This is a genomic window from Paraburkholderia fungorum, from assembly GCF_046027605.1.
Classification (GTDB): Bacteria; Pseudomonadota; Gammaproteobacteria; order Burkholderiales; family Burkholderiaceae; genus Paraburkholderia; species Paraburkholderia fungorum_F.
The window spans coordinates 1-227,480 of sequence record NZ_JAQQEF010000012.1 but is presented as its reverse complement, the minus strand read 5'-3'; the positions used below and the strand labels follow the sequence as shown (position 1 = coordinate 227,480).

The 227,480-nt window shown below is 62.3% G+C and carries 206 protein-coding genes, 1 tRNA gene, 1 other RNA gene, 1 pseudogene and 1 riboswitch (1 of these 210 running past the window's edge); of the genes and pseudogenes, 103 read left to right on the top strand and 106 right to left on the bottom strand.

Annotated features, from left to right (window positions below):
- Positions 1–939, bottom strand: partial view of an adenylosuccinate lyase gene (gene purB, locus PQR53_RS21345; protein ID WP_408457991.1) — the 5' portion only. It extends 450 nt beyond the left edge of the window; only the first 939 of its 1,389 coding nucleotides appear in the window; its start codon is at positions 937–939; its stop codon lies beyond the left edge, outside the window.
- 216 nt (positions 940–1,155) lie between these two features.
- On the opposite strand from purB, the gene PQR53_RS21340 reads away from it, so the two are divergent.
- The 6 genes from PQR53_RS21340 to PQR53_RS21315 all read left to right on the top strand — a co-directional run bounded on the left by PQR53_RS21340 (position 1,156) and on the right by PQR53_RS21315 (position 7,040).
- Positions 1,156–2,121 carry a LysR family transcriptional regulator gene (locus tag PQR53_RS21340; RefSeq protein ID WP_408457988.1) on the top strand — a complete coding sequence of 322 codons (966 nt, stop codon included), beginning with the start codon at positions 1,156–1,158 and terminating at the stop codon, positions 2,119–2,121.
- Positions 2,122–2,258: 137 nt separating this feature from the next.
- Positions 2,259–3,572, top strand: coding sequence for a Glu/Leu/Phe/Val family dehydrogenase (locus PQR53_RS21335; protein WP_408457987.1), 1,314 nt, complete (start codon positions 2,259–2,261; stop codon positions 3,570–3,572).
- A 352-nt stretch (positions 3,573–3,924) separates the two neighbouring features.
- Entirely contained in the window at positions 3,925–4,818 is an 894-nt protein-coding gene (locus PQR53_RS21330) for a glutamate/aspartate ABC transporter substrate-binding protein (RefSeq protein WP_408457985.1), read from the top strand.
- Positions 4,819–4,900: 82 nt separating this feature from the next.
- Positions 4,901–5,641: an amino acid ABC transporter permease gene (locus PQR53_RS21325; RefSeq protein ID WP_408457983.1), complete on the top strand. Its 741-nt coding sequence runs from the start codon at positions 4,901–4,903 to the stop codon at positions 5,639–5,641.
- Positions 5,641–6,318 (top strand): glutamate/aspartate ABC transporter permease GltK, encoded by a 678-nt coding sequence (gltK, locus tag PQR53_RS21320; protein ID WP_408457981.1) that lies wholly within the window; start codon positions 5,641–5,643, stop codon positions 6,316–6,318. Before PQR53_RS21325 ends, gltK begins: the two co-directional genes overlap by 1 nt.
- A complete protein-coding gene (locus PQR53_RS21315) occupies positions 6,315–7,040 on the top strand; it encodes an amino acid ABC transporter ATP-binding protein (RefSeq protein ID WP_074282222.1) in 726 nt (241 codons plus the stop codon). Before gltK ends, PQR53_RS21315 begins: the two co-directional genes overlap by 4 nt.
- 104 nt (positions 7,041–7,144) lie before the next feature.
- On the opposite strand, the gene PQR53_RS21310 is transcribed toward PQR53_RS21315, so the two are convergent.
- A complete protein-coding gene (locus PQR53_RS21310; protein WP_408457978.1) occupies positions 7,145–8,077 on the bottom strand; it encodes a class II glutamine amidotransferase in 933 nt (310 codons plus the stop codon).
- A 178-nt stretch (positions 8,078–8,255) separates the two neighbouring features.
- Here PQR53_RS21310 and pyrC point away from each other — a divergent pair, with 178 nt between their 5' ends.
- The 3 genes from pyrC to rnpB all read left to right on the top strand — a co-directional run bounded on the left by pyrC (position 8,256) and on the right by rnpB (position 10,658).
- Entirely contained in the window at positions 8,256–9,326 is a 1,071-nt protein-coding gene (gene pyrC / locus PQR53_RS21305; RefSeq protein WP_408457976.1) for a dihydroorotase, read from the top strand.
- A gap of 11 nt (positions 9,327–9,337) precedes the next feature.
- Complete coding sequence (locus tag PQR53_RS21300; RefSeq protein WP_408457973.1) at positions 9,338–10,171, top strand: DUF3025 domain-containing protein; 834 nt, start codon at positions 9,338–9,340, stop codon at positions 10,169–10,171.
- A gap of 74 nt (positions 10,172–10,245) precedes the next feature.
- Positions 10,246–10,658: RNase P RNA component class A (gene rnpB, locus PQR53_RS21295), an RNA gene on the top strand.
- A gap of 98 nt (positions 10,659–10,756) precedes the next feature.
- Here rnpB and PQR53_RS21290 read toward each other — a convergent pair.
- Entirely contained in the window at positions 10,757–11,179 is a 423-nt protein-coding gene (locus PQR53_RS21290; RefSeq protein ID WP_408457971.1) for an OsmC family protein, read from the bottom strand.
- A 684-nt stretch (positions 11,180–11,863) separates the two neighbouring features.
- Here PQR53_RS21290 and rplM point away from each other — a divergent pair.
- From rplM to erpA, 3 genes are all read left to right on the top strand, one after another.
- Positions 11,864–12,292: a 50S ribosomal protein L13 gene (gene rplM / locus PQR53_RS21285; protein WP_007180422.1), complete on the top strand. Its 429-nt coding sequence runs from the start codon at positions 11,864–11,866 to the stop codon at positions 12,290–12,292.
- 11 nt (positions 12,293–12,303) lie between these two features.
- Positions 12,304–12,696: a 30S ribosomal protein S9 gene (gene rpsI, locus PQR53_RS21280; protein WP_011489810.1), complete on the top strand. Its 393-nt coding sequence runs from the start codon at positions 12,304–12,306 to the stop codon at positions 12,694–12,696.
- 267 nt (positions 12,697–12,963) lie between these two features.
- On the top strand, positions 12,964–13,329 hold the full coding sequence (erpA, locus tag PQR53_RS21275; RefSeq protein WP_007180424.1) for an iron-sulfur cluster insertion protein ErpA: 366 nt from the start codon (positions 12,964–12,966) through the stop codon (positions 13,327–13,329).
- 85 nt (positions 13,330–13,414) lie between these two features.
- Here the strand turns inward: erpA and PQR53_RS21270 are convergent, their stop codons facing one another.
- Positions 13,415–14,545, bottom strand: coding sequence for an anhydro-N-acetylmuramic acid kinase (locus PQR53_RS21270; RefSeq protein ID WP_408457968.1), 1,131 nt, complete (start codon positions 14,543–14,545; stop codon positions 13,415–13,417).
- 267 nt (positions 14,546–14,812) lie between these two features.
- Here PQR53_RS21270 and tyrS point away from each other — a divergent pair, with 267 nt between their 5' ends.
- The 3 genes from tyrS to PQR53_RS21255 all read left to right on the top strand — a co-directional run bounded on the left by tyrS (position 14,813) and on the right by PQR53_RS21255 (position 17,372).
- The gene (gene tyrS / locus PQR53_RS21265; protein WP_408457965.1) at positions 14,813–16,057 is read left to right on the top strand and encodes a tyrosine--tRNA ligase; all 1,245 of its coding nucleotides are present in this window, start codon (positions 14,813–14,815) and stop codon (positions 16,055–16,057) included.
- Between the two features lie 52 nt (positions 16,058–16,109).
- On the top strand, positions 16,110–16,568 hold the full coding sequence (gene dtd / locus PQR53_RS21260) for a D-aminoacyl-tRNA deacylase (protein WP_323046750.1): 459 nt from the start codon (positions 16,110–16,112) through the stop codon (positions 16,566–16,568).
- A gap of 123 nt (positions 16,569–16,691) precedes the next feature.
- Complete coding sequence (locus PQR53_RS21255; protein WP_408457961.1) at positions 16,692–17,372, top strand: histidine phosphatase family protein; 681 nt, start codon at positions 16,692–16,694, stop codon at positions 17,370–17,372.
- Between the two features lie 83 nt (positions 17,373–17,455).
- On the opposite strand, the gene PQR53_RS21250 is transcribed toward PQR53_RS21255, so the two are convergent.
- The 4 genes from PQR53_RS21250 to ruvC form a co-directional block, all read right to left on the bottom strand.
- Entirely contained in the window at positions 17,456–18,394 is a 939-nt protein-coding gene (locus PQR53_RS21250; protein WP_408457959.1) for an oxygenase MpaB family protein, read from the bottom strand.
- A 33-nt stretch (positions 18,395–18,427) separates the two neighbouring features.
- Positions 18,428–19,492, bottom strand: coding sequence for a Holliday junction branch migration DNA helicase RuvB (gene ruvB, locus PQR53_RS21245; RefSeq protein WP_408457956.1), 1,065 nt, complete (start codon positions 19,490–19,492; stop codon positions 18,428–18,430).
- Between the two features lie 72 nt (positions 19,493–19,564).
- On the bottom strand, positions 19,565–20,146 hold the full coding sequence (ruvA, locus tag PQR53_RS21240; RefSeq protein WP_323046746.1) for a Holliday junction branch migration protein RuvA: 582 nt from the start codon (positions 20,144–20,146) through the stop codon (positions 19,565–19,567).
- 135 nt (positions 20,147–20,281) lie between these two features.
- Positions 20,282–20,824 carry a crossover junction endodeoxyribonuclease RuvC gene (ruvC, locus tag PQR53_RS21235; protein WP_408457952.1) on the bottom strand — a complete coding sequence of 181 codons (543 nt, stop codon included), beginning with the start codon at positions 20,822–20,824 and terminating at the stop codon, positions 20,282–20,284.
- Positions 20,825–20,956: 132 nt separating this feature from the next.
- On the opposite strand from ruvC, the gene PQR53_RS21230 reads away from it, so the two are divergent.
- Positions 20,957–21,205, top strand: a complete 249-nt coding sequence (locus PQR53_RS21230) for a hypothetical protein (protein WP_408457949.1) — start codon at positions 20,957–20,959, stop codon at positions 21,203–21,205.
- 95 nt (positions 21,206–21,300) lie between these two features.
- Here PQR53_RS21230 and purH read toward each other — a convergent pair whose 3' ends face one another.
- The 5 genes from purH to PQR53_RS21205 form a co-directional block, all read right to left on the bottom strand.
- Positions 21,301–22,866, bottom strand: coding sequence for a bifunctional phosphoribosylaminoimidazolecarboxamide formyltransferase/IMP cyclohydrolase (purH, locus tag PQR53_RS21225; protein WP_408457946.1), 1,566 nt, complete (start codon positions 22,864–22,866; stop codon positions 21,301–21,303).
- A gap of 45 nt (positions 22,867–22,911) precedes the next feature.
- Complete coding sequence (locus PQR53_RS21220) at positions 22,912–23,145, bottom strand: Fis family transcriptional regulator (RefSeq protein WP_007180440.1); 234 nt, start codon at positions 23,143–23,145, stop codon at positions 22,912–22,914.
- On the bottom strand, positions 23,142–24,209 hold the full coding sequence (gene dusB / locus PQR53_RS21215; RefSeq protein ID WP_408457943.1) for a tRNA dihydrouridine synthase DusB: 1,068 nt from the start codon (positions 24,207–24,209) through the stop codon (positions 23,142–23,144). Before dusB ends, PQR53_RS21220 begins: the two co-directional genes overlap by 4 nt.
- Before the next feature lie 250 nt (positions 24,210–24,459).
- The gene (locus PQR53_RS21210; RefSeq protein ID WP_408457940.1) at positions 24,460–25,710 is read right to left on the bottom strand and encodes a UbiH/UbiF/VisC/COQ6 family ubiquinone biosynthesis hydroxylase; all 1,251 of its coding nucleotides are present in this window, start codon (positions 25,708–25,710) and stop codon (positions 24,460–24,462) included.
- 31 nt (positions 25,711–25,741) lie between these two features.
- On the bottom strand, positions 25,742–27,148 hold the full coding sequence (locus PQR53_RS21205; protein ID WP_408457938.1) for an aminopeptidase P N-terminal domain-containing protein: 1,407 nt from the start codon (positions 27,146–27,148) through the stop codon (positions 25,742–25,744).
- Between the two features lie 339 nt (positions 27,149–27,487).
- Here PQR53_RS21205 and PQR53_RS21200 point away from each other — a divergent pair, with 339 nt between their 5' ends.
- Positions 27,488–28,102, top strand: a complete 615-nt coding sequence (locus PQR53_RS21200; protein ID WP_408457935.1) for a glutathione S-transferase C-terminal domain-containing protein — start codon at positions 27,488–27,490, stop codon at positions 28,100–28,102.
- 195 nt (positions 28,103–28,297) lie between these two features.
- On the opposite strand, the gene lnt is transcribed toward PQR53_RS21200, so the two are convergent.
- From lnt to PQR53_RS21165, 7 genes are all read right to left on the bottom strand, one after another.
- Entirely contained in the window at positions 28,298–30,016 is a 1,719-nt protein-coding gene (gene lnt, locus PQR53_RS21195; protein WP_408457933.1) for an apolipoprotein N-acyltransferase, read from the bottom strand.
- A 49-nt stretch (positions 30,017–30,065) separates the two neighbouring features.
- Positions 30,066–30,962 (bottom strand): CorC family transporter, encoded by an 897-nt coding sequence (locus PQR53_RS21190; RefSeq protein WP_408457930.1) that lies wholly within the window; start codon positions 30,960–30,962, stop codon positions 30,066–30,068.
- 222 nt (positions 30,963–31,184) lie between these two features.
- Positions 31,185–31,865 (bottom strand): gamma-glutamylcyclotransferase, encoded by a 681-nt coding sequence (locus PQR53_RS21185; RefSeq protein ID WP_408458052.1) that lies wholly within the window; start codon positions 31,863–31,865, stop codon positions 31,185–31,187.
- Positions 31,866–31,928: 63 nt separating this feature from the next.
- Entirely contained in the window at positions 31,929–32,390 is a 462-nt protein-coding gene (gene ybeY / locus PQR53_RS21180; RefSeq protein WP_106354199.1) for an rRNA maturation RNase YbeY, read from the bottom strand.
- Between the two features lie 114 nt (positions 32,391–32,504).
- Positions 32,505–33,578, bottom strand: coding sequence for a PhoH family protein (locus PQR53_RS21175; RefSeq protein ID WP_408457927.1), 1,074 nt, complete (start codon positions 33,576–33,578; stop codon positions 32,505–32,507).
- Positions 33,579–33,625: 47 nt separating this feature from the next.
- The gene (miaB, locus tag PQR53_RS21170; RefSeq protein ID WP_408457924.1) at positions 33,626–34,999 is read right to left on the bottom strand and encodes a tRNA (N6-isopentenyl adenosine(37)-C2)-methylthiotransferase MiaB; all 1,374 of its coding nucleotides are present in this window, start codon (positions 34,997–34,999) and stop codon (positions 33,626–33,628) included.
- A gap of 221 nt (positions 35,000–35,220) precedes the next feature.
- Positions 35,221–36,204, bottom strand: coding sequence for a LysR family transcriptional regulator (locus PQR53_RS21165; protein WP_408457921.1), 984 nt, complete (start codon positions 36,202–36,204; stop codon positions 35,221–35,223).
- A gap of 149 nt (positions 36,205–36,353) precedes the next feature.
- Here PQR53_RS21165 and PQR53_RS21160 point away from each other — a divergent pair, with 149 nt between their 5' ends.
- The 4 genes from PQR53_RS21160 (at position 36,354) to ribB (ending at position 40,055) form a co-directional block, all read left to right on the top strand.
- On the top strand, positions 36,354–36,755 hold the full coding sequence (locus PQR53_RS21160) for a VOC family protein (protein ID WP_408457919.1): 402 nt from the start codon (positions 36,354–36,356) through the stop codon (positions 36,753–36,755).
- 31 nt (positions 36,756–36,786) lie between these two features.
- Positions 36,787–37,953, top strand: a complete 1,167-nt coding sequence (locus PQR53_RS21155; protein ID WP_408457916.1) for an MFS transporter — start codon at positions 36,787–36,789, stop codon at positions 37,951–37,953.
- Positions 37,954–38,132: 179 nt separating this feature from the next.
- Complete coding sequence (locus tag PQR53_RS21150; protein WP_408457913.1) at positions 38,133–38,822, top strand: helix-turn-helix domain-containing protein; 690 nt, start codon at positions 38,133–38,135, stop codon at positions 38,820–38,822.
- 121 nt (positions 38,823–38,943) lie between these two features.
- Positions 38,944–39,189: riboswitch (FMN riboswitch) on the top strand.
- Between the two features lie 146 nt (positions 39,190–39,335).
- Positions 39,336–40,055: a 3,4-dihydroxy-2-butanone-4-phosphate synthase gene (gene ribB, locus PQR53_RS21145; protein WP_408457910.1), complete on the top strand. Its 720-nt coding sequence runs from the start codon at positions 39,336–39,338 to the stop codon at positions 40,053–40,055.
- Between the two features lie 88 nt (positions 40,056–40,143).
- Here ribB and PQR53_RS21140 read toward each other — a convergent pair whose 3' ends face one another.
- From PQR53_RS21140 to glpD, 4 genes are all read right to left on the bottom strand, one after another.
- Positions 40,144–40,830, bottom strand: coding sequence for an HAD family hydrolase (locus PQR53_RS21140; RefSeq protein ID WP_408457907.1), 687 nt, complete (start codon positions 40,828–40,830; stop codon positions 40,144–40,146).
- A 231-nt stretch (positions 40,831–41,061) separates the two neighbouring features.
- Positions 41,062–41,775 (bottom strand): MIP/aquaporin family protein, encoded by a 714-nt coding sequence (locus PQR53_RS21135; protein WP_179734274.1) that lies wholly within the window; start codon positions 41,773–41,775, stop codon positions 41,062–41,064.
- Between the two features lie 91 nt (positions 41,776–41,866).
- Positions 41,867–43,366, bottom strand: a complete 1,500-nt coding sequence (gene glpK, locus PQR53_RS21130) for a glycerol kinase GlpK (RefSeq protein ID WP_408457903.1) — start codon at positions 43,364–43,366, stop codon at positions 41,867–41,869.
- A gap of 167 nt (positions 43,367–43,533) precedes the next feature.
- Positions 43,534–45,063: a glycerol-3-phosphate dehydrogenase gene (glpD, locus tag PQR53_RS21125; RefSeq protein ID WP_408458050.1), complete on the bottom strand. Its 1,530-nt coding sequence runs from the start codon at positions 45,061–45,063 to the stop codon at positions 43,534–43,536.
- Between the two features lie 208 nt (positions 45,064–45,271).
- Between glpD and PQR53_RS21120 the strand changes: the two genes are divergently transcribed.
- The gene (locus PQR53_RS21120) at positions 45,272–45,646 is read left to right on the top strand and encodes a hypothetical protein (RefSeq protein WP_408457900.1); all 375 of its coding nucleotides are present in this window, start codon (positions 45,272–45,274) and stop codon (positions 45,644–45,646) included.
- 78 nt (positions 45,647–45,724) lie between these two features.
- Here PQR53_RS21120 and PQR53_RS21115 read toward each other — a convergent pair whose 3' ends face one another.
- The 3 genes from PQR53_RS21115 to PQR53_RS21105 form a co-directional block, all read right to left on the bottom strand.
- The gene (locus PQR53_RS21115) at positions 45,725–46,351 is read right to left on the bottom strand and encodes a TetR/AcrR family transcriptional regulator (protein WP_408457898.1); all 627 of its coding nucleotides are present in this window, start codon (positions 46,349–46,351) and stop codon (positions 45,725–45,727) included.
- Positions 46,352–46,551: 200 nt separating this feature from the next.
- A complete protein-coding gene (locus PQR53_RS21110) occupies positions 46,552–46,749 on the bottom strand; it encodes a hypothetical protein (protein ID WP_179734266.1) in 198 nt (65 codons plus the stop codon).
- Positions 46,750–47,066: 317 nt separating this feature from the next.
- A complete protein-coding gene (locus tag PQR53_RS21105) occupies positions 47,067–47,846 on the bottom strand; it encodes a DeoR/GlpR family DNA-binding transcription regulator (RefSeq protein ID WP_179734264.1) in 780 nt (259 codons plus the stop codon).
- 331 nt (positions 47,847–48,177) lie between these two features.
- Here PQR53_RS21105 and ggt point away from each other — a divergent pair, with 331 nt between their 5' ends.
- From ggt to PQR53_RS21085, 4 genes are all read left to right on the top strand, one after another.
- The gene (gene ggt, locus PQR53_RS21100) at positions 48,178–49,815 is read left to right on the top strand and encodes a gamma-glutamyltransferase (RefSeq protein ID WP_408457893.1); all 1,638 of its coding nucleotides are present in this window, start codon (positions 48,178–48,180) and stop codon (positions 49,813–49,815) included.
- A 300-nt stretch (positions 49,816–50,115) separates the two neighbouring features.
- Positions 50,116–51,480, top strand: coding sequence for an MFS transporter (locus tag PQR53_RS21095; RefSeq protein ID WP_408457891.1), 1,365 nt, complete (start codon positions 50,116–50,118; stop codon positions 51,478–51,480).
- Positions 51,481–51,825: 345 nt separating this feature from the next.
- On the top strand, positions 51,826–52,653 hold the full coding sequence (locus PQR53_RS21090; RefSeq protein WP_408457888.1) for a ferritin-like domain-containing protein: 828 nt from the start codon (positions 51,826–51,828) through the stop codon (positions 52,651–52,653).
- Positions 52,654–52,782: 129 nt separating this feature from the next.
- The gene (locus PQR53_RS21085; protein ID WP_408457886.1) at positions 52,783–53,307 is read left to right on the top strand and encodes a hypothetical protein; all 525 of its coding nucleotides are present in this window, start codon (positions 52,783–52,785) and stop codon (positions 53,305–53,307) included.
- A 41-nt stretch (positions 53,308–53,348) separates the two neighbouring features.
- On the opposite strand, the gene PQR53_RS21080 is transcribed toward PQR53_RS21085, so the two are convergent.
- From PQR53_RS21080 to PQR53_RS21065, 4 genes are all read right to left on the bottom strand, one after another.
- A complete protein-coding gene (locus PQR53_RS21080) occupies positions 53,349–54,932 on the bottom strand; it encodes a DEAD/DEAH box helicase (protein ID WP_408457883.1) in 1,584 nt (527 codons plus the stop codon).
- Between the two features lie 244 nt (positions 54,933–55,176).
- Positions 55,177–55,797 carry a PAQR family membrane homeostasis protein TrhA gene (trhA, locus tag PQR53_RS21075; RefSeq protein ID WP_408457881.1) on the bottom strand — a complete coding sequence of 207 codons (621 nt, stop codon included), beginning with the start codon at positions 55,795–55,797 and terminating at the stop codon, positions 55,177–55,179.
- Between the two features lie 118 nt (positions 55,798–55,915).
- On the bottom strand, positions 55,916–57,214 hold the full coding sequence (locus PQR53_RS21070; protein WP_408457878.1) for a c-type cytochrome: 1,299 nt from the start codon (positions 57,212–57,214) through the stop codon (positions 55,916–55,918).
- A gap of 21 nt (positions 57,215–57,235) precedes the next feature.
- Complete coding sequence (locus PQR53_RS21065; RefSeq protein WP_179734247.1) at positions 57,236–57,967, bottom strand: cytochrome c4; 732 nt, start codon at positions 57,965–57,967, stop codon at positions 57,236–57,238.
- A 369-nt stretch (positions 57,968–58,336) separates the two neighbouring features.
- Between PQR53_RS21065 and copC the strand changes: the two genes are divergently transcribed.
- Together copC and PQR53_RS21055 are read left to right on the top strand one after the other, a co-directional pair.
- Complete coding sequence (copC, locus tag PQR53_RS21060; RefSeq protein ID WP_408457875.1) at positions 58,337–58,714, top strand: copper homeostasis periplasmic binding protein CopC; 378 nt, start codon at positions 58,337–58,339, stop codon at positions 58,712–58,714.
- Positions 58,711–59,640: a CopD family protein gene (locus PQR53_RS21055; protein WP_408457872.1), complete on the top strand. Its 930-nt coding sequence runs from the start codon at positions 58,711–58,713 to the stop codon at positions 59,638–59,640. The genes copC and PQR53_RS21055 overlap by 4 nt, the downstream gene beginning before the upstream one ends.
- Positions 59,641–59,788: 148 nt before the next feature.
- Here PQR53_RS21055 and PQR53_RS21050 read toward each other — a convergent pair whose 3' ends face one another.
- The 3 genes from PQR53_RS21050 to dgoD form a co-directional block, all read right to left on the bottom strand.
- Positions 59,789–60,019: a YodC family protein gene (locus PQR53_RS21050; RefSeq protein ID WP_408457869.1), complete on the bottom strand. Its 231-nt coding sequence runs from the start codon at positions 60,017–60,019 to the stop codon at positions 59,789–59,791.
- Between the two features lie 26 nt (positions 60,020–60,045).
- A complete protein-coding gene (locus PQR53_RS21045; RefSeq protein WP_408457866.1) occupies positions 60,046–60,348 on the bottom strand; it encodes a hypothetical protein in 303 nt (100 codons plus the stop codon).
- 300 nt (positions 60,349–60,648) lie between these two features.
- Positions 60,649–61,797: a galactonate dehydratase gene (gene dgoD, locus PQR53_RS21040; RefSeq protein WP_408457863.1), complete on the bottom strand. Its 1,149-nt coding sequence runs from the start codon at positions 61,795–61,797 to the stop codon at positions 60,649–60,651.
- A 188-nt stretch (positions 61,798–61,985) separates the two neighbouring features.
- Between dgoD and PQR53_RS21035 the strand changes: the two genes are divergently transcribed.
- Positions 61,986–62,738 carry a FadR/GntR family transcriptional regulator gene (locus PQR53_RS21035; protein WP_408457860.1) on the top strand — a complete coding sequence of 251 codons (753 nt, stop codon included), beginning with the start codon at positions 61,986–61,988 and terminating at the stop codon, positions 62,736–62,738.
- Between the two features lie 48 nt (positions 62,739–62,786).
- Here PQR53_RS21035 and PQR53_RS21030 read toward each other — a convergent pair whose 3' ends face one another.
- Positions 62,787–64,325, bottom strand: a complete 1,539-nt coding sequence (locus PQR53_RS21030) for a DHA2 family efflux MFS transporter permease subunit (protein ID WP_408457857.1) — start codon at positions 64,323–64,325, stop codon at positions 62,787–62,789.
- Positions 64,326–64,494: 169 nt separating this feature from the next.
- Between PQR53_RS21030 and PQR53_RS21025 the strand changes: the two genes are divergently transcribed.
- Both PQR53_RS21025 and PQR53_RS21020 read left to right on the top strand, forming a co-directional pair.
- On the top strand, positions 64,495–64,938 hold the full coding sequence (locus PQR53_RS21025) for a MarR family winged helix-turn-helix transcriptional regulator (RefSeq protein ID WP_408457854.1): 444 nt from the start codon (positions 64,495–64,497) through the stop codon (positions 64,936–64,938).
- Positions 64,939–65,173: 235 nt separating this feature from the next.
- Positions 65,174–66,901, top strand: a complete 1,728-nt coding sequence (locus PQR53_RS21020) for an alpha/beta hydrolase (protein WP_408457851.1) — start codon at positions 65,174–65,176, stop codon at positions 66,899–66,901.
- Between the two features lie 122 nt (positions 66,902–67,023).
- On the opposite strand, the gene PQR53_RS21015 is transcribed toward PQR53_RS21020, so the two are convergent.
- The 3 genes from PQR53_RS21015 to PQR53_RS21005 form a co-directional block, all read right to left on the bottom strand.
- Positions 67,024–67,365, bottom strand: coding sequence for a hypothetical protein (locus tag PQR53_RS21015; protein WP_408458047.1), 342 nt, complete (start codon positions 67,363–67,365; stop codon positions 67,024–67,026).
- 161 nt (positions 67,366–67,526) lie between these two features.
- Positions 67,527–68,204, bottom strand: a complete 678-nt coding sequence (locus PQR53_RS21010; protein WP_408457848.1) for a TapB family protein — start codon at positions 68,202–68,204, stop codon at positions 67,527–67,529.
- A gap of 15 nt (positions 68,205–68,219) precedes the next feature.
- Positions 68,220–69,293, bottom strand: a complete 1,074-nt coding sequence (locus PQR53_RS21005; protein ID WP_408457845.1) for a CAP domain-containing protein — start codon at positions 69,291–69,293, stop codon at positions 68,220–68,222.
- Between the two features lie 248 nt (positions 69,294–69,541).
- On the opposite strand from PQR53_RS21005, the gene PQR53_RS21000 reads away from it, so the two are divergent.
- The gene (locus tag PQR53_RS21000; RefSeq protein WP_408457842.1) at positions 69,542–70,537 is read left to right on the top strand and encodes a helix-turn-helix domain-containing protein; all 996 of its coding nucleotides are present in this window, start codon (positions 69,542–69,544) and stop codon (positions 70,535–70,537) included.
- A gap of 233 nt (positions 70,538–70,770) precedes the next feature.
- Here PQR53_RS21000 and PQR53_RS20995 read toward each other — a convergent pair.
- The 4 genes from PQR53_RS20995 to PQR53_RS20980 form a co-directional block, all read right to left on the bottom strand.
- Positions 70,771–70,847, bottom strand: a tRNA-Met gene (locus PQR53_RS20995).
- A gap of 85 nt (positions 70,848–70,932) precedes the next feature.
- Positions 70,933–72,591, bottom strand: coding sequence for an MFS transporter (locus tag PQR53_RS20990; RefSeq protein WP_408457839.1), 1,659 nt, complete (start codon positions 72,589–72,591; stop codon positions 70,933–70,935).
- 227 nt (positions 72,592–72,818) lie between these two features.
- On the bottom strand, positions 72,819–74,357 hold the full coding sequence (locus tag PQR53_RS20985; protein WP_408457837.1) for a sensor histidine kinase: 1,539 nt from the start codon (positions 74,355–74,357) through the stop codon (positions 72,819–72,821).
- A gap of 9 nt (positions 74,358–74,366) precedes the next feature.
- Entirely contained in the window at positions 74,367–75,149 is a 783-nt protein-coding gene (locus PQR53_RS20980) for a response regulator (RefSeq protein WP_408457834.1), read from the bottom strand.
- Between the two features lie 242 nt (positions 75,150–75,391).
- Here PQR53_RS20980 and recA point away from each other — a divergent pair, with 242 nt between their 5' ends.
- From recA to PQR53_RS20940, 8 genes and pseudogenes are all read left to right on the top strand, one after another.
- Positions 75,392–76,468 carry a recombinase RecA gene (gene recA / locus PQR53_RS20975; RefSeq protein ID WP_063497267.1) on the top strand — a complete coding sequence of 359 codons (1,077 nt, stop codon included), beginning with the start codon at positions 75,392–75,394 and terminating at the stop codon, positions 76,466–76,468.
- A gap of 292 nt (positions 76,469–76,760) precedes the next feature.
- Positions 76,761–77,561: pseudogene (recX, locus tag PQR53_RS20970) on the top strand (recombination regulator RecX); the annotation flags it as partial.
- Positions 77,562–77,752: 191 nt separating this feature from the next.
- Positions 77,753–78,493, top strand: a complete 741-nt coding sequence (locus PQR53_RS20965) for a DUF2889 domain-containing protein (RefSeq protein WP_408457831.1) — start codon at positions 77,753–77,755, stop codon at positions 78,491–78,493.
- The gene (gene sucC, locus PQR53_RS20960) at positions 78,490–79,656 is read left to right on the top strand and encodes an ADP-forming succinate--CoA ligase subunit beta (protein WP_211613843.1); all 1,167 of its coding nucleotides are present in this window, start codon (positions 78,490–78,492) and stop codon (positions 79,654–79,656) included. The genes PQR53_RS20965 and sucC overlap by 4 nt, the downstream gene beginning before the upstream one ends.
- Positions 79,657–79,793: 137 nt before the next feature.
- Positions 79,794–80,675: a succinate--CoA ligase subunit alpha gene (gene sucD, locus PQR53_RS20955; RefSeq protein ID WP_120296142.1), complete on the top strand. Its 882-nt coding sequence runs from the start codon at positions 79,794–79,796 to the stop codon at positions 80,673–80,675.
- 145 nt (positions 80,676–80,820) lie between these two features.
- Positions 80,821–81,525, top strand: a complete 705-nt coding sequence (locus PQR53_RS20950) for a TerC family protein (RefSeq protein WP_408457827.1) — start codon at positions 80,821–80,823, stop codon at positions 81,523–81,525.
- 132 nt (positions 81,526–81,657) lie between these two features.
- Positions 81,658–82,281, top strand: coding sequence for a pilin (locus PQR53_RS20945; RefSeq protein WP_408457824.1), 624 nt, complete (start codon positions 81,658–81,660; stop codon positions 82,279–82,281).
- A 135-nt stretch (positions 82,282–82,416) separates the two neighbouring features.
- Positions 82,417–84,201 carry a PglL family O-oligosaccharyltransferase gene (locus tag PQR53_RS20940; protein ID WP_408457821.1) on the top strand — a complete coding sequence of 595 codons (1,785 nt, stop codon included), beginning with the start codon at positions 82,417–82,419 and terminating at the stop codon, positions 84,199–84,201.
- Positions 84,202–84,262: 61 nt separating this feature from the next.
- Here PQR53_RS20940 and moaC read toward each other — a convergent pair whose 3' ends face one another.
- Complete coding sequence (gene moaC, locus PQR53_RS20935) at positions 84,263–84,739, bottom strand: cyclic pyranopterin monophosphate synthase MoaC (protein ID WP_323045972.1); 477 nt, start codon at positions 84,737–84,739, stop codon at positions 84,263–84,265.
- Positions 84,740–84,872: 133 nt separating this feature from the next.
- Between moaC and PQR53_RS20930 the strand changes: the two genes are divergently transcribed.
- Complete coding sequence (locus tag PQR53_RS20930) at positions 84,873–86,618, top strand: M48 family metalloprotease (protein WP_408457818.1); 1,746 nt, start codon at positions 84,873–84,875, stop codon at positions 86,616–86,618.
- Between the two features lie 73 nt (positions 86,619–86,691).
- On the opposite strand, the gene PQR53_RS20925 is transcribed toward PQR53_RS20930, so the two are convergent.
- The 6 genes from PQR53_RS20925 to PQR53_RS20900 all read right to left on the bottom strand — a co-directional run bounded on the left by PQR53_RS20925 (position 86,692) and on the right by PQR53_RS20900 (position 91,593).
- Positions 86,692–87,270, bottom strand: coding sequence for a DUF2946 family protein (locus PQR53_RS20925; protein ID WP_408457816.1), 579 nt, complete (start codon positions 87,268–87,270; stop codon positions 86,692–86,694).
- Entirely contained in the window at positions 87,263–88,405 is a 1,143-nt protein-coding gene (locus tag PQR53_RS20920) for a YheT family hydrolase (protein ID WP_408457814.1), read from the bottom strand. The genes PQR53_RS20925 and PQR53_RS20920 overlap by 8 nt, the downstream gene beginning before the upstream one ends.
- A gap of 66 nt (positions 88,406–88,471) precedes the next feature.
- Positions 88,472–88,918 (bottom strand): nuclear transport factor 2 family protein, encoded by a 447-nt coding sequence (locus PQR53_RS20915; protein ID WP_408457811.1) that lies wholly within the window; start codon positions 88,916–88,918, stop codon positions 88,472–88,474.
- 177 nt (positions 88,919–89,095) lie between these two features.
- Positions 89,096–90,121, bottom strand: a complete 1,026-nt coding sequence (waaF, locus tag PQR53_RS20910) for a lipopolysaccharide heptosyltransferase II (RefSeq protein WP_408457808.1) — start codon at positions 90,119–90,121, stop codon at positions 89,096–89,098.
- Positions 90,122–90,381: 260 nt separating this feature from the next.
- The gene (locus tag PQR53_RS20905) at positions 90,382–90,576 is read right to left on the bottom strand and encodes a zinc-finger domain-containing protein (RefSeq protein ID WP_007180502.1); all 195 of its coding nucleotides are present in this window, start codon (positions 90,574–90,576) and stop codon (positions 90,382–90,384) included.
- A 93-nt stretch (positions 90,577–90,669) separates the two neighbouring features.
- Complete coding sequence (locus PQR53_RS20900; RefSeq protein WP_408332320.1) at positions 90,670–91,593, bottom strand: branched-chain amino acid transaminase; 924 nt, start codon at positions 91,591–91,593, stop codon at positions 90,670–90,672.
- Positions 91,594–91,902: 309 nt separating this feature from the next.
- Between PQR53_RS20900 and PQR53_RS20895 the strand changes: the two genes are divergently transcribed.
- From PQR53_RS20895 to PQR53_RS20855, 9 genes are all read left to right on the top strand, one after another.
- Positions 91,903–92,649, top strand: a complete 747-nt coding sequence (locus tag PQR53_RS20895; protein WP_408457805.1) for an AzlC family ABC transporter permease — start codon at positions 91,903–91,905, stop codon at positions 92,647–92,649.
- Positions 92,646–92,969 (top strand): AzlD domain-containing protein, encoded by a 324-nt coding sequence (locus tag PQR53_RS20890; protein ID WP_408457802.1) that lies wholly within the window; start codon positions 92,646–92,648, stop codon positions 92,967–92,969. Before PQR53_RS20895 ends, PQR53_RS20890 begins: the two co-directional genes overlap by 4 nt.
- Before the next feature lie 272 nt (positions 92,970–93,241).
- Complete coding sequence (locus PQR53_RS20885) at positions 93,242–94,435, top strand: phosphoglycerate kinase (protein WP_408457799.1); 1,194 nt, start codon at positions 93,242–93,244, stop codon at positions 94,433–94,435.
- Between the two features lie 457 nt (positions 94,436–94,892).
- Positions 94,893–96,329 (top strand): pyruvate kinase, encoded by a 1,437-nt coding sequence (pyk, locus tag PQR53_RS20880; protein ID WP_179734164.1) that lies wholly within the window; start codon positions 94,893–94,895, stop codon positions 96,327–96,329.
- A gap of 316 nt (positions 96,330–96,645) precedes the next feature.
- The gene (gene fba, locus PQR53_RS20875; protein ID WP_408457795.1) at positions 96,646–97,710 is read left to right on the top strand and encodes a class II fructose-bisphosphate aldolase; all 1,065 of its coding nucleotides are present in this window, start codon (positions 96,646–96,648) and stop codon (positions 97,708–97,710) included.
- Positions 97,711–97,842: 132 nt separating this feature from the next.
- On the top strand, positions 97,843–98,733 hold the full coding sequence (locus PQR53_RS20870) for a phosphoribosylaminoimidazolesuccinocarboxamide synthase (RefSeq protein ID WP_408457793.1): 891 nt from the start codon (positions 97,843–97,845) through the stop codon (positions 98,731–98,733).
- Between the two features lie 77 nt (positions 98,734–98,810).
- Positions 98,811–99,329 carry a 5-(carboxyamino)imidazole ribonucleotide mutase gene (purE, locus tag PQR53_RS20865; RefSeq protein WP_408457790.1) on the top strand — a complete coding sequence of 173 codons (519 nt, stop codon included), beginning with the start codon at positions 98,811–98,813 and terminating at the stop codon, positions 99,327–99,329.
- A gap of 102 nt (positions 99,330–99,431) precedes the next feature.
- Positions 99,432–100,628: a 5-(carboxyamino)imidazole ribonucleotide synthase gene (locus PQR53_RS20860; RefSeq protein ID WP_408457787.1), complete on the top strand. Its 1,197-nt coding sequence runs from the start codon at positions 99,432–99,434 to the stop codon at positions 100,626–100,628.
- A gap of 10 nt (positions 100,629–100,638) precedes the next feature.
- A complete protein-coding gene (locus PQR53_RS20855) occupies positions 100,639–101,691 on the top strand; it encodes an L-threonylcarbamoyladenylate synthase (protein ID WP_408457785.1) in 1,053 nt (350 codons plus the stop codon).
- 160 nt (positions 101,692–101,851) lie between these two features.
- Here PQR53_RS20855 and PQR53_RS20850 read toward each other — a convergent pair whose 3' ends face one another.
- From PQR53_RS20850 to dacB, 3 genes are all read right to left on the bottom strand, one after another.
- Positions 101,852–103,060 carry an SGNH/GDSL hydrolase family protein gene (locus PQR53_RS20850; RefSeq protein ID WP_408457782.1) on the bottom strand — a complete coding sequence of 403 codons (1,209 nt, stop codon included), beginning with the start codon at positions 103,058–103,060 and terminating at the stop codon, positions 101,852–101,854.
- Between the two features lie 94 nt (positions 103,061–103,154).
- The gene (locus PQR53_RS20845) at positions 103,155–104,111 is read right to left on the bottom strand and encodes a sterol desaturase family protein (protein WP_408457779.1); all 957 of its coding nucleotides are present in this window, start codon (positions 104,109–104,111) and stop codon (positions 103,155–103,157) included.
- 195 nt (positions 104,112–104,306) lie between these two features.
- Entirely contained in the window at positions 104,307–105,956 is a 1,650-nt protein-coding gene (gene dacB, locus PQR53_RS20840; protein ID WP_408457776.1) for a D-alanyl-D-alanine carboxypeptidase/D-alanyl-D-alanine endopeptidase, read from the bottom strand.
- A 324-nt stretch (positions 105,957–106,280) separates the two neighbouring features.
- Between dacB and PQR53_RS20835 the strand changes: the two genes are divergently transcribed.
- The 6 genes from PQR53_RS20835 to PQR53_RS20810 all read left to right on the top strand — a co-directional run bounded on the left by PQR53_RS20835 (position 106,281) and on the right by PQR53_RS20810 (position 112,170).
- Positions 106,281–106,943, top strand: coding sequence for a response regulator (locus PQR53_RS20835; protein ID WP_408457773.1), 663 nt, complete (start codon positions 106,281–106,283; stop codon positions 106,941–106,943).
- Between the two features lie 4 nt (positions 106,944–106,947).
- Positions 106,948–108,249 (top strand): ATP-binding protein, encoded by a 1,302-nt coding sequence (locus PQR53_RS20830; protein ID WP_408457770.1) that lies wholly within the window; start codon positions 106,948–106,950, stop codon positions 108,247–108,249.
- Positions 108,250–108,417: 168 nt separating this feature from the next.
- Positions 108,418–109,944 (top strand): DegQ family serine endoprotease, encoded by a 1,527-nt coding sequence (locus PQR53_RS20825; protein WP_408457768.1) that lies wholly within the window; start codon positions 108,418–108,420, stop codon positions 109,942–109,944.
- 369 nt (positions 109,945–110,313) lie between these two features.
- A complete protein-coding gene (locus PQR53_RS20820; RefSeq protein ID WP_408457765.1) occupies positions 110,314–110,808 on the top strand; it encodes a carboxypeptidase regulatory-like domain-containing protein in 495 nt (164 codons plus the stop codon).
- A 175-nt stretch (positions 110,809–110,983) separates the two neighbouring features.
- A complete protein-coding gene (locus PQR53_RS20815) occupies positions 110,984–111,376 on the top strand; it encodes a DUF427 domain-containing protein (RefSeq protein WP_179734119.1) in 393 nt (130 codons plus the stop codon).
- 32 nt (positions 111,377–111,408) lie between these two features.
- The gene (locus tag PQR53_RS20810; RefSeq protein WP_408457761.1) at positions 111,409–112,170 is read left to right on the top strand and encodes an SRPBCC family protein; all 762 of its coding nucleotides are present in this window, start codon (positions 111,409–111,411) and stop codon (positions 112,168–112,170) included.
- Between the two features lie 206 nt (positions 112,171–112,376).
- Here PQR53_RS20810 and PQR53_RS20805 read toward each other — a convergent pair whose 3' ends face one another.
- A complete protein-coding gene (locus PQR53_RS20805; RefSeq protein ID WP_408457759.1) occupies positions 112,377–113,372 on the bottom strand; it encodes a helix-turn-helix domain-containing protein in 996 nt (331 codons plus the stop codon).
- Between the two features lie 196 nt (positions 113,373–113,568).
- Here PQR53_RS20805 and PQR53_RS20800 point away from each other — a divergent pair, with 196 nt between their 5' ends.
- Positions 113,569–114,201, top strand: a complete 633-nt coding sequence (locus tag PQR53_RS20800) for a cysteine hydrolase family protein (protein ID WP_408457756.1) — start codon at positions 113,569–113,571, stop codon at positions 114,199–114,201.
- A gap of 231 nt (positions 114,202–114,432) precedes the next feature.
- Here the strand turns inward: PQR53_RS20800 and PQR53_RS20795 are convergent, their stop codons facing one another.
- The gene (locus PQR53_RS20795) at positions 114,433–115,089 is read right to left on the bottom strand and encodes a TetR family transcriptional regulator (protein WP_408457753.1); all 657 of its coding nucleotides are present in this window, start codon (positions 115,087–115,089) and stop codon (positions 114,433–114,435) included.
- A 429-nt stretch (positions 115,090–115,518) separates the two neighbouring features.
- Between PQR53_RS20795 and PQR53_RS20790 the strand changes: the two genes are divergently transcribed.
- Genes PQR53_RS20790 through PQR53_RS20780 form a run of 3 tightly spaced genes read left to right on the top strand, consistent with a single transcriptional unit; the run spans position 115,519 to position 121,537 of the window.
- Entirely contained in the window at positions 115,519–116,748 is a 1,230-nt protein-coding gene (locus PQR53_RS20790; RefSeq protein WP_408457751.1) for an efflux RND transporter periplasmic adaptor subunit, read from the top strand.
- An 18-nt stretch (positions 116,749–116,766) separates the two neighbouring features.
- Positions 116,767–119,988, top strand: a complete 3,222-nt coding sequence (locus tag PQR53_RS20785) for an efflux RND transporter permease subunit (protein ID WP_408457749.1) — start codon at positions 116,767–116,769, stop codon at positions 119,986–119,988.
- Between the two features lies 1 nt (position 119,989).
- Entirely contained in the window at positions 119,990–121,537 is a 1,548-nt protein-coding gene (locus PQR53_RS20780) for an efflux transporter outer membrane subunit (RefSeq protein WP_408457747.1), read from the top strand.
- A 247-nt stretch (positions 121,538–121,784) separates the two neighbouring features.
- Here PQR53_RS20780 and PQR53_RS20775 read toward each other — a convergent pair whose 3' ends face one another.
- Positions 121,785–123,194 carry a nucleobase:cation symporter-2 family protein gene (locus PQR53_RS20775; protein WP_408457745.1) on the bottom strand — a complete coding sequence of 470 codons (1,410 nt, stop codon included), beginning with the start codon at positions 123,192–123,194 and terminating at the stop codon, positions 121,785–121,787.
- 424 nt (positions 123,195–123,618) lie between these two features.
- Between PQR53_RS20775 and PQR53_RS20770 the strand changes: the two genes are divergently transcribed.
- From PQR53_RS20770 to fghA, 3 genes are all read left to right on the top strand, one after another.
- The gene (locus tag PQR53_RS20770) at positions 123,619–125,172 is read left to right on the top strand and encodes a xylulokinase (protein WP_408457742.1); all 1,554 of its coding nucleotides are present in this window, start codon (positions 123,619–123,621) and stop codon (positions 125,170–125,172) included.
- 253 nt (positions 125,173–125,425) lie between these two features.
- Entirely contained in the window at positions 125,426–126,532 is a 1,107-nt protein-coding gene (locus PQR53_RS20765) for an S-(hydroxymethyl)glutathione dehydrogenase/class III alcohol dehydrogenase (protein ID WP_028197996.1), read from the top strand.
- 79 nt (positions 126,533–126,611) lie between these two features.
- Positions 126,612–127,460, top strand: a complete 849-nt coding sequence (gene fghA / locus PQR53_RS20760; protein ID WP_408457738.1) for an S-formylglutathione hydrolase — start codon at positions 126,612–126,614, stop codon at positions 127,458–127,460.
- Positions 127,461–127,536: 76 nt separating this feature from the next.
- Here the strand turns inward: fghA and PQR53_RS20755 are convergent, their stop codons facing one another.
- Genes PQR53_RS20755 through PQR53_RS20745 form a run of 3 tightly spaced genes read right to left on the bottom strand, consistent with a single transcriptional unit; the run spans position 127,537 to position 130,254 of the window.
- Positions 127,537–128,319: a metal ABC transporter permease gene (locus PQR53_RS20755; protein ID WP_179734094.1), complete on the bottom strand. Its 783-nt coding sequence runs from the start codon at positions 128,317–128,319 to the stop codon at positions 127,537–127,539.
- The gene (locus PQR53_RS20750; protein ID WP_408457736.1) at positions 128,312–129,283 is read right to left on the bottom strand and encodes an ABC transporter ATP-binding protein; all 972 of its coding nucleotides are present in this window, start codon (positions 129,281–129,283) and stop codon (positions 128,312–128,314) included. Before PQR53_RS20750 ends, PQR53_RS20755 begins: the two co-directional genes overlap by 8 nt.
- Complete coding sequence (locus PQR53_RS20745; RefSeq protein ID WP_408457734.1) at positions 129,280–130,254, bottom strand: metal ABC transporter solute-binding protein; 975 nt, start codon at positions 130,252–130,254, stop codon at positions 129,280–129,282. The genes PQR53_RS20750 and PQR53_RS20745 overlap by 4 nt, the downstream gene beginning before the upstream one ends.
- A gap of 478 nt (positions 130,255–130,732) precedes the next feature.
- Here PQR53_RS20745 and PQR53_RS20740 point away from each other — a divergent pair, with 478 nt between their 5' ends.
- From PQR53_RS20740 to PQR53_RS20715, 6 genes are all read left to right on the top strand, one after another.
- The gene (locus tag PQR53_RS20740; protein ID WP_408457731.1) at positions 130,733–131,515 is read left to right on the top strand and encodes an L-iditol 2-dehydrogenase; all 783 of its coding nucleotides are present in this window, start codon (positions 130,733–130,735) and stop codon (positions 131,513–131,515) included.
- A gap of 97 nt (positions 131,516–131,612) precedes the next feature.
- Entirely contained in the window at positions 131,613–132,935 is a 1,323-nt protein-coding gene (locus tag PQR53_RS20735) for an ABC transporter substrate-binding protein (protein ID WP_408457729.1), read from the top strand.
- A 187-nt stretch (positions 132,936–133,122) separates the two neighbouring features.
- Positions 133,123–134,058 carry a carbohydrate ABC transporter permease gene (locus tag PQR53_RS20730; RefSeq protein WP_408457727.1) on the top strand — a complete coding sequence of 312 codons (936 nt, stop codon included), beginning with the start codon at positions 133,123–133,125 and terminating at the stop codon, positions 134,056–134,058.
- Between the two features lie 38 nt (positions 134,059–134,096).
- Positions 134,097–134,930 (top strand): carbohydrate ABC transporter permease, encoded by an 834-nt coding sequence (locus PQR53_RS20725; protein ID WP_408458044.1) that lies wholly within the window; start codon positions 134,097–134,099, stop codon positions 134,928–134,930.
- Positions 134,927–135,640: an HAD family hydrolase gene (locus PQR53_RS20720; RefSeq protein WP_408457725.1), complete on the top strand. Its 714-nt coding sequence runs from the start codon at positions 134,927–134,929 to the stop codon at positions 135,638–135,640. The genes PQR53_RS20725 and PQR53_RS20720 overlap by 4 nt, the downstream gene beginning before the upstream one ends.
- A gap of 101 nt (positions 135,641–135,741) precedes the next feature.
- On the top strand, positions 135,742–136,851 hold the full coding sequence (locus tag PQR53_RS20715; protein ID WP_408457723.1) for an ABC transporter ATP-binding protein: 1,110 nt from the start codon (positions 135,742–135,744) through the stop codon (positions 136,849–136,851).
- A 152-nt stretch (positions 136,852–137,003) separates the two neighbouring features.
- Here the strand turns inward: PQR53_RS20715 and PQR53_RS20710 are convergent, their stop codons facing one another.
- The 3 genes from PQR53_RS20710 to dalD form a co-directional block, all read right to left on the bottom strand.
- Complete coding sequence (locus PQR53_RS20710) at positions 137,004–137,951, bottom strand: sugar-binding transcriptional regulator (RefSeq protein ID WP_408457721.1); 948 nt, start codon at positions 137,949–137,951, stop codon at positions 137,004–137,006.
- Positions 137,952–138,028: 77 nt separating this feature from the next.
- A complete protein-coding gene (gene xylB, locus PQR53_RS20705) occupies positions 138,029–139,510 on the bottom strand; it encodes a xylulokinase (protein WP_408457719.1) in 1,482 nt (493 codons plus the stop codon).
- A gap of 90 nt (positions 139,511–139,600) precedes the next feature.
- Positions 139,601–141,013, bottom strand: a complete 1,413-nt coding sequence (dalD, locus tag PQR53_RS20700; protein ID WP_408457717.1) for a D-arabinitol 4-dehydrogenase — start codon at positions 141,011–141,013, stop codon at positions 139,601–139,603.
- Between the two features lie 386 nt (positions 141,014–141,399).
- On the opposite strand from dalD, the gene PQR53_RS20695 reads away from it, so the two are divergent.
- The gene (locus PQR53_RS20695) at positions 141,400–142,380 is read left to right on the top strand and encodes an AraC family transcriptional regulator (RefSeq protein ID WP_408457714.1); all 981 of its coding nucleotides are present in this window, start codon (positions 141,400–141,402) and stop codon (positions 142,378–142,380) included.
- Positions 142,381–142,428: 48 nt separating this feature from the next.
- Here PQR53_RS20695 and PQR53_RS20690 read toward each other — a convergent pair whose 3' ends face one another.
- A complete protein-coding gene (locus PQR53_RS20690) occupies positions 142,429–143,094 on the bottom strand; it encodes a response regulator (protein ID WP_408457712.1) in 666 nt (221 codons plus the stop codon).
- A 441-nt stretch (positions 143,095–143,535) separates the two neighbouring features.
- Here PQR53_RS20690 and PQR53_RS20685 point away from each other — a divergent pair, with 441 nt between their 5' ends.
- Together PQR53_RS20685 and PQR53_RS20680 are read left to right on the top strand one after the other, a co-directional pair.
- Positions 143,536–144,240 carry a lytic polysaccharide monooxygenase gene (locus PQR53_RS20685; RefSeq protein WP_408457710.1) on the top strand — a complete coding sequence of 235 codons (705 nt, stop codon included), beginning with the start codon at positions 143,536–143,538 and terminating at the stop codon, positions 144,238–144,240.
- A 465-nt stretch (positions 144,241–144,705) separates the two neighbouring features.
- Positions 144,706–144,963, top strand: coding sequence for a hypothetical protein (locus PQR53_RS20680; protein WP_408457707.1), 258 nt, complete (start codon positions 144,706–144,708; stop codon positions 144,961–144,963).
- A gap of 274 nt (positions 144,964–145,237) precedes the next feature.
- Here the strand turns inward: PQR53_RS20680 and PQR53_RS20675 are convergent, their stop codons facing one another.
- The 4 genes from PQR53_RS20675 to kynB all read right to left on the bottom strand — a co-directional run bounded on the left by PQR53_RS20675 (position 145,238) and on the right by kynB (position 149,048).
- Positions 145,238–145,726 carry a hypothetical protein gene (locus PQR53_RS20675; RefSeq protein WP_408457705.1) on the bottom strand — a complete coding sequence of 163 codons (489 nt, stop codon included), beginning with the start codon at positions 145,724–145,726 and terminating at the stop codon, positions 145,238–145,240.
- A gap of 389 nt (positions 145,727–146,115) precedes the next feature.
- Positions 146,116–147,066, bottom strand: coding sequence for a tryptophan 2,3-dioxygenase (gene kynA, locus PQR53_RS20670; RefSeq protein WP_408457702.1), 951 nt, complete (start codon positions 147,064–147,066; stop codon positions 146,116–146,118).
- A gap of 10 nt (positions 147,067–147,076) precedes the next feature.
- On the bottom strand, positions 147,077–148,327 hold the full coding sequence (gene kynU / locus PQR53_RS20665; protein ID WP_408457699.1) for a kynureninase: 1,251 nt from the start codon (positions 148,325–148,327) through the stop codon (positions 147,077–147,079).
- Between the two features lie 82 nt (positions 148,328–148,409).
- A complete protein-coding gene (gene kynB, locus PQR53_RS20660; protein WP_408457697.1) occupies positions 148,410–149,048 on the bottom strand; it encodes an arylformamidase in 639 nt (212 codons plus the stop codon).
- A gap of 130 nt (positions 149,049–149,178) precedes the next feature.
- Between kynB and PQR53_RS20655 the strand changes: the two genes are divergently transcribed.
- Entirely contained in the window at positions 149,179–149,688 is a 510-nt protein-coding gene (locus PQR53_RS20655; RefSeq protein ID WP_408457695.1) for an Lrp/AsnC family transcriptional regulator, read from the top strand.
- Positions 149,689–149,795: 107 nt separating this feature from the next.
- Here the strand turns inward: PQR53_RS20655 and PQR53_RS20650 are convergent, their stop codons facing one another.
- Positions 149,796–150,305, bottom strand: a complete 510-nt coding sequence (locus PQR53_RS20650; RefSeq protein WP_408457692.1) for a flavin reductase family protein — start codon at positions 150,303–150,305, stop codon at positions 149,796–149,798.
- A gap of 256 nt (positions 150,306–150,561) precedes the next feature.
- Between PQR53_RS20650 and msrA the strand changes: the two genes are divergently transcribed.
- Positions 150,562–151,110 (top strand): peptide-methionine (S)-S-oxide reductase MsrA, encoded by a 549-nt coding sequence (gene msrA / locus PQR53_RS20645; RefSeq protein WP_408457689.1) that lies wholly within the window; start codon positions 150,562–150,564, stop codon positions 151,108–151,110.
- Positions 151,111–151,131: 21 nt separating this feature from the next.
- Here msrA and PQR53_RS20640 read toward each other — a convergent pair whose 3' ends face one another.
- The 3 genes from PQR53_RS20640 to pdxH form a co-directional block, all read right to left on the bottom strand.
- Positions 151,132–152,571 (bottom strand): DUF72 domain-containing protein, encoded by a 1,440-nt coding sequence (locus tag PQR53_RS20640; protein WP_408457687.1) that lies wholly within the window; start codon positions 152,569–152,571, stop codon positions 151,132–151,134.
- A gap of 101 nt (positions 152,572–152,672) precedes the next feature.
- The gene (locus PQR53_RS20635) at positions 152,673–153,887 is read right to left on the bottom strand and encodes a class I SAM-dependent methyltransferase (protein WP_408457684.1); all 1,215 of its coding nucleotides are present in this window, start codon (positions 153,885–153,887) and stop codon (positions 152,673–152,675) included.
- 139 nt (positions 153,888–154,026) lie between these two features.
- Positions 154,027–154,668, bottom strand: coding sequence for a pyridoxamine 5'-phosphate oxidase (gene pdxH, locus PQR53_RS20630; RefSeq protein WP_408457681.1), 642 nt, complete (start codon positions 154,666–154,668; stop codon positions 154,027–154,029).
- A 230-nt stretch (positions 154,669–154,898) separates the two neighbouring features.
- On the opposite strand from pdxH, the gene tcdA reads away from it, so the two are divergent.
- A complete protein-coding gene (gene tcdA, locus PQR53_RS20625) occupies positions 154,899–155,756 on the top strand; it encodes a tRNA cyclic N6-threonylcarbamoyladenosine(37) synthase TcdA (protein WP_408457679.1) in 858 nt (285 codons plus the stop codon).
- Between the two features lie 118 nt (positions 155,757–155,874).
- On the opposite strand, the gene trxA is transcribed toward tcdA, so the two are convergent.
- Both trxA and PQR53_RS20615 read right to left on the bottom strand, forming a co-directional pair.
- Positions 155,875–156,723 carry a thioredoxin gene (gene trxA / locus PQR53_RS20620; RefSeq protein WP_408457676.1) on the bottom strand — a complete coding sequence of 283 codons (849 nt, stop codon included), beginning with the start codon at positions 156,721–156,723 and terminating at the stop codon, positions 155,875–155,877.
- Positions 156,724–156,836: 113 nt separating this feature from the next.
- Positions 156,837–157,712, bottom strand: a complete 876-nt coding sequence (locus tag PQR53_RS20615) for a pirin family protein (RefSeq protein WP_408457673.1) — start codon at positions 157,710–157,712, stop codon at positions 156,837–156,839.
- Between the two features lie 177 nt (positions 157,713–157,889).
- Between PQR53_RS20615 and PQR53_RS20610 the strand changes: the two genes are divergently transcribed.
- Positions 157,890–158,771: an EamA family transporter gene (locus PQR53_RS20610; RefSeq protein WP_408457670.1), complete on the top strand. Its 882-nt coding sequence runs from the start codon at positions 157,890–157,892 to the stop codon at positions 158,769–158,771.
- A 91-nt stretch (positions 158,772–158,862) separates the two neighbouring features.
- On the opposite strand, the gene PQR53_RS20605 is transcribed toward PQR53_RS20610, so the two are convergent.
- Positions 158,863–160,455 (bottom strand): N-acetylmuramoyl-L-alanine amidase, encoded by a 1,593-nt coding sequence (locus PQR53_RS20605; RefSeq protein WP_408457668.1) that lies wholly within the window; start codon positions 160,453–160,455, stop codon positions 158,863–158,865.
- Positions 160,437–161,057, bottom strand: coding sequence for a tRNA (adenosine(37)-N6)-threonylcarbamoyltransferase complex ATPase subunit type 1 TsaE (gene tsaE, locus PQR53_RS20600; protein WP_408457665.1), 621 nt, complete (start codon positions 161,055–161,057; stop codon positions 160,437–160,439). Before tsaE ends, PQR53_RS20605 begins: the two co-directional genes overlap by 19 nt.
- A gap of 17 nt (positions 161,058–161,074) precedes the next feature.
- Between tsaE and queG the strand changes: the two genes are divergently transcribed.
- From queG to xerD, 3 genes are all read left to right on the top strand, one after another.
- Positions 161,075–162,316 carry a tRNA epoxyqueuosine(34) reductase QueG gene (gene queG / locus PQR53_RS20595; protein ID WP_408457663.1) on the top strand — a complete coding sequence of 414 codons (1,242 nt, stop codon included), beginning with the start codon at positions 161,075–161,077 and terminating at the stop codon, positions 162,314–162,316.
- Between the two features lie 129 nt (positions 162,317–162,445).
- A complete protein-coding gene (locus PQR53_RS20590) occupies positions 162,446–162,916 on the top strand; it encodes a methylated-DNA--[protein]-cysteine S-methyltransferase (RefSeq protein ID WP_408457660.1) in 471 nt (156 codons plus the stop codon).
- Positions 162,913–163,848 carry a site-specific tyrosine recombinase XerD gene (gene xerD / locus PQR53_RS20585; protein WP_408457657.1) on the top strand — a complete coding sequence of 312 codons (936 nt, stop codon included), beginning with the start codon at positions 162,913–162,915 and terminating at the stop codon, positions 163,846–163,848. The genes PQR53_RS20590 and xerD overlap by 4 nt, the downstream gene beginning before the upstream one ends.
- 128 nt (positions 163,849–163,976) lie before the next feature.
- Here xerD and PQR53_RS20580 read toward each other — a convergent pair whose 3' ends face one another.
- Complete coding sequence (locus tag PQR53_RS20580; protein WP_408457654.1) at positions 163,977–165,539, bottom strand: class I adenylate-forming enzyme family protein; 1,563 nt, start codon at positions 165,537–165,539, stop codon at positions 163,977–163,979.
- 140 nt (positions 165,540–165,679) lie between these two features.
- Between PQR53_RS20580 and ybaK the strand changes: the two genes are divergently transcribed.
- Positions 165,680–166,171, top strand: coding sequence for a Cys-tRNA(Pro) deacylase (ybaK, locus tag PQR53_RS20575; RefSeq protein ID WP_408457651.1), 492 nt, complete (start codon positions 165,680–165,682; stop codon positions 166,169–166,171).
- 113 nt (positions 166,172–166,284) lie between these two features.
- On the top strand, positions 166,285–166,929 hold the full coding sequence (gene plsY / locus PQR53_RS20570) for a glycerol-3-phosphate 1-O-acyltransferase PlsY (RefSeq protein ID WP_408457648.1): 645 nt from the start codon (positions 166,285–166,287) through the stop codon (positions 166,927–166,929).
- Between the two features lie 404 nt (positions 166,930–167,333).
- Here plsY and PQR53_RS20565 read toward each other — a convergent pair whose 3' ends face one another.
- The gene (locus tag PQR53_RS20565) at positions 167,334–167,819 is read right to left on the bottom strand and encodes a YajQ family cyclic di-GMP-binding protein (protein WP_028197943.1); all 486 of its coding nucleotides are present in this window, start codon (positions 167,817–167,819) and stop codon (positions 167,334–167,336) included.
- Positions 167,820–168,004: 185 nt separating this feature from the next.
- Here PQR53_RS20565 and murB point away from each other — a divergent pair, with 185 nt between their 5' ends.
- Positions 168,005–169,045 carry a UDP-N-acetylmuramate dehydrogenase gene (gene murB, locus PQR53_RS20560; RefSeq protein WP_408457645.1) on the top strand — a complete coding sequence of 347 codons (1,041 nt, stop codon included), beginning with the start codon at positions 168,005–168,007 and terminating at the stop codon, positions 169,043–169,045.
- 144 nt (positions 169,046–169,189) lie between these two features.
- On the opposite strand, the gene PQR53_RS20555 is transcribed toward murB, so the two are convergent.
- Together PQR53_RS20555 and argF are read right to left on the bottom strand one after the other, a co-directional pair.
- Complete coding sequence (locus PQR53_RS20555) at positions 169,190–170,416, bottom strand: argininosuccinate synthase (RefSeq protein WP_408457642.1); 1,227 nt, start codon at positions 170,414–170,416, stop codon at positions 169,190–169,192.
- Between the two features lie 237 nt (positions 170,417–170,653).
- Positions 170,654–171,583, bottom strand: a complete 930-nt coding sequence (argF, locus tag PQR53_RS20550) for an ornithine carbamoyltransferase (protein WP_408457639.1) — start codon at positions 171,581–171,583, stop codon at positions 170,654–170,656.
- A 437-nt stretch (positions 171,584–172,020) separates the two neighbouring features.
- Here argF and PQR53_RS20545 point away from each other — a divergent pair, with 437 nt between their 5' ends.
- Positions 172,021–172,368, top strand: coding sequence for a DUF3579 domain-containing protein (locus tag PQR53_RS20545; RefSeq protein ID WP_323047952.1), 348 nt, complete (start codon positions 172,021–172,023; stop codon positions 172,366–172,368).
- Positions 172,369–172,588: 220 nt separating this feature from the next.
- Here the strand turns inward: PQR53_RS20545 and rpsT are convergent, their stop codons facing one another.
- A complete protein-coding gene (gene rpsT, locus PQR53_RS20540; protein ID WP_408457637.1) occupies positions 172,589–172,867 on the bottom strand; it encodes a 30S ribosomal protein S20 in 279 nt (92 codons plus the stop codon).
- A 621-nt stretch (positions 172,868–173,488) separates the two neighbouring features.
- On the opposite strand from rpsT, the gene murJ reads away from it, so the two are divergent.
- Positions 173,489–175,039: a murein biosynthesis integral membrane protein MurJ gene (murJ, locus tag PQR53_RS20535; protein ID WP_408457634.1), complete on the top strand. Its 1,551-nt coding sequence runs from the start codon at positions 173,489–173,491 to the stop codon at positions 175,037–175,039.
- Positions 175,040–175,044: 5 nt separating this feature from the next.
- Positions 175,045–175,887: a SirB1 family protein gene (locus PQR53_RS20530; RefSeq protein ID WP_179734003.1), complete on the top strand. Its 843-nt coding sequence runs from the start codon at positions 175,045–175,047 to the stop codon at positions 175,885–175,887.
- A gap of 183 nt (positions 175,888–176,070) precedes the next feature.
- Here the strand turns inward: PQR53_RS20530 and PQR53_RS20525 are convergent, their stop codons facing one another.
- The 5 genes from PQR53_RS20525 to lpxK all read right to left on the bottom strand — a co-directional run bounded on the left by PQR53_RS20525 (position 176,071) and on the right by lpxK (position 180,146).
- The gene (locus PQR53_RS20525) at positions 176,071–176,829 is read right to left on the bottom strand and encodes a 3-hydroxyacyl-CoA dehydrogenase (protein ID WP_408423808.1); all 759 of its coding nucleotides are present in this window, start codon (positions 176,827–176,829) and stop codon (positions 176,071–176,073) included.
- Between the two features lie 272 nt (positions 176,830–177,101).
- Positions 177,102–177,767, bottom strand: coding sequence for an adenylate kinase (gene adk, locus PQR53_RS20520; RefSeq protein ID WP_408457630.1), 666 nt, complete (start codon positions 177,765–177,767; stop codon positions 177,102–177,104).
- 214 nt (positions 177,768–177,981) lie between these two features.
- Complete coding sequence (kdsB, locus tag PQR53_RS20515) at positions 177,982–178,782, bottom strand: 3-deoxy-manno-octulosonate cytidylyltransferase (protein ID WP_408457627.1); 801 nt, start codon at positions 178,780–178,782, stop codon at positions 177,982–177,984.
- Positions 178,783–178,945: 163 nt separating this feature from the next.
- A complete protein-coding gene (locus PQR53_RS20510) occupies positions 178,946–179,149 on the bottom strand; it encodes a Trm112 family protein (RefSeq protein ID WP_179733995.1) in 204 nt (67 codons plus the stop codon).
- The gene (gene lpxK, locus PQR53_RS20505; RefSeq protein ID WP_408457624.1) at positions 179,130–180,146 is read right to left on the bottom strand and encodes a tetraacyldisaccharide 4'-kinase; all 1,017 of its coding nucleotides are present in this window, start codon (positions 180,144–180,146) and stop codon (positions 179,130–179,132) included. Before lpxK ends, PQR53_RS20510 begins: the two co-directional genes overlap by 20 nt.
- A gap of 580 nt (positions 180,147–180,726) precedes the next feature.
- On the opposite strand from lpxK, the gene xseA reads away from it, so the two are divergent.
- Complete coding sequence (xseA, locus tag PQR53_RS20500; protein ID WP_408457621.1) at positions 180,727–182,106, top strand: exodeoxyribonuclease VII large subunit; 1,380 nt, start codon at positions 180,727–180,729, stop codon at positions 182,104–182,106.
- Between the two features lie 220 nt (positions 182,107–182,326).
- Positions 182,327–182,905 (top strand): superoxide dismutase [Fe], encoded by a 579-nt coding sequence (gene sodB, locus PQR53_RS20495; RefSeq protein ID WP_323045035.1) that lies wholly within the window; start codon positions 182,327–182,329, stop codon positions 182,903–182,905.
- A 290-nt stretch (positions 182,906–183,195) separates the two neighbouring features.
- Here the strand turns inward: sodB and PQR53_RS20490 are convergent, their stop codons facing one another.
- Positions 183,196–183,474 carry a hypothetical protein gene (locus tag PQR53_RS20490; protein WP_408457618.1) on the bottom strand — a complete coding sequence of 93 codons (279 nt, stop codon included), beginning with the start codon at positions 183,472–183,474 and terminating at the stop codon, positions 183,196–183,198.
- A gap of 344 nt (positions 183,475–183,818) precedes the next feature.
- Between PQR53_RS20490 and PQR53_RS20485 the strand changes: the two genes are divergently transcribed.
- Entirely contained in the window at positions 183,819–184,394 is a 576-nt protein-coding gene (locus tag PQR53_RS20485) for a glycine zipper family protein (RefSeq protein ID WP_408457616.1), read from the top strand.
- A gap of 291 nt (positions 184,395–184,685) precedes the next feature.
- Positions 184,686–186,479 (top strand): pyrrolo-quinoline quinone, encoded by a 1,794-nt coding sequence (locus tag PQR53_RS20480; protein ID WP_408457613.1) that lies wholly within the window; start codon positions 184,686–184,688, stop codon positions 186,477–186,479.
- 193 nt (positions 186,480–186,672) lie between these two features.
- On the opposite strand, the gene PQR53_RS20475 is transcribed toward PQR53_RS20480, so the two are convergent.
- Together PQR53_RS20475 and clpP are read right to left on the bottom strand one after the other, a co-directional pair.
- A complete protein-coding gene (locus PQR53_RS20475) occupies positions 186,673–188,109 on the bottom strand; it encodes an NYN domain-containing protein (protein ID WP_408457611.1) in 1,437 nt (478 codons plus the stop codon).
- Positions 188,110–188,298: 189 nt separating this feature from the next.
- Entirely contained in the window at positions 188,299–188,946 is a 648-nt protein-coding gene (gene clpP / locus PQR53_RS20470; protein ID WP_408457608.1) for an ATP-dependent Clp endopeptidase proteolytic subunit ClpP, read from the bottom strand.
- A 305-nt stretch (positions 188,947–189,251) separates the two neighbouring features.
- Here clpP and PQR53_RS20465 point away from each other — a divergent pair, with 305 nt between their 5' ends.
- Positions 189,252–190,226 carry a sigma-70 family RNA polymerase sigma factor gene (locus PQR53_RS20465; RefSeq protein ID WP_408457605.1) on the top strand — a complete coding sequence of 325 codons (975 nt, stop codon included), beginning with the start codon at positions 189,252–189,254 and terminating at the stop codon, positions 190,224–190,226.
- Here the strand turns inward: PQR53_RS20465 and PQR53_RS20460 are convergent.
- The 3 genes from PQR53_RS20460 to PQR53_RS20450 all read right to left on the bottom strand — a co-directional run bounded on the left by PQR53_RS20460 (position 190,182) and on the right by PQR53_RS20450 (position 194,713).
- Complete coding sequence (locus PQR53_RS20460) at positions 190,182–191,456, bottom strand: EAL domain-containing protein (protein ID WP_408458041.1); 1,275 nt, start codon at positions 191,454–191,456, stop codon at positions 190,182–190,184. The two genes, PQR53_RS20465 and PQR53_RS20460, sit on opposite strands and share 45 nt — an antisense overlap.
- 252 nt (positions 191,457–191,708) lie before the next feature.
- Complete coding sequence (gene mdtD, locus PQR53_RS20455; RefSeq protein ID WP_408457602.1) at positions 191,709–193,166, bottom strand: multidrug transporter subunit MdtD; 1,458 nt, start codon at positions 193,164–193,166, stop codon at positions 191,709–191,711.
- A gap of 128 nt (positions 193,167–193,294) precedes the next feature.
- Entirely contained in the window at positions 193,295–194,713 is a 1,419-nt protein-coding gene (locus PQR53_RS20450; protein WP_408457599.1) for an aminotransferase-like domain-containing protein, read from the bottom strand.
- Positions 194,714–194,876: 163 nt separating this feature from the next.
- Between PQR53_RS20450 and PQR53_RS20445 the strand changes: the two genes are divergently transcribed.
- Positions 194,877–195,182: a DUF2917 domain-containing protein gene (locus PQR53_RS20445; protein WP_408457596.1), complete on the top strand. Its 306-nt coding sequence runs from the start codon at positions 194,877–194,879 to the stop codon at positions 195,180–195,182.
- Between the two features lie 62 nt (positions 195,183–195,244).
- Here PQR53_RS20445 and PQR53_RS20440 read toward each other — a convergent pair whose 3' ends face one another.
- Positions 195,245–196,480, bottom strand: a complete 1,236-nt coding sequence (locus PQR53_RS20440; RefSeq protein ID WP_408457593.1) for a citrate/2-methylcitrate synthase — start codon at positions 196,478–196,480, stop codon at positions 195,245–195,247.
- Between the two features lie 116 nt (positions 196,481–196,596).
- Here PQR53_RS20440 and PQR53_RS20435 point away from each other — a divergent pair, with 116 nt between their 5' ends.
- A complete protein-coding gene (locus PQR53_RS20435; protein WP_408457590.1) occupies positions 196,597–197,994 on the top strand; it encodes a CoA transferase in 1,398 nt (465 codons plus the stop codon).
- Positions 197,995–198,004: 10 nt separating this feature from the next.
- On the opposite strand, the gene PQR53_RS20430 is transcribed toward PQR53_RS20435, so the two are convergent.
- Complete coding sequence (locus PQR53_RS20430; protein ID WP_408457588.1) at positions 198,005–198,751, bottom strand: GntR family transcriptional regulator; 747 nt, start codon at positions 198,749–198,751, stop codon at positions 198,005–198,007.
- A 227-nt stretch (positions 198,752–198,978) separates the two neighbouring features.
- On the opposite strand from PQR53_RS20430, the gene PQR53_RS20425 reads away from it, so the two are divergent.
- On the top strand, positions 198,979–199,824 hold the full coding sequence (locus PQR53_RS20425; RefSeq protein WP_408457586.1) for an aldo/keto reductase: 846 nt from the start codon (positions 198,979–198,981) through the stop codon (positions 199,822–199,824).
- A gap of 91 nt (positions 199,825–199,915) precedes the next feature.
- Here the strand turns inward: PQR53_RS20425 and PQR53_RS20420 are convergent, their stop codons facing one another.
- The 12 genes from PQR53_RS20420 to PQR53_RS20365 form a co-directional block, all read right to left on the bottom strand.
- Positions 199,916–200,410, bottom strand: a complete 495-nt coding sequence (locus PQR53_RS20420; protein WP_408457583.1) for a transmembrane protein 119 — start codon at positions 200,408–200,410, stop codon at positions 199,916–199,918.
- A 240-nt stretch (positions 200,411–200,650) separates the two neighbouring features.
- Positions 200,651–201,298 (bottom strand): hypothetical protein, encoded by a 648-nt coding sequence (locus tag PQR53_RS20415; protein WP_408457581.1) that lies wholly within the window; start codon positions 201,296–201,298, stop codon positions 200,651–200,653.
- Positions 201,299–202,017: 719 nt separating this feature from the next.
- On the bottom strand, positions 202,018–204,195 hold the full coding sequence (locus PQR53_RS20410; RefSeq protein ID WP_408457578.1) for an ABC transporter ATP-binding protein: 2,178 nt from the start codon (positions 204,193–204,195) through the stop codon (positions 202,018–202,020).
- Positions 204,192–205,070 carry an ABC transporter permease gene (locus PQR53_RS20405; protein WP_408457576.1) on the bottom strand — a complete coding sequence of 293 codons (879 nt, stop codon included), beginning with the start codon at positions 205,068–205,070 and terminating at the stop codon, positions 204,192–204,194. The genes PQR53_RS20410 and PQR53_RS20405 overlap by 4 nt, the downstream gene beginning before the upstream one ends.
- Entirely contained in the window at positions 205,067–206,077 is a 1,011-nt protein-coding gene (locus tag PQR53_RS20400) for an ABC transporter permease (protein ID WP_408457574.1), read from the bottom strand. Before PQR53_RS20400 ends, PQR53_RS20405 begins: the two co-directional genes overlap by 4 nt.
- 134 nt (positions 206,078–206,211) lie before the next feature.
- Positions 206,212–207,876: an ABC transporter substrate-binding protein gene (locus tag PQR53_RS20395; protein ID WP_408457571.1), complete on the bottom strand. Its 1,665-nt coding sequence runs from the start codon at positions 207,874–207,876 to the stop codon at positions 206,212–206,214.
- A 328-nt stretch (positions 207,877–208,204) separates the two neighbouring features.
- Positions 208,205–209,224 (bottom strand): HoxN/HupN/NixA family nickel/cobalt transporter, encoded by a 1,020-nt coding sequence (locus tag PQR53_RS20390; RefSeq protein WP_408457568.1) that lies wholly within the window; start codon positions 209,222–209,224, stop codon positions 208,205–208,207.
- An 18-nt stretch (positions 209,225–209,242) separates the two neighbouring features.
- A complete protein-coding gene (locus PQR53_RS20385; protein ID WP_408457566.1) occupies positions 209,243–209,758 on the bottom strand; it encodes a cupin domain-containing protein in 516 nt (171 codons plus the stop codon).
- Positions 209,759–209,989: 231 nt separating this feature from the next.
- Entirely contained in the window at positions 209,990–212,095 is a 2,106-nt protein-coding gene (gene fusA / locus PQR53_RS20380) for an elongation factor G (protein ID WP_408457564.1), read from the bottom strand.
- A 318-nt stretch (positions 212,096–212,413) separates the two neighbouring features.
- The gene (locus PQR53_RS20375) at positions 212,414–212,920 is read right to left on the bottom strand and encodes a DUF192 domain-containing protein (protein ID WP_323044136.1); all 507 of its coding nucleotides are present in this window, start codon (positions 212,918–212,920) and stop codon (positions 212,414–212,416) included.
- 145 nt (positions 212,921–213,065) lie between these two features.
- A complete protein-coding gene (locus tag PQR53_RS20370; RefSeq protein ID WP_011489640.1) occupies positions 213,066–213,260 on the bottom strand; it encodes a hypothetical protein in 195 nt (64 codons plus the stop codon).
- Between the two features lie 454 nt (positions 213,261–213,714).
- Entirely contained in the window at positions 213,715–214,284 is a 570-nt protein-coding gene (locus PQR53_RS20365; protein ID WP_408457562.1) for a pseudouridine synthase, read from the bottom strand.
- 354 nt (positions 214,285–214,638) lie between these two features.
- On the opposite strand from PQR53_RS20365, the gene icd reads away from it, so the two are divergent.
- From icd to PQR53_RS20330, 7 genes are all read left to right on the top strand, one after another.
- Complete coding sequence (gene icd, locus PQR53_RS20360) at positions 214,639–215,895, top strand: NADP-dependent isocitrate dehydrogenase (protein WP_408457559.1); 1,257 nt, start codon at positions 214,639–214,641, stop codon at positions 215,893–215,895.
- A 177-nt stretch (positions 215,896–216,072) separates the two neighbouring features.
- Positions 216,073–217,329 (top strand): tyrosine-type recombinase/integrase, encoded by a 1,257-nt coding sequence (locus PQR53_RS20355; protein ID WP_408457557.1) that lies wholly within the window; start codon positions 216,073–216,075, stop codon positions 217,327–217,329.
- Positions 217,330–217,592: 263 nt separating this feature from the next.
- A complete protein-coding gene (locus PQR53_RS20350; protein WP_408457555.1) occupies positions 217,593–218,495 on the top strand; it encodes a sce7726 family protein in 903 nt (300 codons plus the stop codon).
- On the top strand, positions 218,492–219,445 hold the full coding sequence (locus PQR53_RS20345) for a sce7725 family protein (protein ID WP_408457553.1): 954 nt from the start codon (positions 218,492–218,494) through the stop codon (positions 219,443–219,445). The genes PQR53_RS20350 and PQR53_RS20345 overlap by 4 nt, the downstream gene beginning before the upstream one ends.
- Positions 219,446–219,447: 2 nt before the next feature.
- Positions 219,448–220,482 carry an RES family NAD+ phosphorylase gene (locus tag PQR53_RS20340; protein WP_408457551.1) on the top strand — a complete coding sequence of 345 codons (1,035 nt, stop codon included), beginning with the start codon at positions 219,448–219,450 and terminating at the stop codon, positions 220,480–220,482.
- A 358-nt stretch (positions 220,483–220,840) separates the two neighbouring features.
- The gene (locus PQR53_RS20335) at positions 220,841–221,503 is read left to right on the top strand and encodes a hypothetical protein (RefSeq protein WP_408457549.1); all 663 of its coding nucleotides are present in this window, start codon (positions 220,841–220,843) and stop codon (positions 221,501–221,503) included.
- 21 nt (positions 221,504–221,524) lie between these two features.
- Positions 221,525–222,049, top strand: a complete 525-nt coding sequence (locus PQR53_RS20330; RefSeq protein ID WP_408457546.1) for a hypothetical protein — start codon at positions 221,525–221,527, stop codon at positions 222,047–222,049.
- Positions 222,050–222,124: 75 nt separating this feature from the next.
- Here the strand turns inward: PQR53_RS20330 and PQR53_RS20325 are convergent, their stop codons facing one another.
- Entirely contained in the window at positions 222,125–222,775 is a 651-nt protein-coding gene (locus PQR53_RS20325; protein ID WP_408457544.1) for a hypothetical protein, read from the bottom strand.
- Positions 222,776–223,275: 500 nt separating this feature from the next.
- On the opposite strand from PQR53_RS20325, the gene PQR53_RS20320 reads away from it, so the two are divergent.
- The gene (locus PQR53_RS20320; RefSeq protein WP_408457542.1) at positions 223,276–224,271 is read left to right on the top strand and encodes a DUF4062 domain-containing protein; all 996 of its coding nucleotides are present in this window, start codon (positions 223,276–223,278) and stop codon (positions 224,269–224,271) included.
- A gap of 295 nt (positions 224,272–224,566) precedes the next feature.
- On the top strand, positions 224,567–225,145 hold the full coding sequence (locus PQR53_RS20315) for a recombinase family protein (protein ID WP_408457540.1): 579 nt from the start codon (positions 224,567–224,569) through the stop codon (positions 225,143–225,145).
- A 483-nt stretch (positions 225,146–225,628) separates the two neighbouring features.
- Here PQR53_RS20315 and PQR53_RS20310 read toward each other — a convergent pair whose 3' ends face one another.
- On the bottom strand, positions 225,629–226,747 hold the full coding sequence (locus PQR53_RS20310) for an FUSC family protein (RefSeq protein ID WP_408458038.1): 1,119 nt from the start codon (positions 226,745–226,747) through the stop codon (positions 225,629–225,631).
- Positions 226,748–227,229: 482 nt separating this feature from the next.
- Here PQR53_RS20310 and PQR53_RS20305 point away from each other — a divergent pair.
- On the top strand, positions 227,230–227,480 hold a 251-nt coding region (locus tag PQR53_RS20305; RefSeq protein WP_408457538.1), incomplete at its 3' end, for a COG3415 family protein.

The window sequence follows — 227,480 nt, the reverse complement described above, 5'->3', positions numbered from 1 at the left end:
GAAGTCGATCGGATTGACCTTGTGCGGCATGGTCGACGAGCCAATTTCGCCGGCCTTCGTGCGTTGCTTGAAGTAGCCGACCGAGATGTAGCCCCACACGTCGCGGTCCAGATCCAGCAGGATCGTGTTGGCGCGCGACACGGCGTCGAACAGTTCGGCCATGTAATCGTGCGGCTCGATCTGGATCGTGTACGGATTGAACGTGAGCTTCAGACGCTGTTCGACTACTTCACGCGAGAACGCTTCCCAGTCGAATTCCGGATAGGCGGACAGGTGCGCATTGAAGTTGCCGACCGCGCCGTTCATCTTGCCCAGCAGTTCGACCTTCGCGATACGGTCGATTGCGCGTTCCAGACGCGCCGCGACATTAGCGATTTCCTTGCCGAGCGTGGTGGGGCTGGCCGGCTGGCCGTGCGTGCGCGACAGCATCGGCTGTTCGGCGTGAGCGTGAGCCAGCGCCACGAGGCGTTGGTGCACCGAACGCAGCGCCGGCAGAATCACGTGCTCGCGCGCGCCGGCCAGCATCAGGCCGTGTGACGTATTGTTGATGTCTTCCGAGGTGCAGGCGAAATGAATGAACTCGCTCGCGCGTTCCAGTTCTTCCTGACCCTTCACCGATTCCTTCAGCCAGTACTCGACCGCTTTCACGTCGTGATTCGTGACGCGTTCAATGTCCTTGATGCGCGCGGCGTCGTGCGCGGTGAAGCGCTCGGCCAGCTGCAGCAGGAATTGTTCGGACGCTTCGGAAAAGCGCGGCACCTCGGCGAAACCGGCGTGCGAGAGCGCGATCAGCCAGTGGATTTCAACCGTCACGCGATTGCGCATGAAAGCGGCTTCCGAGAGCCACTCGCGCAGGGCTTCGGTTTTCGAGGCGTAACGGCCGTCGAGCGGGGAGAGCGCGTTCAGCGCGAACAGGGTGTCGGGGCGGGTGTCGGACATGATGGCGGCGGGTTGGGGCGTTGAATGCTCGGCGAGCGCTCAGCGACCAGTTCGGGAACGGAGGGAATCGCGAATTTTACCATCGTGCGGCTTTCTGCCCGAAGTTGGCGGCGATCGGTCTCTCTTCATCTCGCATTGGCCTGCACGGAAACCCGGTTCGCCAGCCGCGCCGCTAGAATGGCGACTCCTTCCCTCCCGCCGGCAGCAGGCTTTCGCATGGAACTGAAATGGCTCGAAGACTTCGTTTCGCTCGCGGAAACGCGTAGTTTCAGCCGCTCGGCCGAATTGCGTCACGTCACGCAGCCGGCGTTTTCGCGGCGGATTCAGGCGCTGGAAGCGTGGCTCGGCACGGAACTGATCGACCGTTCGGTTTACCCGACGCGGCTGACGGCGGCAGGCCAGGTGTTCTACGAGCAGGCGCTCGCGATGCTGTCGCAGTTCCACGAGGCGCGCGCGCTGCTGCGCGGGCACACGGCGACGCCGCAAGCGACCATCGAGTTCGCGGTGCCGCACACGCTGTCGCTGACGTATTTTCCGCGCTGGCTGCAACGCATCGAGGCGCAGATGGGCCCGATCCATACCCGGCTGCGGGCGTTGAACGTGCACGACGCGGCGTTGGCGCTGGTGGAAGGCGGCTGCGATCTGATGATGGGCTATCACCATCCGAGCCATCCGGTCGCGCTCGATCCGGCGCGCTACGACATGCTCACACTAGGCAACGAGCCGATCAGTCCGTTCTCGGCGCCGGGCCGCGCCGGGCGTCCGCGTCACACCCTGCCGGGCAGTGCCGAGGCACCGGCGCCATATCTCACGTACACGCCGAACGCATATCTGGGTCGCATGACCGAAGTGATCCTGGCCAATGCACCGGAGCGCCTCTACCTCGACCGGCTGTACGAAACCGACATGGCCGAGGGGCTCAAGGCGATGGCGCTGGCCGGCCACGGCATCGCGTTCCTGCCGCACAGCGCGGTGGAAGACGCGGTCGCCGACGGCAAGCTGATCCGCCTCGACCGAGCCATGCGCGGCACGCCCGAAGGACAGCTCACCTTGACGATGGAGATTCGCCTGTATCGCGACAAGCTCGCGGCGAAGAGCGACGATGCGCGGCAGATCCTTGTGCGGCAACTTTGGGACGTGGTGTCGGAGGAACTGGCGCAGCAAGGCGCGAGCGCTGCCTGAAATCTGTCTACCTACGACATGAATTTGCAGCTTCTCGATGGTTATGCGAAAAAAACATAATGGGATAAGGAAACGGCATTGGATTTCAAAAGCGCGTTTTTCGACAATGACGCTATTCGATCAACGCCGGAGCGTTCATGTCTTCACAGCAGCAAGTCGCACAATCCGCATCATCGTTGCAGTCGGTTCCCTCCTACCTCAATAGCGAAGACCTCGGCCCGTGGGGCAACTACCTGCGTCAGGTCGATCGCGTCGCGCCGTACCTCGGCTCGCTGTCCCGCTGGCTCGAAACCCTGAAGCGCCCGAAGCGCATTCTGATCGTCGACGTGCCTATCGAACTCGATAACGGCACGGTTGCGCACTTCGAAGGCTATCGCGTGCAGCACAATGTGTCGCGTGGTCCGGGCAAGGGCGGTGTGCGTTATCACCAGGATGTGACGCTGTCGGAAGTGATGGCGCTGTCGGCGTGGATGTCGGTGAAGAACGCGGCTGTGAATGTGCCATACGGCGGCGCGAAGGGCGGTATTCGTGTCGATCCGCGCACCTTGTCGCGTGGCGAGCTGGAGCGCATGACGCGCCGCTACACGAGTGAAATCGGCATCATCATCGGACCGAACACCGACATCCCCGCGCCGGACGTGAACACGAACGAGCAGATCATGGCGTGGATGATGGACACGTACTCGATGAACCAGGGCCAAACGGCCACGGGCGTCGTGACCGGCAAGCCGATCACGCTCGGCGGTTCGCTGGGCCGCCGGGAAGCGACGGGCCGTGGCGTGTTCGTGGTCGGTAGCGAAGCGGCACGCCGCATCGGCTTCGACATCGAAGGCGCGCGGATCGCCGTGCAGGGCTTCGGTAACGTGGGCGGCATTGCTGCGCGTCTGTTCCAGGAAGCGGGTGCCAAGGTGGTCGCGGTGCAGGATCACACCGGTTCGCTGTACAAGTCGACCGGTATCGATGCGCGCGCATTGCTCGAGCACGTCGCGAAGACGGGCGGCGTGGGCGGTTTCCCGGAAGCCGACGCGGTGACGAATGAGGAATTCTGGAGCGTCGAATCCGACATCCTGATTCCGGCTGCGCTGGAAAACCAGATCACCGAAAAGAACGCGGGAAAGATCAAGACGAAGATCGTCGTGGAAGGCGCCAACGGCCCGACCACCACGGCAGCGGACGACATTCTGCACGACCGCGGCATCCTCGTGATCCCGGACGTGGTGGCGAATGCCGGCGGCGTGACGGTGTCGTACTTCGAGTGGGTGCAGGACTTCTCGAGCTTCTTCTGGACCGAAGACGAGATCAACCAGCGCCTCGAGCGCGTGATGCGCGAGGCATTTGCCGCAGTGTGGCAAGTGTCGAGCGAGCAGAAGGTGTCCGTGCGGACCGCGGCGTTTATCGTCGCGTGTAAGCGGATTCTGGAAGCGCGCGAATTGCGTGGCCTGTACCCCTGATTGTCCGGTCTGAAACAGTGGGTCCGCCAATTCGCGGACCGCTGCCAATCCTTGCTTCAACGCGGTTCACAAGACCGCGTGTTTGACCCGGCGGGCGGCATCGGATCGATGCCGCCCGCCTTTGCGTATCTGCCCCAAAGGGGCTTTCGCCTGGCGCGCGGCGTTTGGATCAATGGCTAAGGCGCCGTAATCCCATGGCGGCGCGCGCTCCGGAGGAAGTCTCCCGCCCCGAAGGAAGTCCCTTTGAGGACTGGGGGGATTGGGGAAACACGCAACAAACATGGTTTATAGCGATACTTTCAGAATAATTACTTTGCTAAACTGGCGCCGGTTCTTGCCAAGGAGATCACACATGAAGGTTAAAAAAGCTGCGCTGCTGCTCGCGACTCTCGGACTGTTTACGGTTGGCGCGCATGCGCAAGACGCTGGTACGCTGAAAAAGATCAAGGACACGGGCGTCATCTCGCTGGGTCATCGCGAATCGTCGATCCCGTTTTCGTATTACGACGACAAACAGAACGTCATCGGTTATTCGCAGGAATTCGCGCTGAAGGTGGTGGAGGCGGTCAAGGTAAAGCTGAACATGCCTAACCTGAAGGTCAAGCTCACGCCGGTCACGTCGCAAAACCGTATTCCGCTGGTGCAGAACGGCACCGTCGATATGGAATGCGGCTCCACTACCAACAACGCCGAGCGTCAGCAACAGGCTGCGTTCTCGAACACGATCTTCGTGATCGGCACGCGTCTGATGACCAAGAAAGACTCGGGCATCAAGGACTTCCCGGACCTGAAGGGCAAGACCGTCGTCACGACGGCCGGCACCACCTCTGAGCGCCTGCTTCGCAAGATGAACCAGGACAAGAGCATGGGCATGAACATCATCAGCGCGAAGGACCATGGCGAGTCGTTCCTGACGCTCTCCACCGGCCGCGCTGCCGCGTTCATGATGGACGACGCCCTGCTGGCAGGCGAGCGCGCCAAGTCGAACAATCCGGGCGACTTCGTGATCGTCGGCGCGCCGCAATCGCATGAAGCGTACGGCTGCATGATTCGCAAGAACGATCCAGAATTCAAGAAGGTGGTCGACGACGCGATCGCGAAGGTCGAAACCTCGGGCGAGGCCGATCAGATCTACAAGAAGTGGTTCGAATCGCCGATTCCGCCGAAGGGCCTCAACCTGAACTTCCCGGAAAGCGACGACATCAAGGCGCTCTTCAAGAGCCCGAATGACAAGGCTATCGATTAAACCGTAGCTGTTTTTTTGAAACGCTGAACGAAACGGAAGGGGCTACGCGCTTCTTCCGTTTCTTTTTGCTGGAGTCTTGGTCATGTCATATCACTGGAACTGGGGCATTCTGCTGAGTCCGGTCTCCACCGGCGAGCCGACCACCTATCTGGGCTGGCTGATGTCCGGCTTCTGGGTGACGATTACCGTGTCGCTGGCGGCATGGGTGATCGCGCTGATCGTCGGCTCGTTTTTCGGTGTGCTGCGCACGCTGCCGAATAAATGGGCGTCGGGCATCGGCACGCTCTACGTTGCGATTTTCCGCAACATCCCGCTGATCGTGCAGTTCTTCATCTGGTATCTGGTGATACCAGAGTTGCTGCCGCCGTCGATCGGCAACTGGTTCAAGCAACTGCCGCCAGGCGCGCAGTTCTTCTCGTCATCGATCATCTGTCTCGGGCTGTTCACCGCCGCGCGCGTGTGCGAGCAGGTGCGCTCGGGCATCAACGCGTTGCCGCGCGGCCAGCGCGCCGCGGGTCTGGCAATGGGTTTCACGCAGTGGCAGACGTATCGCTATGTGCTGCTGCCGGTTGCGTATCGGATCATCGTGCCGCCGCTCACGTCCGAGTTCCTGAACATCTTCAAGAACTCGGCGGTCGCGTCGACCATCGGTCTGCTGGATCTGTCCGCTCAGGCGCGCCAATTGGTCGACTACACGTCGCAGACGTATGAGTCGTTCATCGCGGTCACGCTCGCGTACATGCTGATCAATCTGGTCGTGATGCAACTGATGCGCTGGGTCGAAGCCAGGACCCGGTTGCCCGGCTATATCGGAGGTAAGTGATGCATCATTTCGACTGGAGTGGTATTCCGGGCGCACTGCCTACGCTGTGGACCGGCGCGATCGTCACGATCAAGATCACGCTGATCGCGATCGTGTTCGGCATCATCTGGGGCACGATTCTCGCCATGATGCGGCTCTCGCCAATCAAGCCCTTGGCATGGTTCGCGAAGGCTTATGTCACGATCTTCCGTTCGATCCCGCTGGTGATGGTGCTGCTGTGGTTCTTCCTGATCGTGCCGCAGGTGCTGCAGAACGTGCTGGGCTTGTCGCCGGATATCGACATCCGGCTCGCTTCGGCGATGGTCGCTTTCTCGTTGTTCGAGGCAGCGTACTATTCGGAAATCATCCGCGCCGGTATTCAGGCGGTGCCACGCGGGCAGGTCAATGCCGCGTTTGCGCTCGGCATGAGTTACCCGCAGGCCATGCGCCTCATCGTGCTGCCGCAGGCGTTCCGCGCGATGGTGCCGCTGCTGCTTACGCAAGGTATCGTGCTGTTTCAGGATACGTCGCTCGTCTACGTGATCAGCCTCGCCGACTTCTTCCGCACCGCCACGAATATTGGCGACCGTGACGGTACGAATGTCGAAATGGTACTGTTCGCGGGCGCGTGTTATTTCGTGATCTGCGTGATCGCGTCGAGCCTCGTCAAAGGTCTTCAGAAAAAGGTCGCAAGATGATCTCTATCAAGAATGTTTCGAAGTGGTACGGTCAGTTTCAAGTGCTGACCGACTGCACGACGGAAGTCAAAAAGGGTGAAGTGGTGGTGGTGTGCGGGCCGTCGGGCTCGGGCAAGTCCACGCTGATCAAAACCGTCAACGGCCTCGAGCCGTTCCAGAAGGGCGAGATCGTCATCAACGGCCAATCGCTGACGGACAAGAAAACCAACTTGTCCAAGTTGCGTGCGAAGGTCGGCATGGTGTTCCAGCACTTCGAGCTGTTCCCGCATCTGTCGATCGTGCAGAACCTGACGCTCGCGCAGATCAAGGTGCTCGGCCGCTCGAAAGACGAAGCCACCACCAAGGGCTACAAGCTGCTCGACCGCGTCGGTCTGCGTGCGCATGCGGACAAATTCCCGGGGCAGTTGTCGGGCGGTCAGCAGCAGCGTGTGGCGATTGCGCGCGCGCTGTCGATGGACCCGATCGCGATGCTGTTCGACGAACCGACGTCCGCGCTCGATCCGGAAATGATCAATGAAGTGCTCGACGTGATGGTCGAACTTGCGCAGGAAGGCATGACCATGATGTGCGTCACGCACGAAATGGGCTTTGCCAAGAAGGTCGCGCACCGCGTGATCTTCATGGACAAGGGCTTGATCGTGGAAGACGACCGCAAGGAAGACTTCTTCGCGAATCCGAAGTCGGATCGTGCGAAGGATTTCCTCGCGAAGATTCTGCACTGAGGTTTTGGTCGGGGCACGCTGCTTATGTGGCGTGGCCCTTGTAGAAAAAAGCCGCTTCGTTGGATGAAGCGGCTTTTTGTTTTTGACGTTGGCGAGCGCGCGGATCAGGATTCGAAAGCGGCGGTGTCGTCCGCGGCTTCGAGGTCGACCTCGGGGTCGGCCGTGGCCACCGCGTCGACCGAAGCCGCAATCGTAGTTGCCGAAGCCGATGCGTCCAACGCCGGATTGCGCAGCTTCTCCAGCACCGAAGACGGCACCGGCACGTTGACGTGGCCGATCACGTCGCCATGCTGGAACATCATCAGGTCGCCTGGCTGGAAGGCGGTCCACACTTCGTTATCGGTGAGCGGCTTGGTCGCGATCACGGCGACGCGATCTTCCGGCGTCGTGTATTTGGCGAAATCGATCGACACGTCCGCATCGACCAGGTGAGCGGTCGAGAAGGGCCAGCGCCGCACGATGAAATGCAGATGCGTCGAGCAATGGGCGAACAGCGCCTGGCCGTTCGACATCAGGAAATTGAACACGCCGAATTGCGTGATCTCGCGCGTAAGCGTTTCGAGTGCCTCGAACAGTTCTTCCAGCGGCGGCTGGCAACCCGGAAAAGCTTTGCGCAAACCTTGCAGCAGCGCGCAGAACGCGAGCTCGCTATCAGTCGTGCCGACTGGCTGATATACGCCGTTGAGCGCCGGCGAATAATCCTTCAGGTCGCCGTTGTGCGCGAAGATCCAGTGACGTCCCCACAGTTCGCGCATGAACGGGTGGCAGTTCTCGAGCAGGATGTGCCCTTGCGTTGCCTTGCGAATATGCGCGATCGTGTTCTTCGATTTAATCGGGTAGCGCTTGACCATCTCGGCGATCGGCGAGGTAGCCGATGACTGATGATCGATGAACAGGCGGCACGCTTTGTCTTCGAAGAAGGCGATGCCCCAACCGTCCGCGTGGTGATCGGTGACGCCGCCGCGCGCCGCAAAGCCGGTGAACGAGAACGTGACGTCCGTCGGCGCGGCGCAGTTCATTCCGAGAAGTTGGCACATGTTGCGGGTAAGCCTGGGAACGGGGCGAGCCGTTACAATGATGATTTTCCAAGCATATCACCGAGCCAGAAGCGCCAAATAGCAAAATTGACGTGTGTTCAGGCCGCAACGGTACGAATTGCCGTCGTATGCTCGCGTCGATCGGACTTTTCCCGCAGAATCTCGTTCCCCTCTCGCCATGACCGCTTCCAACGCCTCTCCCGATTCCATCGACACCGTTACGCTCGCCCGCCCCGACGACTGGCACCTGCACGTTCGCGACGGCGAGATGCTCGCGGCCGTCCTGCCGGACACCGCGCGCCAGTTCGGCCGCGCGATCATCATGCCTAACCTGAAGCCGCCGGTCACCACGACCGCGATGGCTGAGGCGTATCGCGAGCGCATCGTCGCCGCGATTCCGGCCGGCGCGAAGTTCGAACCGCTGATGACGCTATACCTGACCGACAACACGCCGCCCGACGAAATCCGCCGCGCGCGCGAAAGCGGTTTCGTGCATGGCGTGAAGCTTTACCCCGCGGGCGCGACGACCAACTCGGACGCAGGCGTCACCGACATCATGAAATGCGCCAAAACGCTCGAAGTGATGCAGGAAACCGGTATGCCGCTGTTGGTACACGGCGAAGTGACGGATTCGTCGATCGACCTGTTCGATCGCGAGAAAGTGTTCATCGACCGTGTGATGACGCCGCTGCGCCGCGCGTTTCCGGCGCTGAAGGTGGTGTTCGAGCACATCACCACGAAAGATGCCGTCGACTACATCCGCGAAGCCGGCGTGGCGCCGGGGCTGCTCGGTGCGACCATTACCGCGCACCATCTGCTGTACAACCGCAACGCGATCTTCCAGGGCGGTATTCGCCCGCATTACTACTGCCTGCCGGTGTTGAAGCGCGAGACGCATCGCGTGGCGCTGGTCGAGGCGGCGACCTCGGGCAATCCACGCTTCTTCCTCGGCACCGATAGCGCGCCGCATCCGAAGGGTTTGAAAGAGCACGCATGCGGCTGCGCGGGTTGCTACACGGCGCTGCATGCGCTCGAACTCTATACGGAAGCATTCGACAAAGCCGGTGCGCTGGATAAACTTGAGGGCTTCGCCAGCTTCTTCGGTGCGGACTTCTATGGTCTGCCGCGCAGCGCGGAGAAGGTCACGCTGCGTCGCGAAGAATGGACGCTGCCGGCTGAATTGCCGGTGGGTGACACACCTGTTGTGCCGCTGCGTGGCGGTGAGTCGATTGGGTGGCGCCTCGTCTGAGGCTGCTTTAGATGCCCGGGCAAGAGGCGGCGCGCGTGGACTTCGGTTTCGCCGGGATTGACTGGTCGAAGCCGTGGTTCGCGCAGTTCGCGGCGCGCGGCGAGCGCTGGCAGCAGCGTGCGCTGACGAGCTACGCCGCCTTGCTCGCGGAAATGAACGCCGATGCCGGCGAGATGCGGCAGGTCACGGGGCGCGGTCAGCGCCTCGCGTTCATTGCGCAAGACGATCTACCGCCGGGCGCGGCTTATGAGGCACACATCGCGTCGACGGGCTGCGTGCCGACGCGCCATAACCTGCATGACTTCTTCAACGGGTCGATGTGGTTTGCGTTTCCCCGTATCAAGGCGGCACTGAACGCGCGGCAGTCGGCGGCGATCGACGCGTTAGGCGTCGGCCCGACTCGCGGCGGCATGCGCGATACGCTGACCTTGTTCGACGAAAACGCGTTGCTGTTCGCCTGTGCCGATCCAATGTTGAGCACCGCGTTGCGCGGATTTGACTGGCAGACGTTGCTGGTCGCTCATCGTGACGCCTGGGGGAGGCGCTGCGAAGTGCGCTGCTTTGGTCATGCGCTGCTGGAAAAGCTGGTCGCGCCATTCAAGGCGTGCACAGGGCACGCGTGGATTGTCGACGTGCCTTCCGGGTATTTCGGATGGGACGCCGCGGCGCGCGATGCCTGGCTCGACGAGGCGGTGAGCGCAACGCTGCTCGGCACGGAGGCATTGACGAGCCGTATGTTCGCGCCGCTCCCTGTGCTTGGCATTCCAGGGTGGTGGCCTGAGAACGAAGTGCCGGCGTTTTACGAGGATGTCTCGGTGTTTCGAGCAGGCCGCCGTACGCGCTAGGGCCAGCCGCCATTCGGCTATTTCTCCCCCCGACGCGGCTCCCCCTTCCTGCAGATGGTAAAATGCGCCCCAGCAAAGCAGGCCAGGCAGTCGCGGCCTCCGCGGTTTCGGCCAAAGAGGGCGAGGAAAGTCCGGACTCCATAGGGCAGGGTGATGGCTAACGGCCATCCGTGGTGACACGCGGAACAGGGCAACAGAAAGCAAACCGCCGATGGCCCGGCGCAAGTCGGGATCAGGTAAGGGTGAAACGGTGCGGTAAGAGCGCACCGCGGCTGCTGCAAGGCAGACCGGCACGGTAACCTCCACCCGGAGCAATTCCAAGTAGGCAGGCTAGCATCTTCGAGGTGCAGGACGGGGCCCCCGTCACGTCTGCGGGTAGGAAGCTTGAGCGCGTCAGTAATGGCGCGCCTAGAGGAATGACTGCTACGCGCGCGCGTTTTCGGACGTGGTGCGTGCACAGAATCCGGCTTATCGGCTTGCTTTGCCACCCAACAAAAAATGCCGGCGTCCTTGCGGACGCCGGCATTTTTATTTTGCCGCTCTGGTTTGCTTAAATACGCGGCGACCTGTGCCGAAGCACCCTACTCAAGCCGCGACGATATCGAACGAGTGCGTGAGCTCAGCGGTCTTCGCGATCATGATCGACGCCGAGCAGTATTTGTCATGCGACAGATTGATCGCGCGTTCCACGGTAGCCGGGTTCAGATTCTTGCCCGTCACGGTGAAATGAAAGTGGATTTTGGTGAACACTTTCGGATCTTCGCTGGCGCGCTCGGCCTTCAGCGTGACTGAGCAGGCGGCGATTTCCTGGCGGCTTTTCTTCAGGATCATCACCACGTCATAGGCGGTGCAACCACCCGTGCCGAGCAGAACCATTTCCATTGGACGCGGCGAAAGATTGCGGCCGCCGCCTTCCGGCGCGCCGTCCATCGTGACCAGATGGCCGCTGCCGGTCTCGGCCGCAAATGCCATTCCGTCCTGTCCCATCCAGCTAACTTTGCATTCCATGCTGTGCTCCACCGCGCTGCGCTTATATCGAAACGGCATTGTAGCCCGGCGTTTGCGTGTCCGCCCGGTGTGACTTTTCGCCGGAACTTATGCGCGATGACGGTTTGCATGTTGCGGTGCGGCATGTTCCGCTGATTCGGGAATGCCCTGACGGGTTTAGGGGTTTTACTCTAGCTGATGTCTGCTTTGGCAGGGGCTCAAAAGTGCATTAACGGTTGATTTTAAAGAGAATTATTCGAATTCTACGGCGCGCGGTTATTTGCCGCATTATGAAATTGAATTTCGCAATGCAAATGTTCTTGCGTCGCACAAGGCCACCTCATATAATCGATCCCATCGGTTGCAGCAGTTCTGCAACCTCCGCTGTCTCCTCCACCTCCTCCTTTGGTGGATTAAACCCGAACCACTAGTTCGGGTTTTTTTTCGCCTGCGACTTGGCCCTCTTCGATGTCGTGTTCAGGGCTAACCAGACGGTCAAATGACCCTTGCCGGTTGAGAAATCGAACGATTTCTCGCCGCACGCGTCGCAAGTTTTGACTAGGCGTGACAAATTCCTTTATAATTCAGGGCTTTTCCGCATTCGCGCCCGCGGAGGAAGAACCAGGGAGAGCCTGCACGCGCCTCGATGCGCACACTACAAGCAGGAAAAAATACATTGGGCGCAGCAATTTTTTTGGATCGATCATGAAGACGTTTTCCGCAAAAGCCCATGAGGTTACGCGTGAATGGTACGTGATTGACGCGACGGATAAGGTTCTCGGGCGTGTCGCCAGCGAAGTGGCACACCGTCTTCGCGGCAAGCACAAGCCTGAATTCACTCCGCACGTCGACACCGGTGATTTCATCATCGTTATCAACGCCGGCAAGTTGCGCGTCACGGGCAACAAGGCTACTGACAAGAAGTACTACCGTCACTCGGGTTACCCGGGCGGTATCTATGAAACGACGTTCGGCAAGATGCAAGAACGCTTCCCGGGCCGTGCGCTCGAGAAAGCGGTCAAGGGCATGCTGCCGAAGGGCCCGCTCGGCTACGCGATGATCAAGAAGCTGAAGGTCTACGCTGAAGCAACGCATCCGCATTCGGCACAACAGCCGAAAGCGCTCGAGATCTAAGGGGAGCCCACATGATCGGTAACTGGAATTACGGCACGGGCCGCCGCAAGAGCGCCGTCGCACGCGTCTTCATCAAGGCTGGCAAGGGCGATATCGTTGTGAACGGCAAGCCTATCGCCGATTACTTTTCGCGCGAAACGTCGCTGATGATCGTGCGTCAGCCGCTGGAACTCACGAACCACGGCGTTACGTTCGACATCAAAGTCAACGTGACGGGTGGCGGTGAAACGGGTCAAGCCGGTGCGGTTCGCCACGGCATCACCCGCGCGCTGATGGACTACGACGCAACGCTGAAGCCGGAACTGTCGAAGGCTGGCTTCGTGACGCGTGATGCTCGTGAAGTGGAACGTAAGAAGGTCGGTTTCCACAAGGCACGTCGCAGGAAGCAATTCTCGAAGCGTTAATCGCTTCGTGTGCGATCCGGCTTTCGGGCTGGAACGCTGCAAAAGCCGCCAACGCTTTCGCGAAGGCGGCTTTTTTTATGGGTTTGTGGCCTCGCGTCGCGGTAACGATTTTATTGCCGAGGGGCAATTTGATCCGCTCAGGCAGGCTGGCTGCGGCCTCGGCGCCGTCCACTGAATTTCCCGTAAGAACCCATTGATTTTGTGGGCTTCGGCACGATATCGAGATCAGCCCTACAATAGCGGTTAGAAGCTTTTTGGAGAGTTCGAATGAACGCAGTCACCGATACACCCGTGACCGAGATGCCCGCCCCCTTCGTTTTTACCGACGCAGCGGCTGACAAGGTCAAGCAACTGATCGAAGAAGAAGGCAATGCGGACCTCAAACTGCGCGTTTTCGTGCAGGGCGGCGGCTGCTCGGGCTTTCAATACGGTTTTACGTTTGACGAAGCCGTCAACGAAGACGACACCGTCATGAACAAGAGCGGCGTCCAGCTGCTGATCGATTCGATGAGCTACCAGTATCTGGTCGGCGCGGAGATCGACTACAAGGACGACATCAACGGCGCGCAGTTCGTCATCAAGAATCCGAACGCAACCACCACGTGTGGTTGCGGCTCGTCGTTCTCGGTTTGATGGCAAACCGTTCTGGTAAAGGTTGTAAAGGAAACGGGGCTTCGGCCCCGTTTTTTATTGCTTGCGCTAAACCCATGCGGTTCGATTAGCGCGGGTAGATCGCCCCCAGCACGCGCTCGGCAGCGGCGCCGGTGACCGCCGGCAAATTGCCCGGCAGCCGCGCCATGCAGCGCATGGCCAGCCATGCGAACGCCAGCGGCTCAACCTGGCTCGGCGGTACGCCGAGCGCGTCGGTTGTCATCACCGGCACGCCACTGACGCCGCTGTCCTCCAGCGCCTGTTGCAGCGCTTTCAGAATCTCCGGATTGCGCGCACCGCCGCCACACACATACACCGCCTTGGCATCCGATGCATGCCGTTCGATCTCACGAGCAACCGTCACTGCGGTCAGCGCAACCAGCGTCGCTTGAACATCCGCAGGGGCAACTGCGGCGAACGGCTGGAGTTTCGCATCGAGCCATTCGGCGTTGAACAGGTCGCGGCCCGTGCTTTTCGGTGGCTGTTGCGAGAAGAAGGGCTCGTCTAGCAACGCGTTCAGTAGCGGACGATCCACCTGGCCGCCGGCCGCGAAGTGGCCGTTCTCGTCAAAAGGCTTGCCGAGATGGCGCTGCGCCCACTCGTCGAGCAGCGCGTTTGCCGGACCGCAGTCGAAGCCGCGCACGCTGCCGGTCGCGTTCAGGATCGTGATATTGCTGATGCCGCCAAGATTGCAGACCACCCGCGTTTCGTCTTTCGCGCCGAATACGGTAGCGTGAAACGCCGGCACAAGCGGCGCGCCCTGACCGCCGGCCGCGACATCGCGGCTACGAAAATCCGCGACGACGTCGATGTGCATCATTTCCGCGAGCAGCGCCGGGTTGTTGATCTGCCGCGTGTAACCCTTTTCCGGCCGATGCCGCACCGTCTGACCGTGGACGCCGATTGCGCGGACTTCCGCGGCTGCCACGCGGCTGCTCTGGAGCAATTCGTGGCAGCACACCGTGTAGCGCGTGGCGAGCGCATTGGCGGCTAGCGCTTCGCGTTCGATCTCGTTGTCGCCCGGTTGTTGCAGCGCGAACAAGGCCTCGCGCAAGCCTGCTGCGAAGCCGACGAACGCCTCGGCCAGCACTTGCGGCGGTTTGCCTTCGGCGAATCTGACGGCCACGCCGTCCACGCCGTCCATGCTCGTGCCGGACATCAGTCCGAAGTAGACGCCATCTGCGGGGTCTTGCGCCACGTTGCTGCTCCTCTCGAGGGTTCGTTGCGATCCGTTGTAGCAGATTATCGACGCAAGCGCGCCCGAATATAAAGCACCGCAATGCCAGCGGCGCGCCCCGGTGCGCGGAAACCCCATGCCGAAGGATCTGCAGGCGCCCCCTTGCGGCCGCTTGTGACCACTAAAGGTCCCTGAGCGCCACTTAAGCTCGCGTGAGCCTGTGTCGATGGGCGCGGCGGCGCGCATCTATGGGACAATCTCCTTTTTTTGCGACTTCACGTTTCCAGCATGAGCACCGAGTCCACCAAGCCCAGCCCCGCCTTCCCGATCACCGACGAAGTCCGTCACGCGCTCGCCGTCACCAAACGTGGTGTCGACGAATTGCTGATCGAAGACGAATTCGCGCAAAAGCTCGCGAAGAGCCAAGCTACCGGCAAGCCGCTGCGCATCAAGCTCGGTCTCGATCCGACCGCGCCTGACATCCACATCGGCCATACGGTCGTGCTGAACAAGATGCGCCAGTTGCAGGACCTCGGTCACACGGTGATTTTCCTGATCGGCGACTTCACGTCGCTGATTGGCGATCCGTCTGGCCGTAACGCCACGCGCCCGCCGCTTACGCGCGAGCAGATCGAATCGAACGCGAAGACGTACTTCGAGCAGGCCGCGCTCGTGCTCGACCGCGACAAGACCGAAATCCGCTACAACAGCGAATGGTCGATGCCGCTCGGCGCCGACGGCATGATCAAGCTTGCATCGCGCTACACGGTGGCGCGTATTCTCGAGCGCGAAGATTTCACCAAGCGGTTCCAGGGCGGCGTGCCGATCTCGATCCACGAATTCCTGTACCCGTTGATGCAAGGCTACGACTCGGTCGCGCTGAATGCCGATCTCGAACTCGGCGGCACGGACCAGAAATTCAACCTGCTGGTGGGTCGCGAACTGCAGAAGCAATACGGTCAGGAGCAGCAGTGCATCCTGACCATGCCGCTGCTCGAAGGCCTGGATGGCGTCGAGAAGATGTCAAAGTCGAAGAACAACTACATCGGCATCAGCGAAAAGCCGACGGACATGTTCGGCAAGCTGATGAGCATCTCCGACGTGATGATGTGGCGTTATTTCGAATTGCTGTCGTTCCGTCCGATGGACGAGATCGCCGGTTTCCAGAAAGAGATCGAAGCAGGCCGCAACCCGCGCGATTTCAAGGTGATGCTTGGCCAGGAAATCGTCGCGCGCTTCCACTCGCAAGCCGATGCCGAGCGCGCGCTCGAAGACTTCAATCATCGCGCGAAGGGCGGCGTGCCGGACGATATCCCGGCGGTAACGCTCGCGGGCGCCCCGCTCGCAATCGGCCAGTTGCTCAAGCAGGCGAACCTCGTGCCGTCCACCAGTGAGGCGCTGCGCAACATCGAGCAGGGCGGCGTGAAGATCGACGGCACGACAGTGTCCGACAAGGGCCTGAAGGTCGAAGCCGGCGAGTACGTCGTGCAGGTCGGCAAGCGCCGCTTTGCGCGTGTCACGTTGAAGGCTTGATGCTCAGCACCAACGTAATGTCGACTCAGGTGTTGCATCCGGAGTCGCGCCGATGATCGCGCTGATCCAGCGCGTGCGGCGCGCGGAAGTGCGCGTGGGTGACCGCGTCACCGGCGCGATCGAGGCGGGCCTGCTCGCGCTCGTGTGCGCCGAACGCGGCGACACCGAAGGCGCCGCTGACCGGCTGCTCGCCAAGGTGCTCGGCTACCGCGTCTTCAGCGACGCGGCCGGCAAGATGAATCTTTCCGTGCAGAATCTCGACGGCGCGGGGCGCGCAGGCGGTTTGCTGCTGGTTTCGCAATTCACCTTGGCCGCCGACACCAACAGCGGCTTGCGTCCCAGCTTCACGCCTGCCGCCCCGCCCGATGAGGGCAAGCGGCTGTTCGATTACTTCGTCTCGGCCGCGCGTACAAAGCATCCGATTGTCGAGACAGGCGAGTTCGGCGCCGATATGCAGGTGTCGCTCGTCAATGACGGGCCGGTCACGTTCTGGTTGCAGACCAACGCCTGAATTTCAACTGCCGTTTCAACTGCCGCCGCGTCGTGTCCGCGGCGGTACGCATCGACTCATCCAGCCGCTTTTTGCGACAATAGCGGCTCGGCATAACCGGCTACTGGCGCCCACGCTCATCCCATGACAACGCAGATTCTGTTCATCCGCCACGGCGAAACCGACTGGAACCGCATCAAGCGCATTCAAGGCCACATCGACATTCCGCTTGCAACGACCGGCTTCGCGCAGGCGCAAAGCCTTGCAAGCCGCATCGCGAATGAGGTGAAAGAGGGCGCGCGGCTCGACGCGATCTATTCAAGCGATCTGCTTCGCGCCCAGCAAACCGCGCAGCCGATCGGCGACGCGCTCGGGCTGCCTTTGCAACTGAGTGAGGGTTTGCGCGAGCGCTCATACGGCGCGTTTCAGGGGCATGACAGCGACGAGATCGCCGTCCGTTTCCCGGATGAATATGCGCACTGGCAAACCCGCGATCCGGGTTTCGCGCCGCCTGAAGGCGAATCGCAGCGCGCGTTTTACCACCGCGTGCTGCATGCGGTCGAGCCGATCGTCGCTGCGCATCCGGGCGGACGGGTCGCTGTCGTCGCGCACGGCGGTGTGCTCGATTGTGTGCGCCGTTTTGCGGCCCGTTTGTCGCTCGATGCGCCGCGCGATTACGCGTTGCTGAACACGAGCGTCAACGTGGTGGATTTCGCCCACGACGCCCGTACGGCGACGATCGTCTCGTGGGCAGACGTGTCGCATCTCGACGCGCCGAGCGAAGACGATAGCTTCAAGAAGAGAGAGCCGGAAGCGGGGCGTTAAGCGGCTCGGCTTCCGCTTGCGTGGAATGGGTTTGTGCCGGGCACGCCTTGTCCCGCGCATTTCGCAGTGCTATTTCGCGTGACTCACGTCGATTCGCGCGCGGCGGCAACACGGCGGCGTGCCCGCTTCGATACTCCGTTCACCAGGGCCCAGCGGATCACCGGCGCGACCAGCTTTACGCCTGGCCTCGCGATCGCGCGGCGAACGCCGGCAAAGCGGCCGAAGCCGAGCATCCCTTGCGCCCAGTCGGGCAGCAGATCCACACCCGCATTCAACATCAGCAGCCGTGCGGGCCGCATCGCCGCAGTGGGTGCCGGCGCGTTCATGAGAATCCTCACGACTTGCTGAGTGCGCTCGCTGGCCACCAGTTCAGACTGCATGGCGAGCAGATAAGCGTCAATCTCGGCGCGTGAGCGCGGAATAGCGGACGCACCGAGCATCTCGGCGATGCGCCCGGTTTCCGCGAAGTACTGATCCTGCGCGGCAACGGGCAGCAACGGGTTCACGTACCGTAAGTGCGCAGTCATGAAACTCGATACCTCGGCCACGTGCACCCACGTCAGCAAGGCCGGGTCGCTTGCGCGATAAGGCTGGCCATCGGGTCCAACACCTGTGACGTCGAGGTGAATACGCTTCACGCGCTCGATCAGCGCTAGCGCATCGTGCCGGTTGCCATACGTGGTGCCGGCGATGAACGTTGCGGTTCGGCGCAGGCGCCCAAGAATATCGGTGCGAAATGTCGAATGGTCCCATACGCCGGCGAGCGCCAGCGGGTGCAATGCCTGGAGCAGCAGTGCGCTGACGCCGCCCGTCATCATCGATGTGAAGTCGGCGTGGACATTCCAGCACACGGAGTCGGGGCCGAAGAGCCCGGGGTCTCCCGGCGGCGATGAGTAGTCGAGTGTGGGGCCGCTGCCGGTGGTCAGGTGCGTGACGCCTGCGGCCAGCTTCGCGCGGATCCTGCCCATGAGTAACTGCGAGAGGGCGCCGCGTGAAGCGGGCTGCTTGACTTGATCGGACATCTCTAGATCGATCTCACGCGACGGGTGTCCGGCTCAGGTTGCGGCCGCATCCCACAGCCCGGATATGGGACTGGAGGAGTCCGGCGCGGCGAGACCGAAGTGCCGGTACGTGAGCAGCGTGGCGACTCGGCCACGCGGCGTGCGCTGCAGGAAGCCTTGCTGGATCAGATACGGTTCGAGCACGTCTTCAATCGTGTCGCGCTCTTCGCCGATGGCGGCCGCCAGATTGTCGACGCCGACCGGGCCGCCGTCGAACTTGTGGAGGATCGCTTCGAGGAGCTTGCGGTCCATCAGATCGAAGCCCACCGCGTCCACGTCGAGCATTTTGAGCGCGGCGTCAGCGACTTGCGCGGTGATGTTGCCGTCCGCTTTGACCTCGGCGAAATCGCGCACGCGGCGCAACAGTCGGTTCGCGATCCGCGGCGTGCCGCGCGCGCGCTTGGCGATTTCGAACGCGCCGTCCGGATGAATCTGCGCATTCAGCAGCGACGCCGAACGCGTGACGATGCGGGCAAGCTCTTCGGCGTTGTAAAACTCGAGCCGCGCGACGATACCGAAGCGGTCCCGCAGCGGATTGGTCAGCATGCCCGCGCGGGTGGTTGCGCCGACCAGCGTGAACGGCTGCAGGTCCAGCTTGACGCTGCGCGCGGCCGGCCCCTCGCCGATCATGATGTCGATCTGATAGTCCTCCAACGCCGGGTACAGAATTTCTTCGACGACCGGCGAGAGCCGGTGGATTTCGTCGATGAATAAGACGTCGTTGGCTTCGAGATTGGTGAGCAGCGCGGCGAGGTCGCCGGCGCGTTCGAGCACCGGACCGGAGGTCTGCCGCAGATTGACGCCCATTTCCCGCGCGATGATGTGTGCGAGGGTGGTCTTGCCGAGACCCGGCGGCCCGAACAGCAGCACGTGGTCGAGCGATTCGGAACGGCGCTTGGCGGCCTCGATGAAGATTTCCAGCTGACCGCGCACTTTTTCCTGCCCGACATATTCTTCGAGCTGGCGCGGGCGCAACGCGCGTTCGAACGCTTCTTCGTTCGGCGAGACGGGCGTGGCCGCGATGATGCGCTCGGCGGCGAGTTTGTCGGTTTCGATCATGCGGTTATTGTACCGCGCGCGCCCGGTTGCGAAACTTGGCCGAACGGCCAAGGTTTGCGGCCTCAGGAGCTTTTAGCCCTTCGACAACGCCTTCAACGCAAGCTTGATGCCTTCGGAAACGCCGGTGCCGGCCGGCACATTCTTGATGGCCGCCAGCCCTTCTTTTTCGGAGTAACCCAATGCAATCAGTGCGTTCAGGATATCGGAGGCGTGGTCGGAGGCCGACGCGGCGCCCGCCAGCGCGCCAAGGTCGGCGCCGATCTTGCCCTTCAGTTCGAGGAGCAGCCGCTCGGCCGTCTTCTTGCCGATGCCGGGCACGCGCGTCAGACGCGCTGCGTCCTGCATCGTGACGGTTTGCGCCAGTTCTCCCACACTCATGCCCGACAGCACCGCAAGCGCCATGCGTGCGCCGATGCCGGTGATCTTCAGCAACTCGCGGAAGGTGGAGCGCTCCTCGGCGGTGGCGAAGCCGTACAGCAGATGTGCGTCTTCGCGCACGATCATTTGCGTGAGCAGCACGACGCGTTCACCGTTCGACGGCAGGTTGTAGAACGTGCTCATCGGCACGTCGACTTCGTAACCGACGCCGTTGCAGTCGACGAGCAGATGCGGCGGGTTTTTTTCCAGCAGAACGCCGGCAATGCGACCGATCATGGCGGATTCAATCTTGAGAGAAAGGGCGAGTGTAGCGCAGCGAGTGCGTGGCGGGCGTGGTGTACGAGGACATGGTTGACGCTTTCGATCGATGTCCCCGAGCGGCGATTTGTACCAGACGCTGTCTTGGCGCCTTTACCCCACCAACCGCCCACGCCTGACGCGCAGACCCTTCTTCGCCAGCGAAGGCGCGATGGCGCCCAGCGTACTGAGCGTCGTGCCGCCGTGTGCATGGCAGATCGCCATACCGAGGGCGTCGGCGGCGTCGGTGCTGGGCACGCCGGAGAGGTTGAGCAGACGCACCACCATCTGCTGCATCTGCTCCTTGGTCGCGCGACCGTAGCCGACTACCGCCTGCTTCAATTGCAACGCCGTATATTCGGCGACCGGCACGCCGCCTGCCACCAATCCGCAGATTGCCGCGCCGCGTGCCTGGCCGAGCAGGAGGGTGGATTGCGGGTTGACGTTGACGAACACCTTTTCGATCGCCGACTGATCCGGAGAATGCTGACGGATCAGCGTGGAAATGCCCTCGAAAATGGTGCCGAGACGCGACGGCAGGTCGGCGTCGGCGGTCTTGATGACGCCGCTTGCGACGTAGCTGAGCGTGTGTCCGCTTTGATCGATTACGCCGAAACCAGTCACACGCAAGCCGGGGTCGATGCCGAGAATTCTCATGAGATGCCGCATGTGCGGTGAAAACCAGGTGCCTGCGATACTACAACGAACGCGCCGTGCGACGGTCGATGTGCGGCGATGTCAGTGGAATAAAAACTGCTGCCGCACACGTTGAAAAGGGAGTGATCGCGTATGGAGCGCTACCAGAATCTGAGCGGCGACTCAGGCGTTGATGCATACGAAATCGGCGACGACTTCGTCGCGGTCCGCTTTAAACCGGGCGTCGTGTATTGGTACACGAAGGCGAGCGTCGGCGCGAAGCACGTCGCCACGCTCAAGCGACTCGCGCGGCGAGGGCAGGGGCTAAGCACCTATATCAGCCAACATGTTGAGGTGAAGGAAGGCTACGCGAGAAAGGACCCGGACGCGCCCAAAAAATAACGGCCCGGCGGAAACTCCCCCGGGCCGTTCGCTCAACCCAGTCCGGCAAGCGTCACCTCACAAACCAGCACGCAGCACTCGCCAAACTACCCGCATCAATGGCGGAAGTGACGCACCCCGGTCAAAACCATCGCGATGTTGTGCTCATCCGCCGCGCTGACCACTTCGTCGTCGCGCATTGAGCCGCCCGGCTGGATCACGCAGGTCGCGCCTGCCGCGACCACCACATCGAGACCGTCACGGAACGGGAAGAACGCATCCGACGCCACCGCCGAACCGGTCAGCGTGAGACCGGCGTTTTGCGCCTTGATACTCGCAATCCGCGCCGAGTCCACGCGGCTCATCTGACCCGCGCCGACGCCGAGCGTCATGCCGTTGCCGCAGAACACGATCGCGTTCGATTTCACATACTTCGCAACGCGCCATGCGAACAGCAGATCGTTCATTTCCTTCGGCGTCGGATGACGCTTGGTGACCACGCGCAATTCGCGCGGCTGCACGTTCCTGGAATCGAGCGACTGGACCAGCAAACCGCCGCCGACGCGCTTCAGATCGAACGTGTTATGGCCTTCGCCCAAAGCGATTTCCAGCAAACGCACGTTCTGCTTGGCGGCGAACACCTGGCGGGCTTCAGCGCTGAACGACGGCGCGATCAGTACTTCGACAAACTGCCTGGCGACCGCTTGCGCAGCGGTTTCGTCCACTTCGCGGTTGAACGCGATGATGCCGCCGAACGCCGAGGTCGGGTCGGTCTGGAACGCCTTCGCATACGCTTCGTTGGCGTCCGCGCCCACTGCCACGCCGCATGGATTCGCGTGCTTGACGATCACGCAAGCCGGCACGTCGAACGTCTTCACGCATTCCCACGCCGCATCGGAATCGGCGATGTTGTTGTATGACAGTTCCTTGCCTTGCAACTGGTTGTAGTTCGCCAGTGCGCCTGCCGGCACGACGAGGTCGCGATAGAACGCGGCGCTCTGATGCGGGTTTTCGCCGTAGCGCAGGTCCTGCACCTTGTTGAACGCCAGATTGAACGTTGCCGGGTAAGCATTGCGCGACGTATGTTGCAGCTCGTCGGTCAGGCTCGTCAGGTAGTTCGTGATCGCACCGTCGTATTGCGCGGTGTGCGCGAACACCTTGGTGGCCAGACGGAAGTTGGTCTTATAGGCGAGCGTATTGTTGTTCGCGCGCATTTCATCGAGCACGACCGCGTAATCCGCCGGATCGACCACCACCGTCACGTCGCGATGATTCTTCGCGGCCGAACGCAGCATGGTCGGGCCGCCGATGTCGATGTTCTCGATCGCGTCTTCCAGCGAGCACTCTTCTTTCGACACGGTCTGCACGAACGGATACAGATTCACGACCAGCAGATCGATCGTCGGGATGTCGTGCTTTTCAAGCGCAGCCATGTGTTCCGGCAGGTCGCGGCGCGCCAGAATGCCGCCGTGCACCTTCGGATGCAGCGTTTTCACGCGCCCGTCCAGCATTTCCGGGAAGCCCGTGTAGTCGGCGACCTCGGTGACGGACAGACCCGCGTCCGCGAGCAGTTTCGCGGTGCCGCCGGTCGACAGGATCTTGACACCGAGGTCCGACAGCGACTTGGCGAAGTCGACGATGCCGGACTTGTCGGAAACGGAGATGAGCGCTTGCTTGATCATGATGAAGACGAAAAGCCGAAGGGAAACGTGGCAGGGCGCCTGAAACTACAACAAACCGTGCTGTTGCAGCTTCTTGCGCAGCGTATTGCGGTTGATGCCGAGATACTCGGCGGCCAGCGACTGATTGCCGCCGGCCTGCTCGAGCACCACTTCGAGCAGGGGTTTTTCCACGCATGAAATAACCATGTCGTAGACGTCGTGCGGATTGGAGCCGTCGAGATCCTGGAAATACATCCCCAGGCTGTCGCGGACAGATTGTTCGATATTGTTCTTGCTCATGCTGCTAGTTGGTCGGGATGGTCCGGCTCGCCGTCGTTCTTGCTGAGCGTCTCGTCGACGTAGACGAGGCGGTCGGAGATCGCCTTTTGGGCGTCGAAGAATTCGTTGACGGCGAGGAGTTGTTCGCGCGTGGTGTCCAGCGTATTCATGCGGTGCCGGAACACGTTGGCGCCAGAAAGGCCGCGAGTGTACCAGCCGATATGCTTACGCGCGGTGCGGACACCCGTAAATTCGCCGTAGAACGCGTAGTGATCTTCGAGATGCTCGTTCATTACCTGCTGGATTTCGTCGATGCGCGGCGGCGGCAGCAACTCGCCCGTTTGCAGGAAATGCTCGATCTCGCGGAACAGCCACGGGCGCCCCTGCGCGGCGCGGCCGATCATGATGGCGTCGGCGCCGGTGGCGGCGAGCACCTCGCGGGCTTTTTGCGGCGACGTAATGTCGCCATTGGCGACCACCGGAATGCGCACCGCCGCTTTGACGGCCGCGATGGTCTCGTATTCGGCGTCGCCGTGATACAGGTCGGCGCGGGTGCGGCCGTGCACGGTCAGCATGGCAATGCCGGCGGCCTCGGCCAGCCGCGCGACGGACAACGCATTCTTGTTGTCGCGATTCCAGCCGGTGCGGATCTTCAGCGTGACGGGCACCGCGTCGGGCCCGACGCCCACCGCGCTCACCACCGCCTCGACGATGCGCTGCACCAGCGGCTCGTTCTGCAGCAAGGCGGAACCCGCCGCCACGTTGCACACCTTCTTGGCGGGGCAACCCATGTTGATGTCGATGATCTGCGCGCCGTTCGCCACGTTGTAGCGGGCGGCTTCGGCCATCATGGCGGGATCCGCGCCGGCGATCTGCACGGCGATCGGCTCGACCTCGCCCGTGTGGTTGGCGCGGCGCATGGTCTTTTCGCTTTTCCACAACTGCGCGTTCGAGGCGACCATTTCCGACACCGCATAGCCCGCGCCCAGTCGTTTGCACAATTGCCGGAACGGCCGGTCGGTCACGCCGGCCATGGGCGCGACGAACAGGTTATTACGCAGATTGTGGGAGCCGAGAGTGGGCATGACGTGGACGCGTCTGCGACCGATTGCTTCAGTTTCTTTTCAGATTCTGTCAATCGGAGCATTCGCGAAATGCGAGGGAAAACCGCTATTTTAGCGTTAACAGGTAGCCGACACCCGACTTGCGTCAGTCGTAACTCATTAAATCTTCTATGAAAGTGGCCGGATTCATAAAACCGGCCGCCCTCGCGCGGCTCAGCGTGCGTGTCCGCAAAAAGCTGCAACGGCTGTGAGACGCGTGCGGGCGGCGCGTTCAGCGACGCTGACCGAACATCATTTGTCGCGCCAGTGCGGTTTTTACCGGCGGCACGAATTCGAGCGCAGTGAGGGCGAGACCGCGCAACGCGGCAAGCGGCGGGAAGTCGACGGTGAAGAGGCGCGCGAGTGTGTCGGTGGCGCCGATCGTCAGGCGCCGGTCCAGCGCGCGGCGCTGCGCGAACGTAGCCAGGGCGAGCGGAGTGGGACCTTCCGCCGACAAGGCATCGGCGAGCGCATGCGCGTCGCGCAGACCGAGGTTCAGACCCTGACCGGCCACCGGATGCAGCGTCTGTGCCGCATTTCCGATCGCCACTACATGGCCGTTCACGAGTGTATCGACCGCGTTCAGTCCCAACGGAAAAGACGCGCGCCCTTTGATCTGCGTGAAGCGGCCCATGCGATTGCCGAATGCGGCTCCGAGTTCATGCAGGAATTCGTCGTCGGAGAGTTGCGAGCGGCGCGCAGCTTCGTCGGGCGCGCAGCACCAGACCAGCGCGTAATCGGCGCCGCGCACGCCGCTCATCGGCAGCAGCGCGATCGGCCCTTGCGACGTGAAGCGCTCCCATGCCACATGCGGTTGCGGCGCGGACACGCTGACCGTGCCGACCAACGCGGTTTGCCCGTAATCGCGTGTGTCGCCTTCGCCGGCGAGGCTGCCCGGCTTGCCACCGGCGCGCTTGCCTGACTTCTGGTCGCCGAACAGACCGCCTTCGGCATTCACCAGAATTCGCGTACGCAAATGACGCGTGACGCCCGCGGTTTCGATCGGCAGCGTGACGCCGTCGAGTTCCTGAGTCGGCGCCGACGCGGATGTCAAGCGGAACCAGTGCACCGAGGTTGCGTGAACCGCTTCGGCGAGACCATGGACGATCGAGCCATAACGCAGCACGTAGCCGAGCGCCGGCAGTCCGTGCTCGCTGTGGTCGATCAGCGTGCGGCCGAAATGACCGCGCTGCGATACGTGAATACGCTGGATCGCGGTTGAGTCCGCGGGCCAGCGCAGCGGTTCGAGAATCATCCGGCTGCCCTGCGACACAGCAATCGCGCGCGGATCGGCAATCGAATCTTCCGGCTCGCGCGCGTCGATCAGCGCGATCTTTAGCGCCTGCGTCGCGCTGCGGCGTGCCAGCCAGCCGGCAAGGGCCAGCCCGACCGGCCCGGCGCCGACGATCGTCACGTCGAAATCGAAGGGATGATCGGATACGGCCGGTTTTAGAATTACCGTCGACTGGGGAACGTCGTTCATTGCGGGTTGCTTCCTTGGGTTGCTGCCTGGTTTACCGCTTTGCTTCCTGGGCCGGGCGGGCTTGCTGCATCAGCGCCTCGATCTCGTCGGCCGCCACCGGCACGTCGCGTGTAATCAGCTCGCAGCCGGCTTGCGTGACGATCGCGTCGTCCTCGATACGGATGCCGATGTTCCAGTAGCGCTCGGGCACGCCTTCGCCCGGACGGATATACAGACCGGGCTCGATGGTCAGTGTCATCCCCGCCTGCAGCGTGCGCCACGGCAGCGCGCCGGCTTCGTCGCGCGCTGCGCCGCGTTCGCGGTAGTCGCCGACATCGTGCACATCCATGCCGAGCCAGTGGCCGGTACGGTGCATATAGAACGGCGCATAGGCGCGCTCGGCGATCACCTCGTCGACCGAGGCGAACTTCGTTCGGTCGACGATGCCAGTGTCGAGCAGACCTTGCGCCAGCACGCGCATGGCGGCCTGGTGCGGATCGTCAAACGTGGCGCCGGCGCGGGTGGCGTCGACGGCAGCCTGCTGCGCGGCCAGCACGATGTCGTACAGCTCGCGCTGCGCCGGCGTGAAGCGGCCGCTCGCCGGGAAGGTGCGGGTGATGTCGGACGCGTAGCCGTCGAGTTCGCAGGCGGCGTCGATCAGGATCAGGTCGCCGTCCTCTGCAATCGCGTTGCCGGCCGGATAGTGCAGCACGCAGGCATTCGCGCCCGCGGCGACGATCGACGTATAAGCCGGCGCCTGCGCACCGAATTTGCGGAACGTGTAGAGCAGCTCGGCTTCGAGTTCGTACTCGCGCACGCCGGGGTGGCAGGCGGCCATCGCACGCCGGTGCGCCTGCGCCGAAATCTGTCCCGCGCGACGCATGATGGCGAGTTCGTGGTGGTCCTTGATGAGCCGCATGTCGTCGAGCAGCGGAATCAGATCACGCGCGACGGTGGGCGCGGCGACGCCGCTGCGGCCTTGTGCGCGTACGGCGTCGAGCCAGCCGCGCACCCGCTCGTCCAGTTCCACGGAGCTGCCGAGCGCGTAATGCAGCGATGGCTTGTCGGCAAGAATGCGTGGCAGTTGCGTATCGACTTCGCTGACGGCGAAGGCGGCGTCGAAGCCGAACGCCTCGCGTGCGCCCTCTGGCCCGAAACGGAAACCTTCCCACGTCTCGCGCTCAACGTTCTTCTCACGGCAGAACAGGATCGAAGCCGGCTCGCCCGTCGCGGCGCTTGCGTCGAGCACCAGCAACGCCTCGGGTTCGGTGAAACCCGTCAGATAGTAGAAGTAGCTATCGTGCCGGTAGGGGTAGTCGGCGTCCCGGTTGCGCAGCTTTTCCGGCGCGGTGGGCACGATGGCGACGCCGCCGCCCGCTGCGCGCAGCGCGGCGAGTACGCGCTCGCGGCGCGTGCGGTAGACGTCGATGGCGATGGTGGGTTCAGTCGGCTGGTTCATGTTGCGATTGTAGCGCCCAATGCGGCGACTTATTTTGCGTGGATACTGGCGGGAGAAGGGCCGCAGCGCTGACCGGTTTGGGCCGCGCCAGACCGTTTGCCTGCCGTGGGCGTCCGGCGCCGCATGCCGGCCGGCCATTTCAGGGGCGCGTGCAATGACGCGTGCCGCCCGCGCCGGCAGCGTTAGCCGTTCGGCCGGGTAGACGGCGCGCGAGTGTTGCGGCAATGTTGCAATCCATCCACAGCGTGCATTCATGCGGCTTGCGAAGCACCTTCGCTGCGCTCGGGAAAGCCCCCGACCACTTATACTTTCGCCGAATTCAAGAAAAGGCAGATGGTCATGATGAAACTCATCGGTTCGCTCGCCAGTCCGTTCGTGCGTAAAGCGCGGATCGTTCTGGCCGACAAGAAGATCGATTATCAACTCGTGCCCGAGAACGTCTGGGCGGCGGACACCACGATTCACACCTTCAATCCGCTCGGCAAGGTGCCGTGCCTCGTGATGGAAGACGGCGAAGCAGTGTTCGACTCGCGGGTGATCTGCGAATACGTGGATACGCTCTCGCCGGTCGGCAAGCTGATTCCGCCGTCGGGCCGTGAGCGTGTTGAAGTGCGGTGCTGGGAAGCGCTCGCCGACGGCATGCTGGACGCCGCGGTGCTGATTCGCCTCGAAGGCACCCAGCGTACACCCGAGCAGCGCGTGGACACGTGGGTCGCGCGGCAGCAACGCAAGATCGACGAAGGTCTGATCGCGATGTCGCAGGGCTTGGGCAGCAAGCCGTGGTGCACGGGCAATCACTACACGCTCGCGGACATCGCCGTGGGTTGCGCGTTGGGCTACCTCGATTTCCGCATGCCTGAGTTGAATTGGCGCGAGACGTATCCGAATCTGGATAAGCATTTCCAGAAGCTTTCGTTGCGTCAGTCGTTTATTGATACGGTGCCGGCGGATTGAGCGAAGACCATTGAGTGCCGTGGCCGCTTGTGTCGTCCAATCGACATCGATTTGCCGCGTTGCTTTCGAACAAAAACGCGCGCTCGGTTTTCCCCGAAGCGCGCGTTTTTTATGGTTGTTCGTCAACCGCGATTGAGCAGGGCTACCGTTCCGTGTAGAACCGGCCAGCTCACTGAGCCAGTGCTCATTGGTGGCTTATTTCTTGCCGTTTTGACGCCGCGTAATCCCCGGCCCGAACGCAAACCCAAAAGCCAGCAGCAACACCGAAACCGCCAGCACGGTGTTATTCCCGCTCGTCACATACGGCGTGCTGCCCGACGTGCCTTGCACCGTCACATCGAGCGAGCCGATCGTGTACGGCTTTAATCGCCCGATCACCTTGCCATGCGCATCGATCGCGGCGGTCATGCCGGTGTTGGTGGCGCGCAGCATCGGCCGGCCGGTTTCCAATGAGCGCATGCGCGCAATCTGCAGATGCTGATCCAACGCGATCGTGTCGCCGAACCAGGCGAGATTGGTCGAGTTGACCAGCACGCCCGCCGGCGTATCGCTCTCGCGAATAGTCCGCGCAATCTCTTCGCCGAAAATATCCTCGTAGCAGATATCAACAGCGACTGGCTGGTTATGCACGATAAACGGCTTCTGTACCGGCGCACCGCGCGCGAAATCGCCGAGCGGAATGCTCATCAGATTCACGAACCAGCGAAAGCCCCACGGCACGAATTCGCCGAATGGTACGAGATGGTGTTTGTCGTAGCGATACACGTCGCGCGTGCCCGGTGTGACGCCGAACAGGCTGTTCGTATAGTCGATCACCTGGCCTTCCGGTGTGATGGTGCCGCCGATCGCGCCGAACAGAATCGCGGTGCCGGTCGTGTCCGAGAAGCTGCGCACCGCCGATGCGAACTGCGGCGGCAATTGCTGCGCGAGCACTGGAATCGCGGTTTCCGGTGTGACGATCAGGTCAGCCGGCTTCGACGTGATCATTTGCTGATACTGATCGATCGCGGCGCGCATGCCGGCTTCTTCGAACTTCATGTCCTGTTTGACGTTGCCTTGCAGCAGACGCACCGTCAGCGGCGCATTGGCGGGCAAGGTCCATTGCGCGAGCGGCAGCAGCAGGCCGGCCGCGATCAGCGCAACCGCGATTCCGCCCGGCACCGCGACCCGCGCGACACTGCGTTTGGCCTGATTGCCGGCATTTCCAGCATGGCTGGCGTCAACGGTATCGCGCTGCCCGCGCGCGGGCAGCAACGCCACCAGCGCCTGCACGACCAACGCCGCCGTCAACGCCATCATCCAGCCGACGCCGTACACACCCGCCACCGGCGCAAACCCGGCAAACGGCCCGTCCACCTGCGCATAACCGCTGGCGAGCCACGGAAAGCCGGTGAACACGGTGCCGCGCAACCATTCACCAATCGCCCACGCGCTCGCAAAAGCCAGCGCGCCGTGCCAGGTCGGCGAGAAAGGCCTGTCGGCGTCTGCCGCGCCGTTGCGCGCGTGCCCCGCGCAGAACGACCAGACGCCCGCGGCCAGCGCCGGATACACCGCCAGATACAGCGAAAACAGCACGACCGCCGCGCCTGCCAGCGGCGCGGCCATGCCGCCGTAGTAGTGCATGCTGACGTACAGCCACCAGACGCCGGTGACATAGTTGCCGAAGCCGAACGCGCCGCCAGTCAGCGCCGCGCTTTTCCAGCCGGTCGACCGCGTGAGCCACGCAAAGAAGAACACGAAGATCACGAGTTCGAGCCAGCCGCCGTGCGGCGTCGGCGCGAACGACAGCGTATTGGCCGCACCGGCGACCAGCGCGACGAGGTAATGCCAGCGGGGCAGTGCACGGCCGCGCGATTCCTGAGCGGCAGAGGGACTCACGCCGCGGCGCGAACGGGATGTAATCGGGTCGGCCATTGTTGCGCGGTCGGCGTGAGGAGTTGAAAAAGCGAGGAAAAGAAGCGGATCAGGTCTGCACGTGCTGTGCTTCGCGCTCGCGCTGGCCGGCGAGCGGATCGCGGCGGACCAGCAGCATGTGAATCTGGCGGGCGTCGCCGCGCAGAATCTCGAAGATCAGATCGTCGAGGCGGACTTTTTCGCCGCGATGCGGCACCCGTCCGAAATGATGGGTGACGAGGCCGCCGATCGTATCGACTTCATCGTCCGAGTAATGGGTACCGAACGCTTCGTTGAACTGCTCGATCTCGGTGAGCGCGCGCACTCGGAAGCGGCCGTCCGGCGAGGCGATGATGTTGCCGCTTTCCTCGTCGAAATCGTATTCGTCTTCGATATCGCCGACGATCTGTTCCAGCACGTCTTCGATCGTGATCAGGCCGGCCACGCCGCCGTATTCGTCGACTACCACCGCGAGGTGATTGCGATTCACGCGGAAGTCATGCAGCAGCACGTTCAGGCGCTTCGACTCCGGGATGAAGACAGCGGGACGCAGCATGCCGCGCACGTCGAATTCTTCTTCGGCGTAGTAGCGCAGCAGGTCTTTCGCGAGCAGTACACCGATGATGTTGTCGCGATTGCCCTCGTAGACCGGATAGCGGGAGTGCGCTTTCTCCAGCACATAGGGGATGAATTCGGCGGGGTTGTCCGCGATGTTGATCGCGTCCATTTGTGCGCGCGGCACCATGATGTCGCGCGCGCTGAGCTCGGACACCTGGAACACTCCTTCGATCATCGACAGCGAGTCGGCGTCGATCAGGTTGCGCTCGTGCGCGTCCTGCAGGATTTCCAGAAGTTCGGCGCGTGTGTCGGGCTCAGGCGAGATGAAGTCGGTCAGGCGCTCGAGGAGTGAGCGCTTTTCCTGTGGTTTGTCGCTAGTTCGGTGTCGACTGGGATACGTGTCGTTCATGGTAGTGCGCCCGGCGAGACTGGGCGCGCTGTTGCAGAGCATTAAGGATACACCAGGCACATGGCAGGACCGTGTCCCGCCGGGCTGGGCGATGAGTGCAGCTGGATGAAACCGCCCGGCCGCGGACGGTGGGCGTGGGTCAATCCTAACTGATTACGCGGGGAAAAGCGTTTTCGAGCAAAAAAGCATGACTCATGGCGCGTGTGCACGCGGCAGCGGCGTTTATTTGCTGTCTTCGGCCCGGGGCTGCGAGGACGCGGACGCTGCGCCCTCCGCATCGCCAGCTTCCCGGCAACGCTCGAGCAGCGCTTCGAGCGCGCGGTCGGGCATGCCGCTTTCGCGCAGCGCATGCACCGTGCGGCTGACGTAGTCGAGCGTGGTGCCGTAGCGGCCGCACGCACAGCCGAACACGGTTTTGAAGACTTCGTCGCGCAGCTTGCCGGTGTAGGTCGGCACGTCGCGGCGCATCACGAACGCGAGCGCGTCGACGCGCCGGCCGTCGGCGAGCACGCAGGGCAGCCATGCCGGACGATACGAACCCATCGGCATTTCGCGGCGCCAGAGCGCTTCCAGATGCGGCATCGCACCTTCGGCGGCAAGGCGGAAGGCGATGCCGGAGCACGAGCCGCCGCGATCGAGCGCGAGCACGAGGCCCGGCTGTTCGGGCGTGCCGCGGTTCACGCGCGACCACAGATACAGGCCGCGATGGTAGCCATGCACCCTGGAGCGGGCGGCTTCGACCGTCGGCAGGCCAGGATTCCAGATCAGCGAACCGTAGCCGAATAACCAGAGATCGCGCTGGCGGTCCCAGTCGCGCAATGTGCATTCAAGCGACGCGCGCAACTCCTCGTCCGTCAGCAGCCGCGATTCGCCGAGCGCGGGCGGGTAGTCCGGGCAGGGCATTTTTTGAGTATCGGCTTCAGGGGAGGAAGTGCTCACAATGGCTTCTAACGGTGAGGGCAACGACTATTGATAAGGATCGGGAAAGCCGAGCTTGCCGAGGATTTCGGTTTCGATCGCTTCCATTTCCTCGGCTTCTTCCTCGACTTCGTGGTCGTAGCCTTGGGCGTGGAGCGTACCGTGCACCAGCAGATGCGCATAGTGCGCGAGGAGCGGCTTGCCCTGTTCGGCGGCTTCTTTCTCCACCACCGGACAGCACAGAATCAGGTCGCCCGTCACCGGATCGTCTTCCGATTCGGCGTACGCGAAAGTCAGCACGTTGGTCGAATAATCCTTGCCGCGATAGGTGCGGTTCAGCGTGCGGCCTTCTTCGGCGTCGACGAAACGCACGGTCAGTTCGCCGTCTGCAAACAGTGCTGCCTTGATCCAGCCGGCCACGGTGGCGCGCGGCAGCAGCGCCTTGTGTTCCGGCCAGGCTTTGGCGGCGGGGAATTGCAGGTTCAACGTTAGTTTGGGAGCGCGGCTCATGCGTAATCGATGTGTTGCCAGGTTTGCTGCAGCATATCCCGTGGAATTCAACACTGATTGCGCGGCACCGCAAATCGGCGCCGCGCAATCAGCGCCACAAATCGGCGCCGCAAATCAGCGAGAATCCGCCGGACCGGCGGTTTTCAGCGAATGCGCATCGTACGCCTCCACAATTCGCGCGACCAGCGGATGCCGCACCACGTCGGCACTGGTGAAGCGTGTCAGCGCGATCCCGCGCACGTCCGACAACACCTGCTGCGCTTCGATCAGCCCGCTCTTCGCGCCACGCGGCAAGTCGACCTGCGTCGTATCGCCGGTGACGACCGCTTTCGAGCCGAAGCCGATCCGCGTGAGGAACATCTTCATCTGTTCGGGCGTGGTGTTCTGCGCCTCGTCGAGGATGATGAACGCGTGATTCAGCGTGCGGCCCCGCATATAGGCGAGCGGCGCGATTTCGATCATCTGCCGCTCGAACATCTTGGCGGTCTTGTCGAAGCCGAGCAGGTCGTACAGCGCGTCGTACAGTGGTCGCAGATACGGATCGACCTTCTGCGCCAGATCGCCCGGCAGGAAGCCGAGCCGTTCGCCCGCTTCGACGGCCGGCCGCGTCAGCACGATGCGTTTGACCTGATCGCGTTCCAGCGCGTCCACCGCGCAGGCCACCGCGAGATAGGTCTTGCCCGTACCCGCCGGACCGACGCCGAAGGTCACGTCGTGCGCGATGATCTGTTTCAGATATTCGCGCTGCGCTGGCGTCCGGCCACGCAGATCGGCGCGCCGCGTGTACAGCTTCGGGCCGAGTTCTTCGAGGTCGTCGTCGCCGTTGTCGGCGGGCTGGTCGAACGGATGATCCGGATTGCCCGGAAAGCGCGGATCGCCGGCTTCGTCGCCATTACCATTGCCGTTCGCGCGATGGCGCGCCGGGTGGCGCACTTCAACGAGTGCGAGCTGGATGTCGTCCACCGACAGCGGCTCCTGCGAGTTGTTGTAGAACTTTTCGAGCGCGGTGAGCGCGAGTTTCGCGCCGCGCCCGCGAATCGTGATGCGGTGGCCACGGCGTTGCAGCGTGACGTCGAGCGCCTGCTCGATCTGCCGCAGATTTTCGTCGAGCGGTCCGCAGAGGTTGGCGAGCCGCGCGTTGTCGTCGCGCGGTGCGGTGAATTCCAGATGCTGCTGAGTGGTCTTCAAGGCGGTGGATCGATCCTGTCGGGTTCGTGACGCCGGGCGGGCGTCGCTCAGTGGGTGGTCGCGGGCGTGTCGTCGTGCACCAGCACGAGCTCGCCACGTAACGAATGTGGGTACGCATGGACGATTTTCACGTCCACCATCTGACCGATCAGCCGTGCGTGCGACGCGACCGGCGCCGGGAAATTCACCACGCGGTTGTTCTCGGTGCGGCCAGCGAGTTCGTTCGGATCCTTGCGCGCCGGGCGTTCGACCAGAATCCGCTCGATTTTGCCGACCATCGAATCGCTGATGCGCTGGACGTTTTCTTCGATCGTGGCCTGCAGATGTTGCAAGCGCTTGAGCTTCACTTCACGCGGCGTGTCGTCGTGCAGATTCGCGGCCGGCGTGCCGGGACGCGGACTGTAGATGAACGAGAAGCTGGTGTCGTACTTCATCTCGTGGATCAACGCCATCATCTTGTCGAAGTCTTCCTCCGTCTCGCCGGGAAAGCCGACGATCATATCGGTCGACAAGGACAGGTCCGGACGGATCGCGCGCAGTTTGCGGATTACCGACTTGTATTCGAGCACGGTGTAGCCGCGCTTCATTGCCATCAGGATGCGGTCGGAGCCGTGCTGCACTGGCAGGTGCAGGTGGCTGACGAGCTTCGGCACCTTGGCGTAGGTGTCGATCAGGCGCTGCGTGAATTCCTTCGGATGCGACGTGGTGTAGCGAATCCGTTCGATGCCCGGAATATCGGCGACGTATTCGATCAGCTGCGCGAAGTCGGCGATTTCGTTCGAACCGAGCGTGATACCGGCACGGTAAGCGTTCACGTTCTGGCCGAGCAGCGTGACTTCACGCACGCCCTGATCGGCGAGGCCGGCGATTTCGGTCAACACGTCGTCGAGCGGCCGCGACACTTCTTCGCCACGCGTGTACGGCACGACGCAGTAGCTGCAGTACTTGCTGCAGCCTTCCATGATCGACACGAAGGCCGTGGGACCGTCGACGCGCGCCGGCGGCAGGTGGTCGAACTTTTCGATTTCCGGGAACGAGATATCGACCTGGGCGCGGCCGCTTTCACGGCGCTTGTCGATCATTTGCGGTAGACGGTGCAGCGTTTGCGGACCGAACACCAGGTCGACATACGGTGCGCGCGCCACGATCGACGCGCCTTCCTGGCTCGCCACGCAGCCGCCCACGCCGATGATCAGATCCGGATTCGCTTCTTTCAACTCGCGCACGCGGCCGAGATCGGAGAAAACCTTTTCCTGCGCTTTTTCGCGCACCGAGCAGGTGTTGAAGAGAATGACGTCCGCATCTTCCGGCGTGTCGGTCTTGACGAGTCCGTCGGCCGCGCCGAGTACGTCGACCATCTTGTCGGAGTCGTACTCGTTCATCTGGCAGCCAAAGGTCTTTACATAAACTTTCTTGGTCATCGAATTTCGCCGGTCGCAGTGGTTAACCTGGGGGCGTCGTTTAAAAGGTGAAGAGGGATGAAAACGTGCCGACGGGCCGCGGCGCGGCGCGGCGCGGCGCTTGGGCAGCCGCGTGAACGCCTGCTCTGGCAAGCCGCCTGGGCACCGCTTGGGCACCATTAGGGCCCGGTCTGAGCCATTCAGGCTCCAGGTTCAACGCACGTTTGCTGCGTAACTCAATATTATAGCCCTTGATCGGCTGCGGTTTCCGCCGCGACCTTTGCACGCGGCTGCTCCGGCGGCAAGCCCAGCAGGCCTTCCAGTTCGTCCGACACCTGCGCGAAGCGCTCGCCCAGAAAATCCAGCAGGACCCGCACGCGCGGCGCCATGAAACGGTTGCGGTGGTAAAGCGCATGCAATGGCGCATCCGGATAGCGCCATTCGGGCAGCAGGATTTTCAGGCAATCGGAGCGCAAGTCCGCTTCCACGTCCCACATCGACTTGATGACGATCCCGTAGCCGCGCCGCGCCCATTCGCGGGCCACGGCGCCGTCGTTGGTTTCCCGGGAGGTCTCGAGCGGCACCGTGTAGTGCTGCACTTCGTCGCCGCGCGTGAAGCGCCACTCGTTGACCGGCCCCGACGCGGTGCCGAGCACGATGCAGTCGAAATTGGCCAGATCTTGCGGATCTTTCGGCTCACCCTTGCGGGCGATGTATTCCGGCGACGCGCACAGCACGCGCCGGTTCGGCGCCAGCATGCGGGCAATCAGCGAGCTGTCCTGCGGGACGCCGAAGCGGATCGCCAGATCGATGTCCTGCTGCACCAGATTCGATAGCGAGTCCGACAGCGTCAGCGCGAAGGTCACCTCCGGGTAAAGCGCGTTGAACTCGTCGAGCCAGTGCATCAGCAGGTTGCGGCCAAAGTCCGACGTTGCCGAGATTCGGACTTTGCCGCGCACCACGCCCTGGCCGGCTTGCAGCGCGGCTTCGGCGTCGTCGAGCGATTGCAGCGCCTGGCGGCAGCAGTTCAGGTAAAGGCGGCCTTCGTCCGTGAGCCGCAACTGACGGGTGGTGCGTTCGAACAGGCGCGCTTTCAGGCCGGCTTCGAGTTTGGCCAGCCGCGCGCTGGCGGCGGCCGGCGTCAGGCCCATCTTGCGGCCCGCAGCGGAGAGGCTGCCCTGCTGCGCGGCTTCGACGAAAAGGCGAATGTCACCAAGGTTATCCATCTCGATCTTTCCAAATAATTTGAAAATGCTTCAAATGCTACGCCAATTATCAAATTAATACGTCGGCCTCACAATGCGATCCTCGTAAACCCTTTGTGCCTTTGTGCCTTTGTGCCTTTTGTGCCCTTGTGCTTTAGGCAACCCACACCATGCAACTCGATCACGCAACGATCGTCACCGCCGAACTCGATACCGCCCGGCGTTTTTTCGTCGACGTCGCCGGGTTGACGGTGGGTGCCCGGCCGCCGTTTTCGATCGATGGCTACTGGCTGTATGCGAACGGCCGCCCGCTGATTCATCTGATCGACGCGACGGTACCCGCCATTGCGGGCAGGGCGGCACCGCGCATCGACCACATCGCTTTCCGGCTGGAGAGCACGGACGAATGGCGGGCGCTATTGCAGCGCTTGCAGGTGGCGGACACGCCTTATCAGCTCGCGGAAGTGCCACCGATGGGGCCGCAGCAAGCCGAACTGCAACTGTTCGTGGCGCTCGCGCCTGGTGTGGTCATCGAATTCGTGACCGCGCTGCGCCACGCTCAACGCAACTGACACGCTCAACTTTAGAACCTGGAGTAGAAAAATGCCCATTCCCTTACTGGCGCTGGCGATCAGCGCTTTCGCGATCGGCACGACCGAGTTCGTGATCATGGGCTTGCTGCCCGAAGTCGCCCGCGATCTGGCCGTGTCGATTCCGTCGGCCGGTTTGCTGGTGAGCGGCTATGCGCTCGGCGTGGCGGTCGGCGCACCGCTGCTCGCGGTGATCACCAGCAGGATGCCGCGCAAGCTCGCATTGCAGTTGCTGATGGGGGTGTTCATCGTCGGCAATACGCTGTGCGCGATCGCGTCCGGCTATTCCGTGCTGATGATCGCGCGCGTGGTGACGTCGTTCGCGCATGGCTCGTTCTTCGGCATCGGCGCAGTGGTGGCGGCTTCGCTGGTCCCGGCTGAAAAGCGCGCGAGCGCGATTGCGATGATGTTCACCGGCCTGACGCTGGCGAATGTGCTCGGCGTGCCGTTCGGTACGTTCGTCGGCCAGCAGTTCGGCTGGCGCGCGGCATTCTGGATCATTAGCGCGTTCGGCGTGCTGTCGCTCGCAGGCGTGACTGCGCTGGTGCCGAATCGTCACGATTCCGGTCCGGCCAACCTGGGCCACGAAGTGCGCGTGCTGAAGGACCCGCAAGTCTGGACCGCGCTGGCGATGACGGTGCTCGGCTTCGGCGGCGTATTTGTCGTGTTCACCTATATCGCACCGATTCTCGAGCAGATCAGCGGCTTCTCGCCGCGTGGCGTGACGCTGATTCTGGTGTTGTTCGGCGTGGGTCTCACAATCGGCAATACCGTGGGCGGCAAGCTCGCCGACCGTGCGCTGATGCCTTCGCTGATGGGCATTCTGGTGGCGCTCGCGGTAGTGATGGCGATCTTCGCGCGGACCAGTCATTCGCAGGTGGCCGCGGCGATCACCATTTTCGTGTGGGGCATTGCGGCTTTTGCGACCGTGCCGCCGTTGCAGATGCGCGTGGTCGAGAAGGCCGCTGCGGCGCCGAATCTGGCTTCCACGCTGAATATCGGGGCGTTCAATGTGGGCAATGCGGGCGGCGCGTGGCTCGGCGGTCTGGTGATCAATCACGGTCATTCGCTCGATACGCTGCCTTGGGTTGCGGCGGCGGTGAGTGTTGTGGCTTTGGTGCTGACGTGGTTTGCCGCGCGGACGGATGCGTCGGCCTCGACCGTCGCGCAGCGCGCCTGAGTGTGCGGATTCCAACCCCATTGCGCCCATATGAAAAATTCGCACAAGCTTTGCGAGAATCGTCCTCCGCAATGCTGATAACAGTGTGAAGATAACTTCGTTGGGCGCGGCGAGGCGCGATGCTATCTTGCTTCCACTAACCGCTTGCCCGCCGTCCGGCGGCGCTTCTGGAGGCAATCATGCATTCCCCGCTTGCGCTGGTTCGCGATCCCACGGCTGACACCGAGGCGTCGTCGCGTGCCGGTGAACCCTTCGATGCTCTTGAGCATCTGGTCGGCGTGAATCTCGCCCGTTTGCGCGCCGAGCGCCAACTGTCGCTCGACGCTTTGGCCCGCGCCTCGGGCGTCTCGCGAGCGATGCTCGCGCAAATCGAATCGGCGCGCAGCGTGCCGTCGATCAAGGTGCTGTGCAAGGTGGCAGCGGCGTTGAAGGTGTCGGTGGCGGCGTTCCTGCGGCGTCATGCGACCAATGGCTTCGAGCATTTGCCGGCCGAGCGTTCGTCGCGGCTCGTCAGTTCGAACGGCCGCTACTCGGCCCGGCCGCTTTATCCCGACGCCGAGCCGACCGCTGCGGAGTTTCACGAGTTGCGTATCGCGCCGTTGCATACCGAAGCCGGCACGCGGCGCGCGCCGGGTACCACGGTGAATCTGGTGGTGAGCGAAGGCACGCTGGAAGTCAGCGTGCACGATCAACGCCAATTGCTGGCCACCGGCGACGCGATCGTGTTCGACGCCGATCAGCCGCACAGCCTGCGCAATCCCGGCGACACCGAGGCGCGCGCGTTTCGTGTGACGCTGAAGGCGGAAACGCCGCCGCGCTGGGACGTGCCCGCTCCGCATGATTTGACGCGCCAGGCCGCGCCGGTTTGACGAATGAGGTTTGTCAGGCGGATGTGCCGTGAAGCGGCGATGTCCGTGTGAACAGTAGGGGTTGCGCTGCAGCGTCCGCGCGACTGTTGTATGCTTCGCCAGCCGGTCGATCCGGCAATCAGTGCGTCTTCAGGGCGGGGTGAAATTCCCCACCGGCGGTATGCCGGCAACGCGAAAGCGTGAGCCGGCGAGCCCGCGAGCGCCTGTGTCGTCATTGTGTTTGGATCTGTGCAACTACGTTGCATGGGACCCAAGTAAGCGCTAAAGCGCTAACTTGGGTCGACCGCACTTGCATGTCGACACGGGGTCAGCAGATCTGGTAAGAAGCCAGAGCCGACGGTTAGAGTCCGGATGGAAGAAGATGTGCAGATAGTCATGTTCGTTTCCGTGGCGCCGCTTGAGATTGGAGCGGTGCGCGAGCGTCGCTTTGCGCGGCGCTCAACGGCGCGTCTTTGTCTGTTTGCAATGCCCTGAAACGTTTTTCGCCCAACTTTTGCGATGAGCGTTTCAACTATGTCCTTTGCTACTTTTCCTGCTCCGTCGGTGATTGCGGATAGCGCATCACTTGATCTCCCGTTGCTCGCTACCGAGCCCGTTCCGCCGCGTATCGCCGCCGCCTTGCAAGCCATGCGCGATGGCCGCGCCGTCGTCCTGCAAGACGATCACGACCGCGAGAACGAAGCCGATCTGATCGTTTCCGCCGAGCGTCTTTCCGTCGAAACCATGGCCTTGCTGATCCGCGAATGCAGCGGCATCGTCTGCCTGTGCCTGCCCGATGACAAAATCCGCGCGCTTGAACTGCCGCCGATGGCCGTCAACAACGAAAGCCGTCATGGCACCGCGTTCACGGTCTCGATCGAAGCACGCGATGGCGTGACCACCGGTGTGTCGGCACTCGATCGCGTAACGACGATTCGCGCCGCCATCAGCGATACGGCGAAGCCTGCCGATATCGTGCGCCCGGGCCATGTGTTCCCGCTGCGTGCGCAGCCCGGCGGCGTGCTCGCGCGCCGCGGCCACACCGAAGGCACGGTCGACCTGGCGATTCTTGCGGGTTTGAAGCCGGCCGGCGTGCTGTGCGAGCTGATGAACGCGGATGGCACGATGACGCGCGGCGCGGACGTGGAGCGCTTCGCCGCGCAACACAATCTGCCGATGCTGACGATCGCCGAGCTGGTGGAATTCCGTCAGGCGCTGGCGACGGCGCGCGAATGCGTGGCCGACGAGGTTTGATGCAGCACGCGCGTGCCGCGTGCCGCGTGTGGTAAAGCCTGAAGTCCGAAACCGGCTACTGCAGCCGGTTTTTTTATTGCACTACCCGCTACGATTGCACGTCGCCAAACTCGCCGCGCACGCCGGCCTCGACCAGCCCCGGCAGTTCATCCATATGCTTCATGATGCGTGTCATCCCCATCTTGCGCAGTGCATCCGCATAACCATCGGGGATATGGCTCGCACCCACGAAGGCAATCGTCTTCATGCCCGCCGCCCGTGCCGCATTCAAACCGGCCACGCTGTCTTCCACGACGATGCATCGCGCCGGCTCGACACCTAGCGTCTTCGCCGCGAACAGATACACGTCCGGATAGGGCTTCGGCCGCGCGACCTGTTCGGCGCTGAAGATCCGCTCGCCGAAAATCTGCTGCAAGCCCGCGCGCCGCACCGACGCATTCACACGCGCCAGCCGGCTGTTCGACACGACCGCGGCCGGCAGGGTCACGCGTTGCAATGCGTCGCGTACGCCGTTGATCGGGCTGAGCGATGCTGCGAGCTCGAGTTCGACGTTGTGTTCGATCGTATTGAAGAAATCGGCAGGCAGTGTGATATCGAACGACTTCTCAATGCCTTCGAGGAAGCGCGAGGTTTGCTGGCCGAACGCCGTTTTGACGACGGGTTCGAAGTCGAGGCCGGGGAAGGTGGCGGACAGCGTTTCGAGCATCACGCGGTCAGCAATGATTTCACTGTCGACGAGTACGCCGTCGCAGTCACAGATGAGGTGGTCGATCATGCTTTAAGACGGAAAGCGAGGGGCACGCGAGCAAGACAGTTGCAAGCTCATGCGCGAAGATTGAAAGCGCCATGATACGTGCTTTGGCGCCGCATGCGCGGCGCCAAAGCTTTCCGTCGGCGCCAGATTGCGCATCGAGTATGCGTTTGGTGCGCATCGCGGGGGCCTTGGATACGCCTTAAGTAACCCCTGAACGGGGCGCCCTAGGTGCGTCATCAAGGCACCGCGAAATCAGTGCGCGTGCAGGTACAGATACAGCGCCGCAGCCACCGCGCCGCCCAGCAGCGGACCGCACACTGGAATCCACGAATAACGCCAGTCACTGTCACGCTTGCCCGGGATCGGCAGCAGCGCGTGCATCAGACGCGGCGAGAGATCGCGCGCCGGGCTCATCGCGTAACCGGTCGGGCCGCCAAGCGAAATACCGATGCCGAGCACGAGCAGGCCGACCGGCAGCGCGTCGAGCGCACCCAGGCCGACTTGCGGCGAAGCCAGATACAGCACGCCGAGAATCAACACGAAGGTCGCGATCATTTCGGTGAGCAGGTTATGCGGCACGCTGCGAATCGCGGGCGAGGTGCAGAACACGCCGAGCTTCACGTCTGCATCGCCTTCCTTGTTGAAGTGCTGACGATACGCGATCCACACGAGCAGGGCGCCCGCCATTCCGCCGAGCATCTGCGCGGCGACATAGCCAGGCACTTTGGCCCACGCGAATTTGCCCGCCAGCGCGAGGCTGATCGTCACGACAGGATTCAGATGCGCGCCGCTGAACGATGCAGTGACGTACACGGCGATGAACACGGCCATCGCCCAGCCCATCACGATCACAATCAGGTCCGCGCCTTTACCCTTGGTGCGCGCAAGCAGCACGTTGGCGACCGCGCCGTCGCCGAGCAGCACTACGAGTGCTGTGCCGATGAATTCCGCAATGTAAGGAGACATCCTTGGTTATCCGAAATATAGTTGTTACGGAAGCCGCGGGATAAGCGGCTTCGTTGTGTCGAAAGAGAGTGTGAGTGTGTGAGAGCGGCAATCAGGGCGTGTCGGCCCAGGCCTTCGCGGCGCGGATCGCGCGCTTCCAGCCGTCGAGACATTCCTTGACGTCGGCGTGCGGCAGGGCAGGCGTGAAACGGCGATCGAGCGCCCACTGGCTTTTCAGTTCGTCCACGTCTTTCCAGTAGCCGACCGCGAGTCCGGCCAGATACGCCGCGCCCAATGCGGTCGTCTCCGATACCTTTGGTCGCACTGCATCGACGCCGAGAATGTCCGCCTGGAATTGCATCAACAGGTTGTTCGCGCAAGCGCCGCCGTCCACGCGCAATTCGCCGATGCGAATGCCGGAATCGGCTTCCATCGCTTTCAGCACGTCGAGCGATTGGTAGGCGATCGAGTCCAACGCGGCGCGGGCGATGTGCGCCGAGCTCGTGCCGCGCGTCACGCCGAACAGGGTGCCGCGCGCGCGGGCGTTCCAGTGCGGCGCGCCGAGGCCGGCGAAGGCGGGCACCAGATACACCCCGTCGCAATGCGGCACGCCGCGCGCCAGCGTTTCGATTTCAGCGGCGTTCTTGATGATGCCGAGGCCGTCGCGCAGCCATTGCACCACGGCGCCGCCAATGAAGATGCTGCCTTCGAGTGCGTAGTTGATCTGATCGCCAATCTGCCAGGCGATCGTGGTGACGAGATTGTTCTTCGACTCGATCGGCTTGTCGCCGGTGTTCATCACGAGGAAGCAGCCGGTACCGTAGGTGTTCTTCACCATGCCCGACTCCGTGCACATCTGGCCGAACAAGGCCGCGTGCTGGTCGCCGGCAATGCCCGCGAGCGGAATCCTGGAGGCGAACACGGTGGTCTTGGTGGGTCCGTACACTTCCGACGACGCCCGCACTTCCGGCAACATGTTGCGCGGAATCTCGAGCGCTTCGAGCAGTTCGTCGTCCCACTGCAGCGTGTGGATGTTGAACAGCATCGTGCGCGACGCGTTGGTCACGTCGGTGACGTGCAGGCCGCCTTTAGTGAAATTCCACACCAGCCAGCTATCCACCGTGCCGAACGCGAGGCGGCCTTGCTGCGCTTTTTCGCGCGCCCCTTCGACATTGTCGAGAATCCAGCGGATCTTGGTCGCCGAGAAGTACGAGTCGATCGGCAGACCGGTTTTCGCGCGGACTTTCTCTTCGAGACCTTGTTCTTTGAGCTGATCGCAGAAATCGGCGGTGCGGCGGTCTTGCCAGACGATCGCGTTGTAGATGGGATGGCCGGTTTCGCGGTCCCACACGATGGTGGTCTCACGCTGATTGGTAATGCCGATCGCGGCGATCGAGGTGCCGTTCATGCCGGCGCGTGTGACGGCTTCGGCGGCAACGCCGGCCTGCGTCGACCAGATTTCCTGCGGATCGTGCTCAACCCAACCCGGATGCGGATAGATTTGCTGGAATTCTTTCTGAGCGGTCGACACGATATTGCCGAGCCGGTCGAACAGCATCGCGCGCGAGCTCGTGGTGCCCTGGTCAAGCGCGAGGATGTACTGATCCTGCATTGTCTCTTCTCCATGCGTTTTATGAATCGCCGGACTGCTAACCGGCGACGGGAACGGCTTGTAGTTTTAAGCGGGCTGCAACAGTTTGAGCTTATGCGTCCCGGCCTGGTCAGTCGCCGAGGGGTGAAAATCGATCGGGTTCATGCGGGTTCGTGCAACGGCGCCAACTAGGCGCTCTGCCGGACCGGATCACGGGCGAACCATGTGTCGATGTTGTGTGTGATCGAATCGAGCGTGCCCGGTTCGACGTGCAGGCCGAGTTTCGAGCGGCGCCACAACACGTCCTGCGCGCTGCGCGCCCATTCAGTGTCGCGCAAATAAGTCAGCTCGGCTTCGTAGAGACCCGGCGCGAATGCCCGGCCGAGGTCAGTCACCGAGCGCGCGTTGCCAAGCACGTGCTTCACACGCGTGCCGTATGCGCGGGCGAGGCGGTGGGCCAGATCCGCGGGCAGCCACGCATTCTGCTGCTTGAAGCCGGCAAGGAAGCGCTCGAAGTTGGCTTGCGGAATATCGCCACCGGGCAACGGCACACCGGCCGTCCACGACGGCGCGTCGTTGTACAACGCGTGCGCGAGTTTGTCGACGGCTTCTTCCGCCAGCTTGCGGAAGGTCGTGATCTTGCCGCCGAACACCGACAGCAGCGGCGCTTCGCCTGCCGGCGCGTCGAGTTCAAGCGAGTAATCGCGTGTGACCGCCGAGGGGTTGTCCGCGCCTTCTTCCTCGAGCAGCGGACGCACGCCCGAATAGGTCCAGCGTACGTCTTGTGGCGAGATCTTCTGCTTGAAGTAGCGGTTGATCGAGTCGCACAGGTATTGCGTTTCATCGGCGCTGATGGCGACCAGCGACGGATCGCCGCGATATTCGAGGTCGGTCGTGCCGATCAGCGTGTAATCGTGTTCGTATGGAATCGCGAAGATGATCCGCTTGTCCGGATTCTGAAAGATGTACGCGTGATCGTGTTCGAACAGACGGCGCGTGACGATATGGCTGCCTTTCACGAGGCGCACGCTGTGGGTGGCCTCGCGGCCGAGCGCGCCATGCAGCAATTCGCCGACCCACGGCCCGGCCGCATTCGCAATCGAGCCCGCGCGCACGTCGAGGATCGTGCCGTCCGCGCGCTTGAGTTGCGCGCGCCATTCGCCGCCGGCGCGCACCGCGCTCAGCAGTTTGGTGCGCGTGAGAATCTTCGCGCCGCGTTCCTGCGCGTCCAGCGCATTCAGCACGACCAGGCGCGCATCGTTCACCCAACCGTCCGAATACACGAAACCACGTTTGATCGAATCGACGAGCGGCGCGCCGGCAGGATGGTCGCGCATCACGATGCCGCGCGAACCCGGCAGCAGTTCACGCCGGGCGAGGTGGTCGTAAAGAAACAGGCCGGCGCGGATCAGCCAGGCCGGGCGCAGATCGGGCATGTGCGGCATCACGAAACGCAGCGGCCACATGATGTGCGGCGCCGCGCGCAGCAGCGTTTCGCGCTCCTGCAGCGCTTTGCGCACCAGCCCGAATTCGCGGTATTCGAGGTAGCGCAGGCCGCCGTGAATCAGCTTGGTACTGGCCGACGACGTATGCGCCGCCAGATCGTCCTGTTCGCAGAGCAGCACCGACAGGCCGCGGCCCGCCGCATCGCGTGCGATGCCTGCGCCGTTGATCCCGCCGCCCACGACGAGCAAATCGTATCTCGAGCCTTGCGTCACCTGCCGTGTCCCCTGCGCCATGTCCGGAAATTCGGAAAACCGTCTGGAAAATCTATCGAACGGATAGTGTTCGTTTTCGAACTTTAATGAACATATTCGAAAAAGTAAAGTTCGGTTTTCTTAGCGTTCCTCTAGCAGTTGGCTAAGTGGTGGCGTAACGCGCGGCCACGGACGATACTCTCGGCAGCAGCCAACTCGAGGTGAATTCATGCGTGGACTTTGGATGATCGGCGCCGCTGCGCTCCTGACGGGATGTGTCAGCTCGCCGAGTTTGAACGGGACGATGGGCGCGCCCTCGTTCGCGTCGTTGCAGCAGATGTGCAGTGCTCAAACGGTCGACTACGGCAATGACGCGCAAGGCGTCTACGCGACGCTGTTCGATGCGTACGTGGCGAACCGGCGCGGCAAGCTGTCGAAGGACGATTACTGCGCGTTCCAGGCGTCGCTTGCGCAGCGCTATGCGAGCCAGGGGGTGAGTACCGATCCGCAGGTGCGTAATCAGTGGGTGACGTTTTTCACCGATCAGCGAGCCAAGGCTTTGAGCTGGCGTGCGGCGGCCGATCCTACCTTGCGCGCGGGCTGAGCTTCGCGCCTGGGTCCGTTTGGCCGGTATTTTCCGGCGGGTTAGTCGCGTTGAGTGGACTGACGGGCTAACCCGGTGCTAGCCGCGCTGCGGTTGGGCTCCGCGCCATAACATCCGGCGAATCTGCGCGAACACTGCCTCGCGCGTCGGCGCGTTGTTCGCGGCGGCTTGTTGCGCCTCGGGCAACGGTAACTGATTGGCGAGCGCCAGCATGGTGAAGCCGTGCAGGCTTGCCCAGTACGCATAGCCGATCAATTGCGGATCGCCTTCCAGAATGCCCGCGGCAACGAGTTGCTCGAAGTGCACCCCGAGCAGTTGCCACGCACGTCGCGAGGCGGTCGTGAGTTCCGGGTAGGCGGCGTCCGGCTGCGTCAGATCGAACATCAGGCGGTAGGCGTGCGGCTCGTCGAGCGCGAACGCCACGTAGGCGTCGCTGACGACCGAGCGATCGGTCGCGGGCGCCAGTCTGGCCGCTGCTTCGAGCCGCGCCGCAAAGCGGTTGAACGCCGCGGCGCGGACCATCGCAAGGATTTCGTCTTTGTCGCGGAAGTAGCGATAGGGCGTCATCGCGCTGCAACCCAGCTCCTTTGCCAGTTCCCGCATCGTCACGCCTTGTGCGCCGCGCGTGGCGAACGCGTTTTCGGCCACGCGCCGCATGGCTTCGCGAAATTGCTGGATGTCGTCGGAGGAGAGTGTCTTTGGCATGCGCGAGGGCTAAAAGTCCATCGCGTCAATTTACTGTGTAAATCAGTCGGGCACAATAAAGCGGCCGTTTTGCGCGGCCGCCTGGCTTGATCAAAAAATATGCGGCAGCTTGAAAGACATCGGCGCGTGCAACGGTACCGCTGCGCAACGCGCCATCATGCTGCCGGTCGTCGGCTTCAAAGCCCGGCGTACCCGTACTGCTAGGAGAGACGCTTGATAGCCCGGAGTGCGCTGTCGCCGGTTTCGGTCACGCGCCATTGTTCGTTGCCCGACGCAAGCCGTTCGAGTTGCACGAGCTGGCGTTCCAGCAGTGCGTCGAGTTCTTGTCGCTCCATGTCGACTTGATTGGGGGCGTCCTTGACGAGCAACAACGTGGCGAATTCATGCGGACTCAGCATCGTTCTCTCCATGTCAAGCAAACGCGGACGGCCTTGCCGGCGACTGGCCAGATGCCAGTGAAGTCCGCTAAAGGATCAGGCGGGAGGTACGGCTATCACGACAGGTTCACGCTACCGGCACTCCGCGTAACGCGGAACGACGCCGGGGAACTGGAGTGTAGTCAAACGCCCGTTAAACACCAAATGGGCCCCAGTAAATTTTCCCTTTGACAATTGACGCCCGCAGAGGCGGTTTGAAGCCGCGGCAAGATCCTTGATTTCACTCGAAGTTTCGCGTGCGCTGCAACATGGCCTGAGTGGCCTGGATGCGGCTGGAATTATTCGGCGACATACACCTGGCAGTTGGCGGCAGCGAGCGTTTCGTTCATCTCGGCGGGCGGCGCGGCGTCGGTGAAAAGGGCGTCGATCTGGTCGAGATGACCTTGGCGGACGAGCGCCGGGCGGCCGAATTTGGAGTTGTCGGCGGCGAGAAACACCGTGCGCGCATGTTGAATGATCGCCTCGGCCACACGCACTTCGCGGGTATCGAAATCGCGCAGCGTGCCGTCCGTTTCAATGCTCGAGGTACCGATGATCGCGAAGTCCACCCTGAACTGCCGGATGAAGTCGATCGCCAGTTCGCCGACAATGCCCTTGTCCCACGGCCGCACGATGCCGCCCGTCACCAGCACTTCGCAATCCGGATAGCCGCTCATCATGCTGGCGACGTTCAGATTGTTGGTGATCACGCGCAGGCCGCGATGCCGGTTGAGCGCCCGTGCCACTTCCTCGGTGGTCGTGCCGAGGTTGATGAAGAGGGAGGCCTGGTCGGGAATGTGAGTGGCCACTAGCGTCGCAATGCGCCGCTTCTCGTCGTGGAACATGCGCTGACGCGCCGTATACGAGACGTTCTCGGAGCTGGTCGGCAGACTGGCACCACCGTGATAGCGGCGCAACAGGTTCATGTCGGCGAGCCAGTTGACGTCGCGGCGGATTGTCTGCGGCGTCACGTCGAAGTGGGCTGCGAGGTCGTCCACGGTCACGAAGCCGTCGCGTTGCACCCACTCCAGCAGTTCCTGTTGCCGGGCATTGAGAGTCAGGCGGGGGTCTCGGGTCATGTGTCTCGGGTCGTGGGTTTTTATCGGCGCTGCCCAGTGCCGGCGCGGCAGGCTGGGCCGGCGAACGGGTACGGCGTGAACGAGGGTGACCGTATTGTAAGACCATCGCACGTCTTGTCTGTCGACTCATGCGTCATGGTTCGAATCCCGAACGACCGTGCGGCGATCCATTCAGATCATTTGCGCATTTATTCATTAGATAAATGAATTTGTTTTTTGGGCCGGATCGCGCTGCAATCCAAGGTTCCGCGTTTTACCCCGTTTTCACCCCGTTTCCCATGGTTTCCGGCGTTTTCGAATACGCCGGACCACGCTTTCGAGAGTGTTCCACATGACTGGCTTCAACTGGCAAAACCCCTACCCGACGCCGCGTCTGCCTGTATTCGCGCGCAACATCGTTTCGACGTCCCATCCGCTCGCCGCGCAAGCCGGCCTGCGGATGCTGTGGAAGGGCGGCAATGCCGTCGACGCGGCGATCGCCGCCGCCGCCGCCATCACGGTCGTCGAACCGGTCTCGTGCGGTCTTGGCGGTGATGCCTTCGCGCTGGTGTGGGACGGCAAGAAGCTGCATGGCCTGAATGCTTCCGGCGTATCGCCGGCGGCCTGGAACGTCGATTACTTCAAGCGCAAGTATGGCGAGGAAAACGGTCTCGCGAGGCAACCCAAGCGCGGCTGGGATGCCGTGACCGTGCCGGGCGTGATCGCCGGTTGGGAAGCGCTGCATCAGAAGTTCGGCTCGCTGCCGTTCGCCGATCTGATGGAGCCGGCGATCGAAATCGCCGAACGCGGTCACGCGGTGGCCAGCATCGTCGCTTACAAATGGGCCGCGGCCGTGCCGGAATTGAAAGATCTGCCGGGCTTCGCGCAAACCTTCATGCCGCGCGGCCGCGCGCCGGAAGTCAGCGAGCTGGTGCGCTTTCCCGGTCACGCGAAGACGCTGCGCAAGCTCGCTGAACAAGGCCCGCGTGCGTACTACGAAGGGGAGATCGCCGAACAGATCGCGGCGTTTGCGCGCGAAGGCGGCGGCGCATTGACGCTCGACGACCTGCGCAACTACCGCGCGGATTGGGTCGAGCCGATCGGCAAGGATTATCGCGGCTATACCGTGCACGAAATTCCGCCGAACGGTCAGGGCATCGCGGCGTTGATCGCGCTGGGCATCCTCGAAAAGTTCGACGTGAAGGAACTCGCCGTCGACAACGTCGAGTCGCAGCATTTGCAGATCGAAGCCATGAAGCTGGCGTTCGCCGACGTCTACCGCTACGTCGCCGATCCGCGTTCGATGGAAGTCACGCCCGAGCAGATGCTCGACGACGCGTACCTCACGTCGCGCGCGAAGCTGATCGACCACAAGCGCGCCACGCAGTTCGACTTCGGCATGCCGAAGGCCGGCGGCACGATCTACATGTCGGTGGCGGACGAGCGCGGCATGATGGTCAGCTTCATCCAGTCGAACTACATGGGCTTCGGCTCGGGCATCGTGGTGCCGGACAGCGGCATCGCGATGCAGAACCGCGGCTGCGGCTTCTCGATGGACCCGAAGTCGCCGAACGTGGTGGAAGGCGGCAAGCGGCCGTTCCACACCATCATCCCGTCGTTCCTCACGCAGCAGGTGGACGGCAAGCAGGAAGCGGTGATGAGCTTCGGCGTGATGGGCGGCGATATGCAACCGCAAGGCCATCTGCAATCGATCGTGCGGATGCTCGACTACGGTCAGCAACCGCAGGCCGCCTGCGATGCGCCGCGCTGGAAGGTCAATCGCGACTTCACGATCGATATCGAAGCGACGCTCGATCCGAAGACCGCTGCGGCGCTGCAGAAGCTGGGACACACGATCAAGTCAGTCGACGATCCGTACATGGACTTCGGCTCCGGCCAGTACATCTGGAAGCTCGACCGTAACGATCCGGACCGCGGCTATGTGGCGGCGAGCGACAGCCGCCGCGACGGATTGGCAGCAGGGTTTTAAACGACTCGGACGAGGTGCGCGCGGCGGCGCCCAGGTGGCTGCCGCGCTTCGTGCTGCGTCATCGGCGAGGCATCGTGCGGCGTGGCGGGCCGGTATCCGGGCATCGCGGCATCCGGATATGCCGGCATTCGGCGACGACAACTCGACACCTCCAAGGCCGGCATCCCCGTAACGCAATTAAAGCCAGGCATCGCGCGCAGCCGATAGAACTGCGCGCGACAGCCCCGCACCACGCATCTCGCGCCTCGTGCGTATTCAGCGAATTCAGCATAACTAGCATCAGGCAGGGCAGGAGACATCATGAACACCCCCGCGTCGCAATCCGTGACAGCTTCCCCCCATTCCACGTCCGCACCGCTTTCCAAAGCGATGGTGCGGCGGATCGTGTTTTCGTCGTCAGTCGGCAATGCGCTCGAGTGGTTCGACTTTCTGGTCTACGGCTACTTCGCGACCATCATCGCGAAAGAATTTTTCCCGATGCACGACGAGTGGCTCTCGACGCTGCTCGCCATCGCTACCTTCGGCATCTCGTTCCTGATGCGGCCGCTGGGCGCCGTGGTGCTCGGCATCTATGGCGATCGCAAGGGTCGTAAGGCGGCGCTCACGCTCGCCATCGCGCTGATGATGGTCGGTACCTTCACGATGGCGGTGATGCCGCCGTATGCGTCGATCGGCATTGCGGCGCCCGTTCTGATCCTGCTGGCGCGGCTCGTGCAAGGCTTCGCGGTGGGCGGCGAGTTCGGCAGCGCGACAGCGTTCATGGTCGAGCACAGCGCATCGCGGCGCGGCTATTACGCGAGCTGGCAATTCGCGAGCCAGGGCCTGGCTGCGATCACCGCGGCGGCCTTCGGCTCGCTGCTGACCGCGTGGATGCCGCCGGAGCAACTCAGCAGCTGGGGCTGGCGCCTGCCGTTCGTGTTTGGTCTGCTGGTTGGGCCAGTCGGCTATTACATCCGTTCGCATCTCGACGAAACGCCGGAGTTTCTCGCGATGCGCGAAGCGCGCGAGGCCGCCGGCACCCGCAAGGAGACGTCGGAGGACAAGGGCGCGTCTTTCTCCAACCAGTGGGTGAATCTGCTGCTGGCCGTGGGCATCGTCGCGCAATCGACGGTCGGCGTGTACGTGCTGCAACTCTATATGCCGATGTACGCGGTCAAGCAGTTGCACATGCCGGCGGCGGCGTCGTTCGGCGTGGTGGTGCTCAATGGCGGCTTGCAGTTTTTGCTCTCGCCGGTGATGGGCGCGTTGTCCGACCGCATCGGCCGGATTCGCATCATGCTGACCACGTCGATTCTGATGGGCGCGCTGATCTATCCGATGTTCGCGTGGTTGCAGTCCCATCCGACCATTGGCTGGCTCTTGTTGTTGCAGGGCACGGCCGGTATTTTCAAGGCCGCGTACTCTGGACCGATGCCCGCGCTGATGTCCGAGATCTTCCCGACACAAGTGCGCTCCACGGGTCTTTCAATCGGCTACAGCATCGGCGTGACGATCTTTGGCGGCTTTGCGCCGACGATTGTGGAGACCTTCATTCACCTGACCGGCGACAAGCTCGCGCCAAGTTACTACGTCCTGATTGCCGCAGTGTTGTCCGGGTTGTCGCTTGTCGTGGTCGCGTGGCGGATGCGGCGCGTCCGGCATCTCGAAGGCGTTCAACCCGCATGACGGCGTTGCGGGTGGCCGTTGTGCCCCGCAGCGAACCCTGCTGCGCTTGACCTTCACCCCTCTGTTCAAGCGAAAGCCAGCTCATCGAGCTGGCTTTTTTTATGCCTTGCGTACCCCACTTGTAATCAATCGAAGGATTCGACTATCGCGAATCTGGAACTGCGACAGGGCGGCATGGTCTGTGCTGGGGTACCTGCAGAGTTGTGAAACACCGGCTAAGATGCAAGATACACGGGGTTAACTCTAATTCAAGGCGCTGTATCTGACACGGCGGACCGTCCTTGCGATAGCGGGCGGTTTCGAGCGCGCTCCACGAGTCGATACAGCTTTCGGAGCAAAGACACAATGCACACTGAGCTGAACCATGTGATGCCCTGGCGGATCGAGGATATCGACCTCACCCGCATAGATCGCCAGAAGGCCGTCGCTAACGAAGACCTGCTGCTTCTGTTGTGCGCCGCTTCGTTTATCGAAAGCGGTACCGATCTGTACACCAGCAATCTGAGCACCTTCTTCGACGGCGACCCGGAAGTCTCGGCCTGGCTCAACCAGGAATGGGAGCCGGAAGAAATGCAGCACGGCCGGGCGCTCAAGACATATATCGCCTATGTCTGGCCTGAGTTCGATTGGGACACCGCGTTCCGCGATTTCATGGAAGAGTATTCGCTGACCTGTTCGGTCGAAGACTTCGAAAAGACCCGCGCGCTCGAGATGGTCGCCCGCTGTGTGGTGGAAACGGGCACCGCCACGCTGTATCGCGCGATCGGCGAATGTTCGGACGAGCCGGTGCTCAAGCAGATCACCGACAACATCCGCACCGACGAAGTCCGTCACTACAAGCACTTTTTCAAGTTCTTCAAGAAGTACAACAAGATCGAAGGCAATGGCCGCCTTGCGGTTCTCGGCGCGTTGATGCGCCGCGTGATTGAAATCAAGAACGAAGACTCGGAGATCGCGTTGCGCCATGTCTTCGCGATTCGTTATCCGGAGCGCGTGCACGATTCGGCTTATAACCGCGAGCGTGCAGCGCGCATCAATGCGCTGGTGCGGCGCAACCTGTCGGCGGATATGTGTGTGAAGATGCTGCTCAAGCCGCTCGATCTGCCGGCCAAGATTCAGCCGGGCGTGCATTACCCGCTCGCCAAGATCACACAGCACGTGTTCTTTCGCTGATGTTTTTCTACTGAGTCCGCGGCGCGTAGGGAGACGAAAACGAATGGCCCGCTTGTGCGGGCCATTCGTCTTGCGAGGCATGATTGATGTTTGCGGCTATCGCAATCAGCTACTGACCGGATCGAGACGATGAGTAACGCCCCTGCACCCGAACGCCCGCTTGAACAACACGTGTTTGACGAATGGCCCGACGCCGTCCGGGCGCTATTCGACGGGTCGTCGTTGGCGAGCAAGACGGGGTTCACGGCGTCGCTGCTCACCGTCGATGCGAACGGCCATCTGCGCACGTCGCTGCTCGGCGTCGGCGAGTTGTACGCGCCCGATTCGCGCGCGCTATGCATTGCGTTGTGGCCGCAGGCTCGGGCGGCGCGCGTGATCGCGCAAAGCGGCCGGGCCGCACTGACGTTCGTCTGCGACGAGGCGTTCTATCAGGTGCAATTGCGTTTGACGCCACTAACAGCCGTGACAGGCGATGACAGCGGCCTCGTCTACCTCATCGGCTCGATCGACACGGGGGAGGCGCAAAGCGTGCGTTATGCGCGCCTGACAAGCGGCATTACGTTTGAACTGGAAAGGGAAGGGAAGGCGGTGCTCGATCGATGGGAACGGCAGATCGAGCACCTGAAGCAAGCTGCCGCCGGGGCTAGCCGTTAGTCTGCTGAGACTACAGCTAGCGGGCAGGCAGCGCTTAAAGCTCAACGGCCGCGTTGGCCGCTGCGCGTCGGTTGGCCGCCACGCGGCGCATCGTTGCGCGGCTTTGCGCCACCCAGCAAAGCACCCGGATTGCCGCCTTGCGGCTTTGCGGCCTGTGGCTTGCGCGGTGCATGTTGCGCAGCGCTGCCTTCGTGCGCGGCTGCACGCGGCTGACCGTCATGACGCTGGCCGTCGCGACGCGGCTGGCCGCCGTTGCCGGCCGGCTTCGCGCCTTGTGGCTTCGGCTGCTGCTGACCATTCGCCGGACGCTGACCCGAACGTTGTGCCGGTTTCGCGGAAGACGGCGCACCATCGCGGCGGCCGCTTTCCCGCTGGCCACCCTCGCGCTTCGGCGCACCTTGACTCTGACGCGGCGCACGTCCACCGCCGCCTCCACCACCACCTTGACCACGGCGCAGAATCGGCTCCGGCTTGGCAGTCGGATCCGGTTCGAAACCGGCAATCACTTCCTGCGGCACCGGACGCTTGATCAGCTTCTCGATGTCCTTGAGCAGCTGCAGTTCGTCGACGCACACCAGCGAGATCGCTTCACCCGTCGCGCCAGCACGACCCGTGCGGCCGATGCGGTGCACGTAATCTTCCGGCACGTTCGGTAGATCGTAGTTGACCACGTGCGGCAGCTGATCGATATCGATGCCGCGTGCGGCGATATCCGTGGCGACCAACACTTGCAGCGTGCCGTCCTTGAACTCGGCGAGCGCGCGCGTACGAGCCGACTGGCTCTTATTGCCGTGAATCGCCAGTGCGCTGATGCTGTCTTTGGCCAGCTGTTCGGCAAGGCGGTTCGCGCCGTGCTTGGTGCGCGTGAACACCAGCACCTGGAACCAGTTGTGTTGCTTGATGAGGTGCGTGAGCAGCTCGCGCTTCTTGTCGCGGTCGACCGGGTGAATCTTCTGCGCGATCGTCTCGGCCGTCGTGTTGCGCCGGGCGACTTCGATCAATGCCGGCGAGTCGAGCAGGTTGTCGGCGAGCGTCTTGATCTCGTCGGAAAAGGTGGCCGAGAACAGCAGGTTCTGACGCTTCGGCGGCAACTTCGCGAGCACGCGCTTGATGTCATGGATGAAGCCCATGTCGAGCATGCGGTCGGCTTCGTCGAGCACGAGAATCTCGAGATGCGACAGATCGATGGTCTTCTGCTGCATGTGGTCGAGCAAGCGGCCCGGTGTGGCGACGACGATGTCCACGCCGCTGCGCAGCGCGCCGATCTGCGGATTGATGCCGACGCCGCCGAACATCACGGTCGACTTCAGTTTCAGGTACTTGCCATAGGCGCGCACGCTTTCTTCGACCTGTGCGGCCAGTTCACGCGTCGGCGTGAGGATCAGCGCGCGCACCACGCGCTTGCCCGAGGCCGTGGTGACAGCGGGCATGGTGTTCAGACGCTGGAGGATTGGCAGCGTGAAGCCGGCGGTCTTGCCGGTGCCGGTCTGCGCGCCGGCCAGCAGATCGCCGCCGTTGAGCACGGCGGGGATTGCCTGGGTCTGGATCGGAGTCGGGGTGGTGTAGCCGAGTTCGTGTACAGCGCGGACCAGCGGTTCGGACAAGCCGAGGGAATCAAAAGACATAAATGCTCTTTGCAATGCAGTTTCGCGAACGGCACCAGACGGCACCAGAAGGGCCCAGGTGGCCCGAATCAGGCCAAAGCGGGCACAAGCACGGCATGAACACGCCCAGTTGGCGCGTTCGAGGCCAAAGCCCAGTTCCGGTCGCAGAGAAATCGGCGGCACGCGGGAAACGCGTGCCGAATGCTTCAACGCGCTATGCAGACACGTTGACTGGCCTTAAGTTGCATTTCGCCGCCGTGGGATGTCACGCGACGTAGCGCGCAACACTGACGAATTGACACAGACTGCCCGCCAGTACGAACAGGTGCCAGATACCATGTCCGTGCCGGATGCGCTCGTCGTTGATGAAGAAGTAGATGCCGGCGCTGTAAATGACCCCGCCGGCCACGAGCCAGGCGGTACCCGCTGCCGGTAAGGCTTGAACCAGCGGGCGGACGGCAACGAGCGCGAGCCATCCCATCAGGACATACAGCACCATCGAAACGCTGCGGGTGCGTCGCCCGAGCGTCAGTTCCTGCACGATGCCGAGAGCGGCAAGCCCCCAGCTTACGCCGAACAGCGACCAGCCCCACGGCCCGCGCAATGTAACAAGCGTGAACGGCGTATAGCTGCCGGCGATCAGCAGGTAGATCGCCGAATGATCGCATTTTTGCAGAACCGCCTTGACGCGCGGGTTGCGCACGCTGTGGTAAAGCGTCGAGATAGCATACAGCACGAACAGCATTCCACCGTAGACACTGAAACTCACCACCTTGTACGCGTCCCCGTCGAGCGCGCCCATCGTCACGAGCGCAGCAAGCCCCGCCACCGACAGCACGGCGCCGACGAGGTGGGTGATGCTATTGAAACGCTCTCCGACATGCACGACTCTTTCCTCCTACGCGGTTTCATCAGGGTTAATCCCCACATGATACCGGTCCTGAAAAAACGAAGGGCGCGGCCGCGTTATTAGCAGGCCGCGCCCCAGGTGCTTCTAACGCTGCTTAGTCGAGCGGCGCCGAACGCAGATCAGACACTTGCTGCGGCGACACAGCCGTACCGTGGTTGCCCCAGGACATACGAATGTACGTCACGACGGCAGCCACTTCCGTGTTCGACAGCGCTTGCGCGAACGGCGGCATGCCGTACGGATGCGGGTTGCCGTCCGTGCTCGGCGGATAACCGCCGTTCAACACCATACGGATCGGGTTGACTGCCGACGGCATCTGGATCGACTGATTGTTGGCGAGCGGCGGGAAGGACGGCGGCATGCCGAGGCCGTTCTCCGCGTGGCACTTCGCGCAATTGTCAGCGTAGATCTTTTGGCCTTGCTTCAACAGTTCGCCACCGAACTTTTCCGAAGTTTCGAGCTGCAGCGGTTCCGGTGCTTCGCTCTTCTGCGGAATGGTCTTCAGGTACGTGGCCATCGCGTTGATGTCTTCGTCCGACATGTACTGCAGGCTGTTGTGAACCACTTCAGCCATCGGACCGAACACCGCGCCGCGGTTCGACACACCGGTCTTCAGCAGATCGGCGATGTCTTTGGTTTCCCAGTCGCCGAGACCGGCTTCCTTGTTCGACGTCAGTGACGGTGCGTACCAGTTCTGCAGCGGGATCAGGCCGCCGGCGAACGCCGCCGAGCTGACCGGGCCGCCCATTGCGTTGATCGACGTGTGGCACATGCCGCAGTGGCCGAGGCCTTCGATCAGATACGCGCCACGGTTCCATTCGACCGACTTGGTCGGATCAGCCTTGTACTCGCCTTCGCGGAAGAACAGCGTACGCCAGCCGATCAGCATGTTGCGCTGGTTGAACGGGAATTTCAGTTCGTGCGGACGGCTCGGCACATTGACCGGCGTGACCGAGCGCATATACGCGTAGATCGCGTCCGAGTCGGCGCGGGTGACCTTCGTGTAGCTCGTGAACGGGAAACCCGGGTACAGCAGGCTGCCGTCTTTCGAACGGCCCGTGTGCATCGCGCGGTAGAAGTCGTCCTGCGTCCACTTGCCGATACCGTACTGGTCGTCAGGCGTGATGTTCGGCGTGAACATCGTGCCGAACGGCGTGGCCATGGGCAGGCCGCCGGCGAACTGCTTGCCGCCGCGGACCGTGTGGCAGGCGATACAGTCGCCGGCGCGGGCGAGGTATTCGCCCTTCTTGATCAGTGCGGCCTGGTCGGCGGGCGTTGCCGCCATGGCCGTGCCGTTATGCAGATTGTCGCCACCCGACCACAGGACGGGAACGAGTGCGGCAGCCGCAACGACGACGACTGCCGAGAGGGCGAACAAAGACTTGCGTTTCATTTGAGTGTCTCTCCCGGTGCCTTATTGCGGTTCGCTGCCGCAGGCAAGCGGAGTCTTCATCGAGCGGGCCGGAGCCGGCACGGGGTTTTGTGGGGCCGTTTGCGTGGCAAGCCATGAAGCGACGGCGTTCACGTCGTCATCGGTCAGACGGGTGGCGATGGTGTGCATGCAATCAGGTGCGATGGCATGACGTGAGCCCGAACGCCATGCGCCCAACTGCGCGCTGATGTAGTCCGAATGCAGACCGACCAGACCCGGGATAGCGGGTTCCATGCCGGTCAGCGCCTTGCCGTGGCAAGCCGCGCAGGCCGGAATCTGTTTGGATGCGTCGCCGTTCAGCACGATCTGCTGGCCGCGCGCAACGATAGCCGCCGACACGGTCGGCTTGGCCGGCGTGGGGTACGGCGGCCGTTGCTGCGAGAAGTACGTGGCGATCTGATGAAGGTAGTCGTCCGAGAGATACGTGACGAGGTAGTTCATGGGCGGATACTTGCGGCGCCCTTCGCGGAAGTTCTGCAACTGGTTGTACAGATAGTCTGCCGGCTTGCCCGCCAGACGCGGGAAGTAGTCGTTGTCGGTACCTTGGCCATGCGAGCCGTGACAGGCCGTGCAACCTTGCACGCGCGCTTCCATCGTATCGGGGGCCTTCGGTTGAGTCTGCGCTTTCGCAGCGCTATAGACACCCGCGGAGCCGATCAGCAGAAGGGCGAGCAGCGGGCGGAAAATGCGTCTTGAAGACACGCGTAACTCCATCAAAATCGGGGACCTGACCGAACTTCGAGCGGCTCGGTGTGAAAGGCAGCCGGCGCTGCGGCGACGCAGCATTCTATCATTGAAGGCTGATGGCGACTATTTGTCAGGTAGGAGAAGGTTCCCTTTGTCACGCTAATGCGACAGTTTGCCGCGTACAACCGCGAGTGCAGGCTGGTCTGCCGTCTCCAATTTGTGTGCGCGGTCACTGGCGCAAGTATCGTTCTTGCCGGCTTGTATAACAAACCAGGTTGAACCGACGCGCGCGCGGACCATCGAAGCGTACACTTCCGGGCGCGCCGGCATCGGTCCGACGCGGACGCCCCCGGCTCAACGCCTACCGTTTTACTTTCCATAAGCTATCGGTCTTACATGAAGCTATTCAATTTTTCCCGTTCGGCGCTGCATGCGTTGACGTTCGGCGCCGCGGCCCTGTTCATGACGTCCACGGCTTTCGCGCATGCGCATCTGGTGTCGAGCGAGCCGGCGGCGAACGCCGAAGTGAGCGCTCCCACGGAAGTGACGATCCATTTCACCGAGCCGCTCGAGCCGGCTTTCAGCAGGATCGAACTGAACGACGCAAGCGGCAAGCCCGCCGCGCCGGCAGCGTCGCAAGTCGACAAAAGTGATGCGAAGGTGATGCACCTGGCGTTGCCGCAGTTGACGGCCGGCCGCTACGGCGTGCACTGGATCGCGGTTGCCACTGACGGCCACCGTACTCAAGGCAACTTCGCGTTCGTCGTCCAATGAACATCGACGGACTGTGGATCGGGCAGGTCGCCATGGCCGCGCTCATGAACGTCGCGTTTGCGTTTGCCGTCGGTTCGGCGTTGCTCGGCGCGTGGCTTGCCAAGGACGCGAAGGCCAAGATCGCACCGGCGCGGCCCGCCTGGTTGCGCGCGCAACGGTCGATGCTGACGGCCACTGTCGTGCTGGTGCTCGCGGACCTCGGCTGGCTGCTGTACCAGGCAGCGTCGATGAGCGGCGTCGCGTTGCCGTCCGCGATCGGCGTGGTGCCGACTGTATTGACGCAAACCCATGTCGGCTACGGCTGGAGCGTGGCCTTCGCCGGCGCGCTGGTGTTGCTGGGCACGGCCATGGCGAGTCATACGGGCATGCTGCGCAATGCGCTGCTGTGGCTCGCGGTGATCGCGATCGCAGCGGGCAAGGCGTCGCTCGGGCATGCGGCCGATGCCGGCCCGACCTCGGCGGCGATCGGCATGCAGACGCTGCATGTGCTGGTCACGAGCGTGTGGGGCGGGCTGGCCATGGCAGCGGGGCTCTCGGTATTGCCCGCGCTCGGCACGTCGACCGCGCGTGGGATGCTGATCCGCACGGCGACGCAGGTGTCGCACGTATCGATGGTGGCGGTCGGGCTGGTGCTGCTCACTGGCGTCTTCAATGCCGTGCGCGGCTCGGGCGGCTCGTTCGAAGCGATCGAGATGAGCACCTGGGGCCATGTGCTGACGCTGAAGCTTGCGCTGGTCGCGCTTGCGCTGGTGCTCGGCGGGCTCAACCGCTTCTCGGCGCTGCCGCGTTTGCGCCGCACGGCCTCGACGATGGACGCGCACACCTTCGTCAACGTGCTGTATCTGGAAGCACTGGCGATGATCGGCGTGTTCGTCGCGGCTGCCGTGTTATCGCACAGTGTGCCGGCGTTCGCCGCGCTGGGTTGAGCTGGCGTCAGGAAAGGTCGGGCGCGCGGATCACAGTGCGCGCCGCCGTTGCTTCATCCATGCAACATAAAAAAGCGCCGCACAGCAAAAGCGTGCGGCGCAATACACACGGTCGCCCGGCGGTGGCCGGCTGATCCGTTACTGCCCTCTAGGCGGCGAGCGCGTTGTCCGCCCGTTCAAGCGTCTCTTCCGGAAACATCTCCTGCTGCGGTTCGCCGTCGTCGCCAAACCACTGGCAGATCAACCAGTAGCCAGGCGCAAACAGCACGGGCCCGGTCCAGCTGACGGTCATCGGGCGTCCGCCGGACCTGAGCGTCACGACGTCGCCGGCGCGGTAGGCAGGTTTTGAAGCGCTCGCAGATCTCTTTCCCAGTCGCATGGCGTGCTTCCGCTGAGTGAAACCGATTATTCGAGGCCGAGCCGATGTCCGAGAATCGGCGCACAGAACAGCGCGATCGCGCAGCCCGCTGCCTTGCCTTCCAGCTCCGCGCCCGCGGCGCGTGCGCCGTACATATGCGTCAACAGGTCGAAGAGCTGCGGCACGCAGTACAGCACCGCGGCGGCGATAAAGCATTTTTCGACTACCGAGATGCGCCAGCCGCGTTCATAAGCCAGCATCGCGCCGATGATGCGAAGCACGCCGAACACCACCAGCGCGCCGACGGCGGCCTGTTCGCGAAGCAGATAGTCTGGAAGGAACTCGCCCATGATGTTTCCCTGATGCATTGGTCGTTTGAATGCATTTGAGCAAGGAGTGGGCCATGCGTATGTCGGGTGCCGAACAAATAGCGTGAAAGCCTTTATGGATAAGGCTTTGCGCGATGCGGTGCGAACGCTTCGAGGCCCGGAAAGCGCGCTTTCAGGCCGTTCCGGTCCGTGATGTTACGTAACTGCGACGGCGTGGCGTCACGCTCCCGTAACGTGCGTACCCTCTTGCCGGTCTTCTGCCGGCGCCACGGGCCGTGCAAAAACAGAAACGCCGCCCGCAGGCGGCGTTCAACTACGTCATTACCATTCGGCGACGCTGCCATCCTCGTGGCGCCAGACGGGATTGCGCCAGCGATGGCCGACCTTCGCCATCTCGCGGACCTTCTCTTCATTCACTTCGATACCGAGGCCCGGGCCTTGCGGAATCGACACGAAACCGTCTTCGTATTTGAAGACTTCGGGGTTCTTGATGTAATCGAGCAGGTCATTGCCTTGGTTGTAGTGAATGCCCAGGCTCTGTTCCTGGATGAACGCGTTGTAGCTGACCGCATCGATCTGCAGACAGGTGGCTAGCGCGATCGGACCGAGCGGGCAGTGCAGCGCGAGCGCGACGTCGTACGCTTCGGCCATCGACGCGATCTTGCGGCACTCGGTAATCCCACCCGCGTGCGACGCGTCCGGCTGGATGATATCGACATAGCCGCCCGACAGGATGTGCTTGAAGTCCCAGCGCGAATACAGACGTTCGCCCAAAGCGATCGGCGTATTGGTCTGATTGACGATGTCGCGCAAGGCTTCCGCGTTTTCCGACAGCACCGGCTCTTCGATAAAGAGCAGCTTGTACGGGTCGAGTTCTTTGGCCAGCACCTTTGCCATGGGCTTGTGCACGCGGCCGTGAAAGTCCACGCCGATGCCGATGTTCGGCCCGACCGCTTCGCGCACAGCGGCGACGTTGTTGATGACGCCTTGCACCTTGTCGAAGGTATCGATGATCTGCAATTCTTCCGAGCCGTTCATCTTCACGGCCTTGAAGCCGCGTTCGACCACGGCGCGTGCGTTGTTCGCGACGTCGCTCGGACGGTCGCCGCCGATCCACGAATACACCTTGATCCTGTCGCGCACCTGGCCGCCCAGCAGCGCATGAATCGGCACGCCATGATGCTTGCCCTTGATGTCCCACAGCGCCTGGTCGACGCCGGCGATCGCGCTCATGGTGATCGGGCCGCCGCGGTAGAAGCCTGAGCGATACATCACCTGCCAGTGGTCTTCGATCAGCAGCGGGTCTTTGCCGATCAGATAGTCGGACAGTTCCTCGACGGCGGCCGCCACGGTATGCGCACGGCCTTCCACTACCGGCTCGCCCCAGCCGACGATGCCTTCGTCCGTTTCGATCTTGAGGAAGCACCAACGTGGCGGAACGATGAAGGTTTCGAGCTTGGTGATTTTCATGGTGGTTCCATGCGAAATATTTCGAGGATTCACATGCTACAACAAAAGCGCAGTTAAGTAGTATTAATAGTACTATTGGCCAAATAGTGGCCCGCGTTCGTCGGAAGGCCAGAGGCGGCGAATCGTGGCCGAGGCAGCGCCGAGACAAGCGCTGAAACAGCGCCGAACCAGTGGGTCCGCCGGTTGAGATGCTGGATAATCGCGGTCGCGTTGCGGGCTCAGGTCCGATATCAACAGTGCCGCAAGGCTGTCGGGAGAAAACTATTCAGCACGATCTGCATGGGCGCGTTACCCGTCTACTGGCGACCGCGATTCTGCGCGGCGACTACGCGCCCGACTCGATCCTGCCGCGCGAGGCGGAGTTGATGGACACCTTCGGCGTAAGCCGCACGGTGTTGCGCGAGGCGCTGCGCACGCTGACGTCGAAAGGGCTGATCGAATCGCGTCCGCGCATAGGCACGCGGGTGCGGCCAAAAATCGCGTGGAATCTGCTCGATGTCGATGTGCTCGACTGGTACTCGCGCGTTGCCGAGCCGATGGCGTTCGCGCTCAAGCTGCAAGAGATGCGCGAGATGATCGAGCCGTACGCGGCGGGTCTGGCGGCGGCCTCGCACACGGACGACACCTTCAACGCGTTGGAGGCCGCGCATGCGTCGATGGTCGGGGCACGCAACGTCGATGAATGGGTGCGGGCCGATCTGCAGTTTCATTTGAGCGTGCTGACGGCATGCAGCAACGAATTGCTGATTCCGCTCGGCACGCTGATCGAGCGCACGCTCGAAGCGCAACTACGTCTGAATGCAAAACGCGCGGATGTGTTCAACGCGTCGCTGGCCGAGCACACGGCGGTATTCGAAGCGATCCGCGAGCGCGATGCGGCGGCGGCGCGAGAGGCGATGGCGGGGTTGCTGGGCGTGACGCGCGGCAGGATCGAAGGGTGAGCGTGGCGCGAATGCGCCGGCGCTCCCGTTTGATCCCAGTCATCGTGCTCAATCCATCGCCGCATGCGCAACCGACGCATCCGGCGCGTGGCGCGCCGGACGGATCAACAGCAGCAACGGAATCACGAGCAGCGTCGCCATGAACATCAACTTGAAGTCGTTCAGATAGGCGATCATCGACGCCTGCTGTGTAATCGACGCGTTCAGCGCCGCCATGTCGTAATTCGAGCCGCTGTTGAGCATCGGCTGGATCGCCGGATTGAACGGCGTGATATTCGCAACGAGGTCCGCATGTGAGACCTGCGTATTGCGCGTCATCAGCGTCTGCACGATCGAAATGCCGATACTGCTGCCGATATTGCGCATCAGGCTGTACGTGGCGGTGCCGTCCGCGCGCAACTCGGGCGTGAGCGTCGAGAAGGTCAACGCGCTCAGCGGCACGAACACGAGGCCGAGACCAAAGCCCTGGATCACGCCGGGCCAGACAATGTCCGACGCCGACAGCACGATCGTGTAATGCATCATCTGCCATAGCGCGAATGCGGAGATCAGAAAGCCGGCGAGCAGTAGAAGCCGCGCATCGACCCGCTTCAATAACCGCCCGGCGAACAGCATCGCGACCATGGTTCCCGCGCCGCTCGGCGCCGTGACGAGGCCCGTGGTCGCGACCGGATAGTTCATCAGGTTTTGCAGCATCGGCGGCAGCAACGCGCGCGTCGCATACATCACCGCGCCGATCACGAAGATAAAGAACGTGCCGGTGGCGAAGTTCGGGTCCTTCAGCAATTCGTATTTGAAGAACGATTTCTTGCCGACCGTCGCGGTATGCACGAGGAAGAACGCGAAGCTGATTGCCGCGACGAGCGCCTCGATCACAATCTCATGCGAGCCGAACCAGTCGAGCTGCTCGCCGCGGTCGAGCATGGCCTGCAGTGCGCCGATGGCGAGACCCAGCGTGGCAAAGCCAAACGCGTCGAATTTCGCGTCGTGCTTCGGTTCGCGCGCGGGCAGGAAGGTTGCCACGCCGAACAGTGCGAACGCACCGATCGGCACGTTGATGAAAAACACCCAGCGCCAGTTGTAGCTATCGGTGAGCCAGCCGCCAAGCGTCGGCCCGAGAATCGGCCCGACCATCACGCCCATACCCCACACCGCCATCGCCTGGCCCTGCTTTTCGCGCGGATTGATGTCGAGCAGGATCGACTGCGACAGCGGCACCAGCGAGGCTCCGAAAATTCCCTGCAGCAAACGTGACGCAACGATCTGCGTCAGCGTCTCCGACAATCCGCACAGCGCCGAGGCCACCGTGAAGCCACCGATCGAGAAGATCAGCAGCCGCTTGACGCTCAGCCGGTCGGACAGCCAGCCGGTCAGCGGCGTGGCGATCGCCGCCGCGACAATATACGAAGTCAGCACCCAGGTGATCTCATCCTGCGACGCGGACAGCGTACCCTGCATGTGCGGCAACGCGACGTTGGCAATGGTGCTGTCGAGCGTCTGGATCAGCGTCGCGAGCATGATCGAGACGGTGATCATCGGCCGGTTGAGCGGGGCGGCGGCGCTCGTCGGCGGGGAGTCGGAGGACATGTGGAAGCGGATCTTCGATATAGTAAGCATGCTTAGTATATCGGCTGCAAGCGCACGCGCCCACCAGGAATTATGCGGAGCCTGAATTGCGCGCATCCCGAACCCATTCGGCACCCATCCCGCGCCCGCCCCGATGATGACAAACGAAAGCCTTTCGTATAATCCGCGCATGAACACCCAACTCGAAGAACGCTTCGGCTTTCTGATTTCCGACGTCGGCCGCCTGACAGGCAAGCGTTTCGACGATCTCGCGAAGTCATCGGTCGATCTGACGCGCGCGCAGTGCCGCGTGCTGGCCAATCTCGCCCATTACGGCGACATCAATCAGGCGCGGCTCGCGGATCTGCTCGAAGTCGCGCCGATTTCGGCGGGACGTCTGCTGGACCGGATGGAGGAGGGCGGCTGGATTGAGCGCACGGCCAATCCGCAGGATCGCCGAGAGCGGCAGGTACGTATGACGCCAAAGGCCGAGCGCACGCTCGGCAAGGCCCGCAGAGTGGGCGACGAAGTCGCGCTCGAAGCGCTGAACGGTTTTACCGACGAAGAAGCGAAGCAACTGATCGCGCTGCTGCAAAGGGTGCGCGGTAATCTCAGCCGCCTCGTGGACCGCTGAAGCCGCCGAACTCCCGCTGATGTCAGTGCTTACCCGTGGTTGCGGCGTTGTACCACGCTGAAGTCCGTCCTTGACCTGCCAGGATCCATAGGCAGCGTGTCTGTCGATCGTTCACTCTGCCGTTCCTCTTGATCAGGTGTTATTGCCGCTCAGCCGGGACGTTCAGTCACCCGAAGCTGTCGTGCGCGATGCGGACGGCTGCAAGCCGACCGACCAGGTCGGGGGAGAGGCACGAATGAAAACAATCTCGACAAAAACGACGTCGATCATCTTCGCCGCTGCCTTGGCCGGCTGCGGTGGCGGTAGTGGGGAAGATGACCTGACACCGGACCAGAAACGCGCTTCGGCACTGAAACCGTACTTTGACCAACGGGTGGGTTGGCACGCGTGTGACAAGACCGGCTTGCCTTCGGCTTACGAGAAAATCGCGGAGTCGCCGCGCTTTCGGTGCGCGGATCTTCGCGCGCCGATGGACTGGCGAGACCCTGCCAAAGGCGAGATAACGATCGCAGTCACGCGGCTTGCCGTGAAGGATCCGGCGATGCACATTGGTTCGCTGCTTTTCAATCCTGGCGGGCCGGGCGGAGACGGCCGCCTGGCAAACCTCACGTTCTATGGCGAACTGGTTGGCGCGGATCCGACTGTTTCCGAATCTGAACGACAACTGCTCGACGCGTACGATCTGATTGGTTTTTCACCGCGGGGAATCGGTTCAAGCACGCAATTGACCTGCGGTTCGAACGAGCGTCTCAGTACGACTTGGTGGGGCGGCGATGCCACTGCATCGACGGTCGACGCGTTGCTGCGCAATGCCGAACTCAAATCGAAGGCGTGCCAGAACAACCCGCTCACCCCCTATATCAATACCGATCAGATTGCCCGGGACATGGATCTGATTCGGGCAATATCCGGTGACGCCAAACTCAATTACATGGGCCACTCGTATGGCACATGGCTCGGCGCGTGGTATGCAGGACTATTTCCCGAGCGCACCGGAAGAATGGTGTTGAGCGCCAATCTGGATTTCTCCGCGCATACCATGGCCGAGGCCGGTACCTTGCAGCAGCCGCCAGCGATCCAGCGAATCGCTGACGAGATAATTGGGCCCTACGCAGCACGCCATGATGCGCATTTCAATCTTGGCAGTAACCCGGCGGCGACACTGCAGCTATTTGCGGCGTTGCCGCCCAAGCTGCGGGCAGCGGCTTCGTTCGCACTCGATCAATCGCGAGTATTTTCCGCCTCGGGCTACATCGATGAGGGGGCGTCTGTGTTCGTCGCGGCGAAAGGTGTCCAGCAGATACTCGAGCAGAACCCCGGTAGTACGCAGGATCAGGTTCTCGCACTTGCCAGGAGTCACGTGTTTTCGCGCCATGGGCTCGCAAACCAGATGGCACTCGAGATCGCAACGACGACTGTCATCCCGAAGTACTTTGAAGCTGCCCACCCGGCCCTTTTCGAAGACGACGCGCTGCATATGACGCCCGAGGCGGCCGTGGATCTGGCGGTCATGTGTAACGACACGCCTGCGTTGAGCACGAGCAGGCAACTATGGATCGACAAGCACCGGGAATATGCGCAGCGATATCCGCTGGGCAGTGGCCAGCTGGGTGGTAGCGTGCTCAATTTCAGTTGCCTGTTCTGGAAACCATCGCAAGCGGCGGTGATCAAGCCGGGCATTGATGCGGTGGCGCGCGCGCCATCGATCCTTATGATCCAGGCGCAATTCGACGGCTTCACGGCTGACGAGGGCGCGCTGCGCATGTTCGACAGACTCCCGAATGCGAGCTTGCTCTACATGAAAGGCGAGCATTCACATCGCGGTTATCCGTCCGGCAACCCGTGTGTGGACGAGCCGGTTACACGCTACTTGCTGACCGGCACACTGCCGCCTCGCCGTGTGGACTGCGAGAACATCAGGCAGCTATGGCTCGATGCCGGGAACGAGTTGGAGCCGGTCTGACCGACAGCCGTGTTGCACGGGCGTGAGCAGCGCAAGTGGCTGAATCTGTTGACGGTTACTGTCCATTGAACCGGGCGCGCTCGCGAGTGAGCGGGCCGCCGCCGGTTATCGCGAGCGAGCGGCTACTTGGCCTCGGAGGCCGCAACCGCACCGGACGGCTGGACCAGCTCGAAGCAGGCGGCCGACGGTTTTGATTTGGAATCGGGTTGCTGCGGGTCGATGCATTTGAACGCGCTCTGATCGCGTTGAACAAAGATCGTATCGGCCGCGCCGGCGTTGCCGTGAGCCTCATTCACGACAGCAACGATCTTGTAGCCGTCCTGCAGCAAGGTCGAAAGCGTAATTGGACTGGTGCGCCACTGACTGTCGGGAGGCGTTTGGGCGGCGGCGGTGAGCGGTGATGCGCCAACCAGAAGGACGATGGATGCGGTGGCTACGGCAAGCGTGGCAGTGCGGAACGTCATCAAGAAACCTCCTTGAAGTTGCTGTTTGGAAAGCCAAAACAAAAAAGCCGCTGACCTTGTGGATCAGCGGCTTTTTTTGCAATCGGATGGCGAAGCCGAGACCTATGTTATCACGGCCCTCCGTCTGGTTCGTAGAGCAGCAAGAATGCTTCGGTCGTGGCTCACTGCGCGCCCGCGGCGCGCGCAGGCGAATATCGAACGAGTTCGTAGCGGGTCGCTGTCGGGGCCTCGTTCTTGTTGTTGGGGACGTCTTCATACTCCTGCTTGACGACGCGCCCCACGGCTGGCGCATACCAATCCGTTTCGTGAGCGTGGCCGGCGCCTGTCGATACCGACGCACCGGCCCATGCGATCGTGCTCTCGATGCGAAACGCGTCAAACGTCCCAGCAGCGGTCTGGACGCGCTCGATCGCGACGACCTTGGCGCTGCGATCGTCGTTGGCGGTCCAATTGCCGCTGGTGTAGGTGTACTGAGCCTCCCAGCTTTTGCCCACGTAGAGCGGGAAGCGCAACATCTCGTTGCTGGGCGAATACACGGCTTGCGGCGCCCGGACAACGTTCGCGTTGGCATCGAGCTCGCCTCGGCCCACGGAGCCCTTGACGACCACGCCCAATTCAGCGAGGCCGTCCGCTACGCTCACCACCCGCTGCGTGTATCCACCGGTTTTCGAGGGGTCGAGCTCGTTGACGAATGAGAACTCCCACTCTTGCCCGACCTGGAATGACGGGGCCTGCACCTGTGTCAACGGCACGGCGACAGGCACGGGAAGGGATGCGCCACCGGCCGACGCGGCGGATGCTGCGATCACGGCAGACGCGGCAAGGGTCGAGAGCGGCATCGGGGCCCCGGCCAATCAATGGAGGATGGTGGGCAGGCTGCTGCCGGTCCCGGCGGGCAATTGCCGCGCCTGCACCGCCGCCGACGAAGCGGTCGTGAACGACCAGTTGACCGAGAACGGCGTCGCCGTCGGGATGCTAGTGTTGGTCAGCGAGCCTGTAACCGTCACCTTATACGTCGCGTTGGCGGCCAGCGGCTTGAACGGCACGCACATCGCGAGGCGCGTCGCTTCGGCGTTGTTCGTGTTGTCCAGTTCCAGGCACGGCACTGCATTGCCAGACGCGTCCGCGATCAGGAAATTGATGTTCGAGAACGCGCCGTTGCCCGACGCGCTCAGCGTGACCGGATAGCCGACGGTCTGGCCGATATACGACGGCGCGCTCGCCATGGGATTCGGCGACTCGTTGGCGATCCACGACGGCTTGACGTTGGTTTGTCCCTGATACGGATAGGCGACGAGCTTGTAGTCAGGCGTCGAGGCGACGTAATCCACAAAGTCGGCCACGAGGGTCGAATATTTCGTCGGGTCGGTGTTCGTCGCGCCTTGGCCGATGCCCACGCCTGACGTATCGAACAGGAAGATCGCGCGGTGAAATGGCGCATCGAACAGCGCGTCGATCGCCTGGGTGGATGAGACGAACGGGCCTCCGATGCCTGCGGCGATTTCACCGACGGCGTTGGTCGTGTAGCCGGCCGCCTTGACGCGGTCCGTTGGGGCGTTGCCCGTGTAACCGGGCAGGCCGGCCGTTTCATAGTGGCCGACGTCCATGTTGTCCTGCATGTAGATCGCGTGGTTTTGCGCTGCCGTGTTGACGGCGGTGATGCTTTTGAGCGGCGGAAGTCCAAGCTGCGCGCGCTTGTTGTTGGTGTAGGCGAACGAGTCGGCAATTACGTCGCCGGTCAAGGTCGGCGATCCTGCGGCCGTGCCGGTTGCGGCAACAAGCGAGATCGGCGGCGTTGACTGTTGCGACGTGTTGGGCTGCGCTGCCGGGTTGGACGAAGAGCCTCCGCCGCCGCACGCCGTCAATGCTGCGGCGATCATGGACGAAGCGACGATCGCGGTTGCTTTTGCCGGTGTTTTGATCTTCATGTTGAACCCCGATGTATCTGTTTTATGTTTATTCCGGCGCCCATTCAGTGTGGCGCCCGGCACAGCCGAATCATCCGGCACGGCGGTTTTTGTTGCCTCTCATTCTGTCCGCGTTTTTCAATCATTTTGTCCGATGCTGCATTTTTGTCTATTGAATTAATCTGAAGGACCGGTTCGCGATTAATATTTCGGCAAAACGCAAGAGAGACCACGAGATGCCGAAGCCGTTGAAATTTGACAGCGTCCAGATGAACCGACGCGATGGCGAGGAGCTATGGCGGGAGGCGTTGCGGCCCATGTATGAACTGGAGCGCTCGAAGAGCGAATTCAGCGCCAGGATTGAAACGTGGGACCTGGGTGGGGCGATGCTTTTAACCCGGCATTGCGCGCGAGACGAGGTCCAGTTTCAGAGAACGCGCCGGCGCATCGCGACGTCGGGCGTCGATCAATATCTCATCCATTGTCTTCTTGGCGGCCAGCTCCTGTCCGAGTCCGCGGACGGCCAGCAGCGCGTGGCGGTCAACTCGATAGCGGTGCGCGACATGTCCGTGGAGAACATCGGATTCGCGAGGGATGCGCCCATGCTGACGCTCAGCATTCCGCGCGCGGCGCTGGACAGGCTCATGCCGGCGGGCGCGCGGTTGCATGGCGTGACGTTCGAAGCGGGAGATCCGGTGGGTACGCTCGTCGCGTCGCACATGGTGTCGCTCGCGGGCGTCCTGACCGACATGAGCGTTGAACATTCACGCGTTGCGGCTGAGGCGACGCTCGGCTTGCTGGCCGCTTGCCTGTTGCCCCAGGCCAGGACGGACTCGACGAAAGACGATCCGCGCCTCGCGCCCATGCTCAGGACGCACGCGCTTTCGCACATCGAGCGTCACTTGCTCGATCCGGCTCTCGACGCTGACAGCCTTTGCAAAACGCTCAAAGTGTCGCGGACGGTCCTTTATGGGTTGTTTAGCGATGTCGGTGGCGTCGCGCGTCTGGTTCGGGGAAAACGCCTCGACGAGGCGATGCGCCGCCTCAGCGATCCACGGCGAGCGCGCGAACGGATCGGCGAAATTGCCTATGCCGTGGGCTTTTCGAGCGAATCGACGTTCAATCGGGCGTTTCGCGAGCGGTTTGGTTGTTCACCGTCCGAAGCGCGCGGCGAAGCCGAGGCGCCGGCTGCAGCTTCCAAGGACGATTCCGCCGAGGCGCTTGTGGCGAAATACGAGGCAGTGGTGCGCAATTTACAAGGGTGAAGGCGATATAAGGACGAACGCGAGGGCCTAAGGGTTCGAGCCTGTCGGAAGCGCTCGGTGGGCATCGATTCTTTGTTCTCGCGGCAACGGACTGGCGGAGGGATTGCGCGGCCGAAGTGGTTGCGATGCAGGCGCAGCACGTTGCGTGTGGGCGACGGACCCACAAGCACTCTCACCACGCAGAAAACAAAAAAGCCGCTGACCTTGTGGGGGCAGCGGCTTTTTCTTGCAACTGGTGGCGAATCAGGGACTCGAACCCCGGACCTGCGGATTATGATTCCGTCGCTCTAACCAACTGAGCTAATTCGCCGAAAGAAGCGAGATTATGAGGATAGGGCCGGGGGCTGTCAACCCCCGTTGCACAACTTTTTTAAATTGCCCATCCGTCAGGCGTTTCAGTCCTTCGCGTAAATATCCGAGTCCTTGGTTTCCTTGACGAACAGCATGCCGATCACGAAGGTGGCGACCGCGATCACGATTGGATACCACAGTCCCGAGTAGATGTTGCCCTTGGCCGCCACGATCGCGAACGCAGTGGCCGGCAGGAAGCCGCCGAACCAGCCATTACCGATGTGATACGGCAGCGACATCGACGTATAGCGGATGCGAGTCGGGAACATCTCCACCAGCATTGCCGCAATCGGCCCATAGACCATCGTCACGTAGATCATCATGATCGTCAGGATCACCACGCTCATCGGCCAGTTGATCTGCGACGGATCGGCCTTCGGCGGATAGCCGGCAGTCTTCAGCGTCGTGGCCAGGGTCTTGTCGAACACCTTGCCCTGGTCTTTCGCGTCGGCGGCCTTGCCGTCATACGTGTTGATCACCGTATCGCCGACCTTGATCTCCGCCAGCGTGCCTGCCGGCGCCGCGACGTTCTCGTAGTTCAAGCCGGCTTTCGAGAGCGCGCTCTTGGCGATGTCGCAGGAACTCGTGAACTTCGAGGTGCCGACTGGATTGAACTGGAACGAGCACTCGTCCGGATTGGCGATCACGACGATCGGCGCCTTCGCGCTCGCGGCTTCCAGCGCCGGGTTGGCGTAGTGAGTCAGTGCCTTGAACAGCGGGAAATACGTGCACGCGGCGATCAGCAGGCCGGCCATGATGATCGGCTTGCGGCCGATACGATCCGACAGCGAGCCGAAGAAAAGGAAGAACGGCGTGCCGATCAGAAGCGCGATCGCGATCAGGATGTTGGCCGTCGCGCCGTCGACCTTCAGCGTCTGCGTCAGGAAGAACAGCGTGTAGAACTGGCCCGTGTACCAGACCACGGCCTGACCGGCGGTCAGGCCGACCAGCGCGAGAATGACGATCTTCAGGTTCTTCCACTCGGCGAACGCTTCCGTCAGCGGCTTCTTGGAGGTCTTGCCTTCAGCCTTGATGCGCTCGAACACCGGCGATTCATGCAGTTGCAGACGAATCCACACGGACACGGCCAGCAGGATGATCGACGCGACGAACGGAATGCGCCATCCCCAGTCGCCGAACGCGTCTTCGCCCATGGCCGTGCGCACGCCGAGAATAATCAGGAGCGACAGGAACAGACCGAGCGTTGCGGTTGCCTGGATCCACGAGGTATAGAAGCCGCGGCGTCCCGCTGGCGCGTGTTCGGCCACATAGGTGGCAGCGCCGCCGTACTCGCCGCCGAGCGCGAGGCCCTGCAGCATCCGCATCGCGATGAAGAGCACCGGCGATGCTATGCCGATCGACGCATAGCCCGGCAGGAAACCCACCAGGAAGGTCGAGAAGCCCATGATCAGGATCGTGACGAGGAAGGTGTACTTGCGCCCGACCATATCGCCAAGGCGCCCAAACACGATCGCGCCGAACGGCCGCACCGCAAAACCCGCGGCGAAGCTGAGGAGCGTGAAGATGAAGGCCGCCGTCGGATTGACGCCGGAGAAGAAGCTTTTGCTGATGAAGGCCGCGAGCGAACCGGCCAGAAAGAAGTCGTACCACTCGAAAACCGTGCCTAGCGACGATGCGAAGATCACCCGCTTCTCATCGCGCGTCATCGGCACGTGCGAGATTTGCCCGCCAACTGTAGCCATATGTCGTCTCCAATATTGATATGTACACGCGGTCCGCCGGCAAAGGCGTTCCCGTGAAACCGATTATTGGAGTGGAAACTTACGGCGTACTGACGTGGCGGGGTGAAATGGCAGTTCCAGTCGCAGTGGGGAATTTCGATAAAAAACGTCAACCCGCGCACAAATTCTTCTAACGCACGATAACGTATCTCAATATCGCGGCGACCAAGACGCGGATGCTCGCGCGCTTAGGGTAAGTCCCGTACCCGTTCGAGCACCTGCAAGCTGACACGCACGAGCGTTCCGACAAGTCGCGGGGAAGTTTGATAGACGTTATCGTCGATTGTCATCGCCCCGCCGTGCATCGTCGCGATCTCGCGGACGATCGCGAGCCCAAGGCCGCTGCCATCGCCTTCGCGGCCGAGAATCCGGTAAAAACGCTCGACTACCCGCGAGCGCTCGGCCACCGGAATGCCAAGCCCCGTGTCTTCCACTTCGAGATGCACGCGCCGCGCCGTCGCGTCATGTCTGACCCGCACGGTGATCCGGCCGCCAGCCGGCGTGTAGCGGATCGCGTTGTCGATCAGATTCGACAGCATCTCCCGCAGCATGACCGGATTGCCGTCGACTTCGACCGGCTCTTCGGGCGCTTCGTAGCCGAGGTCCATCTGTTTGGCGAGGGCGGCTTGAACCCAGTCGCGCACGGCGCTACGCGCGACTTCCGTCACCTCGACCGGGGTGAAGATCTGGCCCGACATGCGGTTTTCCGCGCGCGCCAAGGCCAGCAGCTGGGTGACCAGACGCGCCGCGTGCTCCGAACTGGTGGCGATCTGTTCGAGCGAGCGGTGGACTTCCGCGGAGGCGTCCTGGCGCAGCGCCAGTTCAGCCTGGGTGCGCAGGCCGGCAAGCGGCGTTTTCATCTGATGCGCGGCGTCGGCGATAAAGCGCTTCTGCAATTCCATGTTCTGTTCGAGACGCGTCAGCAGATCGTTGAACGACGTCACCAGCGGCTCGATTTCCGGCGGCGCGCGGCGGGCTTCGAGCGGCGACAGATCGTCAGGGCGCCGCGCGCGAATATGCGCCTGCAGGGCATGCAGCGGCGCGAGCCCGCGCGACAGGCCGAACCAGACCAGCAGGATCGCCAGCGGCAGGATCACGAACTGCGGCAGGATGACGCCTTTGATGATGTCGTTGGCAAGCTGGCTGCGTTTGTCGAGCGTCTCGGCAACCTGCACCAGCACCGGCTGCGCGCCGGGTGTCTGCGGAAACTCGACGGTCGTATAGGCGACGCGGATATCGTTGCCGCGCAGCATATCGTCACGGAATTCGACGAGACCCGGCGGCGGCCGGTCTTCCTCGTGCGGCAGCGGCATGTCGCGCTCACCGCCCACCAGCTCGCCGCGCGTGCCGAGCACCTGATAGAACACGCTGTCCACGTTATCGGCGCGCAGAAAGTCGCGGGTGGAGTCGGGCAGCGAGAGCTCCGCCACGCCGTTGACCGGATGGATCTGGCGGGCGAGCACATAGGCGTCGGTTTCGAGCGCGCGGTCGAACGGACCGTTGGCGATCGACTTGGCGACCAGGTAGGTGACCGCGAGGCTCATCGGCCAGAGCAGCAGCAGCGGCGCCAGCATCCAGTCGAGAATCTCGCCGAACAGCGAGCGCGGGCGCGCTTCGGCGGCGGCTTCGGTCTCGTCGGGCGGGGCGAACGGATTGGCGTAGCGCTCGTCGCGCGCCTCGTCGAGGTCCGCCGCGTGCGCCGTAGCGCGGTCTGCGCGTGCGGACATGGGCGTGCTCTATTTGTAGTGATGGCTCGCCGGCATCGCTGCCGACGAGGGCGGCTCTGGCTCGGTGGGGCTGCTTGCGCTCATGCTGGCGCTCGTGTTTGGGTTCGCGTTCATGTTCGCGGGCAGGGCGGCTTTTTCAAGGCAATACCCGAGCCCCCGCACGGTGATGATACGCACGCCGCTCGGCTCGATCTTCTTGCGTAGCCGGTGCACATAAACTTCGATCGCGTTATTGCTGACTTCCTCGCCCCATTCGCACAAATGGTCGACGAGTTGCTCCTTCGACACCAGCCGGCCAATCCGTTGCAACAGGACTTCAAGCAAACCGAGTTCGCGTGCCGACAGGTCGATCACCTGCTCGTTGACATAGGCGATCCGGCCGACCTGATCGAACGACAGCGAGCCGTGCCGCACCACGGTCGGGCCGCCGCCCGCGCCGCGCCGGGTCAGCGCGCGCACGCGTGCCTCGAGTTCATTGAGCGCGAAGGGCTTGGCCATGTAATCGTCGGCGCCGAGATCGAGACCCTTGACGCGTTCATCGACGCTGTCCGCCGCCGTGAGAATCAACACCGGCACGGTCGAGTTACGGGCGCGCAGGCGGCGCAGCACCTCGAGCCCCGACATGCGCGGCAGGCCCAGATCGAGGATCAGCAGGTCGAAAGTTTGCATCGAAAGGGCGGTATCAGCCTCGACGCCGCTCTTCACATGATCGACGGCATAGGCCGATTGGCGGAGTGATCGAACCAGACCGTCCGCGAGTATGCTGTCGTCTTCGGCAATCAGAATTCGCATGGTGCGCCAACCTGGCCTTGCCGGCACCGTGGGTTTCCATGGCGCACAGCGGTCTCCGAAAATTATTGTGGGTAGTTGGGCGGCGCGACGGTAAAAATGCGCGTTCGCATGAGAATCGCGCTTGCCAAAACTACTGTTTTTTTATACAGTGTCTGAGTTTCGTGTGCTGTCCTTTCCGAGAGGTTGAACTCGTGGGCTGCACATCTGCCTCAGACGCCGTTCATCATAGCAAAGGACGATTCATGGAAGAAAGCAAGAAAGGCTCGGCTGGACTGACTGCTGAAAAGAGCAAGGCACTCGCTGCCGCGCTTGCGCAGATCGAAAAGCAGTTCGGCAAAGGGTCGGTCATGCGGCTCGGCGCAGGTGAGGTAGTCGAAGACATCCAGGTGGTCTCAACCGGATCACTTGGCCTCGACATCGCGCTGGGCGTCGGCGGTTTGCCGCGTGGCCGTGTGGTCGAAATTTATGGTCCGGAATCGTCCGGTAAAACCACGCTGACGCTGCAAGTCATCGCCGAAATGCAGAAGATCGGTGGCACGGCAGCGTTTATCGACGCGGAACACGCACTGGACATCCAGTACGCGGGCAAGCTCGGTGTGAACGTGAACGACCTGCTGGTTTCGCAGCCGGATACCGGTGAACAGGCGCTTGAAATCGCCGACGCACTGGTGCGCTCGGGCTCGATCGACATGATCGTGATCGACTCGGTCGCGGCACTTGTGCCGAAGGCTGAAATCGAAGGCGAAATGGGCGACTCGCTGCCGGGTCTGCAAGCGCGTCTGATGTCGCAAGCGCTGCGCAAGCTCACCGGTACGATCAAGCGCACGAACTGCCTCGTGATCTTCATCAACCAGATCCGTATGAAGATCGGTGTGATGTTCGGCAACCCGGAAACCACCACGGGTGGTAACGCGCTGAAGTTCTACGCGTCGGTGCGTCTGGACATTCGCCGGATCGGCTCGATCAAGAAGAACGACGAAGTGATCGGCAATGAAACGCGCGTGAAGGTCGTGAAGAACAAGGTGTCGCCACCGTTCCGGGAAGCGATTTTCGACATCCTGTACGGCGAAGGCATTTCGCGTCAGGGTGAAGTCATCGACCTCGGCGTACAGGCGAAGATCGTGGACAAAGCCGGCGCCTGGTATAGCTACAACGGCGAACGGATTGGTCAGGGCAAGGACAACGCGCGCGAATTTTTGCGTGAAAATCCGGACATCGCCCGTGAGATCGAAAATCGTATCCGCGAATCGCTGGGCGTGAATGCCATGGCTGAAGCGGCGACGGGCGTCAGCGCCGAAGTCGCGGGCGAAGAAGAGTAACCCGCACGTGATACGCAAGGGCCGGCCGCTGTCCAACGCTGCCAAAGATGGACGCAACGCGGACGGCCCGTGTGACGGTGACGACGATTCGTTCGAATCGTCGTCATCCTCTTCCTCCGAACCTTCCTCCTCAACTTCCTCGTCGACTTCCAGGTCCACCCGGTCGTTTGGGCGATCGTCGGGAAGCTCATTTGGCGGTTCGTCTGGTCGTTCCTCAGGCAGTTCGTTCGGGCGTTCCTCGAACAGCTCGTTTGGCAGTTCCTCCGGGCGTTCTTCGAACAGTTCGTTCGGCGGCTCGTCTGGCAGTTCGTCTAATAGTTCGTTCGGCAAGTCTTCTGGAAGCTCTTTCGGGCGCTCCACCTCGCGTGCGCCGCGCTATCCGGGCAGCAACGCCGCGTCCCAGCGCTCATCCGCATCCGCCCCCGATCCCTTTGTCGCAGCCGGCGACGCCGATCCGTTCGAGCCATTCGAATCGTTCGACGCGCACGATCGCGCTGCAGGTCGTCGGCCACAATCCGACTCTTCCGCGCAAGATTCCGCGCAAGACGCAACAGACCCGTCCGAAACCACCTATACCCGCTCGCGCCGCACACCCGGCGAGGCGAAGCCCGGGCAGGACGATGCAAAAAAATCCCAACGCCCGGGCCGTTCGCTAAAAGGACGGGCGCTCGGCTATTTGTCCCGGCGTGAATACAGCCGCTCCGAACTGGCGCGCAAGCTGAAACCATTCGTCGAAGAAACCGATTCGCTCGACACCTTGCTCGACACGCTGGAAGCTGAAAACTGGCTGTCCGACTCTCGCTTTGCCGAAAGCCTGGTCCATCGGCGCTCGTCGCGCTTGGGTGCGAGCCGGATCGTCGGCGAATTGAAGCAGCACGCGGTCGACCAGACGTTAGTCGAAGAAGCCAGTGCGCAACTGCGTGAAACCGAACTCGCGCGCGCACAGGCCGTCTGGCAGAAGAAATTCGGCCGGCTTCCCGAAACGGCTGCCGAGCGGGGCAAGCAGGCGCGCTTTCTGGCATCGCGCGGTTTCTCGGGCGCCACGATCGGCAAAATTCTCAAAGGTATCGACGAGGAGTGGAGCGGCGACTAGCGGGGTACCGCGCATGGGCACCGTACAGGCCCCCGCGCGAAAACCTCCGTGCTTCGCCAGTACAGCCCTTACTTTGAGATAGCGTCTGCCGCGCTCCCCGGCCCGCCGCGCGGCCCTGCGCATTCCGACCTGTCTCAAATACCCAGTATGCTAAAATTCATGGGTTTTCCAATTCGGCCTTTCCTTCCCGCATGCCGCTCTCCCCGCCAGTATCCCGTCAGTTGCGCCACCGTCGCGCAATCCGAGCGGAAGCCTATGAGCGAGCCGATGGCCTGTGGGATGTGGAAGCATGCTTGACCGACGAAAAACCGCGCGATGTGGTGCTTGCGTCGGGCGTCCGGCCCAATGGTCAGCCGATCCATGAACTCTGGCTTCGCATCACCATCGATCGCAAGCTCAACGTCGTCGACGCCGAAGCGTCGTCCGACTGGGTGCCCTATCCAGGGTTGTGCCAAGCCAGTAATCCCGCCTACCGTGCCCTTATCGGGCTCAATCTGTTCAACAACTTCCGTCGCGATGCTGCCCGTTTGCTGGCCGGCACGGCTGGCTGCACGCATCTCACCGAGTTGTGCGCGATCCTGCCGACCGCCGCCATCCAGGCGTTCGCCGGCGACGTGTGGAATACCGATAAAGGCGCGCCGGGCGCGAGCGGTGGCTCAGGAGACGGATCGTCCAACACCACCGGCGAGCATGCCAACGATAAACCGCCATTCCAGTTGGGACGCTGCCACGCGCTGCGTTTCGACGGCGAGGCGGTGCAGCAGTTTTATCCGCGCTGGTATGGCCGCGCTCCGTATACAGCGGATCGCGCGGCTTCGTCAGGCAACGGGGCAGCCCGCCAGACAGGTGAGGGCGGCAGCACGTCCGGCATGAACGACGGCAGCGGAAACGAAGTTCAATCCAACTCTCAGACTGAAGGGAATCACGCATGAAGATTCACGAGTACCAGGGTAAGGAAATCCTGCGGAAATTCGGCGTCGCGGTACCGCGCGGCAAGCCGGTCTTCTCGGTGGATGATGCGGTCAAGGCCGCGGAAGAGCTCGGCGGCCCGGTATGGGTCGTGAAGGCTCAGATCCATGCGGGTGGCCGTGGCAAGGGCGGCGGCGTGAAGGTCGCCAAGTCGCTGGAACAGGTTCGTGAATACTCGAACCAGATCCTCGGCATGCAGCTCGTCACGCACCAGACCGGTCCGGAAGGCCAGAAGGTGAATCGTCTGCTGATCGAAGAAGGCGCTGACATCAAGAAGGAACTGTATGTCGGCCTCGTGATCGATCGCGTTTCGCAGAAGATCGTCGTGATGGCATCGAGCGAAGGCGGCATGGACGTCGAAGAAGTCGCGGAAAAGACGCCTGAGCTGATCCACAAGATCGCGGTTGATCCGTCGACCGGTCTGAAAGACGCCGAAGCCGACGAGCTCGCCACGAAGATCGGCGTGCCCGCCGCTTCGCTGCCGCAAGCACGCTCGATCCTGCAAGGCCTGTACAAGGCATTCTGGGAAACCGACGCATCGCTCGCCGAGATCAACCCGCTGATCCTGACCGGCGACGGCAAGGTCATCGCGTTGGACGCGAAATTCAACTTCGATTCGAACGCACTGTTCCGTCATCCGGAAATCGTCGCGTATCGCGATCTGGACGAAGAAGATCCGGCTGAAGTCGAAGCATCGAAGTTCGACCTCGCGTACATCTCGCTCGACGGCAACATCGGCTGCCTCGTGAACGGCGCTGGCCTCGCAATGGCAACGATGGACACCATCAAGCTGTTCGGCGGCGAACCGGCGAACTTCCTCGACGTGGGCGGTGGCGCCACGACCGAGAAGGTCACGGAAGCGTTCAAGATCATGCTGAAGAACCCGAACCTGACCGCGATCCTGGTCAACATTTTCGGTGGCATCATGCGCTGCGACGTGATCGCGGAAGGCGTGATTGCGGCGTCGAAGGCCGTGTCGCTGAAGGTGCCGCTGGTGGTCCGCATGAAGGGCACGAACGAAGACCTGGGCAAGAAGATGCTCGCTGAATCCGGCCTGCCGATCATTGCGGCGGACAGCATGGAAGAAGCGGCCCAGAAGGTCGTCGCGGCCGCTCAAGGCAAGTAAAGAGCGCTCGGTTAGCCATTGAGCCAGGCTCAACCAGGACAACCAGGATTACGAATGGCGGCGCGTGAGCGACGCGGGCGGAGAACATCCCGCCGCGTGGCGTACCGGCGCGACGCCAAACGAACAGAGGTCAATACATGTCGATTCTGATTAACAAAGACACCAAGGTCATCACGCAGGGCATCACCGGCAAGACCGGTCAGTTCCACACGCGTGCTTGCCGTGAATATGCAAACGGCCGCGAAGCGTACGTCGCGGGTGTGAACCCGAAGCGTGCCGGCGAAGATTTCGAAGGCATTCCTATCTACGCTAGCGTCGCTGAAGCCAAGGCTGAAACGGGCGCGACCGTGTCGGTGATCTACGTGCCGCCGGCAGGCGCTGCTGCTGCGATCTGGGAAGCCGTCGAAGCCGATCTGGATCTCGCGATCTGCATCACGGAAGGCATTCCCGTGCGCGACATGATCGAGCTCAAGGCTCGTATGCGTGCGGAAAACCGCAAGACGCTGCTGCTCGGACCGAACTGCCCGGGCACGATCACGCCGGACGAGCTGAAGATCGGCATCATGCCGGGTCACATCCACCGCAAGGGCCGCATCGGCGTCGTGTCGCGTTCGGGCACGCTGACGTATGAAGCAGTCGGCCAATTGACGGCGATCGGCCTCGGCCAATCGTCGGCAGTCGGTATCGGCGGCGACCCGATCAACGGTCTGAAGCACATCGACGTGATGAAGATGTTCAACGACGATCCGGAAACGGACGCCGTCATCATGATCGGCGAGATCGGTGGTCCGGACGAAGCAAACGCTGCTGAGTGGATCAAGGACAACATGAAGAAGCCGGTGGTTGGCTTTATCGCCGGTGTCACGGCGCCTCCGGGCAAGCGCATGGGCCACGCCGGCGCGCTGATCTCGGGCGGTGCGGATACCGCTGAAGCCAAGCTGGAAATCATGGAAGCTTGCGGCATCACGGTCACGAAGAACCCGTCGGAAATGGCGCGTCTTCTGAAGGCGATGCTGTAAATCGAAATTCGCGCGCAGTCACGGCGCGTTTTTTGATACGCTTACGAAATCCTTTCGTGAGCGGGCAGTCTTAAAAAGCGGGGGAGTTTCGACTCCCCCGCTTTTTTATTGGCTGTGCGTCAGATTTCTTCTTATTCTTTTAGCCATGCTCGAGTTCTTCGCCACGCTCCATTGGGGCGCAGTCATTCAGATCATCGTCATCGACATCCTGCTGGGTGGCGACAATGCCGTGGTAATCGCGCTCGCGTGCCGCAACCTGCCGCCCGCGCAGCGCACGAAGGGCGTGTTGTGGGGCACGGCCGGCGCCATTGTGCTGCGCGTGGCGCTGATCGCCTTCGCGGTTGTGCTGCTCGACGTGCCGTTGCTGAAGTTTGCCGGCGGACTGTTGCTGCTGTGGATCGGCGTGCGCCTGATGGCGCCGGCGCACGACGCGCACGAGAACGTCAAACCGGCGGACAAGCTGATGGCGGCGATCAAGACGATCATCATCGCGGATGCGGTGATGAGCCTCGACAACGTGATCGCCATTGCCGGTGCGGCCGAGGCCGCCGACCCCGAGCATCGCCTCGCGCTGGTGATTTTCGGCCTGCTGGTGAGCATTCCGCTGATCGTGTGGGGCAGCCAGCTGGTGCTGAAGCTGCTCGACCGCTTTCCGATCGTCATCACGCTCGGCGCCGCGCTGCTCGGCTGGATCGCGGGCGGCCTGATCATCAACGACCCGGCCGGCGACCGCTGGCCGATCCTTGACACGCCGGCGGCGGAGTACGGCATGAGTATTGGCGGTGCGCTGTTCGTCGTGATCCTCGGGTATCTGCTCAAGCGTCGCAACGCCAATCGCGCGGCGGCTTGACGCAGAGAGCACCGCCGCGTCATCGCAGCGTTAGCCATCCGGCTGACTGTGTGGAACGAGCGCCGCTGGCTACGATTGAAACGCCTGTCCCCGATTCGAGGGGCAGGCGTTTTTCGTTTCAGGAGCCTGCCGATGATCGTTACCTTGCCGTATTCCCCTTTTTCACTGTCTGGGGTTTCCCCCCGGAGCGCGTTCGAGCGAGCGCGCTGGACCGCGCCCCTCATCCGTGCCTGCCGCTGTTTTGGGCGTGGCTTCACGCTGATCGAGCTGATGATCGTGCTGGCGATTGTCGGCGTGATCGCGGCCTATGCGATTCCCGCGTATCAGGACTATCTGGCCCGCAGCCGCGTGGGCGAAGGGCTCTCGCTGGCTGCGTCCGCGCGGCTATCGGTGTCCGAAAACGCCGCTAGCGGCAATGCGTTCGGCGGCGGTTATGCATCGCCGCCGGCTACCCGCAACGTGGAGTCCATTCACGTCGACGACGACACCGGCCAGATCACCATCGCGTTCACCACGCGCGTCGCGCCCGCTGGGTTGAACACACTGACCATGGTGCCGTCGGTGCCCGACAATGCCGACGCGCCCACTGCACGAATCGCGTTGAGCAAGGGCGCAGTGCAGGCGGGCGCGGTCACGTGGGAATGTTTCGCCGGCGGCAAAACGGCTTCCTCGTTGCCTGCGCCGGGAGCCGGTCCCACACCTGCCGATGCGCCGTCGTTGGCGTCGAATCTTGCGCCGCCGGAGTGCCGTGCCTGAGCAGCGGGGTGCACGATCGGAGAGTCGTTATCCGATCGTAAAGCGCTGATTTTCGGGATATTTCAGCCCAGCCGGCGCACAGCAGGAGAATTTTTTTGTATAGTGCGCCGGTTGCTGACGCCCACCGGTTACTCGATGCCCACCCCATTTGCACGCTACCTGTCTCTCATTCTGCTGGCTCTCGCGTTGGTGTTGCCCTATGCAGTCGTCAACCATACGTATCCGATTCCGACTTTCTACGCTGAATTCACGGCGCTCGTACTGTATCTGCTGATGAGCGCGGGTGTCGTGCTGCTGGTGTGGACGGCGCGGCCGCGCGTGACGTTTGCGTCGCCGGTTGTCGCGCTGGTGCCGTTGCTGTTCGGGCTGTTGTTGGTGGCGCAATTCGTGCTGCTGCCGGTCTCCCAGCCGTCGATGAACTGGCTCGGCGGCGGTTATCTGCTCGCCGCATTCATGGCCACGCACGCCGGCTACGGGTTCACACGCGTCAAGCTGAACGAAACAGCGCTGCGCTGGGTTGCGGGGGCGTTGATCGTCGGCGGCCTGTTTGCGGTGTTCTGCCAGGTGATCCAGCTGTTTCACCTCGAGGTGCGCGTGTCGCCGCTGGTCGTCGCCTATAACAATACCGTTGATCGCCGGCCGTTCGGCAATATGGCGCAGGCGAATCACCTGGCCACGTACATAGCGTTCGCGATGGCGGGTGCGCTGTACCTCGTGCAGACACGCCGGCTTGCCGTCAGCATCTGGTTGCTCGTGTCGACAATTTTCGCCGTTGGACTCGCGCTGACCGTGTCGCGCGGACCCTGGTTGCAGATGGGCGTGATCGTGGTGGCGGGCTTCTGGATGGCTTTCGCGCAGATGCGCAGTCAGCCGCAGCTTCGCCGCAGCAATCGCGAATGGCTGACCCCGATCGCGTTGGCGGTGCTGTTCTTTGTCGTCAATGCATTGATCCGCTGGGCCAATGTGCACTATCACCTGGAGCTTGCTCAGTCCGCGGCCGAGCGCTTCCAGGACGCTGGCCAGATCGCGCCGCGCCTTGCCCTGTGGAAGTACGGCTGGACGATGTTCAAGGCGCATCCGCTGCTGGGTGTCGGCTGGGGCGAATTTCCGAGCTACCAGTTCGAATACGTGAAGTCGCTGGGCGCCGTCGAGATTGCCAATAACTCGCACGACATCTTTATCGACCTGCTCGCGAAAACCGGTTTGATCGGCCTCGCGATCGTGCTGTTCGGCCTCATCACGTGGCTGGTGCGCGTGGTCCGCGCGCCGCAGAGCGCCGCACGCGTGTTCGGCATCGCGCTGATCGGCGTGCTCGTCATGCATGCATTGGTCGAGTATCCGCAGCAGTACATGTTTTTCCTGCTGCCGGCGATGTTCGTGTTCGGCTTGCTCGAGACACGGCCGCTGCGCCTTGTGCCTGGCCGCCTGTCGTTCGGTGTGTTTGCCGTGGTCGTGTTCGGCGGCCTGGCCGCGCTGTATCCGGTGTATCGCGACTATGCGCGCGCCGAGGTGCTGTACTACGGTTCACGTCCTGCCGAGCAATATCGCGCGGATCCGTCGTTCCTGTTCCAGGCGTGGGGCGAGTACGGCCTCGCGACCTTGCTGCCGATGAATTCGATGGATCTGCAGCACAAGCTCGCCATGCACAAGCAGGCGATCGCGCTGCTGCCGGGTGAAACCGTGCTGCGCCGGTACGCGGTGCTGCAGGCATTGAGCGGTGACACGGCGGGGGCATTCGACACCGTCGAGCGCCTGAAGATCTTTGCTCAGGAGCTGCACGACTGGCCGTCGCAGCTGGCCTACCTGTATGAGCTATGCGATGAGCAGAAGACGCTGACCGGTTTCAAGGCGGAACTGGTCAAGCGCTACGGCACGCCGCCGGGCGACGTCAATCAGGACGACGACAGCGACGACGAGTGAGCCGCTGTCGTTTTGAGGCCTGAGCTTTAGAGGTGGAGCGGGGCGATGACGTTGTCCATCATCAACCCGCCACCCAATCCCCCGATTTCCCGCCGTGCTTCTCCAGCACTTTCACATCGGTAATCGTCATCCCGCGATCCACCGCCTTGCACATGTCGTACACCGTCAGCAGCCCGACTTGCACGGCGGTTAGCGCTTCCATCTCCACGCCCGTGCGTCCCAGCGTTTCGACCTGAACCGTGCAATGCACGCCAGGCAGCGTTTCATCGAGTTCGAAGTCCACTTTGACGCGCGTCAGCGCGAGCGGATGACATAGCGGAATCAGATCGGCGGTGCGCTTCGAGCCTTGAATTGCGGCGATGCGCGCGATACCGATTACGTCGCCCTTCCTGGCGTTGCCGTCACGAATCAGCGCGAAAGTGTCCGGCAGCATGCGGATCGAGCCACGCGCGACGGCGATGCGCTTGGTCTCCTGCTTGCTGCCGACGTCCACCATATGCGCCTGGCCGGCGGCGTCGAAATGAGTGAGTTCAGGCATGGTTGGGCTCCTTCAGAGGGCGCCTATCATAGCAGTGTGGCCGGGCGGGCCAAGATGATTACAATTGCCCCATGCCCGCTATCTTAGTCCGAGCGGCGGGCGTCGCTTTTCGACTTCGTCAACCGACCTCGCGATGCGTTCGAAACGGTTTCTTGCTGCGGTGTTGTCTTTTGCGCTCGCGATTCCGCCGGGCGCGTACGCGCAATCGCGCGGCGTATCGAGCACGAGCACGAGCGCGAATATAAGCACAAGCGCAAGCCTCGCCCTCAACATGCAGTCCGCGCAACCGCCGTTGGAAAGCGGCCCAGCCGACACGTTCGCCGACCCCATCGTTCCACCCGACATCGCCCAAGGCGTCTTCGGCGTGTATGGGGGCGCCCAGAGCCGTTTTTCCGGCAACACGGGCGTAACCACCAACTGGCGCACCCCGATCGTCACGCAGCAATTACCCGACCTCGGCAATGGCGGCTCCGGCTCGCTGACGCCGCAAGCCGAGCGCAAGCTCGGCGAGCGCGTGATGCGTGAAGTGCGCCGCGACCCGGACTATCTCGACGACTGGCTGGTGCGGGACTACCTGAACTCGGTCGCCGCGAAACTCGCCGCGGCGGCGAACGCGCTATACATCGGTGGCTATCGTCCGGACTTCGAGCTGTTCGCAGTCCGCGATGCGCAAATTAACGCCTTCTCGCTGCCAGGCGGCTTTATCGGCGTGAACACCGGGTTGATCGTGACGACGCAAACCGAGTCCGAACTTGCCTCCGTGCTCGGTCACGAGATGGGCCACGTGTTGCAGCGGCACATTTCGCGCATGATCACGACCGGCGAGCGCAGCTCCTATGCCGCGCTCGCCGGCCTGTTGTTCGGCGTGCTGGCGGGCGTGCTCGCGCACAGTGGCGACCTCGGCAGCGCGATTGCGATTGGCGGCCAGGCTTATGCGGTCGACAACCAGCTGCGTTTTTCGCGCTCCGCCGAACAGGAAGCGGACCGCGTCGGCTTTCTGCTGCTGGCCGGCGCCGGCTACGACCCCTACGCGATGACGACGTTTTTCGGCCGCCTCGATCGCGCGGCGATGAGCGACACGGGCATACCGGCCTATGCGCGCACCCATCCGCTGACTGGAGAACGGATTGCCGACATGGAGGACCGTGCGCGCCGCGCGCCTTACCGGCAACCGCATCAGACATCCGAATATGGTTTTGTGCGAGCACGGGCGCGCTTGCTGCAGGACCGCTCGCGCAGTGAATACGCGGATGAGATTTCGCGCCTGCGCTCCGAAATCGAGGACCGTACCGCGGTGAACGTCGCCGCGAACTGGTACGGGATCGCGTACGGGCAGATGCTGCTCGAGCGATACGACGATGCAGCGGCGTCGCTGGCGGTGTCGCGTGCCGCGTTCGCAACCGGCGAGCGTAGTGAAGGTGAGCCCATGCGCAGTTCGCCGAGTCTCGACGTGCTGGCGGCCGACATCGCACGCCGCGCCGGGCGTAACGACGAGGCGGCTCGTCTGGCCGACTTCGCACAGAAGCGCTGGCCGCAGTCGAACGCCGCGATCGACATGCATATCCAGACCTTGCTGACGTTGAAGCGATTTGCCGATGCGCAGGCTTTGGCTTTGAAAGAGACGCGCGCGCAGCCCGATCAGCCTGCCTGGTGGTTGTATCTGGCGCAGGCGAGTGCGGGCAGTGGAGATGCGTTGACGCAGCATCGGGCGCTGGCCGAAAAATTCGCCCTCGATGGGGCCTGGCCTTCGGCTATCCGGCAACTGAAGGAGGCGCGTGATCTGAAGGCGATCGGCTACTACGATCTCGCCACCGTCGATGCCCGGTTACATGAAATGGAGAGCCGATACCAAGAGGAGCGGCTTGACGAGAAGAGTTAGTCGTTGCCCGCCTTCGCGATCTGAGCAGGACGCGGACTATGCGGCGAATCCCAGCGGGTAGTCGCCAAACGACCTAAGCACTCGCCGCAGCGGCCGGACTATCGATAAACCCGAACCGCGCGGCAACCTCATTTCGCCGCACGCCCTGCAACGGCAAAACAACCGCGTTGTTCCACCGAAACTCCCCGCTCATCGAGTCATCGCCCAACGCCGCGTGATCGGAAAAAACCTCGAGATCGTGATCGTGCAAAACGGCGACCCTCGGTGGCACCGAGCTATCGACAAACAGAATCCCGCCTTCATCGTCGACGAACACAACCGAAGGTTCGAAAGCCCCGCCGGCCTGGTCAGTCAAAGCAAGCGCGCCAGCGGCATCCGCTGACAATCTGACCACCCACGGCGTATAGCCCAACTCGACATACACCCGCTGCGGCCCGTTCTGGAAAAACCACTGTCCGCGTTCGTCGGCGTCGTAATTCCGGTTGATAAACCCGAGCAACGCCTCGTGCCGGATCGGCGTGCCTGGCTCGCCGCCGGCCTGAGCGGCGTCGTCCCGCATGCGCCAGTTGCCGCGTCGGTCCAGCATCAACCAGCCGGTGCAACTCGGCACATTCGGCCATTTGGCCAGGGCCTGTTTGACGATGTCATCCATGATCGATGTGCCGCTCCAGATAACCGAGCACGCGCCGCGACAACCAGTCGATGCGCCCGGGGAAGGGCCCGGTCATAAAGCCGGCGTGGCCGCCGTGCCTGGGTTGATCGAGTTCCACCGCGGCCGACACCTCGTGCCGCGCCGGCAACGCTTCGGCCGGTAAGAACGGGTCGTTGCGTGCGTTCAGCACGAGTGTCGGCACGGCGATGCCAGGCAGCAAAGGCCGCGTGGTCGCGCTGCTCCAGTATTCGTCGGTATTGCGAAAGCCGTGCAGCGGCGCCGTCACCACGTTGTCGAAGTCGTACATCGTGCGGCTCGCCAGCATCGCGTCGCGGTCGAACAGCCCGGGAAACTGCACGAGCTTCTGTTCGGCCTTCTGCTTCAGCGTCTTCAGGAAACTGCGCGTGTAGACCATGCCGAAGCCCTGCGATAACGCGCGGCCGCCGGCGTGCACGTCGATCGGCGTCGAAATCGCCGCGGCGGCCGAGAGCACCGGCGCCGCCTCGTCGCGTCGCTCGCCGAGCCAACGCAGCAGCACGTTGCCGCCGAGCGACACGCCCGCTGCCACGATCGGCCCGCGATGTGTGGCGCGCAAGCGCCGCAGAATCCAGTCGACTTCGTTGCTATCGGCGAGATGGTAGAAGCGCGGCAGCAGATTCAGCGGTCCGCTGCAACTGCGAAAGTGCGGTACGACGCCGTGCCAGCCGTACTCGCGCGCGGCCGCCATCAACGTGGCGGCATAGTGCGACGTGGAACTGCCTTCGAGCCCGTGAAACAGGACGAACAGCGGAGCGTCGTCGGCGGGAACGTGAGGCGGGGAGGCCGGGGCGAGCGCAGCGGCGGGTCGACCGTCATGCACGACCCAATCGAGATCGATGAAATCCCCGTCCGGCGTATCCCAGCGTTCGCGCCGGAACGCGATGGCCGGACGGCGCCCGAACAGCGACGGGACAATGGTCTGCACATGCCGGTTCGGCAGCCAGAGCGGTGCGCGGTAGAGCAGATCCACCGCAGCCTCGACAGCTGCCGCGGCGCGTGCTGTGCCGGTAGCAGCGGATTCATCGTGCGTCGTTCCCCAAGAATCCCCCATGGGGATCTCGTTTGGGGCGGGCGACTTCCTGCGGGGCGTGCTCATGCCAGCGTCGAAGCAAAAAAGTAAAACCGGTGAAACGGTCTGATCAGACGAAACGCCCGTCAGGCATCAGTGCAGCGAGCCCTGGCCATGCCGCATCTTCGTGGCGAACTGGCTGGCGGCCTCATTCGGCATCGGACTCGCGTGAATATGGGCAATCTTCCACTCGCCGCGCTCGTGGACCATCACATACGTAGTGAACACCATCGCGGGCGTCGCCTTCGGATCAGCCGGGCGATGTGCTTCGGCAATGGCATAGACGACGGTGCCGAGGCTGTCGTAGACGCGAATATCGAGCGGTTCGATCGAAACGCGCGCGGCTTCGAGCTGGAGCTGCAAGCCGGCGCGAATGCTGTCGAGACCGTGCAGGTGGGAGCCGTCGGCACAGATGCAGCTCACGAACTCCTCATCGATCCACAAGCCCATCAAGCTGTCGATATTCACTTCGGCGACGGCCTGGTAATAGGCGTTCAGCGTATCGGCGGCGGCTTCGAAGATATGGGCAAAACGTGGCATGGCTCGTCAGTCTCTTGTGCGCGGCGCGCGGTTGCGGGGCAGCGGTCAGCGGGACAGTCCGGCTCACCGGACAATCGCACCCAAGCGCGAGAATGCCCGTGCCGCAAGGCGCGAACATGACGCGACGCGCTCAGGGCGTGCGGTGTTGCGTGCAAGTATCAGTCGAATTAGCTGGGTTCAACGTTGCGCAAGCAACATGCCGCGCAAATCGCCGAATACCTGCTCGGCGCTCAGCTGCTTCAGGCAGTTCAGATGGCCGAGCGGACACTCGCGCTGAAAACAGGGGCTGCATTCGAGATGAAGCCATTGTACCTTCGCAAGCTCGGACAAGGGCGGCGTGTGGCGCGGATCGGTCGAACCGTACACGGCCACCAGTGGCCGGCGCAGCGCGGCGGCCACATGCATCAGGCCGGAATCGTTGGTGACCACTGCGTTGGCTCGCGAGATCAGCGCGCAAGCCTCGCCCAGTGCCGTTTGGCCGCACAGGTTGCGCACGTTCGGCGCTTTCTCGGCGATTGCCTGCGCGAGCGGCGCGTCTTTCGGTGAACCGAGCGCGACGATCTGTGTATACGGGAACGACTGGCCCACCATCTGCGCGAGCGCCGCGAAATACTCGGGCGGCCAGCGTTTTGCCGGACCGTACTCGGCGCCCGGGCAAAACACCAGCAGCGGTACGCGCGTGTCCAGATTGAAGCGCGCCGACACGCGCGACGCTTCGTTCAGGTCCGCGTCGAGCCGTGGCATCGGCAGGTCGCCAGGGATCTTGGCGCCGGGCGCGTAGGCGAGGGCTGCGTACTGGCCGACCATGGGCGGGCGCTCGTCCTTGCGCGGGTTCGCGTGACGCACGTTCAGCAAGCCGTAGCGGCTTTCGCCGGTGTAGCCGATGCGCAGGGGAATGCCCGCCATCCACGGAATCAGCGCCGACTTGAACGAATTCGGCAGGACATAGGCCGCGTCGTAGCCGACATCGCGCAAGTCGCTCGCCAACTGCCAGCGGCGCAGCATCTGCAGCTTGCCGTGCGCCAGATCCGTAGCGTAGACGTCGCGAATCTCGGGCATGCGCTCGAGCACGGGCGCAACCCACGAAGGCGCGACCGCATCGATCACGATGCGCGGATGCAATTTCACGAGGCGCGCAAACAGCGGCTGCGCCATCAATGCGTCACCGATCCAGTTCGGTGCGATAACCAACGCGCGACGCATCAGAGTGAGTGTCCGGTGTCGAAACGAAGCGCCGCGCGAACCATGCGCGTGGCGTTCGATTGTTTAAAGAGGAAAAAGCCGCGAGCTTTGCGGCGCGGTTCCAGCATGGCCGGCCCCGCCGCGGCTGCGGCTTGGTTGCGAAGCGCCTGGCTTGCTACGCTCTGCTGCAAAACCAGAACCGACCCGTCACGCAACGGAGCGGGCAGCAGGCACGCAGGCAAAAAGCCCCGCAAGCGATCAATAAGCAGTGGTCAGCCGGTTTAATGACCCTTGACCACTTCGCCGTCGCGCAGCTTGTAGCGGGTGCTGCAATACGGGCATTTCGCTTCGCCGTGGGTGACGTCGATGAAGACGCGCGGATGCGCGCTCCAGCGCGGCATTGCCGGATTCGGGCAGTATGCCGGCAGATCTTTTGCCGACAATTCGACCAGCGGCATTTCCTTGATTTCGCTCATGGGGACTTTCTCGTTGTAGGCAGGGTGCGTGCGTTGCGCCGTCAAAAGGCCGATGGCCGAGGGGCCGAGGTCCTGGTGGCGGCGCGCCGCGCGTTAGATCTTGGTCAGCCAGTGCGCGTACTTCTCGCTCTTGCCGTTCACGATATCGAAGAAGCCCGATTGCAGCTTCTCGGTGATCGGGCCGCGTGCGCCCGAGCCGATCGTGCGGTTGTCGAGTTCGCGGATTGGCGTGACTTCGGCGGCGGTGCCGGTGAAGAACGCTTCGTCGCAGGTATAGACCTCGTCACGCGTGATGCGCTTTTCGATCACCTGGATGCCCGCGTCGCGCGCCAGTGTGATGACCGTGTCGCGCGTGATGCCGTCGAGACACGACGACAGATCCGGCGTGTACAGCTTGCCGTTGTTCACGAGGAAGAAGTTCTCACCCGAGCCTTCCGACACATAACCGTCCACGTCGAGCAGCAGTGCTTCGTCGTAACCGTCGGCGATGGCTTCCTGATTCGCGAGGATCGAGTTCACGTACCAGCCCGACGCCTTGGCGCGGACCATCGACACGTTCACGTGATGGCGCGTGAACGACGAAGTCTTCACGCGGATGCCCTTGGCGATACCGTCTTCACCGAGGTAAGCGCCCCACGGCCACGCGGCGATCGCCACGTGAATCGTGTTGCCCTTGGCCGACACACCGAGCTTCTCGGAGCCGACCCAGATGATCGGGCGCAGGTAGCAGGATTCCAGCTTGTTTTCGCGGACCACTTCGCACTGTGCGGCGGCTAGCGTTTCGTGGTCGAACGGCACGTCCATCTGGAAGATCTTGGCCGAGTTCAGGAGGCGCTTGGTGTGTTCCTGGAGGCGGAAAATCGCGGTGCCGCCGTCTGCCGTCTTGTAGGCGCGTACGCCTTCGAAAACGCCCATGCCGTAATGCAGCGTGTGGGTGAGCACGTGGATCTTGGCGTCGCGCCAGTCGATGAGCTTGCCATCCATCCAGATCTTGCCGTCGCGGTCGGCCATTGACATACGATTCTCCAGCGGGAATGTGTGAGTGCCCCAAACCTGTCGCTGCGCGTCAGGCCCCCCGAGGGGGAAATCTCCCAAGGGGACTTCCTTCGGGGCGGAAAACGCGGGGCGGTCCGGCGTTTTCTTTTGGTGTGAGGTCGAGGAGCGCTATTTTAGCGTCTTTTGCACAAGGAACGGGCATTTGGCCGCATCGCGGACGCTATACTTCTGCGCACGCATAATTCAAATCCGGATGCGCCAGCGGGTGCCTGACGACCTGGCGTCGACCTCCCTTGATTGCGGCGCCCCTTGGCGCCCGCGTTTCACCTCATGCTCGCTCGTCTATCAGATACCGATCGCCGTGCCTTCCGTGCGGGCGTGCGCGACTATTCGCCGACGCTGATGGCGATTTTCTCCTGGGGTCTGGTCACGGGTATTGCGATGAGCAAGTCCGTGCTCACGCTGCCGCAGTCGCTCACCATGTCGTTGCTGTGCTACGCCGGTTCGTCGCAGCTGGCCGTGCTGCCGTTGCTCGCCGCCAAATTGCCGATCTGGACCGCACTGCTGACAGCCGCGATGGTCAATACGCGTTTCGTGATTTTCAGCGCCGGCCTCGCGCCACATTTTTCGTATCTGCCGATGTGGCGGCGCATCGTCCTCGGCTACTTCAACGGCGACGTGATCTATCTGCTGTTCCAGAAGAAGAGCTTCCAGACCGGTTACGTGCCCGGCAAGGAGGCGTACTTCTGGGGCATGGCGGTGTGCAGCTGGCTGTCGTGGCAGGTCTCCTCGATCGTCGGCATTCTGCTGGCGAGCCTGATTCCGGATAACTGGGGGCTCGCGCTGGCGGGCACGCTGGCTTTGCTGCCCATCATGGTGTCGGCGATCGCCACGCGTTCTACGCTGGTTGCCGTCAGCATCGCCGGCGTGGTGTCGCTGCTGGCGTTCGATTTGCCGTACCGGCTCGCGCTGCCGCTGGCGGTGATCGCCGCGATCATCGCCGGGAGTGCCGCCGACCTGATGGTCGAGCGCGCCGACTTGCGCCGCATCCGTAACAGCGCCGGAGATTCCCAATGACATCCACGCAGATCTGGCTCGCCATTATCGGCATGACCTTCGTCACCGCCCTGACACGCGCGATGTTTCTAATCGGCGGCGAGCGCACGGTGCTGCCGGCGCGCGTGCAGCGGATGCTGCGCTATGCGCCGGCCGCGGCGCTTGCCGCCGTGGTGCTACCCGATGTGCTGGCGACGCCGGACGGACTCTCATTCGCGCCGTCGAACCATGAGTTTTACGCGACGCTGTCCGGTCTCGCGTGGTTTTTATGGCGGCGCACCATGCTCGGCACAATTGTGGTGGGAATGGCCGTGTTCACTCTTCTGCGCCTCTTCATGTAATTGATCGAGGCGGGAATGCTGCATTGCGGAATGCGTGGCGCATCCTCCAAATACGGGACATTCGCCTGGTTGCGGGTCAGAAGGCAGTGGGGATCAGTTAAAATGAGTGTTTCCGGGATAAGCGCGCCGCTGCATGGCGCGTCAGCCGCGGCCGAGCCGCGGGCGCCCAATTCAGTGGAACCGCTGCCGTGCCGAAGCGCTGGAGTTTGCCGCGCCTCAATGGCCGCGCGTCGTCCGCCACCGCCTTCCCATCAACTCGCACACACACGCCCATGAACAAGGTATTGCGTCTCTCCGATCTGATCGCCGAAGGCAAGCTATCCGGCAAACGCGTGTTCATCCGCGCCGATCTGAACGTGCCGCAGGACGATCAAGGCAACATCACCGAAGACACCCGGATCCGCGCCTCCGTGCCGGCTATCAAGGCTGCGCTGGACGCAGGCGCCGCCGTGATGGTCACGTCGCACCTGGGCCGTCCGACCGAAGGCGATTTCAAACCGGAAGACTCGCTCGCGCCCGTGGCGAAGCGCCTCGCCGAACTGCTCGGCCGTGAGGTTCCGCTGGTCGCGAACTGGGTCGAAAACGGCGTGAATGTGGCGCCGGGCCAGGTTGTGCTGCTGGAAAACTGCCGCGTCAACAAGGGCGAAAAGAAGGATTCCGACGAGCTCGCGCAGAAAATGGCGAAGCTCTGCGACGTCTACGTGAACGACGCATTCGGCACCGCGCACCGCGCTGAAGCCACCACGCACGGCATTGCGAAGTACGCGCCGGTTGCCTGCGCCGGCCCGCTGCTGGCCGCCGAACTCGAAGCGCTCGGCAAGGCGCTGGGCGCGCCGAAGCGGCCGCTGGTGGCGATCGTCGCCGGCTCGAAGGTGTCCACCAAGCTGACCATTCTGAAGTCGCTGGCGGACAAGGTCGACCAGCTGATCGTGGGCGGCGGTATCGCCAATACGTTCATGCTGGCCGCGGGTCTGAAGATCGGCAAGTCGCTTGCGGAAGCCGATCTGGTCAATGAAGCGAAAGCCATCATCGACGCCGCGAAAGCGCGCGGCGCTTCGGTGCCGATTCCGACCGACGTGGTCACGGCCAAAGAGTTTTCGCCGACGGCCAAGGCCGAAATCAAAGCCGTCGCCGACGTTCAAGACGACGACATGATCCTCGACATCGGACCGGAAACCGCCAAGGTGCTCGCGGCACAACTGGAAAAAGCCGGCACGATTGTGTGGAACGGCCCGGTCGGCGTGTTCGAGTTCGACCAGTTCGGCAACGGCACCAGGACGCTTGCTGACGCGATCGCCAAATCGTCGGCGTTCTCAATTGCCGGCGGCGGCGACACGCTCGCGGCGATTGCCAAGTATGGCATCCACGACAAGGTTAGCTACATCTCGACGGGCGGCGGCGCCTTCCTCGAGTTCCTCGAAGGCAAGAAACTGCCTGCGGTCGAAGTTCTGGAATCGCGGGCTTAACGTGGCGACGCGCTCCCCCTCAGCGAAGTCTGCAAAAGCGCGCGGTGGCAAGCCAGCTGGCAAGCCGCGTAATACCGCAGCAGTACCGGCAGGGGAGCGCGAAGCGCGCTCTGCCAATCCGGCAGCGGCCGAGTCCGCGGTCGGGTCAGCTAGCCAGCAACATGATGAATCCGGGTCGCCCCTCACGCTCGTGGAGTTGACCACTGCCAGCGAGACAGCGGCATTGTCCAGCGCAGACGCTGCACCAGCCGCCCACTCGCCCGCAGAACTCCCAGACGAAGAGGTCGCGCTCGCCCCCCCACCGGCACCCCCCGTGCTGGTGTCGAACACCGCTTCACCCCATAAAGCGACGCTGGTTTCAACTGGCGCGCAACCCCTGGCAGCATCCTTCGGTGCGCAGCCTCCGCATCCGACTCGCAGCGCTCTTTCCAGCGATCCCATCCAGACGAGGAGACTCATGCATCGCGCCACCAAGATTGTCGCCACCATCGGACCGGCTTCCAGTACGCCGGAAATCCTGCTGAAAATGATTCAGGCAGGTCTCGACGTGGTGCGGCTCAATTTCTCGCACGGCACTGCCGACGACCACCGCCAGCGCGCCGAATTCGTGCGCGAGGCGGCCCGCCAGGCCGGCCGTGAAGTTGCCATCATGGCTGACCTGCAAGGTCCGAAGATTCGGGTCGGCAAATTCGAAAACGGCAAGATCACGCTGGTCGCCGGCGAGTCGTTCATTCTTGACGCCGAGTGCGAACTCGGTAATGAACAACGCGCCGGTCTCGACTACAAAGATCTGCCGCGCGACCTGAAACCGGGCGACGTTCTGTTGCTCAACGACGGCCTGATCGTGCTCGACGTCGTGCGCGTGCTCGGCAGCGAGATTCACACCACCGTGAAGGTCGGCGGCGAACTGTCGAACAACAAGGGTATCAACCGCCAGGGCGGCGGCCTCACGGCGCCGGCACTGACGGCCAAAGACATGGAAGACATCCGCACGGCCATGTCGCTCGGCGTGGATTACGTGGCGGTGTCGTTCCCCAAGAACTCCACCGACATGGAAATGGCCCGTCAGCTCGCGAACATCGCGGGGGCGCCATACGGCATCAAGCCGAAGATGATCGCGAAGATCGAGCGCGCGGAAGCGATTCCGGCGCTGCAAGGCATCCTCGACGCATCGGACGGCATCATGGTCGCGCGTGGCGACCTGGCCGTGGAAGTGGGGAATGCCGCAGTTCCGGCGCTGCAAAAGCGCATGATTCGGATGGCGCGCGAATCGAACAAGTTCGTGATCACCGCCACGCAGATGATGGAGTCGATGATCTACGCGCCGGTGCCGACCCGCGCCGAAGTGTCGGACGTCGCCAACGCCGTGCTGGACGGTACCGATGCGGTGATGCTGTCGGCCGAATCGGCCGCGGGCAAGTACCCGGTGCAGACCATCGAAACGATGGCGGCGATCTGCGTGGAAGCGGAGAAGTCGGAACAGTCGGAGCTGGACAAGGATTTCCTCGACCGCACGTTCACGCGAATCGACCAGTCCATCGCCATGGGCGCGTTGTTTACGGCATTCCACCTGGGCGCGAAGGCGATCGTCGCGTTGACCGAATCGGGTTCGACCGCGCTGTGGATGTCGCGTCATTGGACCCACGTGCCGATTTTCGCGCTCACGCCGCGCGTGGGCAGCGAACGGGCCATGGCAATCTATCGCAACGTCACGTCGCTGCATCTGGACACCAGCACCGACCGCGACACCGCGTTGCAACAGGCTCTGGAAACCGTGGTCGGCAAGGGCTATGCGTCGCGTGGCGACATGGTGGTGCTGACCGTCGGCGAGCCGATGGGCCAGGCGGGCGGTACGAACACGCTGAAAATCGTGCGCGTCGGCGAGCCGTATTGATTCGGCTGGGTAAGTAGCAGACTGCTCGATCGGCGCGGGCTGCGTGGGACCAGAGTAAGCGCTAAAGCGCCAACTCTGGTCGACGCGCGTTGCATGGGACCAGAGTAAGCGCTAAAGCGCCAACTCTGGTCGACACAGATTTGATTGAGTGAAGCAGCTTGTCATGCCCCGCGAGAGGCGGCGCACAGACTCCAATCGCGCGTAAAGGAAAATGCGCTTTAGGGAATGGGTGACGGGTATGCAGCTTGCTTCGCGATAAAATCGCCCAAAAAGATGCCGACGGCACAGAATTCGTTTCAATCTAAGGAGTTACAGCATGCCTCTCGTATCAATGCGTCAACTGCTGGACCATGCCGCGGAAAACGGTTATGGCATTCCGGCATTCAACGTGAACAACCTGGAGCAGGTGCAGGCGATCATGGCGGCGGCCGACAAGGTCAACGCCCCTGTCATCATGCAGGCATCGGCCGGTGCGCGTAAGTACGCGGGCGAGCCGTTCCTGCGCCACCTGATCGAAGCAGCGGTCGAGTCGTACCCGCACCTTCCGGTCGTGATGCACCAGGACCACGGCCAGTCGCCTGCGGTCTGTATGGCAGCGATCCGCAGCGGTTTCACCAGCGTGATGATGGACGGTTCGCTCGAAGCCGATGGCAAGACGGTCGCCTCGTACGAGTACAACGTCGAAGTCTCGCGTAAGGTGGTTGAAGCGGCGCACTCGATCGGCATCACGGTGGAAGCAGAACTGGGCGTGCTCGGTTCGCTGGAAACCATGAAGGGCGACAAGGAAGACGGCCACGGCGCGGAAGGCACGATGACCCGCGAACAGTTGCTGACCGACCCGGAGCAGGCTGCCGACTTCGTCAAGCTGACGCAGTGCGACGCATTGGCGATCGCGATCGGTACGTCGCACGGCGCGTACAAGTTCAGCAAAAAGCCCACGGGCGACATCCTGTCGATCCAGCGCATCAAGGAAATCCACCAACGCATTCCGAATACGCACCTGGTGATGCACGGTTCGTCGTCGGTGCCGCAGGAGCTGCTCGCGGAAATCCGCGAATTCGGCGGTGACATGAAGGAAACCTACGGCGTGCCGGTCGAGGAAATCCAGGAAGGCATCAAAAACGGCGTGCGCAAGGTCAATATCGACACCGACCTGCGTCTGGCGATCACCGGCGCGATCCGCCGCTACATGGCGACCAATCCGGGCAAGTTCGATCCGCGCGACTACCTGAAGCCCGCGCGCGAAGCGGCGATGAAAATCTGCCTCGAGCGCTTCACGCAATTCGGCTGCGAAGGTCAGGCCGGCAAGATCAAGCCGGTTTCGCTTGATAAAATCGCGGAAAAGTACAAGTCGGGCGAGCTCGCACAGGTTGTCCGCTAAGCTATAACTAAGCATCAGGCTTGGCCGATTGGCCAGGTTGTCGGTAGATCGCCGTTCCCGCATCATCCGGGGAACGGCGTTTCCCTTTTGTTCCGGTCACACTTTTTGCCCCACTTTTAGCGAACCACGACGATGTCTACCCTTTACGAATCCACGCTCCGCTCGCTGCCGCTGCTCGGCCGCGGTAAAGTCCGCGACAATTATGCGGTGGGCAACGACCAGTTGCTGATCGTCACCACCGACCGTCTGTCGGCGTTCGACGTCATCATGGGCGAGCCGATTCCGAATAAGGGCCGCGTGCTCAACGAAATGGCGAACTTCTGGTTCGAGAAACTGAAGCATGTGGTGCCGAATCACCTCACGGGCGTGGCGCCCGAATCCGTGGTAGCGGCAGACGAAGTCGAGCAGGTGAAGGGGCGCGCGGTCGTCGTGAAGCGCCTCGAGCCGATTCTCGTCGAAGCCGTGGTGCGCGGCTATCTGGCCGGCAGCGGCTGGAAAGACTACCAGGCCACCGGTTCGGTGTGCGGCGTGGAACTGCCGCCTGGCCTGCAGAACGCGCAAAAGCTGCCCGCGCCGATTTTCACGCCGGCAGCCAAGGCCGAAATGGGCCACCACGACGAAAACATCACGTACAACGAGATGGAGCGCCGCATCGGCACCGAACTGTCGGCCACGATCCGCGACATCTCGATCAAGCTGTACAAGGAAGCCGCTGACTATGCTGCCACGCGCGGCATCATCATCGCGGACACGAAATTCGAGTTCGGCCTGGACAACCACGGCCAACTGTATTTGATGGACGAGGCGTTGACCGCCGATTCTTCGCGTTTCTGGCCGGCTGACCAGTATCAGGTCGGCACGAACCCGCCGTCGTTCGACAAGCAGTTCGTGCGTGACTGGCTCGAAACCCAGCCGTGGAAGAAAGAACCGCCCGCACCGAAGCTGCCGGACGACGTGGTCACGAAGACGGGCGAGAAGTACCAGGAAGCGCTCGAACGCCTGACCGGACACAAGCTCGCCTAAGCACGCGCGCCTGGTCGATCCGCAACGCGAAAAACGCCGGGCCCGGGGGCGCTCTCAAGAACCAAGGAAGCCGTAAGATGAGTGAAGCACAAACCGCCCATACGCATGGCGCGCCCATTGTCGGCGTGCTGATGGGCTCCAGTTCCGACTGGGAAGTGATGAAGAACGCCGTGGCGATTCTGCAGGAATTCGGCGTGCCGTACGAAGCGAAGGTCGTGTCCGCGCACCGCATGCCCGACGAGATGTTTGCATATGCTGAGCGCGCACGCGAGCGCGGCCTTCGCGCGATCATCGCGGGGGCGGGCGGCGCGGCGCATCTGCCGGGCATGCTGGCCGCCAAGACCACGGTGCCGGTGCTTGGCGTGCCGGTGGCGAGCAAGTATTTGAAGGGCGTCGATTCGTTGCATTCGATCGTGCAGATGCCCAAGGGCGTGCCGGTCGCCACGTTTGCAATCGGCGAGGCGGGCGCGGCGAATGCGGCGCTGTTCGCTGTCTCCATTCTGAGCGGCACGAGCGTCGAGTATGCGGAAAAACTGGCGGCGTTCCGAGTGCGCCAGAACGAAGCGGCTCACGCAATGGTGCTGCCGGCGCTGTAAGCGCCAAGGCCGATTGCTTTTAGACTTCCCCATGTCTGACCCCCGGCCGGATGCCGCTATTGCACCTTTTGCATGCGCATCCGGCCGCGACCGACCACTAAGATGAATCCAGACAACACACCGGTTTCACCGATTCTGCCCGGCGCATGGCTTGGCATGGTCGGTGGCGGCCAGCTCGGCCGCATGTTCTGTTTTGCCGCGCAGGCGATGGGCTATCGCGTCGCTGTGCTCGACCCGGACGAGACCAGTCCCGCGGGCGCGGTTGCGGACCGCCATATCCGAGCGGCTTACGACGACGAAGCGTCGCTCACCGAACTCGCGCGCCTGTGCGCGGCGGTGTCGACCGAATTCGAGAATGTGCCGGCGGCGAGCCTCGATTTCCTCGCGAAAACCACGTTCGTCAGTCCGGCGGGCCGTTGCGTCGCCGTGGCGCAGGACCGGATCGCCGAGAAGCGTTTTATCGCGTCGTCGGGCGTGACGGTGGCGCCGCACGTCGTGATCGAGTCGTCGAATGCGTTGGCCGCGCTCGACGATGCGAAGCTCGAAGCGGTATTGCCGGGCATTCTTAAGACTGCTCGCATGGGCTATGACGGTAAAGGCCAGATTCGCGTGCGCAACGCGGAGGAAGTGCGCGAGGCGCATGCATCGCTCGCCGGTGTGCCGTGCGTGCTGGAAAAGCGCTTGCCGCTGAAGTTCGAGGTGTCCGCGCTGATTGCGCGCGCGGCGAGCGGCGCGTCGGTGGTGTATCCGCTGGCGCAGAACACGCATCGCGACGGCGTGCTGTCGCACACCATCGTCCCCGCGCCGGATGCAAGCTCGACGCTGGTCGGGCAGGCACAACAGGCCGCGCTGCAAATCGCCGACAAGCTCGGCTATGTGGGCGTGCTGTGCGTCGAGTTCTTCATCCTTGAAGACGGATCGCTCGTCGCCAACGAAATGGCGCCGCGCCCGCACAACTCCGGCCACTACACCGTCGATGCCTGTGCCACCAGTCAGTTCGAACAGCAGGTGCGCGCGATGACCGGTATGCCGCTCGGCGACACCCGCCAGCATTCGCCGGCCGTGATGCTGAACATTCTCGGCGACGTGTGGTTCCCGGACGGCCCGAAGCGCGCGGCGGTCACGCCGCCGTGGCACGAAGTCGCCGCGATGCCGGCGGCGCGTCTGCATCTGTACGGCAAGGAAGAGGCGCGTTGCGGCCGCAAGATGGGCCACGTGAACTTCACCGCCGCGACGCTTGAAGAAGCGCGCACGGCTGGCCGGGATTGCGCGCGGCTCCTGCACATCATCACGAGCTGACGCGAGCGCCATGCCGGATCAAAGCAAACCTGCCGAAGGAGGCGCCGCGAGCGCCTTGTCTGTGAGCACCGCGCAGATCGAGCACGCCGCCGCGCTGCTCGACGCGGGCGAGCTCGTCGCGTTCCCGACGGAGACCGTCTACGGGCTCGGCGGCGATGCCGAGAGTCCGGACGCGGTCACGCGTATTTACGTGGCGAAGGGCAGGCCGGCGAATCATCCGGTGATCGTGCATCTGGCGCCGCAGGGCGATCCGAATTATTGGGTCGACTATCTGCCCGCAGACGCGCAGCGCTTGATCGATGCGTTCTGGCCTGGGCCGCTCACGTTGATCCTGAAGCGCGCGGCGCGAATTGATGCAGCGGTTAGCGGTGGCCAGGATTCGGTGGGGTTGCGCTGTCCGTCACATCCGGTTGCCCAGGCGTTGCTGGAAGCGTTCAGCGCATTGCGTGGCGGACATGGTGGCGTGGCGGCGCCGTCGGCGAATCGTTTTGGTCATGTGAGCCCCACAACGGCGCAGCATGTGCGCGACGAGTTCGGCGGCGCGATTCATGTGCTGGACGGCGGCGCATCGGACGTCGGGATCGAATCGACGATTCTGGATTTGTCGCGTGGGTTTCCGGCGCTGTTGAGGCCCGGCCGCGTCACGCCGCAGGATATCGCGGATGTGCTCGGTGAAGCGCCAAGGTTGCCGGACGGATCGGATGCGACGGCACCGCGCGCTTCGGGCACGCTGAAGGCGCACTATGCACCGCGCACGCCGTTGGCGTTATTGCCTTTTGGCGCGCTCGAACCTTTGCTTGCCGCGCGCGAAGCGGGCGAGCGTGTGGCTCTGGTCGCGCGGGCATCGCGTGCCGGGCATTGGGCGGACGCGGAAGGGGTGCATTTCATTGCCGCACCTGAAGATCCGCATGTGTACGCGCGTGAGTTGTATGGCTTGCTCAGGGCGTTGGATCGCGCGAACGTAACGCGGATTCTGATCGAGAAGTTGCCTGACACGATCGAATGGATTGCGGTCAACGATCGCCTGGGCCGAGCCGCGGCGGCATTTGAAGCGCAAGCTTAGGAACTGCGTTTGCGCCTGCGCGCGTGGCTAGACAGATCGCTACACTCGCTGCGCCCAATACGCCGCGTTAGTGTCGGAAATAAAAAAACGCCTGGCTCGACCAGCAAGCCAGGCGTTCGCAGAACTCGCATCCTGCTGCCGCTACGCGGCAACCATCAACTTATTTCCCCAGCCCGCTCGCAGCGATCGCCTTCTCGACCGTCTGCGCGAACAACGCGTGCAAATGCGTGCTCGGGTGCACCAGATCCGCGAACATGTACGTCTGATCCGCGCCGGCCACGGTAAGCGTTTGCGGCGAGCAGAACAGCGACGACTGGAACTGGCTGCCGTAAGACGCAGCCGTCTGGCCAGGTTGGAGCACGGCCGGATTCTGCGTGGCAAAGGTCGTGGCCGCTTGCCCCATCGCGTTCAGGTTACACGCCGTGTCCGTGTTCGACACCGTGAAACCCAGCGTTTGGTAGGACGCCAGCGTGGTGTCCAGCCAATTGAACGCGCTCACATAAATGACCTGCTTGTTCGAAGCAAACGCCTGCTGAAGCACGCCGTTGTACGTCTGGGTCAGCGCATTGAACAGCGCCTGGCCTGTCGCACCGCTTTGCACACCTTGCGGTGTTCGCGCGATATCCGGCACGTCCGACACGACCACGTGCGTCGCGCCCGCCCCGACGACCTGCTGAACCGCGCCGACGAACTTGCCCGCCGCTATGCCGATCTGCTGAAGCGCTGCGGGGATCGCCGCATTTGACGCGGCAGCGCCCGCCTGCTGCGCCGCTGCGGGCGTTCCGCCGCTCTGCAGGACCGCCGTCGCCGCCGCGGTGCCGGCATCCGACACGGCTTGCGCCTGAATGAAAATGTCGTTCGCGCCGCCGTTCATCAGCACCAGCTGGTTCGCATTGAAGCTGCCGTGCGCGCCCAGATACTGTGTGATCTGCTGCGTGACCGGAACCGTCGTGGCGGCCATGAAGTTCGGCGCGAAGCCTTCGCCTTGCGGCTGATCCACGCGCGAACCGCCTTGCGCGTAGCCAAACCCGCCCGCTGCCACCAGCGGTTGACCGAAGCCGCCCAGATACGCGGCGGTCAACGTGCCGCCATAGTATTCGGCAATCTTCTGCGTCCACACTTCGCCCGGGTTGGTGGTGAAGCGGCCACCGCCGAAACTCGACTGGATCACCGGCGCATACGTGCCGACGTCCGACAGGCTGTCGCCGAACGACACGACCTGCAATTTGACGCCGCCTGGAGGCGTGCTGCTCGCATTGTTGTTATCGTTGCCGCCACCGCAAGCCGCGAGCAGTGCAAACGCCGTACTGGCGATGGCGAGCTGCGTGACGCGGACGAAATTGCGCTTGTTCGATGCTGTTTGCTTCATGTTGACTTCATCTCCTCGTATGTGTGGCCCTTGTGCCATATATTGCAGGCGGCGCCCACCGCTTCGGCGGCGTGACGCCAGCTTACAGAATCTTCTAAGGCCTGCGCGGTGTTTGAAACGCGGCCGTGTGGTTTTCTTCGACGCTCGCAGCGCCGCTGGATAACGCGGTATCGGCACTCGCACTCGCACCGGCGGCGCGGTGCGCATGATAATCCGCGGCCCACGCGGGCGGTGCGAACAGCGCGCGCAACTTGTTGCGCCAGCCTCGCACGCTCACGAAATCGGCGGCCATCGACGCCCATTCATGAAACGTCGCCCTCAGCGGGTTATACGTGTGGAGAGGCTCGACAATGCCGTACACCGGCGCATCGCGTGGATCTTCCTCGACATGGCTGCCGAACAGGCGATCCCAGATCACCAGCACGCCGGCATAGTTGCGGTCGATATAGCGGTCGTTGCGCGCGTGGTGCACGCGGTGAATCGACGGCGTGTTGAACACGTATTCGAGCCAGCCGAGTTTGCCGATCGCCTGGGTATGCACGAAAAACTGGAAGCCGAGGTTGATCAGCACGATCGCGACGATCTGCTTCGGCGGAAAGCCGAGCACGGCGAGCGGAATCCAGAACAGCCACATGCCGGCAATCGGATACATCAGGCTCTGGCGAAATGCGGTCGAAAAATTCATCCGCTCCGACGAGTGATGCACGACATGCGCGGCCCACAGCCAGCGCACGCGATGGCTGCAACGGTGGAACACGTAATAGAGCAGATCCTGAGCGACGAACAGCACGACGAACGACACCCAACTCGCCTGCCACGTGACGACGCGATAGTGATCGTAGAAGAAGGCATACACGGGGATGATCGCGAGCCACGCGAGCTTGTCGGCGGCCTGCTGCATCAACGCGAGCGCGGCGTTGCAGAGGGTGTCGCGCCAGCTATAAAGCTGTGCGCCGGGGCGTGTGCGCCGCAGGTGCCACGCCTCCCAGCCAATACATGCGAGAAAGACTGGCGCCATGGCGAGCAGCAGCAATTCGGCATCGAATTGCATTGTGTCTTCCTCCGTGGTCCCGGGCCGCCGCGTTTGCCGCAACGGCCATTGTCGTTTTCGTTTGATCAGGCCACGCCACCCCAATGATTGCGCGGCTCGTGCGCTACGCGTTGCGTTTTACGCGCGCCTCAAACACTGCCCGACAGCGTACACGCTTGGGCGCGTTGCGGCGCGCGGCTTCTATAGAAGGAATCCTCAATGGGCGCCGCGCTTGTGCGGGTTTTTCCTGGGCTTGCTGCCGCGCGGTTCGGTGACCGGGTCGGAGACCTTCGTGAATCCCTGGGACGGTCCCTGGTATACCCATTCGAGCAAGGCGTCGTGGGCGGCGCGCGCAGCTTCGGAATGCGGGTCGTTGATCAGGCTCACCACCACATAACTGTTGCCGTCCGCCGAGGCCACATAGCCGGCGATCGCCCGCACGTCGCGCAACGTGCCGGTCTTGATGTGCGCGTTGCCGCCCGCGCCCTGGTTGGTCAAGCGGTTGCGCATCGTGCCGTCCACGCCCGCGATCGGCAACGACTCCACGAACACCTGAGCGACCGGGCTCGCGTTGGCCCGCTGCAGCAGATCGGCGAGCGAGAGCGCCGTGACGTGCTCGTCGCGCGAGAGGCCCGAGCCGTTGTCGAGCGACAGGTATTCCATGTCGATGCTGTCGCGACGCAGAAACGCCTCGATCGCGCGCGCCGATTTGGCGGGCGTGGCGGGCGGTTTTTCTTCCGTCGCGCCGATCGTCAGGAACAGGTTACGCGCCATCGTGTTGTTGCTGAACTTGTTGATGTCGCGAACGATGTCGGACAGCACCGGCCCCTGGTGGCTGGCGACGAGGCGCGCGCCGACCGGCACCGCGCCTTCGCGGGTCGCGCCGCTGAACGTGCCGCCAGTTTGCTGCCACAGCGCGAGGAAGCCGCCCGCGAAGAACGCGGAGTGATCGAGCACCGCGACGTTGATCGTGCGCGGGCCGCAGCGCACCGAGTAGTCGCCGTCGAACGACGCCACCACGGTGCCGTTGGGTTGCGGCGTCACGGTGGGTGTGACGGAGGCGGCGTCGCCACGGCATGGGCCGTTCACGGCGCGCATCTGATTGTCGATCTGCAACTGCGAGAGCGCGGGCAGCACGTCGACGGCGACGCTGCCGTCAGGCGAAGGCGTCAGCGTGAACGACAGCGATTTGAAGGCATACAGCAGCGGATCGGGGCCGACGTTGTACGGCGCGGTAGCGTCGTCGTCGAACGGCGGCAGGTCGCGCGTCGAGGCATCGAAGTAACGCTTGTCGAGCACCAGCGCGCCGTCGATGCCGCTGATGCCCGCCTTGTGGATCTTCTGCACGAGGTCGATCAGTTCTTCGGGCACGAGCTTCGGGTCGCCCGTGCCCTGGATGTACAGATTGCCGTGCAGCACGCCGTTGGCATCCACCGTGCCGTCCGCATACGCGCTCGTGCGCCAGCGATAATCCGGGCCGAGGATCGACAGGCCGGCGTAAGTGGTGACGAGCTTCATCGTCGAGGCGGGCATCATCGGCTTGCCGGCGTTCAGCGCGACGATCGGCGTGCGGTCGCCGACCTTTTCGACCACCACGCTGATCGACGACAAAGGCACATGGGCGCGCTGCAGGCCGACCATCACCGGTTGCGGCAAGACGGTCGTGACGTTGACGCTCGGATGCGTGGCCTTGACGCGAGCCTGTGCGGTGAGCGGCAGCATCGTGCCGCAACCGAGCGCGGCACAGGCGAGCAACAAGCCCGCCGTGCGCGGTGCGAAGCGGCGCGGCAGGGGACGGGCGCAAGCAGAAGAGAGCGGACGCAGCGCCACAGAGCGTGCGAGAGAAGACAAAAAAGCGTGCGTCATGGACAGGCGAGGAAGCAAGATTTCGGGGCGCGTGGTACGCGGCAATCCAGGGTGTGTCGATGCATCGCGCGACGCGTGCGGGCAGCGGTTTCGCTGCGCGTTCGCGAGGGTGGCATCGGTCGGTCGTGCAAATCATGCAGGCGCGCCGGCGAATTCACGCACCCCGCATAAGGAGCGGGGCATGCTGATGAATCGAGCCGCGCGACGCAAAGCGCTCATTGTAGAGACATGCCGCGAGGCTGCGGTGAAAAAGCGTCGTGCGGCGCGCAGGCCGGGCTGGGCGCTAGAATGCGGCATCATCGAATGTTTCGGGACCGTACCAACATGCGCATATTGCTAGTCGAAGACGACCGGATGATCGCCGAAGGCGTGCGCAAGGCGCTACGCGGCGAAGGCTTCGCGGTCGATTGGGTGGAAGACGGTGACGCGGCGCTCAGCGCGGCAACCGGCCAACCTTACGATCTCGTGTTACTCGACCTCGGCCTGCCCAAACGCGACGGCCTCGAGGTGCTGCGTACGCTGCGCGCCAAAGGCCACGCCACGCCGGTGCTGATCCTCACGGCGCGCGACGCGGTCGCCGACCGCGTCAAAGGTCTCGACGCCGGCGCCGACGATTACCTTGTCAAACCTTTCGATCTCGACGAACTCGGCGCCCGCATGCGCGCGCTGATCCGCCGCCAATCGGGCCGCAGTGATTCGACGATTCGCCACGGCAGCCTGACGCTCGATCCGGCCTCCCATCAGGTCACGCTCGACGGCGCGCCGGTCGCGTTGTCGGCGCGTGAATTCGCGCTGCTCGAAGCACTGATCGCGCGTCCCGGCGCGGTGCTCTCGAAGAGCCAGCTCGAGGAAAAAATGTACGGCTGGGGCGAGGAGATCGGCAGCAATACTGTCGAGGTCTACATTCACGCGCTGCGCAAGAAGCTCGGCGCGGACCTGATCCGCAACGTGCGCGGTCTTGGCTACATGATCGCGAAGGACGCCTGAGCCGATGCGTTCGATTCGCCGTCAATTGCTGTTCTGGCTGCTGGCGCTGGTGTTGCTCGGCGTCGGCATTGCGGGTTGGCTGATCTACCGGCAAGCGCTGGCTGAAGCCAACGAACTGTTCGATTACCAGTTGGAGCAGATCGCCGCCGCGCTGCCGTCGGAACCGTTTTCGCAAGTGCTCGGTTCGCGCGACACGGGCGACGAAGGCATCGTGCTGCAAATCTGGAATCGCAACGGTGTGTTGATGTACTACTCGCGACCGCGTGCGCCGCTCGCGCCACGCGCCGAACTCGGCTTTTCCACCGAGCATACGGAGCGCGGCGACTGGCGTGTGTATGGCGCGATTGTCGGCGATAACGTCGTGCAGCTGGCGCAGCCGGTTTCGGTGCGCAACCGGCTCGCGGCGAACGTCGCGTTGCGCACCCTATGGCCATTGATCGTACTGCTGCCGCTATTGGGCCTGGCGGTGTGGGTGATCGTCGGACGCGGACTGCGGCCATTGCGGCGCGTGACCAGCGCGCTCGACGCGCGCCACCCCGAGGCGCTCGATCCGTTGCCCGACCAGCGCCTGCCGCTTGAAGTGCAGCCGCTCGTGCGCGCGTTGAACGGCCTGCTCGAACGTCTCGCCACCGCGCTCGACATTCAGAAAGCATTCGTTGCAGACGCCGCGCACGAATTGCGCACGCCGCTCGCCGCGGTGCAGATTCAGTCGCAACTGGTCGCCCGCGCGAAAGACGACGTAGCGCGCAGCGAAGCGCTGGCCGATCTGCAAGCGGGTGTCACGCGCGCCACGCGGCTTGCCGAACAATTGCTGGCGCTCGCACGCTCGGAACCGGACGGCCTCGCCGCGACCAACGCGATCGATCTGCGCGCTCTGCTGCAGGACTGTGTGGTGGCGTACGCGCCGCTTGCGCAGAATCGCGGCGTCGATCTCGGCATCGAGGCGAGCGAATCCGCCACGGTGATCGGCGACGCCGACGCGCTGCGTGTGATGTTCAACAACCTCGTTGATAACGCAACCAAATACACGCCGCGAGGCGGGCGCGTCGACGTTGGCCTGCAGGTCGAAGAAGGGCATCCGGTGGTACGGATCGCCGACAGCGGGCCGGGCATCGAGCCGGCCGAACGCGACCGCGTATTCGATCGCTTCTACCGGGCCGGCGCCGGCGCGAACCGCGCGCGCACCGATGTGGCGGGCACCGGCCTCGGCCTCGCGATCGTGCGGCGCATCGCTACACAACACCATGCCGCGGTCCGGCTCGACGAATCGCCGACGGGTGGTTTGCAGGTCGAGATACGTTTCTGAGCGTGAGGCGTTCTGTTCGGAAAGTGATTCGAACCAGGCTTAAGCGAGGCTTAAACGCGCCTAAAAAACTGCGCTGAGGCGATCTGACGCTGCTTAAGACTCTTTTAAGCGATGCCACGTACGCTTCATCTCATTCCAAAGCCTCTTTCTCCCAGTCAGGAGTACACGATGAACGCGAAAACCTTGTCCCGCAGCGCTGTTGCAGTGGCTGTCGCCGTGGCGCTTTCCGCCGGCTATGTGGCGGGGCATCGCGACGTGCCCGCGCCGCAGGTGATCACGCCGGCGCAGGCCGCGATGATGCCTGCTGAAGCTGCCGCGAAAACCGGCATCCCCGATTTCTCGGGCCTGGTCGAAACATACGGCCCGGCTGTCGTCAACATCAGCGCGAAGCATGTGGTCAAGCAGGCTGCCTTGCGCGGCAACGGCGGTAATGGCGCCAACAGCGGCAACCAGTTGCCGATCGATCCGAGCGATCCCTTCTATCAGTTCTACAAGCGCTTCTTCGGCGGCGTGCCGGGCATGCAAGGCGGCGACGGTAGCGACGGCGGCGATGCGCCCGATCAACCGAGCGCGAGTCTGGGTTCGGGGTTCATCGTCAGCAGTGACGGTTACATCCTGACCAACGCCCATGTGGTGGACGGCGCGAACGTCGTTACCGTGAAGCTGACCGACAAGCGTGAGTTCAGGGCGAAAGTGGTGGGTGCCGACAAGCAGTCCGACATTGCCGTGCTGAAGATCGACGCGAGCAGTCTGCCGACCGTGAAGATCGGCGATCCGCGTCAGAGCAAGGTCGGCCAGTGGGTGGTCGCGATCGGCTCGCCTTACGGTTTCGACAACACGGTGACCTCGGGCATCATCAGCGCGAAGTCGCGTTCACTGCCGAACGAGAACTACACGCCGTTCATCCAGACCGACGTGCCGGTGAATCCGGGTAACTCGGGTGGACCGTTGTTCAACTTGCAGGGCGAGGTGATTGGTATCAACTCGATGATCTATTCGCGCACGGGCGGCTTCCAGGGCCTTTCGTTCGCGATTCCGATCAATGAAGCGATCAAGGTCAAGGACGACATCGTCAAGACCGGCCATGTGAGCCGCGGACGTCTCGGCGTCGCGGTGCAGGGCATGAACCAGACGCTGGCCAATTCGTTCGGCATGCAAAAGCCGCAAGGCGCGCTCGTCAGCTCGGTCGATCCGAGCGGCCCGGCCGCCAAGGCCGGTTTGCAACCGGGCGACGTGATTCTGTCGGTGAATGGTGAACCGGTTGGCGATTCGTCGGATCTGCCGTCGCAGGTCGCGGGTCTGGCGCCGGGCAGCTCCGCCACTGTGCAGGTGTGGCGCGACAAGGCCACCAAGGACCTGAAGGTGACGATCGGCTCGTTGTCGGATGCCAAGGTGGCTTCGGATAAGGCCGATCAGCCGGCTCAGTTGCAAGGCCGGCTCGGCGTGGCGGTGCGGCCGCTGACGCCCGAAGAAAAGAGCAGCGCATCGGTGTCGCACGGCCTGTTGGTGCAGCAATCGGGCGGCGCGGCTGAAAGCGCCGGCATCCAGCCCGGCGACGTGATTCTGGCGGTGAATGGCCGGCCGGTCACGAGCGTGGATCAGCTGAAGCAGATGATCGCCGGCGCGGGCAACAGCATCGCCTTGCTGATCCAGCGTGATAACGCGCAGATCTTCGTGCCGGTGGATCTCGGCTGAGGATCGGCGGATCGGTGAGTCGGTCAGCGTGTTGGCGGCTTGAATGGTCGCGTGGTCGATCGTTTGGCTGGCATGTTGACTGGTTGACTGATACAGCTGATCGTTTGGTCGCCATTCTCTGGCTGACGCGCTGGCCGATCTTGCCTGGAAATTGAAGCAACGCTTGCCGGTCCTTGCATTTACTGCGGATGGACCGGCATTTTTTTCGCCTGGCCAATGTCATGAAGAAGGTCGCGCTGTGCCGCGTGGCGCGGTGCAGCAGCGGTTTCCTGACGACGCGACTGGCCGGTTGGCACGCAGGTTGCGTCTGCCTTGGTCCGGGTCCATCGACGGACACGGACGACAAGGACCTTAATAAGGAGCGAACCGATGAAAACCCAACGCAATCAGCGAAGGATCGTAGCCGCCGCGGTATGCGCAGCGCTCACGCTCGGTCTGGCAAGTGGCGCTTATGCACAGGCGAGTGACGTAACGGGCGGCAGCACCGCCGACGAAAGCAGCGCGGGCAACGCAAACGGTGGCGGCCTGCCGCAAATCCAGCAGCAAGGCGACGTCTCGTTCGTATCGGGCGGCGTCGGCCTTGACGAATCGAAAGCACTGCAGCAGGCACAAAGCCAGTGGCCGCTGTCGCTGCGCTTCACCGGACCCGGCTCCGATTTTCTGGCCGACATCCACGTGCGCGTGGTCGACGCGCACGGCGGCGAAGTCTTGAGCACCACGTCGCGCGGGCCGTACATGCTGGTCAAGCTGCGGCCGGGCCGTTACACCGTGCATGCGCAATACAAGGATCGCGACCAGACCAAGCCGGTGACGATCCCGGCCAAGGGTACCGCCAAGGCTGCCTTCTATTGGAACACGCAGTAAGCGGCTCGCCTGTTTGAGTGGCGTCGGGCGAGACCCCTCGTCGGCCCTCAGGAAGGCCGCGCAATCGGCGGAAGTTTGGCCGATAATGAAGCCACGGGCGCGCCCCGTGGCTTTGCTGTTTGCACTGTCGCACACGAGTTGCACACCGAGTAGGACGTCACCACGGAGCCGAGACATGAGCGATGCCTTGACACCTCACGGAAGCCCCGGCGCGAGCACGGGCGGGCATACCATCGGCATATCCGGCAACAATCACCGGGTGCGTGTGATCCATGGCGGTGTGACCATGGCCGACACCCAGGCGGGCCTGACGCTCACGGAAACCGGTCTCGCGGACGTGTTCTATTTTCCGCGTGGCGACGTGAACATGGCGCGCCTCGAACGCTCAACGCATACTTCGCACTGCCCGTTCAAGGGCGACGCGTCGTACTTCCATCTGCGCACTGAAGACGGTCTGATCGAAAACGCCGTCTGGAGCTATGAGGCGCCGTTCGAGGCGGCCGCACAAATAAAAGGGTATCTGGCGTTTTACGCATCGCGCGTCGACCGTATCGATCAGACTTCCTGACCGGTTGTCGCGCGTTCATCGGGGAGGCTGGTATGGAATTGAACGACGCGTTACGGATTCCGCTTGCGCCGTCCGAGGTTTGGGACGCGTTGCAGGACCTCGCCTTGTTGCGTGCCAGCCTCGACAATTGCGAGTCGTTCACCCGGCTTAGCCACGGCGAATATGCGCTTGCCATGACCGTGCCGCTCGGGCCGTTGCGCGCGCGTTACGAAGCGCGCGCTCACGTAGCCGGTCAGGATTCCGGACCGGCGGATGCGCAGCGCCGCACCATCAACTTCAAGGCGCGAGCCGAAGGTATCGGCGCGTTACGCGGGCAGATCGAAGTGAGATTGCGCGCGGAGGACGGCTCGCATGGCATCGGCAGAGAGCGGGGCACGCGGATCGACTACACGATCTGGGCGACCTCGTCCGGGCCGCTCGCCGAATTGCCCACGCGTCAGCTTGAAAACGCGCTGCACCAGCTGGCTGATGATTTTTTCGACGAGTTCGGTGCGGTCGTTCGTGCCAAGCATGGGCAAGGGCCGAACCGCGCGCGGGGGACGTCGTCGCGCCGGCAGCATGTGTTTCTGCGACCGATCACGCTCGGCGGTATGGCTCGGCGGACTCGTACGGATCATGGCAACGCGTTGAGCGGGCGGGCGGCGAGCGCGTCGCATGGGGCGGCCCATGGTGTGTCGCATGGCGTCTCGCATCGCGAGTCCGGTGCGCACGCCGTTCCGAACTGGGCGTGGGCGGCGATGATTTTTCTGGTGGCGCTGCTGTTGTATGTGGCGCGCTGGATTAGCGAACACTGACGAGTCGGGTTGGCTGCACCGCACAGCCAGGCGCGCCGCTGTCGCGCTGACGCGACTACGAATTCCCGGTGGAGCGCTACGAAACATCGTTGACCAGATTGCGTTTGTGGCCCTCGAATGGTTTATCGGGTTCCCTTGTTTTTCCGATGCTTGCCATCCCCGCGCTCTCAAACCAAAGTTATCGAGTGCCTTCATGTTTCATGTGCTCACACGCCGCGGAACTCCCGCCGCCATGCAGACGGCGAAGTGCGGAACGCCTCGGTGAAATGCTGCCGGAGCGAAGCGGTCGAGCCGAAGCCCGCAATCCCGGCGATCGCTTCCACTGACTCATCCGTGCTTTCCAGCAACTGCTGCGCGCGCGCGAGCCGCTGCGCCAACAGCCATGCGCCGACGGTCGTGCCGGTGGCCAGCCGGAAGCGCCGGGTAAACGTGCGGCGGCTCATCAGCGCGCGTTCGGCGAGCGTGTCGAGCGTATGCGGCGCGTCCAGATTCCCGCTCACCCACTCGAGCAGGCAGGACAGGCGGTCGCCGCGCACGTTCGGCGCCACCGGTTGCTGAATGTACTGCGCCTGGCCACCCTGCCGATGCGGCGGCACCACCAGCCGGCGCGCGACATAGTTCGCCGCCTGCGCGCCGCACATCTTGCGCAGCACATGCAGGCAACAGTCGAGACCGGCGGCGGTGCCGGCGGAGGTCAGCACGTTGCCGTCGTCGACATACAGCACGTCCGGATCGAGCCGCACGCGCGGATAGCGGCGCGCGAAGTCGTCCGCCCATGCCCAGTGGGTTGACGCCGGCCGCTCGTCCAGAATGCCGGTGGCGGCCAGCACGAACGCGCCCAGGCACAGCCCCACCAGCTGGGCGCCGCGCGCATGGGCGGCACGCAGTGCTTCCAGCAGCGCGGTGGGTGGTGTTTCGTCCGGGTCGCGCCAGCTCGGCACGATGATCGTGTCCGCATCGGCGAGTGCTTCGAGCCCATGCGTGACGGCGATCGAGAACCCGGCGGTCGTGGTCAGGATGCCGCTCTCGGCAGCGCAGACACGAAAGTCGAAGTTGGGCAAGCCGCCGGCACGGCGGTCCTCGCCGAACACCACGCACGGCACCGAAAGATGGAACGGGTTGATGCGGTCGAACGCGACCACCGCGACGACGTGGCGGGGCGCGTCGTCGCGCGCGGCGGTGGGGGAGGTGGGAGTAGCCATCAGGCGCGATCGTCCTGTGAAATCCAACGATGATCCAACGATGATCCAACGATGGCCCGATTCTAGCGAATATTGTCGTTCGGGTCGCTGTCGGGAAAGCGGCGTGTGGCCAACAATGCTGTCATCGCCGCTGCCTGCTCAAGTCCCATGCCGCGCAGTGCGAGCCCTAACCGTTGAACCGACAAGGAGTCTTGCCATGACCGCACCCCGCCGCGCGCTGATCGTCATCGATGTGCAGAACGAATACGTCACAGGCGATCTGCCGATCGAATATCCGGATGTGCAAACCTCGCTCGCCAACATCGGCCGGGCGATGGATGCGGCCCGCGCAACCGGCGTGCCGGTGGTAGTCGTGCAGAATGTCGCGCCGGCCACCTCGCCGTTGTTCGCGCGCGGCAGCGTCGGCGCGGAACTGCACCCGGTGGTGGCCTCGCGCCCGCACGATCACTATGTGGAGAAGTCGCTGCCGAGCGCTTATGCCGGCACCGATCTGGGTGCCTGGCTTGCCGCGCGCGAGATCGACACGCTGACGGTGATCGGCTACATGACCCATAACTGCGATGCGTCGACCATCTTCCACGCGGTGCACGACGGGCTTACGGTCGAATTCCTGGACGATGCGACAGGCTCGGTGCCCTACGAGAACAGCGCGGGTTTTGCGAGTGCGCAGGAGATTCACCGGGTGTTCAGCGTGGTGTTGCAGTCGCGCTTCGCGGCCGTGGCGAGCACGGAACAATGGATTGCAGCGGTGAAGAGCGGAGCGCCGCTCGAACGCAGCAACATCTACGCGTCGAACCAGAAGGCGCGGGCGAGTCAGGCGGCCGCCTGAGGTAGTTGCATGGGCTTGGTAAAAGGTTTACGCAAAGGCCTGCTGCAACGATCTGCTGCAAAGGCCTGCTGGGAAAATCTGCTGCAAAAAGCCTGCGGAAGGCCTGCGGTAAGGATCCACTGTTAAGACCCGCTGCAGAGCCCTATCGCAATGGCTTGCATGAGCAAAACAAAAGCGGGCGGAGTGCGTGAATGCGCAGCCCGCCCGCTGTTTCGTAGCCGCGCTAAGTATTCAGCTAGCGGACCCCGCCGCCTTCCCCTGGCGCAACGCTGGACTCAGCCGCAGCGCATCGAACATCCCCGCAACCATTTGCTCCGCATGCTTGCCGAAATCGGTCGCCTCCGGCAGAAACAGCATGTCGCGCAGCGATCCGCTGACGAACGCGTGCACCATTGCCGCCGCGATGCTGGTGTCGAGATCGGCCGGCATTTGCCCTTTGGAGATGGCATTGCGCAGACCGCCTTCGACCTTCTTCAGCCCTTCGCGCATATTGGTCTGATAGCGAACCATCACCGGTCCCATTTCCTCGACCAACTCGCACTTCAGAAACAGGATGTCGAATACGCGCCGGCGGCGCGGGTCGTTGGCCGTGTCGCGCAGGCAAACCGTGCAGATTTCCATCAGGCGCCCGAGCGGGTCGGGCTCATTGGGATCTAGCGACGCGGCCTTGAGTTCATCCAGCGGCAACAGCACGCGGTCGAACATTTCAGTAAACAGATCGCTTTTGTGGGCGAAATGCCAATAGATGGCGCCGCGCGTGACACCGGCCGCCTGCGCAATGTCGGCGAGAGACGTGCGCGACACGCCTTTCTCGAAGAAAACCCGTTCGGCCGCGTCGAGAATGCTATTCCGCGTCTCCTGCGCCTCTTCTTTGGTTCTTCTGACCATACCTGGTGTGAGCTGCCCTGAGTGTGGGGTTTTCCCGAGCGGTTTTAAGTACGCTCGATGACAATCTGTCTACAGTTAAGCAAATTGCGAATCGATCTTGCGGGCCCCCTAGGCACCTGAGAAGTAAATGCACTTTTACATGCATTCGTGGATGTATATATAATAGCATCCCAGGATCGGATAGCCCAAGCCGTGACGACCGGTTAATATCCGTCACTGTTGCCTTTCAAAACGCTATTGCGCCGTGCCCAAAGGGCCGCGCCGTGCGGCATTTCCCGGGTTTGGCGCATTTTGCTCGGGTGCCCCTGCAGCTTCGGTTTGCACCCACGGGCTTCCGGTCACGCGTCGCAAGACGCATGTGTGCGCTGTCGTCCCCGGGGTAGGGATGCGCGCACTTTTTCATTCTCAGTCTTAGACAGAGGTCGCTCCATGCGCGTCGAACGGGTTCCATTCCGCTTAATCAGTGCCGCGACGGCTGCCGTATTGCTGGCAGCGTGCGGACCAAAACAATCTGCGCCGCCGCCGCAAACGCCTGAAGTTGGCGTTGTCACCGTCCAACCGACAGCTGTGCCCGTTATTACCGAATTGCCGGGCCGCACCAGTGCCTTCCTCGTCGCGCAAGTCCGCGCACGGGTCGACGGCATCGTGCTGCGCCGTGAATTCACCGAGGGCGACCAGGTCAAGGCCGGCCAGCGTCTGTACAAGATCGATCCGGCGCCCTATATCGCGACATTGAACAACGCGAAGGCAACGTTGGCGAAGGCCCAGGCGAACCTCGCGTCGACCACCGCGCAAGCCAACCGCTTCAAGGTGCTGGTTGCCGCCAACGCAGTCAGCAAGCAGGACTACGACAACGCGGTGGCCTCAGCAGGCCAGGCCGCGGCTGACGTGGCCGCCGGCAAGGCCGCGGTCGACACGGCGCAGATCAACCTCGGCTATACCGACGTGACGTCGCCGGTGTCGGGCCAGATCGGCATCTCGCAAGTCACGCCGGGCGCCTATGTGCAGGCGAGCGCCGCCACGCTGATGGCCACGGTCCAGCAACTCGATCCGACCTACGTGGACCTGGTGCAATCGAGCCTCGACGGTCTGAAGCTGCGCCGCGACGTCCAGGAAGGCCGTCTGAAGACGAGCGGCCCGGACGCCGCCAAGGTCTCGCTGGTCCTCGAAGACGGCCGCACCTATTCGGAAAAGGGCAAGCTGCAGTTCACCGACGTGACGGTCGACCAGGGTACTGGTTCCGTCACGGTTCGCGCGATCTTCAAGAACGCGGACAAGGTCCTGCTGCCGGGTATGTTCGTGCGCGCCAGGATCGAAGAGGGCATCAACGAAAACGCGCTCGTCGTGCCGCAAGTGGGCATCACGCATGACCAGAAGGGTCAGCCGACCGCGCTGGTCGTAGGCCAGGACGACAAGGTCGCGTTGCGTCAGCTGGTGACGTCGGGCACGTACGGGTCGAACTGGGTGGTCGAGAGCGGCCTGAAGGCCGGTGACCGCGTGATTGTCCAGGGCACCGACAAGGCGAAACCCGGCATGCAGGTCAAGACCGTCGCCGCGCAACTTCCCGCCACACCCGCTTCCGACGCATCCGCTCAGGATGCGCCGGCCGCCAGCGGTGCGCAGACGGCACAACCTGCCTCCGCTGCATCGGGCGCGTAATAACAGGGAGCCCGCCTCATGGCAAAGTTCTTTATTGATCGCCCGATTTTTGCATGGGTGATCGCCATTATTCTGATGCTCGCGGGTATCGCGTCGGTGTTTACGTTGCCGATCGCGCAATACCCGACCATCGCCCCGCCGGCCGTGCAGATCAGCGCAACGTACCCGGGCGCATCGGCGAAGACGGTGGAAAACACCGTCACGCAGGTGATCGAGCAGCAGATGAGTGGTCTTGACCACTTGCTGTATCTGTCGTCCACGTCGGACGACTCGGGTACGGCAACCATCACGCTGACGTTCGCAGCTGGCACCAATCCTGACATCGCGCAGGTGCAGGTGCAGAACAAGCTGCAGCTCGCCACGCCGCTGTTGCCGCAAGCCGTGCAGCAGCTGGGCACCAAGGTCACGAAGTCGAGCAGCAGCTTCTTGCTGGTGATGGCGTTCGTGTCCGAAGACGGCAGCATGAGCAAGTACGACCTGGCAAACTACGTCGCGTCGAACGTCGAAGACCCGGTCAGCCGGATCGACGGTGTAGGTACGGTGACGCTGTTCGGCTCGCAGTATGCAATGCGGATCTGGCTGGACGCGAACAAGCTGACCAACTTCGGCCTCACGCCGGTGGATGTGCAAACGGCGCTGACCAACCAGAACGTGCAGGTCGCGGGCGGTTCGCTCGGCGGCACGCCGTCGGTGCCGGGTCAGGTGCTGCAGGCAACCATCACGGAAGCCACACTGCTGAATACGCCTGAACAGTTCGGCAACGTGCTGCTCAAGGTGAACCCGGACGGTTCGCAAGTCCGCATCAAGGACGTGGCGCGAATCGAACTCGGTGGCGAAAACTACAACTTCGACACCAAGTACAACGGTCAGCCGACGGCAGGCTTCGGTATTCAGCTCGCCACGGGCGCTAACGCACTGGCCACGGCCAAGGCGGTGCGCGCGAAGGTCGCGGAACTGTCGAAGTACTTCCCGCACGGCCTCGTCGTTCAGTATCCGTACGACACCACGCCGTTCGTGCGCCTGTCGATCGAAGAAGTGGTCAAGACGCTGCTCGAAGGTATCGTGCTGGTGTTCCTGGTCATGTACCTGTTCCTGCAGAACCTGCGCGCCACGCTGATCCCGACGATCGCCGTGCCGGTGGTGCTGTTGGGTACATTCGCGATCATGGGTCTGGTGGGCTTCTCGATCAACACGCTGTCCATGTTCGGGCTCGTGCTGGCGATCGGCTTGCTGGTGGACGATGCGATCGTGGTGGTGGAAAACGTCGAGCGGGTGATGCAGGAGGAGGGTTTATCGCCTCGAGATGCGACCCGCAAGGCAATGGACCAGATTACCGGCGCGCTGGTCGGCGTGGCGCTCGTGCTGTCGGCGGTGTTCGTGCCGGTGGCGTTCTCGGGCGGGTCGGTCGGGGCCATTTACCGGCAGTTCTCGCTGACGATCGTGGCGGCGATGGTGCTGTCCGTGCTGGTCGCGTTGATTCTGACGCCGGCGTTGTGCGCGACGATTCTCAAGCCGATCGAAAAGGGCCACGAGGAAAAAACCACCGGTTTCTTCGGCTGGTTCAATCGCACCTTCAACAAGAGCCGCGACAAGTATCACTCGGGCGTGCACCACGTGATCAAGCGCTCGGGCCGTTGGCTGATCATCTACATGGTGGTGATCTTCGCGGTCGGCCTGCTGTTCGTGAAATTGCCGAAGTCGTTCCTGCCTGACGAAGACCAGGGCACGATGTTCGTGCTGGTGCAAACGCCGTCAGGCTCGACACAGGAAACCACGGCGCGCGCGCTGAAGGACGTCTCCGACTATCTGCTCAACACCGAAAAGAGCATTGTCGAATCGACCTTCACGGTGAACGGCTTCAGCTTCGCCGGCCGCGGCCAGAACGCGGGTCTCGTGTTCGTGCGGATGAAGGACTACGCGGAGCGTCAGCACTCGGATCAGAAGGTGCAGGCGCTGGTTGGCCGCCTCTTCATGCACTTCTCGGGCTACAAGAACGCGCTGGTGTATCCGGTGAATCCGCCGTCGATTCCTGAACTCGGTACGGCCGCCGGCTTCGACTTCGAACTGCAGGATCGCGCGGGTATCGGCCACGAAAAGCTGATGGAAGCACGCAACATGCTGTTGGGCATGGCGGCGAAAGACCCGACGCTGGCTCAGGTGCGTCCGAACGGCCTGAACGATACGCCGCAGTTCACGGTCAACATCGACCACGAGAAGGCTTCGGCGCTCGGCGTCTCGTTGTCGGCGATCGACCAGACGTTCTCGATCGCGTGGGCGTCGCAGTACGTGAACAACTTCCTCGATACCGATGGCCGGATCAAGAAGGTGTATCTGCAGGGCGACGCACCGTTCCGCATGAAGCCGGAAGACCTGAATGCCTGGTACGTGCGTAATACGGCCGGCGGCATGGTGCCGTTCTCGTCGTTCGCCAGCGGCACGTGGACCTACGGTTCGCCGAAGCTCGAGCGCTACAACGGTATTTCGGCCGTGGAAATCCAGGGTGCGGCAGCACCGGGCAAGTCGACCGGTCAGGCCATGACGGCCATGGAAGCACTCGTGGCGAAACTGCCGGCGGGGGTTGGCTACGAATGGACGGGTCTGTCGTTGCAGGAACGCCAGTCGGGTTCGCAGGCGCCGATTCTGTACGGCATCTCGATCCTCGTCGTGTTCCTCTGTCTCGCGGCGCTGTATGAAAGCTGGTCGATCCCGTTCTCGGTGATCATGGTGGTGCCGCTCGGCGTGATCGGCGCACTGCTGGCCGCTACGCTGCGCGGGCTCGAGAACGACGTGTTCTTCCAGGTGGGTCTGTTGACCACGGTGGGGCTGTCGGCGAAGAACGCGATTCTGATCGTGGAATTCGCCCGCGAGTTGCAGCAGGGTGAAGGGATGGGGCCGGTCGAGGCCGCGCTCGAAGCCGCGCGTCTGCGGTTGCGTCCGATTCTGATGACCTCGCTCGCGTTCATTCTCGGCGTGATGCCGCTCGCGATCAGTAACGGCGCGGGCTCGGCCAGCCAGCACGCAATCGGTACCGGCGTGATCGGCGGGATGTTGACCGCGACCTTCCTCGCGATTTTCATGATCCCGATGTTCTTCGTCGTGATCCGCGCGAAGTTTGGCGGTGAGAAGGAAGACCCGGATGAGGCGCTCGAACACTATAACCAGCACCATCCGCATGACGGCCAAGGCGGCGGGTCGGCCGGCGGGTCGACTGATCAAGGCTCGGGCAAGGACGGACATTGAGATGCAAAAACACTCTTTGATTGCAGTGGCGGTTGCGCTGTTCGCCGCGGGTTGCACGATGGCGCCGAAGTATCAGCGCCCGGCCGAACCCGTGACGAGCACCTTCCCGACCGGCGGCGTGTATGAAACGCAGCCGGGCGCGAACCAACCGGGCCCGGGGTCAGCGGGCACGTCGATCGCGGCGCGCAGCGCTGGCGGCCAGGCCGCGGCCGATATCGGCTGGCGTGATTTCTTCGTCGATCCGCGCATGCAACGGATCATCGAGATCGCGCTGAAGAACAACCGCGATCTGCGTGTGTCGGTGCTGAACATGCAGGCGTCGGCGGCGCAGTTCCGCATCGTGCGTGCGGGGCTGTTCCCGACGCTCGACGCCGCGGTTTCGCAAAGCAAACAGCGCACGCCGAAAGACCTGTCGTTCTTTAACCAGACGATTACCAACTCGTACTCGGTCGGCCTGAACGCCTCGTGGGAAATCGACTTCTTCGGGCGGATTCAAAGCCTGAAGGACCAGGCGTTGGCGCAGTACCTGGCAACTGCTCAGGCGCGCAAGGCGGCGGAAATCTCGCTGGTCTCGCAGGTGGCGAATCAGTATCTGACGGTGCTGCAACTGGACGATCTTCTGAAGGTCACGCAGAACACGTTGAAGACCTCGGAGGAATCGTATCGGATCGCCGAGTTGCAGTTCGACAACGGCACTGGCTCCGAGCTAGATCTGCGCCAGTCGCAAACAGTGGTCGAGACGGCCAGCGCGAATCTGCAGTCGCAGGAACGTCTGCGGGCGCAGGCTGAAAACGCGCTGGTGCTGCTGGTCGGCGAACCGCTGCCCGCCGATTTGCCGCCGGGTCTAACGTTGAACGACCAGAATCTCCTGACGGATATTCCGGCTGGTTTGCCGTCCGATCTGCTAACGCGTCGTCCGGACATCATGGAGGCCGAGGAGAATCTGCTCGCGGCCAACGCGAATATCGGCGCGGCGCGCGCGGCGTTCTTCCCGAAGGTCTCGCTGACCGGCAGTTTCGGAACACTGAGCCCGACGCTCGGCGGTCTGTTCAAACCCGGTTCGGCGGCATGGAGCTTCGCGCCGTCGATCACGCTGCCGATCTTCGAGGGCGGTCAGAACCTGGCCAATCTCGATCTCGCCAACATCCAGAAGAAAGTCCAGATTGCCACGTACGAAAAGGCGATCCAGACGGCCTTCCGCGAAGTGGCGGACGGGCTGGCGGCACGCGGCACGTACGATCAGCAAATCCAGGCGCTGGAGCGCGATACCTTTGCGGAACAACGCCGGCTGGATCTGTCGAATCTGCGTTATACGAACGGCGTTGACAGCTACCTGTCGGTGCTGACCGCGCAGACCGATCTGTATGCGGCGCAACTGTTATTGACTACTGCGCGCATGGAGCGTCTGCAGAACCTGGTCACGCTGTATCAGGCGCTTGGCGGTGGCTGGATCGAGCGGAGCGGTGAACAGCCGCGTCCGGCCGACGCGCCGGTCGATTACGGCGCGGCCAGTGCGCCGGTTGCAGCTTCGGCAGCGACGGCGGGTTGAGTCTGGCGGGGCGCAAGGCGCGTTTCGTTTCCTCGGAAGCCGCGCTATGCAACGGGTGTGACAGGCAGATTTTCACGGTTTCAGAAAGGCTGCTCTGTCCAACCGGTGACAAAAAAAACGCCACGGCATGCCGTGGCGTTTTTGTTTGCTGCGCTGAATGCGTGTGACTTCAGCAACCCTCAAGCACCTCGCGCACCTCAAGCACCTCACTGACGCCAGTCGCGTGACGCCGGTCCCCAAAAAAAATTCACTGCAAATCCACCGCCCGCAGCATTTCATCGCGTGGCGGCTCATTACCGCCGCGTCCGTCGAAATCATGCCCGGCCTTGCGAATTTCGCACTGCGCCTTCTTCTCGCTCTTCACACCGTTGAAGATCAGGTTCAGCACCACCGCCGATACCGAAGCCAGCAGGATCCCGCTATGCAGCAGCGGCGACAGCGCCGGCGGCAGCTTCGAGAAAAATTGCGGCGACACCACCGGCACCAGACCCATGCCGATACTCACCGCGACGATGAACAGGTTGTGATGGTTCTTCACGAAGTCGACCTTGGCCAGCACCTTGATACCGTTCGCCGCGACCATGCCGAACATCACAATGCCCGCGCCGCCCAGCACGAAGGCCGGCACCGAGGCCACCACCTGCGCCATCTTCGGAAACAGACCCAGCAGCACCAGGATCACACCGCCCATCGCGCAGACAAAGCGGCTCTTCACACCCGTCACGCCGATCAGTCCGACGTTCTGCGAGAACGAGGTATGCGGAAACGAGTTGAAGATGCCACCGATCAACGTGCCCAGACCATCGACGCGCAGGCCGCGCACCAGCGTCTTCTGATCCACCGGACGATCGACCATATCGCCGACGGCGAGGAACATGCCGGTCGATTCGATGAAGGTGACGAACATCACGGTGACCATCGTCGCGATCGCGAGCGGATCGAAATGCGGCAGGCCGAAATGGAACGGCATCACGAAGCCGACCCATGGTGCGTGCGTGACGCCTTCCATGTTGACGCGGCCAAGCGCCAGCGCGATCACGAAACCCGCCACGATGCCGAGCAGCACCGAGATATTGGCGACGAAGCCCTTGGCGAACTTGTTGATGAGCAGAATCAGCATCAGCACGACCAGCGACAGCCCGAGGTAGATCGGGTTGCCGTAATCGGGATTGCCCACGCCGCCGGCCGCCCAGTTGATGCCCACTTCCATCAGCGACAGACCGATCACCGAGATCACCACGCCGATCACCACCGGCGGGAAGAATCGCAGTAACTTGCCGACCGCCGGCGCGAGAAGAATGCCGATGACCCCGGCCGCGATCGTCGAGCCGAAGATATCGAGAATGCCGAGCGAGGGATTGGTGCCGATCGCGACCATCGGACCGACGGCCGCGAAGGTGCAGCCCATGATGACCGGCAGACGGATGCCGAAGATCCACAGACCCAGGGTCTGAATCAGCGTGGCGATGCCACAGGAAAACAGATCGGCGCTGATCAGAAACGCGATCTGGTCTTTCGGCAATTTGAGCGCCGCGCCGATGATCAGCGGCACAGCAACTGCGCCTGCGTACATCACCAAAACGTGCTGAATGCCGAGCGTGAGCAACTGGCCTGTGGGCAGTCGCTCGTCGCACGGGTGAACCGTGTTCGATTGCATTTTGTCTCTCTCCACCATCTCGTTTTGGGATGGCTCCAAGGTATGCGGAACGAAAAAGTGCAACAAGACCACTGGGGCCTATTCCGGCATTCCCGGTGACGATATGCATGAGGCCGATTTGAAAGCTAAAAGAAATGCGCACCCCGCGTAAATCGGCGGTAAGTCCCGCGCAGCGGCGCTGCGGGCCATGAACCGGGCGCGCCCGCCTTAACGAGATATGTGTGAGAATCAATGAGGTGTATCTCGCTCGACGCATAGTGCTGTTTTCATGCAACGCGCGGCGCGGCGGGGTTAACCCGCGATTCCGGGTTTTCAGTGTGCATTCGGGCGCGCTTCCGAAGCGACGCAGCGGTGACGGAAAGCACGCTGTTCCAGGCACCTTTTGCGTGCTTATCCCCAGCCTCAAATTGACGTTCTATCGCCCATGAGTTTTCTTGGCATCGACCTCGGCACCGGCTCCCTCAAAGCAGCAATCATCGATGAAAACGGCCGCGAGCTGGCCGCGGCGAGTGTCGCTTACGCGCTCGAAACGCCGCATCCGGGCTGGGCGGAAACGTCGGTGCAAACCTGGTGGCGCGCGCTATGCGAAGCGGCGGCGCGCTTGCCTGCCGGTCTGCGCGGCAACGTGCAGGCCATCGGGTTCTCTGGACAGATGCACGGTGTCGTGCTGATCGACGCCGAGGGCGAAGCCGTGCGCCCCGCCATGCTCTGGCCCGACACGCGCGCATTGGCCGTGCTTGAGCAGTGGCCCGAGCCGCAGCCGAATCCCGTTGCGCCCGGCATGGCTGGCCCTTTGCTGCGCTGGATCGTGCAGAACGAACCGCAGTCCGCGCAGAAGACGCGTTGGGCGCTGCAACCGAAAGATTGGCTGCGCGTCGCGCTGGGCGGCGCGATCGCAACCGATCCTTCCGACGCCTGCGCGACCGCGCTTGCCGATCCCGCCGGTGTGTGGGATCGCGCGCTGCTCGAGCGGCTCGAATTGCCGCATGAATGGTTTGCACCGCTCGCGCCGTCCTATGCGGCGGGTGGCATTTTGTCGCGGAAAGCCGCGCAGGAACTGGGTCTGCGCGCTGGCATCGTGCTCGCGACCGGCGCTGCCGATACGCCATGCGCGGCACTCGGCAGCGGTCTCGCGCGCGATGGCGACGCGATGCTCACGACAGGCACCGGCGGACAAATCGTGGTGCTCGCCGAACAGGCGCCGCAAGCGATCAGGGGCCTGCATCGCTATCGAGCAGCGAGCGATCACTGGTATCGGATGGCGGCGATGCAAAACGTCGGCGTCGCGCTTGAACGTGTGCGCGGCTGGCTGGGGTATGAATGGGCTGATGCTTATCGTGATGCGTTTGGCGATGTGGCGGGAAATGCGTCCGGCAATGTTGCGGGCGACGTCGCGGGCGGCGCGTTGGGTGGTGTGTCCAGCGGCGCGATTGGCCGTGTGTCGGGCGCTACCACAGGCAGTCTATCGGGCGGCGCTCCCGGCGCTGCAACCGGCCTCACCTTCCTGCCCTACCTCACCGGCGAGCGTACCCCTTGGCTCAACCCGGCCGCGCGTGGTGGCTGGCTCGGCCTGGCGCTCGATCACACGCGCGGCACGATGATGCGCGCCGCATTCGAGGGCGTCGCGTTCTCGCTACGTGCCGGGCTCGACGCGATTCGCGCGAGCGGCGCGACGGTGACGTCATTGAAACTCGCGGGCGGTGGTTCAGTCGATGCGCGCTGGCGGCAATTGCTCGCCGATGCGCTGAACGTTGAGCTCCACGCGGTCGATTGTCCGAACGCGGCGCCACGCGGTGCTGCAATTCTCGGCGGCTTGGCGAGCGGATATTGGCATGCGAGCGATCTCGCCGCGCTTGCGCCGGGCGCGACGCGCGTTGCCGGGCCGCAAGGCGATGCGGCGCTCGCCGAACGTTATGCACGCTTTCTCGATTTGTATGGCCGCGTCGAATCATGGTTCGGCGCGGCTGCGCATCCGTAGGCGAACCGATGGTACAGAGGGACAATGCCGCGGCGCACTTTGCAATACCATGGCGGTTTTCGCGCGCTACATCGTGGGTCGGAATTTTGGGCCATGCAGCAGCGGCAGAGTGGGTCCGCTGCCCGGCCCGCGAATCAGGCGCTGCGTTCGAATCTCGGCAAGCGGACCGCATCGGTCGAACCCGTCAACGGCGCGCCGCGCAATATCGCAGCGCGACGCGCCACGCATTCACAGACTCATAGGAGCATTCACGATGAAAACCAAAGCAGCAATCGCATGGAAAGCAGGCGCCCCGTTGACGATCGAAGAAGTCGATCTCGAAGGGCCGCGCGCCGGAGAAGTGCTGATCGAAGTGAAAGCGACCGGCATCTGTCACACCGACTACTACACGCTCTCGGGCGCCGACCCCGAAGGCATCTTCCCGGCGATTCTCGGCCACGAAGGCGCGGGCGTGATTGTCGATGTCGGTCCTGGCGTCGGCACGTTGAAGAAGGGCGATCACGTCATTCCTCTCTACACGCCGGAATGCCGGCAGTGCAAATTCTGTCTGTCGCGCAAGACCAATCTCTGCCAGGCGATCCGCTCGACGCAAGGCAAAGGCCTGATGCCCGACGCGACCTCGCGTTTCTCGCTGGACGGCAAGCCGCTGTTTCACTACATGGGCACGTCCACGTTTTCGAACTATATCGTCGTGCCGGAGATCGCGGTCGCGAAGGTGCGTGAAGACGCACCGTTCGACAAGATCTGCTACATCGGCTGCGGCGTGACGACGGGCGTCGGTGCTGTCGTGTATTCGGCGAAGGTTGAAGCGGGCGCGAACGTGGTGGTGTTCGGTCTTGGCGGGATTGGCCTGAACGTGATTCAGGGCGCGAAGATGGTCGGCGCGGACAAGATCATCGGCGTCGATCTGAATCCAGGCCGCGTCGAACTGGCGAAGAAGTTTGGCATGACCCACTTCATCAACCCGAACGAAGTCGAGAACGTGGTCGATCACATCGTGCAACTCACCGATGGCGGCGCGGACTATTCGTTCGAATGCATCGGCAACACGAAGGTGATGCGTCAGGCGCTGGAGTGCACGCACAAGGGCTGGGGCCAGTCGTTCATCATCGGCGTGGCGGCGGCGGGCGAGGAAATCAGCACGCGTCCGTTCCAGCTGGTGACGGGTCGCGAGTGGAAAGGTTCAGCGTTCGGCGGCGCACGTGGCCGCACCGACGTGCCGAAGATCGTCGACTGGTACATGGAAGGGAAGATCAACATCGACGATCTGATCACGCATCGCTTGCCGCTCGAACGCATCAACGAAGGCTTCGATCTGATGAAGAAGGGTGAGTCGATCCGCTCGGTCGTGCTGTACTAAGGCGGCACTAGCGCCGCATCAATGCGGCGCCAATACAGCACTTGTACGGAACCGACCCAGCACAGAAAGGAGCATGTGGATGCTTGAACTATTGTCGTCGCATGCCTGCCACGGCGGCGAGCAGCGGATCTACCGGCACGATTCGCAGACCATTGGTTTGCCGATGCGTTTCTCGGTCTATCTGCCGCCGCAGGCCTTGCAGGCCAATGCAAACGTGCCCGCGCTGTTTTACCTCGCCGGTCTGACCTGCACGGAAGAAACCTTTCCGATCAAAGGGGGCGCGCAGCGCTTCGCCGCGCAACACGGCGTCGCGCTGATTGCACCGGACACCAGTCCGCGCGGTGCGGGCGTGCCGGGCGAAAGCGCGGCGTGGGACTTCGGCGTGGGCGCGGGCTTCTACGTCGACGCAACGCAGCAGCCGTGGGCGAAGCACTATCGAATGTACTCGTACGTGCGCGATGAACTGCGCGAAACGGTACTCGCGAATCTGCCGGTGGACGGTGCGCGTCTGGGCATCTTCGGGCATTCGATGGGGGGACATGGCGCGTTGATGCTGGCGCTGCGTAACCCGGAGATTTATCGTTCGGTGTCGGCGTTCGCGCCGATTGCCGCGCCTTCGCAGTGTCCGTGGGGTGTGAAGGCCTTCAGCGGGTATCTCGGCGAAGACCGGGCAGCGTGGAAGCAGTATGACTCGAGCGAGCTGGTGGCTCACGCATCGAGCAAATTCGCGGCAGGGATTCTGGTCGATCAGGGGCTGGCGGATCAGTTCCTCGCCGAGCAGCTGAATCCGGACGTGTTCGAAGCCGCTTGCAAGGCCGCGGGACAGCCGTTGACCTTGCGTCGTCACGAAGGCTACGACCACGGGTATTATTTCATCTCGACTTTCATCGAAGACCACATCGCGCATCACGCGAAGGTGCTGCTTTGAAGTGGCGATAGCCTGATCCTGGCAGCGGCGGCATGCAGGCGTGCCGCCGCTACCGCTGAGTTTGGCCGCTCCCGTTTCAACGCCGCCTCAACAAACTCCCGCCATACACTACCGCCGACAGCACGGTGATCCAGAAGCTCGTCGGCCAATCCGTATAGAACGCCAGCGTCAATCCCAGCCACGCCTGCACCAGTGCAAATACGGCGGCGAGCACGAGCCCGGTGGAAAGCCGCGTCGTCATATTCTGCGCGGCCGCCGCCGGCCCGACCATCAGCGTGAACACCAGCAACACGCCGACGATCTGCGTGCACGCCGCCACCGCCAGTGCGGCAATCGATAGAAACAGCACCGACACCAGACGCAACGACACACCCTTGGCCTCGGCCAATTCCGGCTGTAACGAAGCAAACAGCAGCGGCCGCATGATCGCCGCAAGCGCCAGCAAACTGACAACGCCCAATGCCGCCAGCACGCCGAGCGTCGATGCATTCACGCCGAGCACGTTGCCGAACAGCAGCGCGGTGACCTGGGTCGCGTACGCGGTGAAGAAGTGCAGAAACAGCAAGCCGAAGCCGAGCGACAGCGACAGGATCACGCCGATCGCCACGTCGCGTCCGGCGAGCCGCTCGCCGAGCGCGCCCATGCCGACGCCGGCCGCCAGTGTGAAGCCGATCATCCCCCAGATCGGCGAGATGCCGATCAGGACCGCACCGGTCGCCCCGGTGAAACCGACGTGCGAGAGCGCGTGGCCGGCGAAGGTCTGGCCACGCATCACCAGAAAATATCCCACTATCCCTGCCAGCACCGCGACGATCCCCGACGCCGCGAACGCGTTCACCATGAAATCGTATTCAAACATCGTGCGTGTGTCCGTCGCGTGAGTCGTGCTGGTGTGAGTGGCCGTGGGCGCCACCGTGGTCGTGCGAATGCCCGTGCGAGTGTGCGTGGCCGCCGTTTTCGTCGTGTTCGTGCTCGTGATCGTGTTTTTCGACTTCGACGTCTCCCGACATCACGAAGATGCGGCCGTTCACGCGCATCACATCGATCGGCGAGCCATACAGACGCGACAGCACCGGCCGCGTAATCACCTCATCGACGGTGCCGAGCGCGGCGACGCCGCTCCCGAGATACAGCACGCGATCGAGCGCGTGCAGAAGCGGATTCAGTTCATGCGCCGAGAACAAGACGGCAATGTCGAGTTCCTGCTGCACGCGCCGCACCAGTTCAACCACGCTTTTCTGATGATGCGGATCGAGACTGATCAACGGCTCATCGAGAAGCAGCAGCTTGGGATTGCCGAGCAGGCATTGCGCGAGCAGCAGCCGCTGACGCTCACCCCCCGACAGCTCCGATAACGGCCGCTCGGCCAACTGGCGGCCGCCCACCAGATCGAGCACCCGTTCGACATCCGCGCGGGTCTTGCTGTCCGCGTGGGGCAGGCCCCAGCGGTGGCCGTCGGCTGCCATGGCGACGAAATCGCGGCCGCGCACGCGGCGCCCGGCCAGCGCACTGCGCGTCTGCGGCATATAGCCGATCGAGGCGTTGCCACGCTCGACCGGCTGTCCCAGCACGCGGATCGTGCCGCTCGCCGCCGGCACGAGGCCGAGCACCGCGCGCATCAACGTGGTTTTGCCCGCGCCGTTCGGCCCTAGCACGCCGATGAATTCGCCCTGGTTCACCACGAAGCCGGTGTCGCGCAAAATCGTGCGGCCGCCGAGTTCGAGCGTCACGTGCTCGAGTTCGAGCACGGGCGCATTGGCGCGTGCGCGGGTCGGCGCGCTGGTGGGTGCATCAGCTGGCGTGCCGCGGCCAGTTTCGTTCATTGGGACTTTCCTTTGGCGGATGGGGCCGCTGCATTCGCTCCGTTCGCGTCGCCCGCGCCCAGCGCCTTGCCGAGCGCGTCGAGCTGCGTCAGCATCCACGTCTGATAGGTCTTGCCGGCCGGTTCGGTTTCGGTGACGCTCATGGTCGGCACCTTCGATTGCTGCGCGAGCTTCAACATGCGTTGGGTCAGGGCCTCGGTTGCCTGGCTGTTATAGATCAGAACGCGCACGCGCTTTTCGCGCAGATCGCGTTCGAACGCGGCGATATCGGCCGCGCTTGCTTCAGTGTCGTTCATGGTGGCGAGCTGGAAACGCAGATTACGCATCGTCAGGCCCACCGCGTCCGACATATAGCCGAACACCGGCTCGGTTGCCGTCACCGGCACGCCGGCGTAGCGGCCATGCAGATCGGCGACTTTGGCGTCGATCGGTTTCAGCGAATCGAGAAACTTCGCGAGGTTCGCATCGTACGCCGACTTGTGCGCCGGGTCAGCCGCGACAAGCGCCTCGCTCACCGCGCGCGCCACTTTCGGCATGGTCGCCGGGTCGTACCAGAGGTGCGGATTATCGCCGCCTTTCTTGCCGGCCAGGTCCGCCGCGACGATCGTGGTGCGCTTGGCACCCTTCGAGGCGGCCAGCAGTTTTGCCATCCACGGATCGTAGTCGGCGCCGTTGTAGACCACAAGGCTCGCATGCTGTAATGCGCGCGCCGTCTTCGGGCTGGCTTCGAACAGATGCGGATCCTGATCCGGATTGCTGAGAATGCTCGTCACGTCGACGCGCTCGCCGCCCAGTTGCTGCACGACGTCGCCGTAAAAGTTTTCCGCCGCCACCACCGGGATTTTCGCATCCGCGGCCAACGCGCCCTGACTGAGCGTGACAGCAGCAGCGGCAGCCGCGCCCATGGCCATGGCCTTCGACAGCTTCAGCGCACGGCGCGCCCCGTTCAACATCGAGCCGAATTTCTTCATCGTTTTCCCTGCTGCGTGAAAGTTGAATGAACTACAAATCCTGGGAGCGGCGCGTCTTTTGCGGTCATACATGTCTTCATGCTGGCTCACCGGCCGGGCCATGCAGGGCGGCATGCGCCACCGCATGAGCGAGCGGCACGACATGGTGTTCTGCAATCGATGTAGCCATCAGTGGACCTGCTAACGAACGGGCAGGGCTTCAAAGCGAAGCACGGCCGAAATGATATAACGTATCTCGAATTTTTGTCAGCGGCTTGCACAGAAAGCAGCGTGGCCCTGTTCGATTTCTCGTATTAGTGTTGACCCGGGGCCGCCGCCGCTGCGCTTGGGCCTGACGCGCTGCACCATCGAAATCTGGCCGAGCGCCTTGACATGACCCGGTCCGTATCCGATCATTCGATCACAAACAGAGCAATTGTTCGCGCAATGAGCGTTCGCTCACTGCGCCTCAAGATGCGAAACGAACCGGAGACAAGCGGTGGCGGCACGATTGCAAGACAAGGTGGCCATTCTGACGGGCGCGGCAAGCGGAATCGGTGAAGCCGTGGCCCGGCGCTATCTGGACGAAGGCGCGCGCTGCGTGCTGGTCGATGTGAAGCCGGCGGACAGTTTCGGCGCTTCGTTGCTTGCCGCTTACGGCGACCGCGTGCTGACCGTCAGCGCCGACGTCACGCGCCGCGAGGATATCGAACGTATTCTTGCCAGCACGCTGGAGCGCTTCGGCCAGGTCGACATTCTGTTCAACAACGCGGCGCTCTTCGATATGCGCCCGATCCTCGATGAATCCTGGGACGTGTTTGACCGCCTCTTCGCGGTCAATGTGAAGGGCATGTTCTTCCTGATGCAAACCGTCGCCCGCAAAATGGTCGAGCAGGGCCACGGCGGCAAGATCATCAATATGTCGTCGCAAGCCGGGCGGCGCGGCGAGGCGCTGGTGTCGCATTACTGCGCAACCAAAGCCGCCGTACTCAGCTATACGCAATCCGCCGCGCTCGCGCTCGCGCCGCACAAGATCAACGTGAACGGCATTGCGCCGGGTGTCGTCGATACGCCGATGTGGAACGAGGTCGACGCGCTCTTCGCCCGTTATGAAAACCGTCCGCTCGGCGAGAAGAAGCGCCTGGTGGGTGAAGCGGTGCCGCTCGGCCGCATGGGTGTGCCGGACGATCTGACCGGCGCTGCCCTGTTTCTCGCGTCGGCGGATGCCGACTACATCACCGCGCAAACCCTGAACGTGGACGGCGGGAACTGGATGAGCTGAGCGGCTCACCGCGTGGATGAGCCGTACCCGTGTTACCCATCGTCATTTTCGTAGAACAAACGCAGCACCACATAACGTACGAGAAAGGAGACAACACATGAAACCAGCCCTCAAATCCGCACTCAAGGCGGTCAGTGCCGGCGCAGTCGCGTGCTTCGCGCTGCAGGCTCAGGCGGCCACGGTGACCATCGCCACGTTGAACAACCCGGACATGATCGAGCTGAAGAAGCTCTCGCCCGCTTTCGAGAAGGCGAATCCGGACATCAAGCTCAACTGGGTGATTCTCGAAGAAAACGTGCTGCGTCAACGCGCTACCACCGACATCACCACCGGCAGCGGCCAGTTCGACGTGATGACGATCGGCGCCTATGAAACGCCGCAGTGGGGCAAGCGTGGCTGGCTCACGCCGATCACCAATCTGCCCGCCGATTACGATCTGAACGACGTCGTCAAGACGGCCCGCGACGGCCTCTCGAGCGGCGGCCAGTTGTATGCCTTGCCGTTCTACGTCGAAAGCTCGATGACGTATTACCGCAAAGACCTGTTCGCGGCGAAGGGCCTGAAGATGCCGGATCAGCCCACCTACGACCAGATCGCGCAATTCGCCGACAAGCTCACCGACAAAGCCAACGGCATGTACGGCATCTGCCTGCGCGGCAAGGCGGGCTGGGGCGAAAACATGGCGTATGGCACGACGGTGGTGAATACCTTCGGCGGCCGCTGGTTCGACGAGAAGTGGCAGGCGCAGCTCACGTCGCCGGAATGGAAGAAGGCGATGACCTTCTACGTCGACCTGCTGAAGAAAGACGGTCCTCCGGGAGCCAGCTCGAACGGTTTCAACGAAAACCTCACGTTGATGTCGTCGGGCAAGTGCGCGATGTGGATCGACGCGACGGTGGCGGCCGGCATGCTCTATAACAAGCAGCAGTCGCAGATCGCCGAGAAGGTCGGTTTCGCCGCGGCGCCGATTGCCGTCACGCCGAAGGGTTCGCACTGGTTGTGGGCCTGGGCGCTGGCGATTCCGAAGTCGTCGAAGCAGGCGGACTCGGCCAAGAAATTCATCGCGTGGGCTACGTCGAAGCAGTACATCGAACTGGTCGCGAAGGATGAAGGCTGGGCCTCGGTGCCGCCGGGAACGCGCCAGTCCACGTACGCGCGTCCTGAGTACAAGCAGGCCGCACCGTTCGGCGACTTCGTGCTGAAGGCGATCGAAACGGCTGATCCGGACCATCCGACGCTCAAGCCGGTGCCGTACACCGGTGTGCAGTTCGTCGGGATTCCTGAGTTCCAGTCGTTCGGCACGGTGGTCGGCCAGAGCATCTCCGGCGCGATTGCCGGTCAGATGACGGTCGATCAGGCGCTGGCAGCCGGCAACGCCACCGCGGACCGCGCGGTGAAGCAGGCGGGTTATCAGAAGTAAGCTGCACCGCAACACTGGAACGTAACGTGAAACGCGCCGGCTGACGCCCGTCAGCCGGCTCACGCAGCACAGCGGGCCGTCCCCGCCGCGCCTGCCTCACGGCATCGAACGATGCCGTGACGGCTCCCGCGGTTCCGGCTCCGGCTTGAGCCGGACAGCCCGCGCATTAGCGAACAGGTGGTCAATCATGCGTCCTTTGCGCCTACCTCTCATGCATGCCCATCCCCAGACAGAAAAAGAACGCGAAGTCCGCAAAGCCAATTCCGCCCGCTGGCTAGTCTCGCCCTCGGTCGCGGTACTCGTGCTGTGGATGGCGATTCCGCTGGCGATGACGATCTGGTTTTCGTTCTCGCGCTACAACCTGCTGAATCCGGATCTGAAAGGCTTCGCCGGTTTCGACAACTACAAATATCTCGCCACCGATCCATCGTTTGGCCCATCGATCGGGCACACGCTCGAATTGATCATCTCCGTGCTGGTCATTACGGTGGTCGGCGGCGTGCTGATGGCGATTCTGTTCGACCGCAAGTTTTACGGCCAGGGCATCGCGCGGCTACTTGCCATCGCCCCGTTCTTCGTGATGCCGACCGTGGGCGCGTTGATCTGGAAGAACATGATCCTGCATCCGGTGTATGGCCTGATCGCTCAGGGCATGCGTGCGATGGGCATGCAGCCGATCGACTGGTTCGCCGAGTATCCGCTCACGGCGGTGATCATGATCGTCGCGTGGCAGTGGCTGCCGTTCGCGTTCCTGATTCTGTTCACCGCGATCCAGTCGCTCGATCAGGAACAGAAGGAGGCGGCGCGCATCGACGGTGCGGGTCCGTTCTCGATGTTCTTCTACATCACGCTGCCTCACCTGAAACGGGCGATCGCCGTGGTGGTGATGATGGAGACGATTTTCCTGCTGTCGATCTTCGCCGAAATTTATACGACCACGGGCGGCGGTCCGGGCACCGCGACCACCAATCTGTCGTACCTGATCTATTCGCTGGGTCTGCAACAGTTCGACGTCGGTCTCGCTTCGGCGGGCGGCATTCTCGCTGTCGTGCTGGCCAATATCGTGTCGTTCTTCCTTGTGCGGATGCTCGCGAAGAACCTGAAAGGGGAGTACGAAAAATGAGCCACGTTGCCTCTAACCCGGCGTCGAGCACGACGCCCATGACCGTGCCGGCGAAGTCGCCATTCGCCGCGATTCGTCGCGGCATTCCTGGCCTGATTGCGTGGCTGGTCGCGCTGCTGCTGTTCTTCCCGATCTTCTGGATGACGATCACCGCGTTCAAGACGGAGCAGCAGGCCTATTCGTCGTCGCTGTTCTTCGTTCCGACGCTCGATAGCTTCCGCGAGGTGTTCGCCCGCAGCAACTACTTTTCGTTTGCGTTGAATTCGATCCTGATCTCGGTGGGCGTCACGGTGTTGTGCCTGATTCTTGCGGTGCCGGCCGCGTACGCGATGGCCTTCTTTCCGACGCGCCGCACGCAGAAAGTGCTGCTGTGGATGCTGTCGACCAAGATGATGCCGTCGGTCGGCGTACTGGTGCCGATCTATCTGCTGTGGAAAAACAGTGGACTGCTCGATACGGTGTCGGGTCTGGTGATCGTCTACACGCTGATCAACCTGCCGATTGCGGTATGGATGTCGTTCACTTACTTCGCGGAAATTCCGCGCGACATTCTCGAAGCAGGACGGATCGACGGCGCGGTGACGTGGCAGGAAATCGTCTATCTGCTGATGCCGATGTCGCTACCGGGGCTCGCGTCCACTGCGTTGCTGCTGGTGATCCTGTCGTGGAACGAAGCGTTCTGGAGTATCAATCTGTCGAGTTCGAACGCCGCGCCGCTGACCGTGTTCATCGCGTCGTATTCCAGTCCTGAAGGGTTGTTCTGGGCCAAGCTCTCCGCGGCCTCGCTGCTCGCGGTGGCGCCGATTCTCATCGTCGGCTGGCTGTCGCAGAAGCAACTGGTGCGCGGCCTTACGTTCGGGGCGGTCAAATGACGGCAGGCACGATTGCCGGCACGAGCGTCGGAAATTTTGCGCTGATCTGCGATTGCGACGGCGTGCTGATCGACAGCGAGGCCGTGGCGGCGCGCATGCTGGTGCACGAACTCGAAGCGCGCTGGCCCGATGCCGATGTTGAACCTGTGGTGCTGCCTTTGCTCGGCCTGCGCATCGAAAAGGTCCTGCAAGGCACGGCGGCGCAACTTGGCAAGCGCCTGAGCGCCGAGGATATCGACGCGATTCGTCGGGCGGTGGAAGCGGCAGCGATGCAAGCCCCGACGGTCGAAGGCATCGAGACCGCGCTCGCGCAGGTGCCGCTCACCAAAGCATGCGCGAGCAACAGTTTCCGGCCGTATGTGGAGACGGTGCTGGCGCGCACGGGCCTGGTGAAGTTTTTCGGCGACCGGCTGTTTTGTGCCGATGCGGTGCCGAATCCGAAGCCCGCGCCCGATGTCTATCTCGCCGCGGCGCAAGCCTTCGGCCTCGCGCCGTCCGCGTGCCTCGTGGTGGAAGACAGCGTGACCGGCGTGACGGCCGCGACCGCGGCGGGCATGACGGTGCTGGGCTTCATCGGCGGCGGTCATGCGAGTGACGCGCAGATCGACGCGTTGCATGCAGCGGGCGCGCGTCATGTATTCGACGACATGTTGCAGTTGCCGGAACTGGTCGCGCAATGGACGCTGAGCGCGACGGCAGCGGCGCCGTAAGCGCGGCAGTTCAAAGACCTCAAGCAACCGACACAGCTGAAGCACTGGATAGCAACACATAGCAATAGACAGCAACACACAGCAATACACGGAGACACATCATGGCAAGCGTAACTCTGCGTAACATCAGAAAAGCCTACGACGACAACGAAGTGATGCGCGACATCAACCTCGACATCCTGGACGGCGAATTCGTCGTGTTCGTGGGCCCGAGCGGTTGCGGTAAATCGACGCTGATGCGGATGATCGCCGGCCTCGAAGACATCAGCGGCGGCGACCTGACCATCGACGGCACGCGCGTGAACGACGTGCCGCCGGCCAAGCGCGGCATCGCGATGGTGTTCCAGTCGTACGCGCTGTATCCGCACATGACGCTGTACGACAACATGGCGTTCGGCCTGAAACTCGCCGGAACCAAGAAGCCCGAGATCGACGCCGCCGTGCGCAACGCTGCGAAGATCCTGCATATCGACCATCTGCTCGATCGCAAGCCGAAGCAACTCTCGGGCGGCCAGCGCCAGCGCGTGGCGATCGGCCGCGCGATTACGCGCAAGCCGAAGGTGTTCCTGTTCGATGAACCGCTATCGAATCTCGACGCCGCGCTACGGGTGAAGATGCGCCTCGAATTCGCGCGTCTGCACGACGAGCTGAAGACCACCATGATCTACGTGACGCACGATCAGGTCGAAGCCATGACGCTGGCCGACAAGATCGTGGTGCTGTCGGCGGGCAACGTGGAGCAGGTCGGCAGTCCGACCATGCTGTATCACGCGCCGGCCAATCGCTTCGTCGCGGGTTTTATCGGCTCGCCGAAGATGAACTTCATGGAAGGCGTGGTGCAGTCGGTCACGCACGACGGTGTCACGGTGCGCTACGAAACCGGCGAGACCCAGCGTGTCGCGGTGGAACCGGGTGCGGTGAAGCAGGGCGACAAGGTGACGGTCGGGATTCGCCCCGAGCATTTGCATGTAGGCTCGGCGGAAGACGGCATCTCGGCGCGCACCATGGCGCTCGAATCGCTCGGCGACGCCGCCTATCTGTATGCGGAATCGAGCGTTTCGCCGGATGGCCTGATCGCGCGGATTCCGCCGCTCGAGCGGCATGCCAAGGGCGAAACGCAAAAGCTCGGCGCCACGCCGGATCACTGCCATCTGTTCGATAGCGAAGGAAAGGCATTCCAGCGCAAGATCGTCGAAGTGCTGGCTGCTTAGATAGGTGTGTAATGCGGAAAGCGGCGGGTGCGCCGCTTTCCGCTCAAGTCACCTTTGACGCTACAAGCGGCACGCCGCGGCGTAGAAAATGTGGTGCCAACTGCCGACAGGTCTTGGCCAATCATCGCAGTCTTTACGCGTCATTGCCGCGCTCAAGCTTCGAGCGCTGCCCGCGCGCACAACTCATCGGTCACCAAACCCGACAGCCAGCCACCTTTAAGCACTGCGATCAGCGCTTCGTGCTTGCGCTCGCCGCCGGCAAACCCGATGGTGGGGCGCCGCGGCGGGAAGTCGAGCGCGATGCTGGTCACGCGCCGGCCGGTCGGCGATTCGACGTGCGCGCCGGCCGAATCGATCGGCAGGCCGAGCATTTCGGCCACCGCGCCGTTCTGCATCAGCTCCTTCACTTCCGCTGACGTGATAAAGCCGTCTTCGTGCAGCGGGCATTTCGGCCCAATATTGCCGATGCCGACGAATGCGACATCCGCCTTGGCCGACAGCGATTCGACGATCCGGTACAGCCGGTGATTGCACCACTGCGCGCGCTCGGCTTCGCTATCGGCGAGTAAGGGCGCGGGCAGCAGAAAATACTTGCCGCCGGTCTTCTCTGAAATGTGCAGCGCGACGTCATAGCGGTTCGAGGAGCCGTCCTGGGCGATCGCCCCGACCATCGATACCAACCGGTGCTGCGGACGCTCCAGCTGCGCGATCTGATCGACCGCGGCCTTCAGCGTACGGCCACTGCTCACGGCGACCACCATCGGCTTTTCTTCGCTGAGATAGCGTTCCATGACCTGCGCGCCGGCCACGGCCAGCTTGCGGTCGACTTCTTCCGAGGTATCGCTGTCGATCGGTACGACTTCGCACATGCTCAGGCCGTAGCGCTTCGAGAGTTGATCGGCGAGCGCGAGGCAATCGGCCAGTTTGTGATCGACGCGCACACGAATCAGGTTCTTTTCCACAGCGAAGGCGACCAGCCGCTGCGCAACCGGGCGCGACACCTGCAGCTTCTCGGCGATCTCGTTCTGGGTGTTGCCGGCGACGTAGTAGAGCCACGCCGCGCGGGTAGCAAGATCTAATTTTTCTGTGGACTTGGGCACGGTGACGGTTCGCTTGAAGTGCGCCGATGATAGCAGCCGGTCCGCGCGTCTCAACGGGAACCGGCTGGGGTTGCCGGTCAGGCGAGCGGCTGGCGGGCGGGGTCGAACAGCGGCCGCACGTGGCGGTAGAGTGCGCGATACGCTTCGAGCCGGTTGCGCAGTTCGGCGTGGCGCCGCGGATTCGGCGTGAATTCCTTTTCGATCGGCGGCTTGGACAGCACCTTGGCCGGCTCGCCGCCTGCGGCCAGCCAGCCCAGACGTGCCGCACCGAGCGCCGCGCCGGTCTCGCCGCCCCCGTGCTTGCGGGTGGCGGTGTTGAGCGCATCGGCGAGCAGCTGTGCCCAGTAGTCGCTGCGGGCGCCGCCGCCGAGCAGGGACAGCGCCTTCGCTTCGGTGCCGGCCGCGCGCAAGGCGTCAAGGCCGTCGGTGAGCGCGAGCGTCACGCCTTCGAGTACCGCGTAGCCGAGCAACGCACGATCGGTCGCGTGATTCATCCCGAAGAACACGCCCTGCGCGTACGGGTCGTTGTGCGGCGTGCGTTCACCGGACAGATAGGGCAGAAAGAGCGGGGCGGTGTTCAATGCGTCCGCTGGGAGCGCCTCGATTTCGGCGAGCAGCGTCGGCTCGTCGGTCGAGGTGAGCTTGCAGACCCAGCGCAAACAGCTTGCCGCCGACAGCACCACGCTCATCTGATGCCAGCGATCCGGAATCGCGTGACAGAACGCGTGCACCGCGGACGCGGGGTTCGGCCGGAAACTGTCGCCGACTACGCACAACACGCCGGACGTGCCGAGCGAGACGAAGCCGTCGCCCGGCTGCGTCGCGCCGATGCCGATCGCACTCGTGGCGTTGTCGCCGCCGCCGGCCGCGACGATCACGCCGTCGCTCAAACCGAATTCGCGAGCGACTTCGGGAAGCAGTGTGCCTGAGGGCTCGCTGCCTTCGCACAAGCTCGGCATCTGTGCGCGGGTCATGTTGCAGGCGGCGAGCAGCGAATCGGACCAGTCGCGTTTGGCGACGTCGAGCCAGAGCGTGCCGGCTGCATCCGATGGGTCGGATACCTTGCCGCCGGTCAGTTGCAGGCGCAGATAGTCTTTCGGCAACAGCACGCAGGCCGTCCGGGCGAAGATGTCCGGCTCGTGACGCGCGACCCACAGCAGCTTCGGCGCGGTGAAACCGGGCATCGCGAGATTGCCGGCCACGGTGTGCAGTTCCGGCGCTCGCTCGGTCAGCTCCGCGCATTCCTTGTCGCTGCGCATGTCGTTCCACAGGATCGCGGGTCGCAATACGCGGTCTTGCGCGTCGAGCAGCACGGCGCCGTGCATCTGCCCCGAGAGGCCAATGCCGCGAATCTGCGCGAACTCGTCGGGATATTTGGCGCGCAACGCGGCCAGCGCCGTGCGCGTGCCGGCCCACCAGTCTTCGGGATTCTGTTCGGCCCAGCGCTGATGCGGACGCGAAACGGTAAAGGGTGAGCCCGCGGTGCCGATCACGCGTCCATCGGAGGCGAGCAGCAGGACTTTCACTTCGGACGTGCCGAGGTCGATGCCGAGATACATGGGCGCGGAACCTTCGTCGTTAGGGATGCGCTACTTTAGCCGCACATGGCGAGCAGTGCCATGCGCATTAAGCCTGGCACTTCGCTGGAATCAAACCGCGCCGCGTTTGGCCAGCCACACGTCGACCCGCGCTAACGCCCCCGCCAACGCCGATTCCAACTGCGGCGTGCCGGCCATACTGCCCCACAGCAGCCGGTCCGCTGCGAACGCCTGCAGCGGATCGGGCGCGGCAAAGAAGCCGCGTGCGATTTTCTCGTCCATCACGCCGTCCTGATACGCATACGGCAGCGCGCCGGCGTTCCAGCGTTCGAGGAAACGGAAGAACAGCGCCGGCAACATTGCCGTCGCCGCGGGTGTGACGCCACGTTCGAAGCATTCCGCGAGCGTCGGCGCGATAAAGCCGGGCAGCTTCGAAAAGCCGTCGGCCGCGACGCGCTGATTGGTGTCCTGGATATACGGATTGCCGAAGCGCTCGAGCACCACGTCGCGATATCGCTCGAGATCGAGCGGGCTCGGTGTGAGGCAGGGGATCACGTCTTCGGTCACGTAATCGAAGGCAAATTTATTGATGTCCGGATCGAGCGTGCCTTCGTGGATGTAGTTCAGTCCCACCAGCGTGCCCGCCCACGCGATGCAGCTATGCGTGGCGTTGAGAATGCGGATCTTCGCTTCCTCGTAGGGCAGCACGGAGTCGACCAGTTCCGCGCCGACCTTTTCCCACGCTGGGCGCCCCGCCACGAAGCGGTCTTCGATCACCCATTGGATGAAGGCTTCGCCCATCACCGGACAAGTATCGTCGACGCCGGTGGCGGCCTTCACCCGTTCGCGCACGTCGGGTGTCGGACGCGGCGTGATGCGGTCGACCATCGAACTCGGGCACTCGGTGTTGTCGTCGAACCATTGCGCCAGATCGTCCGCGCCACGTCGCTCGAGAAACTCGCTCATGCCCGCATGAAAACGCTCGCCGTTGCTGCGCAGGTTGTCGCAGGTCTGCAGCGTGACTGGACCGGCGCCGCGCTTCATGCGCGCGTCGAGAATCGCCGCGAGCGCGCCGTAGATGGTGGTGTGGCCGCCGTTCAGGTCGGCCGCGAGATCGGCGTTGGCCGTGTCGAGCTCGTCCTGTTCGTCGAGGTAATAGCCGCCTTCGGTGACCGTGAACGCGATGATCTTGCAGGCCGGATCGGCTCCGGCCTCGATCAGCATATCGAGACTCTCGGTCCATGGCACCACGCGCTCGATCGAACGAATCGTCTCGTACGCGCGTTCGCCCTGCGGCGTGACGGTCTCGAGCGTATAGACGCCGTTTTGCGCGGCGAGTGCTTCGAGCACCGCATTCATGTCGCTGCGGATATTGCCGACCGCCAGCGACCAGTGCGGCTCGCCCGCCAGTTTCGCCTCGTTCAACCGATGGAGATACCAGGCCTGATGCGCGCGATGAAACGATCCCGCGCCAATGTGCAGGATCACGTGTGCGGCCGTGCCGCTGCCTTGTCCGCTGTTCATGTGCGTCTCCTGAATGTCTTTGAGCGCACGGCTCGGAGCGTGCGTTTTTTCTGGTGTGGAGCATTTGCTCTGTATGTGAGCGAATGATCGTACCCAGTGAAACGAATGTCAAGGCGAGCTCAGCGGCTTTTCGTGGCGCAGCGCGGCGTGGCGGGACTTTCGACAGGGCTCGCAAGACGTCCGTGCGTTATGGGACGCCTGTCGCGGTGCGTATTGCATTGCGTCAAATTTGACTTTCGCCGCGCTAGGACTAACCCGAATGCAAAAAAGTATCGGTTCGCGGTTTCATTTTTAGTGGTGGATAAGGCGTTTGAGGGCTACTTTTCGCTATATAAGACGAAGATCAGCGGCATCCGCAGCGCGCCGCTTCATGGAGGAAGACGCGAATGCAACCCGATCTCGAACTCGTCGCCGTACGACGCGACGAATCGTTCAAAGTGTGGTCGCACGGTTATCCGTATCGCACGGTGCGCTGGCACTTTCACCCGGAATACGAAATCCACCTGATCGTGGCGACGATCGGCAAGATGTTTGTCGGCGACCATATCAGCAGCTTTGTGCCGGGCAATCTTGTGTTGCTGGGGCCGAACCTGCCGCACAACTGGGTCAGCGACGTGCCGGAAGGCGAGACGATTGCGCAGCGCAATCTGGTTCTTCAGTTTGGGCAGGAGTTCGTGTCGAGTTGCATGGGCAGTTTTCCGGAGTGGCGGCAAGTGGAGGCGTTGCTTGCTGATTCGCGCCGTGGTGTGATGTTCGGCGCAGAAACGAGTGCGGCGATTCAGCCGCTGTTTCTCGAGTTGCTAGGCGCGCGCGGATTGCGGCGGCTCGTGCTGTTCATGTCGATGATTGAGAGCCTGATGAACGCTGAGGATCGTGAGACGCTTGCTAGTCCTGCTTATCAGGTCGATCCGAGTGGGTTTGCGTCGAGTCGGATTAATCATGCGCTGTCGTACATTGGTAAGAACCTGGCCAACGATCTGCGTGAGTCGGATCTGGCGCAGCTTGCTGGGCAGAGTGTTAGTGCGTTCTCGCGGTACTTTCGTCGGCATACAGGATTGCCGTTTGTGCAGTACGTGAATCGCATGCGGATTAACCTCGCTTGCCAATTGCTTGCGGATGATGAGTTGAGTGTGACCGATATCTGCTTCAAGGCGGGGTTTAATAACCTGTCGAATTTCAATCGGCAGTTCCTCGCGATGAAGGGCATGGCGCCTTCGAAGTTTCGACGGTATCAGCAGTTGAATGAGGCGAGTCGCGGTGCTTCAGCTGGGGCGTCAACGCAAGATGTGGGGAACGACGACACGCCTGCGATCGTGCTTGCGACGGGTTTGCCGCGCGGTGCTGCGGCTGCGTATCCGTCGACGTAGTTGCACGATCGGACAAGGAGCACGGAACTCCCAGTCGTCAGGACTGTATCAGGTCAGATCGCGCCGCCTCCCAATCTGACTAGCATCGTATTCGCTCATGTACTGGAACAACGCACAGTCTGTCGTAATGCCGAGGCGCGCCATGCCCGAGCGTTTGTGGCGGCTGATTGTCTTCCGGCTGCGCTGCAGGCGATCGGCTACTTCCGCTGCCGACAATCCCGATGCAAATAATCTCAATACCTCGGCTTCGCGTGGTGACAGATGCACGGCCGATCCGTCTTCTATCGTGTTGTCCGCGATCACGCTCGCTCGCATCATGGGCGACAGATAGCGGCGACCGCCCGCGACCGCTTGAATTGCAATAGGGAGCGCTTCCGTCAGGTCCGCCTTGCTCATCAGGCCCGCTACCCCAATTCGCCAGATCGAACCGCGCACACCGATGTTGTTGACCATCGTCAGCACGATCACCCGCAATTCGGGAAAAGTCCGGCGCAAATAGCCGAGCAGACGCATTCCGTCGCCGTGCCTCAGACCCGGCATCACGTATTCGGTCACCAGTAAATCGCACGGTATCGTGCCCAGTACATTGATCAAGGCATCGGAATCCGATGCCACCTGAATCACGGTGCCGATGCGGCGCTGGGTAATCATCCCTTTTACGCCGAGTACGAACAACGGATGGTCATCGGCCAGCACAATGCGTAGCTTCTCCAACTGCACAGCTTTCCCTCACTTGAATGCGGCTCGCCGCGCACTAGTTCATTCTGCAGCCGGTATTCGCGATCGGCTGCCTCTGAATGTCGCGTGCGACCATTCGTCGAATTGCGACGCATAAGCAGTTGACCGTTCGTGACGTGTGAGCTAGATCGTGCCGCCGACGCTGCATCAAATTTTGAGACGTTTCTCAGACTCACATTTTGCTGGCTGCGTTAGCTTTGACTTGAGGTCGGCAGATGGGCGAACAAGTTAGCGTTTTGCAACTGGCGCACCCATGTCGCATCTCGCATCACCGAAGGATCTTCAGAGGGATCACGGGCGCGTTCGCCTTGGCAGGGCATCGCTGCCAATCCTGTTCGATAGTGACCAAGTCTTCTCCATGTCGCGTTTTGCAAACCGCATTGCGTGATAGGCGAGGGATGTTATGGGGAATCAACAATGTACAAAAGCACGCATCGCTCATTCACCAGGCGCCATCTGGCTCTTGCTTTAGTTGCGCTATTCGGTGCCACCGTCGCTCACGCTCACGGGCGCTTGACCGAACCGGCATCCCGTATCGTGTTGTGTGCGGAGCAAAAGAATGCAAATTGCAAGGTCGACGCGTGGGAGGAAAACGCTATGGAGAATGGTAAATTCTTTCCCGCCACGCAGGCCGGTCTACCAGACTCTTTCGCACCCCAGGACGTTCGTAACGCATTGCCGCCGAAGGATGGCGAGATCGCCGGTTCGAGCGTCAATACACCGGTTCCGGTACTGAATGAGCAGTCTGAAGACCGATGGACCAAGATTCCGATGCGGGCCAATTCACTTCAGACCTTCAAGTGGGAATATGCTGCGGTGCACGCGACCCGGCGATGGAATTACTTCATCACGCGTTCCGACTGGAATCCCGCCAAACCGCTCACGCGAGCGCAGTTCGAGGAAAAGCCGTTCTGTATGGTCCAGAACAACGGACAACCTTATTGGCAGGCCAATCTTCAGCCACCTGAGCCGACGATTCACCAATGTCGCCTGCCAGATCGCAGCGGCTATCACGTGATTCTCGCCGTATGGGAAGTTGCCAATTCGCAGATGGGCTTTTATCAGGTCGTCGATACCTATTTCACTTCAACGAAAGGTAGCCCAGTGATGACGCCGTTCTAAGTCTCGCGTACGCGAGGCAAAACTTTCTACTTGCACCCCATTCCATCAAGCGAGCTGTTACGCGGGAAGAGAATGGGGTTTCGATTTTCCGGCTGGTTTTGATCAAAATCGCCGCACGGGGGAGCAGCCGCTTATTCCGGATTAGGCGCGCTCCTTTAATCTCTTTGCGTAGGTGCAAATGGCCGTTTGATGTTGGTGCTCCCGTTTAGCCACTCCTGTTTTGATGCTTATGATTTCAGCCGGTTTGTGAAGATCTGTCGCGCGAGCGGCGTTTTCGGAGTGTTCCTATTCTGGTTTCAGTTCTCCGTGGTGCGACGTTGCATTGTTACGCATTTCTAACAATAAATTCCAAAAGGGAGATGTATGAAAACAAAAGCCCCATCTTGCGGGCCTGGAGGCAAGTTATTCCGTCTGGTGGCAGATGTATGAATCAATGTAAATCGGATCAAGGTTGCTAGGGAGAGTATGGTGAACAAGGAAATGGACAAGGGTGTGGCGTCAGAAGTGAGCAAGCAGTTATTGGACGCATATTTGTCGGTCGAAAATGCCACAAAAATAATCCAGGAAAAGTGCTCGAAAGATGAGTTTGAGGGGTTTCGCTCTGAGGCCGGCAGAATCGTGGGGGGGTTATACCTCTTGCTTGAACCACTGTGGAGAGCATATCCAGACCTTGCTCCCGAAGGTCTGGTCATGATTCCACCAAAGAAAAAGAACAAGCGGTAACAAAAAAAGGCGCGAGAAATTGCGCCTCTTTAATGCTGCTCAGCGGTTCCGCCAGTGTCCCGACAGCGTGCGACAGGACGAGCGCCAAAGCATGCCTTTGTTCGCGGCATCCTGAAATTGTTCCGCCAGAGATGCAGCCTGAGCCTCGCGGGAAAGCGCAATAGTTGACCAGCCCACTGCGCCGCTGACGTCTCAAGAGCCGCCGCTAAAAAAGAAAAGGCGCGAACAATGCGCGCCTTATTCTTTCAAGCAGCACGGTGGCCGCTACCTTCTCTTAATGCTTCATCACGGCCTGCTGCGCATCGGCGCGCGTCCGCGCCGCAGTTTTAACGCGCTCCTGCTTTTGCGTCCCAGCCTTGTTAGCAACCGAGGCTTCAACTTCCGCGGCAGCTTCCCCCGCTTCTCGTCCCGCTTGCGCCGCTTCCGAAAGAAGCTCCGCCGCAAGCTTGGCCGTGATACGACTGTGCGCAACGCCCTTCGCATCGAGCGCAATCACCTGGTACAAGTCGCGGTCGCCTTCAACTTCCTGCTGATATTGCTCGACGGTATAAAGCAGGTGTTCCAGCAGATTGCGCTCACGGCGTCTCTCTTCAACCGTCGTAGCAGGGCATCGGGTGATGCTTGCCGCAAGGTTAATCAGCGTTTCAAGCTGCCGGATTTGCCGGTCGCATGCGCCAAACGCCGACAGGGCGAGTTTTTCATACTGAAGCGCATCAACAGGCGGCCGTGGTGCTGTTTGATTCTTCTTAATGGGTTTGCTCATGGTGCGATTTCCGGTGGGTTCCTGAACTTCCCGAACACTCGCCAACAAACAGATGGGGTGAGCGGGCACGTAGCGAGTTTGAGAGACCGGCGGTAGTTCAAACCGGCGGGCCTTTCGACCCACTCACTGCGGCCCGCCCTCTGAATGGACGTGCTGAAGCAAGCACACAACCCACGAATGTGGATCGTGCGAACTACCGTTCGGGCTCTCACACCCGGCCGCTTTCTCTCACGGCAAACAGAAATCTAACCCACCCGTTTTTCGAGACGATCAACCACATAGGCTAAATGCGCGAGCTATGACCAATCTTTACATTCGAGCCAATGCGTCACCGAGTCACCACCCAAATAAGATGAACGCATCGCACACCGGCGTCGACACAAAGGCATCTAAAGCATCGTCCTCACATGCCAAAGCTCAGGAAACAAAACGACATCCAGCATCTTCCGCAGATAAGGCGCGCCACTCGTGCCACCCGTACCTTGCTTGAACCCAATAATCCGTTCAACCGTCGTCACATGCCGGAAGCGCCACTGCCGAAACGCATCCTCGAGATCGACCAGCTCCTCCGCCATCTCATACAACTCCCAATGCTGCGAAGGGTTCCGATACACCTCCAACCATGCAGCCTCAACCGAAGCATCGTGAGTAGTCGGCTGCGTCCAATCCCGCTCCAACCTCGACGGTGAAATCTCAAACCCACGCCGCGCGAGCAATCGAACAACTTCGTCGTAGAAGGAAGGTGCTTGCAGCGAAGCCGTCACCTCGGCAAGCACATCCGCCCGATGCGCATGCGGCTTCAGCATCTGTTCATTCTTATTGCCAAGCAGAAACTCGATCTGCCGATACTGATAAGACTGGAATCCCGAAGAGCTACCCAGATAAGGCCGCATTGCCGTGTACTCAGACGGCGTCATCGTCGCGAGAACGCTCCATGCCTGCACGAGTTGCTCCATGATTCGCGACACGCGAGCGAGCATCTTGAACGCCGGCGGCAATTCATCGCGATGCACCGCCTTCAGCGCCGCGCGCAACTCGTACAACGCGAGTTTCATCCACAACTCGCTCGTCTGATGCTGAATGATGAACAGCATCTCGTTGTGATCCGGCGACAAAGGATGCTGCGCATCCAGCACCGTCCCCAACGACAGATAATCGCCGTAACTCATCGACTCCGAAAAATCGAGTTGCGCGTCGTGCCAGCCATCGCCGGAATCGGGAACCGAGGGAGCAGGGGAAGCAGGCGACCCTGCCGAAGCAGCCCCACTCCCATACCCAAACGGACACCCTTGCACCAATTTCTCTTCCGGCAGTCCCGGGGTTTGCATGTGATCGGTCATCGCGCGCTCCTCAGGTCACAGCGCTGCGAGCGGCAAACTCAGGTGCTCGCCAGGTCTCTTGCGCAAGCACCTCGCGCAACGTCTCCACCGCATCCCACACATCGACAAAACGCGTGTACAGCGGCGTGAAGCCAAACCGCAACACCCGCGGCTCGCGATAATCACCAATCACGCCACGCGCGATCAACGCCTGCATGACTTCATAACCATGCGGATGCTCGAAGCTCGCATGCGAACCACGCTGCGCATGCTCGCGCGGCGTCACGAGCGTCAGCGGAAACTCGCTGCAACGCGCCTCGACCAGTTCGATAAACAGGTCGGTCAGTGCAAGCGACTTCGTGCGGATCGTCTGCATATCGGTTTGCAGGAACACATCGAGCCCGCATTCGACCATCGACATCGACACCATCGGCTGCGTGCCGCACAAAAAGCGGCCAATGCCGTCATCGGGCTGATACGCCGGGTCCATTTTGAACGGCGCGCGATGACCCCACCATCCGGACAATGGTTGCGCGAAATCGTTTTGATGGCGCTGGGGCACCCACACGAACGCGGGCGAACCCGGACCGCCATTCAGATACTTATAAGTGCAACCTACCGCGTAATCCGCGCCAACCCCGTTGAGATCGACCGGCACTGCACCGGCTGAATGCGCGAGGTCCCACAGCGCGAGCGCGCCCTTGTCGTGGATCAGCCTGGTCAGCGCGGCCATATCGTGCATATAGCCGGTGCGGTAGTTCACATGCGTGATCATTACGATCGCGGTGTCGTCGCCGATCGCGGCAGGCAGCTCGGACGGATCGTCGACGAGCCGCAATTCATACCCACGGTCGAGTTGTTCGATCAGCCCTTGCGCGATGTACAGATCGGTCGGGAAATTCGAACGCTCGGAGACGATCACGCGACGCTTTGGATCGCGCGCATTCGCCACCCGCACAGCGGCCGAGAGCAGCTTGAACAGGTTGATCGAAATCGTATCGGTGACAACCACTTCGTTGTCCGCCGCGCCGATCAGCGGCGCGAGCTTGTTGCCGAGACGGCGCGGCAGTTCGAACCAGCCGGCAGTGTTCCAGCTGCGGATCAGGCCTTCGCCCCACTCGGCGGCGATGACGGTTTGCGCGCGTTGCGCGGCGGCAGCCGGCGGCGCGCCGAGTGAATTGCCGTCGAGGTAAATGGTGGTCGATGAGAGCGCGAACTGGTCGCGCAGCGGCGCGAGCGGGTCGGTGCTATCCAACGCCAAGGCTTCTTCACGGGTGTTCATGATGGTCCTGTCAGTCAGATCAAGGAATTCGGTGGATGCGATGAATGCGTGATGCAGTTTGCTGAGCGTCGGTCATCGGCCGTCAGCGAGATTCGGGCAGCGCGCGCAACACGGCGCGCACGGGGCTTGCGTCGAGCGTGGTCAGCTTGAGCGGCAGCGCAATCAGTTCGTAGTCGCCGGGCGCGACGGCGTCCAGCACGATGCCCTCGAGGATCGCCATGCGGTGCGCACGAATCCGATGGTGCGCGTCCATCGTCTTCGATTCCTGCGGGTCGAGGGAGGGCGTGTCGATGCCGATCAGTTTCACACCGTTGGCCGCGAGCAGATCGATCGTCTCGGGCGCCACTGCACAGAACGCGCTGTCCCACGCCGCAGTCGGCGCGTTTTTGTAAGTCCGTAGTAAGACTCGGGGCGGCAGGTCGTCGAGCGAGCCGGTCAGGTGTTGTGGCGTCACAACAGGCGACGCGCCGATGCAATAAATTACGCGGCAGCGTCCGAGGTACGCTTCGAGCGGCACCAGACCGATCGCCGCGCCGTCGGCGTCATAGTGAAGCGGGGCATCGGTGTGGGCACCGGTGTGGGGCGATAGCGTCAGCCGCGCGACGTTGACGGGCGAGCCCGCCTCCATGCGCCACACGCGTTCTATGCCGACCGGCGTATCGCCGGGCCAGACGGGCGTCGAGGTATCGACGGCGGGGGTGATGTCCCAGAGTGTGTCCATGTCTCCATCGGCGGATTGTCTCTATCCGGGAATGATAGGTGGCCTGCGGCGAAATGTGATTGCGAAAAAATCTCCTTCTAAGCCCTGTCTTGGAACATAATTTGATTCAAATGGGAAAGGGAGACCGAATATGAACGCGATCTCGCTCGACGCCACCGATTGCCGTATCTTGACGGTGCTTCAGCAAGAAGGACGGATCAGCAATCTCGACCTGGCGGAGCGTATTTCGCTTTCGCCGTCGGCCTGTCTACGACGCCTGCGCCTGCTCGAAGAGCAGGGCGTCATCGAACATTACCGTGCGTGTCTGAACCGCGAAGTGCTGGGTTTCGAACTGGAAGCGTTCGTGCAGGTGTCCATGCGCAACGACCAGGAGAACTGGCACGAGCGCTTTGCGGAGGCGGTGCGGGATTGGCCGGAAGTGGTCGGCGCATTTGTCGTGACCGGCGAGACCCATTATCTGCTGCGGGTGCTCGCCCACAATCTCAAACACTATTCGGATTTCGTGCTGCAACGCCTCTATAAGGCGCCAGGCGTGATGGATATTCGTTCGAATATCGTGCTGCAAACGCTGAAGGAAGATTCCGGCGTGCCGGTTGCGCTAGTGACGAAAGCCAGCGGACACAGCGCATCGCATAACTGACTGCGAGCGGCGGGTCGGCTTGCGCCGGCTTGTGCCTTGGCGCGTTGCGCAGTGCAGTTTCTGGCCGTGGTTGCAGGCGCGGTCAAAACGCCACCGCCGCGCCGCGTTCAGAGCGGCTTGAGTCCGTGGAACAGACCGTTCTGAAAGACCAGCGGCGCGATTTCCGCGGCATTCTCGTGAACGCCGCAGCGCTCCACTTCGCCGACGAATATCACGTGGTCGCCTTCTTCGTAGCGACTGCGGTTATGGCATTCGAACCAGGCAAGCGCACCGTCGAGCACCGGCATGCCGGTGTCGCCTTCGGCGTGCGACACACCTTCGAAACGGTCGCCCTTCACAGTGGCAAAGCGTTTGCACAGATCGAGTTGCGAGGCGGCCAGCACGTTGACCACGTAGTGGCTATTCGCCCGGAACACCGACATCGACGCCGAGCGGCTGGCGAGGCTCCACAGCACCAGCGGCGGATTGAGCGAAACCGAATTGAACGAACTGGCCGTGATGCCGATCAATTGGCCGGACGCTGCACGCGTTGTAATGACAGTGACGCCAGTGGCGAATTGGCTAAGCGCCTGTTTGAAGGCGGGCTGGTCGAAATTGGGTGGGCTGGCGCGCTTCATCGGGCGGAAGTCCCGGAGCCGAGCCGGCTGAACCCCAGGCTGAACCCATCGCGCGCGCGGTTGAAAACAAATGATTCGAAAGTCATAGTGAAAATCGTCGATTTGTCCCAATTTTAACTGCAATCGCGGTGGACTGGCCGCGACCCCTGCCGGTTAGTGGAAAAACCGCTAAGCTGCAAAGTCCCGGTTGTGGAATGAGTGTTGCTGTTTAGCGGAACCGGCGTCCGCCGACTATCAGTATCAAGGAGCAAGCAGCATGAGTCAGACAGGCGAAGTCGCCACCCTCGGTGGCGGGTGTTTCTGGTGCCTCGAAGCGGTGTATCTGGGCGTCGAAGGCGTGAACTCGGTGGAGTCGGGCTATGCGGGTGGCCAGACCGAACGGCCGACCTATGAACAGGTGTGCGATGGTGTGACGGGGCATGCGGAAGTCGTGAATGTCGACTTCGATCCTTCGAAGATCAGCTATCGCGAGATTCTCGATATTTTCTTCGCGATCCACGATCCGACCCAGTTGAACCGGCAGGGCAACGACGTGGGCACGCAATACCGTTCGGTGATTTTCACGCATTCCGATGCGCAGCATGAAACGGCGTTACAGGCGATTCGCGAGATCGGCGAACAGCAGATTTACGACGGCCAGATCGTCACCGAGGTGCTGCCGCTCGACAGCAACTACTGGCCGGCCGAAGCGTATCACCAGAATTATTTCGCGCAGCATCCGAATCAAGGGTACTGCTCGTTCGTGGTGGCGCCGAAGGTCGCGAAGTTTCGTCAGAAGTTTGCGCATCGTATCAAGGCGAGCTGAGTAGTTTTGCGGCGGCGAGGCCTAGGCCGGCTCGCCGCGTTCGCCGTCTTGCTGCTGCTCGCCGTCATCTGGCAACTGCGGCTCATGTTCGTGCTCTTGTTCGTGTTCATGAGCAAGGCGCGCATACGCTTCGATAATCGCCCTTGCCAGTTCCACGCAGCTTAACGGCGCCGAGCCTTCCGCCTTGTTGTTGATTGCGATCACCACCGGCTGGCCGGCCAGCGCGTAGCGCGCGGCCAGCTCGGCGAGCGCGGCGCGGGTCGTCGGGTCTTGATCGATCAGCTGGTTGAACGGTTCGTACTTGGCCTTTGCCTGTTCGTATTTGAAGCCGCCGTGCAAACTCCACCGTACGATCAGCGGACCGGCCGGTTCGCCGTCCAGCAGCGCGAGCGCCGCCGCCTGACGCAGCGGGTCCGGCATCCGCGCATGAATCCCCACGCAATAGCGCACGCCCGCCGTTTTCAGCGTGCGGATGAAACGCGGCGTGAGCAAGCTCGCATCGCGGATTTCGATCGCGTAGCACGTGCCGTCAGGCAGCTTGGGCAACGCCGTCAGAAACCCCGCTAGGCGTTCGATGAACGCCGCCGGTTGCGCGAGCATCTGGTCGGGCAACGGCGAGAGCTGGAACACGAGCGCGCCGGCTTTCGCGCCGAGGCCGTCGAGGCATGGCGTGACGAATTCGTCGATCGCCATTTGCGTGTTCAGAAAGCAGGGGTTCAGCGAGACCGGCTCGCCGCGTTCGGCGCGCACGGTGGCGTCGGTGATCGTCATCGGCGCTTTGACGATGAAGCGGAAGTGCGTCGGCACCTGCTGCGCGTAGCGCAAGTATTCGGTGACGGTGAGCGCCTGGTAAAACGACCGGTCGATGCTGACCGTTCTGAGCAGCGGATGTGCGCCATAAGCCGTCAGACCTTCGCGCGAGAGTTTGCTATTGCTGTAGTCGTCGCCGTAGACGATGCCGTTCCAGCCTGGAAACGACCATGTCGACGTACCGAGGTGCACCTGCGGTGGCAGGTCGGCGGCGAGCGCCAGGAGTTCGGGAGAGGGCGGGGCGGCGAGAACGTCGCGGGTACGGCGTTTCTTTGGCGTATTGTTGGTCGCGGCGTTGGCCGCGCATTCGCTTTCGCTTTCGGTTTCAGTCTCGGTTTGAGGCGGTATCGGCGCATCGTCTTCCTGCCAGAGCAGGATGGCATCGCTTGCCATTGTGCGTGGTTCACGCCGCCGTTCAACCTGCACCACGTCAGCGAGCGCCTGCGTCGCAGCCGCGCTTGCCGCTGCTACGTCGGTAGTGGCGCCCGCTCCAGCAGTCCCGCGCCGCGCCTTTGCACCCCCATCCGCCTTCGCCGATGTCGCCGGCGCTTCCACCGGCATCCCGAATAGATCGTACTGCACGGCGTCCGCCTGCGCCTCATGCTCGCCAGTCACCGGCTGTTCAACTTCGCTTGTCCCGCTCTGGTCCATCGATGTCCGACCCGCTGTTTAAGGTTTGCGCCGCGTCGGCCCGCTCATGCAATGCATGCACCGGGCACGCGGCGACGGCGAATCGCCGCGGCGCAACCGTATCACAACGTTTTGTCGTACATATAGCGGCGCGACCACGGCAAGGTTTTTGCGCTGCGCCCGGCTTTGCGGCACACCACCTGGTAGATCGAGACGTCGTCGGTTTCGAACGCGTACGCGCAGCCGGCGAGGTACACGCGCCAGATGCGGAATTTTTCGTCGTCGACCAGCTTGCGGGCTTCGTCCGCATGCGCCTCGAAGTTTTCTGCCCAGAGGTCCAGCGTGTGCGCATAGTGACGGCGCAGGCTTTCGACGTCAACCGCTTCAAGCCCGCCACGCTGCATGGCTTCTAGCGCGAGGCTGATATGCGGCAGCTCACCATCGGGAAACACATAGCGGTCGATGAATTCACCGCCGCCGAGCGCGGTTTCGCCACTGTCCGAATCGCTCGACGTGATGCCGTGATTCATGGCGACGCCGTCATCGACGAGCAGATCGCGAATCTTTTCGAAGTAGCCCGGCAGATTTTTGCGGCCCACATGCTCGAACATGCCGACGCTGGTGATGCGGTCGAACTGTCCTTCGACGTCGCGGTAATCCTGCAGACGAATCTCGATCTGGTTTTCCAGGCCCGCGGCTTTCACGCGCGCGGTGGCGAGATCGAACTGGTTCTGCGACAGCGTCACGCCGACGCACTTCGCGCCGAACTTCTGCGCCGCGCGCAGAACGAGCGCGCCCCAGCCGCAGCCGATATCGAGCAGACGCTGCCCCGGTTGCAACTGGATCTTGGTGAGAATGTGGTCGATCTTCTTGATCTGCGCGGTGGCGAGGTCTTCATCGCCATTCTCGAAGTACGCACACGAGTACACCATATTCTCGTCGAGCCACAGCTTGTAGAACTCGTTCGAGACATCGTAGTGGTACTGAATGGCCTTCTTGTCCGACGACTTCGAATGATTGAAGTAGCGCCGCACGCGCGCCAGCTTGCTCGCGCTGGTGACCGTGTTGCGCGCCAGCTGATAGCTGATGTTGATGATGTCCGACAGTTTGCCTTCGATGTCGATCTTGCCCTTCACGTACGCCTCGCCGAGATTGTCGAGGCTCGGTTCGAGCAGATACGGCAGCGCCGTGGCGCTTTTGACGTGTAGCGTGACCTGCGGCGCGGCGAACTGCCCGAAGTCATGTTGCTGGCCGTCCCACAGCACAAGGCGTGCTGGCAGGTTAGCCCTGATTTTGACGTCTTCCACCCACTGCGCCAGCTTCTTCTCCCAGAACATGTGATTTCTCCGTGTCCGTTGAACTAAAGCAAAGCCTGTGTGGATCGCTGCTCACTGCGACGCAACTCCTATGCCGCGAGGCGCAATCCAGCCGTCGCGCTGCTGCGTTGGCAACGCGCATACGGCGTTGTATTTCGTTTCAAGGCGATAGGCGGGAGATTTGCCAGTCGCTGTTTTCGCTTGAACGTGTGTAGAGCAAACGGTCGTGCAGACGCGACGGCCGGCCCTGCCAGAATTCAATTGCTTCGGGTACCAAACGATAACCGCCCCAGTGCGGTGGGCGCGGCGGTTGGTCACCGTATTGCAGGCTGATTTCGCGTTCGCGTGTTTCGAGCTGCGAGCGGCTTTCAATTACCTGACTCTGATTGGATGCCCACGCGCCGATGCGTGAACCAAGCGGGCGCGACTGGTAATACGTATCGCTTTCTTCAGGGCTCGTTTTGACGATCCGGCCTTCGATGCGCACCTGGCGTTCGAGCTCGATCCAGAAGAAGAGCAGGCTCGCATAGGGATTGCCGGCCAGTTCGAGACCCTTGCGGCTCTCGTAGTTGGTGAAGAACACAAAGCCGCGCTCGTCGACCCCTTTGATCAACACGATGCGCGCCGACGGCCGGCCGCGCGAGTCCACCGTGGCCAGCGTCATCGTATTCGGCTCGGGCAGTTGGGCGTCTACCGCTTGTTGAAACCACGTGTCGAATTGACGAAACGGGTTGCGGTCGATATCGGCAACGTCCAAAGAACCCAGCGAATAGTTTTTTCGAAGTTCGGCGAGTGAGGTCATGTTCTTATGCGAACGCTACAGTCCAATTAGTATAGCCAAGGCTTGAATTTTTTGCGCGCGACCAGGTCAAGGCCCGCCGCGCTGTGTGGACATCCAGGCCACCCCGTGTGCGGTGATTCGTGCCTCAAGGTTGGTACGGCCATGCGGATTAGCGCGATCAGGCAAAATACGGGCTACGAACGCTTCAGCGTGACCACTTTGTGTTGCCTGCTTTGAACGAGCCTCCCACCATGTCCAGCACTACCGCGCATTCCGATCTTACTACCAGCCTCGACGGGAATGAAACCGCCGACCGCGCGCGGCGCTTTGGCGGCATTGCCCGCTTGTACGGCGTGCCGGCGCTCGCCGCGTTCGAAGGGGCGCACGTCGCGGTGATCGGTATCGGCGGGGTGGGCTCGTGGGTCGCGGAGGCGTTGGCGCGCAGCGCGGTCGGCACGCTGACCTTGATCGATCTCGACAACGTCGCCGAGAGCAACACGAACCGCCAGATCCACGCACTGGACGGCAACTACGGAAAACCGAAGGTCGAGGCGATGGCCGAACGCATCGCGGCGATCAATCCGTTCTGCGACGTGAGGCTGATCGAAGACTTCGTCGAGCCGGACAATTTCGCGGCGACGCTCGGCGGTGGGTTCGATTATGTGATCGATGCGATCGACAGTGTGCGCACCAAGACCGCGTTGATCGCGTGGTGCGTCGAGAAGAAGCAGCCGCTGATAACGGTGGGCGGTGCGGGTGGTCAACTGGATCCGACGCGCATTCGTATCGATGATCTCGCGTTGACCATCCAGGATCCGTTGCTATCGAAAGTACGCGGGCAACTGCGCAAACAACATGGTTTTCCGCGTGGTCCAAAGGCGAAGTTCAAGGTAAGCGCGGTGTATTCCGATGAGCCGCTGATCTATCCAGAAGCCGCCGTGTGCGATATCGACGAGGAAGCGGAGCACGTCACGACGTCGCCGGGTCATACGGGACCGGTCGGTTTGAACTGCGCGGGATTTGGCTCGAGCGTGTGTGTGACGGCGAGCTTCGGTTTTGCCGCGGCCGCGCATGTGTTGCGGGCGTTGGCGAAGCAAGCAGCGGGTTGAGGCAGTAGGGCGTTACAGCGTCGCCGCGTTAGAGCGTTGAGGCGGTCAGGCGGGTTGGAGCAAGGTATGCCATATCGCATTCAGGCGCGGCACCACGCCGCACCTGATGCAGTACACATTAGAACAACAACGCACTCAGCTTGCGCCGCCATTGCGACACCAGTTCCGGCTGATGTGCAGCGAGGTCGAACACCGACAGCATGGTCTTACGGCCAATGTCGTCGCGGAACGTGCGGTCGCGTTGCACGATCGCCAACAGATGCTCGAGCGCGTCTTCGTATTTGCGGCGAGCGATCAGTGCGCTAGCCAGATCGAAGCGTGCTTCGAGATCGTCCGGATTCGCTGCGACTGTGGCTTCGAGTGCATCTGTAGGCGGCAGATCAGCAGCCGCGTCCACTGCGTCGAGCCGGGTCTTGATCGCGTTGAAGCGGGCGTCGATTCCTTGCGTGGTTTTCGGCGACAGCAGATCGACTTCATTACGCGCTTCGTCGATGCGGTTGTCTTCGAGCAGCATTTCAATGCGGTCCATGCGCGCTTCGTCGAAACCGGGATCGTAGGCGAGGGCGGCCTGCAGCGCGTCATACGCATCCTCACGACGGCCTTCGGCCAACGCGGTTTGCGCTTCCACACGTGCCGCGTCCGCGCCTTGCGGCACGAGGCGCTCGATAAACTCGCGCAACTGCCCTTCCGGCAGCACGCCGACGAATTGATCGACCGGCTGGCCGTCCGCGAATGCCATGACATGCGGAATGCTGCGCACCTGGAAGTGCCCGGCCAGTTCCTGGTTCTCGTCGACGTTCACCTTCACCAGCTTCCATTTGCCGGCGCCTTCAGCTTCGAGCTTCTCGAGCATCGGGCCAAGCGTCTTGCAGGGGCCGCACCAGGGCGCCCAGAAATCGACCAGCACAGGGGCCAAGGTCGACGCCGTGATGACGTCCTGTTCAAAAGTGGCCAGAGTGGTGTCCATTGCGTCCTCGTGATAAAACGGTTTGTTGGCTAAGTGGGGCCGAGTGCGGCAAATTCAATGCGCGTTGCGCCCGCTGCTGTTTGCGCTGATACACGGCACTGATCGATACGCGCTCATTTTCTTACCGGCAGCGGAATCCATTCGGTTTCCCCCGGTACCTTGCCCATCTCCTGATTAGTCCACGCCAGCTTCGCGGCTTCGATCTTCTCGCGCGAACTGGCGACGAAATTCCATTCGATAAAGCGCTCGCCATCCAGCTTCTCGCCGCCGAGCAGCATGACGCGCGCGCCGTGGGTGCTGGCAAGCGTGACGGTTTCATCGAGCGCGAGCACGGCCATCTGACCTGCTTCGAGCGGTGTGCCGTCGATCTCCAGATCGCCGTCCACCAGATAGACACCGCGCTCCTCGTGCTCCGGTTCGAGCGCGAAGGCGCCCCCCGGGGCGAACTCCGCGGCCACATACAGCGTGCCGGAAAAGGTCTCGACGGGCGAGGTTTCGCCGAACGCGGTGCCCGCGATCACGCGCAGCATGACGCCGTTGCGCTCGACCACCGGCAGCGTCGCGGCCGCGTGATGCGAGAACGATGGTTCGATGTCTTCGTCGTCGAGCGGCAGCGCGACCCAGGTCTGGATGCCGTGCATGGCGAGGCCGCTCGCGCGGTCTTCGGCTGGCGTGCGCTCCGAATGGACGATGCCGCGGCCCGCCGTCATCCAGTTGACGTCGCCCGGCACGATCTTCTGCTCCGAGCCGAGACTGTCGCGATGCATGATCGAGCCTTCGAACAGATACGTGACGGTGGCGAGGCCGATATGCGGATGCGGACGCACGTCGAGCCCGACGCCGGGTTCCAGCGTGGCAGGGCCCATGTGATCGAAAAAGATGAACGGGCCGATCAGGCGCGCGGCCATGGCCGGCAGCACGCGCCGCACGGTGAGGCTGCCGACGTCGCGCAGATGCGGTTTGAGGACTGCTTTGATCGAGGAAGACATGGGCAGGCTCGGCTGGAAGGGGAATCGGATTTTTGCTTAATAGTCGATTCTACTGCGGAGGCCGGAACGCTGACGGTTTGCGTCGCACGTCCCCTCCGGGATTCCGTAACGCGTGCTGTCCCCTGACGCTGCTGGCTCCGCTAAAATTCCGGATCTAACAATCAAATGGAGACCGGGATGTCACCCAGGGACTTACTGCTCGCGCTCGTCGTCGTCGTGGCGTGGGGGGTCAATTTCGTCGTGATCAAGGTGGGTCTGCATGGCGTGCCGCCAATGCTGCTTGGCGCGCTGCGTTTCGCGCTCGCCGCCGTGCCGGCGGTGTTTTTCGTCAAGCGGCCGCAGATGCCATGGCGCTGGCTGTTCGCTTATGGCGCGACGATTTCGTTAGGGCAGTTCGCTTTTCTATTCTCAGCCATGTATGTCGGCATGCCGGCGGGACTCGCGTCGCTCGTCTTGCAGGCGCAGGCTTTCTTCACGCTGATCTTCGCGGCGCTGTTTCTGCATGAGCGCTTTCGCATGCCGAACGTCGTCGGCTTGCTGATCGCGGCGGGCGGCCTCGCGATCATCGGCATGCAGGGCGGCCATGCAATGACGCTCGCCGGTTTCGTCCTCACGCTGTGCGCCGCGGGTTCGTGGGCGCTCGGCAACATCGTCACGAAGAAGGTCGGCAAGGTCGATCTGGTCGGGCTGGTGGTGTGGGGCAGCCTGATCCCGCCGTTGCCGTTCTTCGCGCTGTCGTACGCGTTCGAAGGGCCGCAGCGGATCGTCGCGGCGCTGTCCGGCATTAGCGCGACGTCGATTTTCGCCATCGTCTACCTGGCGTTTATCGCAACGCTGATCGGCTATGGCTTGTGGAGCCGGCTGTTGTCGCGCTATCCGGCGAGCCAGGTGGCGCCGTTCTCGCTGCTGGTGCCGATTGTCGGGCTGGCTTCGGCGTCCCTGTTTCTCGACGAGCAGTTGTCCGCGGCGCAGATCGCGGGCGCCCTGCTCGTGATGGCGGGATTGGCGGTGAATGTGTTCGGTGGATGGGTCATGCAGCGGATTTCAATGGCGCGTTGAACGCCGCGCAAGCGTGAAGCAGAAAAAACGGCCGCATCGAGCGGCCGTTTCGTTTTGTTGCAGGCATGACGCCGTGTCATGCCACTGAACGTCAGGTCATGCGGCTCTTCGCCAGCGGCGGATTCGCCGCGAAATAGCGCTTGATGCCGGTCATGATCGCATCGGCCATTTTCTCCCGATACGCGTCGTCGTTCAGGCGGCGCTCCTCGTCCGGGTTGCTGATGAATGCCGTTTCCACGAGGATCGAGGGAATATCCGGCGCCTTCAGCACGGCAAACCCCGCCTGTTCCACCGAACCTTTGTGCAGCTTGTTGATGCCGCCGATTTCGTTCAGCACGAAGTTGCCGTAGCGCATCGAATCGCGGATCTGCGCGGTGGTCGACATATCGAACAGCGCGCGGTTGACGGTGGCGTCGGCGGACTTGATGTTGATCCCGCCGATCTGATCCGACGAGTTCTCCTTGTTCGCCATCCAGCGCGCCGCGGCGCTCGACGCGCCGTGTTCCGACAACGCGAACACCGACGAGCCCTTGGCATCCGGCGTGGTGAACGCATCCGCGTGGATCGAGACGAACAGGTCCGCGCCCACGCGCCGAGCCTTCTGCACGCGCACGTTCAGCGGCACGAAGAAGTCGGCGTCGCGCGTCATCATGGCGCGCATGTTCGGCTGGCCGTCGATCTTGGCGCGCAGCTTCTTTGCAATGTCGAGTGCGACGTGCTTCTCGTACGTGCCCGAGCCGCCGATCGCGCCCGGGTCTTCGCCGCCGTGACCCGGATCGATCGCGACGGTCAACAGACGCACCGTGTTGCTTTTGCCGGTTTTCGGGTTGGTGAAGGCGTAGTTGTCGTCGCCGTTGCTGTTGGTATCGTCGCCACCCAGGTTGCTGCCGCTGGTGCCGCCCTTGTTGCGGGCGATCGCGACGGGCGGTGCGGTGGGAGCCGCCGGCGCCGTGGGCGCAGACTTGCCGAGGATGGGCGGGACCGGCGGTGCGCCATGCACGGATGGGCGCGGCACGCCCGGCGCCGTTCCACCGCTGCCGCCGCCGTTCTGCGCGTAACGCTCGAAGAAAGCTTCGCTGTTGTCGGCGGCGGGCGGCGTGGTGCCCGGGCCACTTAACGTGGCAGGCGGCGCGTTGCTTTCGTCCAGCGTTTGCTGCTTGTGCTCGGTCTGCGCGAGCAGATCCATGAGCGGGTCAGGCGCAACGGCGGGATACAGGTCGAACACCAACCGGTACTTGTACGCGCCGACCGGCGGCAGCGTAAAGACTTGCGGCTTCACCGAGCCCTTCAGATCGAACACCATGCGCACGACGTGCGGCTGATATTGCCCAACGCGCACCGACTGGATCTGCGGATCGTTCGGCGTGATCTGTGACACCAGGTCCTTTAACGCCTGATCCAGATCGAGTCCGCTCAGGTCGACCACCAGCCGGTCCGGACTCTGCAGCAACTGCTGTGCGTTCTGCAATGGCTGATCCGACTCGATCGTCACGCGCGTGTAGTCGCGCGCCGGCCAGACCCGCACGCCAAGCACCGAGCTCGCCCACGCGAGACGCGGAGCGACCAGACCGAGCATCAGCGTGGACGCGCCCGCGCACAGAATCTGCCGGCGCCGCCAGTTATGCGTGGCGGTCGCTGCCGATTCGATCGAGCGGAATGGTTTGATCAACATCTTTCGAGACATGCCTTTCCTGATTCGCTATATGCCCGTGCGACGAGTACGCGGCCGTTGCCTTCGTGGTCCAGGTCGAGCGAGAAGACGAGATCCGGCACGCCCAGCAGGCGGCCCGCGCGTTGCGGCCATTCGACGAGGCAGATCGCGCCGCTGTCGAAGTACTCGCGAAAGCCCGCATCGGCCCACTCGGCCGGATCGGTGAATCTGTACAGATCGAAGTGATAGAGCGCGAGTTCCCCAGCGGGACGTTCGAGCACGTAGGGTTCGACGAGTGTGTAAGTAGGACTGCGCACGCGGCCGGTGTGGCCGAGGCCGCGCAGGGTTGCGCGCACGAGGGTGGTTTTGCCGGCCCCGAGGTCGCCGACGAGTTGCACTTGCAGTCCGTGGGATGTTTGCTCATTCGCAGCGAGCGGGGCGGGTTGTTGCGCTTCCCGCTGTGTGGTTTGCTGCGGGTTGTGCCGTGGCTTGCGCTGCAACTCGCGCACGCTTTCGATCGCCTGCGCGAAGCGCGCGCCGAAGGCATTCGTGGCGGCCTCGTCCGCGAGCGCGAAGGAGCGTTCGAGCAGGATCTGGGCGGGCGGTTGGATCGCGAGATCGGGATTGACGGGCATTCTCGTAAAATGGCGTGATGAACCGAAGTCCGGAGTCCCCTGTTCCCTGCACGCCTGCGTCTAACGACGATGTGCGTGCCGAGCGCCATTTCGATGAAGCGGCGTTGCATGCGCTCGCGCTCAACATCAAAACATGGGGCCGTGAACTGGGTTTCGGAGCGATCGGCATTAGCGACACCGATCTCTCCGCTGCCGAAGCGCCGCTTGCAGCATGGCTGGACGCGGGTTGCCACGGCGAGATGGATTATATGGCGAAACACGGTATGAAACGCGCGCGTCCCGCCGAGCTTGTGGCCGGCACGCGACGTGTGATTACAGCGCGCATCGCCTATTTGCCCGCGCAGACGTTGAGTGGAAAGGCGCACGAAAGCGCGTTGCAGGACTCGCCGCTTGCAGCGCAAGACTGGCGTGCAGCCGAGCATGCGCGGCTCCTGGACCCGTCGGCGGCGGTGGTGTCGATCTATGCGCGGGGCCGCGATTATCACAAGGTCATGCGTAATCGTTTGCAACATCTGGCCGAGAAAATCGAGGCGGAGATCGGTGCCTTCGGCTACCGCGTATTTACCGATTCGGCGCCGGTGCTCGAGGTAGAACTTGCGCAGAAGGCCGGCATCGGTTGGCGGGGCAAGCACACACTGTTGCTGCAACGCGATGCCGGTTCGCTGTTTTTCCTCGGCGAAATCTATGTGGATGTGCCGTTGCCCACCGATGCCGAGACGTCGCCGGAAGAGGCACCCGAAACGCCGGGCTCGCACTGCGGCAATTGCACGCGTTGCATTGGCGCGTGCCCGACGGGTGCGATCGTGGCGCCTTATAAGGTCGATGCACGTCTGTGCATTTCATATCTGACAATCGAATTGAAGGGGAATATTCCCCTGGAAATGCGGCCGCTGATCGGTAATCGTGTGTACGGCTGCGACGATTGCCAACTCGTATGTCCGTGGAACAAGTTTGCGCAGGCCGCGCCGGTCGACGATTTCGATGTGCGGCATGGACTCGATCGCGCGACGCTGGTCGAACTCTTTGCGTGGAGCGCGGAGGAGTTCGATACGCGCATGCAGGGGAGTGCGATTCGTCGCATTGGCTATGAAAGCTGGTTGCGCAATCTGGCGGTGGGGATGGGTAATGCGCTGCGTGCTTCTTCCGAAAGTTTGAGTGCGCACGCGCGCAAGGCGATTGTTGACGCACTGAAGTTACGCGTCGAACACCCTTCGGCCGTGGTGCGCGAGCATGTGGAATGGGCGTTGGAAGCGGCGTAAAGTAGCGGCATTCCGGCGGGCACGTGGCAGGAAGACGCGCCATGTAACGGCGCGTAGCGCGCTGCGCGCTTATCGAAATACGCCGCCGCGCAATTCGAAAAGTGCCTCGCCAATCACGGAGCAAGTACCATGTTCAACGCAGTGATCGATGCACCGTTCGGCAAGGTCGGCATCCGCCTCGAAGGCGAGGCCGTGCGCGAGATCGTCTATCTGCCGGAGTCGATGCAGAACGTCGCGCCGGACACGCCTCTCGCGAAGCTGGCCGTCGAACAGATCGAGCGTTATTTCGAGCGTGCCTCCGCGAAGTTCGAATTGCCGCTCGTGGCGGTCGGCACCGCGTTTCAGCAGCGCGTCTGGCAAGCGATTAGCGACATCCCGCCGGGCGTTGTACGGACCTATGGACAACTCGCGAGGCAACTCGGCAGCGCCCCGCGCGCGGTTGGCCAGGCGTGCGGCGCCAATTACTTTCCGATCGTGATTCCGTGCCATCGGGTGGTCAGTTCGAGCGGCATTGGCGGATTCGCGCATCACGCCGACGATGGCTTTTTTCGTAACGTCAAGCGCTGGCTGCTGGCGCATGAAGGCATTCCCTACGCATGAGCGATACCCTGACTGAAGGCACGCCCATCGCGTCACCTTTGTTTGTGGCCAGCTCGGTCTCGATCGATGCGTTCTGCGACGCGTTGTGGCTCGAGCACGGCTTGTCGCGCAACACGCTCGATGCGTACCGGCGCGATCTGCGGCTGTTCTGCGAATGGCTCGCGCACGCCCGCAACACGTCGCTCGACACCGCCAGCGAGGCCGATCTCAACGCCTATAGCGCGGCGCGTCAGAAAGACAAATCCACCTCGGCGAACCGGCGGCTCTCGGTGTTTCGCCGCTACTACGGCTGGGCGGTGCGCGAGCATCGCGCGAAGGTCGATCCGACGGTGCGCATCCGTTCGGCCAAACAGCCGCCGCGTTTTCCGTCGACGCTTAGCGAAGCGCAAGTCGAAGCACTGCTCGGTGCGCCGGATATCGACACGCCCTTGGGCCTGCGCGACCGCACCATGCTGGAGTTGATGTACGCGAGCGGTTTGCGGGTCACCGAACTCGTCACGTTGAAGACGGTGGAAGTGGGCCTGAACGACGGCGTGGTGCGCGTGATGGGCAAGGGCTCCAAAGAGCGCCTGATTCCGTTCGGCGAAGAGGCGCACGGCTGGATCGAACGCTATCTGCGCGAAGCGCGCCCTGCATTGCTGGGTGCGCGCGCAACGGATGCGCTGTTCGTCACGAGCCGCGCGGAGGGCATGACCCGCCAGCAGTTCTGGAACATCATCAAGCGTCACGCGGCGGCGGCCGATGTTCATGCGCCACTCTCGCCGCATACGCTGCGGCACGCGTTCGCGACGCACTTGCTGAACCATGGCGCCGATTTGCGCGTCGTGCAATTGCTGCTCGGTCATACGGATATCTCGACCACGCAAATTTATACACACGTGGCCCGCGAACGGTTGAAGTCGCTGCATGCGCAGCATCATCCGCGAGGGTGATTGGCATTGGCATTCGCGTGGGGCGCGAGTGGCCATGCAGTAGTTTTTGTGCACTCCAGCCGAAGCCTGGGCCCAGTCCGAGCCAAAGCCAAAGCCAAAGCCAAAGCCAAAGCCACTGCGGCTGCCGCTTAGACGAACTCGCGCAGCCGGTGCTTGAGAATTTTGCCAGTCGACGCCGCCGGCAACGCGGCGAGCACCCTCACTTCGGCAGGTCGCTTGTACGGCGCGAGTCGCTCTGCGCACCACGCGATGAGTTCACCCGGCGACACCTTCGCGCCCGCGATCAGTTCGACGAACGCGATCACTTCCTCATTACCCTCTACTGCACGCCCGATCACCGCTGATTGCACCACTTGCGGATGCGCGTTCAACACGTGCTCGACTTCCGCCGGGTACACGTTGAAGCCCGAACGGATGATCAGTTCCTTGCTACGCCCGACGATGTGCAACGCACCATCCGTGTCCTGCCGTGCGAGATCGCCGGTCTTGAGCCAGCCGTCTTCGGTAACGGCGGCGCGGGTCTGCTCCGGGCTGCGGTAGTAACCCAGCATCACGTTCGGGCCACGCACCCATAGTTCACCGATTTCGCCAGGCGCGGCATCCACGCCGTCGAGCTGGACGAACCGCACGTCCACGCCCGGAATGACTTCGCCGACCGAGCAATCGCTGCGCGGCGCGTCGAGCATGGTGTGGGAGACAGTCGGGCTGCTCTCCGTCATCCCGTAGCCGTTGTGCAGTGGGAGGCCGTAGACGTTTTCGACCTGCGCTTTCAGCGCGGCGTCGAGCGGCGAGCCGCCCGAATAGGCAAAGCGCAGATGCGGCGCCGACCACGCGTGTCCGTGCGTCTGCACATGTTCGAGCAGTTTGGCGTGCATGGCCGGCACGCCCTGGAAGATCGACACCCGCTCTTCTCCGAGCGCCCGCCGCACCGCTTCAGGCGCGAAGCGCGGTGCGAGGCGCAAGGTTGCGCCGGCGTGCAGGCTGCCGAGACAAACCGAGGCGAAGCCATACACGTGCGAGATCGGCAGAACGGCGTACACGACATCGTCCGGGCCGACTTTGCGCAAACGGCTCGACACGGCGGCGATGAAGAGCAGATTGCGGTGCGACAGCATCACGCCTTTCGGTGCGCCGGTGGTTCCTGTGGTGTAGATCAGCGCGGCGCATTGGCGGTGATTGTCGGCTTCGACCGGTTCGGCTTTCGCGGTGGCGTCGATCGTGTACGACCAGGCGCCGATATCCGGCCCGATGACGGTCGCTGTGACGGCCTGATGCCGCGCTGCATGCTGTTGGGCATCCACGGAGCTTTCGACCGCATAGGCGACCACGCGAGGCTGCGCGTGCGCACGGATCGCGTCGAGTTCGGCGGCGGACAGGCGGGCGTTCGACACGAGCGCCCACGCGTCGAGTTTCGCGGTTGCGAATAGCAGCACGATCTGCACGATGCTGTTCTCGGCCACGATCATCACGCGATCGCCGCCACGCACGCCCCATTCGCGCAGCAGCGCGGCGGCGGCATCGACGGCTTCCAGAAGTTGCGCATTGGTGAGGCGGCGCGCATCCTCAATCAACGCGACGTGCTGCGGATCGCGCGCGGCGGCCAGCGCCGGAATGTCGGCGATACGCGCGGGCAGGGCGGCCAGTAGCGCGGGGATGTCGATCGTGGAACGGGTGGGTGAATCGAGGCTCAACGCTGTCTCCAATGGACGGTTCTATGTCCGGCATGCCGTGCGCCGGAAGATTTGCGAACGATCGTGCCACAATCGCCGGACCCGCACAATTGGCCGTTCGGCAAATAGCCGTTGTGCAAAGTCGCCATTACAATGCGCCGATGAGCAAATCCAGACACGTCTCCGAAACGCCCGCGACGCAGTTTCTGCGCCGCCATGGCGTCATTTTCGGCGAACATCCTTACGATTACGTCGAGCACGGCGGCACCGAGGAATCCGCGCGCCAGCTCGGCGTGGACGAACACCATGTCGTGAAGACCCTGGTGATGGAAGACGAGCACGCCAAGCCGCTGATCGTGCTGATGCACGGCGACCGCACCGTCAGCACCAAGAATCTGGCGCGGCAGATTGGCGCCAAACGCGTCGAACCGTGCAAGCCCGAGGTGGCGAACCGACATTCGGGCTATCTGATCGGCGGTACCTCGCCGTTCGGCACGCGTAAGCAGATGCCGGTGTACGTCGAGTCGAGCATTCTCGAGATGGACAAGATCTGGCTGAACGGCGGCCGGCGTGGTTTTCTGGTCAGCATCGAGCCTGGAATATTGACCGGCTTGCTGGCCGCGAAACCGGTCCAGTGCGCGAGCGTCGATTGATGTTTGCCTGAATGTTTTCCGGGCAGGTGGGTTCGGTAGAATGTGCGCCGCTTTGTTCCTTGTTGCGGTTGGAGTATCGAGTTTCAGACCGCCGATCCTTATAAGAGTCCCAGATGCAAAACCTGATCGTTGCTGTCGTTGCCTACCTGATCGGCTCGGTGTCGTTTGCCGTGATCGTGAGCGCCGCGATGGGGCTGGACGACCCGCGCTCGTACGGCTCGGGCAACCCGGGCGCCACCAACGTGCTGCGCAGCGGCAGCAAGAAGGCCGCGATTCTCACCCTGATCGGCGATGCATTCAAAGGATGGTTGCCGGTGTGGTTCGTGGTGCACTTCGGCGCGCGCTACGGTCTTGACGATACGTCGGTCGCGATTGCGTCCGTCGCCGTGTTTCTCGGCCACCTGTATCCGATCTTCTTCCGCTTCAAAGGCGGCAAGGGTGTGGCGACCGCGGCAGGCGTGCTGCTCGCGATCAACCCTATTCTCGGTGTCGCCACCTTGCTGACGTGGCTGATCGTGGCATTCTTCACGCGCTATTCGTCGCTGGCGGCGCTGGCTGCGGCGGTATTCGCGCCGATCTTCGACGGCTTTCTGTTCGGGCCGCATATCATCGCGCTGGCGATTGTCGTGATGAGTTCGCTGCTGGTGTGGCGCCACCGAGGCAACATCGCCAAGCTGATGCGCGGCCAGGAAAGCCGCATTGGCGCCAAGAAGAAAACCGATGCCGCGGCGAGGGCGGCGGGTGGGAACGAGTCTTGAGGGTGAGCAGGGCGCGTCCGACCGGATGTCCGGGTGTTTGCTGGCGCGTGTCACGGTTGGCCTGCGGAGTGCGCACTAAAAGCGCACTACCTGTGTGGTGAGCGTTCGGCACACACCGGGTGCTGCGCGTGAGCTCAGTTGAGCGCCCGGTGCTGAATCTTTGCGTGGTCCGTCGCCGAGCGTTCAACATGCACCGGGCCGAGTCTCAATGTAGCTTGGCGTTCTGTGGCGAGGCTCGATGTGGCCTGCCGTTCCGTGCCGAGATTCAGCGTAGTCAGACGTTCCGTGGCGAGCCCTTAAACGCGGCTGGTTGCCGAGCGAGCGTTCAACATGCGTCCGCTCCCGAACCGCGACACACCCATTGCTGAGCCTCAACGCGCGCCCGGCAGCAGCGTATTTCGCGGTCAGTCGCGGAAGTTGTTGAAGTCGAGCGGCGTATCGGTCACGTCCTTGCGGAGCATCGCGATCACGCTTTGCAGATCGTCGCGCTTGCCGCCCGTGATGCGCACCGCGTCGCCCTGAATACTCGCCTGGACTTTGATCTTGCTGTCCTTCACGAGGCGCACGATTTTCTTTGACAGATCGCCGGACACGCCTTTCTTGATCTTGATGACCTGCTTGACCTTGTCGCCGCCGATCTTCTCGATCTTGCCGTAGTCGAGAAAGCGCACATCCACATTGCGCTTGGCCATTTTCGACAGCAGGACGTCCTTGACCTGACCGAGCTTGAAGTCGTCGTCGGCGTAGGCGGTGATTTCGCTTTCCTTGTGCTCGACGCGTGCGTCCGACCCCTTGAAGTCGAAGCGGGTTGAAATTTCCTTGTTGGACTGCTCGATCGCGTTCTTGACTTCGATCATGTCTGCTTCGCAGACGACGTCAAACGATGGCATTGTTTTCTCCCAATAGTGCTGCGGTGCGTGGTGCGGCCGGTCGGCTGCTCACGGGGCACTCGCTATAATCACGGACCGGCTGTCATTTTACCGACGGCACTCCCTTTTGCCTAAGGCCGCCGCGCATTGTCGCGCGGCCGGAGGCCAGATGTCGTTCCGTTCGTCGTCCCATTGTTCTCATTCCGATGTCCCAATCCGACTCCGCCGCGTTCATGGCCGGCTATCCGCTAAAAGCGCATAACACCTTCGGCTTCGATGTTCGCGCGCAGTTTGCGTGCCGGATCGAGCACGAAACGCAACTGATGGACGCCGTGCGCGATCCGCGGGCCGCCGGCTTGCCGCGGCTGGTGCTGGGTGGCGGCAGCAATGTCGTGCTGACGGGAGACTTCGCCGGCCTGGTGCTGCTGGTGGCGCTGCGAGGCCGCCGCGTCGTGCGCGAGGACGGCGACGCATGGTACGTCGAGGCGGCGGCCGGCGAGCCGTGGCATGACTTTGTCGCATGGACTTTGTCGCATGGGCTGCCTGGCCTGGAAAATCTCGCGCTGATTCCGGGCACCGTGGGGGCGGCGCCGATTCAGAACATCGGCGCGTATGGCCTGGAGATGTGCGAGCGGTTTGCGTCGTTGCGGGCGGTTGAGCTGGAAACGGGCGCGGTAGTCGAACTCGATGCCGACGCTTGCCGATTCGGCTATCGCGACAGTTTTTTCAAGCGGGAAGGGCGTGACCGTTTTGTGATTACGTCAGTCACTTTCCGCTTGCCGAAGGTTTGGCAGCCGCGGGCTGGGTATGCGGATATCGCGCGTGAACTGGCTGCGGGTGGCCACGCTGATGCAGCGCCGAGCGCGCAAGCGATTTTCGATGCGGTAGTCGCGGTACGGAGCGCCAAGCTGCCTGATCCGCTTCGTTTGGGTAACGCTGGAAGTTTCTTCAAGAATCCGGTCGTGGAGGCAACGCAGTTCGCGGCGCTGAAGGTTCAGGAGCCCGAGATCGTGTCTTACCTGCAAGCGGACGGTCGGGTGAAGCTCGCGGCGGGCTGGTTGATCGATCGATGTGGCTGGAAGGGCCGCGCAATGGGCGCCGCAGCCGTGCATGAGCGGCAGGCGCTGGTACTGGTGAATCTTGGCGGAGCGAGCGGCGCTGAGGTGTTGGCGCTGGCGAAAGCGGTTCAGCGGGATGTGTTGGCGCGGTTTGGAGTGGACCTGGAGGCTGAGCCGGTTTGCTTGTGATTGCGTGAGCGGCTTGCTGCAATGAAAAAAGGCGCCGGAAGGGACTCCAGGCGCCTTTTTTACATCTGCGGTTCAGTTTCGGCTCGCGCCTCGCGGCGCTTAACTTCGCTCACGCGAAGTTAGCCTGCACCGAAACGCACGTCCTCAGCTACGCTGACGACGTGCGTTTTCAGCAATCCGCATACGCAGTGCGTTCAGCTTGATGAACCCGCCAGCGTCGGCTTGATTGTAAGCGCCGCCGTCGTCGTCGAACGTGGCGATGGTCTTGTCGAACAGCGTTTCCTTCGAATCGCGCGCGACAACCGACACGCTGCCCTTATACAGCTTCACGCGCACCCAGCCGTTGACCTTCTCTTGCGTATGGTCGATCAGTACCTGGATTGCGCGGCGCTCCGGGCTCCACCAGTAACCGTTGTAAATCAGCGCAGCGTAACGCGCCATCAGGTCGTCTTTCAGGTGGGCCACTTCACGGTCGAGCGTGATCGACTCGATGCCGCGGTGCGCCTTCAGCATGATCGTGCCGCCCGGCGTTTCATAGCAGCCGCGCGACTTCATGCCGACGTAACGGTTTTCGACCAGATCCAGACGGCCGATGCCATGCTTGCCGCCCAAACGGTTCAATTCGGTCAGCATTTCAGCCGCCGACAGACGCTTGCCGTTGATCGCGACCGGATCGCCGTGCTCGTACTCGATGTCGAGGTATTCAGCCTGGTCGGGCGCCTGTTCCGGCGAGACCGTCCAACGCCACATATCAGCTTCGGCTTCGGCTTTCGGGTCTTCCAGGTGACGGCCTTCGAACGAGATGTGCAGCAGGTTCGCGTCCATCGAATACGGCGCGCCGCCTTGCTTGTGCTTCATTTCGATCGGAATGCCGGCTTTTTCGGCGTAATTGAGCAGCTTTTCGCGCGACAGCAGATCCCATTCACGCCACGGTGCGATCACCTTGATGCCCGGTTCCAGCGCGTAGTAACCGAGTTCGAAGCGAACCTGGTCGTTGCCCTTGCCGGTCGCACCGTGCGAGACCGCTTGCGCGCCGGCGGCGCGGGCGATTTCGATCTGACGCTTGGCGATCAACGGACGTGCGATCGACGTGCCCAGCAAATACTCGCCTTCATAGATCGTGTTGGCGCGGAACATCGGGAACACGTAGTCGCGCACGAATTCTTCGCGCAGGTCTTCAATGAAGATGTTTTCCTGCTTGATGCCGAGTTGCAGGGCTTTCTTGCGCGCCGGTTCCAGCTCTTCGCCCTGGCCGATGTCGGCCGTAAACGTGACGACTTCGGCGTCGTAATTGTCCTGCAACCACTTCAGGATGACGGAGGTGTCGAGGCCGCCCGAATAGGCGAGCACGACTTTCTTGATATCGCTCATGGTGAACTCGTAGCTGGAGAAAGCGGGAAAACAAGGCGCGCCGGCGGTTCCGGAGCGCGGAAAATCACTATTTTGACACTAAACCACCGCGTGCCCGCGTTTTTGGGGCAGCGCGGTGACATGGCCGGGTCCACTTGCAACTGTGGATCTCGGCCCGCTGCGTGGCGCTAAACGTGGCTGCCTTGCCTCGTATTCAAGGCCCCGTCGCGCTTCACGCAGGTGCTGCGTGCGGCTCGCTTAATGATTCAGCTTGCCGAGCAGCAGATATTCCATCAATGCCTTCTGCACGTGCAGACGGTTTTCCGCTTCGTCCCACACGACGCTTTGCGGGCCGTCGATCACTTCCGCGCTGACTTCCTCGCCGCGGTGGGCGGGCAGGCAGTGCATGAACAATGCATCGGAATTGGCGCGCGCCATCATCTCGGCGTCCACGCACCAGTCTGCGAAGGCTTTCTTGCGGGCTTCGTTTTCGGCCTCGAAGCCCATGCTGGTCCAGACGTCCGTAGTGACCAGATCGGCGCCTGTGCAGGCTTCGTTCGGATCGTCGAATTCCTGATAAAACGGTGCGCTTTCAGCCGCGACCATGGCGCGGTCGAGCTTGTAGCCCGGCGGCGTGGACAGGCGCAGCTTGAAACCGAGAATCTGGGCGGCTTCGATCCACGTGTACAGCATATTGTTCGCGTCACCGACCCACGCGACCGTCTTGTCGCGAATCGGACCGCGATGCTCGAAGTACGTGAAGATGTCCGCCAGCACCTGGCACGGATGGTATTCGTTGGTCAGCCCGTTGATCACCGGCACGCGCGAATTCTCGGCAAAGCGCGTGAGAATGTCCTGGCCGAACGTGCGGATCATGATGATGTCGACCATGCGCGTGATCACTTGCGCTGCGTCTTCAATCGGTTCACCGCGGCCGAGCTGCGTGTCGCGCGTGCTCATGAAGACGGCGTGGCCGCCTAGCTGGAAGATGCCGGCTTCGAACGAAAGGCGCGTGCGAGTCGAGTTTTTCTCGAAGATCATCGCGAGCGTGCGGTCGTGCAGCGGGTGGTAAGTCTCGTAGTTCTTGAACTTGCGTTTCAGAATGCGCGCGCGTTCCAGCACGTACTCGTAGTCTTCCAGCGAGAAATCCTTGAACTGCAGGTAGTGGCGAATTTTCTTGGCGGTCATGAAACAAATACGGCGGTCTCACCCGGCAGGATTGCCGGACGGCGCCGCCGTCGTTTGTGGTAACTCAATGCAGCATAAAGGATTTCGCCCCGTTTGACGAGTCGGCCAAAAGGCCGGGAAAGCGCTTTGAAGGCCTCTCGTAACCTTACGGCGGAGCTTGTGTGCGCTGCGGAAAAAGGTCCGCTGCGCTATAATCTACCGGTTATCCCTAAGCCCAGCAGGCCGGTATTGAGCTTGTGGGACACGGCTCGCGCGCTCCGGAAAGTTTCCTCGCGGTGCGCCGTCATGATGAGCGCCGAGGCGGTTTGTCCGGCCCTTCGCGGTTTCTGGCGGCACAGCTCGCCATTCAGGCGTGGTCCACGTGTCCAGGCATCCCAAAGCCGCGTTGCAGTCAGCTTTGCCGTCATCCCGCTGGGCAGTCACACAGGTATTCCTACATGGCCGAAGCAGCTCCAACCGAATATTTCATTCAGGGCATCACGTCGACCGGGAAAAAGTTTCGACCGAGCGACTGGTCGGAGCGCCTCGCAGGTGTGATGGCGTGCTTTGGTCCTAGCCCGCGCGGCAAGGGGCCGAATGCCTACCTGCAATACTCGTTGTATGTCCGGCCCACCATGATCGGCGACCTGAAATGCGTGATTCTCGATTCGCGCTTGCGCGACGTCGAGCCGATGGCCTTCGATTTCGTGCTGAACTTTGCGAAAGACAATGACCTTCTCGTGACCGAGGCGTGCGAATTGCAGCTTGAGCACGCCACGCCGCTAGCCAAAAGGCACGTGATATAGCGCAGTCAGCCGGAACGGCAAAAGAAAAAACCCGCAAGCAGCGGGTTTTTTTATGGTTGAGGTCGTGGACTCGGCGGGTAGTCCGTCAACTACGAGCGCGACGCGACAAGTCGCAGCGTGCGGTACGGATCTGTCAGTTCAAAGCAAAAAAGCCCGCCGAAGCGAGCCTTTCCGTTGCAGCGGAAACAGGAGGTAGCCCACCGAAGCGGGCTGACCGAATTTACTGCGCTGCGGGTGCTTGCAGACCCTTCAGGGCTGCAGCCAGACGGCTCTTGTTACGAGCTGCCTTGTTCTTGTGAACGATTCTCTTGTCGGCAATGATGTCGATGGTCTTCGACGATGCCTGGAAGATCTCAGCGGCCTTAGCCTTGTCGCCGGCTTCGATTGCCTTGCGAACAGCCTTGATAGCCGTGCGGAACTTCGAGCGCAGTGCCGAGTTGTGCGAGTTTGCCTTGGCGGCCTGGCGGGCGCGCTTGCGTGCTTGTGCGGTGTTAGCCATGACGGTTCCTTATCCTGTTCCTGTTTCCAGTACCTGACCTTCAAGTGGTAGGTGCTGCTTTTAGATCGAACTCCTGGAAGCGATTGCCCAAGAGCGCAAAAGTGTCGAAATGAGTCGAAAAACTCGATCGGACTACGCGAAGGCGGGCCCGTGTTCCGGTGTGTTTCGAGGTTTGGTCGGCGCCTCAATACGGCTTGAGCGATGCTCGCGTACTGCGTGCCTGAACCCCGTCCGAAAATTGAGCGAGCTTCGAAACCGGCGATTATAGCAACAAAATCAGGCACGTGGCAACGGAGAATCGCCAATTCGATGTGCGGGCGCTGCCCCGCAAGGCCACTTGATTCTGTAAGCCCTGATGCGAGGGGGCAGGGAAAAGGGCGGGTTGCGAGCATGCAATCGTCAGCGCAACGGGCGAGCGGGCAGTTAGCCGCCACTTTCACGCCGCACCTCGCAGCGCCAAATCAGTGGGCCCACTTCGGTTATCCCAGCGCGCAACGCGTGCGACAAACGATTAAAAACAACCCGATCCGCGCATCCGAGCGAACGTCTGCGGCGCAAATCGGTCCGATTCGCGTTCTGGCTCGTCGTCCGCACCTGCGGCACCCGTATAATAAGCGCCCCATGAATCTATTCCGAGCCCTGCTGACGGTCAGCGGCTTCACGCTGCTGTCGCGCGTGACCGGACTGGCCCGCGAAACGCTGATCGCTCGCGCGTTCGGCGCCAGTCAATTCACTGACGCGTTTTACGTCGCCTTCCGTATTCCGAATCTGCTGCGGCGCATTTCCGCCGAGGGCGCGTTCTCGCAGGCCTTCGTGCCGATCCTCGCCGAGTTCAAGAACCAGCAAGGGCACGACGCCACCAAGGCGCTAGTCGACGCCACGTCGACGGTGCTTGCCTGGGCGCTTGCGATCCTCTCGCTGATCGGGGTGGTTGGGGCGTCGGGCGTGGTGTTCATCGTCGCCTCGGGTCTCGCGCATGAGGGCCAGGCGTATGCGCTCGCGGTCACCATGACGCGCATCATGTTCCCGTACATCATTTTTATCTCGCTGACGTCGCTGGCGTCCGGCGTGCTGAATACGTACAAGAACTTTTCGCTGCCCGCGTTCGCGCCGGTCCTGCTGAACGTCGCCTTCATCGTCGCGGCGGTGTTCGTCGCGCCGCGCCTGCAAACGCCGGTTTATGCGCTCGCGTGGGCGGTGATCGCCGGCGGTGTGCTGCAATTTCTCGTGCAGCTGCCGGGCCTGAAGAAAATCGACATGATTCCGCGCATCGGGTTGAACCCGGTGAAGGCGCTCGCGCACCGCGGCGTGAAACGGGTGCTGTCGAAGATGGTGCCGGCGATGTTCGCCGTGTCGGTCGCGCAGATCAGCCTGATCATCAACACCAATATCGCGTCGCGCATCGGTCCGGGTGCGGTCTCCTGGATCAACTACGCCGACCGGCTGATGGAGTTTCCGACCGCGCTGCTCGGCGTCGCGCTCGGCACGATCCTGCTGCCGAGCCTCTCGAAGGCGCACGTGGACGCCGATCCGCACGAGTATTCGTCGCTGCTCGACTGGGGCCTGCGCGTCACCTTCCTGCTGGCCGCGCCGAGCGCCGTCGCGTTGTTTTTCTTCGCCCAGCCGCTCACCGCCACGCTGTTCCACTACGGCAAGTTCGACGGCAACTCGGTGGTGATGGTCGCCCGTGCGCTGTCGGCGTACGGCATCGGCCTGATTGGCCTGATTCTGATCAAGATCCTCGCGCCCGGTTTCTACGCGAAGCAGGACATCAAGACGCCGGTGAAGATCGGCATCGGTGTGCTGATCGTCACGCAGCTGAGCAACTATGTGTTCGTGCCGATTTTTTCGCATGCAGGCCTGACGCTGAGCGTCGGGCTCGGCGCTTGCGTCAATGCATTGTTCCTATTCCTCGGCCTGCGCAAACGCGGCATCTATACGCCGTCGAATGGCTGGCTGAAGTTCTTCGTGCAGTTGCTCGGCGCCTGTCTGGTGCTGGCCGGTACGATGCATTGGCTCGCAATCAGCTTCGACTGGATCGGCATGCATAGCCGTCCAGTCGACCGCATCGTGTTGCTGGGTGCGTGCCTCATTCTGTTTGCCGCGCTATATTTCGGTATGCTTTGGCTGATGGGCTTCAAGTACGCGTATTTCAAAAGGCGAGTGAAGTGATCACGATGACGCGAGTTCTCGACTATTTCAGCACGCTGGTTGCCGAAGATGACAGCCTGCCGCTGACCGAGGCGGCGCTCTCGCTCGCGCAGGACGCTTATCCCGATCTCGATTTGCAAGGCACGCTCGCCGAGATCGACGAGTTGGTCGTGCGCCTGCAGCGCCGCATGCCGGACGATGCCGACATCCGGCAGAAGGTCGGCATTCTGAACCGGTTCTTCTTCCGCGAGCTGGGTTTCGCCAGCAACCTCAACGATTATTACGATCCCGACAACAGCCATCTGAACGCGGTGCTCAAGCGGCGTCGAGGCATTCCGATTTCGCTGGCCGTGCTGTATCTGGAAATGGCCGAACAGATTGGCATTCCGGCGCGCGGCGTGTCGTTTCCAGGCCACTTCCTGTTGCGCGTGACGACGCCGGATGGCGACGTGATGCTCGATCCGACCAGCGGGCATTCGCTGTCCGAATCGCAGATGGTGGACATGCTGGAGCCGTATGTGGCGTCGGCGGGCGAGTCGGTGAGCAGGGCGCTGCGCATGTTGCTGCAGCCGGCCACGCGCCGCGAGATCATCGCCCGAATGCTGCGCAATCTGAAGTCGACTTATCTTCAGACGGAACGCTGGCAGCGTCTGTTGGCCGTGCAGCAGCGTCTCGTGATCCTGTTGCCGGAAAGCATCGAGGAAGTGCGCGACCGCGGTTTCGCCTATGCGCGGCTCGATTACCTGCGTCCGGCGCTCGAGGATCTCGAGCGTTATCTCGGCGACCGGCCGGATGCGGAAGACGCGACCGTGGTGGAGTCGCAGTTACATGAACTGCGCCAACGCACCCAGTACGACGACCGCGATTAGAGGTGCTGCTTTGCCCGCCCTCGGATCAGGCTCGTAGCTCAAGCAGCGAAGGCAAGGAATTAGCGGCTGCAGCCCGTTACGGTTGACGAGCAAACACCGGTCAAATCAAAACGCCTGCACATGACTCATGTGCAGGCGTTTTTCATTGGCGCGGCCGCATCAAGCGGCACGCTGGATTCAGCCCTACTTCGGCTGCATGCGGATCGCGCCGTCCAGGCGAATCACTTCGCCATTGAGCATCGGATTGTCGAAGATCTGCTTGGCCAGCATTGCGTACTCTGCCGGTTTGCCGAGGCGCGGCGGGAACGGCACCATCGCACCGAGCGCGTCCTGCACTTCCTGTGGCATGCCGAGCAGCATCGGCGTTTCGAAGATGCCCGGTGCAATCGTCATCACGCGAATCGCGTTGCGCGACAGATCGCGTGCGATCGGCAACGTCATGCCGACCACGCCGCCCTTGGACGCCGCATAAGCGGCCTGGCCGATCTGACCGTCATACGCCGCGACCGATGCGGTGTTGATGATCACGCCACGCTCGCCATTCGCATTCGGTTCGTTCTTCGACATGGCCGCGGCGGCCAGCCGGATCATGTTAAAGGTGCCGATCAGATTGATGGAGATGGTGCGCGCGAACGATTCGAGCGGATGCGGACCGTCTTTGCCGACCGTCTTGACGGCGGGCGCAACGCCCGCGCAATTGACGAGGCCGCGCAGCGTGCCGAGCTTCGTGGCGGCTTCGACGGCCTGCGTGGCGTCGTCTTCGCGGCTCACGTCGCATTTGACGAACACGCCGCCGAGTTCCTTCGCCAGCGCCTCGCCGGCATCCTGGTTCAGATCCGCGAGCACCACCTTGCCGCCGTTCTCGACGAGAAGGCGCGCTGTGGCCGCGCCGAGGCCCGATGCACCGCCGGTGATCAGGAATACGTTGTCACGAATCTCCATGTCTTCTCCTTGCTTCGGTTCAATAATGTCTCGATCGAATATCTTTTCGATGATCGATTGTAACGGCTATGCTGCAGCGCGGAAAGCGAACTGGCGCGTCAGGTACGTCGGAGATTCATGGCCGTTCTGAACTGATACGGATGGCTAATGAATGCCAAGGCGTGGCGAACCACGGAGATTGCCGGAAGACGCTCGCCAACGCCATGCGACACGAAATAAAAAACCCGCCTGCATGGGCGGGTTTTCTTCGAGCCGCAAACGCGGACGCGAACTTACTTCAACGCATCGAACGCGCGGTCGCGAATTTCGTCGACCGTGCCGAGACCCGAAATTCGGCGATATTGCGGCGCCTTCAGCGAGGTCGACGAATCGCCGTTTTGCGCCCAGCTGTTGTAGTACTCGATCAGCGGCTTGGTTTGCGCCACGTACACGTCTAGGCGCTTCTTGACCGTTTCTTCCTTGTCGTCTTCGCGCTGGATCAGCGGTTCGCCCGTCACGTCGTCAACACCTTCGACCTTCGGCGGGTTGAACTTGACGTGATACGTGCGGCCCGACGCGGCGTGCGAGCGGCGCCCGCTCATACGCAGGATGATCTCGTCGAACGGCACGTCGATTTCCAGCACGTAATCAATCGCGACGCCCGCATGCTTCATGGCTTCGGCTTGCGGAATGGTGCGCGGAAAACCGTCGAACAGATATCCGTTCGCGCAATCCGGCTGCTGCAGGCGTTCCTTCACCAGATTGATGATCAGCTCGTCCGTGACCAGTTCGCCTGCGTCCATGAAGCGCTTGGCTTCGAGGCCGAGCGGCGTGCCTGCCTTGACGGCTGCGCGCAGCATGTCGCCGGTGGAAATCTGCGGAATCCCGAACTTTTCCTTGATGAAGTTTGCCTGAGTGCCCTTACCCGCGCCGGGCGCACCCAAAAGGATCAAACGCATGTGATATCTCCAGATCTGTGTGAATTCTTTGTTGGCGCTGCAGCCATCCCACGATTCGCCGGGGGACCCGCATCGGCTACCGGTTCGAGTCTCGCGCTGCACGTCGAAAACGACGGCGCGGCAAGACGAACACGGCGCGACCGGGGCAAACCCTGACTCTCGCGTTTAACGGGAGGCGCGTACAACCGTCCGATTATGCCATGGGTTTTTACGCTCAAGACCCGAATAAAGCCTGCACGCGGGCGAGATCGGCGGGTGTGTCGACGCCGGGCAGCGGCGCATTCTCAGTGACGAGCACGGCGATCCGTTCACCGTGCCACATCGCGCGCAGTTGTTCGAGCGCTTCGACCTGCTCGATTGGCGAGATCGCGAGACTCGGATAGGTGCGCAGGAATTGGGCGCGATAGGCGTACAGGCCGATGTGCCGGTGGACCACCGCGGGTGCCGGCGGTGCAGGCATCGACGCCACGTCGGGCCAATGCGGTTGATACGCGTCGCGCGCCCACGGAATCGGCGCGCGCGAGAAGTACAGCGCGACGCCGTGCGCGTCGAGCACGACCTTGACGACGTTCGGATTGAAAATTTCCGCTGGGTCGGTGATCGGATGCGCGGCGGTGGCGATTGCACATCTCTCGCTCGAAGCCAGGTGCGACGCCACGCCGCACACGAGCGCCGGGTCGATCAGCGGCTCGTCGCCCTGCACGTTCACCACGATTGTCTCGTCGCTCCAGCCGAACTGCGCCGCCACTTCCGCGAGACGGTCGGTGCCCGACGGATGATCGGCGCGCGTCAGCACGGCTTCGAAGCCGTGCTCGCGGGCCACATCCAGCACCGCTTGCGCGTCGGAGGCGATCAGCACCTGTTGCGCGCCCGATTCGCGTGCTCGTTCGGCGACCCGCACCACCATCGGCTTGCCGCCGATGTCGGCGAGCGGCTTGTTGGGCAGACGCGTCGAGGCGAGGCGGGCCGGCACGACGGCGATGAAGGGGGGAGTAGTGGCGTTGGCTTGGGTCATCGGAAGGACGAGCGGCGATGAAACCGGAAAAAAGCGCTCGCGGGCACACCGCGGGCGCTGACGGGAAAGACGGCAAATCCGGATCGCGGAGGCTGATCACCGATGCCGGTCAGAAGCGCTGGGCACGCAGAACGCACCCGCCCCGCGTCGGGGCAAAGCCGATTCAGGCGACGGAGCCCGGATTCAGATCGACCGGCGTACCTTCCACGGTCTGGCGGGCTTCGTCGACCAGCATGACGGGAATGCCGTCGCGGATCGGATAGGCCAGCTTGTCCGCGTTGCAGGTCAGTTCCTGCGCGGAACGGTCGTAGCTGAGCGGGCCCTTGCAGATCGGGCAGACGAGGATTTCAAGCAGGCGAGCGTCCACGGACTTTCTCCACAACGAGTGCAATGAGGCGATGATCGAGCGCGGCTTCGACTGGGACAACCCAGATGCGCGCGTCGTGCCAGGACCCTAATTTTACCGCATCCTTTTCCGTTATCAGGATGGCGTCCGCGTCGACATCCGTAAAAGGATTGCGCTCGAACGCATAGTGGTCCGGCAACGCGCGGGTGGCGGGCGTGAGGCCGGCCGCGCGCAGCGTCGCAAAAAAACGTTCCGGCGCGCCAATGCCGGCTGCGGCCAGCACGCGATCGCCGCTGAACTGGGCGAGCGGGCGGCGCAGGCCCGGATTGTCGAGATGCCACGCATCGGCTGGCGCCAGTTTCAATGCGAACGTGTTGGGCCACGCGGGCAGCGTGCGAGCGTACGGATCGTTGATCAGCGTCGCATCGCGGCGGCGCGACAACGGCTCGCGCAGCGGACCCGCCGGCAGCAGAAAACCGTTGCCGCCGAGCCGGTGATCGAACACCACCAGTTCGGCGTCGCGCGCGAGGCGGTAATGCTGCAAGCCGTCGTCGCTGACGATCACGTCGACTTCGCGATGCGCGGTGCACAGCGCCTGCGCGGCCGCGACGCGATCCGGGCAGACCCACACCGGTGCGCCGGTGCGGCGCGCGATCAGCAGCGGTTCGTCGCCGCCAACGCTTGCCGCCGACGTCGCGAGGACCTGCGTCGGTCCCTTGACGCGTGCGCCGTAACCACGCGACACCACGCCAGGCGTGAAGCCGGCTGCGCGCAAGGCCTCGACCAGTGCGATGACGGTCGGCGTCTTGCCGGTGCCGCCGACGGTCACGTTGCCGACCACCACCACCGGCACGCCAATGCGCACGGACTTCAGCCAGCCGAACGAGAAAGCGGCGCGACGCGCGGCGGCAATCGCGCCGAACACGCACGCGAAGGGCGTCAGCGCCCACGCCAGTGGGCCACGCTGCTGCCATTCGCGCGCAAGGCGTGCTTCGAGACGGTTGTTCAGTTCGCTCATCGGCGAGCCGCAAGGACGGGCGATGCACCGCATGCCCAATAGAGCCGGGACGGCGGCGTGGAAGCGCTAGGCGCAAGACGCGGGGCAAGCATCAACGCGGTTCTCCGGACGATCGAAAGGTGAAGTGGACAGCTAAAGCAGCGGCAGCAGCCGACGCGCTCACGCAGTGTGGTGCAGTGTGCCGCAAGGGTGGGCGCCGTGGGGCGTTCGGCATGCCGTCGAACCCGCCACTCTAGCGCGCGTGCGTCCCGCCCGGCAAGTCGGGCGCCCCGCGCGGCGCGGCGACATAGCGTTTCGAGCGGCATCCACTGCCTGTGGATAACTTTGTGGAGAACCTGCCAGTCCACGGGCGGAGAAGGCCGCGCCGAGCGCTCCGTATCGGCAATCGTTCCTATTAGCGAGATATAAACACCATATAAATCAAAGACATGCTTCCAAGTCGTGCGGCCTGGCGGGCGATTTGACGGCATTTGAGCAATAGGTCCCGACATGTGGACACTTTTAACAATTCATCTGCTGCGCTAGACGCCGATGGCCACTCGGTCTATCGTCTGTCCGGCCAGTCACAGATACCCCTCGCATGAATCCCGAAAGCCAATTTGCCTCGTCGGCTACGCCCGGCGGTGAAGTCGTCGTCCCCGTTTCCGCCCTCAATCGTGCCATTGGCACGATGCTCGAACGCTCGTTTCCGCTTGTCTGGGTGGCCGGGGAGGTGTCGAACTTCACGCGCGCCGCGAGCGGCCATTGGTATTTCTCGATCAAGGACGCGCAGGCGCAGATGCGCTGCGTGATGTTCCGCGGTCGCGCGCAGTACGCCGAGTTCACGCCGCGCGAAGGCGATCGCATCGAAGTGCGCGCGCTGGTCACGATGTACGAGCCGCGTGGCGAACTGCAACTGAACGTCGAAGCGGTGCGCCGCACCGGGCAAGGGCGTCTTTACGAAGCGTTTCTCAGGCTGAAGGCGCAACTCGAAGCCGAAGGCCTCTTTGCTGCCGAACGCAAACGTGCTTTGCCGGTCCATCCGCGCGCGATCGGCATCGTGACATCGCTACAGGCCGCGGCATTGCGTGATGTTCTGACCACCTTGTCGCGTCGCGCGCCGCATATTCCGGTGATCGTTTACCCGGCGCCGGTGCAGGGCGTGGGCGTGAGCGCCAAACTGGCCGCGATGGTCGATGCGGCCAACGCGCGGCGCGAAGTCGACGTGCTGATCGTGTGCCGCGGCGGGGGCTCGATCGAAGACTTGTGGGCGTTCAACGAAGAAGTGCTGGCGCGCGCGATTGCCGAAAGCGCGATACCGGTGGTGAGCGGCGTGGGTCACGAAACCGATTTCACGATCGCCGACTTTGCCGCTGACGTGCGCGCACCGACGCCCACCGGCGCTGCCGAACTCGTCAGTCCGCAGCGCGTGCTATTGCTGCGCGAACTCGATCAGCGGCATGCGACGCTCGCCCGCGGCTTCGGCCGCATGATGGAGCGGCGCGCCCAACAACTCGACTGGCTCGCGCGCCGGCTCGTGTCGCCAGCGGAGCGGCTCGCGCGGCAGCGCACGCACCTGCAGCAATTGAGCGTGCGGCTGGCATCGGCGGGCGCGCGTCCCGTACGTGACGCCCGAGCGCGGTTTTCTCTGTTGCAGATGCGCTGGCAGCGCTGGCGCCCTGATCTCGCCGCGCATCAGGCGAAGCTCGGCAATCTCACGCAGCGCCTGGACGCTGCTTTGCTACGCCAGCATGAACGTCAGACAGCGCGGATCGACACGCTGGCCGCGCGGCTCGAGGTGCTGAGTCCGCAGCGCACGCTGGAGCGTGGTTATGCGGCCGTGCTCGACGCGCAGAGTGGTCGCGCGGTGCGCGCGCCGTCGTCGCTGAAGCCCGGGCGGCGCCTCACGGTGCATCTTGCCGAAGGCGCGGCCGACATCGCGCTCGCCGATGTGCAACCGCGCTTGACCGACGGTTTCTGACACTTCGCCGACAGCACGCCAAGGCGTACTTTTGACCTCCGCAAAGGCCGGCCACGACCCCTGCGAAAGCACTAATTACGCTATATGTCCGGCATGTTTGCCGATGCCGGACATAAAGTCCGTTCGTTTGCGGGGTTATTCCAAGTCGCCTACAATCGAGTGCTCTAAAGCGTTATCCGCAGACTCCCCCCACAACAGATACAGACACAAGGAAAGCACCATGGAACATACGCTCCCGCCGCTGCCGTTCGCGAAAAACGCACTCGCTCCGAACATGTCGGAAGAGACGCTCGAGTATCACTACGGCAAGCACCATCAGACCTATGTGACCAACCTGAACAATCTGATCAAGGGCACCGAGTTCGAAAATCTGTCGCTCGAAGAGATCGTCAAAAAGGCATCGGGCGGTATCTTCAACAATGCAGCGCAAGTGTGGAACCACACGTTCTTCTGGAACAGCCTGTCGCCGCAAGGTGGCGGTGCTCCGACCGGCGCATTGGCCGACGCGATCAACGCCAAGTGGGGTTCGTTCGACAAGTTCAAGGAAGAATTCGCCAAGACGGCAATCGGCACGTTCGGCTCGGGCTGGGCATGGCTGGTGAAGAAGGCTGACGGTTCGCTCGACCTGGTGTCGACGAGCAACGCTGCCACGCCGCTGACCACCGATGCAAAGGCTCTGCTGACGATCGACGTGTGGGAACACGCGTACTACATCGACTACCGCAATGCGCGTCCGAAGTTCGTTGAAGCGTACTGGAACATCGCCAACTGGGAATTCGCGTCGAAGAACTTCGCGTGAGATTGCTGGTTGCCGGCTAGTTGCCGTAGCGTGGCAGGATAGTTCGGATTTCCAACTAAATTGGCAAGCCGAACGGATCGCGGCAATGAAGTCTGGAACAGGTAGTAAAACAGAGAGCCCTCCTTCGCGAGGGCTTTTTGCTTTTTAGCGCCTGGAGAGTGGGTGCTGCCTGCCGGTGGTTGACACCGGGTGGTCTATCCACAGCGAGTGAAAGCTTTGTCACAGTTGGTAACTGCGGCGAGGTCAGCGGACCATTGCACCGCATTGATTCAGACCTTGCGCGCGTTCGTTCAGGGCTGTGCCGACGCGGCCCCGGTCGTATCGGAATCACCCGACATTTGCCGGTGGTGACGGCCGCCGCGCCCGCCGCTGCCAGGCGAAACCGAACTCGCCGGCGCGGGCGGCAGCGGGTGATTGATGTACTGGAAATTCTGCGCGATCGACGCACTGGGAAATGTCGTGGTGGACGGTTCGAGCACACTGCTCTGGACTGTCGTATTCGACTGCGCGAAAACGGGCGACATGCAGGCGGCGTAAGCCGTCGCCGCTACGAAAACAAGCCGGTTCATCGAGTCATCCTCTGTTTTATAGACTGTGGCCATTGAGCGGGAGGGCAATATGCCAGCTCGCCCAGTCGGACTGCCTTGGCATGCCAGGGACCGTGCCGTTCGACGAGCGAATTGCGCAATGTTGGCGCGAGCCAGTTTAGGCCGCGCGCTGCGAAAACAGATTGCGGCCTCACTTACAAGCGTTACCCGATATGACGTGACTGAGTGCGGCTGGCGGCCGCGATGCCGTCCGCGCGGACGAGGGCGGGAAATGTAAGCGAAAAACTTTCTGTAACGATCGTGTAACCAGGAAGGGCGCCGTTTGGCCTAACGTTTGAATTCCAATGTCTTAGAAGCGCACCAACATGAACTCCAGCACCAAATCGATAAGCATCGCCATTCCGGCCGCGGTCGTTGCGCTCGCGCTCGGCGGTTGCGCGGTCATGCCGCCGGGCGGTCCGAGTGTGGTGGCCCTGCCGCGCAGCGGCGAGCCGCTCGGGCAGTTCCAGCAGGACGACTATGCATGTCGCGACTACGCGAACCGTTCGACCGACCCGAACGCGGCCGCCCAGGCGGCAACCACGAACAGTGTGAATAGTGCGGCGCTCGGCACGCTCGGGGGCGCCGCCGTCGGCGCATTGATCGGCGCGGCGGCGGGCAATCCCGGCGCGGGTGCGGCGATTGGGGCGGGCAGTGGCTTGTTGATCGGCGGCGCGAATGGGGCGAATGGCGCGCAGTATTCCGCCGCCGGCCTGCAAGCGCGCTACGACGCCGCCTACGCGCAGTGCATGACCTCGAAGGGCAACACCATTTCGCAGCCGCAGGCGCCGGCCTACTATGCACCGCAACCGGCCTATTACGCACCGCAGCCGTATTACTATGCGCCGCCGCCGAGGTATGTCGCCCCGCCCCCGGTGATGTACGCGCCTTACCCGTACTGAGGTCGATTCGCCGACGCGCATCACAGAAACTCACCGCTTGCGCGACGGAGCAGGCAAGTTTGTTGCTGTAAAGCTTTCGTCATGTCTGGCGGAAAGACACGAAACGATGGCGGCAAGCGGTCCGGCAAAGGGCGTAGGTTGGGGACAAGGGCTAGGGTTGCCGGGTGACTGGCGCTCCTGTGCAGCCCGCAAACTCCACTCTATCCCTGCCGGCCAACGCCGTTTCTGACTTCGCCGTTCGACGTAGCCCGGCGTACGGATGTGGCCGGGCATCGTGCAAGCGAGGCGACTATGCAGCGACCACAAACCGGGCAGTTCAATCCGAGAGTGTGGTCCCGCGTGTGCGGGTGGCTGGGCGTTGCATTCGTCTGCGCCTGCTTCCTTTCTTGCGGCGGGGGCTCGGGCGGAACATCAGGTACCGCCTTGGTTCCGGCGGGCGGCAGCGGCAGCGGCAGTACCGGTGGCTCGACCGGCAGCGGCGCGGGGAGCACGGGCAGCACCGGCAGCACGGGCAGCACCGGCAGCACGGGCGGCACCGGTTCAAGCGGGCCGGGCACCACACCCACTGGAACGACAACGGCCTTCGCCACCGACGTGCTGATGCATCACAACGATCTCGCCCGCACCGGGCAGATGCTTGCCGAGACGACGCTTACACCCGCTAACGTTAAATCATCCGGCTTCGGCAAGGTGGCGTTTCTCGCCGCGGACGGCAAGGTCGATGCGCAACCGCTGTTTGTGACCAGTTTGCCGATTGGCGGCACGCCGCATGACGTGGTCTACGTCGCGACCGAACACGACAGTGTGTACGCCTATGACGCCACCAGCTTCGCCCAGTTGTGGAAGGTCTCCCTGGTCGGCAATGGCGAGACACCCAGTGACGATCACGGTTGCCAGGACATCACGCCGGAAATCGGCATTACGTCGACGCCGGTGATCGATCGCAATCGCGGCACGAATGGCGTGCTGTATGCGGTGGCGATGACCAGGGACGGCAGCGGTGCGTACCACCATCGTTTGCACGCGCTCGATCTGACCACGGGGGCCGAGGTGCTCGGCGGCCCGACGGAGATCGCGGCGACGTTCCCCGGCAACGGCGCGGGGAGCGTCAACGGCGTCATCACGTTTCCTCCGTCGCTGCACACCGTACGCGCGGCCCTTACGCTGGTCGGCGGCAACGTCTATATGGGCTGGACTGCGCACTGCATGTCGGGCGCCTACACCGGCTGGTTGATGGCCTATAACGCCGCTACGCTCAAGCAGACCGGCGTGTTCGACGTCGCGCCGAACGGCAGCCAGGGTTCGATCTGGATGGCCGGTTCGGGGATGGCGTCGGACGGCACGTCGATTTACGTGGTGGACGGCAACGGCACATTCGGCGCCACGCTGAACGCGCAGGGCTTTCCGGCCGACGGCGACTTCGGCAACTCGCTGATGAAGCTGTCGTTAGCAAACCTGCAGGTCACCGATTACTTCGCGATGGACAACGTCGTGTCCGAGGCAAACACGGACAACGATTTCGGCTCGGGCGGCGTGATGCTGTTGCCGGATCAGACGACCACGGCTGGCGTTGTCAAGCACCTGGCGGTGGCGGCCGGCAAGGACAACCTGATCTACGTGGTCGATCGCGACTCGATGGGCAAATTCAGTCCGACTGCGAACAATAACTGGCAGGTGTTGACCGGTACGCTCGCGGGCGGCATCTGGGGTTCGCCGGCTTACTACAACGGGGTGGTGTACTACGGCGGCATGGGCGACAGCCTGAAGGCGCTGCCGGTCTCGGGTGCATTTCTCGCGACTACTGCTTCATCAAGGAGTGCAATCACCTTTGTTTATCCCGGCGCGACACCGGCCGTGTCGGCCAACGGCGCGAGCAACGGCATTGTCTGGGCGGCGGAAAACGGCGCGACGGGCGCGTTGCATGCGTACGACGCGGGTAATCTTGGGAATGAGTTGTACAACAGCAATCAGGCCGGTGCACGCGATCAATGGGGCGCGGGCAATAAGTTCATCACGCCGATGATCGCGCGAGGGAAAGTGTATGTGGGCGCGACTAATGGGGTGGCTGTGTTTGGGTTGCTTTGAGCGTTGCGGGTTTGGTTGCGGGTAGCGGGTGCAGGTGTACTCACGGTCGCAGCGCCGCTAGCTGGTGACTGTGTGCTCTGCTGGCGCCGTCGCGGTTTCAGGCCGATCGCCGCGCTTGCGGGCGGAAATGGGAAAAGCCCCTGTTCATCACGAGCAGGGGCTTTTTGTTGTTGCTGCGTTTATACGGCGGCGCTTACTCCGCGTCGCTCGTTGCCGCTGTCTTACGCGGACGACGGCTGCGCGGCGCGGTTTTGCGCGCGGCCTTTTTTGCCGCCACGGGCGCCTCTTCCGCGCTGACGGACGGCTCCGGTGCTTCGGCAGGCGCCGCGATCTCCGGAATGTCATCGATGGTTCGCGGGGTAGCCTTTTTCGCCTTCTTCGCCGCCGTCTTGCGTGGTGCGCGTTCCTTGCGGCGTTTGGGTTGGGCAACGCTCTCTTCCTGCGCCTCTTCGTTGCCTACCGCGAACGGCGGTTGAGCTGCAAAGGTTTCCGGTTCCGCCCAAGCCGCTTCTGGCTGTTCGAAGTTGGGCTCGCCGGTTGACGGCGATTGCGGCTGCACGTCTTCCGTGTGAACTTGGGCGTGACCGCTGCGCCCCGTCGCAGCGCGCTCTTCGTGAGAGGCTTCCTGCTGTCCACCACGGCCGGTCTTGCGATTGCCCCGGCCACGGCGGCGTGACTCGTGCTTGCCGCCCGACTCGGCGACCACGGTCTCGGCAACCTGTGCCTCATACATCTGTTCCGCCGATTCACCAGCTTCGACGGGCTCGCTCACGTTCTCGACGCCCACATTGACAGCCGTGTCCCGATAAACATAAGCGCCTGACTTCTCGTCGCGGCCGAACTCGAGCAGCCCGCGCGCCTGCGCCTCTTCCAGCAGATTGCCGAACGCGCGAAAACCGTAGTACGTCTCGTTGAAATCCGGCTTACGACGCTTGATCGCGTTCTTCAACACCGACGCCCAGATCTTGCCACTGTCGCCACGTTCGGATGCGAGCGCATCGAACGTTTGCACCGCGATCTCGACCGCTTTGGTACGGCGCTTTTCGAGGTCTTCCTTATTGCGCGACTTTTCTTCGTCGGGCGCACGCTTGGCCGTCTGCTGCGCGGCCTGTTGCGGGCGGGACGATTCGCGTTTGGCTACCGTGCGCTGACTTTCGCGCACGAGGTCGTCGTAAAAGAAGAATTCGTCGCAGTTTGCGATCAGCAGATCAGAGGTGGATTGCTGCACGCCGACGCCGATCACCTGCTTGGCGTTCTCGCGCAGCTTTGACACTAGCGGCGAGAAGTCCGAGTCGCCACTGATGATGACGAAGGTATTGACGTGCGATTTCGTGTAGCACAGGTCGAGTGCGTCGACCACAAGCCGGATGTCAGCGGAATTCTTGCCCGATTGGCGCACGTGCGGAATCTCGATCAACTCGAAATTGGCCTCGTGCATCGCGCCTTTGAAACTCTTGTAGCGGTCCCAGTCGCAATACGCCTTCTTCACGACAATGCTGCCCTTGAGCAGCAGACGTTCGAGCACCAGCTTGATGTCGAACTTGTCGTACTTCGCATCGCGCACGCCGAGCGCAACGTTTTCGAAGTCGCAGAATAGCGCCATGCTGACGGTTTCATTGGATGACGCCATGAATATCTCCATTGAAGCGATCGTCAAATTCGACGAATCGCGACCATGATAGCGGCTCCGGCGGAGGTGATCAGCTTTTGTGTTCCTGGCACACCGATAGGGCAGGTGAAAAACGTTCGGAATGGAGGACTTTAGCGGCAACGCCTTGGGCTGTCTTCAATGACGAGGACGACCGCCCGACCTGGCGCGCTACATGTCACGATGACGAGCTGGATCGTGTAGCGCCGCGCGGGTTTCCAGCACCTCGTCGACGAGGCCATACGCCTTTGCGCCGTGGGCTGACATGAAGTTGTCGCGGTCGGTGTCGCGCACGATCTCCTCGATGCTGCGCCCGGTGCGCTCGGCCATCATCGTGTTGAGGCGTTCGCGTAGGTAGAGCACCTCTTTGGCCTGGATTTCGACGTCGGCAGCGGTGCCCTGACTGCCGCCCGACGGTTGATGGATCATGATGCGCGCGTTCGGCAGAGCGTACCGCTTGCCGCGCTGACCGGCCGTCAGCAAAAACGTCCCCATGCTGGCGGCAAAGCCGGTGCATAAGGTCGACACCTCGGGCTTGATGAACTGCATCGTGTCGTAGATGGCGAGGCCGTCATACACTGAGCCGCCCGGCGAGTTGATGTAAAAAGAAATATCCTTGTCGGGATTCTCGGATTCCAGAAACAGCAGCTGCGCGACGATCAGACTGGCCGACTGCTCGTTCACCGGTCCGACCAGAAAAACGATCCGCTCGCGCAGCAGACGCGAATAAATGTCGTAAGCGCGCTCGCCGCGGCCGGACTGCTCGATCACGGTGGGCACAAGGCCGAGGTCGGTGACAGAGGGATAGCTGGAATACATGTTTGCCTCGTTTTAGGTGGCGCCGTGCCGATTAGCCGGGAGGGTGGGTGTTTCGAACAGCCGCGCATCCGTTGCGCCGTTCGTTGCCCATATGACGGAGGAGCCCGAGGTAGCGTGACAGGAATATTTTTGCGTCGGACTGTCACATTCACCCATGCTGGGCCGTCAAGCTGAAAAAGGATGCCGATGCAGCAGTGCGCCCGGACAATGTTGCACGCAGGCACGCAAGCGAGGCAGGCTGCTAACTAGACAAGCACGCATGGCGTCGCGCGCTTTTTCACCATCCACGATCTGGAGGTCTACGCATGACGGAACAAGAAATCGACAAGGCATCCAGCTTCGAGGCTGTGCGTGCCCGCCTGCTCGCGCTCGCGTACCGGATGCTCGGCAGCCGGGCCGAAGCGGAAGACGTGGTACAGGACGTCTGGCTCAAATGGCATCTCGGCGAGGCACAAGAGGTGCGGACACCGGCCGCATGGCTTACCACGCTCACCACGCGCGTGGCGATCGACCGGCTGCGCCACGTACAGCGTGAACGCGCATCACAGGCCGCGGGTTGGCTGCCGGAGCCCTGGCTCGACGAGGTGGCGCCATCGGCGGAAGAACTGGTCTTGCGCGCGGCGGAGATGTCGTATGGCGTGATGCTCCTGCTCGAGCGTCTGAAACCGGATGAGCGCGCGGCATTCGTACTGCATGAAGCTTTCGATTGTGACTACGCGGAGATTGCAAAAATCCTCGACCGTACGCCCGCCAGTTGCCGTCAGATCGTTCACCGGGCGAAGGCGCGTCTGCAGCGCGCGGGTGCGCCTCTGGAACGGCCCGATCCAGCCGCGCATGCGCGGATCGTGGAGCGCCTGCGCACAGCGCTGGAGGCGCAGGATCGAGTGGGCTTGCTGCATTTGTTTAGCGATGCGCCTGAAGTTGTCAGCGACGTGCCAGTGTGCACGCAGGAACTGGCGCCGGTGGCCTGGATGGAGACGGTGACCGCGCTCGCGCATCAGGCGAGCCATGCAGAGGTGGTGTCGGTCGAAGGCGCAATGTGTATTGCGTTGCTCTCCGAAGGCGAGGTTGTCGGCGTCATCGACGTGTCCACGCAAAGTCTTGCGGACGGTTCGGTGAAGATCGTCGCGTTGCGCGCCGTCACCAGCGCGGTGCGTTTGCAGGCGGCCAACCGCTTGCTGGGTCGCGCGGCCGTCATGAAGCTGCTCGCGCAGATCCAGCAGAACACCGTTGCCTCAATTACGATGCGCAGCGACTTCCCAGTTGATGTCGACGCATAGTACCTGTGTACCGTGCGGCGTATGCGCGGCGATCGAGGCCGTCACGCACAGGTGCGCCTCGTTGATCGACAGGTAGGGCGGGGTGAGGTGCACGTGGCCGGGCATGCGCATCGCCTGAATGAAGTACGGGCGGCGTTCCCAGCTCGCGCCTTCCGAATGCAGCAACGGCCGGAAGCGCTTGGCGCGTTGCGAAGCACGCCCCGGTGGTAGCACGTTGTCGCCGATCTGCCGCCCCGAACCGTCGAGTACGAAGCAACGTGCCGTTTCGCCGAGCGTGAGCAGCGGCGCCGTCGCCTGGGTAACCGATTCCCCGGCCACGAGTTGGGCAGCCGCCGTTTCCAGCGCCGTGACATAGGGCGCAAGCCGCGCGGACTGTACGCGTTCGCGCGTCGCGACCCGTTCGCGTAGCGCGGCCGAGAGCGAGTCCATCAAACCGGCCGCCGCCTGCGGTTTCACCGGTTCGACGCTGGGACCTGCGAAGAACGCACCCTGCACGAAGTCGACGTTGCATTCGAGCGCGATCAGCGCATCGCGCTCGGTGCTCAGGCCGCCCATCAGCACCAGTTGGCCGGATTCGTGCAGCAGCGAGACAAGGCCCGGCAACACGCGTTCGATGTGCGAGTGCTCGCTCGCTTGCGCGAGGATGCAGCGGTCGAGCGTGACGATGTCCGGACGCAGATTCCAGACCCGGTCGATGTTCGAATGCTTCGCGCCGAAGCCGTCCAGCGCGATCAGGAAGCCGGACTTGCGCAACGCGTCGACGATTTCGGCGAAGCGCGTGGTTTCACCACCTGCCTGTTCGGACACTTCCAGCACCACTCGTTGGGGCGGCAGGCCGAGCGCCTTGAGGCCGGCGAGCAGTGCGTCGCCGTAACTGGTGTCCATCAGCGCCGCCGGGTGCAGGCTCAGGAAAAGCCATTCGTCGTGGCTGTCGAATGCATTGAAATTGCCCAGATGGAGCGATTCGGCGAGACGCCCGAGTTCCAGCAAGTCGCCGCGCCGTGCCGCCTGCGTGAACACTTCGTGCGACGGCACTTGCAGCGCATGTTCGTCGTGTGCGCGCAGCGAAGCGTGATAACCGATCGCGCGCCGGTGCGACACGGAGAAAACCGGCTGGAACACGCTGAAAACGGTGTAGCCGCCGTACAGAACGGTGCGCCGGGAACCCTCGTCGCCGGCCATCGGGCGCGGCGGCTGGAAGCCGGGAGGATCGAGTTCGATCATGCTCATCATGTCAGTCGTGTGGAGGTTGCGGCGCGCTCGCATGCTCGATATGAGCCGGCACGCGCAAAATGTGAGTTTACAGGATAGGCGAGCAAGAACTATGCGCGAGCGGAAACATACTGCACGCGCCGGGTTGCCCCGGTCAGTCGGACGATTGTGCGCCAGCGCAGGTGCGAAAGCGATGACTCGCACTTCGGTGGTGCGACTCACGCCCCGTTGCGGGTCGGCGACGAGGGGCGTGGTGAATAACCGCGAAGCTCAGGTCCGCTCCGAAGGATCTGTCTTTCTCCCCAGCGTGCGGATGTCCGGCGACAGTTGCGCGAAGATCCACGAGGTGCCCGCGGTGATGATGCCGACACACAGGAACGTCGCATGGAACGCGGGCAGCGAATTGGCGGCCGTCACGCGCGGCAGGAGGCCGGTGAAAGTGGCGAGTAATGCACCTGCCACCGTCACGCCGAGACTCATCGACAGCATCTGCACCAGCGAGAACAGGCTGTTGCCGCTGCTCGCGCCCCCGGTGCCCAGGTCCTTGAGCGTCAGCGTGTTCATCGCGGTGAACTGCATCGAATTGACGCCACCGAAGAACGCGAGTTGCACAAGCCTCAACCACATCGGCTGGCCGGCGGTGGTGAGCGCGAAGCTCGCCATGGTCAGGCCCACCAGCACCGTGTTGATGATCAGCACGCGCCGGTAGCTGTATTTGACGATTAGCGTCGTGACAACGCGTTTGGCGACCATGCCTGCTGCGGCCACCGGCAGCATCATCATGCCGGCTTCGAAGGCGCTATAGCCCAGACTCACCTGCAAGAGCAGAGGGATCAGATACGGCATCGCGCCGCTGCCGATTCGCGCGAACAGATTGCCGAGCAGTCCGACGCTGAAGGTGTGGATTTTGAACAGATCGAGCGGGAAGATCGGCGCGGGCTCGCGCACGGCGTGCAAACCATAGGCGACGAAGCTGGCGAGGCTCAGGATCAGCAGCACCAGCACGGTAGCGTGCTGAATGCCAAACTCGGTGCGGCCGTCGAGCGCAAACGAAATCGCCACCATGCCGACGATCAGCAGCAAATAGCCTTTCAGATCGAACTTGCCGGTGTGCTCGTTACGGCTATCCGGCATAAAGATAAACGTGGCGATGCAGCCTACGATCCCCACCGGCACGTTGATCAGAAAGATCCAATGCCATGACGCGATCTTCACGAGCCAGCCGCCGAGCGTCGGGCCGATCAGCGGCCCGATGAGCCCTGGAATCGCCACGAACGACAGGGCGGACAAATAGCGTTCCGCCGGAAAGGTGCGCAGCACCGCCAAGCGTCCGACCGGCAGCAGCATTGCCCCGCCCACGCCTTGCATGATGCGGTAGACCACCAGTTGATTCAGGGTATGCGCGTTGGCGCACAGCAGTGAGCCAACTCCGAACACGAGGATCGCGCTGAAAAACACGCGCCGCGTGCCGAGTTTGTCGGCGAGCCAGCCGGATACCGGAATCATCACCGCCATTGTCAGCGAATAGGCGATCACAACCGATTGCATGCGCAATGGCAACTCGCCGAGGCTCGTCGCCATCGCGGGGAGCGCGGTGTTGACGATGGTCGAATCGAGCGTCTGCATGAAGAAGCCGGTGGCGACGAGCCACAGCATCACGGTCAGCGAGCGGGCCGAGGGGAGTGATGCGGCGGGGGCGGAGGCGGGCTGGGTCGGCGGCGTGGGCATGAAGGGCGGCTGGGCGCGCGGGGACGGGCTGGACTCGCTATTCTAGGGAAAAGCGTGGCCCGGCGCAGCGGATATTCCGCTTGGATCGCCCCAACGCAAGCAGCGCAAGCGACGAACCGCCAAGCAGATCACCCCACCGCGGGCAACGCCGCGGCAGCACGGAAAAACGCCTGCGCACGCGGCTCGTTGCCGAATGCCGCGTGAATCCGGATCCACGGGCTCACTTCCATGTTTGGCCGGAAATAGCTGCCGGGCAGCACTGTCACGCCGAGCGGCGCGCCGCATGCCACCAGCCGTTCGGCATTGTCGACGTGCGGCACGCGTGCCCACACGAACTTGCCGCCGACGGGCTTTTCGAACAGCTCCCAGCCAGCGTCTTCGAGTATCTGAATGGTCGAGCCGAGCGCGTCGCGCATGCGGCGGCGCAGGCGCTCCAGATACTTGCGATACGCGCCGCGCTCCAGCAGCGATACGGCGACCGCTTCGGCAAAGCGCGAAGCGCCGAGGCTCGTCAGCATCTTGATGTCGACCAGATCCTTGATGATCGAGTGGCTCGCCACCACGCAGCCGATTCGCAGCGAGGACGACAGCGTCTTCGACAAACCGCCAACGTAGATCACGTGTTCGAGTTGGTCGAGGGTCGCGAGACGGTCGGTGAGGTCGGTCTGGAAGTCGGCGTAGATGTCGTCTTCGATGATGGTGAAGCCGTGCTCACGCGCCAGTTGCAGCAGCCGGAATGCCACCGGCGGCGCGACCGTGGTGCCGGTCGGGTTGTGGAACACCGTGTTGATGAACATCAGCTTCGGCCGATGCAGTTGCAACTGCGCCTGCAACACATCGAGATCGGGGCCGTTGCGAGTACGCGGAATGCCGATCAGCTTGACGCCGTGCAGCTTCAGCAGACCGTACAGGTTGTAGTAGCCGGGGTCCTCGACGAACATCGTGTCGCCGGCTTTGAGCATGTAGCGCATCAGCAGATCGAGCGCCTGGCTCGCGCCGTTGGTGATCAGAATCTGCGAAGCGTCCGCTTGAATCCCCAACTGTCCGATGCGGCCTTGCAGGTGTTCGCGCAAGGTCAGATTGCCGAGCGGGGTCGCGTAATCGATCATGCTTGCGGTGTCGGTGCGCGACACATGGCGGATCGCCTGCGCGAGGCTGTCGGTGTCGCGCCACGCATCGGGAATGAAGCCGCTGCCGAGTTTGAGCGTCTCGCCCGGGTGGTTGAACTGCTGGAGGATGTGCCCCGATTCGTCCTCGGCGCGACGCGGGTCCGAGGTGCCCTGGCATTGCGTGCTCACTGGCAGACGGTCGGCGACATAGAAGCCAGAGCCGTGACGCGAGTCGACATAGCCGAGCGACACCAATCGGTCGTAGGCCTCGATCACGGGGAAACGGCTCACGCCGTAGTCGGCTGCGAACTGACGGATCGACGGCAGCTTTGCGCCAGGGTGGGCAGTGCGTGAACGAATCCATGCGGTAACGCCCCTGACGATCTGCTCGGTGAGCGGTACGCGATTATCCCGATCGAGCTGGATTTCGAGTTTCATGTGGTTCTTCCTCCTTCACGCAAAAACGAAGCGCAACCGCCACCAACTGTCAGGTTTTTCGACTGAACAGTTCCGATATAAGTGTTCGGAACTGTGTATGGGTATCCGATGATCGCACGTCAATAATCGGTACAACAGAAAAGTTCTTTGAAGGAGAACAGCGATGCGTGAAGTCCGTATTTTTGAACTGGAACATGGCGAGCCCACGGCGGCCTGGCGTGTCGCGCGTCCGTCGATCTTCAAGGTGATCTCGGGCGAGATCTGGCTGACCGTCGAAGGCGACAGCGTGGATCACTGGCTGGCAACCGGACAATCGACGGAGTTACCGCGCGGGGCGGTGGCGTGGATCAGCGCAGGGCATGCCGGCGCGCGTTTCGCGCTGGCGAGCGGCTCAGAACGCGCTCCAACACGGCCACTGCGCGGTTTGCCGATATTGAACTGGTTGCCCCGCTGGTTGGGCGTGGCGTGACGCGGCAAGCAAGCGCGGCAACTGCGTAACGTGGCTGCCCTGGCCGCAAGGATCGCTGCGGCTCAACTCTCCACCTCATACTCCCCGATATAACGCGCGCGCGGCCGGATCAACCGGCCGTCGCGCGTCTGTTCCATTGCATGAGCGATCCAGCCGACCACCCGGCCGACCGCGAACAGGGTGAACGCGGCGCCAACCGGCAAGCCGAGGACCCGTTCGATGGCGGCGAGCGCAAAGTCGACGGTCGGTTCCGCGCCGGTCGTGTCGCGCACCGCGCGCGCGAGCGCCTGCACTTCGCCCAGCGGCGAGCGGGTCGGCGCGCAGTCGGCGAGCATGCCGAGCAGCAGGCGCGCACGCGGGTCACCGTCGGGATAAAGCGGATGGCCGAAGCCTGATAGCACCGGCCCATGCGCGCCGTGTTCGTGGCGCGCAAGCCGGTTCGCGAGATAGCGATCGAGATCGGGCGCGCGCGACGCTTCATCGAGCAGCGCGGCAATCCGCACGGTCTCGCCGCCGTGCCGAGGCCCGGCCAACGCGGCCAGACCACCCGCCACGGCGCCGAACAGATGCGTTCCCGTCGACGTGATGCAGCGAACCGTGAAGGTGGACGCGTTCAGTTCATGATCCGCGCATGCCACCAGCGCCGCGCGCAGCAGCCCGGCCTGTTGCCGGTTGCGCACGCTCCACGCCGAAGCCAGCTGCCTGTGCAGCGGCTCGTTCGACGGCGCCGCCGAGACCATCGCGGCGGCCAGCAGCCGCATGACCGTGCAAGCGGTATCGAGTTGCGCATCGCGACCGAGCGCCCAGACTCGCGGCATTTGCGCCGCGGCGGCCGGCAGCAGCACGAGCGCGCGGTCGAGCGGCGTGCTGTCGCTCCAGAGCTTGAGCCACGCCGCCCACTGGGCAGCGGCGAAAGGCACGGCCGGTGCGTCGGCGATACGTCTGACACTGCATTCCCACAGCAACGCCGCGACATCTTCCAGCGAGGCGGTGCGCGCCAGCTCCATGGCGTCATGCCCGCGGTACAGCAGGCGGCCGTCGGCCACCAGCGTGATCGACGATTCGAGCACCGGCACGCCCCAGTCCAGCACTTTCTGCGCGACCTTGCCGGCGCGCTTGCCGTCCTCCTTGCGCCGCGCAAGCCGCCGCACTTCGCCGGGGTCGTAGAGACGGTGCTTGCCTTGCGCATCCGGCGACGAGCTCAGCATGCCGCGACTGACATAGGCATACAGCGTAGCCAGGCTGATGCCGAGCGTGGCGGCGGCTTCGGCAGCGGTCAGGGAAGGGGAGGCAGGCATGGAAACGGAGAGAAACCGAAGAAATCAATATATATTGATTATCATAATCAAGATTGATTGCAACGTGGCGGAATTCTAGACTCGGTTCACTTTGTTCCTGTTCCCATCTGAACGCCATGACGCCTGAACTCGCTCTCAAACATATCTGGACGGTTGCGGAATGCGACCCGACCGCGCTGAGGTCCGTTTCGCTTGCCGGTACCGATCCGGGCTTGCCGTCGGTCTATCGGGTCGGCACGCTGGCCTCGGCGACGATCGCCGCAAACGGTCTTGCGGCTGCCGAGTACCAGCGCTTGCGCACGGGGCATCGGCAGCACGTCACGGTGGAGATGCGGCGCGCGCTGGCCTCTTTTCGCAGCGAGCGCTATCTGCGCATCGACGATGGGCCGCCGCCCGCCTTGCGCGATCCGGTGATGGGTTTCTACGCGACGCGAGACGGCCGCTGGATTCAACTGCACACGAACTTTCCGCATCATCTCGCAGGGGTGCTGAAGGTACTCGGCTGCGCGAACGATCGCGCGGCGGTGGCCGACGCGATTCGCGGCTGGGATGGCGCGACGCTCGACCAGACGCTCGCCGACGCCGGCTTATGCGCCGCACTGATTCGCACGCCCGACGAGTGGGCCGCGCTCGATCAGGCGAAAGCGATTGCGAGTTTGCCCTTGTTCGAGATCGAGCGCATTGGCGACGCGCCGGTCGAACCGCCGCGGCGAGGCGCTGCGGAGCGGCCGCTGGCGGGTGTGCGGGTGCTCGATCTGTCGCGCATCATTGCGGGACCGGTGGCGGGGCGCGCGCTCGCACAGCATGGCGCCGACGTGCTGATGATCACCGGTCCGCACTTGCCGAACATTGCGCCGCTGGTGATCGACAACGGGCGCGGCAAGCGCTCGGCGGTCGTCGATCTGCGCGACGCAGCGGGGCGGGAAACGTTACGTGGCCTCGCCGGCGACGCCGATGTGTTCCTGCAGGCGTACCGGCCGGGGGCGCTCACCGCTCATGGGTTTGGTCCCGAGGAAGTGGCGCGGATACGGCCTGGGATCGTGTATGTCTCCGTTTGCGCTTATGGACACAAGGGGCCGTGGGCAGTGCGGCGCGGCTTCGATAGTCTGGTGCAGTCGGCGAGTGGAATTGCCTTCACCGAACGCGAGGCGGCGGGATGGGATGAGCCGAAGCATTTGCCGTGTCAGGCATTGGATCATGCTACCGGGTATCTGGCCGCGTTCGGCGCGATGGCCGCGTTGGCGCGGCGAGCCACCGAAGGCGGGAGCTGGCACGTAAGAGTATCGCTCGCGCAGACGGGGCGGTGGTTGCAGTCGTTTGGATTACTTCCCGACGGCTGGAAGGCGCCCGATGTCTCGATCGACGATGTACGGGATTGCCTTGCGACTGTTCAGTCCGAGTTCGGGCGTGTTCTCGGGGTGCTGCCGGCCGAGCGTCTGGATGAGACGCCCGCCTATTTTGCGTTGCCGCCGGCCCGGATCGGGGCGCATGAGGCGAAATGGGCGCAACGGTAGGGATGCCCGCCTATTTCCTCAACTCCGCTACGAAATCGTAGTAGTCGTTCCGGCAATAGGTATCGGTCAGTTCGATCGCTCGCTGATCCGCCGTATACCCGACGCGCGTGATCAGCAGCAGTGCCTCGTTGGGGGCAATGCTCATCTGCTGCGCGATCTCTTCGGTTGCATTCACCGCGCGAAAATGCTGTAGCGCGCGCACAATCCCCAGTCCGCGATTTTCCAGGTACGTGTATAAGGAATCGCCAATCGCCTGAGGATCAGGAATCACCGCGGCGGGGAACGTCGAGTTCTCCACGGCCATTACGATCCCGTCGGCGAGGCGCAGGCGCCTCAAGCGCGTCACGGCAGCCGCGGGCGACAAGCCCAGTTGAATCACCTCGTCGCGATTAGCCGGCGAAATCTCCCGCGACAACCACTTCGAGCTTGGCGTAAAACCGCGCCGCCGCAGCATCTCGCTGAAACTCGACAGACGCGACAGCGGATCGTCGTAGCGCGGCGTGATAAAGCTGCCCGCGCCCTGAGTGCGGCGGATCAATCCCTGTTCGACCAGCAGGGCAATGGCTTTGCGCGAGGTGATCCGCGATACGCCGAGCGCTTCGGACAGCACGCGCTCGGAGGGCAGGGCCTCGCCCGCGTTCCAGCGATTTTCGTGAATCGCCGTGCCGAGCTTGCGAGCAAGTTGCAGATAAAGCGGCGTGTCGTTTTCCGGGTCCGGGCGCAGGTCGCGCCAGCGGTCTTCCGAGGCAGAGGTCATGGGGCTCACGCAAGAAGGGCAAGGAGCAATTCTAAGACATCGGCGCGCTCCGTTATAGCGGGCTTTTGCCTGGTGCCCGATCCAATATCCGCGCAACCGCTAAACTCGTCCCTATGATTTCCGTAGCATGCGCTGCAGCGTCGATCGATGTGCGCGCATCGACCTGCACGCGTTGCCGTATGCGCGTGGCGCGCCGCTTAGCCAATTCAGCCATTTCGAGGAGAAACATGACGACCGATATCGCGAGCGTAAGCCTGCCCGACGGCGAACGCATTCCGAAACTGGGACAGGGCACCTGGGAGATGGGTGAACACCCGTCGCGTCGCGCGGCGGAAATCGCCGCGCTGCGATGCGGCATCGAACTCGGCATGACGGTGATCGATACCGCGGAAATGTACGGCGACGGCGCCACCGAATCGCTCGTCGGGGAAGCGCTGGCGGGGCTGCGCGATCAGGTCTTTCTGGTCAGCAAGGTGTATCCGCATAACGCCGGCCGGCGCGGCGTGGTCGCGGCGTGCGAACAGAGCCTCAAGCGTCTGAAAACCGATCGGCTCGATCTGTATCTGCTGCACTGGCGCGGCTCGGTGCCGCTCGCGGAAACCGTCGAGGCATTCGAGGCATTACGCCGCGCGGGCAAGATTCGCCATTGGGGCGTCAGCAACTTCGATACCGACGATATGGAGGAACTCGTCGCCACACCTGGCGGCGAGGCATGCGCGACCAATCAGATTCTCTACAACGTCGCGCGCCGCGGTTCGGAATTCGACCTGTTGCCATGGCTTGCCGCGCGCAACATGCCGACGATGGCGTACAGCCCGGTCGATCACGCGCGTTTGCCGAAGCGCTCGCCACTCGACGACATCGCCGACGCACGCGGCGTTTCGGTGTTCCAGGTGGCGCTCGCGTGGGTGTTGCAACGGCCGGGCGTGTTCGCAATTCCGAAGGCGGGCCGCGTCGAGCACGTGCGCGACAACCATCGGGCCGCGCAACTGCAACTCGGTGCGCCTGAACTCGCTGCCATCGACACGTATTTCAAACCGCCGCGCAGCAAGCGGCCACTCGAAATGCTGTGAGCGCAGTGGCGGCGGTTAGCGAATGGCAACCGCTCTGCAGCCGCCTTTGCAATCGGCGCGCGCGCCGCTGCGGCGGCCTGCGCCAGCATCGTCAATTGCAGCTATGGTGCATGTGGACGGAGCCTAGAACGGCGACTTCCGCGGGCGTGTGTTTGAGCGAATCTTCGTTGACCTGGGCGGCGTCGGCGACGAATTCGTCGACGATCGACGACACCTGGATATTGCGCAGACATAGCGACACCCGCTGCGTTTCGTTGGGCGGCAGCGACGCGCGCTGACCGAGGAACAGCACGCCGTACTGATAACCGTGGATGATGCCGCGGATCGCTCCGACGCATTGGCCTTGCGCGACGTTGTCGGTTTTCTGTTTGCAGGTCTGCGCGAGCGAATAGGCGGAGAAGGTGGGATCGACAGGCGGGGCGGCTTGCGACAGGGTTTGTGGCTGCGGTTGGGTCGACGTGGCCGGGGTTTGAGGAGGGGTTTGCGCCGGGGTTTGCGCATGAGCGAGCGACGCGAGGCCGAGCGCGGTGACCATCAGCAGGCCGGTGGCCGTGCGCGCCATGAAGTGGGGGACGTTTCGTCGCATGTTGTGTTGCCCTCATATCGAACGTTGAATTTGATATGAGGCAATCGCTCCGGTTTGGTTCCGGTCACGTACGAGGCGATCGATTGTTTTGGTTTTAACCGCCCCATACGCCTACACCCAGGTGACCGGCCTCGGGCGGTGACGTTCGACCGGGGGATCGAGACATCACCGCCGATGCCGGCGGACTGCGGACGGGATCCGGGAATCTGCCGTTAGCGACGGGTAGGGCGCGGGGGCCCCCTACCCGAGAAGCAGGCGACTGTTAATGCCCGTTCCCTCCGCCATTGCCACCACCGTTACCGCCGCTACCCTTGCCTCCGTGACCGCCGCCGAAGCCTCCGCCAAAGCCACCGCCGAACCCGCCACCGAAGCCGCCGCCAAAACCGCCACCGAAGCCACCACCGCTGCCAGGGCCGCCTCCTTTTCCACCGCCAGGGCCGCCGCTGGAGCCACCACCGCAACCGCAGCCGCCGCTCCCGCTGCTGCCGCCGCCACTGCTTCCACCGCCGCTGCTGCCGCCGCCACTGCTTCCACCGCCGCTGCTTCCACCGCCGCTGCTGCCGCCGCCGCTGCTGCCGCCGCCACTGCTTCCACCGCCGCTGCTGCCGCCGCCGCTGCTGCCGCCGCCACTGCTTCCACCGCCGCTGCTTCCGCCACCACTGCTGCCGCCGCCGCTGCTTCCGCCACCACTGCTACCGCCGCCGCTGCTTCCATTGCCACTGCTTCCGCCACCACCGCTTCCACCACCGTTACCCTTACCGGCGCCGCCGCCCGTGCCTCCACCGGCACCGTTGCCACTCGCACCATTGTTGCCCGCGCTCGCCGCACCGTTGCCGCTGCCGCCACCACGCTGCACGCACCCGCCGACATTGCTGGTGGTGCAGTCATGCGGCTGAAACACCACGGCCGCATCGTCGGCGGCCGTCGGTTCGCCGGGCGCGGTGCCGGTGGCCACCGCGCCTGCCGCGGAACCTTCGTCCTGCGCGAGCTGCGTCGCGCCGTGCGTGCCGCTCGCAGGCAACGGCGCATCGGCAAGCACGATCCATTTGGGAATCACATCGGTCGACGCCGGGTAGGCGACCTGGGTCGCCAGCAACGCCACGCCCGCCGCGATTGCCGCACTCCGTATGACCCCACAGTAGTACTGATTGAATCTTCTGGTCTTCATCGCATCTCTCCCGAGGGAAGGTCGACACCTCGTGCTGCCATCTCTCACGCTGATTCGCCAGCGGTGTGCCTGTCTGAACGCGGGCCTCGTCGTCCCCCGGATCTGCATTGCGGATGCGAGTCAAACGCCCTCACTGTCTTCCCGGCTTTGCAGCCAGTGCGCTGACAAGCGCCTGCCCGGGCTTGCGCAGGCACCGTCCGGGCGCGCTTCGTGGTCTATCGCTTCTTGCCAGGGCGATTCGCACGAGCGGCGCTTCCGACTCTGCTCCGGTCTGTTCGGCTTCGAATCTCTGGACAGTAATTAGCGATATCCATGCCATTGCCTGCAAAGCCTTGTGGCGACAGATGCCGAATAGGGATGTGCGATGCCCGCGAGGGAAAAACGCATGAAAACGTTTCGGCGATGAAACGCGTGGGCGGAAAGCCGTTTTTATCGCACGCTATTCGTTGCGCGCGGCATTTTCCGGTGCGTTTTCCGAGCCGCTGCCGGAGGCCTTGCCGGTGTCATCGACGTGATTGCGCGGGGCGGCTTGCAGCGCACGCAATTCGTCGACGGGGATGTGGCAGCGGATGCGATGCGCGGACGGCTGGGCAGAATCGCCGCCGGCTTCGAGGAAGGGTGGGTCCTGCTGCTCGCAGATTGCCCCGAGTTTGCGCGGGCAACGCGTATGGAACACGCAGCCGGATGGCGGCGACGCCGCGCTCGGCAGATCGCCGGAGAGGCGTATGCGCGCTCTGTTCTCGTGGGCGTCGAGCGTCGGCACCGAAGACAGCAGCGCTTCGGTGTAAGGATGGTGCGGACCGTCGAACACCGCGGCCGCCGGTCCGATCTCCAGCAACCGGCCGAGGTACAGCACCGCGATGCGATCCGACAGATAGCGCACCACGTGCAGATCGTGCGAGATGAATACGTAGCTCACGCCACGCTCGCGTTGCAGGTCGGCGAGCAGGTTGAGAATCGCGGCCTGCACGGAGACGTCGAGTGCGGACGTGGGTTCGTCGCAGACCACCACGCGCGGCTCACCGGCAAACGCGCGCGCGATCGCCACACGCTGCTTGAGTCCGCCGGACAGCTGACGCGTGCGCGAGCCGAGATAGCGCTCGGGCAAACGCACGGCGGCCGTCAAGGTGGCGAGCCTTTCGTCGATCGCGGCGCCCCGCAACGCGGTAAGGCGCGACAACGCACGGCCGATCAGCCGCTTCACCGAATGCGCGCGATTGAGCGCCGAGTCTGGATTCTGGAACACGATCTGCATCGACTTGACCTGCTCGTCGTTGCGTCGCGTGACGCGCGCGGCGAGTGGCGTGCCGTCGAGTTCGAGCACGCTGCCCGCGTCCGGGGTGAGCAGCCCGAGCATCAGTTTCGCGAGCGTCGTCTTGCCGCTGCCGGATTCGCCGACGAGGCCGAGCGTTTCGCCGCTGGCGAGATCGATCGAGACGTTATCCACGGCGCGCAGCGGGACGCCGGACACGTGGAATGTCTTCGAGAGTTTCTCCGCGCGCAGCACGATGGCAGGGCGCGCGCTGTCACGTAACGCATCGTCGTGCCGGGGTAGCGCTTCCGCGGTCGCACGCGGCAGGTCGATGGCGCGTTCGTGGTAATGGCAGCGCGACATCTGATCGCCGTGCGCGGCGCTCACGCGATACGGCGGCGGTGCTTCACGGCGGCAGCGGTCGTCGGCGAGGCGGCAGCGGTCCGCGTAAATGCAGCCTTGCGTGACCGAACCTGGCAAGGGCAGATTGCCCGCAATGGTGTCGAGCCTCTCGGTGTCCTTGTTGCGTCCCGTGCCCGGCAAGCAGCGCAGCAGTCCAACCGTATAGGGATGACGTGGCCGCGCGAACACGTCCTGGGTCGCGCCTTCCTCGACCAGCTTGCCGGCATACAACACGCCGATGCGCTCGCACATCCGCCCGATCACCGCGAGGTTGTGGCTGATGAACAGCACGGCCGTGCCGAGTTCTTCACGCAGTTGTGCCACGAGGTCGAGCACTTCGGCTTCGACGGTGGCGTCGAGTCCGGTGGTCGGTTCGTCGAGAATCAGCAGGGCGGGGTTCGAGGCGAGCGCCATTGCAATGACCACGCGCTGCTGCATGCCACCCGACAGCTGATGCGGGTAGCTCGCCATCACGCGCTCGGGCGACGCGATGCGCACGCGTTCCAATATCTCGACTGTGCGCCGCAGCGCTTCGTCACGCGAGGCACCGGCTGCTTCGAATGCTTCCGTGACTTGCCGCGAGATCGTCAGTGACGGATTCAATGCGCGCCCGGGGTCCTGATAGACCATCGAGATCGCGTTCGCGCGCATCGAGCGCAACGCATCCGCATCGAGCTTCTGCACGTCCTGACCGGCGATGATGATCTTGCCGGCCTTCACCTTGCCGTTGCGCGGCAGATAACGCAGCGCCGCCATCGCGACCGTCGATTTGCCGCAACCCGATTCGCCGACGAGGCCATACGCTTCGCCACGCCGCACACGGAACGATATGTCCTGCAGCACTTCGCGATCGCGTCCGCGCATCCGGTACGTGACCGTCAGCCCGACCACGGTCAGCGCATCCGTGCGATCGCTCTTCGAAACATCGAAGGCGGGGAACGAGGCGGGCGGCGGGCCGTTCATCGGTCGAGCACTCCTTGCACGCTATCGGCGATCAGATTCACGCCGACCACCAGTGAGGCGATGGCGCCGGCGGCGAAGACGACCGTCCACCACGCACCGCCTGCCATCAGCGTGTACGACTCGGACAACGCGAGTCCCCAGTCGGCGGAAGGCGGCTGGATGCCGAAGCCGAGAAACGACAGCGTCGCGACCGCGAAAATCGCATAGCCGAGCCGCACGGTCGCTTCGACGATGATCGGCGGCAGCACGTTCGGCAGAATCTCCGCGAACATGATGTACAGCGCGCGTTCGCCGCGCAGTTGCGCGGCGGCGACGTAGTCCAGATGCCGTTCGGCGAACACGGCGGCGCGTACGGTACGCGCGGTGATCGGCATGAAGGTGATGCCGATCACGAGGATCACGGTCAAGTTCGATGCCCCGACCGCGGCCAGTGCGAGCAACGCGACGATCACGAGCGGCAGCGCGAGCACAGCGTCGATCGCGCGGCCCACTACGTTGTCGACCCAGCCCTCGAAGTAGCCGACGATCAACCCGAGCGCCGTTCCCGCGACCGTGCCGAGCAAGGTCGCCAAAGGCGCGATGGTCAGGATGTCGCGCGCGCCGACGATCACTCGCGAGAACACGTCGCGGCCGAGCTGATCGGTGCCGAACCAATGCGTGCTGTCGGGCGGCATCAGCGAGTTGAGCGGATCGGACGCATACGGGTCGATCCGCACGATCCATTGCCCGGCGAGCGCGCAGACGATCCACCATCCAACGATCAACACGCCGATCACAAAGGTGGGCGAGCGCAGCAGCACGCGCAGCTGGTCGAAGCGCGGTTCTGCAGCCGGACGTGCGGCAGGCGGCGTGGCCGGCGGAACGATGGTGCTCATTCGGCGCTCCTCACTCGCAGTCGCGGATTCAGTAGAACATGCAGCGCATCGGCGACGAGATTGGCGACGGTGTACACGACGCCGATCGTCAGCACGCCTGCTTCAAGCATCGGAAAGTCCTTGGCTTTGGCGGCGTTGTAGATCAATGAGCCGATACCTTGATAGTGGAACAGCGTCTCCACCACCACGAGGCCGCCGATCATGTAACCGAGCTGCGTCGCGGCGACGGTGATGGTCGGCAGCAGCGCATTGCGCAACACGTGACGCCAGATCACAGTGTGGCGCGGCAAGCCTTTGAGGATCGCCGTGCGCGTGTAGTCCGCATCGAGCGCCTCGACGGTGCCCGCGCGCGCCATGCGCGCGATGTAGCCGAAGAACACCAGCACCAACGGCAGCACCGGCAGGATCAGATGCCGCAGTTGTTCGAGCGCGCCCGCTTCGGGCGGATACGACGCTTCGATCGGCAGCCAACGCAGCCACACACCGAACACCAGGATCAGCACGATCGACGAGACGAATTCCGGCACCACGGTTGCCGACAAGCCGGCGATGCTGATGGTGCGATCGAGCCAGCGCCCTGCGTGCATGGCCGACCACACGCCGCCCGCAATGCCGAGCGGCACGACGACGATAAACGCAAGCAAACCGAGCTTGGCCGAATGCGCCAGAGCGTCGGCGATAAACGGCCCGACCGGTTCGCGATACGCATAGGACAGCCCCATATCGCCGCGCACGAAATGCGAGATCCACTCGACGTACTGAGTCATGAGCGGCCGGTCCGCGCCAAGCTGATGATTGAGCGCCGCGACCGCGCGCGCATCGGCGAGCGGCCCGAGTACCGCACGGCCGATATCGCCGGGCAGCAACTGACCGCCGGCGAAGACGATCACCGACAACAGCCACAGTGTGATCAACGACAAGCCGACCCGCGTCGCCAGAAATCGCACGACGCGGCCGGCGTTGCCGCTCGAGGCCGGGGACGCGGAAGGGGTCACCGTGGTCGACATCGTGATCTCCTGCCAAAGAAGCGCCGTGCGCTCATGCGTTCAAGGGCGTTTGCGTTCAACAGCTTTGCATTCAACGGATTTTGCGTTCACCGGGTTGGCGGTTACGGGTTTGCGTTCACGGGTTTGCGTTCAAATCACGCGCTCAACACCGCGCGATCGAAATAGAGTTGCGCGAGCGCGGTGAACCGCACGCCGTTCACACCCTTGCGCATGGCGATCAGCTGATCATAGAAGAACGGGATGATCACAGGCGTCTCGTCGAGCAGCAACGTCTGAATCTGTCCGGAGATTTTCTTTTGCGAGCTCAGGTCGATCGCCGCGACGAACTGCGCGACCAGTTGATCGTATTGCGGGTTCTTGAAGTGCGCGGCGTTCCACGTGCCGGTGCTGGTGAGCGGCGCGTTCAGGAACACGTTCGGCACGCCGCGATGACCATAATCGGTGATGCCGAGCGGCGAATCGAGCCAATCCGATTTGCCGGGGGTGCCCGCGCCGTAGTACAGCGACTGGCTCTCCACTTTCAGATTCACGCGCACACCGATCGCCTTCGCTGCGTTCTGCACGACCACCGCGAGATCGGGAATCTCCATGTACTTCTCGGTGGTGAGTGTGACGTCGAATCCGTTCGGCACGCCGGCTTGCGCGAGCAGCTGCTTCGCTTTCGCGAGGTCGATCCTGCGTTGCGCGACGCCTGCATCCGATGACGGAAATACCGGTGCGAACGGGCTGTCGTTGCCGAGCTGCGCGCGGCCCTTGAACAAACCCCGCACGAGGACGTCGCGATCGAGCGACAACGCCAGCGCCTGGCGCACGCGCTTGTCCTTGAACAACGGATTGTCGTTGCGCATATGAATCTGCCGATGCGCGCTCGACTTCACGCCGACTGCCTTGTAGTCCGGATTGTTCAGAATGCCTGCGCCGCCCTGCACGGTGAAGGTGCCCATCACGTCGGCCTGGTGACCTTGCAAGGCGAGCAACTGCGCCTGTTCGTCGGCGTAGAAGGAGAATTGAACGCGTTGCGGTAGCGCTTTGTCGCCCCAGTAATCGGGATTGCGCACGAACGATGCGCCGACCTTCGCCTGATACTTTTCGAGCTTGAACGGACCGGTGCCGATGAAGCTCTTTTCATAACCGCCCGCATAGTTCGCGGGCAGGATCACGGCGTTGTAATTGTCCGAGGAAACGTAGTACGGGAAGTTGCCGTTCGGCGCATCGAGATGGAAGGCGACCGTGTGCTCATCGACCACCTTCGCGCCGCCTTTCGACAACACGCCCTTGAGCACCGAGAGCGCCGCCGAACCGCTCGCCGGGTCGGCGAGGCGATCGAAGGTGGCGACCACGTCCCTGGCGGTGAAGGTCTGGCCGTCGTGGAACTTGACGTTGGGGCGCAGCTTGAAGGTCCACACGTCGCCCTTGTCGTTCGGCTTCCACGACAAGGCAAGCGCCGGTTTCAGCACGAGCTTTTCGCCGTCGTCGTCGATCAGGAATTCGCCAGTCTGATTCAGGAGCGCGAGGCTCGCGGCATCGGTCACGGTGAGCGGGTCGACCGCGCCGGCCGGCGTCAGATGAGCGACGCGGATCGTCTGGTTAGCCGAACCCGGCGCGCCTTGCGCGCGGGCGCGCGGCGCATGTAGAACGCCGCCGCCGACCAGCGACAAACCGATCACGCTCGCATAGCGCAGCAGATCGCGACGCGTGATGCGGCCAGCGATGAATTCGTCGATGGCGTGGTTGCCGTAGGCGTCGGCGGTGTGGCGGGGCAGGTCGAGTTCGGGAAATCGGTCCGCGGGAGTCTTCATCGATGGAGTGTCCAGTCCGTTCTGTTGCCGGTTCTGAAGCGCCGCGCCGGATGCGCGCGACAGGGCGACTTGATTGCAATGACGAAAAGCTGCAGGGCAGCCGCAGTGGCAAAAAGCGGTTTCAGTGTAAGCGATTGACCAGGGGTTCGGCGCGCCCGCTGCGCGGTCCGGTTCACGTTTGGCGGATAAAAGGGGCCGCGTGTGTCGTCACGGCAACGCTCGACGGGCTCTCGCGGATGCCGACGTAAAAGCCCGGGATGCCGCAGCGCGGAAATCGCCGCTACGGCCGTGGAATCCTTACCGATCTCAAGCGCAGGGTAAGTTGGATTTACCGCGCGATGACGGCCGGGCGGCGCCAGCGGTGGAACAGTACGGAGCCGATCCAGCACGCCATGAACATGGCGACGATGCCATAACCCAGCATGCCGAAGCGTTCGTTGAGGCTCGCCACGGCGTCCCATATGCCGCCATTCAAACCGAGCTTGTCCGATAGCAATCCCAGCGCTTCGACGCCGCCAATGACGATCGCCACCACCGCCGAGACGAACGTGATGCTCGCGTTGTAGTAGAGCTTGCGCTTCGGATCGTCCATGGCCCAGCCGTAGGCGTGGACCATCAGCACGTTGTCGGTCGAATCGACCAGCGTCATGCCGGCGGTGAAGAGCGCCGGGAACACGAGGATCGAATACAGCGGCAGGCCTTTGCTGGCTTCGGACGCCGCAATCGCCAGCAGGCCGATCTCGGTCGCGGTGTCGAAGCCGAGGCCGAACAGCACGCCGACCGGGTACATGTGCCAGCTTTTCGTGACGAGCCGGAACATCGGCCGCAGTGCGCGCGACAGCAAACCGGCGGGCGCGATGTTTGCCGTCGTTTCCGCAGCGAGTTCACCGCCACGTTGGACATGGCGATAGCGGCGCCAGACGTCGCGCAGAATCACGAGATTCACGCACGCCAGCACAAGCAGAAACACCGCCGACACGAGCGTGCCGATCGTGCCGCTTACCGCCTTGAAGGTCTCGAGGCGGCCGTGCAGCGAATGCGCGGTCCACGCGATGCCGATCGTCGCCACGATCACAATCGTCGAATGGCCCAGCGAAAACGACAGGCCCACGCCGAGCGGCCGCTTGCCGGTCTGCATCAGCTTGCGCGTGACGGCGTCGATCGCGGCGATGTGGTCCGCGTCCACCGCGTGACGCAGGCCGAAGCCATACGCGAGCAGCGCGGTGCCGAGCAGTAATGGATAGTGGCGAAACGCGATCAGCGCCCACGCCCATGCGCCGAGATTGGCTGCGATCAGTACGGCATAGAGCGTGATGAGGCGAGGGCGCAGCGAGGCGGTCGGCGTCATGAGTTGCGTGAAAGAGATTTAGTGATCGTGCGGATGTTTGTGAATCGGATCGACCCAGAAAACGGTTTCCGGTGCTTCCACTGCGTCGATGTTCAGGTTCACCACCACCGCTTCGTTGTCGCTGCGCACCAGCACGCATTCGAGTGGATCGTCGGTGCTCGCGTTGATTTCCTGATGCGGCACATAGGGCGGCACGAAGATGAAGTCGCCCGGACCGGCTTCGGCCGTGAATTCCAGATGCTCGCCCCAGCGCATGCGTGCGTGGCCGCGGACCACGTAGATCACGCTTTCGAGCGCGCCGTGGTGATGCGCGCCGGTCTTTGCGTTCGGATGAATCGTCACGGTGCCGGCCCAGATTTTCTGCGCACCGACGCGCGCGGCATTGATCGCCGCCGCGCGATTCATGCCGGGCGTTTGCGCGGTATTGCTGTCGAGCTGGTCGCCCTTGATGACCTTGACGCCGTGCTCGCGCCAGTCGATCGGCGCCGATGCCTGCTCGTCCTTGTAATGCGGGTGTTCGTGATCCTGGCTCATGGTGTGTCTCCTCGTGGGCGTGAGTCCGGCCGATCGGCACGGCGCCGTTTGGCATTTTTGCACGTTCAAAAACGTGTGTGTTGCCGGCGGCCCCGGGCGGTGTCGCGGACGAAAAAAAAGCCCATCCACGGGGGACGGGCTTTTTGCTGCTTGCCTTCGTTGGCTTCGTTGCTTTCGTAGCCGTCGATTCGCCGAGGGTCGCGGCACATGGCGTGTTGCAACCCTTGTCGCTTACTTGTGCTTCGCGTTGATCACGGCTTCCGCGACGTTGTTCGGCGTTTCAGCGTAGTGCTTGAACTCCATCGTGTAGGTCGCGCGGCCTTGCGTGGCCGAACGCAGCGAGGTCGAATAGCCGAACATCTCCGCGAGCGGTACTTCGGCGCGCACCAGCTTGCCGCCGCCCCCGGCGATGTCTTCCATGCCTTGCACCATGCCGCGCCGGCTCGACAGATCGCCCATCACATTGCCCATGAAGTCCTCGGGCGTTTCCACCTCGACGGCCATCATCGGTTCGAGCAGCACCGGCCTCGCCTTGCGCATCGCGTCCTTGAAGGCCATCGAGCCGGCCATGCGGAACGCGTTTTCGTTCGAGTCGACGTCGTGGTACGAACCGAAGGTCAGCGTCACTTTCACGTCGACCACCGGATAGCCCGCCAGCACGCCGGCCTTCAGCGTTTCCTGAATGCCCTTGTCGACTGCCGGAATGTATTCGCGCGGAATCACGCCGCCCTTGATCGCGTCGACGAACTCGTAGCCCTTGCCTTGCGCCGACGGTTCGAGCGTGATCACCGCATGGCCGTACTGGCCGCGGCCGCCCGACTGCTTGACGAACTTGCCTTCGACGTCCTCGATCTTGTTGCGCACCGTTTCGCGGTAAGCCACCTGCGGCTTGCCGACGGTGGCCTCGACGCCGAACTCGCGCCTCATCCGGTCGACCAGAATTTCCAGGTGCAACTCGCCCATCCCGGAGATGATGGTCTGGCCGGATTCTTCATCCGTCTGCACGCGGAATGACGGGTCTTCCTGTGCGAGACGATTGAGCGCGATGCCCATCTTCTCCTGGTCGACCTTGGTCTTCGGCTCGACCGCCTGCGAAATCACCGGCTCAGGGAAGATCATCTTTTCAAGGATGATCACATGCTGCGGATCGCACAGCGTGTCGCCCGTGGTCGCTTCTTTCAGGCCGACTGCCGCGGCAATGTCGCCACAGTAAACTTCCTTGATTTCCTTGCGCTCGTTCGCATGCATCTGCAGAATCCGGCCAAGACGTTCCTTCTTTTCCTTGGTCGCGTTGTAGACGGTGTCGCCCGAATTCACCACGCCCGAATACACGCGGAAGAAGATCAACTGGCCGACGAACGGGTCGGTCATGATCTTGAAGGCGAGCGCGGAGAACGGATCATCGTCTTTCGGATGACGCTCGATTTCGTTGTCGTATTCGTCGTGACCACTGATCGCGGGGATGTCGAGCGGCGACGGCAGATAGTCGATCACGGCGTCGAGCATGGCCTGCACGCCCTTGTTCTTGAACGCGCTGCCGCACAGCATCGGCACGATCTCGTTGGCGATGGTGCGCACCCGAATGCCGTGCTTGATTTCCTCTTCGGTCAGCGTTTCGCCGCCCAGGTATTTGTCGAGCAGTTCCTCGCTGGCTTCCGCGGCGGCTTCGACCATCTTGTCGTGCCATTCCTTCGCGGTATCCGCGAGTTCCGCCGGGATGTCACGGTACTCGAACTTGATGCCCTGGTTCTCTTCGTCCCAGTAGATCGCCTTCATCTTGACGAGGTCGACCACGCCCTGGAAATGATCTTCCGCACCGACCGGAATCTGGATCGGCACGGCGACGCCCTTCAGGCGGTCGCCGATCTGCCGCTGCACGCGAAAGAAGTCCGCGCCCACCCGGTCCATCTTGTTGACGAACGCAATGCGCGGCACCTTGTACTTGTTCGCCTGACGCCACACGGTTTCGGACTGCGGCTGCACGCCGCCCACCGAGTCGTACACCATGCACGCGCCGTCGAGCACGCGCATCGAACGTTCCACTTCAATCGTGAAGTCGACGTGGCCCGGGGTGTCGATGATGTTGATCCGGTGTTCGGGATAGTTGCCGGCCATGCCTTTCCAGAAGGCGGTGGTGGCCGCCGACGTGATGGTGATGCCGCGTTCCTGCTCCTGTTCCATCCAGTCCATCGTCGCAGCACCGTCGTGAACCTCGCCGATCTTGTGGGTCACGCCTGTGTAGAACAGGATGCGCTCGGTGGTGGTGGTTTTGCCGGCGTCGATGTGAGCGCTAATGCCGATATTCCGGTAGCGCTCGATGGGAGTCTTGCGGGGCACGTGAACCTCCTTGGAATGGCGCGCCTGAAACGCTTGCCGGGCGGCAGTCTGTGCTGCCCGGGGAGCCTGGGTGCTGCTTTACTAAGATTACTAGGATAGCGCGTCGGCCTGTCTTTTGCAGGAATCTTGCCAGCCGCCCGTGAAGCCCTGCTGGTATGGGCTCAAAGGGCTGTAAGGGTCGTGGCCGCGCGGCGCCGCGCAGGGTCGCGAGTCGCTGGCGCTGCGCTGAAAGCAAAAAACCGGTGCCTCGTGAAAGGCACCGGTTTTTTTTGAAAAGCAGTTGAAGAATCGAGCGGTGTCGCGGGAGTCGACGCGCTGTTATTGCGCGGCCGGCAAGCCCTGGATCTTCATCCCCGGTTTGATGCCTTTCGACGAGAACCAGCCCTTGCTCATTTCCAACGCATACACGCCGTTGTTCCTCGGGCAGTGATTGTTGGTGGTCTCGGCCTGCATTTCGTCGATGTCGGTGACCGTGCCGTCGGCGCGCATGAACGCGATCGACAGCGGGATCAACGTGTTCTTCATCCAGAAGCAATGCACCGCGTTTTCGTTGAAGACGAACAACATGCCTTCATTCGGCGCGAGGGTCGTGCGATACATCAAGCCTTGTTCGCGGTCGGCGTCATTGGCGGCGACGGCCGCGTCGATCACGAACATGCCCGCGGTCAGCTTCGCGCGCGGAAAGTCGCCGGGCTGCTTCGCGCCGGCCGGCATGTCTTGTGCATGAGCGGGGGCGGCGGTCGTCGCGACGAACGACATCGCGGCGAGCGGCAGTGCAATGGCAACAGCGAAACGCGCAATCAACGAGCGCATGGGAAATCGCACGGCATGACTCCTTGCTGGAAATTAATCCGCGAATGTTACGCGAGCGCGTCAAAAACAAAAAGGCAGATCGCCTTGCGGTGATCTGCCTTTCAACGCCGTAAGAGCGGCAATGAAGCTAGTTCTTGACTGCGTTTTTACAACAAACTTACTCCGAAGCGCCCGAAGCTGCAGCTGCTGCTGCTGCCTTCTTGTGCGACTTCTTGTGAGCGTGCTTCGTGGTCTTCTTTGCCGACGAAGCTGCTGCTGCCGGAGCTGCCGAAGCTGCTGCCGGTGCCGAAGCTTGTGCGAATGCTGCCGTTGCGAAGAGGCCTGCGACCAGAGCGGCGATCAGTTTGTTCATTTTGTAAATCCTCAGCTTGAGTTAATTAACCAAATGACCCGGTTATATGTAGAGTCATGTCGGTAAACGTGCCATCCACCTTTCGGTTGACAGCCGTATCGAACAAATTTTCGACACGTCTGCTTAGCGCTCAGACTCCCTGTACTTACCGCGAGCGCGGCTTGCGCAAAGGCCCTTAAGGCTGAATGCCGGATAGCTTCGGGCGGCATCTGCGTCGAATAACGCGTGAGCTCGCGCGCCGGTTGACGTATTTTTTGGGGAAAATTTTTAGGCCGAAGTGCTGATGCAAATGAATGGCTGTGCAGCGCTCACAAATGGATTTGTTTCACGCGTTTTCCATATTGGTTTCACGTGCTCTTTTGTTTGCGGATACAACGAGTTAGCGTTTTCTGTGAAGATCGAAATACACGGCCGATGCGAATTCGGCGCAGACACGGCGCGCATGTGAATGCGATCAGGCGATACCTTCCCACGGCGCCTTCAGCGGTAATTCGACACTTTCTCCCGGCTGCAATCCGAGCGAAAAAATGTCAAGGGCGCCGACTCCGGCGCGCACGAGACGCAGCGTCGGAAAACCGACTGCGGCAGTCATGCGCCGCACCTGACGGTTCTTGCCTTCGGTGATCGACAACTCGATCCACGTGGTCGGAATCGCGGCGCGATAGCGGATCGGCGGTGTGCGCGCCCACAGCGAGTCGGTCGGCTCGACGTATTCAGCGCGGCAGGGCTGCGTCACGTAATCGCCGAGATCGATGCCGCGCGCGAGTTTCTTCAACGTGGCATCGTCGGCCGCGCCTTCCACCTGCGCCCAATAACGTTTGACGAGTTTGTGACGCGGTTCGGCGATGCGCGCTTGCAGCGCGCCATCGTCAGTGAGGAGCAGCAGGCCTTCGCTGTCGGAATCGAGCCGGCCCGCAGGATAGACGCCGGGCACTTTCACCCAGTCGGCCAGCGACGCCCGCGTCTCGTGCGGCGAAAATTGACAGATGGTGCCGAACGGTTTGTTCAGGGCGAGAAGTCGCATAGGGAAACCGATGAAGGTCGAGCGCCGCCGATTGCAGCGGGATGTGCTCACGCAGGCCGGGAGTGGCGCCGCTTCTGCTTCGATAGGATAGTAAATAGAGGGCGGAATAATAATGCATAACGCGCTACCTTAAATTCTTTGTCTTATATAAGACATAAGAGTGAACGATTTCCTGGTTCTGATTTTCGACAATGTTGGAAAACCCCGAGCCGCTACTGCCTCGTGCCCGCGTCGGTGTGGGCTAGAATAGGCCACCAGGTCGCTCGCGGGCTTCCGGCATTGCGCGTAGCGAGGAGCCACCCGTTTCCGCAGTCTCCCATCAGCTTTCAGCACAGCCTTCACTGGAGTCCGATCATGCCGTATCAGCACATCAAGGTTCCGACCGGCGGTGACAAGATCACTGTCAACGCGGATTTCTCGCTCAACATTTCCGACCAGCCCATCATTCCGTATATCGAAGGCGACGGAACCGGCCTCGACATTACGCCGGTGATGTTGAAGGTAGTGGATGCTGCGGTAGAAAAAGCCTACGGGGGCAAGCGGAAAATCCACTGGATGGAAATTTACGCCGGCGAGAAGTCGACCAAGGTGTACGGCCCGGACGTGTGGCTGCCGGAAGAAACGCTGCAGGTGCTGAAGGAATACGTCGTCTCGATCAAGGGTCCGCTTACCACGCCGGTCGGGGGCGGTATCCGTTCGCTGAATGTCGCGCTGCGTCAGGAACTCGATCTGTATGTTTGCCTGCGCCCGGTGCAGTACTTCAAGGGCGTGCCTTCGCCCGTTCGGGAGCCGGAGAAGACCAACATGGTGATCTTCCGCGAGAACTCGGAAGACATTTATGCCGGCATCGAATGGCCGGCCGAGTCGGAACAGGCGAAGAAGGTCATCAAGTTCCTGCGGGAAGAAATGGGTGTGAAGAAGATCCGCTTCCCGGAAACCTCGGGGATCGGTATCAAGCCGGTGTCGCGCGAAGGCACGGAGCGCCTGGTGCGCAAGGCGATCCAGTATGCGATCGACAACGATCGCCGCTCGGTCACGCTCGTGCACAAAGGCAACATCATGAAGTTCACGGAAGGCGCATTCCGTGACTACGGTTATGCGCTCGCACAGAAGGAATTCGCCGCGGAGTTGATCGACGGCGGCCCGTGGATGAAGATCAAGAACCCGAAGACGGGTGGCGACATCGTGCTGAAAGACGTGATTGCCGATGCGTTCCTCCAGCAGATCCTGTTGCGCCCGGCGGAATACGACGTGATCGCCACGCTGAATCTGAACGGCGACTATGTTTCGGACGCGCTGGCCGCGCAAGTCGGCGGTATCGGTATCGCGCCGGGCGCGAACATGTCGGACTCGGTTGCCATGTTCGAAGCTACGCATGGTACGGCGCCGAAGTACGCTGGCAAAGATTACGTGAACCCGGGCTCGGAGATTCTCTCGGCTGAGATGATGCTGCGTCACATGGGCTGGACTGAAGCGGCTGACCTGATCATCAGGTCGATGGAAAAGTCGATTCTGCAAAAGCGGGTCACGTATGACTTCGCGCGCTTGATGGAAGGCGCGACACAAGTGTCTTGTTCGGGCTTTGGGCAGGTGTTGATCGAAAACATGTAACTACGTCCAGCGTCATCCGGAGAAATCCGGCGAACCCCGGTGTACACTACTTGTGGCCGGGGTTTTTGTTTTTTGACGTCCGGTAAAATCTGAGGGAATCCGGGGTTTATTGAGGGCAATCCTGAGGGGAATGATGATCAATCTCCCCTCGTTACCCTCACTATTGAGGGATGGTGAATGGGCAGAAAAAGGCACTTCAACTACACATTGACGCCAACGCGCTTGAACAACGCTAGGCCGAAAGAAAAGCCATACAAGCTAACCGACGGCGGCGGCCTCTTTGTGCAGGTGATGCCCGGAGGCTCGAAGACTTGGTGCTATCAGTACTCGTTGGAGGGGAAGCGTCGGGAGGTGACCATTGGTCGGTATCCCGAAATTGCAGTTAAGGATGCACGCGACCGGCACAGTGAATTTCGCGCAATGGTGGAGCAGGGCAATGATCCGGCGGCAAAGAAGCGAGCGGATGAAGCGGAGCGCAAAACGAGGGAGTTATTGAGGGAGGACGAAGGCCAGTTCAAGGCCTTTTCCCTCAAATGGATCGATGAGCGGCTATCGGGTAAGTCGGACGGATATCAGAAGCAAATCCGCTCGCGCTTGGATCGGTTCGTCTGGCCATTCGTCGGGCGCAAGGCTCTTGAGGATGTGAAACCAGCCGACGTGTTGTCGATCATTGAGAAGCTGCGTGCGACGCCAAACACCGCCGAGGGGGTGCGTGTCATCATCCAGCAGGTCTATAACTACGCGATCCAAAAGTTATTGGTAGAGACGAATCCTGCGTTGCCGTTGCGGGGCGTTATCGAGGTTCCCCAAGCCGAGCATCATCGGCATCTTAGCGAGTCGGAGTTGGGCGCGTTTTGGCGTGCCGTAGGTAAGCAGGGCGCACACCCGTCGACAACGGCGGCAACGAAGCTGTTGATGTACAGCATGTGCCGAAAGGTCGAAGTGCTTCGTGCGAAGTGGACCGAGATCGATGCGGAAAAGGCTCAATGGGACATTCCGGCTGAGCGGATGAAGTCGCGCCGCCCGCATCGAGTGTATTTGTCGCGGCAGGCGCTGGAAATTCTGGAGGTGCAGCGCGCGCTGACGGGCCGAGGGGAGTACGTGTTCGCATCCGCATTTCGCAACAATGTGCCCATGGCCGACGCAACGTTGAACCATCTTTTCAAGCGGTTGGACTTTGGCGTACCGGAGTTTTCACCGCATGGAACGCGCGGAACCGCAGCCACACTGCTACGTGAACACGGTTTTAGCCGGGATGTAGTGGAACTGCTGCTTGCGCATACGGAGAAAAGTCAGACGGCGGCGAGCTACCACCATCACGAATTGGAGGCTGACCGGCGGCGTGCGTTGCAATACCTCGCGGACGAGATAGATCGGCAAGCGGCAATCTCGGCAGCCGCTAATGTCGTGAATCTCAGAGGGCAGGCAGCGTAAAGTGGAGGCAAATCAGCCTTGGTCTCGTGCTAACCCACCGCGCTTACGCGCGCACGGGCGATGTGTGGAATGTTGTCCCGCGGCCCTGTGCAACAGTCGACTAACCTGTGGGGCGCGCCCAGAGGCCGTGTGGCTCGACCATGGCGGGATTGTCGACGCGACGACCAGCGTCCGGTACAGTGTCACGTTAAATGCAAGCTCGCGTGAGAGGAGATTTCGAGCGTCGAACTTTGACATCGCGTGTTTAAATAGGTTATCTGTTTATGGGTGATGTTTCTATATCTCTTGACGCATCGCAGTTGGCTGCGACAGCGAAGCTTTTTTCTTCGAGAGTGATTCAAGAGCTGGCCGGGAAGGGGAAGTCCCCGTTGTTCTGCCGGTTGGCGGAAGAGTCTACCCTTGCCGGTCGTATTGTGGGAAACGCTCCGATTAGAGAATTATTTGAATTGGCGTTCAGTTTCCTGACCAAGAAAATCTATCGGCATGAATATGCTTATAAAGCAGCAATAACGCACAAATTATTGCTGGGTGTGCATAGCCTGCACACGGCGTCTCTATTGACTGAATTTAGGGTGGGGAGTTGTAAAGCGGACATTGCGATACTAAACGGAACCTCAAGCGTCTATGAGATTAAGTCGGAACGTGACCGTTTGGATCGATTGTCGGCGCAAATCGAAGCGTATCGCAGCGTTTTTGCAAATGTAAATATCATTGCCGCAGAGAAGCATGTGCCTGATATTCTATGCATGGTTCCGGAGGACGTTGGAATACTTGTCTTAACCGAACGCTTCAGAATTTCGACCATTCGTGAAGCGTGTTCAGATATTAATCGTCTAGACGCGACGGTAATTTTTGATTCCATAACGCGTCGTGAAGCTGTTCTCATTTTGAAAATGTTGAACATTTCGGTGCCTTCAGTTCCGAATACCCGCATTCATGGCGAGCTTCGCGCGATTTTTAGCTCTCTGCCAGTGGTAGACACCCATGCCTGCATGGTAGCGGTTTTGAAAGAGTGCCGGAGTTTGTCTTCGTCCACTCAATTCATCTCTGCTCTCCCAAGTTCATTGCGGACAGCCGCACTATCGGCTAAATTACATCCAAAAGACCATCAAAGATTACTGTATGCAGTCGAAACGCCAATCGGGGAGGCCCTTAGCTGGGCATGAGCGCCATGTACTATCCGTACTTTCGTGGAAAACAGTTCGACCTCGTTGCCGTTCGGGAGAACGCTGAACTGCTGGCTAAGTCTAAATTTATCCCAATTATCGAGCCGGTAAAGGAGACGTTTAGCGGACTGATTCGAACGATTGACGAAGTGAACAACGCTGGTGGCGAATTGGTATTGATAGTAAACCCAGGGAATGGTGATCTCGCTGGGAATTCGGACGCGATTGTCATTTTTCTGGATGGAAATTACAAGGATTGCAAAAACATTGCGGCAGGAATATTCATAACTGAAAATACAAGTATTGCGGAGATTAATCAGTTATGCGATAAAAATGCCGGTCGCCCTATAGCGATAATTCATGCTGGTTTTGCGGAAGGGCGAGTGTTGCGCGCAAATCTTGACGAAAGGCCTAGGGAATATACTCATATTTTCTTTGAAGAAAATTCGGGGAAACTTTATCGGAAACATTTTTATAATCATCCGCGAGTATTGCTTCGAGATGGCTTTCAGCGTCGGGCGAATCGGCTGCATCCCCCTGTGGAATTTTTCTCTGATTTGCACGCGACCTATGCAGATGAAGGGATGAATGGGTTTGGGGATTTTCTCATTGTTGGGGAGGAGTATTCTGAGGTTGGCGGCCCGGCCTATGCGGTTGCAATTCATTTAACCTTTATAGACTCGGAGAAGGATGATGAAATGCATATTTGCCACTTTAAATCAGATAGATTCGATACGCCCACCGATCCCGCTGGAAAATTCGCGGAAGCAGTAAAAAAGCTAGCTGGCGCTGTAATAGCGGAAAACTCGAAAATTCCCCGTACGCAGGCAGTTGAAGAGTTTTTGGAGTTCAATAGAAGTGGACACTTCCCTGGGCTGGGTTACGTCAAAAAACTGTCAATGCAGCATCATATCGAAGTCCTTGCCAGCTATTTTGACAGGCAGGGTTAGGTATGTTTTGCTGCGCAAATTGTTTTGGTGACGGGCATCTAAGAGATGAGGTCATTCCTCGATTATCAAGCGCCAAAGGAGTGTGTTCGTATTGCGAATCCGAAGAGCAAGACCTTGTTGCGCCTGCACTTCTACGCGAGTATTTTGAATTGCTTGCAAGTATTTACTTGCAGCAGGAAGATGGTCGATTTCTCGTGGAATGGTTAAAGGATGATTGGGCTTTATTTTCGCATGCTCGAATGGATGTCGCGCATGCGAAAGAATTGTTGGCGGATATCCTAGACGACGGTGATATTGTAAGAAAGAGCTTTCTCCCGTCTGAGCGAAGTATTTCTGATGCGCTGGAAAAATGGGAAGCTTTGCGTGCTGAATTAATGCACTCCAATCGATATTTCCCGAAAACAGAAATTAATCATGACCGACTTAGGCGATTATTTGGATTTTTGCTTTTGAAGGAAATCGATTTGCCGCAGCGATGGTTTCGCGCCCGAATTCAGAGTAGTGAACTGGTCTTCCGGCCCGATGAAATGGGCGCGCCTCCGAAACAACTTGCATCTCATGGACGAGCAAATCCTGCGGGAATTCCGTATCTCTATTTGGCGTCCACAGCGCTTACTGCAATTTCTGAAATTCGGCCGCATACAGGCGAGACGGCTAGTGTGGCAGAGTTTTCGATTTTAAGGTCACTGAAAATCGCGGATTTACGTCATCCAAAAAAGACTATTTCTCCATTCATTTTGGATGACGAGGATGAGATAGCTTTGCTTAGGGGTGATGTTAGATTTTTAGAGAAACTTGGCGAGGAGTTGACAAGGCCCGTAATACCAAGATCGGCCGCATTCGATTATATTCCGAGTCAGTACCTATGCGAGTTCGCAAAGTCATGCGGGTTTGACGGCGTGATGTACCGGAGTTCGGTCGGTGACGGGGTAAATGTGGCGCTGTTTGACCCGACGCACGCGCAAGTTATCGAAATTACTCGTAATGCAGTCCTGCGCGTTGCTATTGACTTCGCGCGTCTCGCGGACGCTAGTTGACTTCCTCAAGTCGTTCGAACGTGTGGCGTTCAAACTTATGCATCCACGGCCTGTTGGGCGCAGGAATGTGCCAGCAATTGCCGCTTTTTTTGGCTAAGTAGTTGAGGCGCTCTAAGGCGTTGAGTGATAGTAGAAGGGGTACGGCAGGGTGGCGCGGTGGAAAGGCTCTCAGCCCATTTTGGCGCAGCCGCGCGCCCTTACGCGTCCCGTTAATCCTTCCGCTCAAGCGCGGTGCTGCTGCAACTGCCCGGTCAGGGCAGTCGCCATGAACTAGCCGTTTCGCGCTGGCTTTCCGGCAACGTATTCGAGACCCCGTTCGATTACGCTCAGCCGTGGCCCATTCGAATAAGGACAATTCATGGCTGACCTAAACGCTGCGCTCATCGCATTCGCCGGTGTGTTGGTTGGCGGGTACTTGAACAACTTTCTGGCCGAAGATTACAAACGCTTTCGGGATGGCCAAGCGTTGGCCGGTGCGCTCGCTGGCGAACTCGAATCGCACGGTGAGCACATACCGGACATCACCAAAAATCTTCCGAAGCTCAAAGAGAGATTGGACGCAGGTATATGGGTCGTTCTCCCTGAATGGCCCGTGCCCAGCAGTCCGGTATTCGAAGCAAACACGGATAAGATCGGACTGCTAGACCCTGATCACGCGAAAGAGGTTGCATACGTCTATGAGCAAATTCGGGCTTTCCGTGGAACATTCCATCTGTTCACTAAACACAACACGACCATGGGTTTCGATTGGCAGGCGGCGATGGTTCAAGGGTCAATCGATGCAATAGAAAGGGCGGAGAAAAGAGGCGAGCCACTTATCAAAGGGCTCAAAGCACACGCGAAAGCATCTTACTGGAAGCAGCCTGCAACGATCAGAAAGTGCGTGATAGCAGCGCTTGTCTTGGCAGTGCTCGTGTGGGCCTTTATCCACTATGCGAGCGCGGGTGCGAACGAGCCATCAACCAACTGCACGACCGTTTTCGATCACGCGAAGGGCGTCTTGACCACGGTTTGCAAGTAGACACGGCAGCGGGAGGCGAAAATGGCAACGGCAGCTAACAACGGTTACAGGCCGATCCTGAATTTGCTGGAACAAGCACACAAAGCGCTCGACGCTGGTGCCACTGTTGCTGCAATTGCCATGGTTTACATCGGAATCGACACGATGGCATGGCTGGCGCTTCCGATAGGTCAAAACACTCAGACGCGAACGGACTTTTGCAATTGGGTTGATGCCTATCTGAAAGTTGACGCAACTCAGCCATACCAGTACGTGGGGCTGGACGTTTATGCCGCCCGCTGCGCGGTTTTGCATCAGTTCGCGACGGTCGCAGAACTTCACCGGCGCGATAACCCGCCAACGAAGTTCGGCTATCTCGATAACGGCCCTCATCAAACCGATGGCGGAGACCTCGTGCTAATCAGCGCTGCCATGTTGATTCGAGATTTCAGTCATGCCGTGGCACGGTTCACGAGAGCCCCGCAAGCTGACGCTGATTTGAAGGCACGTATCGACAGTCGAGTGCTGGAACTTCTGAACACCACGCCGATAGGTGGCGCGCAGTAGGTTAGTCCCTGTCCCGTCTTGCGATGGGCTCGCGCCTTACCGCGCGGGACGCGGACTGCCCAAGCTAGGCAATTGCTATGAACTAGCCGTTCCTCGCCGATCCTTCTCGCCATGATGTTTGCGGGCGTTCGATTGCGCGCTGCCGCCAAGCTCTTCAATGGCACGAGAGATCACTGCCGCGCGCAACTCGTCCAACTGTTCGGTGCCGAGAATCCTCCGCAATAGCGCGTCGAGCGCGTATTGCGTAAGCTTATCGCTAACTTCCTCGCCAGCCGATTCCTTGTCTCCCAAAAATTGGGCAAGGCGCATGTACATTCGACTTATGTGTTCGTGGCGGTCATGTACATTCGGATCACTAAGCGCTGCCTGCACATACCCAGCGCTTGCTCCGATTTCTCGAAGTGTCTGTTCGAAGTGATCCAGCTTTTCGTCCGTGTCGGTCGTGATCCAAACTGCCCACTTCCGTCTGAGTTGATACAAAGCGTGTGCGTCTGCAAGAAGTTTGTCTGTCGGGCCGTACTCGGTGAGGGTATCTAAAGCCTTGTGAAATCCTTCGGCATACTCTTCGCAGAATTGGACGTATTTGTCGAAGGCGACATTGGCCATGTGTGATCCGGCAGAATCTGCTGCCATCTTGAGGCGTTCGCGAGAACTCTGTGCCTTCTGCTGCCAGACCGCTAGCGATACAGCGACAACGGCACCAAGCACCCCGCCTGCGAAGACCATAGGCCGCTGCTGATTTCATCGCCAATCGTGGAGGAGGCTGCGTTCGCCGCTGTGTCGCTATGATGACGTTAGCCGATGCGGCAAGTGTCGCAGTGAACTGCGCTTGTCGCTATTGCCGCAGATGCCGCCATGTTTTCCCCGTCTTTTTAAGAGGAGTTGACATTGTACGGCTTGCCACGATGGCACAACTGCCTGATATAGGCGGTCGCTCGGTGTACCGGCGCGGGCGAAGTGATCGAAAGGACGCGAGCGGGACGGGAGAAGAGCGGCGCATATTGTACGAGCTTGCGGCGGTGCGCAACTGCCTAACAGAGACGATGCCGGGTGCTGGAGGTTCAAGGCTCTGCGGCTTGCCGCGCGTGCGATGGGACGCCGAAAGGACTGCGCTCGCAATATGTCGGCTAACGGCCAGAGCGCCGTGTTCTTCGCGTGCTCCGGGATGATGTTTCCCGGTGCTAGACTCCGGATCACTTAATCGTGACTCGGGGCCGGTGCGAAAAATGGATAAGAAATATCAGGTATTTATATCGTCCACCTTTACGGACATGAAAGCGGAACGTCAGGCAGCGGTGGAAGCGGTTCTTGACGCGGGACACATCCCAGCAGGGATGGAGTTATTTGCGGCCTCTGACAAGAAACAGATGGAGGTCATCGAGGGCTGGATTGACGAAAGCGACATCTTTATGCTCGTTTTGGGTGGCCGTTACGGAAGTATCGAGCCGGAATCGGATAAGAGCTACATCCATCTTGAGTATGAGTACGCTGTTTCCGCTGGGAAACCGCTCTTCGCGCTTTACCTAACGGACAAGGCCATTGATGACAAGGTGCGGGCTAGTGGCCGCGCGGTGTTTGAGCAGGGGGACTCGAAAGCGCTCAATAACTTCCGTGAAATGGTTCAGAGCAAGATGTGCCGGGAGATCAACGACACCAAGGACATACACATCCAAGTGCCCAAGGCCATTAAGAGTTTGGCCGCTGCGAACAAGTTAGAAGGCTGGATGCGGGCGTCGAATGTTGAAAGCTTGGCGCCTCTGATGGACCAACTGGCATCGCTTCGCGCTGAGAACGCGCGGCTGACGGAGGAGTTGAAGAAGCCGAAAGCGGAACTGACCATACTGCCGCGACTCACCGACGAATTTTCCGAAAAGAGCTTAGATGCCGAGATTCATCTGCAGTTGAAGGTAGATATTTATAGCCAAGGCACAATTGGCGCTCGCAACCAGTGGGTGACAACATATCGCGAAATCTTAACGATAATTGGCCCCAGTCTTCTTACCCAGCCGTTCGAAGCCACTGTGCATGCGTATCTTGACCGGTTGATTAAAGACCGTCAGGGGTACGACAGCGTTGAAGTGCTGGAATCTTCCTTTCAAGAACTGAAGATGAAGCTTGCCGGATTTGGGGCTGTGAATTTGACGAGAGATGACCGGAAAATCCGCTGGACGCTTTCAGAAAACGGTAAGAACTTGCTGGTCAAGGCGCACGCAGATATCTAACTGCAAGCGGCTTAGTCCGTCAGACGTCGCGCGGTGGCTTCGAGCCTTGCCGCATGGGGCGCGGGCCGCCCTGATTAGACAGTTTTTCCCATGGTTCAATCTCTTCTTGTCAGGTGTTTAAGGTTGTCCTCGATCAGCTTCAGTGGGTCGGGTGGTTTCTTGTGCTCGCTGCGGTAACTAATCGACCGTTTTCTTGCCGGGTAAGAACACGTCGAAAATGTGGAAATAAAGTCCTTGTTTCTGGATTTGTTTCCGCGTGATATTATTTCCACGTTATCTTTCCACCGAGCGCGCGATGTCCAAGACCTTTCTTTACGCCCGCGTCAGCACCAATGAGCAGACGACTGCGAATCAGGTTTTGTTGGCCGAGAAGGCGGGTTACGCTGTCGCAGATCGTCACGTGTATGCGGAGACGATCAGCGGTACGGTCGCGGCTATGGATCGGCCGATGTTTGCCAAGCTGGTCGGCAAACTCGACGAAGGCGACAAGCTTGTGGTCACAAAGCTGGATCGGCTTGGACGGAACGCGCGCGACATAGATGCGACGGTTGCGATGTTGCGAGACATGAAGGTCGCAGTCATTGTGTTGGACCTGCCGGTCATGGAAGTGACGAGTGCGGCCGGCGATCTCGTAATGCGCATGTTTGCGGCGTTCGCTCAGTTCGAACGCGATCAGCTGGTCGAACGCACGCATGCCGGTCTGGCACGGGCCAAGGCAGAAGGCAAGATTTCCGGTCGGCCTTTGTCGCTGACGGCCATGCAACGCGCCGAAATCAAGGTGAAGCTCGCCGCGGGCGCAACCAAACGCGGACTCGCGAAAGAGTATGGTGTGAGCCATCCGACCATTACGAAGGCTGCAGCCCACATCGCGTAATTGGCCGACTTTCGCTGCTCCCGTAAATGCATGCAACGGTGGATCGATGGAGCGCGGGGCCCAATACTGCCCGATAGTCTGACAACGATTCACCATGTTCATGCACTCGTATCGGATTTTGCACGTACCGACATATCCCTTGATTTGTTACCGAGATTAAAGTTCTGTGTGTGCGGCACAAAAGCGACTGCTTCAAATGCTGCGATGTGCAAGAAGCGTCTAGTCGTATCGCGCCGAGGCTGGACTCGCCGCTAATTTGGCAACTGCCGGACTTCCCCGTTCGGCCACGAACCGACACTCGCGGGATCGCGTTGGATGACGGCAGTTCAGCCCATTGCAGACCCTCGCCGGGGCTGTCGAGAATCGATCAAAGCCCGGTATTTGCTATCGAGCTGTTAGGCGGTATCCAGTGTGGAAGGTATCGTTTGACATCGTGCTACGAGCGTTGACGGTCGGTGCTCGGCAATTGGTGGTCGTTGCAGCCTATTTTCCGGAGCCCGAAGATTGGAGCGGAAAAATGATCATGGCGGCAACCAGGCCGAGTGACCCGCCGAGAAGCGTCTCCCAGGCGCGGGCTGCAAGCACGGGGACTGAGTGCACGCCACTTGCCGCAAGCGTCACGATCAACGCAAAAGCGAACGCCGCGCAGGCGATATCGTAACGCTCTGGCAAGGCCATCGCATATATGACCATCGCGAGCGCGGCTGCAGCCCAGATCAGCAGCGGCGCATGCTCTGCGACAGGCAGACAGGCAAGACCTATCGGAACGCCAATCACCGTACCGAGAATCCGGCGTCGCACGCGCTGTATCGTGCCGGTCGCCGAACCTGCGACGACGTAGGTGCACGCGGTGATCGCCCAGGCAGACTCGTCAAGGCCAATCCAGCCGTTCAGGACTACGATGATCAACGCGCCGATTGCCGCCTGCAGTCCCATGAAGAACTCCGGTGAGCACCTCCCAGCAACAGGTGTTGGTCCGGCAGCGAGCGCCGCTGTCTCGACGGGGCGCTCTGCGGGGCCGCTTAGCACGCGTGGTACGACCGACGCCAGGGCGGCGATAAGCGTGGCAATCCCAATCGCCCACAGATCGTCGCTCGTCAGACGGGCGCCGTATGCGAGCAATTCTCCAATATAGATTTGCGATCCGACTCCGGCGCCCAGGACGCCGAATCGTTTGAGATAGCCGACCAGAAACGCGCCGGTCACAAGAACCAGTTCCGGTCCCGCGCGACCCGCAACCTGCAACGGCCGGGAAAAAACCACGAACAGGCCTGCGCCTAACGCTGCGGCAAAACTCAGCAGCATGAGATCGCGGCTCGACTCGGCGCGCGTTGTTTTCCCCTCCGATACGCTCGCCCAGAGTGCGAAGTTTCCAGCAAGGTAACCCAGCGAGACGCTGCTGGGCACGCTGTGGGCAATATCCTGCAACGTCCCCAGTGCAGCCGCGATGCCGTATGCCGTCACGAGTCGCAACCCCTTGATTCGACGGTGCGTACCGGGGTCAACCCGGTCCAGCCAACGGCCAACTGCCGCCACCGGCCTCAGGCCGCCCCGAAGCAATTTTCCAGCACGATCCGCGGAGCCTTGCGGGTTGTCATTCATGGGCTTCTCCGTGATCTTTTCCAGGGCACATCCGAGCGGCAACGCAAGTTGATTTTTCAGCAAGTAGACAATACGGGAAGTATCAAATGGGATTCTAGGGCCCACAACGTGTGTAACGACCTTTTTCTGTTTCTTCGGGCTTCTGTTGCGACCGTGACTTGTCAGCCGGTGAAGCGGGCGAAAGGGATCGGCTGTTGTGGGTCGTGTGCCGCCGATCGGTGGTAGATGGTGACAGGCCATCCGGGGACATCGGGCCGGCGCAATCGAACGACCTGAGCCTTTCGATTGACGGCCACCCAAATGGCCGGCGGTGCGGCGGCTGCGCCGCAGCCTGGTCCGAAGTCAGAGTTCGTCTCCAGCTGCCAGCTGGCATTTGAGGGGAGGCAGCCTCGTCGTCCCACCATGAAATCTGTTAAAGATCGTGTATAAATACGGAGACCGCCATGGTGACATAACGACCAGTTCATTTTCCGCACTGCACGATGAGCAAACAGATCGATGATATTCCGCTCGCGCGGCGTAGGGTGATCGCCACTGAGCTTCTGTTGAAGGGCGAAGGTATTAGCGAGGTGTCGAGGAAGGCCCGGCTGAGTCTTCCGACTGTGAGCAAATACAAGGACCTGATAGAAAGAGGCGGACCTGAGGCGCTCGCGCGCCTTCGTATCCACGGGAATATCCCGCGACTGGATGATGCCTCACAGAGCTGGCTCGTTAGCGCGATCAAGCACTCGCC

What these genes read in the sequence shown, in the direction of transcription:
- PQR53_RS20775 (WP_408457745.1), bottom strand. Translation starts at nt 123,194, where the DNA reads ATGCAATCGAACACGGTTCACCCGTGCGACGAGCGACTGCCCACAGGC.
- PQR53_RS20340 (WP_408457551.1), top strand. Translation starts at nt 219,448, where the DNA reads ATGTTTTGCTGCGCAAATTGTTTTGGTGACGGGCATCTAAGAGATGAG.
- PQR53_RS21110 (WP_179734266.1), bottom strand. Translation starts at nt 46,749, where the DNA reads ATGCTGAGTCCGCATGAATTCGCCACGTTGTTGCTCGTCAAGGACGCC.
- PQR53_RS20485 (WP_408457616.1), top strand. Translation starts at nt 183,819, where the DNA reads ATGAACTCCAGCACCAAATCGATAAGCATCGCCATTCCGGCCGCGGTC.
- PQR53_RS20605 (WP_408457668.1), bottom strand. Translation starts at nt 160,455, where the DNA reads ATGTCTCGAAAGATGTTGATCAAACCATTCCGCTCGATCGAATCGGCA.
- PQR53_RS20830 (WP_408457770.1), top strand. Translation starts at nt 106,948, where the DNA reads ATGCGTTCGATTCGCCGTCAATTGCTGTTCTGGCTGCTGGCGCTGGTG.
- PQR53_RS20730 (WP_408457727.1), top strand. Translation starts at nt 133,123, where the DNA reads ATGCGTCCTTTGCGCCTACCTCTCATGCATGCCCATCCCCAGACAGAA.
- mdtD (WP_408457602.1), bottom strand. Translation starts at nt 193,166, where the DNA reads ATGCCCACGCCGCCGACCCAGCCCGCCTCCGCCCCCGCCGCATCACTC.
- PQR53_RS20635 (WP_408457684.1), bottom strand. Translation starts at nt 153,887, where the DNA reads ATGTTCTGGGAGAAGAAGCTGGCGCAGTGGGTGGAAGACGTCAAAATC.
- PQR53_RS20310 (WP_408458038.1), bottom strand. Translation starts at nt 226,747, where the DNA reads ATGAATGACAACCCGCAAGGCTCCGCGGATCGTGCTGGAAAATTGCTT.
- PQR53_RS20780 (WP_408457747.1), top strand. Translation starts at nt 119,990, where the DNA reads ATGCAAAAACACTCTTTGATTGCAGTGGCGGTTGCGCTGTTCGCCGCG.
- recA (WP_063497267.1), top strand. Translation starts at nt 75,392, where the DNA reads ATGGAAGAAAGCAAGAAAGGCTCGGCTGGACTGACTGCTGAAAAGAGC.
- PQR53_RS20915 (WP_408457811.1), bottom strand. Translation starts at nt 88,918, where the DNA reads ATGCCACGTTTTGCCCATATCTTCGAAGCCGCCGCCGATACGCTGAAC.
- PQR53_RS21160 (WP_408457919.1), top strand. Translation starts at nt 36,354, where the DNA reads ATGCAACTCGATCACGCAACGATCGTCACCGCCGAACTCGATACCGCC.
- PQR53_RS21045 (WP_408457866.1), bottom strand. Translation starts at nt 60,348, where the DNA reads ATGGGCGAGTTCCTTCCAGACTATCTGCTTCGCGAACAGGCCGCCGTC.
- PQR53_RS20490 (WP_408457618.1), bottom strand. Translation starts at nt 183,474, where the DNA reads ATGAACCGGCTTGTTTTCGTAGCGGCGACGGCTTACGCCGCCTGCATG.
- PQR53_RS20315 (WP_408457540.1), top strand. Translation starts at nt 224,567, where the DNA reads ATGTCCAAGACCTTTCTTTACGCCCGCGTCAGCACCAATGAGCAGACG.
- waaF (WP_408457808.1), bottom strand. Translation starts at nt 90,121, where the DNA reads ATGCGTCGCGCGTTGGTTATCGCACCGAACTGGATCGGTGACGCATTG.
- PQR53_RS21340 (WP_408457988.1), top strand. Translation starts at nt 1,156, where the DNA reads ATGGAACTGAAATGGCTCGAAGACTTCGTTTCGCTCGCGGAAACGCGT.
- PQR53_RS20990 (WP_408457839.1), bottom strand. Translation starts at nt 72,591, where the DNA reads ATGGCTACAGTTGGCGGGCAAATCTCGCACGTGCCGATGACGCGCGAT.
- argF (WP_408457639.1), bottom strand. Translation starts at nt 171,583, where the DNA reads ATGACCGCCAAGAAAATTCGCCACTACCTGCAGTTCAAGGATTTCTCG.
- PQR53_RS20980 (WP_408457834.1), bottom strand. Translation starts at nt 75,149, where the DNA reads ATGCGAATTCTGATTGCCGAAGACGACAGCATACTCGCGGACGGTCTG.
- PQR53_RS20855 (WP_408457785.1), top strand. Translation starts at nt 100,639, where the DNA reads ATGCCGGATCAAAGCAAACCTGCCGAAGGAGGCGCCGCGAGCGCCTTG.
- ybeY (WP_106354199.1), bottom strand. Translation starts at nt 32,390, where the DNA reads ATGAGCCGCGCTCCCAAACTAACGTTGAACCTGCAATTCCCCGCCGCC.
- PQR53_RS20650 (WP_408457692.1), bottom strand. Translation starts at nt 150,305, where the DNA reads ATGAAGCGCGCCAGCCCACCCAATTTCGACCAGCCCGCCTTCAAACAG.
- kynA (WP_408457702.1), bottom strand. Translation starts at nt 147,066, where the DNA reads ATGACCGATCACATGCAAACCCCGGGACTGCCGGAAGAGAAATTGGTG.
- PQR53_RS20845 (WP_408457779.1), bottom strand. Translation starts at nt 104,111, where the DNA reads ATGCAATTCGATGCCGAATTGCTGCTGCTCGCCATGGCGCCAGTCTTT.
- PQR53_RS20330 (WP_408457546.1), top strand. Translation starts at nt 221,525, where the DNA reads ATGGCAACGGCAGCTAACAACGGTTACAGGCCGATCCTGAATTTGCTG.
- xylB (WP_408457719.1), bottom strand. Translation starts at nt 139,510, where the DNA reads ATGTATCTCGGCATCGACCTCGGCACGTCCGAAGTGAAAGTCCTGCTG.
- PQR53_RS20715 (WP_408457723.1), top strand. Translation starts at nt 135,742, where the DNA reads ATGGCAAGCGTAACTCTGCGTAACATCAGAAAAGCCTACGACGACAAC.
- PQR53_RS20800 (WP_408457756.1), top strand. Translation starts at nt 113,569, where the DNA reads ATGACCGCACCCCGCCGCGCGCTGATCGTCATCGATGTGCAGAACGAA.
- PQR53_RS20345 (WP_408457553.1), top strand. Translation starts at nt 218,492, where the DNA reads ATGAGCGCCATGTACTATCCGTACTTTCGTGGAAAACAGTTCGACCTC.
- tsaE (WP_408457665.1), bottom strand. Translation starts at nt 161,057, where the DNA reads ATGCCCGTCAATCCCGATCTCGCGATCCAACCGCCCGCCCAGATCCTG.
- xseA (WP_408457621.1), top strand. Translation starts at nt 180,727, where the DNA reads ATGAATCCCGAAAGCCAATTTGCCTCGTCGGCTACGCCCGGCGGTGAA.
- PQR53_RS20870 (WP_408457793.1), top strand. Translation starts at nt 97,843, where the DNA reads ATGTCTACCCTTTACGAATCCACGCTCCGCTCGCTGCCGCTGCTCGGC.
- PQR53_RS20795 (WP_408457753.1), bottom strand. Translation starts at nt 115,089, where the DNA reads ATGGTCAGAAGAACCAAAGAAGAGGCGCAGGAGACGCGGAATAGCATT.
- murB (WP_408457645.1), top strand. Translation starts at nt 168,005, where the DNA reads ATGTCCCAATCCGACTCCGCCGCGTTCATGGCCGGCTATCCGCTAAAA.
- PQR53_RS20745 (WP_408457734.1), bottom strand. Translation starts at nt 130,254, where the DNA reads ATGAAGAAATTCGGCTCGATGTTGAACGGGGCGCGCCGTGCGCTGAAG.
- PQR53_RS20435 (WP_408457590.1), top strand. Translation starts at nt 196,597, where the DNA reads ATGACGCCTGAACTCGCTCTCAAACATATCTGGACGGTTGCGGAATGC.
- PQR53_RS20480 (WP_408457613.1), top strand. Translation starts at nt 184,686, where the DNA reads ATGCAGCGACCACAAACCGGGCAGTTCAATCCGAGAGTGTGGTCCCGC.
- PQR53_RS20395 (WP_408457571.1), bottom strand. Translation starts at nt 207,876, where the DNA reads ATGAAGACTCCCGCGGACCGATTTCCCGAACTCGACCTGCCCCGCCAC.
- PQR53_RS20820 (WP_408457765.1), top strand. Translation starts at nt 110,314, where the DNA reads ATGAAAACCCAACGCAATCAGCGAAGGATCGTAGCCGCCGCGGTATGC.
- pyrC (WP_408457976.1), top strand. Translation starts at nt 8,256, where the DNA reads ATGACCGCTTCCAACGCCTCTCCCGATTCCATCGACACCGTTACGCTC.
- PQR53_RS21255 (WP_408457961.1), top strand. Translation starts at nt 16,692, where the DNA reads ATGACAACGCAGATTCTGTTCATCCGCCACGGCGAAACCGACTGGAAC.
- PQR53_RS21080 (WP_408457883.1), bottom strand. Translation starts at nt 54,932, where the DNA reads ATGTCTTTTGATTCCCTCGGCTTGTCCGAACCGCTGGTCCGCGCTGTA.
- PQR53_RS20335 (WP_408457549.1), top strand. Translation starts at nt 220,841, where the DNA reads ATGGCTGACCTAAACGCTGCGCTCATCGCATTCGCCGGTGTGTTGGTT.
- PQR53_RS21210 (WP_408457940.1), bottom strand. Translation starts at nt 25,710, where the DNA reads ATGAACGACGTTCCCCAGTCGACGGTAATTCTAAAACCGGCCGTATCC.
- PQR53_RS20445 (WP_408457596.1), top strand. Translation starts at nt 194,877, where the DNA reads ATGCGTGAAGTCCGTATTTTTGAACTGGAACATGGCGAGCCCACGGCG.
- PQR53_RS20900 (WP_408332320.1), bottom strand. Translation starts at nt 91,593, where the DNA reads ATGTCAATGGCCGACCGCGACGGCAAGATCTGGATGGATGGCAAGCTC.
- rpsI (WP_011489810.1), top strand. Translation starts at nt 12,304, where the DNA reads ATGATCGGTAACTGGAATTACGGCACGGGCCGCCGCAAGAGCGCCGTC.
- PQR53_RS20805 (WP_408457759.1), bottom strand. Translation starts at nt 113,372, where the DNA reads ATGGCTACTCCCACCTCCCCCACCGCCGCGCGCGACGACGCGCCCCGC.
- lpxK (WP_408457624.1), bottom strand. Translation starts at nt 180,146, where the DNA reads ATGAGCGAACTGAACAACCGTCTCGAAGCACGCCTTGCGCGCGAATGG.
- PQR53_RS21010 (WP_408457848.1), bottom strand. Translation starts at nt 68,204, where the DNA reads ATGCCGCTCTCGACCCTTGCCGCGTCTGCCGTGATCGCAGCATCCGCC.
- gltK (WP_408457981.1), top strand. Translation starts at nt 5,641, where the DNA reads ATGCATCATTTCGACTGGAGTGGTATTCCGGGCGCACTGCCTACGCTG.
- rpsT (WP_408457637.1), bottom strand. Translation starts at nt 172,867, where the DNA reads ATGGCTAACACCGCACAAGCACGCAAGCGCGCCCGCCAGGCCGCCAAG.
- PQR53_RS20610 (WP_408457670.1), top strand. Translation starts at nt 157,890, where the DNA reads ATGTCACCCAGGGACTTACTGCTCGCGCTCGTCGTCGTCGTGGCGTGG.
- PQR53_RS20320 (WP_408457542.1), top strand. Translation starts at nt 223,276, where the DNA reads ATGGATAAGAAATATCAGGTATTTATATCGTCCACCTTTACGGACATG.
- PQR53_RS20965 (WP_408457831.1), top strand. Translation starts at nt 77,753, where the DNA reads ATGCCGCTCTCCCCGCCAGTATCCCGTCAGTTGCGCCACCGTCGCGCA.
- ggt (WP_408457893.1), top strand. Translation starts at nt 48,178, where the DNA reads ATGACTGGCTTCAACTGGCAAAACCCCTACCCGACGCCGCGTCTGCCT.
- PQR53_RS21310 (WP_408457978.1), bottom strand. Translation starts at nt 8,077, where the DNA reads ATGTGCCAACTTCTCGGAATGAACTGCGCCGCGCCGACGGACGTCACG.
- murJ (WP_408457634.1), top strand. Translation starts at nt 173,489, where the DNA reads ATGAATCTATTCCGAGCCCTGCTGACGGTCAGCGGCTTCACGCTGCTG.
- dalD (WP_408457717.1), bottom strand. Translation starts at nt 141,013, where the DNA reads ATGAACAGCGGACAAGGCAGCGGCACGGCCGCACACGTGATCCTGCAC.
- PQR53_RS21085 (WP_408457886.1), top strand. Translation starts at nt 52,783, where the DNA reads ATGAGTAACGCCCCTGCACCCGAACGCCCGCTTGAACAACACGTGTTT.
- PQR53_RS20850 (WP_408457782.1), bottom strand. Translation starts at nt 103,060, where the DNA reads ATGAAGCAAACAGCATCGAACAAGCGCAATTTCGTCCGCGTCACGCAG.
- pdxH (WP_408457681.1), bottom strand. Translation starts at nt 154,668, where the DNA reads ATGACCTCACTCGCCGAACTTCGAAAAAACTATTCGCTGGGTTCTTTG.
- sodB (WP_323045035.1), top strand. Translation starts at nt 182,327, where the DNA reads ATGGAACATACGCTCCCGCCGCTGCCGTTCGCGAAAAACGCACTCGCT.
- PQR53_RS20835 (WP_408457773.1), top strand. Translation starts at nt 106,281, where the DNA reads ATGCGCATATTGCTAGTCGAAGACGACCGGATGATCGCCGAAGGCGTG.
- PQR53_RS21015 (WP_408458047.1), bottom strand. Translation starts at nt 67,365, where the DNA reads ATGACGTTCCGCACTGCCACGCTTGCCGTAGCCACCGCATCCATCGTC.
- PQR53_RS21035 (WP_408457860.1), top strand. Translation starts at nt 61,986, where the DNA reads ATGCTGGATAATCGCGGTCGCGTTGCGGGCTCAGGTCCGATATCAACA.
- PQR53_RS21115 (WP_408457898.1), bottom strand. Translation starts at nt 46,351, where the DNA reads ATGCCAAAGACACTCTCCTCCGACGACATCCAGCAATTTCGCGAAGCC.
- PQR53_RS20945 (WP_408457824.1), top strand. Translation starts at nt 81,658, where the DNA reads ATGATCGTTACCTTGCCGTATTCCCCTTTTTCACTGTCTGGGGTTTCC.
- dtd (WP_323046750.1), top strand. Translation starts at nt 16,110, where the DNA reads ATGATCGCGCTGATCCAGCGCGTGCGGCGCGCGGAAGTGCGCGTGGGT.
- PQR53_RS21200 (WP_408457935.1), top strand. Translation starts at nt 27,488, where the DNA reads ATGATGAAACTCATCGGTTCGCTCGCCAGTCCGTTCGTGCGTAAAGCG.
- PQR53_RS21230 (WP_408457949.1), top strand. Translation starts at nt 20,957, where the DNA reads ATGGAGCGCTACCAGAATCTGAGCGGCGACTCAGGCGTTGATGCATAC.
- PQR53_RS21325 (WP_408457983.1), top strand. Translation starts at nt 4,901, where the DNA reads ATGTCATATCACTGGAACTGGGGCATTCTGCTGAGTCCGGTCTCCACC.
- PQR53_RS20475 (WP_408457611.1), bottom strand. Translation starts at nt 188,109, where the DNA reads ATGGCGTCATCCAATGAAACCGTCAGCATGGCGCTATTCTGCGACTTC.
- PQR53_RS20750 (WP_408457736.1), bottom strand. Translation starts at nt 129,283, where the DNA reads ATGAACGAAACTGGCCGCGGCACGCCAGCTGATGCACCCACCAGCGCG.
- PQR53_RS20410 (WP_408457578.1), bottom strand. Translation starts at nt 204,195, where the DNA reads ATGAACGGCCCGCCGCCCGCCTCGTTCCCCGCCTTCGATGTTTCGAAG.
- xerD (WP_408457657.1), top strand. Translation starts at nt 162,913, where the DNA reads ATGAGCGATACCCTGACTGAAGGCACGCCCATCGCGTCACCTTTGTTT.
- PQR53_RS20825 (WP_408457768.1), top strand. Translation starts at nt 108,418, where the DNA reads ATGAACGCGAAAACCTTGTCCCGCAGCGCTGTTGCAGTGGCTGTCGCC.
- sucC (WP_211613843.1), top strand. Translation starts at nt 78,490, where the DNA reads ATGAAGATTCACGAGTACCAGGGTAAGGAAATCCTGCGGAAATTCGGC.
- kynU (WP_408457699.1), bottom strand. Translation starts at nt 148,327, where the DNA reads ATGAACACCCGTGAAGAAGCCTTGGCGTTGGATAGCACCGACCCGCTC.
- PQR53_RS20920 (WP_408457814.1), bottom strand. Translation starts at nt 88,405, where the DNA reads ATGAGCACGCCCCGCAGGAAGTCGCCCGCCCCAAACGAGATCCCCATG.
- ruvC (WP_408457952.1), bottom strand. Translation starts at nt 20,824, where the DNA reads ATGAGAATTCTCGGCATCGACCCCGGCTTGCGTGTGACTGGTTTCGGC.
- PQR53_RS20655 (WP_408457695.1), top strand. Translation starts at nt 149,179, where the DNA reads ATGAACGCGATCTCGCTCGACGCCACCGATTGCCGTATCTTGACGGTG.
- sucD (WP_120296142.1), top strand. Translation starts at nt 79,794, where the DNA reads ATGTCGATTCTGATTAACAAAGACACCAAGGTCATCACGCAGGGCATC.
- plsY (WP_408457648.1), top strand. Translation starts at nt 166,285, where the DNA reads ATGCAAAACCTGATCGTTGCTGTCGTTGCCTACCTGATCGGCTCGGTG.
- PQR53_RS20765 (WP_028197996.1), top strand. Translation starts at nt 125,426, where the DNA reads ATGAAAACCAAAGCAGCAATCGCATGGAAAGCAGGCGCCCCGTTGACG.
- ybaK (WP_408457651.1), top strand. Translation starts at nt 165,680, where the DNA reads ATGAGCAAATCCAGACACGTCTCCGAAACGCCCGCGACGCAGTTTCTG.
- PQR53_RS20430 (WP_408457588.1), bottom strand. Translation starts at nt 198,751, where the DNA reads ATGACCTCTGCCTCGGAAGACCGCTGGCGCGACCTGCGCCCGGACCCG.
- PQR53_RS20890 (WP_408457802.1), top strand. Translation starts at nt 92,646, where the DNA reads ATGACATCCACGCAGATCTGGCTCGCCATTATCGGCATGACCTTCGTC.
- PQR53_RS20415 (WP_408457581.1), bottom strand. Translation starts at nt 201,298, where the DNA reads ATGACTGCACCACCAGCAATGTCGGCGGGTGCGTGCAGCGTGGTGGCG.
- PQR53_RS20810 (WP_408457761.1), top strand. Translation starts at nt 111,409, where the DNA reads ATGGAATTGAACGACGCGTTACGGATTCCGCTTGCGCCGTCCGAGGTT.
- PQR53_RS21140 (WP_408457907.1), bottom strand. Translation starts at nt 40,830, where the DNA reads ATGATCGACCACCTCATCTGTGACTGCGACGGCGTACTCGTCGACAGT.
- PQR53_RS21250 (WP_408457959.1), bottom strand. Translation starts at nt 18,394, where the DNA reads ATGTCCGATCAAGTCAAGCAGCCCGCTTCACGCGGCGCCCTCTCGCAG.
- PQR53_RS20385 (WP_408457566.1), bottom strand. Translation starts at nt 209,758, where the DNA reads ATGAGCCAGGATCACGAACACCCGCATTACAAGGACGAGCAGGCATCG.
- PQR53_RS20985 (WP_408457837.1), bottom strand. Translation starts at nt 74,357, where the DNA reads ATGTCCGCACGCGCAGACCGCGCTACGGCGCACGCGGCGGACCTCGAC.
- purE (WP_408457790.1), top strand. Translation starts at nt 98,811, where the DNA reads ATGAGTGAAGCACAAACCGCCCATACGCATGGCGCGCCCATTGTCGGC.
- tyrS (WP_408457965.1), top strand. Translation starts at nt 14,813, where the DNA reads ATGAGCACCGAGTCCACCAAGCCCAGCCCCGCCTTCCCGATCACCGAC.
- PQR53_RS20555 (WP_408457642.1), bottom strand. Translation starts at nt 170,416, where the DNA reads ATGAGCGATATCAAGAAAGTCGTGCTCGCCTATTCGGGCGGCCTCGAC.
- PQR53_RS20895 (WP_408457805.1), top strand. Translation starts at nt 91,903, where the DNA reads ATGCTCGCTCGTCTATCAGATACCGATCGCCGTGCCTTCCGTGCGGGC.
- PQR53_RS21105 (WP_179734264.1), bottom strand. Translation starts at nt 47,846, where the DNA reads ATGACCCGAGACCCCCGCCTGACTCTCAATGCCCGGCAACAGGAACTG.
- lnt (WP_408457933.1), bottom strand. Translation starts at nt 30,016, where the DNA reads ATGGCCGACCCGATTACATCCCGTTCGCGCCGCGGCGTGAGTCCCTCT.
- PQR53_RS20905 (WP_007180502.1), bottom strand. Translation starts at nt 90,576, where the DNA reads ATGAGCGAAATCAAGGAAATGCCGCTGGTCGAATTGTCGGCAAAAGAT.
- PQR53_RS20785 (WP_408457749.1), top strand. Translation starts at nt 116,767, where the DNA reads ATGGCAAAGTTCTTTATTGATCGCCCGATTTTTGCATGGGTGATCGCC.
- PQR53_RS20790 (WP_408457751.1), top strand. Translation starts at nt 115,519, where the DNA reads ATGCGCGTCGAACGGGTTCCATTCCGCTTAATCAGTGCCGCGACGGCT.
- PQR53_RS20675 (WP_408457705.1), bottom strand. Translation starts at nt 145,726, where the DNA reads ATGAGCAAACCCATTAAGAAGAATCAAACAGCACCACGGCCGCCTGTT.
- PQR53_RS20530 (WP_179734003.1), top strand. Translation starts at nt 175,045, where the DNA reads ATGACGCGAGTTCTCGACTATTTCAGCACGCTGGTTGCCGAAGATGAC.
- dusB (WP_408457943.1), bottom strand. Translation starts at nt 24,209, where the DNA reads ATGCCCACTCTCGGCTCCCACAATCTGCGTAATAACCTGTTCGTCGCG.
- PQR53_RS20755 (WP_179734094.1), bottom strand. Translation starts at nt 128,319, where the DNA reads ATGTTTGAATACGATTTCATGGTGAACGCGTTCGCGGCGTCGGGGATC.
- icd (WP_408457559.1), top strand. Translation starts at nt 214,639, where the DNA reads ATGCCGTATCAGCACATCAAGGTTCCGACCGGCGGTGACAAGATCACT.
- PQR53_RS21000 (WP_408457842.1), top strand. Translation starts at nt 69,542, where the DNA reads ATGAACCGACGCGATGGCGAGGAGCTATGGCGGGAGGCGTTGCGGCCC.
- copC (WP_408457875.1), top strand. Translation starts at nt 58,337, where the DNA reads ATGAAGCTATTCAATTTTTCCCGTTCGGCGCTGCATGCGTTGACGTTC.
- PQR53_RS21290 (WP_408457971.1), bottom strand. Translation starts at nt 11,179, where the DNA reads ATGGAATGCAAAGTTAGCTGGATGGGACAGGACGGAATGGCATTTGCG.
- PQR53_RS20525 (WP_408423808.1), bottom strand. Translation starts at nt 176,829, where the DNA reads ATGGAGATTCGTGACAACGTATTCCTGATCACCGGCGGTGCATCGGGC.
- PQR53_RS21165 (WP_408457921.1), bottom strand. Translation starts at nt 36,204, where the DNA reads ATGGATAACCTTGGTGACATTCGCCTTTTCGTCGAAGCCGCGCAGCAG.
- PQR53_RS20440 (WP_408457593.1), bottom strand. Translation starts at nt 196,480, where the DNA reads ATGCCTGCCTCCCCTTCCCTGACCGCTGCCGAAGCCGCCGCCACGCTC.
- PQR53_RS21335 (WP_408457987.1), top strand. Translation starts at nt 2,259, where the DNA reads ATGTCTTCACAGCAGCAAGTCGCACAATCCGCATCATCGTTGCAGTCG.
- rplM (WP_007180422.1), top strand. Translation starts at nt 11,864, where the DNA reads ATGAAGACGTTTTCCGCAAAAGCCCATGAGGTTACGCGTGAATGGTAC.
- PQR53_RS20695 (WP_408457714.1), top strand. Translation starts at nt 141,400, where the DNA reads ATGCAACCCGATCTCGAACTCGTCGCCGTACGACGCGACGAATCGTTC.
- clpP (WP_408457608.1), bottom strand. Translation starts at nt 188,946, where the DNA reads ATGTATTCCAGCTATCCCTCTGTCACCGACCTCGGCCTTGTGCCCACC.
- PQR53_RS21065 (WP_179734247.1), bottom strand. Translation starts at nt 57,967, where the DNA reads ATGGAGTTACGCGTGTCTTCAAGACGCATTTTCCGCCCGCTGCTCGCC.
- PQR53_RS21330 (WP_408457985.1), top strand. Translation starts at nt 3,925, where the DNA reads ATGAAGGTTAAAAAAGCTGCGCTGCTGCTCGCGACTCTCGGACTGTTT.
- PQR53_RS21120 (WP_408457900.1), top strand. Translation starts at nt 45,272, where the DNA reads ATGCGTGGACTTTGGATGATCGGCGCCGCTGCGCTCCTGACGGGATGT.
- PQR53_RS21020 (WP_408457851.1), top strand. Translation starts at nt 65,174, where the DNA reads ATGAAAACAATCTCGACAAAAACGACGTCGATCATCTTCGCCGCTGCC.
- PQR53_RS20930 (WP_408457818.1), top strand. Translation starts at nt 84,873, where the DNA reads ATGCGTTCGAAACGGTTTCTTGCTGCGGTGTTGTCTTTTGCGCTCGCG.
- PQR53_RS21135 (WP_179734274.1), bottom strand. Translation starts at nt 41,775, where the DNA reads ATGTCTCCTTACATTGCGGAATTCATCGGCACAGCACTCGTAGTGCTG.
- PQR53_RS20950 (WP_408457827.1), top strand. Translation starts at nt 80,821, where the DNA reads ATGCTCGAGTTCTTCGCCACGCTCCATTGGGGCGCAGTCATTCAGATC.
- PQR53_RS20725 (WP_408458044.1), top strand. Translation starts at nt 134,097, where the DNA reads ATGACCGTGCCGGCGAAGTCGCCATTCGCCGCGATTCGTCGCGGCATT.
- PQR53_RS20370 (WP_011489640.1), bottom strand. Translation starts at nt 213,260, where the DNA reads ATGAACAAACTGATCGCCGCTCTGGTCGCAGGCCTCTTCGCAACGGCA.
- purH (WP_408457946.1), bottom strand. Translation starts at nt 22,866, where the DNA reads ATGATCAAGCAAGCGCTCATCTCCGTTTCCGACAAGTCCGGCATCGTC.
- pyk (WP_179734164.1), top strand. Translation starts at nt 94,893, where the DNA reads ATGCATCGCGCCACCAAGATTGTCGCCACCATCGGACCGGCTTCCAGT.
- kdsB (WP_408457627.1), bottom strand. Translation starts at nt 178,782, where the DNA reads ATGACCCAAGCCAACGCCACTACTCCCCCCTTCATCGCCGTCGTGCCG.
- PQR53_RS20590 (WP_408457660.1), top strand. Translation starts at nt 162,446, where the DNA reads ATGTTCAACGCAGTGATCGATGCACCGTTCGGCAAGGTCGGCATCCGC.
- PQR53_RS21190 (WP_408457930.1), bottom strand. Translation starts at nt 30,962, where the DNA reads ATGAACGACACGTATCCCAGTCGACACCGAACTAGCGACAAACCACAG.
- PQR53_RS20640 (WP_408457687.1), bottom strand. Translation starts at nt 152,571, where the DNA reads ATGGACCAGAGCGGGACAAGCGAAGTTGAACAGCCGGTGACTGGCGAG.
- PQR53_RS21300 (WP_408457973.1), top strand. Translation starts at nt 9,338, where the DNA reads ATGCCCGGGCAAGAGGCGGCGCGCGTGGACTTCGGTTTCGCCGGGATT.
- PQR53_RS20460 (WP_408458041.1), bottom strand. Translation starts at nt 191,456, where the DNA reads ATGAGCATGATCGAACTCGATCCTCCCGGCTTCCAGCCGCCGCGCCCG.
- kynB (WP_408457697.1), bottom strand. Translation starts at nt 149,048, where the DNA reads ATGGACACACTCTGGGACATCACCCCCGCCGTCGATACCTCGACGCCC.
- PQR53_RS21220 (WP_007180440.1), bottom strand. Translation starts at nt 23,145, where the DNA reads ATGAGCAAGAACAATATCGAACAATCTGTCCGCGACAGCCTGGGGATG.
- adk (WP_408457630.1), bottom strand. Translation starts at nt 177,767, where the DNA reads ATGCGTTTGATCCTTTTGGGTGCGCCCGGCGCGGGTAAGGGCACTCAG.
- fghA (WP_408457738.1), top strand. Translation starts at nt 126,612, where the DNA reads ATGCTTGAACTATTGTCGTCGCATGCCTGCCACGGCGGCGAGCAGCGG.
- PQR53_RS20815 (WP_179734119.1), top strand. Translation starts at nt 110,984, where the DNA reads ATGAGCGATGCCTTGACACCTCACGGAAGCCCCGGCGCGAGCACGGGC.
- PQR53_RS20735 (WP_408457729.1), top strand. Translation starts at nt 131,613, where the DNA reads ATGAAACCAGCCCTCAAATCCGCACTCAAGGCGGTCAGTGCCGGCGCA.
- PQR53_RS20420 (WP_408457583.1), bottom strand. Translation starts at nt 200,410, where the DNA reads ATGCGACGAAACGTCCCCCACTTCATGGCGCGCACGGCCACCGGCCTG.
- dacB (WP_408457776.1), bottom strand. Translation starts at nt 105,956, where the DNA reads ATGACGCACGCTTTTTTGTCTTCTCTCGCACGCTCTGTGGCGCTGCGT.
- PQR53_RS20325 (WP_408457544.1), bottom strand. Translation starts at nt 222,775, where the DNA reads ATGGTCTTCGCAGGCGGGGTGCTTGGTGCCGTTGTCGCTGTATCGCTA.
- PQR53_RS20615 (WP_408457673.1), bottom strand. Translation starts at nt 157,712, where the DNA reads ATGTCTTCCTCGATCAAAGCAGTCCTCAAACCGCATCTGCGCGACGTC.
- PQR53_RS20940 (WP_408457821.1), top strand. Translation starts at nt 82,417, where the DNA reads ATGCCCACCCCATTTGCACGCTACCTGTCTCTCATTCTGCTGGCTCTC.
- PQR53_RS20405 (WP_408457576.1), bottom strand. Translation starts at nt 205,070, where the DNA reads ATGAGCACCATCGTTCCGCCGGCCACGCCGCCTGCCGCACGTCCGGCT.
- tcdA (WP_408457679.1), top strand. Translation starts at nt 154,899, where the DNA reads ATGTCCAGCACTACCGCGCATTCCGATCTTACTACCAGCCTCGACGGG.
- PQR53_RS20450 (WP_408457599.1), bottom strand. Translation starts at nt 194,713, where the DNA reads ATGAAACTCGAAATCCAGCTCGATCGGGATAATCGCGTACCGCTCACC.
- PQR53_RS20465 (WP_408457605.1), top strand. Translation starts at nt 189,252, where the DNA reads ATGACGGAACAAGAAATCGACAAGGCATCCAGCTTCGAGGCTGTGCGT.
- PQR53_RS20545 (WP_323047952.1), top strand. Translation starts at nt 172,021, where the DNA reads ATGGCCGAAGCAGCTCCAACCGAATATTTCATTCAGGGCATCACGTCG.
- ruvA (WP_323046746.1), bottom strand. Translation starts at nt 20,146, where the DNA reads ATGATCGGTCGCATTGCCGGCGTTCTGCTGGAAAAAAACCCGCCGCAT.
- PQR53_RS20770 (WP_408457742.1), top strand. Translation starts at nt 123,619, where the DNA reads ATGAGTTTTCTTGGCATCGACCTCGGCACCGGCTCCCTCAAAGCAGCA.
- PQR53_RS21315 (WP_074282222.1), top strand. Translation starts at nt 6,315, where the DNA reads ATGATCTCTATCAAGAATGTTTCGAAGTGGTACGGTCAGTTTCAAGTG.
- dgoD (WP_408457863.1), bottom strand. Translation starts at nt 61,797, where the DNA reads ATGAAAATCACCAAGCTCGAAACCTTCATCGTTCCGCCACGTTGGTGC.
- moaC (WP_323045972.1), bottom strand. Translation starts at nt 84,739, where the DNA reads ATGCCTGAACTCACTCATTTCGACGCCGCCGGCCAGGCGCATATGGTG.
- PQR53_RS21005 (WP_408457845.1), bottom strand. Translation starts at nt 69,293, where the DNA reads ATGAAGATCAAAACACCGGCAAAAGCAACCGCGATCGTCGCTTCGTCC.
- PQR53_RS20720 (WP_408457725.1), top strand. Translation starts at nt 134,927, where the DNA reads ATGACGGCAGGCACGATTGCCGGCACGAGCGTCGGAAATTTTGCGCTG.
- fba (WP_408457795.1), top strand. Translation starts at nt 96,646, where the DNA reads ATGCCTCTCGTATCAATGCGTCAACTGCTGGACCATGCCGCGGAAAAC.
- PQR53_RS20400 (WP_408457574.1), bottom strand. Translation starts at nt 206,077, where the DNA reads ATGTCGACCACGGTGACCCCTTCCGCGTCCCCGGCCTCGAGCGGCAAC.
- PQR53_RS20565 (WP_028197943.1), bottom strand. Translation starts at nt 167,819, where the DNA reads ATGCCATCGTTTGACGTCGTCTGCGAAGCAGACATGATCGAAGTCAAG.
- queG (WP_408457663.1), top strand. Translation starts at nt 161,075, where the DNA reads ATGAACCGAAGTCCGGAGTCCCCTGTTCCCTGCACGCCTGCGTCTAAC.
- PQR53_RS20925 (WP_408457816.1), bottom strand. Translation starts at nt 87,270, where the DNA reads ATGGATGACATCGTCAAACAGGCCCTGGCCAAATGGCCGAATGTGCCG.
- PQR53_RS21150 (WP_408457913.1), top strand. Translation starts at nt 38,133, where the DNA reads ATGCATTCCCCGCTTGCGCTGGTTCGCGATCCCACGGCTGACACCGAG.
- PQR53_RS21030 (WP_408457857.1), bottom strand. Translation starts at nt 64,325, where the DNA reads ATGTCCTCCGACTCCCCGCCGACGAGCGCCGCCGCCCCGCTCAACCGG.
- PQR53_RS20350 (WP_408457555.1), top strand. Translation starts at nt 217,593, where the DNA reads ATGGGTGATGTTTCTATATCTCTTGACGCATCGCAGTTGGCTGCGACA.
- miaB (WP_408457924.1), bottom strand. Translation starts at nt 34,999, where the DNA reads ATGACCAAGAAAGTTTATGTAAAGACCTTTGGCTGCCAGATGAACGAG.
- PQR53_RS21090 (WP_408457888.1), top strand. Translation starts at nt 51,826, where the DNA reads ATGCACACTGAGCTGAACCATGTGATGCCCTGGCGGATCGAGGATATC.
- PQR53_RS20860 (WP_408457787.1), top strand. Translation starts at nt 99,432, where the DNA reads ATGAATCCAGACAACACACCGGTTTCACCGATTCTGCCCGGCGCATGG.
- PQR53_RS21205 (WP_408457938.1), bottom strand. Translation starts at nt 27,148, where the DNA reads ATGAACCAGCCGACTGAACCCACCATCGCCATCGACGTCTACCGCACG.
- PQR53_RS20390 (WP_408457568.1), bottom strand. Translation starts at nt 209,224, where the DNA reads ATGACGCCGACCGCCTCGCTGCGCCCTCGCCTCATCACGCTCTATGCC.
- ruvB (WP_408457956.1), bottom strand. Translation starts at nt 19,492, where the DNA reads ATGATCGAAACCGACAAACTCGCCGCCGAGCGCATCATCGCGGCCACG.
- PQR53_RS21155 (WP_408457916.1), top strand. Translation starts at nt 36,787, where the DNA reads ATGCCCATTCCCTTACTGGCGCTGGCGATCAGCGCTTTCGCGATCGGC.
- ribB (WP_408457910.1), top strand. Translation starts at nt 39,336, where the DNA reads ATGTCCTTTGCTACTTTTCCTGCTCCGTCGGTGATTGCGGATAGCGCA.
- PQR53_RS20355 (WP_408457557.1), top strand. Translation starts at nt 216,073, where the DNA reads ATGGGCAGAAAAAGGCACTTCAACTACACATTGACGCCAACGCGCTTG.
- PQR53_RS20680 (WP_408457707.1), top strand. Translation starts at nt 144,706, where the DNA reads ATGGTGAACAAGGAAATGGACAAGGGTGTGGCGTCAGAAGTGAGCAAG.
- msrA (WP_408457689.1), top strand. Translation starts at nt 150,562, where the DNA reads ATGAGTCAGACAGGCGAAGTCGCCACCCTCGGTGGCGGGTGTTTCTGG.
- PQR53_RS20885 (WP_408457799.1), top strand. Translation starts at nt 93,242, where the DNA reads ATGAACAAGGTATTGCGTCTCTCCGATCTGATCGCCGAAGGCAAGCTA.
- PQR53_RS21050 (WP_408457869.1), bottom strand. Translation starts at nt 60,019, where the DNA reads ATGCGACTGGGAAAGAGATCTGCGAGCGCTTCAAAACCTGCCTACCGC.
- PQR53_RS21070 (WP_408457878.1), bottom strand. Translation starts at nt 57,214, where the DNA reads ATGAAACGCAAGTCTTTGTTCGCCCTCTCGGCAGTCGTCGTCGTTGCG.
- PQR53_RS21055 (WP_408457872.1), top strand. Translation starts at nt 58,711, where the DNA reads ATGAACATCGACGGACTGTGGATCGGGCAGGTCGCCATGGCCGCGCTC.
- PQR53_RS20685 (WP_408457710.1), top strand. Translation starts at nt 143,536, where the DNA reads ATGTACAAAAGCACGCATCGCTCATTCACCAGGCGCCATCTGGCTCTT.
- PQR53_RS20365 (WP_408457562.1), bottom strand. Translation starts at nt 214,284, where the DNA reads ATGCGACTTCTCGCCCTGAACAAACCGTTCGGCACCATCTGTCAATTT.
- PQR53_RS21095 (WP_408457891.1), top strand. Translation starts at nt 50,116, where the DNA reads ATGAACACCCCCGCGTCGCAATCCGTGACAGCTTCCCCCCATTCCACG.
- PQR53_RS20425 (WP_408457586.1), top strand. Translation starts at nt 198,979, where the DNA reads ATGACGACCGATATCGCGAGCGTAAGCCTGCCCGACGGCGAACGCATT.
- trxA (WP_408457676.1), bottom strand. Translation starts at nt 156,723, where the DNA reads ATGGACACCACTCTGGCCACTTTTGAACAGGACGTCATCACGGCGTCG.
- PQR53_RS21025 (WP_408457854.1), top strand. Translation starts at nt 64,495, where the DNA reads ATGAACACCCAACTCGAAGAACGCTTCGGCTTTCTGATTTCCGACGTC.
- erpA (WP_007180424.1), top strand. Translation starts at nt 12,964, where the DNA reads ATGAACGCAGTCACCGATACACCCGTGACCGAGATGCCCGCCCCCTTC.
- PQR53_RS21185 (WP_408458052.1), bottom strand. Translation starts at nt 31,865, where the DNA reads ATGCCCTGCCCGGACTACCCGCCCGCGCTCGGCGAATCGCGGCTGCTG.
- glpK (WP_408457903.1), bottom strand. Translation starts at nt 43,366, where the DNA reads ATGCAGGATCAGTACATCCTCGCGCTTGACCAGGGCACCACGAGCTCG.